The sequence below is a fragment of the Bacillus sp. UNC69MF genome, from assembly GCF_000746035.1.
Taxonomy (GTDB): Bacteria; Bacillota; Bacilli; order Bacillales; family Bacillaceae; genus Bacillus; species Bacillus velezensis.
The window spans coordinates 369,462-600,147 of sequence record NZ_KN050798.1 but is presented as its reverse complement, the minus strand read 5'-3'; the positions used below and the strand labels follow the sequence as shown (position 1 = coordinate 600,147).

Genomic DNA, 230,686 nt, shown 5'->3' with positions numbered 1-230,686 from the left:
TTGATCTGCCCACTCCTTCATTTGTTCTTTCCACATGTAAGCAGTGGTAGCAAAACCGCAAATCAGTAAAATTGTTTCACCCTTACCGCTCATCAATATTTCCATATGCCGGGCATTTTCTGTGTTTGCCAGAAAATGAACGGTTTCCGTTTCTTCTGTCTGGTAAAAAGCGATGAGTTTTTTTGCGGCATCGCTTTGATTGTGCTGAAGGGCTCCTTTCTTCAGTCTGCTCCAATAGTGCAAATAATCGTCGAGATGATGATTGGAAGCTGTGCCGAGTATCCGGAAAGGACTTTCAGCTTCTCCCGTAACGACTGACGAAGCATCAAAATCGGCTGCAATCGCTGAATCTCTTACCAGAGGCGGTGCTGAACGGACGGATAACGGCTTGAAATCGTTTTGTATTTTTTCTTTTTCTCCGTATAACACGATCAGCTGGTGGCCTTGGCCGAGAAGCGAGTGTTCAAAAGCTTTGATTCCGGCAGTATTTTCTAATGGGTGAAGTCCGTACTCCGTTTTCATAATGTCTTGAATGCCGGGATCAACTGACATGCCTCCGTCTTTCCAGAAAGGCCAATTTACAGCGATGGTTTTTCCTGATCTTCCCCCCGCCTTTCTCATACATTCCCTCCACTCGGCAAAATGCTCCAGAAAACGATTGGCGTAGGCGTAATCGGCTTGACCCAGACTTCCGATTTCTGAGGAGATGGAAGAAAACAAAACAAAAAAGTCTAAAGGCATATCTCTGAGCGCTTCATCCAAATGAATCACACCATTGACCTTTGATTGCAGCACCGCTTGAGCTTCCGCGTCTGTTTTATTCATAATGAGAGAGTCTTTTAACACGCCTGCACTGTAAATGACCCCGTTGATTTCGGAATAATCAGCATGAATTTTTTCCGCTAACTTGATGACCTGCTGCTTATCTGACATGTCAGCCTGGATATAAGAAATGCTTGCCCCGTCATAGCGGATGCTGTCTAATTTTTCTTCCATGTCTGCTGTCATTTTCGATCGCCCGGCAATGATAACGCTGGCTCCGTGATTTGCATAAAGAAACGCTGAAATAATCCAGCCGATGCCGCTTAATCCTCCGATGATGAGATACACTCCGTTTTTTGCAAACTTTGCGGCCTTTTGCCCTGGTTGCAGCGAAGCGTCTTTGTATGCTGTCACCCGCCTTTTTTGATCGCCGTCATATTTCACAGCCTGATGATGTCCGGCACTTAATTCATTGAGAAGCAAAGGTGCTTTTTCAATGGTTTGTCTTGAAGAAATCTCAACCGTTTTACACTTTATATTCGGCTGCTCCGCATTCAGCGTTTTAAAAAAGCCTCCAATCGCGGCGTAAACCGGATTTGTATATTGACCCTTGTCATGCACGTACAAAATGTTGATGTTTTCTTTTGTTTTTTGACGGATCAACGCTTTGCTTAAATAAAGGATTGAATAAAAGCTGTGAGTCAAATCTAACGCTGCCTCAGTATAAGCTTTTTTTGACAGGTAATGAATGATTGACGCCGGAAACGCTCCGGACTTTTTCATATCTTCTAACAGTCTGGAGTAATGAGCAGACTGCTCCGGATTAAATTTATAATGCTTTTCATTTACCATTTCATATTCAGCGGCGGCTTCCGCATAAATAACATTTTCACTGCCGATGTACTTTCGGATTTCATCACTCAATGAACTGTCGAAATCGAAAATCAATGTATTTCCCTTAGGTATTTCTCCGGACTTTAATGGCGATTCTATCCATTCTTTTTGTAAATACAAGGAATCAAGCACCGGCTTTTCAGACGGCTCTTTCGTTTGCGTTTTTTCTTTAAAAGCTGCGGCCGGCGTATTACGCACATCATATTTTTCTTCTAAATAAGCCGCTAAATCATGAATATTGTTATAATCAAAAAGCAATGTCGGATACAATTGTGTATCCAATCTTTCCTCGAGCATTTTCGATATATGCAGCAGCTGTTTTGAGTCAAGACCCAGTTCGTAAAAAGATTGGTGTTTGTCCGCTTTATTTGGCGGTGTGTTTGTAGCCTCTCCAATAATGGATGACAGCTCATCTGTTAATGTTTTATGACTGTCTTGGTGCTGAACTGTATCAGAGATAGAGTCTGTAATGTCGGCTCCGTATTTCTCCTGCAGAAATTCCGTCAATTCACCGATTGTGGAGTAATCAAATAATAAAGTCGGGTACAGCTTTGAACCTAACATCAGTTCTAATTTTTTGGATAAGTCTAATAATTGTTTAGAATCCAAGCCCATCTCGTAAAAGGAAATATCATTCTTCACTGTTTCAGCAGGTTTTTCAATCATGCCGGCTATCTCTTGGATCAAATTATTTCTAATCATTTCTTTATTGTTCGCTACGCTGCCGACCTCTTTAGCTTTTTGGGAATGCTCCAGCCTTTGTATTGATTTTTCATTTCTGACTCTTTTCACACCGAATCGCTCATAATAAAAAGCAAGCACTCCATCAGGCCTGTATACTTCTATGTCCGCATATAAAATGTCTTTAGAAGGCGGCTGCGTTATACTGGTTTTATTAATATACACAAAACAAGACCCAGTTGTTTTATGCAGTGCCCGGAATGTCTCAATATATATAGGGATAAACGCATTTGTTCCTTCATCCGGCAAGTCTGATGTAAGGATTCCCAACAAGCTGAGAGACCCATCCAAAAATGCGGGATGCATGTAAAAGTCATCTGTATATTCTTTTGAAAGTCCGCTTAAACTGACCTCTCCCAGAATATAATTTTCACCTTCATATACCGTACCTTCCAATTTCATAAAATCTTTATGAATCAGGCCGCCCCTGCGCAAATTACGATAGGCGGATTCAGCATCCGAAATCCGGACGGCCCCTTTCTTTAATTCTTCGATTGAAATTGTCTTTTCGTTTATCGCATTTTTTCGTATGATTTCCGCCTGCAAGTTGACTGATGCTTCACCTTCCGCCTTTTCAGCGACCCATTTCCTGCTTGTTGTTTCAACAAGCCAGCCGTTTTCTTGTTCCGTAAACTGGAAGGTGACTTTTTTATCAAAATGGACTGACGTCGCAACAGGTTCACGGAATAAAACATGTTTGATTTCAAAACTTCGGGGGGATATCCCTTTCTCAGCTAAAAATCGTGTTATTAAATCCAGATACGTTACGCCGGGTATCGTACGCACTTGATGAAGGACATGGTCTGAAACAATATAATCGTCATGTTTGACTAATACGCTGAACCTCATGCAACTCGACAACCTTTCTTCTTTTACAAAGTAAAGAAACAGAGCAGGTGCTACTCTGTTTCATCAATAATTTCAAGAAGCCGTTTTTTATTCTGTTTGATTTGTTTTTTCCGATTTGAATCCGGCCAGTACTCTTTTCTGACAAACTCAGCAGGCGGCAGCGGAGTTCTGACGGAATGATATGAATCATCCAGGCCGCTTACCAAAAGGTGGGCGTTTGTTCCGCCAAAACCGAAAGCGCTGATGCCTGCCCTCCGTTTTCCATCCTTCCAGCTTCTCAGCTCTGTATTCGGATAAAAAGGCGACTTTTCAAATTCAAAGCGGGGATTTGGCGTTTCACAATTCAATGTAGGCGGAATTTCCTTATGCCATATTGATAAAATCACTTTAATGAAACTTGCCGCTCCGGCAGCGCTTAATAAGTGTCCGATATTGGTTTTCACACTTCCTACTCCGCAAAATTGCGTTTTGTTTGTGTCTCTTCGGAATACTTTTGTCAGAGCCTGAAGCTCAATCGGATCTCCAATCATCGTGCCTGTGCCGTGAGTTTCGACGTAGCTGACTGATCCGGGAGTGATATCGGCTTTTTCAAATGCATCTTGAATAACCTGCTCTTGAAGCTTAGGATTCGGGGTCGTAATTCCCATTGTCGCACCGTCGTTATTAATAGCTGATGCTTCAATGATACCGTATATCCGATCTCCGTCAGCTTTCGCTTTCTCCAGCGGTTTTAACAGAACAGCGCCAAAACCCTCTCCGGGTACAAAACCGTTTGCCCTTTCATCAAAAGTAAAACACTGACCGTCCGGCGAAAGAGCTCCTCCTTCTGTTAACATCAGGTAAGGAATTTCATCCAAAAGCAGATCCGCCCCTCCTGCCAGCGCCATCTCTGAATCACCGTTTTTTATGCTTTGGCAGGCTAAATGAATGCTGACTAATGAAGAAGAACAAGCGGTATCAGAAACCATGCTTGGACCGTGAAAATTAAAGAAATGCGACACATGTGAAGCAATAAAGTTTTGACTAAGCCCGACGATGTGGCTGCTGCTTTCTTTCGGCAGTTTGTGACCGTAGCCGCCCATTCTGGAACCGACAAATACGCCGACTTTTTTTCCCGATAATTCCGTTTCTTCATAACCGGCATCCCGTACAGTCTGTACACTCGTTTCTAAGAAATGTCTTATCAGCGGGTCCGTTTGGATGGCTTTCTCCTCTTCCATGCGGAAATACTCCGGATCGAAGCTGCCGATTCCATTGATAAATCCTCCCCATTTGCTGATGCTTTTTCCCTTTTGTTTGACCGGAGAGTAATTTTCTTCTATATTCCACCGGGAATCAGGTACTTCTTTAATATGATTCTTCCCTTTTCTCAGATTGTCCCAAAATTCCTCTTTATCAGCCGCTCCAGGGAACTTACATCCGATTCCGATAACAGCTATCTTTGCAGAGGAAGCCGTCTGCGGTTCTGTATTTCGGCTCGTCACAGATTGCATATCTTGCTGATTGCTGCTTTGAGAATCAGTCTGTTCGATTTGTTTCTTCAACGGCGGCGCCGTCTTACCGATATATTCCGCAAGACCATGAATCGTGTTGTGTTCAAGAAGCACAGTAGGGTCAATTTTTTTCTGAATCATTGCTTCTATTCGATGTATAATGCTGACAAGTAGTATAGAATCCACACCGTATTCCTGAAAATCCGTATTTGGGTTAAGCTTTTCAAGGGGAATGCTCAATTCCTCGGCAAATACGGCAGAAAGTTCACTGACAAGCCCTTCTGAATGATCAAAAGTGTCGGGAGTCTCCTGTCTTCGGACTGGAACCGAAGCTCCGCCGGTTTTATTGATGTTCAGGAGACTGTCTGCATGAAACACTGTTCCTTTTTTCACGATAGGAATGATATTGGCCGATTTTTTCTCCAGTGCATGATACAAAATCGCCAGTCCTTCCCGTGTGGAAAGAGAGTCCAATCCCAATTCATCATATAAAGGACTCGTCACAGTACCCATTCCGACTTCTTTCCAGCTCGGCCAATTGATGGACGTGAAATACGTTCTCCCCTTTTGAAAATGATAAACCGCGAAATAGTCCATATATGCGTTTGCAGACGCGTAATCAGTCATTCCTTTCGACAGTTTGGGTGACTGTGCTGCAATTGATGAAAATAGAATAAAGAAATCCAGCGGCCTATTATTAAAAATCCGCTCCAAATTCTGAAGTCCAGTGACTTTCGGCCCGTACACCGTCTTAAATTCACTCATTCTTTTATGAATAAAGGCCGGATTTCCGCCGCTGTGCAGTCCGGCACAGTGTATGACACCGCTTATATCTTTAAATTCAAGGCTTACTTGGTGAAAGAATGAACGCAGCTTCTCTTCATTTGTGAGAGAACCGCTGTAATACAGATAGTTGACACCTTTCTCTTCAAAACTTTGAAACAGTTTTATATTGCTGACTGTCTTTTCGTCCTGTCTGCCCTCTTTCAGCAAATGATCCCATTCACTTCGCAAAGGTAATGGACGCGTACCCGTCAGCACGAGTTTTTTCACTCCCCGTTTCACCAAATCTTCAGCTATTGCTCTGCCAATGCCCCCTGTCCCGCCGGTAATCACGATGGCTTTATCCGCAGGAAATGAAACAGGCTCGCCGGTATGGATTCTTTCTTCTTCAAAATACGGAACATATCTGACGCCGCTGCGGTAGCATACTTCATTCTCTCCGGTACATTGCGCCCTTTCATTCTCAAAGATTTGTTTCAGCTCATGCGTTTCTTTCATGCTGTCTATATCTATTGTTTTCACATGAACAAAGCCGTATTCCGCAGAAAGGGCTTTCAGAAAAGCCGCTGATTCTGCCCCCGTCAGCTTTGGTTTTTCCGCTTTAAATACCTGCAAGCCATTGGTGATTTGTAAAATGGATAATGGTGTTTCCTTTTTACTCCGCTTAATTATTTCTTGTATAAATAAGAATTTACAATATGGGATGCCGTTCTGATTGTCACTCTGGTTTCCGATATCTGAGAAATCAAATATATTTTCGACCAGCCGCTCACCGCCCGAGAAGATCTCACGGATAACGTCGTATGCGTGGTTTTCATCTAATAAAGAACACTCAAACATTTGATCAGAGTGTTTTATAAATGAAGAGTGATGTTTTATGACAATCAGATTCTCCTGATCTATATCCGAACAAATGGTGCGGGCAATTGATTCTGTGTCTTGATTTACAAATGCTACTGTCAGTCCGTACTCTTTTGTTTCGGATGGATTGACAAACGGATTTTCCCTCCATTTTTTTTGCAAGTGATGTTGAAAAGAGTGCTGAGGGATCTCTGCCTTCTCAGTCCTGGACGGAACCCAATAACGTTCTTTTGCAAACGGATAAGTCGGAATTGAGATCCGTTTACCCGGCTGCTGTAAATGTTGATGAACGGATTTCCAGTCGATATCCGCCCCCCAAACCCATAATTGAGCCAGCTTTTCCGCTTCACCGTTCTCAATAATAGTCTTTACAAACAATTCACCTGCTGTGCCTTCCGTTAACGCCTTCATTTTTTCAGCAAATGCATCTGCTGATTGCTGATTAACATATACGCCTGGAACGTGCTTGTCACCGCGGCAAAACTCAAATAATTTATCTTTGATTTCTTTAAGAGAGGTACCGGTAATCGCCGCTCTGGCCTCCATCGCTTCTCTGCCCGATTGTGTAGTGTATGCCAGATCCCGTAAAACGACGCTTTCCGATTGGCTGCCTTCCATCACTTCATTCGGGAACAGGTTTCTTATCGCTCCGGCATATTCCTTCAATACGTATTCAGTAACCGCTTGAATGGAGGGGCAAACAGTTAATTCATACATCGTGAGTTCAATATGAAACATTTCGTTAATAAAATCCGCCATCCGACTTAATTCCAAAGGCCCTACGCCAAATTCACTCAGGTGATCAGCAATATTAATTTCTTCCGGATGGATATGAAGCAATTCCGAAACAAACGGTTTGAGTACTTCATACACCTTTTCTCTCATATCAGGCTGCTTATCCTTTACTTCAGGACTTAGTGAACGTTGGATAAAATCTCTCATGTTTTCGGCATACTCAAGAAGACGTTCATTGTCTTTGGCAGATAACAGGACAATATGCGGTTCGTTCTCAACATGTTCTGTTGAGACGTTTGTTTCTTCATATTCTTCTATAATGATATGAACATTCGTTCCTCCCGCTCCGAATGAGCTGATCCCCGCTCTTCTCGGAACAGTTACTGTTTTTCCGTTTTCCTGCAGTTTTGGTTTCTTCCAATCTTGCAATGACCGCTGTACATAAAAGGGAGATGCTTTAAAATCGATATTTGGATTCAACGTCTCCGCATGTATGGAAGGAAACAGTTTTTTCAGTTTCATTTGCAAAAGAACCTTTGTCAAACCGGCAATTCCCGCTGCGGCCTCAAGATGGCCGATATTTGATTTGACAGAACCGATGGAACAATATTGAGTGTGCTCCGTAAATTCCCGAAACGCTTTTGTTAACCCGGTGATCTCAATCGGGTCTCCAAGAGAAGTTCCCGTTCCGTGAGCTTCAATATAACTAATTGTACGAGGGTCAATACAAGCTTTCTGAAGCGCGTCCTGTATCAGTTCAGATTGACCATTTGGATTAGGAACCGTAAAACCGTTTGTTCTCCCTCCGTGATTGACCGCTGTCGCTTTAATCAGCGCATAAATATGATCTCCGTCCCTTACCGCTTCCGCCGCCGGCTTTAAAAGTACGGATCCCACTCCTTCTCCCGGTACATAACCGTCACCGCCCTCGCCGAATGTCCGGCATCGGCCATCACTTGCAAAGAAGCGGCTTTGATTTAACAATGTATATTTATTGGGATGAAGCGTAAGATTGACCCCGCCGGCAACAGCAAGTGTGCTTTCTCCTCTTCGTATACTTTCACAGGCTAAGTGAATGGCGTTAAGAGAGGATGAACACATTGTATCAACCGCCATACTCGGCCCCTTAAAGTTAAAGAAATACGATATTCTGTTTGCTATTGCAGAAAATGGAGACCCGACGGCCAGTTCATTTCCTTTAAGTGATTCTTCAACGCCGAAAAATTGATAGCTTCCATATGTGACGCCTGCAAATACTCCGACCTTTTTGCGGGTCAGATCTGAAGGTTTATAACCCGCATCCTCTATGGTATTGTACACTGTCTCTAAAAAGAGACGTTCCTGAGGATCAAGAAAAGCCGCTTCTTTCGGTGATATCCGGAAAAATAAAGGATCAAACCGGTCTGGATTTTTCAGAAAACCTCCCCACTTATAGCAGCTTCCCTCCAGCATTTCTTTCCGGTCATCGGGAATTTCGCTTACGCAATCCTGTCCATTCATCAGCACATTCTGGAACTCCCTGATGTTTTCCGCACCCGGGTATCTGCCGCTGACACCGATAATGGCTATATCAGCAGAAAGGGGATCGGCCGCCATGTGCTCTTTTGAACCTTCTCCTTCAGAGCGTACCGGCGCTTTTGTTTCCACTGGTTTTCTTTTTTGCTTTTTTTGATATGAAACAAGTTCAGATGTGCCGGCCGGGTTCAGCAGTTTCATCATTCGTTCGCTGTGATGACTCAGGAAATATTCGGCTAACTGCGATATTGAATGATATTCAAAAAATAATGTTTTCGACAATCTGCCGATACTTTGCTCCAGCTTTTTGGTCAGACGCATGATCATCACTGAATCAATGCCGTATTTCTCCAGATATTGTTTTTCATCTATGAGTGAGGCCGGTAATTTCAATTCCTCTGACATTATATTTTTCAGATAACTGATGATATTTTGTCTTAATTCATCGTTTTGCAAATCGGCATCTTCCTGCTGGTCTGAATGTAAGCTGATTGTGCCGGCACGCTTCAGCACATCCTCAATCTTTTCTTTACGGCCTTTCAGGGCAATCAGCTGTTCAGATGATTGACACAAGCTGTTCTCCAGAGCCTGTATTCCGTCACCGTCATCTAACGGGTCAAGACCGAGTTCCTGTTTCATGTAGGATATTCCTTCATCGTCAATATTCATCCCGCCGGAAGTCCATAGCGGCCAATTGACTGACACTACCCTTCCGGCAGACTCTTTTGCGGTCATAACTGCTGCATACTGATCCAAACAGGCATTGGCGAAAGCATAGTCACATTGGCCGGCTGAGCCGAAGACTGCCGATGTGGATGAAAACAAGACAAGTAATTCAACTTTCATTTTTTTGATTTCTTCCGCCAGCCACAGCGTGCCATAAACTTTTGAACCCGTGACTTGATTAATTTCTTCTTTTGTCTTTCTTAAGATAAAAGAGTCACGGAGTACGCCGGCACTGTGAAATACTCCATGTAAGGTGCCGAACTGCTCTTTTGCAAAAGCAAACATCCGTTCAGCATCACTTTGTTTTGAAACATCAGATCGGATATATTCAACTGTTGAACCTGAACTTCTTAAATATTCGATCTTTTTCTCCTGCTCTTCAGTTAAATCAGAGCGCCCTGTCAATATGAGATTCGCTTTCCATTGTTCCGACAGATGTTTTGCCAGAATATAACCGAGACCGCCCAGGCCTCCTGTAATCAGATAGTTCCCATGATGTTTCAGCGGCTGGGTTAAATCGAATGAGCCGGCTTTATTATAGCTTTTCGTAAAACGTCTCCCGTTTTCATAGCGCACTTCAAAATGGATATCCCGTTTTTCGTCACACTCTCTCTGATATATATCCGCTATCGCTGGAAGAGCGGCTCCCTCACCCTCTGATTGCGTGATATTGATAATCTGATAGTGAAAATTGGGGTGTTCCTGGTGAACGGTTTTCACCAATCCGCCGAGAGCATGATGCAGCGGCAGTTGTTCTTTATTCTCTGTTTGAAAAATATGCGTCAGCTTTATTATCTTTTTCCATTTTAGTTCAATCAGCGCCTGTGTAATATACAGAAGAGAAAACAATCCGTTTTCCAATTGTTTCTGTATACCTCCCTTACTCATGTCAGCCTGAGAATCAGACCACAAGTGAAGAATCTTTTCGTGCAGCTGATAATGATCATGAATGTATCGGAACAGCTTTAGATAATCGTCTTTTTTCACGTGGTTCATACAAATCGTATCATCATGTAAAACAGCAAATTCTTTTCCGCGGATGACAAACAAGAGAGTACAGTCCTTAAACAAACCGCTCAATTCTTGTATTTGCCGTTCATTTTCTGCAAAAATCAGGAGCAATCCCGTCAAGGGTACGCTCTTCTTACTCGGAATGAACGATTCTGTCCATTCCGGCTTGTAATATAAAAGCGGATGGTTCGATGCCCGTGATTTTTGATTCTGAATGGATGTCACACGGGCATAGCCTTCGTCAGCCGACATTTGTCCTGTTTGAATCAGATCAAGAATATCGCTGAGTTGTTCACGTTTTCCGTTCATCATTCTTCCCCCATTAATTGTTTCAATACAGCCTTCTGATCAATATCATTGGTTTCCAATTGACGCAGGAGACGAATGAGTTCGTCGTCCGTCTGAACAGTGTCTTTTTCATGACCATATCTGAATCTCACATCTCTGCACTCTGCCAGAATGCTTCCGTTTTTATCTGTAAACGTCATATGACACGTTACATCACGGCTGTTCTGCCGGTTCTCTTTTTGAGTATAGACATAAAAATTTTGAGCGAGAGGGTGATAGACATCCGCCGCTCCCATTCCGATCAATTCCGGGAAGGTTTCTCCGCTGACAAAAAACGCACTGGCTTGAATCGCGGACTCAAGCGCTTCAGGAGAGATCGTAAAATTCTCTCTTTTTGCATAAAGCTCATCCGGCAATGAATGAAGCGCCAGCATTCCGTCACTGTTTTTCGCTGATTCAATGACAAAAGGCGCTTCAGCCGGATGTTCAGTCATTTTTGATTTGACTTCAGCAATATCAAGCGCTTCAGGAAGCATACCGCTTTCAGGCTTAACAATATGCGCATTTCCCCTGGCAAGACGTACTTTATTCTCATCTTTTGTGTTTGCATATATGTCAAACCGCGCAAAGTCGCGCTCAGGCGTCAGCGTAATTATCAGTTCCCGTATATCAGTTATTCCGTTCATGCTTTCGGTCCACAATAAATCAGTCAATGTTTGAACTGGTTGTCCAAATGCCGCCGCTGCATTGACGATAGCCATTTCAGCCAAAGATGCATAAGGGAAAAAGGACACGTTTCCTTCAGACAGACTTAGTGCGAACGGATGATTACGGGTGATTTTTTTCGTGAAACTGAACTGATTAAAATCGGACGTGTTACTCCCCAAGAAAGGGTGACCCGGCTTACTCACATCCGCTGAAACAAGTGCTTCCCCTTTTTCCGCTATCCAATACCGCTGTTTGATCAGCGGTTGTCCCGGAATAGAAATCCTGCGGGCATTCCGATTCACCTCAAAAGTCTCCCAATCTATCTTTCTTCCATTTACCCATTTGGATGCGGCTTCGGCGTAATCTGAACAAACGTGAGGCATTTCATTGTGAACTTCTGATTCGAATGTATTACCGGTATAGCTTAAGCTGCTTTTTTCACCCCTGATATAAGCTGAAAGCTCTTCAGCAATGACCCGCCCGGAATCTGCCACTATCGCCAGCCGTTCTTCCATATGATCGCGTCCCGTCTGAAGTGTATAGGCAATATCCTGAAGACGCAGTTTATGATTGTTATCCTTCGATTCATTTTCTGATAGAAAATCAGCCATAACCTTTGCATATTTTATCAGCCGTTGTTTGTCTTGAGCCGATAAAACAAAGATCACTCGGCCGCTTTGATGATCAAAAGCTTTTGGCGGCTCATACGCTTCCAATATAAGATGCGCGTTTGTTCCTCCTGCCCCAAAAGCGCTTACCCCGGCTCTCAAAGGATGAACAGCATTGCTGTTTTGCGGAATATTCCATTCAGCCGCTTTCCGCTGCACTTGAAAAGGAACCTGATCAAAATCTATAAACGGATTAACAATATCGGAATGCAGAGAAGGAACAAGCTGCTTATTCTTCATTTGGAGAAGCACTTTCGTTACCGCAGCGATTCCTGCCGCAGATTCTAAATGTCCGATATTTGATTTCACCGAACCGATGGCGCAAGGATGGTTCAATTGATAGGAATCTTTCAGTCCTTGAATTTCAATCGGATCGCCTAATGACGTACCCGTTCCATGCGCTTCAATATAATTGACGGTATTCGGATCAATGTCAGCTTTACGAAGCGCTTCTGAAATGACCTCCGCCTGCGCATCCGGATTCGGTATGGAATACCCGCTCGTCTTCCCTCCATGGTTAACGGCGCTTCCCTTAATCACACCGTATATTTGATCTTGATCTTCTATTGCTTTTTTCAATGGTTTTAACAATACGGCCCCGACTCCCTCACCGGGAACATAACCGCTTCCGTCTTTTCCAAAACTCCGGCATCTGCCGTCACTTGATAGAAACTGTCCCATGCTGAGGAACTTATATTTATTCGGATGTATTGACAAATTCACTCCGCCGGCTAATGCCATATCGCTCTCTCCACAATGTATGCTTTGGCATGCGTAATGAATAGAGGTCAGTGATGAAGAGCACATTGTATCCAGAGCCAAACTCGGACCTTTTAAATGAAAATAATAAGACACCCGATTGGCAATTGAAGAATAGACGGACGCCGGCGAGAAAGCCACTCCATTTTCTTCTCCTTCAAATAGTTGATATTGGCCCCACATTGCACCGACAAATACACCGACTTTCATCTTTTCCAGCATGTTTCTCGGGTACCCTGAGTCTTCAAAACAATGTTTGGCCGTTTCTAAAAAGAGCCTTTCCTGGGGATCCATAAGTTCTGCTTCCCTTGGGGAAATATGAAAGAAAAGCGGATCAAATTGATCGGCTCCGCTGATAAAACCTCCCCACTTGCTGTAAGACTTCCCTTTCATATCTCTGTCTTCGCTGAAGAAATCATCCATATTCCAGCGGTCAGGCGGGATTTCTGTAATACAATCTTTTCCGCTCTTTAAATTCTCCCAAAATTCAGGTAAGTCTTCAGCCATCGGATACTTTCCGCTTAATCCGATAATGGCAATGTCCTCATGCCTTGTATCAGCTGTTTCATTTATTTGGATCTCACGGCTTTCATCCTCTATGAAGGTATCTTGAAGTGCAGATTCCAATTTTTCTTTGTCACCTTCAAACACGATCAGCTGTGATGCGTTCAGAGAGAGTGAATCTTGAAAAGCTTTGATCCCATTGGTTTTACTAAGAGGAACCATACCGATTTTTTGTTTCATCCATTTTTCAGTTTGTTTATCCACTTTCATGCCGCCGTCTTCCCATAGCGGCCAGCTGATGGCTACTGAGACGCCGGAGCGTTCTTTTTTCCGCCTCATTCCTTCACGCCACTCAGCGAAAAGATCGATGAACCGGTTGGCCAATGCGTAATCCGTCTGTCCGATATTCCCGTACATCGAGGTGCTTGATGAAAACATCACAAAGAAGTCCAAAGGTTCGGTTTGCAGCAAGCTGTCCAATAAGACCGTCCCATTTATTTTCGGAGCGATCACTTCCTGAATTTCATCTTTTGATTTTTGAATCAATAAAGCGTCGTGCGTCACACCGGCACTGTGTATCACACCGTTGATTTCTCCGAATTGCCTTTTAATGGTTTTTATGATTCGCTCTGCATCACGGCTATCTGAAAAATCACCTCTTATATATTGAACCGAAGAACCGCCTGCTTTCATTCGGCTGATTTTGTTCTTTTTGTCTTCCGTAAGTTCAGAACGGCCCGCTAAAATAATATTGGCTTTCGTTTGGGCTGCAATATGTTCTGCAAATATAAGGCCTAAGCCGCCGGCCCCTCCTGTAATCATGTATACTCCGTTTTCTTTAAAGGAGAAATCTGAGTTTGGAGCCGGTTCTGCTTCCCGTAAGGCACGGACCCAGCGCACATTTCCTTCATAATAAAGATCGGTTTCTCCCGGATGCGCTTCCGTAGATTCGACTCTGATGATTTCAGCTGTAAGTTCCGGCAACGATGACTTGTCTGAAACTGATATCCCGATTGTCTTAAGGGCCAGTTTCGGGTTCTCAAGCACAATAGACTGCCCTGCGCCATGGACTGAAGCGTAAAGCGGCTGATCATTTTTATGATCCGCCGGATAAAGGAAAAGCGATACAACCTTTTTTTCCGTCTTGCTGCGCATCAATGCCCGGCTGAAAAAGAATAGCGGGTAAGCCCCTTTAGAAAGCTGTTCACTTATTTTTTCCGGGCCGGCAAATGATCCTTCCGGCCACCCGTACACCACGGTGTCGGGCATTTGCCCCCTTTTTTTCAGATCAGCTGCAAGCCTGTCAAAGTGAGCTTCCTCCCTGTGATCTATCTCATAAACACCGTCTCCGTGATAGGAGAAACGATTCCCTGATAAAACGAGAATGATCTGTGTATTTTCGAACCCATTTTCAGCATTTTCCCGCATAAAATGAAAAAGCTCTCTGTCATATTGAAACAGCAGGCATGTTCTTTTCTTTTTATTGCTGCAATGCGGGTCCCAAGCGGCAGGCTTTTGTCTCCAATACGGCGTTAAATATGTCAGAGCCGTATGATTCTCTCCATGATGAAGAGGGAGGTCTTTGTCAACGAAAGTCTTTTCGCCGCTCTCTGCAAAATAATTTGCAAGTTTTTGAATCGTCGGATACTCAAACAATAAAGTAGGGTACAGTTCCCTGCCTGTTTTCTCCTCCAATGCTTTTACGGCTTGCATAAGTGTTACGGAATCGAGGCCTTGTTCATAAAAACCTTTTACAACAGAGAGTGTTTCAGGGGCAGTCCCTTTGATGTCTGCGATCAGCTGCTGAATGTCTCCTTCTGTTATAAGAGCGGAAAGATTTTCGTTCTTACTTTCTTTCATGTCAGGCTTTTCAGCCGGTTGATTTTGCGTTAAGAAATAACTGGACATTTTTTGATTTTCTTTAATATACGCGGCGAGTTCCCGGATCGTTTTCTGCTCAAACAGGAGTGTAGGATACAGCTGTTCCCCTGTTTTGTTTTCAAGTTCTTTGACAATGGCAAGCAAAGAAGCTGAATCCAGGCCTTGTTCATAAAAACCAATGTCTGTCCTTATGTCACGCAGATCTATATTTGAAACCCCGGATATTAATTCTTTAAGGTGTGTCTCGATGCTTTCGCTTCGATTTATGATTGAATCTTTTCTGATCAGGCTGTCTTTTGGCTGAGAAGCCGCTTCAGTTTCCAAACGAGTCTGCTTCAGGTTTTCAATTAAATCTTTTGAGCGAATATGTTTCACAGACAGCCGCGTAAAATAAGCGATCATCTCCCCGTATGCATCGTACAAACCGTAGCTTACTTGGATGACATCCCCTGAATCATGATTTTGGTCTTGCTTCTCTATGTACACATAACACCTGTCTTCCAGGCGCTTCGTCATACGGAAAGATTCAATATGAATGGGAATATACGTTTTCATCCGGCTTGCCGGAGATCCTTGTGTAAAATATTCGGGACATGCCTGATAAAGGATCGATATGATGGTAGACGCATCAAGAAAAGTGGGATGCAATTGAAAATAGCCGGTATATTGATTGGCAATTTGGCTGAGCGACAACTCTGCAAGTACAGAATGATCAGACGCATAAACCTTCCCCAGACTCTTCATAAATTCAAAATGCTCTATATCAACCTTTTTTAAATAGTCATAACATATCTCCATATCGGCTTCACGGACGGAGGCATGTTTGATTTCATCGATATGAATTGAACTCATGCTTTCCGGGAATTTCTGCATGAGCCTGCAGGTCATATTCTCATCCCAGCTTTCATCCAGGATGCGGTCATCTTTTACCTTTCTGCTCTTCGCCTGAATTTCCCATCCCTGTTCCAATCCCTGAAAACGGATGCGGATTTCTCTGTCAAAGGTATCCGATGTTGCTACAGGTTCCAAATACAAAATATTCTGACATTCGAGTTCTTCAATAGGCAAACCTTTGCTCAGCGCCATACGGTATATCATATCTAAAAATGTGACACCGGGTATAATCCGGGTGCCATGCACCCGGTGATCCCTGACAATATAGTCCGTATGTTTAATTGTTAATGTGAACTGATAGTTTTGATTACTGGCCACCTGTCTCATTCCTTTTCTTTTCTTTATAATTCTTTGAAATCAAGTAAAGGAATCAGCAATTCTGACTCTTCCTTTTCTGGAGTTTCTCCATTGTCGATCCAGCATTGTTCCTTATTGAATATAACCGGAGAAAGCGGGTGTCTTTTTGTCTCTCCATATCCTAATGTGAGATGGCTGTCGCTCAATATCATATGTGCGTTCGTGCCCCCGAATCCAAAAGAACTGATTCCGGCTCTCAAAACCCCTTTTCTGGGACGCCATTCTTTTAAAGACGTGTTCGGAAAGAATGGCGACTGATCAAATTTAAAACGCGGATTTGGCGTTTTACAATGTAATGTCGGCGGGAGCATCTGATTTTTTATGGATAAGGCAACCTTTATAATACTCGCTATCCCCGCTGCGCTCATTAAATGTCCGAAATTCGTTTTTACGCTGCCTACTCCGCAAAATTGCGTTTCTTCCGTAACCTCCCGGAACACTTCTGTCAGCGCTTTTAATTCAATCGGATCTCCTATCATCGTACCGGTGCCATGCGTCTCGACATAACTGAGAGTATCTGCATCAATTCCGCCTTTTTTCAGGGCTTTTTTTATCACTGCGCTTTGCGCTTTCGGATTAGGTGTTGTCATTCCCATTGTCTGTCCGTCATTATTAACCGCGGATGAGTCAATTACCGCGTAAATTCTGTCACCTTCGGCAAGGGCGTCATCAAGTCTTTTCAAAAGGACTGCGCCGCATCCCTCTCCCGGTACAAAGCCATCTGCCTTCTCATCAAATGTATGACATTTTCCTTCAGGTGAAAGCGCCCGAGCCTCACTCAGCATGACGTAAGGCTTTTGATCCAGCAAAATGTCAACTCCGCCCGCAATCGCCATATCTGACTCTTTTGACATCAGGCTTTGACAAGCGAGATGGACGCTGACCAATGAAGAAGAACAAGCCGTGTCTACAACCAGATTCGGTCCTTTCAGATTAAAAAAGTGTGAGATATGCGCGCCTATGAAATTTTGTCCTATACCCACGATCGTATTTTTTGAAGGGGAACCTATTTTGGACATAAACGTCCCGGTTCGCGAACCGATGAAGACGCCGACTTCTTTGTTTGATACTTCTTCTTTTGTATAGCCGCCGTCTCTCAATGTCTGGACACTGACCTCAAGGCATTTTTTGATTAACGGATCAAGCTCTGATGCCTCACTTTTGTTCATATTAAAAAACGCGGGATCGAAAGACTCAATATCTTGAAGAAATCCGCCCCACTTACTGATACTTTTTCCCTTTTCATAGGTGTCAGAGTAGTATGAAGAAATATCCCATCGCGACGCCGGGACTTCGCGGACACTATTTTGTCCTTTCTTCAAGTTTGTCCAGAACGTTTCTGTGTCCGGAGCATCCGGAAACTCACAGCCCATTCCGATAATAGCGATTTGGTTCAGACTGGTTTGTTGTATTTGAGATCCGCTGTCCCGTACTTCGGAAGCATTTTGATTTATATGTTGCTCTTTTTTCCGAACCTCAATGTTTTCTGAATCAATTTGAGGACTGATCCCCTCACTTGCAAATAATTCGTTTAAATAGACGCCCAGTTGTGAAAAACTCGGATACTCCAGAAAAGCTGATGGTTCAATTTTTATTTGAAATGCATCTTCCGCTTTTTTGACAAGCTGAACCAGTAAGATTGAATCAACTCCGTAATCCGCAAAAGACGTATCCTGATCTAAATTCCCGTAAGGTATTTTCAGCTCCGCAGAAAAAATCTCCATTAACTTCCTAATTATAGCTTCATTGTCTCCCTGACCAGAAATCACTTTTTCCTCAGCATCCGGGTTATTTTTAGCAGCTTGAATTCTTGTCTGGAGCAGCTGCTGCAGCATGAACTTCTCCGGATGTGTCTTTGCCGGTATAAGGCATGGGTATCCGTTTATCGTCATCATTTCATCCAGCATGGCAATACCTGTTTCTGTTGAGTGTGAAAGTAAACCAAGTGCCTGATATGATGGACTTGTCACCTCGCCCATCCCAATGTCCTTCCAGCTCGGCCAGTTAATTGATTGATAATATGTTCTGCCGGCTGCATGCTGATACGCCGCAAAGTAATCCATAAAAGCGTTCGCCGCGGCATAGTCACTTGTTCCGGCGCCTAATAAAGGAAAGGCGCTCGCAACAGATGAAAACAAAATGAAGAAATCAAGTTTGTCATCAATAAAAATGTCATGAAGTACCTGCATCCCCTGCACCTTTGGCTCAAATACTTCTCTTATTTCTTGATCAGATTTATGAATAAAAGCCGGATTCGAATGATTGGCTGCACCAGCGCAATGAATGACCCCGCCGATTTTGCCGAACTTCAGTCTCACCTCTGAAAAGAAGCGATGTAATGTTTCTTTTTCCGTGAGCGGCCCGGAATACACTTCCACCTGAACTCCCTTTTGATCCAACTCATGCAGCAGTTGTAATTTCGAATAAAGAGGTGACTTTTCATCGGTGTCTTTTAACATGCCGGCTATTTTATCAGATTCCGGAAGGTCGGTTACTCCCATCAACACAAGTTTTTTGACTCCCTTGCCGGCATAATGTCTGGCAAGTTCTGCTCCGATCCCTCTTGTTCCCCCTGTAATAATCAGGGTTTGATCCGTACGGCATACTGGCAGACCGGATAGTTTCCGGTTTATTTCCGCTGCATGTAATTTTTCGACGTATGGAATATAACGTTCACCGTTCCGGTAGCAGATTTCACTATACAGCCCGTCAGCGTAAGCTTCATCTGTGATTACCTGTCTCAATTCCGCCGCAGTCCCGACATGACCGTCTACATCTATTGTTTTTGATTTTATCTTTTGATACTCCGCACTCAGCATTTTATATAGTCCGGCTGTTTCGGCTCCGGCTAACGACGGCTTGTCATTCAGAAATGTCTGCAGCCCTCTGGTCACATGTAAAACGAAAAGCTGTTTACGTGTCTTTATGATTTCCTGCAGCAGTGTCAGCTTCCCGATTGTGCCGGTGCGTGCCCCGTTTTGATCACTCCGCAAATCTGACAGGTCAATCATGCCGATGATTTCCGGATTTTCTTCTATGACCGCTAGAGCCGTTTTTTTGGCTTCCCCATCCGAATGATCCCAGTTATCTGCACAAATGACAGCGGATTCAATCAGAGGATCTGAATCAAACAATTCGAATGCAAGCCGCTCACTTTCACTATTAGCCAGGATCATCACCTGTCCTTTCGTAAAAGCGGAAGGCGCAGCCTTTTGTTTTTTCCACGCTTTTTTTAATACATCAAATGATAAGTCAGTCGGTGCATGGGGCAGACTCTGCGGTACACCTGTTTTTTTCTGTTTCTGTGCAGCTTTTGCGGCAGGCACCCAATATCTGTTCCGTTCAAAAGGATATGCGGGAAGAGAGATAAGCTTCGGTAATTCCGCAGTGTACATCTCTTCCCATTGAACGTCTCCTCCGTTCACCCAGTGAATGGCCATTTCTCTTGCACTTTTAAAGTGGGCGGCTGACAGGGCATTCTTTTGACCAGCGCCTCGGCGGGCCTTTCCCCTATATAAACCGTTTAACTTATGATCTGACCGCAAATACATCATCAGCTTATTGCGAAGATCGTCAATGCTGCTAACCTCAACAGCGAGCCGCTCTTCCATAGCGTTTCTCCCGGTCTGCGAAGTGTACGCGGCATCAGCTAGTGACGTTTTTGGCTCCAGTTCATTTATATATGCATCAATTAAGAGTCTGAGCCGTTCTTCATTTTTGGCAGAAAGCAGAATAATTTGCGTCTTGTTGCTCTTTACCGTTTCCATCTTTTCTTCATTCTTATACTCTTCGATGATAATGTGGGCATTAGATCCTCCAGCGCCGAAAGAACTGATGCCTGACCTTCTGGCTTGATTTTGCGGCGTCTCCCAATCGGTCAGTTCAGACTGCACGTAAAACGGTGTTTCCTCAAAATCAATATTAGGATTTAAGTTATCGGAATGAAGGGAAGGAGCAAGCTGTTTATACTTCATTTGCATCAGCACTTTTGTAATAGAAGCAATTCCCGCCGCAGCCTCTAGGTGTCCGATATTTGACTTAACCGAACCAATTGCACAACGATAATCGCTTTTCGAGCTGTGCAAAGCTTTGGTTAAACCTGAAATTTCAATCGGGTCTCCCAAAGATGTCCCGGTGCCATGCGCTTCAATATAACTTATGCTGTCTGCATCAATCCCCGCCTTATCAAGAGTTTCACTGATGACGTTTGCCTGCTCGCCCGGATTTGGCACAGTGTATCCGTTTGTTTTTCCGCCGTGATTTACAGATGTTCCCTTAATCACACCGTAAATCCTGTCCCCGTCAGCCTTCGCGACAGAAAGCGATTTCAAAAGAACGGCCCCGACTCCTTCTCCCGGCACATATCCGTCTCCTCCCGCTCCAAAGCTTCTGCAGCGCCCATCGCTTGAAACAAAATGATTTTGTGAAAGTAAAGTATATTTATCCGGGTGTAAGGATAAATTCACGCCTCCGGCTATGGCGAGGGTGGATTCTCCTCTTTTTATACTTTCACATGCAAAATGAACAGCAGAAAGTGAAGAAGAACACATTGTATCAATTGCAAGGCTGGGTCCGTGCAGGTCAAAGAAATATGACACCCGGTTTGCGATAGACGAATAAGAAGACAGGAGCGCCTGACGTTCCTCATCATCTGAAGCACCGGCTGCAAATAACTGATAGTGGCTGTAGGTGACACCGACAAATACACCTGTCTTATGCCGTTTCAACTTTTTCTTTGTGTAACCCGCATCTTCAAACGTGTGCCATGCTGTCTCTAAAAATAACCGTTCCTGAGGATCAATTAACTCGGCATCACGAGGCGAAATTGAGAAGAACAGCGGATCGAATTTATCAGCGTCTTTTATAAAACCTCCCCATTTGCTGTCATGACGGGCATTGTCACCTGTGTGATAATATTTCCGAAAATCCCAGCGCTCTTTCGGTATTTCCGTTATACAATCTTTTCCGGAAGAAATATTTTCCCAAAACTCTTCCACATCCTTCGCCATCGGGTAGCGGCCGGCTATACCGATAATCGCAATATCTTCCTCGGAAGGTGCGGATGGTATGCGGGAAACGGAAAGCTTCTCCCGTTTCGCCGGAGCCGAATGATCAATTCGCTGTTCGGCTGCCGGTAAAAACGCCTTCTGCAACTCATGCTGATAGTGTTCAAGAAAATACTCTGACAGCTCTTCAACACTGCTGTATTCAAAGAAAAGAGTCTTAGACACTCTTCCAAAATATTTTTCCAGACGAGAGTTAAGACCTAAAATCGTTAGAGAATCAATTCCGTAACGGTCAAACGTATCCTCGGGTAAAATACTGTCCGCCGGTCTTCCCGTTTCCGCTCCGACGATCTCTGTCAAAAGACGGACCGTTTGCTTTTTCAGATCTTTTTCATGTAATTGCGGCAGGTTACTGTTGTTTTCAGGCACAGTCTCTATCTTTTTATGGTCAGTTGAGAGTAATTCACTTATTCTATCTTTGTCTCCGCTGATAACAGCCAGCTGAGAAGCAGAGCGGCTCATACTGTCCTGAAAAGCGGCAAGCCCTGCTTGGGCGGATAAAAGTGCCAGCCCTGCATGTCTTAAAGCCTGCAGCTCTCCCGGCCCGACTGTCATATTGCCCGCATCCCATAACGGCCAATTAATAGAAAGTGTTTTCCCGGGACGTCCTTTAATGCTTCGATACTGGGTGAATCCGTCCATACATCCGTTAGCGAAGGCGTAGTCGCTTTGACCCGCATTAGGCAGAACGGCCGAAAGGGATGAAAACATAACGAAGAAATCTAGAGGCTCTTCTTCAGCTGCTTTATCCAGCCAAACGGTTCCGAATACTTTAGGCGCTATAACTTCTTCTATGCTTTCTTTCGTTTTTTTTATGATAAATGCATCCTTAACAAGTCCGGCACTGTGCAAAATTCCGTTTAATTCTCCGAATGTCTGCTTAATGTGCTTAATCAAAGCGTCCGTCTCTTTTTCCTTTGAAATATCTGCCGGGACATATAAGGCTTCAGCGCCGAGATTTTCAAGAGCGCTTAATTTTTGCGCCGTTTCACGGGAGGCCGGGGAACGCCCGGTTAATATCAGCTTGACTTCTGCCTGTTTCGCCAGATATTCCGCAAACAGATACCCGAGACCGCCGGCTCCTCCCGTAATTAAATACACACCGTTCTTTTTTACACTGAAACTATGTTTCTCCCCAACTTCTTTTTTTACTCTTTGAAGCTGCCTTTTATAATAATGCCTCGGCTCATAGCAGGTAAAGTGGTCCGTCTTACATTGATTGTTCCATTCAAAAGAGATGACATCTGCAATATGCTGCTTTGTAAACGGCTCGTCAAACATTGATTTCAGCTCTGCAGCCTTACATGTGAAATTCGGATTTTCGGCCTGTACGGTCTTAAGAAAACTTTCAACCGCGTTATAAATCGGCTGAACCTCGCCCTCGGCATTTTCATACAGATACAAAATTTCTGCTTTCGGACAAAGTTTGTTCGCCATGAAGGCCTGAAACATTTGAAACAAGGAATACAGACTTTTATTGAGCTGCTTTCTCATTGCATCTTCTGTATTTTTGAAGAGCCCGGCAGCCAAAAAATGAATAATATGGCGGGGTCTTATATTTTGAGAACGCAGAACCCCGCATAACGCGTCATAATCCTCACCTTTTGCAAAGTTCATTGTAAAACGACCGTTCCGGCAATCTTCGAAACGCTCGCCGGAAGTCACGTAAATGAAAGGCGCCTCATAACCTTCAAGCTGTTTCTTCATTACGGTATACATGCTGTCGTCTTCGCAAAAAAATAAAATTGGCTCTTTCGTATGCGGGAATTTTTTACTGCCTTTAAATGCATGTCTATCCCATACCATTTCATATAGATGGGTTTTCCCCAAGCTCTTAATTAATTCCAGCCCTTCTTCAGGTGTCAGGCTGCATTCTTTCACCTTTTTCACGATTTGCTCAATTTGCATCGTTTTTTCATTCATGGAAAAGCAACTCCTCTATCAGCTCTGACGTCTCTTTCGTATTCATCTCACCTGTTTGTGCTTTTTCAAGAAGCGACATGATTTCTCCATCTGCTGTATCTTTATTTGAGTTGTGAAGCTCAGTGTTCGAGAAAGCCTCAGCTTTCTGCGCTTCATCTTTATTTAAATGAATCCAATGTCTGTTCTTGCTGAAAGGATAGAGAGGAAGAGACAGTTTAACCGGTTTGAGTTCCTCCTCATACAAGTCTTCCCAGCTGATTTCACAACCGATCGTCCACAACTGAGCCAGTTTGGCCGGCTTGTTTTGCTGAATCAGTGATTGTACATATGCATGACCTTCGGGGCCGCCGAATAAAGGAGCGTACAGACTATCAAAATCCGTTACATTTCCTTCATAAACACCTTGCAGCCTGCTCCCCTGAATGTAACCGTTTAATTTTTCAAGAAGATCTCCGGTATTCGAGCAAGTGATCGCAAGGCGGCATTCAAATGGTTCCCTTCCGGTTTGCAGCGTATATGCTATTTCTTCAAGACCGATTCCGGACTTTTCTCTAAAATTGCCGTTATACGGTTTATCAGCTGATCGATTCCGGATGCTGCTGATATAGCGGCACAGCTCGCTCAGTGTCTTTAATTCCTGAAATATGTCAAGTGATATTTCTGTGCCGTACATTTGGTTTATAAAAGAGATTAATTCAGAATAAGCCAACGGATCAAATCCGAATTCCGAAAGAGGTGTCTTTGCATCTATATCTGCGGTATCTAAACGCAGGATACCTGCTGCCGCTTCCCGAACCGCCTCTTGCAAATCACGTTCCTGCACCTCTTGCTGACTGAATTGAACTGATAGTTCTTCATGTAAAAACGTTGTTAACTCTTTGGCTTTAACCATCAGTCTTTCCTTTGTTTTGGCCGATAGAACAATGATTTGTTCCCGCTCGCCAGTTACTGCTTTATCTTGTCCGTATTCGAATTCTTCCACGATGACATGAGCATTTGCCCCGCCGAATCCAAAGGAACTGACTCCGGCGCGGCGCGGAATTTCATTTCCTTTTCGATCTTTTAATCTGGCCCACTTCATAGTTTTATTGACAATATGAAACGGTGTTCCGCTTAATTGAATGTAAGGGTTCAGTTCATTGACATGTAGTGTGGCAGGCAATGTTTTATACTTCATGGATAGTAATACTTTAATCAGCCCCGGCATTCCAGAGGCGGGCTCTAAATGACCGATATTCGTTTTTACTGAACCGATGCCGCAATATTGATCATGATTCTTTCCTGAATGCGGCTCAAAAGATCCAAACGCTTTTTTCAAGCCTTCAATCTCAATCGGATCTCCCAGTTCTGTCCCGGTTCCGTGTGCTTCAATGTAAGATATCGTATCAACAGGAATATCGGCATTTTTGTAAACAGACGTTAACAGTTCTGCCTGAGCTTCCGGGTTCGGAGCGGTCAATGAAGCAGATCTTCCTCCGTGATTTTCTCCGGTTCCTCTCAGAACTCCGTAAATATTGTCTCTGTCATTCATTGCCGCTTGCAATGGTTTCAATAACAGAACAGCTGCACCTTCACCGCGGACATAACCGTCGGCAAGTTTATCAAACGTCTTACACCGGCCGTCCCTAGACAAAATACCGAGTTTATCAGTATACATATGCGTGACTGGATCTAAGAGCAGCGAAACCCCGCCTGCTACCGCCAGCTCACTTTCACCATTTTGAATCGAGCGCACAGCTCTGTGGATTGCTACAAGACTGCTTGAGCAGGCTGTATCAATGGACTCACTCGGACCTCTGAAATTAAAATAATGGGATACACGATTGCTGATGAGCGCCTGGCTGTTTCCGGTTCCCGCAAACGCATGCGCCCCGTCCGAATGCCTCATCAGCAGCTGGCGGTAATCATTAAATTGAATGCCCGTAAACACCCCGATATTTTTGCCAGACAGCTTTGAAGCTTTGTAACCCGCATCTTCTATCGCTTTCCAGGTCTCCTGCAAATAAATTCTGTGCTGAGGATCCATGAGTTCTGCTTCCCGCGGATTAATATTGAAAAACGCCTCATCGAATTTATCGGCATCTGTGATAAAGCCGCCCCATTTCGAATGTACTTCGCTGCTTCCTTTGCCTTCGGCGTATTTTTTCCAATCCCAGCGATCCGGGGGAATTTCCTGAATCAAATCTTTTTCATTGATTAAATTGATCCAAAACTCATCTGCATTTTTTGCTCCCGGAAAAACACAACTCATCCCGATAATGGCAACTGGCTGCTTCTCTGGATGATGGTCAGCCTGTCTTGTTGTCTTTTTTTCAAACGGAAAACTTCGCGGCGGCTTCACGGTTTTCCCGGTGGTTTTCCCAGCGTGCACTACTTTCCTTTTTTCAGAAATGTTTTTTTCTGCATCTGTATTCCCTTTTGCAACAGTACGCAGTTCACTGTTTAGAAATTCTGAAAGAGACTTAATATGGCTGTAAGTAAAGAAAACGGCAGGTGTCAGCTTAAGTTTGTATTTTTTATTCAGTCGGACAGCTAATGTTTTCAAACTGATAGAATCAAAGCCGAGATTGCCGAAATTCTCTGCCGTATCCAGCTGTTCAATGTTAATTTTCAATAATTCCGACACCATTTGCTTCAGTTCTTCCAGGACATTGTCTGTATAAGCCGGTGCTGTATAAGAAATTTCCTCTTGACGAACCGGAAGCGTATTTACTTTTTGATGCGGCAGATCTTTTCTTGCTGGTGTCGTTTCGGCATCCCCGGTAACAACCGAAATTTGCGGACAGTCACTTGCCAAAATCGTCTCAAAAGCCGCTATCCCTTCTTCCGTTTCCAAATAATCAAACCCGGATGCGGAAAGATATGCTTCTTCCGCTTCTTTGTTTAAATGCATTCCGCCTTTACGCCACAACGGCCAGTTAATCGAAATGCTCTTGCCTTGTCTCTCTTGCCGGCGGCTCTGTTCGGATCTCCAATTTATATATTGATCTTGAAAATAATTGCCCAACGCATAGTTAACCTGTCCAAAATCTCCGAAGACCGAAGAAATAGAAGAAAATACGATAAAGAAATCAAGCGGCTCATCTTTCGTTAATTCATCTAAACATACCGTGCCTTCAATTTTAGCAGTCATGCCATCTGAAAAATCAGCCAGATTCATCTCTGTAAATAACCGATCATCGGCATGACCAGCTGAATGAATAACGCCTTGAATAGAGCCCCAAGTCCGTTTCGTTTCTTCTATGACCCGTCCCATCGTCTTTTGATCTGCGGCATCAGCTTGATAATATACCGCATCTCCTCCAAGCGCCTGCAGCCGGTCAATGTTATGGCGTTTATCAGCTGTTAACGGTGACCTTCCCGTCAATACTAATTTTGCTTGATATTGAGAGGCCAAATATTTTGCGAAAATCAGGCCCAGACCGCCCAAACCGCCCGTTATGAGGTAAATCCCTTCCTGTTTCAGCTGATGAGAGTGCTCTGTATGATTAAATACATAGTCCTTTAATGTCTTAACATACCTCTTGTCATTAATATATTTAACTTCTTCAGCCTGCCGTTCCACGCCTGAAACCATTTCGTTAAGACAAAATTCAGCCATTTTTTCAATTGATATACGTTCTGAAAAACCGATTGACTTCACATTCTCTGCGGATGGCACCAACATATTTGCCGTTTTTAAACAGCCTGCAAGAGCGCCCGTATACGGATCATTCACGCCTTCTTTAAAAGAGTGAACAAGAAGCAGAGAATGAAGATAAAGAGAGGCGTCACTGCGGGCGCTCAGAGCTTTTAATAAATAAAAAATTGATTCCAGGCCGCTGAGAAGGTGGTCACCCGCGTAAAATGTTTCTCCCGTGTGCAAGATGACATCAGGAGAAAACCCCTTTTTCTCTAATTCTTCAAATAAACGAATGTAATCTGATGTCACTTCCGGGTTTACACAGAATGTCAGCAGGTCCTGATCGATCTGCCGCTGATCCGGCGTGACGAGAATGACACGGCTGTCTGATTGATTTTTCAGAGCTCCAGCCAGTGCTTCATCTTTTGCAAAGACCAGAATTGTTTTTGGCTCCCTATCTTTGATTTCAATCAGAGGGTTTTTTTGATCCCACTTATGCTCATAAAAACGTACATTTTTATTAGGCTTTTCGCCAAAAACCAGCCCGCTCAGTTCCATCAAAATCCCGCCGGCATTGTCTAATACATACATATCATAAGCCGAATCGCTTTCTCCAGTTTGTTCTGCATATACATAAACGGGTTCAGTCTCATGATCAAAAATCGTACATTCTTTAATGTTTTCCGGGAGCTCTCCGGCATTTTCCCCCGCAAGGTATATGACGGCTTGATATACGCTCTCAATAACTTCCGGTTTGATTATGCACCCTTTCGGCCCGGCCTTTGCTTTTATTTTTAAAAGTACCTGTCCGTTCCTGCTGACGCAGTGCTCTGCCGCTTTCAGACTGTCACTGCAGCTGTATCCGAATTCGGCAAGCCGCTGATAAAACGCTTCGTACGGAATGGGGTCTGCGCGCTGAGACAGAAACGGCTCAAGATGAATATTTCCGTTCTCGTACGCCCCGCCTTCTAATTCGAGCCGCCCTGAGGAATAAATGGATGAGTCGCTCTGTTTTTCTATAGAATACGATGCACCCTGATTATCCGGGGTTAATACAATCCGGATCTGCTCATTGCTTCCGCTTTGTAACATCGGTTCTCTAAAGGAGAGCTCTGTTAATTTAATAATCGGATTCCCTGAAGCCATCGCTCCGGCAGCTCTCGCCATTTCAATCTGGCTGAGAAACGGAAACATTTCCTTGTCTTGATACTTTGTTTTTATATACAAACCGGTATCGCTTACATTGATAAGAAACTTCTGTGCTTTAAAATCAGATATATTGCATGAAATGTAAGGATGCAGATCGTTATTAACGTTCATCCGGCGGCTTCCCATATTTTGCGCATCTATTCTGCACAGCTCTTTGGCAAATGGATATCCGGGTGCTGATACCCGTCTCAGAGTGGCATCTTTATAAAGTGACGGCCAATCTACCCCGTTACCGCCAACCCAGTATTCAGCAATCTTCAAAAGATCTCTGTTTGCGGCTGCTTCTTCAATTTCAGCTTTATTCATCCTTTGAGCTTCTGTTGTGTCTTTGCCGCTTGTAAAAATATGATCCGTCGCGTTTCCGAGAGTATAGTCTGTCAGTCCTTTAAGCAATTCATCTCTTGTGGAGGCGATAACAGCCAATCTGTGCGGCATTTCTTCTCTGCCGGTTTGTAAAGTAAATGCTGTATTTCTAAGTGTTTCTAATGGATAATCTCTGGCTGCTATATGTTCTTTTGCGCGTTTTGCATATTCTGCCAGCCTGTCGGCATTTTTTGCAGAAAAAACAAATAAAAGCTGTTCAGGTTCTTCAGCCGCGAGAGGAGAGATAGCTTCATCCGCAAATTCTTCTAAAATAACATGGGCATTAGCTCCTCCTGCCCCGAAAGAACTGATTCCGGCACGCCTGGGAACGGATGACTCCCATTTTTCGGCACTGTCCGGTACATAAAAAGGTGTTTTTTGAAACGGTATATTTTCATTCAATTCAGCAGAATGAGTCAGTGACGGAACAATCGTTTTATGTTTCATTTGAAGAATAACTTTCGTAATGCCCGCTATGCCTGCAGCAGCCTCAAGATGTCCGATATTTGATTTAATCGATCCGATCGCGCATGTTTTCTTATCGCGTTCGGCATCTGAAAATGCTCTGGTCAGACCGGTGATTTCAATCGGATCTCCTAACGCGGTGCCTGTTCCGTGAGCTTCTATATAGCTGATGCTTTTTGGATCAATAAATCCTTTTTTTAAGGCTCTCGTAATGACCTCACTTTGAGCTTTGGGATTCGGCACGGTATATCCATTCGTCTTAGCACCGTGGTTGATGGCTGTTGCCTTAATAACTGAATAAATCTGATCACCGTCCGCAATAGCCTTTTTCACAGGTTTCAGCAGCACGGCACCTGTCCCTTCTCCCGGCACATAGCCGTCTCCTCCGGAACCGAAGCTTCTGCACCGGCCATCACTGGATAAAAATCCGCCTTGAGTCAGGAGTTCATATTTATGAGGATGAATGGATAAATTGACGCCTCCTGCAATTGCAATTTCACATTCATTCCTGATTAAACTTTCACAGGCAAAATGAACAGCCGTTAATGATGAGGAACACATCGTGTCCAAAGCAATACTTGGCCCGCTGAAATTAAAGTAGTACGATACCCGGTTGGCGATTGATGCATACGAGGAAGAAACGGCCGCTTCGTGACCAACGCTGTACAGCTGATATTGGCCGTACATAACCCCTGCAAAAACACCGACGTTTTTTCGTTCAAGCGTTTTCTTTGCGTACCCGGCATCTTCTATGGTGTGCCAAACCGTCTCTAAAAACAGTCTCTCCTGCGGATCAATTAATTCAGCTTCGGCAGGAGAAATATTAAAGAACAACGGATCAAAATGATACACATCGTCAATAAATCCCCCCCATTTGCTTTGGTTTTTTACTTCGTCGCCCGCCGCAGGCTGATAGTGCAGCCCCGAATCCCACCGATCCTCAGGTATCTCAGTTATACAGTCTTTACCGTTCAATAAGTTTTCCCACAGAGTATCAAGATCATTTGCCATCGGGTAACGTCCGCTGATACCGATAATCGCGATATCATTGTCATGATACTTCTCCTGCTGCACCTGATTTTTCATCTGGATTTTCTGTTTCCCGTTAACTTCGGCTGTCTGTTCATGATCTTTTTTCTTCTGAGATGGGGTGCTGCTCCCGTTTTCTCCTAACCGGAGTTTATGAAGAAGAGTATCCCTGTGCTCCTCAACGAAATACTGTGACAATTCTTCTGCAGTCTGATATTCGAATAACAGCGTTTTTGAGAGCGCGCCGAAATGTTTTTCAAGCTCATTCGTCATATTGATAATCATAACGGAATCAAGTCCGTATTTTTCCAATGCCTCTTCTGCATCTATTTTGTCCGCAGGCATCCTGAATTCTGCAGCAATCACTTTGATGATGAAATCAGATGTTTCAGCTTTCAGTTTCTCTGAATCAAATGATTCGATATTTCTCCCTGTTCCTTCATCTGCCTGAATATTGTCTTTTCGTTCATATAATTGCTGAACATGATTGTCAATTTGCTCATCTCCGTAAAATACAGTAAATTGCGAAAAACCGGAGGACAATGCGACTGCAAACGCTTCTTTACCTTCCTCTTTTTCTAAAGGATAAAAACCCGCCTTTTTCATTGTCTCTACCGTGCGCTCATCCACTTGCATGCCGACTTCTTTCCACAGCGGCCAGTTCAGAGAGAGAGAAATCGTATCAGAATTCCGGGCAGAACGCATATTCATGAAATGATCCATATAACTGTTTCCGAACGCGTAATCAGATTGCCCGACATTTCCCAACACTGCGGAAGTAGAGGAGAAGCAAATGAAAAAGTCAGGATTTTCTTTCTCAACAGCATCATTCAGCCACATCGTACCCAATACTTTCGGTCTGATTACCTGATCGAATTCCTCTCGTGACTTGTTAAGAAGGAAAGAGTCACGGATGATTCCCGCGCCCTGAATGACCCCGTTTACTTTTCCATAAGAAGTTTTGGCTTTTTTGACTACATATTCGGCTTCTTCCTTATTGGTAATATCAGCCTGAACATAAACAGCTGAAGAACCGGCATCCTCTAATCGTCTCAGCTGTTTTCTTATATGATCTGAAAGCGGAGATCTCCCCGTTAAAACAAGGCAGCATTTTGTTTGAAAAGCCAAATATTCTGCAAAGGTAAATCCTAATCCGCCCGCGCCTCCTGCGATAATATATACTCCATTTTCTCTCAGCGGCACATCTCCGCTTCGGGAATTTTTTTCGGGTTCATACGTTTTGAGCTGTTTGACATAACGCTGCATGTCTTTATAACGAATCTCTACATCTGAAGGCTGGAAATCACTCAGCTCATTGCGTATGATATCAGCTGCGTGAACAGCTGCTATTGACTGCTCCATCTCAATGCTTTTTGCTGAGATTAACGGATTTTCCAGCTGCAATGTCCGCAAAAATCCGCTTGCCGCCGCGTAAAGAGGCTGTTCTCCAGAAAGATGTGAAAAATATCCATATAACAGCTTGATCGGTTTGCGGCAGTTATTTTTGAAGAGCGCCTGTTGTAATAAAAACAAAGAATAGACTCCGCTGTCGCATTGTTCACGAATCGCTCTCTCTGTCTTTTCAAACGGCATGTCTGACCACAAATGCACCGCTTCCCGTATATCTGACTTCTCTTCTTCTATAAGCCATCCTAACAGGTTTATGTAATCTCTTTCAGAGCGGGGGTCGATTTCAAATACACCGTCCCCGGTTTTTCGAAACTCTTTCCCCGGCTTAACCAAGATAACCCTTGTATCATGCAATGCAGCAAGTTCTTTACTCACATCTTCATTTTTATCAAATAATAAAAGGCTGCCCTCACGTCGGCCGCCTTTTACATGAATGCTGAGATCTGTCCGCTGCCAGACCGTCTGATAATATATCGCCTGTCCGTTACCCCCTGCGGAATGAGAACCAAGCTGCTGTATCCGCTTTACTCCTTCTTCCAAAGAAATGATGCCGCTTTCTATGTCAGAAAGTACTTTTTTTCTAATATGACGGGCTTCTTTCATAAAAATCTTCATCCCCTTTACAAATGGCACTGCCGCAAAATGATAAACTAATCCTGCATACGCTCCAGCGCATAATCTGCTTCCTCCGCAGTCAGTTCGCCCGCTTTTAATTGTCTGAGGAGCTCTTTTACTCTCTCGTTCTTTCCATTGGAATCCGCTGTTGCACGAGTCTGTGCCTCCGCGGAAAACGTTTCTTTTTTACGAATGGTTACATCCTTCAAACCTGCAAGTCTTTCTCCTTGTTCATTAAGCAGCTGAATATCGTAAATAAGCTCGTATTGACCTTTTTGGCCTGTTTTACGCGCATAAGCCCAGCATTCTGCTGAAACCTTTTTCCGAACCGTAATCTCTCCTATTGAAAAAGGAACATAAACAGATGCCTCTTCTCTTCCGTCCGTAATTCCGAACAAAGATTGCAGAGCCCCATCAATTAAAGACGGATGCAATGTATAATGTTCAAGAGCATATGCGGCTTCTTTTGGCAGCAATAACTGTGCAACCGCTTCCGTTTTTCCGCCCCATAAACGTTGAATCGGCTGAAAAGCGCGCCCATACAGGAACCCGTTTTCCCGAAAATACTCGTAACATTCATCTTGTTCACGGACAAAAGCACTTCTGTTTATCATCTCTTGTCTGTCGATGTTCTCTATATCATCATCACTGTAATGATGATCATAATCTAATTCCCCCGTCACAAATCCAGTCCTTACAGCAGCATCCTCGTCAGGTGACATGTTAAATAATATGCTGCCGTCTTTTACGGAAATGTGAGTGTAAATGGTCAGGCTCTCTTTCAAAAGCATGGCCGGTCTGGCAAATATCACGTTTTTTAAACGAGTGACCTTTTTCTTTCGATATGACCGCATTCCCGCTGCGCATGCCATTTCAAGAAAAGCAGCTGCCGGGAGAATGCTCTTGTTTTTTACGATGTGGTCTTTTAACCAAATCTCTTTTTCTCTTAATGTCGTTTTAAAAAACTGCTGTTCCAGAGTAGATTCATTCGAATCCAGAAGCGGGTGCAGTGAAGACTGCCGCGGCAATATTTCCGGAAATACTGCACTTTGGTTTCGAGGCACCCAGTAAGACTCCTCAGCAAATGGATATAAAGGAAGCTTGACCTTTTGCGGGGTATATTCTTCATATAACTCTCTCCATTGAATATCAGCCCCGAAAGACCATAATTTTGCAAGAAGATTCAAGTCCTTTGTCTCCATCATCACCTCGAGGAATTTATCTTTCATCTTTTGATCATGAAAGATAAAGACTTTATCAAAATCTTTCGTAACATTCCCTTTGTATACGCCCTCCCCAATTGTTCCTTCAGTACAGAAAGTTCTCAGTTTCTCCTTTAGTTCCGGCAAATCGGAAGCTACAACAGCAAGTCTGTCTTCCATCGGTTCCCTGCATGTCTGCAATGTAAAAGCGATATCAGCTGCCGAGACCTTTGTCTCCCGCTCTGTGAATTGCAGAAGGCGCCGGGCGTATTCTTTCAGCCTGTCTTCATTTTTGGCAGAGAGAACTGCGGCAAACGGACCGCTTATTGTTTGTGTGTCCGCATGGTTTTGATATTCTTCCACAATGACATGGGCATTTGCTCCGCCCGCTCCGAACGAACTGATTGCTGCTCTCCTGTTGGAGGCGCCTGATTCTTTCCGCCACTCTTCTTCTTTCTGCTGAACGTAAAAAGGCGTCTTTTCAAATCGGATATTTTGGTTCAGCTGTTCCGAGTGAATGGATGGCGCCAATTTCTGATGCTTAAATTGTAAAAGAACTTTTGTAAGGGCTGCTATACCTGCAGCAGACTCCAGATGTCCGATATTAGACTTCACTGAACCTATGGCACAAAATTGTTTATCGTCCGTAAATTTCTCAAAAGCTTTTGTCAATCCTGCAATCTCAATCGGATCTCCGAGCGAGGTACCCGTTCCGTGTGCTTCCAAGTAGCTGACGGATCGCGGACTGATGCCCGATTTCTTGAAATTTTCAGCAATCAGCTCAGCTTGTGCATTCGGATTCGGAACCGTAAATCCATTGGTTTTTCCGCCATGATTTACAGATGTTCCTTTAATCACTCCGTATATATGATCCTGATCAGCAATTGCTTTTTCCAGAGGTTTCAACAGGACGGCTCCTGAACCTTCTCCCGGGACATAGCCGTCTCCGCCCTCTCCGAAACTTCTGCACAATCCTTCGGTGGAAACAAAATTACCTTGACTCAGCCAAAGGTATTTGCTGGGGTGTATGGACACATTAACGCCGCCCGCAAGCGCAATTTCACTTTCCCCTCTTTTAATGCTCTCACATGCCAAGTGAATGGCCGTCAGCGATGATGAACACATCGTATCCAGTGCAATGCTCGGGCCGGAGAGATTAAAAAAGTATGAAACCCTGTTCGCAATAGATGAAAAGAAGGAACTGAGCGCAATCGGATTGCCCCGCGCAGTTTCTTCTGCGCCGAATAATTGATATTGTCCGTACATGGCTCCGACAAACACACCGGCTTTCATACCGTCAAGCTTCTCTTTTGTATATCCTGAATCTTCAAACGTATGCCAGGAGGTTTCGAGAAAAATTCGCTCCTGAGGGTCCATCAGCTCAGCTTCTTTATGAGAAATGTGGAAAAACAGCGGATCGAATTGATCAACACCGCTGATAAAACCTCCCCACTTACTGTTGATTTTTCCCTTCTCCATTCTGTCAGGACTGTAATTCGATCTGAAATCCCAACGTTCCTCGGGGATTTCAATAATACAGTTTTTTCCTCCGGCAATGTTTTCCCAGAACTCCTCAAGAGTATCGGAATTCGGATATCTTCCGCTCACGCCGATAATGGCAATATCCTCACCCGGCGGAACCATGCTCGGTGCAGATGCAACCCTCTGCTGCCGGTGCTGTTTTTTACTCAGATTTTCTCTTTTCTTCGGCACTCTTGTTACCGGAGCTGCCCCTGCGGCCTTAAGCACTTTATCTTTAAAAGATGTTAGGAAGAAGTTTGAAAGCTCTTCAATGTTCTGATATTCAAAAAAGATTGTTTTTGGAAGATCCCCGAAAGTATCTTCAAGCTTTGAAATAAGTGACATGATCATAAGTGAGTTGATTCCGAATTTCTCAAAAGAGTCTTTCGCATTTATTTTATGAGCTTGGATTTTCAAGACACCGCTGATGATCTTGATTAAATAGTCATTGACTTTTTCTTTCGCAGCATATTCCTCTTCTTCATCGTGTTCCGCCGTGAGTGTATCTTGATCTGCTGCAGCTGTATTTCTTTGAATCGAAAGAGCTTTTATCATTTTATCCCGCTTTCCTTCTGCAGGCATTAAGCTGGTAAATGAAGACCGCAGCATTTTCAGAAACGCTTCCAAAACAGAGGAAGTTCGCATCGGAGTCATTCCGTATTTTTCTTTTATTTGGTTGATTCCATTGCTGTCGAGACTCATCCCGCCATCTTTCAATAACGGCCAATTGATTGATAGTGTTTTTCCGTTTCGGGAGAGCTGAGATCGAAGCACTGCAAAACTGTCCATAAAATGATTTGCGTACGCATAGTCACTTTGGCCGGCATTTCCGTAAGCGGAAAAAGAAGAAAAGAGAACAAAAAAATCAAGATCTTCGTCTTTTGTCAGCTCATCCAGCCAGATTGTCCCGTAAACTTTCGGTTTCAGTACGTCCGTAAAATCACTGAGACTTTTGTTTACAAGAAATGAGTCACGAAGGATGCCGGCAGCATGAATGATCCCGTTTATGCTGCCGTACCGCTGTTTAACGCCGAAAATGAATCGCTCTGCCTCTGTTCGATCTGTTATGTCCGTCCGCTGATATTCAACAATAGAGCCGCTCTCATTAAGCTTACTGATCCGTTCTTTTTGATCAGCGGTTAAAAAAGAACGGCCTGTAAGTATAATCACGGCTTGGTTTTCTTTAGCGATGTGTTCCGCAAACAGCAGCCCGAGTTTTCCCGCTCCTCCGGTAATGATATATATGCCGCCTTTTTGATACGTTACAGATCCGTTATCGTGTTCCGGATTATCAATATGCTGCAGCCCTTTCACATAACGGGTATATGAGTCTATTAAAATCTCACATTCATCCGTTTGAAAGCGCTGTATTTCACTGATTGCAGCATCCCACATCTCGGAAACCGGAGGATTTTTGTCAGAATCCTCATGGCGTATCTGTATGGTTTTCGCTTGAAGCTTGGAGCTTTCCATGTTTACCGTTTTCATGAACCCTCCGACAGCTTCATGAAACGGCTGATTCAGACCGCTTGTCCAATAAATATGCAATAACATAACAGGTTCGTTTCTTCGCATTAAAGCTTTTGATAATAAAAAGAGCGAGTTGATCCCTCTGCAAAGAGTTTCATTAACGGATTTTTCAGTGAATTCTCTGATTTCTCCGTTCCATAAATAAAGCACGACATCAGGTGTAAATCCGTTTTCAGCCAAATCAGACAGCAGCATTTCGACATGATTTTCATCAGAAGGATTGATTGTGCATCTATTCCGTTCAATTCTATAATCAGAATCGGGCGTTACGAGAATGACACGGTTATGATCTCCATTCATCATCTCGGCATGCTGAAACAGACGGTTATCCTGATCAAAAATCAGCATATTCCCCGGTGCCTGCTGATTCGGCATATCAATGTGATTTGTCCTTACCCAATCGTTCTTAAAAAAAATGGTTGGGGACGGAGCTTGTGATTCCGGCTCCGCCTTTTTTTCCATTTGTTCTTTTCTGTAAGTGCGAATTAGCTCCAGTCCTGCATCAGGAGACATTTGCTGTTCTTCAATTAAGGAAAGTATTTGTTTGATCTGCACTATTTTCCCTCCAGCAGCTGATAAACTTGGTCAGCAGAAAGTTCACCGTTTTTCAATTGTTCTAATAAGAAGAGAATTTCCTGATCTTCATTTTTACGTCCTGCGGTTAATTCTCCCCCGGTCACTTTTCTGACAGAAAAGTCTTTCATGCTCACGGCTATTTCGCCGCTCTCGTTAATAAAATCAATGTTATACGTATAAAAACCGGTTTCTCTCACCGAGACATGGCATCGGGCAGTAAGCGCCCTCTTAATGTGAAGCTCTCTAAGTGAATATGGAACAAATAAGCCGTCTTTCTCATTATCTCTTAACAAAAATGCCGCCGCTTGAAAACCGCCGTCAATTAATGAAGGATGAAGTGTAAAATGTGAAAACCCGTTCGCTAAATGAGCCGGAAGCTCCAATTCTGCCATTAACTCAATATCACCGCGGTATACGGCTTTCAACGTTTGAAAACTGCTATGATATGTCAGGCCCATACGACTGAAGCGGTGATAACACTCTTCCCGGCTTATGACAGCCTTACTGCTGCGTTTGAACTTATCAATATCGACATACTCAGGATTGCTGTTTATATCTCCGAATACTGTTTCACTTTGTGTGCAGATTTGCTGCACGCCATCCGGACCCTCTTTACATATCGTTACGTTCAACTTATCTTGTTTCATTTCCAAGTCGGTATAAATGTGCAGCGTTTTTCCTTTATATAATATAGGTCTGTTCCACATCACGTCTTTTATTTTATATACTTTACTTTCTCCGCTTATTTCCGCACAAACAAGAGCCATTTCAAGCGAAGCGGCTCCTGGCAGCACATAGTCTCCTGAAACAAGATGATCAGTGACGAAAAATTCAGTTCCGGAAATAACAGTTTTAAATGCTTGTTTCTTTAATGTTGAGACATTCTCGCTGATTAATGGGTGAAGACTTTTGCTATTAACCTCGCTTTTGTTCTTTTTCGGGGTGAACCAATAACTCTCTTTTGCAAACGGATAAGTTGGCAGCGGCACTCTATTCAATTTCTTATTGCCGATTGTCTTCCATTCAAACTCGGCTCCATTGGCCCACCATTGTGCGAGCAGCTCCTCTTTTCCGCTTTGAAGAGCCTCCTCAATCATATATTCAGAAACAGCTGTGGGCTCTTCAGTGTTTTCGCTTATAAATACGCCTTTTTGCACCTTGCTGTCATCAAGAAAGCTGACGTATTTATCTCTCAGCTCAGTCAGACTCGCTGCACATACGGCAATTCTTTCGTTCATTGCTTCCCGGCCGTTTTGCAATGTAAATTCCATGTCACTGGCATTAACGGTCATGTCACCGGCAATCACGCGATCCAAGTACTGAAGCATAAGCCGGATATACTCAAGTAATTGATCTTTGGTTTTCGCAGATAAAACAAAAATATGTGTGTTACCGTTGTTTTCCGGCACTTCTTTTTGAGGTTCCCTATATTCCTCTAAAACAATATGCGCGTTCACACCGCCGAATCCGAATGAGCTGACACCCGCTCTCCTCGGCAGATCGTTGTTCTCTTTATCTTTTATCGGATTCCACTTTTGAGCGGTTTCTGTGATATAAAATGGCGTATTTTCCAGTTTGATGTATGGATTGAGTTCTGAAAAATGGGCGAGTCCCGGAAGTTTGCGATATTTAAAAGCCAGTAACACTTTCAGCACTCCGGCTATTCCGGCAGCGGTTTCGAGATGGCCGATGTTTGTTTTCACAGACCCGATTCCGCAGCATTTCTGTTTCGCAAAAGGAATGTCCCATTCTTGATATAACGTTTTAAATGCCTTTATGATGCTGTTTACTTCAATCGGATCGCCAAGACTTGTCCCTGTGCCATGCGCTTCTATATATCCCGCAGTGGCAGGGCTGACCCCCGCCTTCCGCCAAGCTTCGGTTAATAAGTCCGCCTGTGCGTTCGGATTCGGAGCTGTCAAAGAATTGGCGCGGCCGCCGTGATTTACAGCTGACCCTTTAATCAAACCATATATATGATCACCGTCTGCCTGTGCTTTGCTGAGCGGCTTAAGCAATACTGCAGCCGCCCCTTCACTCCTTACATAGCCGTCAGCGCTTTTATCGAACGTTTTGCACTTTCCGTCTTTGGAAAGCATACCTGCTTTATCAAAAGCTATAAACAGAGTAGGGCTTGTCATAATATGCACTCCGCCTGCAATCGCCATTTCAAAATCGCCTCTTTGAATCCCCTCAGCCGCACGATGGAGTGCAACTAACGAACTTGAACAGGCAGTGTCAATCGGTTCGCTCGGACCCGTCAGGTTCAGCTGGTAAGAAATACGATTTGCCAATATACAATGATTTAAACCGGTTGCGGTCTGCGCCTGAACAGAGACACCATTTTCATTCAGACGTTCAGCATAATCCGTTGTGGCGACCCCTGCAAACACCGCGGTTTTCGTCCCTGCCAAATCAGACGGCTTATAGCCCGCATCTTCTATTGTTTTCCATACAGTCTCCATAAAAATTCTTTGCTGGGGATCCATTAATTCTGCTTCGGCGGGAGAAATCCCGAAAAACAACGGATCAAAACTGTCCGCGCCTTTGATAAATCCGCCTTTTTTTATTTTTGTTCTATTGACGTCCCTGATCGGATCGCCGTCAAACTCTTTCCAGTTCCAACGGTCTTCAGGAATGTCTGTAATCATATCCCGCCCTTTTTCAATTCCTTCCCAAAAGTCTTCCAGCGAATCTGTTTGGGGGAAACGGCCGCTTATTCCCACTATTGCAACCGGTTCATTCATATGTCTTTCCTCTTGCCTAGCTTTGTTTTCAGGCTCAGGGGAATGTTCATAAGATTCCGGCGGAGGCGTGCTGTACAATGTTTTTTCGTCAGCTGCAGAAAAAGATTCTGTCTCAGCAAAAAGGATTTCTCCGTATTGCTCGATTACATAATCAGTCATTTCAGCCAGTGAATTGCATTCAAAGAAAATGGACGGCAATAATTCCGTACCATATTGTTGATTGATTTCATTTCCGAGTCTGGTAAACGTAATAGAATCAAATCCGTACTCGCCGAATGAAGTCTCTTCTTCTATTTCCTTTCTGTCAATCTTCAAAATACTTGACATCATCTTTGCGATGCCCTCAATCAGATTTTCTCTCCGGTCTTTCGCCGCAGATTCATCTGAAGAAAAAGAACCGCAGAGATGAAGCTCCTCGGAATACTCACTCTTTAAAAACTCAAGAAGTTCATTAAAATCAGTAAGACCGAAAAAATCTGACGGCATCATTGATATTCCTAAAGTTTCGTTTAATTCGTTGCCCAGCATTGTAAACATAATTGAATCAAATCCGTATTCACTTATCGGCAGTTCAAAATCAAATTCCCGTTCTTCAATTTTTAATACGCCGGTGATGATGCGCGTCAAAGTGCTTTTTAAAGATTCAGTTATTGACAGCTCTTTCGGTTCGTGATTTTCGTCGGCGATTGCCGGATCACTTTTTCCGCTGTCAATCGTTATCATTCGTTCCAGCTTTAATTCATTACCGCTAAATACCATTATTTGATGTTCACACCCTGTCATTGCTTGATCAAATGCTGCAAGGCCTTCCCGTTTTCCCAGAGGCAGCATTCCGAAACGGTCATAAAGGAACTTCTCTGAATGAATATCAATTTGCATACCGCCTTCTTTCCATAAAGGCCAATTAATCGAGACTGTTTTTCCAGGTTTATTTTCCGCCGCTCTCATTTCCGCAAAATAATCCATAAACCGGTTTGCATAAGCATAATCAGTTTGTCCGGCATTCCCGATTATTGCGCTGATAGATGAAAACATAACAAAAAAGTCCAGAGGTTCACTGTCTGTATACCGGTCAAGCCATATCGTTCCGTAAACCTTGCTGGCCAAAACTGAATCGAGATCCTCTTCACGCTTATTGATGAGTAATGAATCTTTTATCACACCGGCGCTGTGAATAATTCCTTTAACAGGACCTAATTTGTTTTTGACGAGTTTTATCAGGTTATTGACATTTTCCTTATCAGAAATATCGGTTCTTACATAAAAAACCTCTGATCCGTTTTTTTCGAGCTCTTTTACATTGCTTACGGCTTCCTCAGAAAGCTCTGACCTGCCGATAAGGACAAGTTTTATTCTCCCTTTTCGCACAAGATGTCTGGCGAAAATCAGTCCCAGACCGCCTGTTCCTCCTGTAATGAGGTAAACTCCCCCTTCTTTTACTTCCATCTTTTCGGGGGGCTCGGCACTTTCAATTTCTGCAGAGTGCTTTACCTGCCTGATTCCATCTCTGTATCTGATTTCTGAAGTATCATCGCTGATGATTGTTTCTTTCACAAGGTTTTTTAATTCAGGCAGACCGGTGTTCAGCTGTAACTGAATTTCGTCGCTGTGTATTTCAATATTTTTACCGGACAACATAGGATGTTCTAAATGAAGCGACCTAAAAAAGCCGCTGATTGCCATTTGATAAGGTAAGATTTGATTTTCCCTTGTGAAAAATACATGTGATATCAGGATTTTATGTCTTGGGATTGTTGCTAACAGAGCTTTCGTTACATTGAAAACCGGCAAAACAGCCTCTTCCAGCTTTTCACGAATGTTCTGCTCAATTCCCGTTTCAGGGCTCATCCCGATTAAAATGACGCGGTCAATTGTCACTTGTCTTTCTTTAAGAATCGCCAGCAATTTCTTATAGCCGTCAAGTTTGACGCTGTTCAATTCAAAGGAATCAGCTTCTTTTTCTTGAAAACTGCCGCCATGGCGGACAAAGATCATGTTCAGGCCGATATCTTTATATGCCTGGCGGATCAGCGGTTCTGATATATCCCGACGGAGTGAAATCACAAGGCAGCTGTTTAAACCGCTGGCTTCAGGCTGATGAAGCATAGGGGCCCGCTTCCACATATCTGTGTAATACTTAACTGAATGCCGCTCATCCTGAGTCTGCGGTGCAGCCCTTAATGCCTTCAACGCTAAGTTTTTTATTTTAAGACTTACAGATCCGTTTTCATCCATAAATAGTATATGAAACCTTTTGACATCATCATGTTGTCTTTCATCGGCAGCTGTAATGTAAGCAAAGCCGTTTGCCGAAGGTGCGTGAAGAATCTCCAGCTCACCTAATTCAAAAGGCAAATATGCGGTGTGATCGTCTTGCTGACTGGACGTAAACCCTGTTGTGGATTGAAAAATGCCATCCAATAAACACGGTTCCAGCAGCGTGCCGGATTTTTTATGAATGCTCTCAGGAAGTGATATTCGTGCAAGAACAGCATTTTCATGGATAAACAGCTGTTTTATTACCTGAAAACTGGTTCCATAGTCCAAACCGCTCTGCCGGAAATCCCTGTAACATTCAGCGCCGCTGATTAATCTTTTCTGTCCGGTTAACCAGCTGTCCAATTGAAAACGCTCTGTATGAGAGGCATCTTGATCTCCGCATGTGGTAATGTTTCCTTGGCAGTGAACTGCCGCTTCAGGTTGCATATCGGTTTTCACCACAAATCTGCCGTCTTTTTGATTCGGCAGCAGATCTATCATTATCGTCTTTTCTTTTTCAACGGTTATCGGAACCGCCCATACAACCTGACTCAGTTTTATGACTGATTTTCCGTACAGCCTCTCTCCCGCTTCTCTGGCCGCTTCGATGATTGCCGCTCCGGGCAGAACCGTTTTCCCATGCACAACATGGTCTTTTACATAATATTCAGAATCAGAAAGCGTTTTATAAAATCGGCACTCACCTGCTGAAAAATCAAATAAAGGAGCTGTACCGGCTGCTGATGTTGTTTGCGCCTTATTTGACACCCACAGTCTGTTTTTTAAGAAAGGGTAAGTCGGCAGGGCAATTTTTCTCGGTTTTCTGCCGGTGCGGAAATCTTCCCAGCTTAAATTGCCTCCTGATACCCAAAATTCAGCCATTTCGGTTAATGTGGTGCCGCCGGATTTGAGCGGAAGATCCGATTGCTGCTGTCTGCGTTTATGATTCGGTTTTTTCCCTCTAAATATTTCGTGATCGTCAATTCCATTATAAAAGTGATTTAATTTCAACATCAGATCATCGATATTATTTGAAATGACAGCAAGCCTTTCCGGCATGGCTTCACGCCCTTCAAGAAGGGTATACGCAATATCAGAAAGGTGAAGCGGCTTGTTTGTTCCCGCTTGCTGTAAAAACTCGCCCTGCTTATGACGGGCCTTTTGAAGATATTCCTCCAGCTGTTTTGCTGATTCCCGTAAACTCAGTGAATGCTTGGCTGAGAGTACGATAAGTTCCTCACTTTCCTCACGCCTCGTATGACAGTCAGCAGCAGACTCATACTCTTCCACAAGGATATGAGCATTTGCCCCGCCCGCTCCGAAAGAACTTAATCCCGCACGCCGCGGATATTTGCTGTCAGAATGTTTTTCATTCGCGGGTTTTATCCAGTCGGCGGTTTCCTGCTGGAGGCAAAAAGGTGTCTCTTCCAGATAAAGATCCGGATGCACCCGTTCAGCATGCAGTGTTGCGGCTATTTTTTTATACTTCATTTGTAAGATAATCTTTGTCAGGCCGGCAATACCCGCGGCCGCTTCCAGGTGGCCGATGTTAGATTTAATCGATCCGAGAGAGCAATATGAAACATCTTCGGTATAAGCTCTAAACGCCTTGGTCAGGCCTCGGACTTCAATCGGGTCACCCAGCGGCGTTCCCGTGCCGTGGGCTTCAATAAAGCTGACACTTCTGGCGCTCCAACCGGCCGCTTTAAGAGCTCCTTGAATTAAATCCGCCTGTGCGGCAGGATTAGGCACCGTATAGCCATTTGTCTTTCCGCCATGATTAATTGCCGTTCCTTTAATGACGGCGTACACAGTATCATTATCACGTATGGCATCTTTAAGCGGTTTAAGAATAACGGCCCCTACACCTTCCCCGGGCACGAAACCGTCGCCGCCTTCTCCAAAACTTCTGCATTTTCCCGATTTTGAAAGCATCCCCATCTGACATCGGTATAAATAGTCAGAAGGATGAAGATACAAATTTACTCCTCCCGCAACCGCAACCGAGCACTCACCCTTTGTTAAACTTTGGCAAGCCATGTGAATTGCCGTTAAGGATGAAGAACAAGCCGTATCTACAGGGACACTGGGACCTGTAAAGTCAAATGTGTAAGACACTCTGTTCGCGAGAGACCATGGGAACGAATTTGGAAGTACATCGTTTTTGTCCGTCGGTATTCTTTCGCCGAGCAGCTTGTAAGAATTGGTCGTCACTCCCGCAAATACACCGACATGTTTTTCGGTCTGCTTTCTCAACCCTTCAATGGTATATCCCGAATCTTCAAATGCTTTCCACACGGTTTCGAGAAATATTCGTTCCTGAGGATCCATCGCTTCTGCTTCTCTCGGCGATATTTGGAAAAACAAAGAATCAAATGATTCAGCATTCTTTAAAAATCCGCCCCATTTGCAATAAATTTTCCCCTCATGCGCTTTAGCGGGGTCTGGATCATAGTAGGTCTCATAATTCCATCGTTCTTTCGGAATTTCTGTGATTGCGGTTCTCTCTTTTGATAGAAGCTCCCACAATTCTTCGATATTTTCAGCCCCGGGATAACGGCCGCTGATACCGATTACCGCTATCCCGTCAAGATGTTCTTTTTCCTCCGCCGCAGGTGCAGTGATGTTTTGTTCCGGTCTGGCGGGGGTAATGCTCTGAATCTGTTTTCCTTTTTCCTCCCGTGAAAATAAACGCCCCAGCCGATCCGGATATTCCTTTACAAGATGATCTGCTAAATCTCTGATTGTATGAAATTCAAATAAAAGCGTTTTCGAAATTGCTCCCAGTGACTGCTCCAGCTTTGTGTTGCATTGATGAATCATAACCGAATCCATTCCATATTCAGCCAGATGCACATCTTGATCGATCTCTTCCCGTTCTGCACCGATCTCAGAGGAGATGATATTGGTTAAAAACAAAACTGTCTGATCCAAAATATCGCCTTGAGCCAAAGGAATGGCACTGCCTGTCTCTGTTTCGTCCGTCAAAAATCTCTGCCGCATAAATTGTTCAAAGCGCTCATGATCACCGCAGACTGCAATATTATGCAGCTGACCCGAAGTTACAATCCGCGAAAACCATTGCGTTCCGTCTTCAGCAGGAAGTTCTTCGAGCCCGGAACCATGAAAAAGAGACGTCCGCCCTTGACCTGACAGGTTCGCCCCCATTCCGATGTCTTGCCATAAAGGCCAATTGATTGTCAGCGTGCGGCCGCTGCGCAGAGAATTTTGCCGTTTCTGTTCCCGATATTCGGCAAAATGATCTAAAAAGCCGTTTGCATATGCATAATCACATTGGCCTTCGTTCCCTGCAATAGAGACGACTGAAGAAAAAACGGCGAAAAAATCCAATTCCAGCGACTTCGTTGCATGATCAAGATTCAATGCACCATGAACTTTCGGAGCAATCACCTCTGAAAGTTCATGCTTTGTTTTTCGAAAAAGCAGCGAGTCTCTGATAACTCCTGCACAATGAATGACGCCATGAAGACCTGCATGCTGATCGGTAATACCGTCAATCATTTTTTTTACCGCTTCTTTATCGGATATATTCGCCTGTATATAATAAACCTTTGCTTTAAAGCTGTTCAGGTATTCTAAATGTTTCTGCATATCTCCGTTTAAAACAGATCGCCCCGATAGGATAATGGTGGATCTTTCAGTTTTCGCGCAATATTCAGCGACTTTACTGCCAATCCCCCCGAATCCCCCTGTAATTAAATACACTTTATCTTTTTCAGGGTATTGAACGGTCTTTCTGTTTGTTTCTCTCTGCTTCACTAACATCCGTGCATATCTTACGCAGCCTCTGTAAGTGATATGAATATGCCGATCAGGCGCTGTGTTTATTTCTTTATAAAGAATGTCAGCCCTTTCTGAAAATGAAACGGATGCAGAATCATGTTCAAAGCAAACCGTCTTACAATGAAGCTGCGGGTATTCTTGTTTTACCGATTTTAAAAAACCGTTCACACCTTCAAAATACGGCAATTTTTCTTTTTGATCTGCGCTGAATGTATAAATGAACGTTACTTTGTTTATAAGGTTCTCGCTGATTAAAGCCTTAGTCAGATAAAACACGGAATAAATTCCTGATTCGAGTGTTTCTTCCAGTTCAGGCTGTTTTTCAGACCACGTATGCAAAATTGCATCAGGCGCTGCGCCTTTTTCCTTTAACAGACGAATGACACCTTGATAATCTTCGGGACGCTGCCTGTTGATCGTGAAAACACTGTCGCTTATCTGCTCTAAACGCTCACCGGGCATAATAAGATATGCGGACGTATTCTCTCTTTTTTTCAGCTCTTCAAAATAGTCTTTATTCTCGGAGAACAACAAAATAGTACAGGCTTGTCCGCTGCCCGCTTCATTCTCAAGTGCGGTTTCTTTCCATACCGGCGTATAAAGTGCCTGATTCTTCTTTTCTGAAAAAGCCGTGTCTGATTTTACCGGCTGAGGGTTTAAAGAAAATTGAGAGCGCTCAAACGGATAAGGCGGAAGCGGGGCTTTTCTTTTATGATCATCACCTAGTTTCGCCCATTCAATCTCTTCTCCTGAAAGCCACATTTGCATAAATGAATGATATAGAGCCTCATCGGCTGGTTTGTCCGCTTCAAAAGCAGCCGCTTTGTTTAGTTTTGCTGATGGAGGGAGCGATCCGAATTGAAAAACTGAAAAATCAGAAATATCCACATCCGGCTCCGTTCCCTTTTCTTCCGTGTGAAGCGGCATATGGTCAGCTATCTCCTGAGACACGGCATCCATTTGATTGTATTCTGTCATCAACGGAAAACGAGTTTTATCATAAAAACCTGCCGGCTGCTCATTAATACAAGCAACAGCCTGTGTAATTCCGTCTTGCTTTTTCAATAACATGCTCAGAAAAAGTTCTTTAGACAAGATTCCTTCATCCAGTAAATTTAATATTTCCAGAACATAATCATTATTAAAGAATCCATCATAATCTGTTAAATCCCATCTCTTATACAGTCTTCTCATAGAGGCAAGGATAGCCATGATCGCTGCTTCCTCATCAGCCGGCAATGCATTTCTTTTATCCGCCGTGCGATTCACAATATAAGATAAAATCTCGATTTCCTGAGTCTTTCCCGCTTTATCCCACTCTTCTAAAAAACCTTTAAACGTATATTGGTGCTCAAGAAGCAGCCGTGTTTTCCCGTACAGGCGGTCTGCAAAATCAGCCGGGAAGCTCAGACCGTTCAGCAGCATCCTTACATATTCTTCATTTAATCGAACCGGCGGGTACGTTTTTGAAGTGTACGGATTGACAAATGGAATGGACGGCGGCTCACAGGATATGTGCGAAGGTTTTTCAGCGCCTGTGATTACAGAAATGGCCTTTTCAATTTTGATGATATCCGCTGCTGCAAGAGCGACGTAATATCCGTCTCCGGCGCCTGTAATGAGGCTTGGCTTAAAACCGGATGCCAGGATACTTTTTATGATTTCCGTATTGATAACTAAAGAATACAAGCGGATTTTCTCAGGTGTCCATTTTCTTTTAAATGAACTGTGCAATGTTGGTATACCCTTCAGCACCGGCCTTACGTTCTTTTCTAAATCAGGGAACACCCGTTTCAAAACGGCAAATTGTTTATAACTTTCCCATTTGAAGTCACCGATGGCAAGCGCCCATTCAGAATCTTGTTTCCTCTGAAAACTCAATCCCTCTTTAAGCTGATTTTTAAATTCCTCCTTGCTGCCTGCCAATAAACCAGCCCTGTAATCAAACGATGTCCTTGTTAAAAGGGTGCTGCTGATCACTTCATTTGATATTTTGCAAAATTCCTCAGAATCGTCAGCAAAGGTTCTCCAATGATGTATCATTTGTTTCATGCTTTCTTCACTTTTAGCGGAAAAAAGGAAGGGTACCCTTCCTTTTCTGTCAGATTCGTCTTTTGTATGTATAAATTCTTCGATGATGACGTGAGAGTTGACACCTCCAAAACCGAAGGAGCTGATTCCCGCCCTGAGCGGAGCCCCGTCTGCCGCCTTCCAATCACTTGAATCAAGCGCCGGCCTAAACGGTGTTTTTTCAAACTGTATAATTGGGTTTACCGTATGTACATTCAGGCTTTTCGGCACCCTCCGGTGTTTCATCATCATTAGAACTTTTATCAATCCGGCCATTCCCGCCGCTGCTTCTGTATGACCGATATTTGTTTTCACACTTCCGATCCTGCAATATTGAGTATCCTCAGTATATTGCCGATACGCTTTTGTCAATGCTTCTATTTCTATCGGATCGCCCAGAGATGTACCTGTGCCATGTGCTTCTACATAAGAAACCGTCGCAGCATCGACAGCAGCATTGTGTAAAGCTTCTGAGATGACCCGGCACTGCGCTTCTGCTCTGGGAGCGGTTATGGAACGGGTTTTACCGCCATGATTAACAGCTGTCCCTTTTATGATCCCGTATATATGGTGACCGGCTTTTACTGCATCACCAAGGCGCTGCAGCAATACAACGCCTGCCCCTTCTCCGGGAACGTACCCGTTCGCTGCTGCGTCAAAGGTTTTACATTTGCCGTCAGGACTCAGCATTCTGGCTTTGGAAAAAGAAATATATTTTCCGGGTTGGAAATTCAAGTTTACTCCCGATGCGATTGCATAATCGCTTTCTTTTGTCCGCAATGACTTAACCGCTTCATGTAAAGCAACAAGCGATGATGCACAAGCGGCATTTACAGACATGCTTTTTCCGGTCAAACCGAATGTGTATGAAAGCCGGTTGGAAAGCATAGCTTCGAAACTTCCTAAGCAGGCATAACTGTCGATTTCCGATTCAGCATGACCTGTCTGCCGGTAGTCAGAATTCATAATACCCGCAAAAACAGAAGTGGTTTTACGCTGGAGATCCTGCAAAGAAACCCCGGAATCTTCGATGCACCGCCAAGTTTCTTCTAAAAGGATTCTTTGCTCAGGATCCATGTTTTTCGCTTCCCGGGGAGAGATATTAAAAAACTTATGGTCGAAATGGTCAGCTTTATGAATAAAACCTCCCCACTTGCTGATTGTTTTGTTCGGTATACTGATATCAGCTGAATAATAAAGTTCGGGATCCCACCGTTCAATCGGCACTTCCCGGATGGAATCTTTGCCGCTATTTATGTTTTCCCAGAATTCATGATAATGATCTGCATCGGGGAATCTGCAAGCAACCCCGATTATCGCGATATCCGCACTCTGTTTATTCAAATGAACCATTGGCCTCCACCCGCTCCTTCTTTAGTGTAGAAATAACGTATCCAATCTGCGCCTTAGCAGACTTTCGGTCTCATTCATCAATTTTTCACCAATGTCATCGACATGTCTGTTTCTCCATGATTCCAAATCCGTGCCCTTTACCCAATGATTAAAAGCGCCTAAAGACGGGCCGCAATGAACTTGGAAATTCACCTTTTGTTCTTCCTGCCCTTCCAAAGCAAGCAGACATCCTCTCTGCAAATACCACTTAAATAGTAACAGCATCTTATATTTTTGATTGCGCTCAGCTTTTTGGGCCAGGTTCGGCTGTTTTTCTATTAAGCTTTCGTAGATTTCATCAAAAGTCTTGTTAAAATAATCATTTTCGAGCTGAATCTTTGTCTTTTCATCTATCTCACTCAAAGACTCATATTGTTGGTAGATTTGAAATAATTTATTTGCCCTGACCGGAAACAGCGTGCCCTTTTTCAGCACCTGCACCTTTGTTCCGAACTCAAACAGAGTCTCCGAAGGCGCATAAGCAGTATCGCATATTCCTGTCTCACTCAGCATTTCTTTAACAAAACCGCTTGTTTCGGCTTCAACTGTACATTGATTAATGGATCCCGTCATAATAAAATCAGCGCCCATTAAAAAAGCAGACGCGGCAGACTCGGGAGTCCCGATTCCTCCCGCAGCCCCGATTCTTATCTTCCTTGCGTATTTGTGTGTTTCCATCATTTCATCCCGCAGCTTAACAAAAAACGGCAGCATCGCTGTCAATGAGCCCTGTTCGGTATTACTTCCGCAATCTGCTTCAATAATGATATCGTCTGCTGCCGGAATACGGCTGAGCCACTCCGCCTGCTCTTCCGTCAGCATACCGTGCTGACACATTCTCTTTACGATACTTTGAGGAGGCGGACTCAGAAATGCGGCCGCAACTTCCGGCCGTGAAACTTTGGCAATGATCCGATTATGAGGTATGACCCTGCCGCTTTTGTCTATCTTCAACTGATGCGCTTTGTAATAAATTAATGGCGCGCTGACGGAAAAATACGAAGACGCTTCTATTACTCGTACGTCATGCTTGATATATAAATCTATCAATTCCTTTTCTCTATCTTGATGATCCGGCTCAAATCGCAGATTCATTCCGTAGGGCTGGCCATTTTTGAGTGTCTTCTTAATAGAAATAAGGGCCTGTTCAATTTCCCTTATAGGTAAACCCGCTGTGCCAAAGAACCCCAGCATTCCTTTCTTCCCGAGGCGGATCAGCATTTCAGCGGAAGAGATCCCTCTATGCATCCCACCTGCCAAATACGCGTATGTCAAACCGTAATCTTCTTTGAAAGATTGATCACCCAATCGGGACACCGGTGAAGCTGCACCGCTCTCTATATTTTCGACCAAGAGGCTATGCTCTTTCCCGCTTTCCGAATTGTCCTTGTTCCCTTCAGAAAAAAAGAGACTGTCTTCCGGCGCACTAATATTAAGCGGTTCCTCATCTCTTTGTATGGTTTGAATTAATTTAGTCAGAATGTTGCCGGGACCGATCTCTTCAAACAGAGTGACGCCTTGTCCCATTAAGTACCTGATGCTTTCAGTCCATTTTACCGAGTTTGTTATTTGTTCAATTAAATTCCGTTTGATATCTTCTTGTTTATAAGGTCTTGCCGTATAGTTAGAGATGACTGGGAAATTCAATTCTGAAAAATGAACCCCCTCGATAAATTCCGCAAATTCACGCTTTGCACTTTCCATGAAACGAGAATGAAAAGCTCCGCCGACTTGCAATACGATATAAGCTTTCGCCCCTTCTTTTTCAAAAAAAGAGGCTGCCCGCTTTATCTCTTCTGCAGCTCCTGCTATCACAATTTGTGAAGATGTATTGTAATTGGCGATATCTATTTGGCCGAATTCATACTTTTGAAGTATTTTTTTTATGTGGTGCTCATCCAGTCCGATCACGGCAGCCATTCCGCCCTCGGGAGCCTCACTCATTAACTCGCCTCTTTTAGCAACCAGCCGGAGACCTGTTTCAAAATTAAAAACGCCGGCCGCAAAAAGCGCAGTATATTCACCCAGACTATGTCCTGCAACAGCATCAGGGCGGGTATGACCTTCTTTTAAACCCTTTAAATATTGCAGTGCGCTCACTGTATAAATTGCAGGTTGTGTATACTTCGTATCAGTCAGCCTCTCTTTTTCATCTGAAAGGCATAAATCCTTTATGGAGTATCCTAAAATATGATCTGCCTTTTTAATGAGCTCACTGAATTCATCGAATAATTCTCTGCCCATTCCTTTAAACTGCGCTCCCTGTCCGGGAAAGACGTAAGCAAGCATTTGTTTTCCTCCTGTTCCGTATTTCTGCCGTTTCTTTTCGTTCCGATTTTGATTAACGTTTTTCACTTCAATTTTAAAATTGTCGTTTACTCTCAGCACCCTTACTTAATAAGCATTACGAAGCAAAATAAAAAAACCTTTATGCCGGATAAAGGTTTAAAAGCAAAAAGCATGTACAAATATCATATTGCCGCAAATATAAATAGATAGAATTTTCTGATAATTAAAACCACATTTTCATTCTGTTTTCTATATATCAATATAATAAAAACATTCCAACGTGCCGAAACAACGATTGGTTTTATGTGAATATTTCCCTAAATAAATACTATACCATGATTTACTTGTTGTCAATGGGAAACACACGTATATACCAATTCTTCAGCCGCCTTTTTACAGGCAGCTGAACTCGGTTGTTATCAGTTCATCAGCCCATGCCGATATGCCTTCACTATACTATTTGCGGAATAATAGTTCTTTCTCTTTGTTGTAGTCTTTAGTAAATTGATTGAACTCATCTGCTTGTTTATGCACCTTTTCGTAAACTGAGTTTACTTTGCTGATTTGCTCTTCCAGCTGCGCTAATGTGAGCTTTTTATCTTTAATCAGTTTATAAAGGTCCTTATCAAGTGAAATGGCTTTTTCGTACTTTTTGTACAAAAGATCATAAGATGCATACCTTTTCCCCATTAAAGCGACAGCATGCCCGGCTTTTTCTTTTACTTTCTTATCCTTTATTTCTTGAGAAGTTTTTTTTGCGGATTCAAACGCTTTTTTTGAATCATCAATACTGTCTTTTTCTGCTTTCAGATGTTTTTTTCGCTGATTTGCATTGCTCAGAGCCTGATCAGACAGTGTGACAATTTTCTGGTAATCATCCATATTCAGTTTAACCGCGCTGTCGTATAGCTTATGCTCTTTTTTCTCCAATTTTTCTAATGTTTTCTGCTCTTTTTGAAACGGTTTTTCCGCTTGAACGGCTTTTTCCATCGAGTCATGAAGCGATTCAACCGGATCTTTTCCCCCGCAGCCGGCAAGCAGCATACTTGCGGCGCCGAGCGCTCCGATTCCTGCTAATACCTTTTTTTGAATGATATTCACTTAAAATCCCCCAATCTTGACAATTTCCACTATAGAAGCCCGAACGCTTTTTGACAATAGCTGAGCTGTAATTGGCATGACCGTGTAAAGACGCTTACGGTGCTTTCAAAGAATACTTGCGTAAAAAATTGAGAAAACAGGGCGGATGACCATACATCTTTTTGGCTTTTACATAGTTTATAGTAGACGCCGGCCCTGCTGACAGAGGGTCAGCGTAATTAAAAGAGGAGGTTTTTTTATGTACGGATATGGATTTGGCGGCGGATTTGGCGGCGGTTGTTGCGGCGGCGGATATGGTTATGGCGGCGGTTACGGTTACGGCTGCGGCGGCGGATACGGCCGCACATTCGCATTAATCGTCGTATTGTTTATCTTATTAATCATCGTCGGTGCCGCTTATTTAGGCTGCGGCTGCTGACCTTATACACCATGAACATCGGCCGGCCTGCTATGGCCGGCCAATTGTTTCGTTGCGCCGCGATAAAGAAATTCGCTATAATTTACATATTAAGCTTTAGGAGTGAAGTTTCTTGATTACTATGGAAAATATTGTACGCGACGGACATCCCGCGCTCAGAGAGATCGCTGAAGAGGTTCAGCTTCCCGCTTCTGACGAAGAAAAACAGCATCTTGCTGATATGATTGAGTTTGTGAAAAACAGCCAAGATCCTGAATTAGCCGAGAAATACAAGCTTCGTCCGGGCGTCGGTCTTGCCGCTCCCCAAACAGACGTAAAAAAACGGATGATCGCCGTCCATGCAGAAGATGCGAAAGGCACTTTATACAGCTATGCTCTTTTTAACCCTAAGATCGTCAGCCACTCAGTGGAAAAAAGCTACTTGACGAGCGGAGAAGGCTGCCTGTCGGTAGACGAACCCATTCCCGGCTATGTGCCGCGCTACGCCCGCATCCGCGTAAAGGCGGTGACGCTTGAAGGAGAACAGATTGACATCCGCCTCAAAGGTTTTCCGGCCATCGTGTTTCAGCACGAAATCGATCATCTGAACGGCGTGATGTTTTACGACCATATCGATAAAGAAAATCCGTTCAAAGAACCTGAAAACGCCATTGCCATTGACCGTTAAAAATAACCGGCACTTCCCAAAGTGCCGGTTTTCTTTATTTCAAAAGGCCCAGTTCTTTGACGGCCCAGCTGATTCCTTCCTCATCCACCGGCTTTGTGACGAAATCAGCGGCAGCTTTTAATTCCGGAACCGCATTTCCCATCGCCACCCCGGTGCCGACAAAACGGATCATCTCAAGATCATTTAGTCCGTCGCCGAATGCATAAGTGTCACTTACGCCGTACGGAAGCCGCTCAAGCACTCTTTTAATGCCTTCCGCTTTTGAACCGCCTTTCGGAAGCACATCCGTTGACAATTCATGCCAGCGGACGTAATCAAACTCCGGAAAAGCGGCATATGCTTTTTCTTCATGTCCGCGGCAGAATAAAAGCAGCTGATAAATTTCTTTTCCTTTATAAAATGTTTCATCAACTTCGGGATAAGGCGCTTTCAGACTGCCGATTCCTTCCGAGACGTGCGGATGTCCGGGGACGGTCGTTTTCATCGTGTCTTCCGCCATAAATACGACGGGGTGCTCCCCTTCTGCCGCCTGCTTTAATAAACGCGCAACCGCATCTTCAGGAAGCGGATTTTTATAAATGACCTCACCTTCAAAAACGACATACTGGCCGTTGTATGAAATAAATGATTCAATCTCCAGCTCTTCCAGAATCGGTTTTACCATAAACGGGGACCTTCCGCTGGCGATAAAAACGTGATGGCCAGCCTCTTTAAGCGCCTTCACGGCGTTTCTTGCGCTATCGGGAATATGTTTATCATGGTCATAGATCGTGCCGTCAATATCAAAAAAGATCAATTTTGGTTTCATGTCAATTTCTCCTTTTTCCCGTTTATCAGTCGTGTCTTTTTCAATATCATCATACAGAAAGTTTTTCTTCCGGAAAACCGCCTTGATGAAATTCCAGTTTTACCCACGAAAACAAATTCATTTTTTCCGCATACTACTGCTATAAAGGGCTTTAAAGGAGGTATACGATGCTGCGCCGATTACGGAAGAAACTCAGAAGACAGTGGGGCGGAATGCTCCGAAAAAAAGTCATCGCGTAGAAGGGATCTTTCGGTTTTTGAAAGTCCCTTTTTTGCTCGAGACTTTCCTTATAATCCGTTTTCGAATATAATAGAATAAGCGAGTCTAACATACGGCATTTAAGGAGAGATTTGGATGATTTATAAGGTATTTTATCAAGAGAAGGCTGACGAAGTACCTGTTCGGGAAAAAACAGATTCACTTTACATTGAGGGCGTTTCAGAACGGGACGTCAGAACGAAACTGAAAGATCAGAAATACAACATTGAATTTGTTCAGCCTGTGGACGGTGCTTTTTTAGAATATGAGAAGCAGAGCGAAAATTTTAAAGTATTGGAGTTATGAGCGGAATGAAATTTGTAAAAAATGACCAGACTGCCGTTTTCGCCCTCGGCGGATTGGGCGAGATCGGGAAAAATACGTACGGGGTGCAGTTTCAGGATGAAATTGTACTGATTGATGCGGGAATCAAGTTCCCGGAAGATGAACTTCTCGGCATTGATTACGTAATCCCCGATTACACGTATTTAGTAAAAAATGAAGATAAAATTAAAGGTCTGTTTATCACCCACGGTCACGAAGACCATATCGGCGGTATTCCGTACCTGCTCAGACAAGTAAATATTCCCGTTTACGGCGGTAAACTCGCGATCGGCTTACTTCGGAATAAACTTGAAGAGCACGGGCTGTTAAGACAGACCAAATTAAACATCATCGGTGAAGACGACATCGTGAAGTTCCGCAAGACGTCAGTATCCTTCTTCAGAACGACACACAGCATTCCGGATTCATACGGAATCGTCGTCAAAACACCGCCGGGCAATATCGTACATACCGGGGACTTTAAGTTCGATTTCACACCGGTAGGCGAACCGGCAAACTTGACAAAGATGGCTGAAATCGGGAAAGAAGGCGTTTTGTGCCTGCTTTCTGACAGTACAAACAGTGAGGTTCCTGATTTCACCATGTCAGAACGCCGCGTAGGCGAAAGCATTCACGATATTTTCCGAAAAGTGGACGGCAGAATTATATTTGCGACATTCGCTTCGAATATACACCGTCTTCAGCAGGTGATTGAAGCAGCCGTTTTAAACGGCAGAAAAGTTGCCGTATTCGGACGCAGTATGGAATCGGCTATTGAAATCGGACAAAATCTCGGTTACATTACTTGTCCTAAAAATACGTTTATTGAGCATAACGAAATCAATCGTTTGCCTGCCAATAAGGTAACGATTTTATGTACGGGAAGCCAAGGTGAACCGATGGCGGCGTTATCACGCATCGCTAACGGGACGCACCGGCAGATTTCCATTAATCCCGGAGATACGGTCGTCTTTTCTTCCTCTCCGATTCCCGGAAACACAATCAGCGTAAGCCGCACCATCAACCAGCTGTACCGTGCGGGCGCAGAAGTCATTCACGGTTCATTGAATGACATTCATACATCCGGACACGGCGGACAGGAAGAGCAGAAATTAATGCTCCGCCTGATCAAACCGAAGTTCTTTATGCCGATTCACGGTGAGTACAGAATGCAGAAAATGCACGTCAAACTCGCGACTGATTGCGGCATACCCGAAGAAAACTGCTTTATCATGGATAATGGCGAAGTGCTGGCCCTCAAAGGCGAAGAAGCCGCTGTGGCAGGCAAAATTCCGTCCGGCTCCGTTTACATTGACGGAAGCGGAATCGGTGATATCGGCAATATCGTGCTCCGCGACCGCCGCATTCTTTCAGAAGAAGGCCTTGTTATCGTTGTTGTCAGCATCAATATGGACGACTTTAAGGTTTCGGCGGGGCCTGATTTAATCTCAAGAGGTTTTGTATACATGAGAGAATCCGGTGATTTGATCAATGACGCGCAGCAGCTGATTTCGAACCATCTGGAGAAAGTAATGGATCGGAAAACAACGCAGTGGTCCGAAATTAAAAACGAAATTACCGATACGCTTGCTCCGTTCCTATACGAAAAAACAAAACGCCGCCCGATGATCCTTCCGATCATTATGGAGGTCTAAAAAAAACTGCACTCGTAATGAGTGCAGTTTTTTTATTGCAGCGGAATATGCTGAAAGGCTTTGACATCAAACAGACCGGCTGCTGTCATTTTAATATCCGGAATCACCGGAAGCGCTAAAAACGATAATGTGAGAAACGGATTGAAATCACCGGTGAATCCGAGCAGAGGAAGCTTTTCATGAAGCACGCCCAAGCTGTCATTGACCCATTCCGCCGACTTATCAGACAAAAGCCCGGCGATCGGAAGCGGAACGGAGTGAAGCAATTCTCCGTTTTTCACGGCTGTTAATCCTCCTCCGGTGTCACGGAGCCTGTTGATTGCTTTTGCCAAATCGGCATCGTTTGTACCGACGGCGATGATATTATGGGAATCGTGAGAAATGGTTGTGGCGATGGCGCCTTCTTTTAACCCGAACCCTTGTACAATCCCGAGTCCTATCATTTTTTCGCCGCTGTACCGCTCTGTGACGGCGATTTTTAATAAATCATTTTCTGTATCAGGACAAAACGCGTCAGCAGACGGTGCAGGCACTTCTTTTTTTCTCGTCTCCAAATGATTCGGTATCATTTCGATTACTTTCATTTTCCTGCCCTCATGAATCGGCATATAAAAATCAGATTCAGTCAGCGGCGATCTCAGCCGCACTGTATCCAACAGCGCCTGGTCCGGCGAATAGGAACCGGCAGACTGTTCATAAACCGTGCGTCCGTTCTCGGCAACGGTCCGGCCGGCGACCATGGTCTTCGTGACGGCAGCCTCCCGTACATCTGAAATGAACAGCAGATCTGCGTCAAAACCCGGCGCTACCGCCCCTTTTGTTTCAAGGCCGTAGCACTCAGCCGCATTTAAACTGGCGAGCTGATACGCAAGGAATGGATCAAGTCCCGCCTTTATCGCCATTTTGACTTGGTGGTTCACACTTCCTTCTGAAAGCAGATCATCTACATGCTTATCATCCGTGCAAAAGAAAAAGCGCCGCGCGTTTTTTTCATTCACCGCCGGCAGCACATTGAGCGTATTTTTTGCCACCGATCCTTCGCGCAGCATGACATACATTCCCCGTCTGATTCTGTCCAGCGCTTCTTCTTTTGTCGTCACTTCATGATCATTTGACACCATTGCGGTTCTGTATATATTGATGATATCTGAAGACAGTCCGGCTAAATGCCCGTCGATCCGTTTTCCGTGACGCTTGGCATCAAGCAGTTTCTGAAGCATATCCTCTTCACCTTCCGTAACAGACACATAATCCATTACTTCCGCAAGTCCGAGCACCTCTTTCTCCTGATAAAAAGGCTTTAAATCCTCGGCTTTTAATACGGCTCCTGAGCGTTCAAAGCTAGCGGCGGGAACACAGGAAGGAAGCATGAAACGGATGTTCAGCGGCGCCTTTTTCGCCTGCTCTATCATAAAAGAAATGCCTTTTGCTCCGGAAACGTTCGCAATTTCGTGAGGATCAGTAATGACAGTAGTCACTCCGTGTGGGAGGACGGCTTTAGCAAATTCAATCGGAGTAACCATAGAGGACTCGATATGAACATGTCCGTCAATAAAGCCCGGAACGATCATTTGACCTTCTGCATCAATGACTTCTTCCCCTTCATATTCGCCCAGCCCGACGATCACTCCGCCCGTAATGGCGATATCTGCAGAAATCCATTCCTGGTTAAATACATCCATGATTTTTCCGTTTTTAATGACGGTATCGGCTTTTTGTCTGCCGGCTGATGCATTCAGCCGTTCAGCCAGTGTTTCTTTGTTCAAAATGAGGCCTCCTCTTTTTCTTTATATGGTACAATATGCTATCGGATCGCCTGATCATAGTCAATAAAAATTGCAGAAAATACCGCTTACACGATAAATGTCTTTCTATTCTGACATAATAAAAGACCGTCCTTTTACGGACGGCTTTTCACTTTGTGTGAAGCACTCTTTTTTCAAATCGGGAAATGTCCGTAAGAGAGCCGATAACGATGAGAATATCTTCTTTTTGGATCATTTCAGTCGCCAGCGGAGATACGATCACTTCTTTTTCTCTCTTGATGGCCACGATATTAATGCCGTACTTCGCCCGGATGTCCAGATCAAGCAGTGTGTTGCCCGCAAGCCTGCTGTTGGCCACGATCTCCACAATGCTGTGTTCGTCGGACAGCTCCAAATAATCAAGCACATTATTTGATACGATGTTGTGGGCGATGCGTTTTGCCATGTCACGTTCAGGGTGGACGATGTGATCGGCCCCGATTTTCGCAAGCACTTTCTCATGATAATCGTTCTGCGCTTTAACCGTGATCGTGTTCACGCCGAGTTCCTTTAAGATCAGCGTCGTTAAAATGCTCGCCTGTATATTTTCGCCGATTGCCACAATGACGTGGTCAAAGTTGCGCAGCCCTAAGTTTTTCAGCACCGATTCATCGGTTGAATCGCCAATGACCGCGTGTGATGCGATTTTGGCGTATTCATTTACTTTATCTTCATCAATATCCATCGCCATGACCTCAAGGCCCTCTTCACTTAATGCTTTGCAAATACTTCCGCCGAAGCGTCCGAGACCGATAACGGCAAACTCTTTTCTCATAACAGTACTCCTTTAAACAATATCTCTAATAGGAATAGTATCACATTTTCGGCAACGAGTTCATATAGCGTTTAAGCTTTTCTGAAAAGGCGGGTGATAAATACAGGTCCGCTCCGCGTTCGATTTCTTCCTGATAGTGACCCGGAGGCGCAATTTCCTCAGCTTTATCAAGAACGAGAAACGTCAGGACGCCTCTGTATACACGGCCGCCGGCACACACTTCTATGAACGCTGGACGGTATGTGTGGTTATCAACACCTTCTCTTTTGTACAGATAGGTTGCCGCTTCAAACGGGAGCTTGTACAGCACGCCTTCAGTTCGTCCCCCGTCTTCAACAAGATCGGCTCTGGAACCGTCAGGACGCCTTAACGTGAATCTCGTCGAATACCCTTCAACAACCGCCCCTCCGACCGGCTCGGCAAAAAAGTGGTCGACCCCCGCCTGTTTAAACCGGGCATTGTCCATACAGGAGCCGTATGCGAAATAATAAACCGGACTGTCATCCTCCCGTTTCATAAAACGGTATTCTTTCCAGTCTCCGCTTTTGATACGGCTGAATGAGGCACACTGGTCGGGCTTTACGACATATGCGAAGGCGGTTTTATTCCCGGCATCCGTCGTCACGGCAACCTCTTTTCGATCAAAATCAGCATAATACGCATCCAGCTTACGGATCATCTGATGATCTGTTTCATACAATTCCCCGTACACAAAAGCTGTTTCTGCTAAAGACGCCGCAGGCTGACCTTTATCCGTTTCGTACAGCACGCCGTTTATCGCGGCCTGCTCGCACACACACGGAGCGCCTTTCAGCAGTTCATGGTTTTCTTCACGCTTCCGTAACAAACCGTATACAAAAAGAAGCAAGTTATTTTTCCTCCTTTTGGACAGCAGCCGCTTCTAACGGCAGAATCACCTGAAACGTACTGCCTTCTCCATTTTTGCTCTTAATGTTAAGTTTACCATTATGCTCCTTCAGAATTCGTAAACAAATCGGAAGCCCGAGACCCGTTCCCTGATCTTTTGTTGAGAAAAACGGTTTCCCGATGTTTTCAAGCTTTTCTTTCGACATGCCGTTTCCTTCATCCTGTATGCTGATCACCGCGTATTCTTCATCCCGTTTTGTATAAATATGAATATTCCCGCCGTCAGGCATCGCTTCAATCGCATTTTTAATAATATTGATAAATACCTGTTTCAGCTGGTTTTCGTCACCGTTGACCATACAGGACTCAGTCTGCCTGAAATCCTTCTCAATCACAGTGTTCGACAGCACCGCGTTCGTGTCAAGAAGCGTCGCCACCTGCCGTAAAATATGGTTGAGATGATGAGCGGTAAACGTTACGGTCTGCGGCTTGGCGAGCAGAAGCAGCTCCCCCAGCACAAGGTCAATCCTTTTAATCTCCGAAAAAATAATATCAAAATAATCCGTTCTTTCCGGATACTGGGCTTTCATCAGCTGGAGAAAGCCGCTGACTGACGTTAAAGGATTTCTTACTTCATGGGCGATTCCTGCCGCAAGCTCCCCGGCAATGGCCAGCTTTTGAGATTGCATGGCAAGGCGTTCGTTCGTTTCCAGAAGCTCGTCGACCGCTTTTTTCCGTTCACTGATATCAGACATCGTCCCCAGGCTTCCGACAAATTTCTGTCTGCGGTCATAATACAGCTTATAATGGACTTCTCCCCAAAAGATCGAGCCGTCTCTTTTAATATATTTGGCCGTAAACATTCCTGACGGGGACTGCTGCTTGATTTGGGAGATAATATAATCAATGATATGTTTTTCTTTTATAAAATAATCATTATACATCGTGCCCATACATTCGCTGATGGAGTGGCCCGTAATCGCCGTCCAGGCCTGATTCAAATATGTAATATTCCCTTGTGCATCCGTCTGAAAAACGATTTCCTGCAGATTGTCCATAATCCGGTTTTTCTCATCTGAAAGCGCCTTTGCTTTCTGCTCGCTGTCCTTCAGCTCCGCCAGCAGCTGCTTTTTATTATCCACATAATAAGCCAGCAGCCAGACGCTGATTAATGTGACGGCGGTAAAGGTGATGTCAACGGGCCAGTTAATCGGATTCCGTTCAATTATATAAAATAAATAATCCCAAAACATAATAAAAATCATTGCCAAGATTAAGGAAATGATACGCGCTTGATATTTTCCCATAGTCCCACCTGCCGCTAGCATTTCTACATATATTGTAACATTGTTGACTGCATTATTGACTAAAAAATGATAACTATTCCCAATTAATTGAGCAGGTTCGCTTACTTTTCCCGTGAGTTTTTGCACAAGTTCATAATAAAAGGACGGAATGATGCTCCGCCCTTTTTGCTGATTATGATCTATCTTTTAACGCTTCCTCGATTTCCTCAAGCAGCATTTTCGCTCCTTCAGGACTTAAAATAATTTTGCCGTTGCCGTACTCCTGATTTTCGGGAGTAATTTCCCCCGTCATTAAGCAAATGCCGTGCGGCTTGTATTTTTTCAAGACAATTTTGTCTCCGTCAACGAAAAATTCAATACTATCTTTAATAGCGATATCCAATGCTCTTCTCAATTCAATCGGCATGACAATACGCCCGAGTTCGTCTACTTTTCTTACTACACCAATTGATTTCATAGAAATCCCCTACTTCCTTTAATGTCTCTTCTTTATGTCCAAGGAAAATCCTTCATAAACGTAGACGAAAGGAACGGAGCAAAAGTTTCTCAGCATCCGGAACTGAATGTTTTTTTACAGAAGAAAATCCTTTTGAAATATGGGATACAGACTTTCCCTCCTTTTTTACAAAAACATTTCATTCCCGGCGGAAACCCCCAAAAATCGTGGTTTTTCTCAGAAACTTTAAATGTAGAATCAATTAAATCAGGATAGGGATTGGGTGAAAACATGTTTCAATCAACTGAGATCGGAATCGACTTAGGAACCGCTAATATACTTGTTTACAGTAAAAATAAAGGAATTATTTTAAACGAGCCTTCCGTTGTCGCTGTAGATACAACAACGAAAGCGGTGCTTGCCATCGGAACGGATGCCAAAAGCATGATCGGAAAGACGCCGGGGAAAATCGTCGCCGTTCGGCCGATGAAAGACGGTGTCATTGCTGATTATGATATGACAACTGACTTATTAAAACACATTATGAAAAAAGCCGGAAAAAAAATCGGAATGACTTTCCGCAAACCGAATGTCGTCGTCTGCACGCCTTCAGGCTCAACAGCCGTTGAACGACGCGCCATCAGTGACGCTGTCAAAAACTGCGGAGCGAAAAACGTTCACTTGATTGAAGAACCCGTAGCCGCTGCAATCGGGGCCGACCTCCCTGTTGACGAGCCGGTCGCAAACGTCGTCGTAGATATCGGCGGCGGTACGACTGAAGTCGCCATCATCTCATTCGGGGGCGTCGTATCCTGCCATTCGATCAGAATCGGCGGCGACCAGCTTGATGAAGATATCGCCTCGTTCGTCAGAAAAAAATACAACCTGCTGATCGGGGAACGTACGGCAGAACAAGTGAAAATGGAAATCGGTTTTGCATTGATCGAACATGTGCCGGAAACGATGGAAATCCGCGGGCGTGACCTTGTAACCGGTCTGCCGAAGACAATCAGACTGCAATCTAATGAAATTCAGCACGCGATGCGTGAGTCGCTCCTGCATATTCTTGAAGCGATCAGAGCGACACTTGAAGATTGTCCGCCGGAGCTCAGCGGTGATATCGTTGACCGCGGCGTCGTGTTAACCGGCGGAGGCTCCCTTTTAAACGGGATGAAAGAATGGCTGACAGATGAAATCGTCGTTCCCGTTCATTTGGCGGCAAATCCGCTTGAATCAGTGGCTATCGGCACGGGACGTTCATTAGACGTCATCGACAAGCTGCAAAAAGCGATTAAATAATAAGATTGTGCTTCTTTTTTCTCCGGCCGGCTCATATTGTGAGAACTGGAGAAACATTAAGGAGGAAGCATATGCTTAGAGATGTGGGAAGACGCGTAGCAGTAGCCGTCATTTTAAGCGGAATTATTTTGGGGGGTATGAGCATATCACTGGCCAATATGCCCCATTCTCCGGCCGGCGGCGCCGTAAAACTGAATCACCCGTAAAGACGCAGCAAAAGCTGTGTCTTTTTCGTTTGTGCTCCTTTCTTTCCTTTATGAGGCGATATTTGATATGATGAGAAAAACCGATGAGGAGGAATGAACGATGAGTTCGTTTACTGAAAAGTTACATACATATGCTCAGCTGGCGGTAGAAGTCGGCGTCAATGTCCAAAAAGGACAGCATGTCGTAATCAATGCCTCAACTGATGTCCGGGAACTTGTCAGACTGCTTGCCAAACATTCTTATGAAAAAGGCGCAAAAAACGTCACCGTAAATTGGCAGGACGATGAACTGTCCAGATTAAAATACGAGATGGCACCTTTTGAAGCGTTTGAAGAGTATCCTGAATGGGAAGCAAAAGGCAAAGAAGAGCTCGCGAAAAAAGGGGCTGCGTTTATTTCTGTCGTCTCATCCGACCCCGACCTGTTAAAAGGCACTGACGGCAAACGGATTGCAGCGTTCCAAAAAGCCGCCGGAAAAGCATTGCATACATACAGACAATATATTCAATCAGATAAGGTCAGCTGGACGGTGATCGGAGCGGCTTCAACAGGCTGGGCGAAAAAAGTGTTCCCGGATCAGCCGGAAGAAACAGCCGTTCAGCTTTTATGGGAAGAAATTTTCAAAACGACCCGCGTAAATGAAGAAAACCCTGTGGAAGCATGGAAAAAACATGATCAAAACCTTCATGAAAAAGTGGAACACTTAAACAAAAAACATTACAGCGCCCTGCATTATCAGGCTGAAGGAACAGACTTAACCATTGAACTGCCGAAAAAACATGTATGGGCAGGCGCGGGAAGCGTGAATGAGAGCGGGCACGAATTCATGGCCAACATGCCGACAGAAGAGGTTTTCACCCTCCCGCAGCGTGACGGGGTGAACGGCACCGTTTCCAGCACGAAACCGCTGAGCTACGGCGGCAACATTATTGATAACTTCACTCTTACCTTTGAAAACGGCCGCATTGTCGATGTGAAAGCTGAAAAAGGCGAGGAGATTTTAAAAGGCATCGTCGAAACCGATGAAGGCTCACACTATCTCGGTGAAGTGGCCTTAGTGCCGTACGATTCACCGATTTCACAATCAAATATTTTATTTTACAACACACTGTACGATGAAAACGCCTCTAACCACTTGGCGATCGGCAGTGCGTATGCCTTTAATATTGAGGGCGGCAAACAAATGACACGGGAAGAGCTTGTCAAAGAGGGCTTAAATGAAAGCATTACACACGTAGATTTTATGGTCGGTTCCAAAGATATGAATATCGACGGCATTACGGCGGACGGCAAAAGAGAACCGATCTTCAGAAACGGAAACTGGGCATTTTAATAAAAAAAGGAGGCGATCAGGCCTCCTTTTTTTATTTCGCTTCATACATTTGCAAGTTGGCGCAGACGGTTTCCAAAACAGGTGCATCAACTGACAAGCCTTTCGCTTTCTCAAGCAAAAATCCGTGTAAATGATCACCTTCCGTCACCCTGCCCTTTTCCATATCTCTCAGCATCGACGATTTCATATGGTAAGACATGCTTGTCAATGTGCGATAACTCTCTTCTTCCAGACCAGGATCTTTCGGGATGCCGGCAGCCTTGAAAATGGCGCCGATTTCAGCAAAGAGGCGCTTTGCCGTGTTGCGGCCGCCTTCTGTTTCTAAAATCGGTCCGACCGGCTGTTGAAACAGAGTGGTCACTCCCGCCTGCGCGGCAATAAACATATATTTTTTCCAAATGTCCTTTTCAATATCCCGGCTGATGATGACATCCGCTTTCACACCTGCAAATGCGTTTTCCAGCTCATTCATACGTTCCGTGCGTTCCCCGCTCCATTCACCGAAAACAAAGCGGTGGGCAGCGCTCGTATGAAGAATGTCCCCTTTGTCGTTAAGGGCGCTCTCAATAAAGCAGAGGCCGCCCAGCACCTGCCGTTTTGAAAAAGCTTCAAACAGCTGGTTATAGTGCCTGTATCCATTTAAAAAAGGAATAATGACCGACGAAGGTTTGACAAACGGTTTGACATCCCGAATGACGTCCTGCAAAGAATACGCTTTTGAAGCGATGATAACCGCGTCAAATGCTCCTTCTTCGCCCGCCATGATTAATTTCGGCTTGATTGAAACATCACCTTTTTCACTTTTGACGGTCAATCCCGTCTCTTGTAATTGTTCCGCCCGTTTCTTGCGGACGAGAAACGTCACGTCATTTCCCTTTTCTGCAAGACGCGCGCCGATATATCCGCCCACTCCTCCAGCTCCGACAACTAAAAACTTCATGATGCATTCCTCCGTCTCTTTTCAAGTTATGTATTCATTTATTGTAACGGGAAGTCAGAAGATTGAAAACTTTTTTCATAAATAAAAAAGCAGAGTCTCCCCTGCTTCTTTATTACGCGTATAGCTCTTCAAGTTTTTTCTGTACATCCGCGTTTTCAAGAAATTCGTCATAAGACATTTGTTTGTCAACAATGCCTTTAGGCGTTAATTCAATGATGCGGTTGGCAATTGTCTGTACAAACTGATGGTCATGAGATGAAAACAGCATAGCGCCTTTAAAGCTGATTAAGCCGTTGTTAAGCGCCGTAATGGATTCCAAATCTAAGTGGTTTGTCGGTTCATCCAGAATTAAAATGTTCGCGCCGGAAAGCATCGCTTTTGAAAGCATGCAGCGCACTTTTTCTCCTCCGGAAAGGACGTTTGATTTTTTGTTGACTTCTTCTCCTGAGAACAGCATGCGTCCTAAGAAACCGCGCAGAAAGCTTTCACTTTGGTCATGCGGCGAGTATTGGCGGAGCCAGTCAACAAGGTTCGCATCGCTGCCGTCAAAATATTCGCTGTTGTCTTTAGGGAAGTACGCCTGAGAAGTGGTCACGCCCCATTTAAATGTGCCGCTGTCAGCTTCCATTTCCCCGGAAATGATTTTAAACAATGTCGTAACGGCAAGTTCGTTGCGTCCCGTAAAAGCGATTTTATCTTCTCTGTTCATAATAAAGCTGACGTTATCAAGCACCTTAACCCCGTCAATCGTTTTTGTTAAGCCTTCAACCCGCAGCACGTCATTTCCGATCTCACGTTCCGGCGTGAAATTGACATAAGGATAACGGCGTGATGACGGTTTGATATCATCAAGCGTGATTTTATCAAGGAGTTTCTTTCTTGATGTCGCCTGCTTTGATTTAGAGGCGTTGGCGCTGAATCTGGCCACGAACTCCTGAAGCTGTTTAATCTGCTCTTCTTTTTTCTTGTTGGCTTCCTGAGAAAGCTTTAAAGCAAGCTGGCTTGATTCATACCAGAAATCATAGTTGCCGACGTACACTTGAATTTTATTAAAATCAAGATCGGCGATGTGCGTGCACACTTTATTTAAAAAGTGACGGTCATGGGATACGACGATGACTGTGTTCTCAAAGTTGATTAAAAACTCTTCCAGCCACTGAATCGCTTTCAGATCCAAGTGGTTGGTCGGTTCATCAAGCAGCAGAACGTCCGGCTTGCCGAACAGCGCCTGTGCCAAAAGCACTTTCACCTTTTCTGAACCGCCTAAGTCCGCCATTTTCTTCGTATGCAGGTCTTCAGAGATGCCCAGGCCCTTTAACAAAATAGCGGCTTCACTTTCAGCTTCCCATCCGTTTAATTCCGCAAACTCTCCTTCAAGCTCAGCGGCGCGGATGCCGTCTTCATCTGAAAAATCAGGCTTCATATAAATCGCGTCTTTTTCCTGCATGACTTCGTATAAACGTTTATGTCCCATAATGACGACTTTCAGCACTTCGAAGTCTTCATATTCAAAGTGGTTCTGCTTCAGAATGGCAAGACGTTCGCCCGGGCTCATATGGACATCGCCGGTCTGCGGCTCCAGCTCACCGGATAAAATTTTCAAAAATGTTGATTTTCCGGCACCGTTTGCGCCTATTAATCCGTAGCAGTTGCCCGGCGTAAATTTAATATTGACATCTTCAAATAACTTGCGATCCGCAAAACGCAAGCTCACATTATTTACAGCAATCATTTAGAATCCTCCATCGTGTCTATCATCATTAAAAGTATACCATGAATAAAGGGGAAGAGAAATGTTTCCCTGCGAATATACGGGTTTGAAAAGATGCAGGCAAACCCGGAGCCCTGTGATACAATAGATATATATACATATTCATCACGGAGGAACAAGTTGAAGCTTTTAACACTCACAGAATATTGTCTTATGATTTTCTTTACCGGGGTTTTTCTGGCCGTCACAGGCTTTACCGCACGTGACATCGGCTTGTACGTCGGAATCGCCCTCATTTATACGTTTTCGCATCTCTTTTCAAAACGGATGCTTGAAAAACGCGGCAAAGAGAAGCAGCAGGTGAATCTTTTTTTCAGCGTTCTGGCCATTGTCGGATCAGTGCTGGCCACGGTATTGTTCATCGCCGTCGCCGCCTCGTTTGCCAAATAAAAAACGCCTGCTGTCCAAATCGGGCAGCGCGGCGTTTTTATTTTGTCTGACGCATATCATGAAATGGGAAGAACACAAACTTCGAGGTGCCGACGATCCGGTTTTCGGCAATTAAACCGAGTCCGTTCCGGCTGTCCATTGAGTTCAGCCGATTGTCTCCCATGACGAAGTATTTGCCTTTCGGAACCTTTACGGGGCCGAAATCTCCCGTCAGGTTGACTCCCAGTTTTTTCGCTTCTTTTTTATTGCTCGCGAGGTACGGTTCTGCGATTTTTTTGCCGTTTATATAAAGCGTGTCATTTTTCATTTCCACCGTTTCTCCAGGTTTTCCGATGAGCCGCTTTACATAATGGACTTTCGATGTATCGCCGTTAATAATGACGATGTCTCCCCGCTCGATTTCTCCGATATAATTGACGCTTTTGTTGACAAACAGCCTTTCACCGTCATGTAATGTCGGGTACATTGATGATCCTTCCACTAAGTACGGTTCAAACAGGAAATGGCGGATTAACAGCGCAAGTGCAACCGCTATAATGATGGCCTTTCCCCATTCCCAATATGTGTTGGATTTTCTTTTTACCGATTTTTCAGAAGTAGGTTTTTGTTCTTCAGTCAACGTGGTTCCTCCTAGACGATCACTGTTTCAGTTCATGTACCATCTTTACTTTATCATAACTCATCATAAAATACATAACGCTTCTATGCGTACATGATTGAAAAAAGCGCCCGTAAAGGACGCTTTTTGCTTATTTCTCTACAACCGGTTTTTTGACGATTCCCAAGATAACCGCCGTTATAATCGCTCCGATCACGATGCTCATTAAGTAAAGCAGCGGATGGTTCGTAATGAATGCAACGAATATTCCTCCGTGCGGTGCAGGAAGCGTTACCCGGAAAAATTCTGTCAACCCGCCCGCTACCGCAGAACCGACAACGGCTGCAGGGATGACGCGAAGCGGATCAGCCGCTGCAAACGGGATGGCGCCTTCTGTAACGAAAGCTGCTCCCATGAAGTAGCACGTAATACCGGCTTCACGGTCACGTTTAGAGAATTTGTGTTTAAAGAATGTTGTCGCCAGTGCGATTCCAAGCGGCGGAGCCATTCCGCCCGCCATGATGGCCGCATGCGGCGCATAGTTTCCGGCATCGATCATCGCAATTCCAAAAGTGAACGCCGCTTTATTGAGCGGGCCGCCCATGTCGATAGCCATCATACCGCCTAAAATAATACCCATTAAAACAAGATTTCCAGTTCCAAGGCTTTCAAGCCAATTTGTTAAGAAATTCATAAACGCTGCGACAGGAGTGTTTATGACAAATTGCATCAGAACTCCTGTGATAAAAATACCGAGCAGCGGATAAATCAATACAGGTTTTAATCCATCAAGAGATTGAGGAATAAAGACAAACAGCTTTTTCAGCAGGATGACGACATAACCGGCTAAGAATCCGGCAATCAGTCCGCCTAAGAATCCGGCATTCGCCTGCGTAGCCATAAATCCGCCGACCATACCCGGCGCAAATCCCGGACGGTCCGCAATACTCATTGCGATGAATCCGGCAAGAACTGCAACAATCAGCTTTAACGCATTACCGTCACCAATAAAGTTCAGTGCTGCAGCAAACGTGTTGTATGTCGGGTCTTTCGGATCAGCTGAATGAATTCCCCAGAAGAATGAGATCGCAACGAGAATTCCGCCGCCGACGACAAATGGCAGCATGTTGCTGACACCGCTCATTAAGTGTTTATAGAAAGTACTTCCGATGCTTGTTCCTGATTTCTGTTTCGGGCCGTCCTCATTTGAAGCGGAAGATCCTCCGCCGCTGCCCTCGTAAATCGGCGCATCTTGGTTAACGGCTTTTTCAATCAGTTCCTGAGGACGTCTGATACCGGCCGTCACAGGCACTTGAAGAACATGTTTGCCTTTAAAGCGTTCCATTTCAACCTGTTTATCAGCCGCCACGATAATCGCAGGCGCGTCTTCAATTTCTTGAGCCGTCAGCTTATGTTTGATACCGCTTGAGCCGTTTGTCTCGACTTTAATGTCAACGCCGAGCTCTTTCGCTTTTTCCTTCAGTGCGTCAGCTGCCATAAACGTATGGGCGATACCTGTCGGACATGCCGTAACGGCAAGGATTTTGCCTTTTCCTGACGGCGCTGCCTGTTCTTCCTGCTCTTCTTCTTCCTCATCGTCATCTTTGTCATGCTGATTGATGATGTCAATGATCGCATCTTCTGATTCAGCTTCAAGAAGCTGTTTGCGGATTTCCTCACGCATGAGAAGCGTTGAAAGTCTTGATAATGCCTCAAGGTGCGTATTATTCGCTCCTTCGGTTGCCGCAATCATAAAGACCAGGTGTGCCGGCTGACCGTCTAATGATTCATAATCCACACCATCTTTTGAACGGCCGAATGCGATGGCCGGGTTAATGACGCTCGCCGTCTTCGCATGAGGAATGGCAATGCCTTCGCCGATTCCCGTCGAGCTTTGGCTTTCACGATTTAAAATGGCTGCTTTGTAAGCCTCTCTGTCATTTAATCTGCCGGCTTTGTCAAGCACTGTCACCATTTCATCGATAACGTTTTCTTTCTCTTTGCTTTCTATATTGAGATGAATTGTATCTCTTGTTAACAGCTCAGTTATCTTCACTTTTCTTTCCTCCTCTATAGACGTGTGACTTTAACTTCAGGAAGAAGCTGCTGTACAAACTCTTCAGTTCCGAGTTCTTCAGAAAATGCCGTCGCGCTTCCGGAAGCAACTCCTAAACGGAACGCATCTTCCAAAGGCAGCTGTTTTGAAATTCCCGCAAGGAATCCCGCGACGACGGAATCACCCGCGCCTACCGAATTGACAAGCTTTCCTTTAGGAACATTGGCGAGGAAAACCGCCTCTTTCGTAAATAAAAGCGCACCGTCGCCAGCCATCGAAACAATCGCATGTTCAGCGCCTTGTTCAATCAATTTTTTACCGTAAGGAACGGCAGCTTCGGCTGAATCAATGACCGTATTGAACATTTCCCCAAGCTCATGATGATTCGGTTTCATCAAAAACGGTTTCATTTCTGTCGCTTTCATCAGCGCTTCACCGGAGATGTCCACCACTACCCGGGCATTCTGCTTTCTGCATGCCTCAGCAATTTTTTCATACGTGTTATGCGGCAGGGAAGAAGGAATGCTTCCCGCTAAAACGACGATGTCTCCTTCTTCCAGAGCGGAGAACTGTTCTAAAAAGGCATTGAACACTTCGTCTGAAATCGTCGGGCCCTGTCCGTTAATTTCCGTTTCATCGCCCGTTTTCAGTTTTACATTTATACGCGTGTCTTCATCCACCTCAGAAAAAGCCGTTTCCAGACCTTCCTGCTGCAAAAATGACGTGATATAGTTTCCGGTAAATCCGCCGACAAATCCCAATGCTTTTGACGGCACATGGTGTCTTTTCAGTAATCTCGAAACGTTGATGCCTTTTCCGCCGGGATACTTCGTGTCATAGCTGGAACGGTTTAAACCGCCTACGGCAAAATCTTCAACGTGAACGATATAGTCAACAGACGGATTGAGGGTTACAGTGTAAATCATGGTTTCACTACCTTTACGACAGTTTTTTCTTGGTAATTATCGAATGCAAGTTCTTCAGCTTCAGTGGTAATGATAGCGGCATCGCCCAAGGCGGCGAACGCTGCGAAAGAAATCTCGCCGAATTTAGAAGGATCGGCTAAAACATACGCATTTTTCGCCTGTCTCACAGCCTTTGTCTTCAGAAGAGCCTCATCCGGATCGGGTGTTGTAAAGCCTGCTTCAATGTGCACGCCGTTCACCCCGAGGAAGCTTTTGTCAAAACGGTACTGGCTGACCGCCGTTAATGAGGCGCCGCCGATCATCGCACCTGTTCTATGCTTCACATATCCTCCGAGAAGATAAAAGGGGATCCCTTTCCTTATTAAAGCGTCGATATGCATAACTCCGTTTGTGACAACCACAATGTCCTTAGATGGATCTATAAAATCAATCATGTGCAATGTAGTTGTTCCCGCATCAAGATAAATACAGTCACCTTCTTCTAATAAAGATGCCGCTTCTTCTGCGATCTTCAGTTTATCCTGAAGGTTTTTGGAGGATTTTTCAAGCATATCGGGTTCTTGCCTGCTGTTGGAAAGTTTAGACGCCCCGCCGTGAACGCGCTTTAAAAATCCGCGCTCTTCAAGTGTTGATAAATCTCTTCTGATCGTTGATTCAGAAGCATTTGTCATGCTTATCAGCTCTTGAATCTTCACCACATCACGCTTTTCAATCTGATCAATAATCAGCTGATACCTTTCAGGAGTGAGCATATTCCGCCTCCTTTGGAAACGTATTCATTTCGGCTGCAAGATAATTGTAAACGCTTTTTTTACTTCTAGCAACTAAAATCACTCAAATTCATTCAATAACTATCAAAATCTTTCACATTTGTTCATATTAACGTATGTACATAGGGTTTGTAAACTGTAAATTCGACAAAAAGGGGGACAATTGTATGACATTTTCTTTTTATCATAAATGAAAAAAGTCTATTATATTCATTCAATCATTAAAACACAAAAAAACCCCATGCAGACTGCATGGGGCGCCGGTTATTCATACCGTAACGCTTCAATCGGATCTAAGCGTGATGCTTTGTTGGCGGGCAGCATGCCGAAAATGACACCGATCAGCATACTGAACAGCACACCGATACAAACCACCTGCCAGGAAACGAGCGACGGCCAGCCTGCGATAAGGGAAACGAGTGATGCTCCCCCGTAGCCGAGACAGATTCCGATTAAGCCGCCGATTAATGTAAGCACAACAGATTCAATTAAGAATTGTGTCAGAATCTGTCCTCTCGTGGCACCGAGCGATTTGCGGATGCCGATTTCTCTTGTCCGTTCCGTCACTGATACGAGCATAATATTCATGACCCCGATCCCGCCGACAACGAGAGAAATACCGGCGATCGAACCGATGATCGTCGTCATAACGGTCGTGACCTGGCCGATTCCCGCCGCTATTTCTTCCATATTCATGACTTGATAGGCCTCTTTTGTACCGTGATTGTCATTTAAGAGACGGGCCGCTTCTTTTCCTGTTGATTTGATTTGATCAGCGGACTCCGTCTGAACGGAAACGTTGCTGTAGTCGTTAGTACCGAAAGACGTTTTCAGCATGTTGAACGGCACATACATTTCACTGAGTCCTAACGATAAAAAGCCGCTCTCTTCTTTCAGTACGCCGATTACTTCAACGGGCTGTCCGCCGGCCCAGACGATTTTTCCGAGCGGAGACGTTTTCCCGAACAGCTTTTCAGCCATTTTTTTCGAGATGATTCCTGCTCTTTTCCCGGAAAGAAAATCATTGTCCGTAAATGTCCGTCCATCTTGAACGTCCAGCTTTTTTACGTCCATGTAGCCGCTGTTAATGCCGTTCAGCGTAATATCCGTGTCTTCTTCATGGTAACGGGCCGTCATGGATTTTACCGCGGAAGCGACAACCTGCTTTACGCCGTCCACTCCTTTTAATCCATTAATATCTTCTTCTGTAAAACTCGCTTGCTGTAAGGCGTTCGGATTGGCTGTTAATTCTTCATCACTGGGCATGTAAAACAATTCAATCGTATTGCCCGGCCCGCTGATGGATTGCTTCAGCATTTGCTCTCCGCCCTGGCCGACAGCCACAACAACAATTACTGAACCGACGCCGATAATGATTCCGAGCATTGTCAGAATCGATCTCAGCTTGTGAGCTCTTACGGAACTGAGGGCCATCCGGAGATTTTCTGACAGGCTCATTCCCCCACTCTCCTCTGCTCAGCATCGCGGGAAACGATCATGCCGTCACGGACGAAAATCACTCTGTTTGTACAGTCCGCCACTTCAGGCTCATGAGTCACAAGCACCACGGTCACGCCCTCTGCATTAAGCTCTGTGAACTGCTCCATAATGGAAATGCTTGTTTTCGTATCCAGCGCGCCGGTCGGTTCATCAGCTAAAATGAGCTTCGGTTCGTTCACAATGGCTCTTGCAATCGCGACACGCTGCTTCTGGCCGCCGGACAGCTCATTCGGCATGTGACGCATCCGATCCGCCAAACCGACTTTTTCCAGCGCATGCTCAGCCCGTTCCTCACGCTCTTTTTTGCCGATACCGGCGTAGATCATGGGGAGTTCGACATTTTTTCTTGCATTCAATCGCGGCAGCAGCTGAAATTGCTGAAAGACAAATCCGATTGATTTGTTCCGGACCGCCGCAAGCTCTTTTTCGGTGCATGAAGAAACATCTTCGCCCGCAAGCCTGTAACTGCCGGACGTCGGTCTGTCCAGACAGCCGATGATATTCATGATCGTAGATTTTCCCGATCCCGACGGTCCCATAATTGACACATATTCTCCTTCTTCAATCGTCAAGTCGATTGAACGGAGAACATCAAACGTCTCCTTGCCGATCTGATAGCTTTTTTTCACCTTTGAAAGCTGAATCATCTATGCTTTCACATCCGTTCCGTCAGTCAAACCGTCAGCCGGATTCAGAATGACTTTATCATCCTTTGAAAGCCCTTCTTTTATCTCCGTAAGCTGATTTGCGGTATCGCCGACTTTAACTTTCACGCGTTTGGCCTTCCCGTCTTTTACCGTAAAGACCCAGTGCTCATCTCCGTCTTTTTTGACCGCGGAGGACGGCAGCGTATCGGCTTTCCGTTTGTCTGTTTCAATGTTCATAATTAATTTAAACCCCGGCTTGCCCTCCGGAAGGTTTCCGATCAGCTTAACCTGGAACGGATACTGCACGGCCTGTTCCGTACTTTCCCCCGAAGCAGCGCTTGACTTTTGATCAGGAACGAGGCCGACAGCCGCCACTCTCCCTTTCCACGTTTTACCTGGAATGGCGTCTGAGGTAATTGTAACGCTTTGTCCCTTTTTCACTTTCAGCGTGTCGTATTCGGACAAATTGCCGGCAACGATCAGGTGTTCCGGGTCTCCTATATGTATAACCGGTTCTTGAATATCCGATTTTTTAGAAGCCGCTTCTTGATTTACCGAGATTACCGTCCCGTCCATCTCACTCTTAACATTGAGATTCGCCACCTGATTTTCAAGAGACTGCTTTTGCAAATCAGATTGCTTTAATTCGATTTCCGCCGTTTTTTGCTGAAGCTGCAGATCAGTCCGTTCGGATTCAATTTGTTTTTTGGCTTCCGCTTCTCCCACTTGTTTTGCCAGATCTTGTTCCTTGCTGTTTAATGCTCTGAGTTTTTCTTCAACTTGTTCGATTTGCATCCGTTTTGATTGTTCTGTCAACTCATTTTGTTCTTTATCAAGATTGAGCTGCTCATTTGTATACGTGACTAACGACGACCCTTTTTTTACTTTGTCGCCTTCTTTTACTTTCACTTTATCAAGAGTTCCTTTATCCGCTTCATAAAAAACATACTGTTCTTTAGAGAATTTAAGTGTTCCCGGAACCATAACCGTAGAGGAGATTTCTCTGTTTTCCATGGTTCCGGTTTCGATTTTTTTCCCGGCGCTGCCGCCCGCGGGAGCGGCAGACTTATAAATATTGATACCGATGAATACTGCAACAATTACGGCGATGCCGATTCCGATCCAAATTTTTTTCATGTTATACACCTGCTGTCACTGAACTTAACAGTCCTCCGACTGCCGAAACTAAAAGCATAATAACAAACAGGACAATCGCGGAAGTCCAGGCCGCTTTTTTCGAAATGCCGCCTGTATAGCGAAGTCCCAAAGCGAGCAGAATATAGCTCCAGATGCTGAAAATGTCGAACGCGCTTAAAAAGACCGCGACGCCGCCTCCGGCCGGTATGACACTCGCCAAAGATGTAACGGCATACAATGAGCCCGCACCGGTAAAATAAGTGACAAGACCGTTAATAACTAAGCCGATATTGGTAATAAATGCCGTAAACAGGCTGAGTGAGAGCATTTTTTTGTAAGTTGTTACGCCGCCTGAAATTTTAACGCACAGCCAGTAAATGAGCGGAACGATAAACAGAGCGATAATGCCCCCGAAGATTCCTCCGAACATCGAGCCGAATTTAGCAATGGTTTTGGTCATTTCAATCTGATCATCCGACAATCCGTCAAGAGATGAGCTGTTCAGCACTTCTTCATAATTCATCCCCAATCCGCGCAAAATACTGCCGGCCGCGATGAGAATGATGACAATCAGGAGAGGAATGCCGATGACCGGCTTCTCTTTTAATCTTTTAAACTGCACAACAGGACTTGTAATGACGCCGAAAATTGACGGCTTTTCCGTTACTGCCGTATTGCTTTTTTCCAGGTTTGGTTCCATATTGCTGATGCCTCCTATGTATTATTCTGTTTATACGTACGCTTTAGGCTGAGAGAAGTTTCAATTTTTTTGCCGTTTGCGTATTTATGCTAAATTGTAACACAAATTCTCAGCTTTACGTTCCATAATTATGTAAAAAAAAGCATTGTCAGACCGGTATGACGGGAGGTTCAAAGCCTTGTGAAGGCACTGTCTTCAGCCTATTCATGCAGTCAAAACCAGCTCAATCGCAAATCCCTTTAAATCCCATTTAGATATTCTCTGGAATTCAGCGCCTATATACAAAAAAGCCGGATGGCAATGATGCACATCCGGCTCTTTTTTCACCCTCCGCTTACAGGAGGGATAAAGGCAATGGTATCACCTTCTGTTACGATGCTGTTGTCTTTTACATATGTTTCATTGATTGCGATCATGGCATTGTCAATCGTCTGAAGGCCGTACCGTTCCTTTAGCAGCGTTTTTACAGCAGACGCCGCCGTCTCTTTTTCGTCAAGTTCAATGACCGGTGTTCCCGCCTGCTCCGCAAGCCCGGCAAACAATAATACTTTAATCATCGCGATTCCCCTTTATGCAAATCCGGTTTTCCGTTCGGATAGGGCGTTGTTTCCAGCTGATCGCCTATCCATTCTTCTCCGTCTTCCCAGATTTCTTTTTTCCATATCGGCACAATCTGTTTTATCCGTTCAATTGCATATTCATTCGCCTCATATGCCGCCTTTCTGTGCGGAGAAGACACGGCGATTACGACCGCTGCTTCTCCGATATCAAGGACGCCGACACGGTGAGTGATTGCAGCTTCGGCTCCTTCCCATTTCGCACTGATTTCATCGCCGATTTGAGAAAGCATTTGAACAGCCATCGGTTCATACGCTTCATATTCGAGACGCACCGTCCGCCGTCCGGCAGTCCACTCTCTGACCGTGCCGATAAACGTTGTGATGGCGCCGGCTTCACGCTTTTCAACTTTTTTTACGATATTTTCCGCAATGATAGGTTCCCTTGTAATTTGAAAACGTTCCATTTATGCAGATTCCCCTTTCAGCTGCGAAAGCACAAACATCATGGCAGCCGGATCGTCCGCATGGAAAACGGGCATGCCTGCATCTGCCGGCATATGCTCCGTATTTCTGCTGATAACCGCGATCACGCGCTCCAAATGCTTCAGCTTTTGCCAATCTTCGCTGTCTTTGATCATAATGATTTTCGGATGCGGCGCATGTTTAAATCCCTCTATGAGAAGACCGTCAATTCCCAGGCATTCATACAGACTGATCAAACCCGCCAGATCCCATTTTTTTCGCGCCGTAAGCTGCAGGACGCCATCCCCTTCTACTCCCGTAACCGCGGCCCCGGCTTTTGAAAAACGCTCCGAGTCTTTTCCGTCAGAAAAAGGTTCCGGTTCTCCGCCGTGTCCGTGATGTTTTAAACATCCAATATCGCACTCTTTCGGCGCCGCTTTCAGCACACGTTCAATAAACGTTGTTTTACCGCTGTTTTGAAAACCTACGATCTGGACGATCGGGAAAGAATTGACCACGGCCATTCACTTCCATTCTCATCACGGATGAGGAGCGCGTGAACCGTCCGGCCCGCTTCATACCCCCTCGTTCCTCCCGGCAGAAGGATAAACGCGTTTGCTTCGGCCAGAGATGTGACTGAGCTTGATTTGTCGAGACCGACCGGTGACGCCATCATCTTTCCGTCCTTATGATAAACAAACGCCCTCACAAATCTCGTAAACGGATTCGGCTTCGGAAAGTCGTTTGTTAACACGGCTTCCGCCCATCCGGAATGAGGTTTTTCATTCAGAAGCCACGTCTGAATCATCGGTTTGACAAACAGGGTGAATCCGACATAACATGCGGACGGATTGCCTGAAAGGCCGAACAGCAGCATGTCATCGGCCCGGGCGACAGTTGTCACGCTCCCCGGGCGCATTGCCACTTTGTTAAAAAGAACTTCCGCTCCGAGCTTATTATAAATGTCTGGGAGAAAATCAAAATCGCCGACTGACACGCCGCCGGTCGTGATGAGAAAATCAACTTTTTTCATAGCTTCCTTCACCGCATCATAGCTGTCATCAAAATCATCGGAAATTTTCCCTAAGTTCAGCGGCACCGCGCCCGCTTCAATGACCTGGGCATACACCATCGCAGCGTTGCTGTTGCGGATTTTCCCCGGCTCAAGCGGATCGCTGACATGAAGAAGCTCGGTTCCCGTTGCGATAATGCCGACAACCGGCTTTCTGACCACGGGAACGGAAGCATAGCCGAAGGTTGCTAAAAGAGCGGTTACGCCCGGCGTGATTTTCGTCCCTTTTTTTAATAGCGAGCTGCCCTTTTTCGCATCTTCTCCTTGATATGAAATATTATCGCCCGCATGGAAAGGGCGTTTCACTGACATGTAATTCGTCCCGTTTTCAGAAAACGTTTTTGTCAGCTCAAGCATCACTACGGCATCCGCGCCTTTTGGAATCTGCGCCCCCGTCATAATGCGGACCGCTTCATAAGGCCCGAGTTCTTTTTCTGACACGGCGCCGGCCCCGATATGGTCAATGACTTCAAAGGTGACGGCATTGTCACGGGAAGCCGTTTTTGAATCGCTCGCCCTGATGGCAAACCCGTCATACGGGGAACGGTTAAAGGCCGGCACATCATGATCCGCCTTAACATCCTCCGCCAAATAGCGGTGGAGACTGTCCTCAAGCGCCACCCATTCGGTATCCCCCTGTTTTTTATACCGGCTCACCCGGCGGACTGCTTCGTCCACCTGAATCGGCGTTCTTTTTTCAAGCATAGCAATATCTCCCCTTCCTACAGTCCGATCACCCTGGCCAGAACTGAATTTGCTTCTTTTATATCGTTTGTACCGTGAATCAAAGCCCGTCCGTCCTGAAAAATAACGATTCTGAAGCGCTCATACGCCATGTGCAGCAGAAATTCATTTGCTTCCACTTTACCGATCTGCTTCAGACGTTTGACAAGCTCTTCTTTATCCAGCCTCTTTAAGGCTTCCGATCTGATTTGAACGGTGTCTCTTCCGCACAGCACGCTTGCTTTCGGCCTGTTTTCAGGCTGCAGATACGGATATACGGGCTCCGCGCCGCAGGAAGGGCAATGATCCCGTTTGATCTGATCCACATTTATGCTCATATTGGTGTTATTCCACACGTCAAACGTGAAAAAGCGCCGATTTACCGCCGCATGATTTCCTGTCAGCAATTTCAGCGCCTCAGCCTGCTGATAAGCGGAGACGATATGAACCGCCGGAGGTATGATGCCTGCTGTATCACATGTCGCTCCGCCCACGGGCATTTGCTCAAACAGGCAGGATAAACACGGCGTAACCCCCGGAATAATCGTCATGCACATTCCCTGACTGCTGACACAGGCACCGTAAATCCAAGGTGTTTTCGTTTTCAGCGCCAGATCATTAATGACCATTCTCGTTTCAAAATTATCTGTCGCATCCACGATGCAATCCGCTTGTTCGATCAGCGGTTCGAGCGTTTCCGCCGTACCTTCCGCCGCGTAAGCATCGATATGTATATCACTGTTTACCGCCAAAAGACGCGCCTTGGCCGCCATTGCTTTCGGCAGGCGCTGTCTCGCGTCTTCTTCTGTATACAGCTGCTGTCTTTGTAAATTGCTCCATTCCACATAATCCCGGTCAATAATCGCCATACGGCCCGCTCCGGCTCTTGCCAAACCCTCTGCCGCGGCTGTTCCGAGGGCTCCGGCTCCGACAATCAGGACACTGCTGTCAGCCAGCGCCTGCTGCCCTTTTTCCCCTATCGGCTTAAATCTTGTCTGCCGCGAATAGCGCTCTTCCATCTGTGTTGTCCCCTTGCATTTTTATTTCCATCATACCATGTTTCTTCCCGATCAGTCTTGATTTGAAGACTCGACATGCGCCAAAAGTCTGGTGTAATCATCCTGTGTGTTGATATTAGCGAACTCCTCCGGCCCGGCGCCGATGTCTTCAGCCTGCACATAACAGACAGACAGCCGTTTCAGCGTGTCTGTCATTTTCAGTTTGTTTTGTGTCAGCTGATCAAAAAGCACATCCTGCACCCGTTTATGGTAAACCGCCAAGAGGGGATGCTCTCTGTTTTTACAAACCGGTATGACAGCGTCCAGATTTCCGGTCAGCTTCATTTCAAGCGCCGCCATCGTTTTTCTTGTCACGAGCGGCGTGTCACAGGATATGACCGTATATATTTCGCCTTCCGTTTGTTTCATTGCCGTATAGATGCCGGCAAGCGGGCCCATTCCCCGAAACCGCGGCTCATCGGCCAAAACATGCCGCTCCCTGTTTGATAAGAACTTTTTTATATGCTCAGGGCGGCTGATAATTACCGTTTCTCCGCCGCCGAAGGCTTTTTTCGCCTGTTCATAAAACATGCCGCCCTTCCACTTTGCAAAAGCTTTCGGTTCTCCGAATCTTCGGGAAGCTCCCCCCGCTAATATTACATTCACCCGTTTCATGTCATCTCTCTCCCATTCTATATAAAAGCATAGCAAACGCCTCAGCCGAAATACAATATTACGGTGCTTGTCTGTTTAATTAAGAGGAATAGCCGTTGATCCTTTCCCATATTGTAGTGTTAACATCATGAGGGAGATGGTTCTTATGAAAATATCCGGTCCGTTTTTCCACGACACTTCTCAAGAGAACCTTTACTTGAAATCTGAACTTTCCAGATGCAGAAAATTAATTTCAGAATTTGAAGCAAGCTACTTCCATCAGAAAAATAATAAGCTTCAGGAGGAAAACGCCAATATTAAAGAGCGGCTTCACAAGCTTTCTGACGAATTGGAAGCCATGGCTCAAAAACACAAACAGACAAGTGACACGGAACGTTCTTTGCATGAAATCAGAGCCGGGCTGCTCGATAAAATCGTCATTCTGCAAGAACTGCTTCAGCAGGAAACGTTTCGGCGGAAAAATGAGATGGAAGAAAAGCACCGTCTGCATCTTACAAATGTAAAATTTGAAGAAGAAAATAAAAACTTACATACCCGCATCCGCTCACTTGAGACCGCCATTCAAACTGAACGGACTTCTCACGAAGATATGAAACAGCGTTATCATGCCGCTGCAGACGAAAATACCCGGCTTCAAACACAAATGATAGAAAAAGAATACCAGCTCAAACATATTAAAATAGAAATTAATCATATGAGAGATCGAATACTAGAAACAAAAGAACGGCTTGTAGAAATAGAAAAAACGAAAGAAAAGTTATTTCAAGAAACCATTCTTTCGTATAAACGGCAGCTGGACGAAAGTGATGCTTGGATTGCCGGCCATTTTGCTGATATTGACAGCCGCACGGCGGAACCGGCGGAACAAGCTCTGGAAATCCCTTCTGTTTCCAAAGAGACTGTTCAGGCAGAAGACTTGCTTAAAGCCGTTACCGAACAAGTCATCTCCCTGCAAAAACAATTTGTACAATCAGAGTCCCGCGATCAGTCGTTTGATGAAAAACTGGATGCGTTGAAAGAACGTGCTGACGGCGAAAAACCTTTCCAAAAATATGTCGTCAAGCTTGAAAAAAAACCTGGAAAAGATGCGTCACTTCCGCAGAATAAGCGGGAAAGCGCAAAAAAACTGCTTGAGTAACGCAAGCAGTTTTTACTGTTTTATTCAGCAGCCGTATCATTTGCCGTTTCTGCTGTTTCCTGAGAAATTTCTCCCTCAAGAATATATTGGCCGCGGTATGGTTTTTTCACTTCCGGATACATTTTAATTAAGCTTTGCATAAATGTTGTCATATTAGGAATTTCAAGGCCGCTTTCCTTTTCAATTTCCTTTTGCAGTTCGGAACTTTTAATCGCTGCATTGTGGCGTTTCAATGTTTTAATCGCTGCTTCGCGCAGTTTTGCCGCTTTTGATCCCGGTCTCGCCGTCCCTCTTCTTCTTCTTGTAGAACCGTCTGGAATGCCGGCGGGAAGAGACGTAATAGACTGCATCTGCGGCTGGGAGGATTGAGGCTGTGTCTGCGGCTTTTGATAGCTTCTCATTTCCTGTGCTGCAAGCTCTGCAAGCACCGGGAGAGAGTCACTTTTTTTCTCCGGACGAAACTCTTTTTTTGTATCGGACAGGCTGCCTGTATTGTCTAATTCTCTCAGTTTTGCATATATTTTATCACGTTCTATTTGATATTCACGAATGACTTTTACCTCTGCTTCGTTCAATTGTTCTAAACGTAAGCGCAGCGCTTCTCTTTCATTAAACATGTGTAAAACCCCCTGTCAAAAATTTAAACGCTTTTATTAAGATATTAGATTACAAAAGTAATTTTATCAACTATTATTTTATCATTTTACTATTTTATTTACTCTATGAAAAATTGCTTATTTTCTGAAAATAGTACTTTATATACAAAAATCCCTTATCATATAGGGGATTCTGGACAAAGTTCCAATTTATTCAACCATTTCAAAATATAACTTGAAATTACTTGTTTAATGAAAATTAGCGTGATATCTACAATTTTCGACTATAATATGTAAAAGATAATGATATCGATAAAACAAGCGGTACAGCGTGTTTACGGCTGTTTCTCTTATTTTTTAAGCCACACATGCCATATTGGAATTTTTTATCCAATAGGCACAAAAAAACCCTGTTACCTAAACGGCAAAGGGTTTGCAGAACCGAGACAATAGTCCGACGGAGATTGTCCCGATTACTCAGAAGCCTGCTCCGTTTCTGAAAGTACTCGGCTGACACGTTTTTCAAGCATTTTCATCCCGCTTCCTCCCGCTTGAAAATGGCGGAGCTGTCCGGTTTTATCGAAAAGGTAATAAGCCGGCACATATTCATTTTCAAATGCTTCAGTCAGCGTATGATCGCTGTCGACGTAAATCGGCTGAGAGATATCGTGTTCAGCCGCTGTTTTCTTGATTTTCTCAAGATCAAGATCGTCTTCGGAACGGGGCATGTGAACGGCCACCACATTCAGCTGATCTTTATATTTAACACGAAATTCGTTCATCTCAGGCATCGCTTCTTTACACATGCGGCAGCTGGCGGACCAGAAGTGAATCAGTGCCGGCTTTCCGCCGACCAGCTGTTCCTTCGTGACTTCTCTGTTAATCCATGCTTTAGCGCCTGTCAATTCAGGCATTTGCTGACGTAATTTCATCTTATTTCCCTCCTTATGAAAAAGGTTTTTTGCCGGGGCTTTCAGTTCCGCCGGGCAACGTTCTCCTGTTTTCCCTCCAAAGGATATGATTTGGCTGAATCACCATGTTAAAATGAGTGTGGCGATTCCTTAGTTCATATCTTCACAAAAATGATGATATTGAAACCGGGCAATATGAACAAATCATAAATGAAATAACTGGTTTCTATTAAAAGGTTTATTTTTTTAAAAAACGGGTATATCACTTTTAGCTTTTTCTGCAATAGACTTGAAAGGAAGACATCACTATGATTGATTTAAAACACTTTGACTGGGCCGGGCTTCTCACATCTGCCGGGATTTTCATCATAAAGCTGGCTCTCATTATTTTAGCGTACTTTATTTTCCGGGCGGCAGGAAAAAAGCTGATCAAGCATCTGTTTCAGAAATTCGAGCAACAAAACAACCTCTCCACAGGCCGCGCTTATACTTTGCGAAGCCTCGCGCTTAATGTATATGGATACATCTTGATTTTCGTTTTTATCGTGATGATTTTGGATTTATTTCACTACAATCCGAGCGCTCTCATTGCCGGCGCCGGCGTGGTCGGTCTCGCAGTCGGCTTCGGGGCTCAGGGGCTTGTCAGTGACATCGTCACCGGATTTTTTATCCTTTTGGAAAAACAGATCGACGTCGGCGATTATATTACGGTTGCCGGCTACAGCGGCATTGTCGAGCAGGTCGGTCTCCGTACGACGCAAATCCGGAGCTTTGACGGCACGCTTCACTATCTTCCCAACCGGGGCATTACGAATGTGAGCAACCATTCCCGCGGAACGATGCAGGCGCTTGTCGATATTAAAGTGCCGCTTGAAAAAAATCTTGATGAAACCATTCAAATCCTGCAAACCGCGTGTGACAAAGCAGCCGCTGAGCTCCCGCAGATTAAGGAAGGGCCGGACGTCATCGGGGTTCAGGATTTAAGCACGTCAGAAATGGTGATCAGAATCATTGCCAAAACAGAAAATATGGAGCAATGGCGGGTTGAACGCGTACTGCGGAGAGAAATAAAAATCGCGCTCGACCGTTTTAAAAACGCCGCTTCCTCCGAATAGAAAAACCGAAGCGTAAGCTTCGGTTTTTTCTTTTTAATGAAATTTTTTTTCCACTTCGCTGCAGATTTCGTCGGCGGTCATTCCGGAAGCCGTAATGACGGGAGCCTGAGTTGACGTATCGGCAATTCCTTGGACATTGCTGTCAAGTCCGGTTACGACACAGCAGTCACAATTCTTCGCATCCTCAGGAGTCTTCATCATCACTACGTCATATCCTTTTTGTTTTAACGCCTGTTCTACATCCGATAAAGATTGTTCAATTCCAATTTTTTTCGTCATATTGAACACCTCCGTTATGTAGAATGCTCAATTTTTGTTAGATTATTCTTCTTTTCGGATTTAATTGGCATACTTTGAAAAATATCCGACCATGACATTGACCGCAGTTTCCATCGCATCTTCATCCGGGTTCAGCTTGGCGTGATGAAGCCCGTGGGATGAATCGGCCCCCAGCCAGAACATAAAGCCGGGATATTTTTTCAGCATATACCCGAAATCTTCTCCGGTCATCGCTTCTTTCGCCGTTCTCACGTCAGCAAGCTGATGATCGCTGACAAATTGCATAAATTCTTCGGTCAGGCCGCTTGTATTATAAACTTGATGATAAACGGACGGATACGTGACTTTTCCTTTGCATCGGAAGCCGATTTCAATTCCTTTGACAAGCTCTTCAATCCGCTTTTTCACCATACGCATTGATTCCTCGGAAAGCGTCCGGATGGTTCCCTCCAGATGAGCATGCTCTGCGATGATATTTTGCGCCGTGCCCCCGGTAATCGTTCCGACAGTTATCACAGCGCTGTCAAGCGGATCCGTATTTCTGGATATGACCGTTTGCAGCTGCGTGACAAGCGTGCTCGCGGCAACGACCATGTCGTCTGCTGTATGCGGATATGCCGCATGCCCGCCTTTCCCCTCAAGATCGATGACAAGCTCGCTCGTATTGGCAAACAGCAATCCGCTTTTGGTGGAAATTGTACCTACAGGAAGCTCAGGTGCTATATGGAGAGCGGTAATCAAATCCGGCGTCCATTTTTTCAGCACATCGCTTTCAAGCATCGGTTCCGCTCCGCCCGGTCCTTCTTCAGCCGGTTGGAATAAAAAGAGCAGATCATGTTTGACGGGATGATGGACAAAATGATCAATAATGCCGAACGCAATGGTCATGTGCATATCGTGGCCGCATGCGTGCATAAAACCGGGGTGTTCAGATGCAAACGGAAGCCCCGTCTGCTCTTCAATCGACAGAGCGTCTATATCCGCTCTGTAGGCGAGCATTTTTTCCGGAGCCGTGCCGTTGACTTTGACAAAGATGCCGGTTCTCCAAGTTTCGATTTCAATTCTTTCCTCTGGATATTGGTTCAATAGATTCAGCAGGTACTGTTGGGTTTTATATTCCTGAAAGCCGATCTCCGGAATGCGGTGCAGATCTCTTCGGATGGCAATGAGCCGCTCTTTTTCCATATGTATTCCTCCTTGAGATAAGAATAAGGCGTGGATTTTATCATCCACGCCCATTCTATCAAACCATTCCTTACAGCTGGCGTAATTCCTGTTTGATTTCTGTTTTGCCTTTTGTTTTTTCATCGATATCTTTGATTTTTTTCGCAGGTGTTCCCGCTACAACGGTATATGGCTCGACGTCATTTACAACGATGGCTCCGGCAGCGACAACCGCGCCTTTACCGATTGTTACGCCTTCAAGCACAACCGCATTTGCGCCGATCACAACGTCGTCTTCCACGACAACAGGCTTAGCGCTAGGCGGCTCAATAACGCCCGCTAATACAGAACCCGCTCCGATGTGGCAGTTTTTGCCGACAGTCGCGCGTCCGCCGAGAACAACGTTCATATCAATCATCGTACCTTCGCCGATGACTGAACCGATGTTAATAGACGCACCCATCATGATAACGGCATTGTCGCCGATTTCGACTTGGTCGCGGATAATAGCGCCGGGCTCGATTCTCGCTTTAACATCTTTTAAATCAAGCATCGGGATCGCAGAGTTGCGGCGGTCATTTTCAATGACGTAATCCTCAATTTTGTCTTTGTTTTCTTCGATTACGCTTTTAATTTCAGCCCACTCGCCAAAAACGACGCCGGATTGGCCGTTCAGGAATGTTTTAGCGGAATCGCCAAAGCTGATCCCTTCAAGATCGCCTTTTACATACACTTTTACAGGCGTTGATTTTGTACTATTTTGAATAAATGAAATAATTTCATTTGCATCCATCATTTTCATATGTATTGTCCTCCTCTGATTTTCTACCTCATTACTGTAACAAAGGAAGGATACAAAGACAAGAAAAAAAGGAACAAGCCTTTATTCTGCCGGCTGGCTGCACAGCGCGGCAAACTGTCTTCCGAATTCCCGGAGCTCTTCTTCCTCACTGCCCTCAGGGTTGTTTTCAATTTTGACCGACGGCAGCACCACCCGCCCGCCGCGGGCCGTGATTACTTTTTCCAATTCGTCAACCGCCCCGCAAAAAAACTCATAGGACGTATCTCCGGAACCGAACAAAGCAAATGTTTTTCCCGTAAACTCCAGGTTTTCCATATCTTCAGCAATATCGAGCATTTCATCAGGAAGATCCCCGTCTCCCCACGTATATGTGCCTAATAAAATATACTCGTAATCATTAAAAAGTTCGGCATGAATATCCATCGCTTCATATCTGTCTACGGATGCTTGTGCTTCGATCAGCCCTTTTTCAATTAAATCCGCCATCGTCTCGGTGTTTCCTGACATTGTGGCGTAAACAAGCAATACATTCCCCATCTTCGTCTCTCCTTTATGCATAAAAACTAATGTGCGAGCCGAACCGCCTCATACGGTCTGACAAACTTACTTTCGTAAAGGCCCGCGCAAAAAAAGTTTTCTTCCCGGTTGGCCACCCGCCATCCGTGACCGCGGATCGTATCAAACCACTTTAATTCACCGGCGGCGAGATCAGCTTGATAAATACGCGAAAATCCGTTTTCGTCCTGTGACGATGTGACATAAATAATCCCGTTATCCTCAGAAACGTCGAGAAATGATTTTTCCCGTACGGCGGGCCCGGCTGTAATGGCAAACTCCTCTTGCGTCCGCACGTTTCGGACGGCAACCTCGCCCCGTTCTCCCTTTGCCGCGCCCTTTGCTGCAATGAGCCAGTCATTCTGATACATCATCATTGAAGCCGTCATGCGCTGCCTTTCGCGGCTTATACGCCGGATGCGTTCTTTCTTCAGATCATACGCCCAAATGCCGCCATGATTCATATGAATCCGGGTGCCGATATAAATCGTCTGACCGTGTAAACAAAGCGAACGGATGACAGGCGGCTCCTTTAATTGTGAAAAGGGCTTAGCCACATGCCAAGTGACGCCGAAATCATCAGATAAGTAGAGGCAGTATGTGCCGTGCGCACAGACAAACCCGTCATTCCGCCCGGCAACGGCCCATACGGAGGCGCTGGTCGGAAACCGGGACGCCGTCCAAGTCTTTCCCTGATCGGCTGATCTGAGGACGGCGCCTTTTTCTCCAGCCGCGAATATGTAGGGCCCTATGTAAGTCAGCACATGAATTCTGCTTTTCACTCGGAACAGTCTTTTCCAGCCTTCTTCTGCGGAAAAATGAAAAATACCTTCGCCTTTCACTGCGACAAAAAATCCCGAAGATACTGATGCCATGACAGCCGTCGCGCCTTTATGAAACATGGCACCGGTCTCCGTGGTGAGCGGCCCATGCAAGAAAACCGCGGACAAATTCTTTGCAGCATTCTTGATCTTCAGCCGTCTCGGGCGCCAGCTCAATTTTCAGCGTTTCCGGATATAAATTGGCTCCGGCCTGTTCAAACGCATCGCAAAACAGCGTGACCGCTTCGCAAAACTTCGGGTAGGCGTGATCGCCTGAACCGAAACAGGCCGTTTTCAGTCCGTTGAGCTGGCTGTGCAGAATATCTTCGTAAAAATCTTCCGCTTCGTAAGGAAGATCACCGTCCCCCCATGTGTACGTGCCGACAAAAACATAATCATACGCTTCGAGAGAATCCGCATCTGCTTCGTCCATGTCGAGACAGTCAACTGCTATCTGATGCCCGCTCAGTGTTTCTTTTATAATGCCGGCAATATCCTCTGTATTCCCCGACATGCTTGCGTATATCATTAATGCTTTCTGCATATGATCACCTCGTAATTGATAATGATTTTCATTAACATATATAACACTTTAAATGATAATGATTTTCATTGTCAATAAAAAATAAAAAAAAGACAGCATGATTGCTGTCTTTCTAAAATGGGCGTTCCTGCTTCAGCATATCTTTAATGACAGAAACAAAAGCCTGCACTTGTTTTAATTCAAATGCCGGCTCATATCCGAGCAGCCATGTGTCACGGCCGATCGGATGGTCCTTTGTATCAAGCAGGGGCATTTTATTTACTTTATCTTCCTCTTCTAATGTGACTGACGGCAGAATGGCATAACCGATCCCGTGCAGCGCCATCTGCTTGCACGTTTCAATCTGATCGACAAGGATGGTCTGTTTCGGCGAGGTTTTGAATTTTTGATGCCACCAATGCTGAATTTCCTGAAAATATGTACTGTCACTTTTGAATTGGATGAACGGCCGGTCGGTATGGGCAATATCATCAATACAGGAAATTTCCGTATCGACCAAATATAAATGATCGGTCATTAAATAATCTTTCCGGCCTTTCCATTCCGGATTTCCCCGGATAATGCCGATATGTACCTGATCTTCATACAGACTTTTCAGCATTTCGCTGCTCCACCCTGTAATGAGAGAGACCTTTGCATTCGGATATCGTTCCACATATGTTTTTAACACTTTCGGAAGCCAGTGCTGCCCGATAATCGAAGCGACGGCAAGCTTTAGTGTGCCGTGAATCTCACCCTCAAGTTCATCAATGTTTTCTCTGATTCTTTCTTGCCGATCCGTGACGTCATTTGCAAATTGTATGATTTTTTCTCCTGCCGGCGTTACCGTAAGTCCTTTTTGAGATCTTAGAAAGATCTTTGTTCCCCAGGCTTTTTCAATGGTCTGCAATCGCTGGGACAGAGCCGGCTGTGACACAAATAACCGTTCGGCAGCCTTCCTCATGTTTAATTCCTCAGCTAAAATTACGAGCATATGAAGCTCTTGAAGCTGCATGTCGTCCTCCTTTTCAATGCCTTTTCGTATTTCTTATCTACCATTCTAATAAAATAAAGGCTGCCGAGGCAAGCGCCACTCATATGTATGCGTTTTCTTTTTCTGGCATGCAAAAGAACAAATAGGCTGATCGTGCGAGCCTACTTATTCAATGATCTGATATGACTGCTCAACTGCTTTAATACGACTCTTCTCGTGAAAATGCCTTCAAAGACGCCTTCATCATTTTCAACGCAGACAAAGCCGTTGTTAATGACCATGCTGAACCCTTTGATAATCGGATCATTGATGTGGAGACGGGGAATGTCTTTCAGCATGACTTCCTCAACCGTAATTTGATCCAGCTTCTCAAACTCGATCCGTTCAAGTCCGAAAATGCTGTTCATAATCATATTTGTCCCGATCAAACCGTGCAGACGGTACGAAGCGTCGAGGACGGGAATGGCGGTATAGCCGGTTTTCGTCAGCACTAAAAGAGCATGTTCAAGGTTGTTTCCGACTTGAACGTGCGCCACTTTATCCGCCTCGATCATAAATTGTCCGACTGTTGCATCAAGAAGCTGATCTGATTGTAAGCTAATCATGTCACTTCGACCCCTTTACATTTTTCATCAAAGCATGTATTCCCTATATTGCAATAATATAAACATTATCATTTTTTGTCGAAAAGTTTCCGTCAATAAAAAAGATACTCTTTGCAATCGAGTATCAATTTATAGGCCGCTGATTAATTTTCATTCCGAAAACGGTCATAGAGCGTTACGAGTTTTTTATAAGTGGTTCCATCAACGCTTTTTGACCCTGCTTCTATATCGTTGATTTCGCTGGTCAAAAGCTCAATGGCATATTCTTGATTGATCAGGATATTCAGCAGAAGTTTCTGTTCTTCTTCCGTAAATCGTTCACCGATAAGACTCATACGTAATCAGGCCCCCTATTTTTAACTGAATACCTCTGAAAGCAATGTGAAATTTGCTTTCAGCTCTACCGCTAGAATAAGTAAACAGAAAAAAATCGTCAACCGCATAATTCGACATTTTGCGGATTCTGTATGAAATATTATTTTGTGTAACGATTGGCATAACTGAATGCTGTGCAGGAATCGGGCTTGATTTTCGCTTCAATGCCCATCGAGGTAATGCGGCCGGTCATTTCTTGTATCAATTCTTTTGTCAGTCCTTTTTGACCGATATCCAGATGCACTTCAAATGAAAGATCCGCCCCTTCATCCGTAAAAGGCAAGAGCAAATCTGTCAGTTCCATAAGACGGCCGTCGAGGATATGCGCAGCCATCTCCTGGCTGAACGCGGTTTCCAGCGAAATTTTTTCGCGAAGGCTATGTATCGGTCTTGCAAGATCGTGATTTTTCAAACAGCCCCAAGCTCCCTTGCCTGTACGGTGCAAGTGTATAGCCGTAATAAACTTTGTGAAGTCGCGGTAAACTTGTGAATCAGTCCCTACAGACAGCACGTATGCTGAACGGGGGTCTTTATTGACAAAGCGTTTCAGCCGCTCCGTCACGTCTTGAAAGGTCATCTGTGCCTCAGAAAGATTATAAAACAGAAAAGAATCAGCCATGTACGGACACTCCTCTTTCCAGAGTCTACAACCAAACGAACAAGCACGTTCCTTTGCATAATTTAATAAAGCTCCGCTTGCGGAAGACCGGAAGCTTGGTCAGCCTGAAAAATCAAATCAAATTACTGAAGGAGCTCAAAAATTTCAATAGAAATCATGTCAATGTTATCAAACGGATATGTGTTAGGTTTTTCACCTTTTTGGAAAACCGTCAGTTCAAACGTTTGATTTTTTTCGAAATATTTAACACTGCAAATTTTTTCGCCGTTAACTTCAAAATAACGCTGCATCGGCTCGTTAGCCGCTTCCGCTGTTTCTTGCAGACTTTGCAGCCGCGTGATGATACCCATTAATTGTGACATTCTAAAAAAAGACTCCTTTCAAAAAACAACTTCAAATCAACAAGTATTTATTATAATACAAGTTCTACAGAGCATCATACCATAAAGTAGACCGGGATGGCATTTTCCCGCTGGATTTTCAAAAAGAAATAAACGGGAAAAACCGTGTTTTCGAATAGTTTGAAGCTTTTTTCGGAATGTCATACACCTTTCAAAAATAATTTTTCGCTTTTTGAGCCGCCATTATCAGATGTATGTAAGGAGAAGCCCTTTTATGAGGAGACAGCATAAAAAAACTTGGCGGGGGTAGCGCCAAGTTTTTTCGGATCTTGATCTGATAGAGGGGTTGGGGAACAGAGAGTAACTTCTCTCTATAACTAAATGATAATGATTATCAGTATCATTGTCAATCGTTTTTTAAAACTTTTTTCAAATGAACAAAAAAAGCGGCATACAGCAGCCGCTTTAAAGTAACCCGTCCTGTTCATATAAATAAGAGTAAGGCAGATCGATAAATAAATACATATTGTCATCCATCGGGTATGAAAAGGTTCTGATCATCTCACCTGTCTCAATATCACTGTACAGGTCACTGAAAAAACCTTTTCTTGAATTCCGCATCTTCATGATGTTTTCTAAAAAGTACGGACGCCAGCTCCAGTTTTTCTCCATGTATTCAGGCTGATAAAGCCATTCGCCGGACTGCTTGAACACATTTCCCGTCAGCTGATAGCCTTCTTCATCACACATATAAATTCTGAAACAGCAGTCCGTCAGGTTTTCCGCCAGTTTTTTAATAAACTCATCGTCCGCCTGATGGGTTTTCTTCAGTTCGGAAACTGCCTGATTGACCCGCTTATAAAAATTCTCAGAGTGTTCATATACCGTTTCCAGCTTCTTTTTTTCTCTCGTGATAAATTGCTGAAACTCCGTTTTCAAGCGTGCTTTTAACAGGCTCCGGTCTATAAAATCCCCGCTCGGCGCCTGCAGATAATAGCCTTGAAAAAATCGGCCTCCGTTTCTCCATGCGTACTGGAGCTGGAAATCAGCTTCTATATCTTCATACAGCAGCGCGGCGCCGATTTTTCTCGCCAGCAATGAAATGCTGTACAGCACATGCTCATATGATGGTGACGGCTGAGATACCTTCAGCGCCTGCAAATCTATTTTCAGAAGGTCCGGTGAAAGGAGCGCGATTCTGTCCAGGTTGCTGCTCTCCTTACCTATATTGTCCACCGCGATTTTAATGCCGTATGTACGATAGTAGGCAAGCATATGGTACAGCTGTTCAATGTCGCCTTCGAAATTGTGCTCGGTGATCTCAAGCACAATACGGTTCAATTCAATGCCCTGCTCTTCGTATTCTTTCAAAAGCTCAAGAAAGCTTTCGCCGTGGTCAAGCATCAATACATTCGCATCCTGATTGATAAAAATCAACAGATCACGGTCAGCTTCTTTAAACCGCTCCAGCGCCTGCCTGATGACTCTGTCATCGACCTCAAGCTTATATTCTTCCGGAATGCCGGAATCTAAGAAAAACGGCCCGAGGCTCTCAATCTCCGCATCTGCCAAAATCCGCCCAAGCACTTCGTAGCCTACGACTCTTTGTTCCTCAGCGTTAAAAATCGCTTGGTAATACGGAATGACATCATCAATATTCGTCAGTATATCAAGTGGGTCCAACATGTTATCACCTGCTTCTCTATCTTTGTCTGATTATACACAATTATATCAGCACCACAAATGTTTAGATTAGGGGAAAAGGAGGCAGTATGGCCGCAGCTTAAAATAAAAGGGGGACATTTTTAAGATCACTCTTCAGACCGGTTAATTAAGGACGTTATTCATTTGTTTCACAATCACAAATAAAAGGATAAATATAAGAGCATTATAACCGGCAGCTGTCCAAAAATAATGGCTCCAATCAGTGCTGTTAAATATCCAATCATCATCATGTTTCAACTGAAAGAAAGTTCCTTTTTTATCTAAAGTGCCAAATGTAAGAGTTGTTAACCCGCCAACACTCTCGGAAACGTCAACTCCATACATTGAACCGGCAGTATCAGTATGATTTATTGGCATATACGTGTAATCAGATAAAATTGTTTCCGCCAGCTTGGCTGGCAGAGACACATATAATACAGCCGATGTATCGCCTCCGAGCCCACTCAAATACTCCCTGGCTTTAATAAATTTCGTTTCATCAGGAAAATCGATGTGATATAGCTTTTCAAATCTGATTATTTCATCAGATGTAAGATTGGTATTTTGATAATACTCCGGAGTAAAAGCACAAATAATAAAGTACCAAATATTAAAGATGATAACGAAACTGCTTACAAATAGTACAACGAACCATTTTAATAATTTCTTCAATTAATCGCCCCTTAATCTTTCAAAATTATATCATAATTTTGAATAGAAAATAAAACAAGCGACGGCGGCTTTAACGTTCGCTTGTTTTGCAAAATAATCAATATATGAAAAATTAAAACGGATAAGGATTCAGCCATTGCCCCCCGTCCATTGTGATACAATCCCCGTTTATATAGGACGCTTCATCAGATAGCAAAAACGCTGCCAACGCGGCGATTTCTTCCGGTGTGCCCAGCCGGCCGAGCGGCACACTGTTCATCGTGCGGGACACCGCTTTTTCCGATTCAAACAGCTTCTCCGCACCGCCTGTCCGTTCAATCGGGCCGGGGGCTATCGCGTTTGTGCGGATGCCGTATTTGCTCCCCCATTCAACGGCCAGCGTTCTTGTCAGTGACAATACCCCCGCTTTGGCTGCAGCGGAATGAACGACACCCGCTCCCGCTCCCCATGCGTATGTAGCGGCCATATTTAAGATGACGCCCTTCTGCTCCTGCTCGATCCAATGCCTTGCCGCTGCTTGGCTGCAGAAAAATGTGCCGTTTAAAACAATCTCAATAACAGCTTTCCATCCATTGGGCGTCAGCTTCTCTGCCGGGCAAATAAAGTTGCCGGCCGCATTGTTAATCAGCGCATCAAGCCGGCCAAAGACTTTTTTCGCTTCTGAAATCATGTCTGAAGCGGCGGAATCAGAACGGACATCCATTTGAAAACAGGCGACCTGCCCCTCAAAGGTCTCAATTTCTTTTTTTGTTTCCTCAAGTGCTTCATGGTTCCTCCCTGTCACCATGACGTGCCATCCTAATTCAGCCTGTTTTTTCGCCATTGCTTTTCCCATGCCGCTTGATCCGCCTGTAATGATTACCGCTTTCTTATCCATAACAAACCCACCCCTTTTTATTGAATGAATAATCATTCATAATTTTATCACAGATGTCTATCCGCGTCATTACATGCTGAGAAGGGATTTTTCAGCCAAGCTGATGATATAATAGAACAACTCTGACAAAGGTTGGTTTTACATATGGAGAAAATGACCAGAAGAACATTTTTAAAAAGAGGATTCGGCATTTTGGGTGCAGCTCTCGCAATGGCTTGCGGAGGTTACGGCTATGCCCGGTATATTGAACCGCGCATGATTGAGATCACCCGGCATACAATCACCAGCCGCCTGATCCCCCGCGGCTTTGACAATTTTAAAATCGTTCAATTCAGCGATACACATCTCAGTGATGTGTTTACATCCGGTGACTTGAATAAAGCAGCGGAAAAGATCAATCAGCTGAAACCCGATCTGCTCATCTTTACAGGAGATTTAATTGATAAGCCGCATTTATTTAATGATCACCAGCATGCACTCGCCGTGCTGCAAAATCTTGAAGCTCCCTTCGGCAAACTTTGTGTTTACGGAAACCATGACCACGGAGGCTACGGTACGAACACGTACAAGGCTCTGATGGAAGCGGCTGATTTTCAAGTGCTTCGAAACGGCTACCGTCAGGTGCAGCTGACAGACGGAAGCCGGATTGAATTCGCGTTTTTGGATGATGTAATGCTCGGAAAACCCGATTATGAAGGCACCCTGTCACGCCTTTCCGAAGATGCGTTTTCCATTTTAATCGTCCACGAGCCTGATGCCGCTCTCAAGACAGGCGGATATCCCGTAAACCTCCAGCTGTCGGGACACACTCACGGCGGCCAGGTCCAGCTCCCGTTTTTCGGCCCTCTCATTACGCCTCCTTACGGAAAAACGTATACCGACGGCATGTATACACTGCATGACACAGCCGTTTACGTCAATCGCGGGCTCGGTACGACAAGACTGCCGTATCGATTTTTAGCCAGACCGGAAATCACGCTGTTCACATTGAAAACCGAGCAAAAATAAGACTTTTATCCTGATGCACAGACACCCCCTCCGTAATATGTATATGAAAAAGAGCAAAAAGGAGGGTGATGAAACTGCTGACATATCAAGTGAAACAAGGAGAAACCATCTCAAGCATTGCGCAAGACTTCAGAATAAGCACTGCTGCTCTCCTTCAGGCAAATCCCTCAATCCAATCGGTCATATACGCGGGACAGCATATTATCATACCGAATCTTCCCGACCCATCCACCATTCCCTACTCCATCATCGTGTATATCGGAGCGAAGAAACTGGAGTTATACCGCCTTGGCAGGCTCATCCGTACGTATCCCATCGCAGTCGGAAAAATATTGACGACCACGCCGACCGGAGAATTTTACATCGTGAACCGCCAGCCTAAGCCCGGCGGCCCGTTCGGCGCTTATTGGCTCAGCCTCTCTAAAATTCATTACGGCATTCACGGAACAAATAATCCTTCCTCCATCGGCAAAGCGGTATCAAAAGGATGCATCCGGATGTATAATCAGGACGTCACTGAACTTGCCGCTACCGTTCCTAATGGAACAAGGGTGACTATTATAAGATAGAAAGATCTTATTTGTTAATGGAACGAGCTGATGATAATATATTACAGTGGGACCTTTAGGGTAAGGAGCGTGTTTATGGATATATTTAAAAATCGCAATTTTGTCCGTCTCTTTTTCGCAGCACTCGCTTCTCAAATGGGAACGACTGTAGGTAATATGGCTTTCGCTTTTTACTTGCTGGACCATTTTTCAAACCAGCCGGCATACACGACTTTGGCTGAGCTGATGTATTCACTGCCGACAGTTTTCGTATTTCTGATTGTCGGTGTCGCAGCTGACCGGCTTGATAGGAAAAAGGTCGCAGAGAATTGTGACTGGATCAGAGCCGGACTGACGATCGTATTGTTTGCCGCATTATACACCGGGAGCATCCCTCTCGTGTTCTGTATTTTGTTCATCAGAAGCGCCGTGACCAAGTTCTTTTTCCCGGCGGAAGCCAGCCTTGTACAAGCTATTCTGCCTAAGGAGCATTACGCGAAAGCGGCGGGACTTAACCAGATCCTGTTCAGCATCTTCATGGTATTCGGCGTAGGTATAGGCGCGTTTATGTATAAAACGATCGGTATTCACGGAGCCATCATCCTTGATTTTGTCAGCTTTATTGTATCAGGCTTTCTGATCCGCGCGTGCCGCATTCCGAAAGAAGCCCGTCAGCCGAACGGCCCTTTTAAATGGGGAGATTCGTTTCTGAAAGACTCGGTCGCTGATTTTAAGGAAGGGATCGTATATATTGTTAAAAACAAATTGCTTGCTTCCCTTATTTTCGGCTTTTTTATCTTTGGTTTTGTCAACGGCGGCTTTGCCGTACTGCCGATGTTTACGATGAAATACGGACTTGCGCCTGATCATTACGAATCACATACTTCCATCTTCACCGTCGCACTCGGCTTCGGCCTGCTTGCAGGAAGTGTGATCGGAACGATGATCGCAAAAAAAGTCAAACCGCATCATTTGATGTCGATTCCTATTTTGGCAGCCGGACTGCTCATTTTTGTCCTCGGCTATACGGATAAGCTGTGGATTTATTATGCGGCGGCTTTCGTCCTCGGCATGTGCATCGGCCCTGTCAATATCGCCATCGGCGGCTGGATGCCGAAAATCGTTCATCCGAAAATAATGGGCCGGGTCAGCGGCTGGCAGGATCCTTTTATGATGTTTGCCCAATCGATTACACTCGGACTGGTTGCCCTGTTGTTTCCGAAATTCGTTACCAATATTGATTACCTTTATTACGGCATGGGAATCGTGATTTTAGCGGTATTTGTGTTCTATTTTATCGCTCTTCCGAAATACAGCGCCGAGGCAGCAGAGATCGATGTGCAGCAATCATTAAAGGCTGATTCTGAAAAACATGCGAATCCTGTCTAATAAAGGAAAAAAATGCGCCCTTTTCATCAGAAAAAGGCGTATTTTTATAATCAATATTTGCATTTCAACGCTAAAAAAGTATAATCTATATATGAACTTGATCAATGCAAAGGAGAGAAATAATGGACGACCACGCTTATTCGAAAGAGCTGCAGCCAACCATCGAGAATCTTTCAAAAGCTGTTTATACTGTGAACCGCCATGCAAAAACCGCCCCCAACCCTAAATACCTTTATCTGCTGAAAAAACGGGCATTACAAAAGCTTGTGAAAGAAGGCAAAGGGAAAAAAATAGGGCTTCACTTTTCAAATAATCCCAGGTTTAGCCAACAGCAGTCAGACGTACTTATCTCTATCGGAGACTACTATTTTCACATGCCTCCAACAAAAGAAGACTTCCAGCATCTTCCGCATTTAGGTACGTTAAATCAATCGTACCGCAATCCTAAAGCACAAATGTCTTTGACAAAAGCGAAAAACGTATTGCAAAAATATGTGGGCTTAAAGGAAAAACCGCTTGCCGCCAACAGGCAGCAGCCCGCTTATCATAAACCCGTATTTAAAAAACTTGGTGAGAGTTATTTTTAATTCCGCCGCAAAAAAAGCCGATGCGTCATGCATCGGCTTTTTTCTATTCAATCACGTACGTATCCACTTTTTTAATGAGCTCGCTGATTTCAGGCTTGCTGATCTGTTCATCCGCTCCGACGACTTCGCCCCGGTGGCGCAGGTCGTCCGTAATCAGGGACGAGAAAATCATAATCGGCACATCAGAGCTTTGCGGGTTATCCTTAAGGAGCTTTGTCAAACGATGCCCGTCCATTTTCGGCATCTCAATGTCACTGATAATCATATCAATATGGTCTGACAGGTTTGCTCCGTTATCCGTCAGTTCCACGACGTAATCATACGCTTCTTTTCCATTTTCAAACGTAACGATTTCACTGTATCCCGCCTCAGTCAGCTCATCCGTCAAAAGACGCATCAGAAGCGGCGAATCTTCAACGATGATCAGTTTTTTACCCGCCCGTCTTTCATCAAATCCTTCCTGATGGACATGATAAGTCTCAACTCCGGATGCCGATTCAATATCATAAATGATCTTTTCATAATCAGGCAGAAAGATCATCGTGTCTTCCAGTTTGATGATTCCCGTTAAATGCCGCTCCATGCCCTGGTTCAGGGAAGTCGGCTTTTCAATCGCCTCCCAGGACACCCTGTGGATTTGTGAAACGGAACCGACGTGAAAGACGATTTTCCGCTTGTTGAATTCCGTTACGATATATTTATCGTCTTTTGCTCCTTCGGCATCAACGCCGAAAAAGGTATACAGACTGATGACGGGAAGAATTTCGCCTCTCAGCTTAATCATCCCTTCTACGTCTTTATGAGACTGAGGCACAGATGTGACATCTACCGGCTGAATGATTTCCCGGACTTTCATCACATTTATGCCAAATGTATTGACACCTACTTCAAATTTGACGATTTCTAATTCGTTTGTGCCTGAATCCAATAAAATATCGTATTGTTGTAAAGACAATTCAATCCCTCGCTATCCGCATTCAGTATTGTACTGTATATATCGGCTGGAAACGGAAAAAGTGAATGTATTCGGGCCAACTGGCCATGAACTCTTTATAAAAAGATGCTTTTTTCTGATATCCCATTGACTTTTTGACATCGAGTGGTAAAATAGTCAAGGATTTTTCAGGAAGAAGGGTGTAATAAATGGGTACAGTAGTCATATTCGACCAAGATCAAATGACGGTGTTAGAAGATATCAGCAAAACGGCTTACCTGCAAATGAAAAAAGAGGCGAAAGAGCGTCCCGACAAGCCCGCTCCATACATCTTATGGCGGGAAGACGTCAGCTTTGAATACGGGTATTAATGACATTCGCCACATATCACAATAGATAGATCATGATACAATGAAGACAATCATTTCAGCTGGTTGTCTTATTTTTTTCTGAAAGAAGGTATGTTTTCACATATCGGACATATACTCGGGATAGTTCAATAAAAAGATGACAAATGCTCAGCTAGTGGTAAAATAGGAGAAACTCAATATATAGTATAAGGTGATGAATTATGGAACATTTGCTTAATCCGAATGTAAAAGAAATTGAAATTTCAGGAATTCGCAAATTCTCAAATCTTGTAGCTCAGCACGACAATGTCATTTCGCTTACGATCGGCCAGCCGGATTTCTTCACGCCGCACCATGTCAAAGCGGCTGCCAAAAAGGCAATCGACGAGAACGCAACGGCATATACTCCGAATGCGGGCGGCCTTGAGCTGAGACAGGCCGTACAGCTTTATATGAAGAAAAAAGCTGATTTGAATTATGAAGCTGAAACTGAAATCATCGTCACAACCGGGGCAAGCCAAGCGATTGACGCGTCTTTGCGGACGATTTTATCTCCGGGCGATGAAGTTATTCTCCCCGGACCGATATATCCGGGCTACGAACCGATCATCCGCATGTCGGGCGCCGTTCCGGTCCATGTGGATACGACGACACACGGATTTAAGCTGACGGCGCGGCTCATTGAAGAATCGCTGACACCAAAAACAAAATGCGTCATTCTTCCTTATCCGTCAAACCCGACCGGAGTGACATTGTCTGAGGAAGAGCTGCAAAACATCGCAGCCGTCCTGAAGGGCAGAAATGTTTTTGTCCTGTCTGATGAGATTTACAGCGAATTAACCTATGACAGACCGCATTATTCGATCGCGTCTTATTTGAGAGACCAGACGATCGTCATCAACGGCCTGTCAAAATCACACAGCATGACGGGCTGGAGAATCGGTTTCATTTTCGCACCGAAAGAAATTGCCAAGCACATCTTAAAAGTTCACCAATACAGTGTGACATGCGCGTCTTCAATCTCTCAGAAAGCGGCTCTTGAAGCGGTGACAAACGGTGTTGATGATGCGCTTATTATGAGAGAACAGTATAAAAAGCGGCTTGACTATGTATATGACCGTCTTGTTTCAATGGGGCTTGACGTCGTAAAGCCGTCAGGCGCATTTTATATCTTCCCTTCCATTAAGTCATTCGGAATGTCATCATTTGATTTTAGTATGGCTCTTTTAGAGGATGCAGGTGTGGCTCTTGTGCCCGGCAGCTCGTTTTCAAAGTTGGGTGAAGGGTATGTGAGGCTGTCATTCGCATATTCACTGGATACATTGAGAGAAGGCTTGGACCGGCTGGAAGCATTTATTTTAAAAACGAGAGAATCCATGCAGACTATTTAAACAACGGCATAACGCCGTTGTTTTTTATTGTTTCGGGAATGTAATATGAAAGGCCGTGCCTCTATCCGGTTTGCTGTCTACTTGGATAGCTCCCTGGTGGTTTTTAATAAGGTTGAATGTGACCATCAGCCCCAGGCCGGTTCCTTTTTCTTTCGTTGTCAAAAACGGTTCGCCTATTCGTTTCAGCACGTTTTCCGGTATCCCGTCACCCTCGTCTTTCACCGTCACATTAACGGAATACTCATCTTCTGTCATAAGAATGTGAACCGTTCCCCCATCCGGCATCGACTCAACGGCATTTTTAATCAGATTGATAAACACCTGTTTCAGCTGATTTTGATCACCGTTAATATACATGCTGTCATGTTCGTAATCCGTTTTGATAAAAATCCCTTTAAGATTTGCCTGCGTCTCTAAAAGAGCGGTCACTTCACTTATAATTTTCTTTAAGTTTACACGCTCTTTCACGGCGTTTTGCTGAGGTTTGGCAAGCATTAAAAGCTCACTTAAAATTAATTCGATTCTGCTCAGTTCAGAAAACACAATTTCAAAGTAATGTTCGTTTTCCTCCATCGTCGGCTTCATGAGCTGTAAAAATCCTTTGATCGCCGTCAGCGGATTGCGGATTTCGTGAGCGATCCCCGCCGCCAGCTGCCCTGCGATAGACAGCTTTTCCGACTTCAGCATTAATTCCTCCGTCTGCTTCCGCTCAGAAATGTCACGCAGAATGACCTGCACGGCCGTTTCTCCGAAAAACGTCGTCGGAATGCAGACCATTTCCGTGTAGATCAGCCGGTTTTTAAAAGTAAACCACGATTGTTTAATGATTTCTGACTCGGTCTTTCGGTTGATAATATTTTGGATCCGCTGTTTCACGCCGTCATGATCACAGGGATGAAGCTGATCATAGACGTTTTTCCCGATTAAATCTTCATATGTTTCAGCCTCAAACAGCGAAATGCCCGACTCATTCATGAATACCCATTTATCATTGTGAATCACAGCGATCGTATCAATTGAATTCTGAATGAGGAGCTGATAACGCTCTCTGCTTTTTTGCAGGATCGTTTGGAATTTTTTCCGTGAAGAAATATCAATCAGAAGCAGCAATTCCGCCCGCTGATTTTTATATGTCGTCGGTGCCGCCTTTACTTCTAAATGAACGGGTGTGCCGTCGAGCCTTCTCCACGTCTGTTCGATCATTCCGACTTCCATTCCTTTTTGCATCCGCACAATTCGGTTTTTCACAATGTCGTGGTACTCTTCTTCAATAAACTCATAAGAGCGCCTGCCGATTACCTCGTCTTTGCTTTCGGCTCCCAGCATGGCAAGCATCGCGTTGTTGGCGTAGGCGATTGTGCCGTTGATGCTGACATATAAAGGATTCGGCAGCATTTCGACAAGACGCTCGAATTCGCCGTTTCCAGCCGCATCTTCCGACTGTTGTTCTGCCTTTTGCTTCTTTTGTTCATACATATAAGGCCGGCGGGGCGTCTTCTCCTCAAGCACCTTGATTTTGAGGATGATTTCCCGATCCGTCCCCTCCATTTGCGGTGTGACAATTTCCACACCCGCTTCAAGCCATACGATGGTATGATCTTTTTTAATAAGACGAAAGGTGCAAGGCATCAAATGATGCTCATTATAGAAGTAACTTTCAACCAAAAATTGATCTTCTTCATGCAGGAACGTTTTGAGAAATGACCCAATCATCTCTTCCTGAGAATAACTGAAGTACGATTTGCAGTTTGCAGAAATATACATAATACGCCCGTTAGACGTCAAAACGGCATGAAGATCGGTTTTCGATTGAAACTGTTTGACATGCTGAGTATCCTGTTCCACAGAATCCCTCCTTTGCATTATACTCGCACTGCAGGCTGGACACGGACTGATATAAAAAGAAATTCCACTAGATTGATTCGCTAAAAAATGAGCATTCTCCTTCTATTCTTATTGTGAACGTCAATTTTCCTGAATGACAGAAAGGGCGCACGAGATGTTCGGCCGCCCTTTCATTGTTATTTTTTATTGTATTTCTTTTCAAGCTCTTTGTAAGCGTCAACTGCTCCCTTGGCAATGTTTTTACTGATATGATCTTTATCATCTCGAACAGACGGAACGACGACGCTGAATGCCACTCGTGGATGTTCTGACGGATAATAACCGACAAAGGTCAGGTTATACGTCTCTTGCCCCCACCAGTTTTTGTTCGTGCCGTAATAGTGCGTCTGCGCGGTTCCCGTTTTTCCGGAAACATCAGCGCCGGAACCTTGGAATGTTGAATAAGCCGTTCCTTGGGGTGAGCTTGTGACCAACTTCATTCCTTTATGAACTTGGTCAAAATCGCTCGGGCTGTTATTTACTTTGTTCAAAATTTTACTATCTCGCTGTTCAATCGCTTTTCCAATCTTGTTTTTGCTGTCCGGTTCATGAATGCTTGTGACGATCCGCGGCTGGACGCGATACCCGCCGTTTGCGATGGCTGAAATATATTGAGCCATTTGAAGCGGCGTGTACGTATCAAACTGTCCGATCGCAAAGTCAAGCAGCAATCCCCCGACCATTTGCGGATTTGACTGCATGCCCGCTGATTCCTGTGGAAGATCAATCCCGGTCTTCACACCCAAGCCAAATTGGGCGTAATAGTTGCGCATTTTCTTAATATCGTCTAATCCGGCCGGCAGCATGCCGTGCGGAACGTAGGTAATGCCCGCGATATGCATGGCCACATGAAACATATATATGTTTGAACTTCTTTGCAGCGCGGTCAGCTCAGTAATGGTCCCCATTTGTGTCCACGAGTGCTTTTCCGTTCCGTCTTTAAACTTAAGCGGTGCATCGACAAACGTTTTATAATGCGGGAGGCCGCTTTGGTAACCCGCGAGAACAGTCGCTCCTTTAACAGAAGAGCCCATCTCATATTGGGTCGTAAATGCTCCGATCGCAAAATCCTGTGTTTTATTCGTTTCGAGATCAATGCGTTTCCCCGCCATTGAGAGAATATCCCCGTTGTTCGGATCCATCATGACGGCAAATCCTCTGTCAACCATATAGTTGCCTGCAGCGCGGCTTCTTCTCAGCTCTTTTTCAATGACTTTTTCGACTTTCGACTGTAATTCCATATCGAGCGAGAGCTGAAGATCGTAGCCTCTGCTGCCTTCATCGACGGGCTTTTGGCTGACGACTTCACCTTTGCTGTTTTCCACATACTCTACTTTTTCTTTATGTGCGTTTAAATAGTCTTCATACTGATATTCAATGTAGCTTTTACCCACCCGGTCATTCAGTGAGTAGCCTCTTGTGACATAATAATCTTTCCGTTCGCCCAACAATCCCTGTTCCGGTGTCGTCACACCGCCGAACAGAGAGTACAGCGTTTTATCGTACGGATATTTCCGCGTCCAGTCATTGATCACGTCAATGCCGGGGAGCTCTTTCAGGTGCTCGGATACCACGGAAACTTCTTCATATGTCAGGTCGCTTTTTGGTTTTTGCTTGTTGTTTTCATGCTCGTCAAGCAGTGAACCGCTGTTTCCGTTTCCGTTCAGCTTATTCGGGTCCATTGATTTGACGACTTGCGGCTGATAGGCGTTGCCGCTTGAAAAACGCGTATAAATCGCCGCGATTTCCAGCTCTTTTTTATTTTTTTTGATCGCGTCAATCTCCTGCTTCGGAACGCGTTCAATCTGGCGTTTGTATACTTCTTGGGATTTCAGGCTGTTTTCTGAATCCTTCATAAGCTTTTCCGCCTTCTTCGGATGTGCGGCAAGCCAGTAATCAATGATATTTCGATCCTTCATAAATTCAGTATCAATATGAATCAGTGCGGCGAGATTTTTTGCCGTTTTCAATTTGTCCTTTGCCGAGGTTTTTGAGGTAGAAACGTATACAATTTCAGGCACAGCCTGGTTATCAACCGCCACTCTGTTCCGCTTGTCATACATCTTTCCCCGCGGTGTCGGATAATAGGCGGTTTTTGCATTTGCCTTCTCCGCATCCTGGCGGTGTTTATCCCCTTCGACAATCTGGACGATGCCGAGTTTAAAAATCAGTGCCGTAAAGAGAAGAAAAACAATCAAAAAATAGAGATTCATTCTCAGCGCTCTGTAACGTTTCGTTTTTTTCTTTGGTTCACGCGCGACTTCAGCCACTTTCTGTTACACCTCTCAAATCATTGAATATATTTACATAAACAGATTTTAATTGTAACATTTTTGTAAAAGTTGTTACAGCGAAAACGGGTAAAAAAAAACTGTCAAGATCAAATTATCTTAAAATATATCTAACACTTCAAATAATTTGAAGAGATGTAACGGATTTTAAAAAATAAATACAGATCGTTTTTCCTGATATAAAGCCATTTTTCTGTGCTCAATTACAATTATGACAAACGTTTGTTGTCAAAGGAAATGGCTGCCTGCATTATGACAAAAAAGCTGTGATAAGATTTTTCATGTAGAAAAAAACTTCTCTGGGAGGCTATTAACTATGAAAAAAGCATTTCTCTTATCTGCCGCCGCGGCAGTCAGTTTAATTACATTCGGAGGCATTCAGCAGGCATCTGCCAAAGAGCTGTCATGCCAGCACGTCGTTACCGTGAAAAAAGGAAACACTGTACAGCATCTGACTCTTCAAGAGGCTGTTGAAAAACTACATATGAAAACGAGCGTGAAAAAGCTGAACGTTAAAAATGAGAAAGAACTGAAACAGCAGCTGCAAAAACACGCAAAGAATTCTGATATGACAGTTAAAGACGTTCAAAAAGAAACACCGGCAAAAACGGCACCGGCAGCTGCCGAAAAACCGAAAGCCAATCAAAACCAGACGGCTGACAATGCAAAACAGACAGATAACACAAACAACAGCAGCGAGAAAACTCCTTCATCTGTCAGTGCGTACGAAAAGAAAGTCGTTGAATTGACAAACGCAGAGAGACAAAAGCAAGGCTTAAAACCTCTGCAGATTGATGATAAACTAAGCAAATCAGCTCACGCAAAATCACAAGATATGAAAGATCAAAACTATTTCGATCACCAAAGTCCTACTTACGGTTCACCTTTCGATATGATGAAGTCTTTCGGAATCACTTATAAAACTGCCGGTGAAAATATCGCCAAAGGACAGCCGACTCCTGAAGCTGTCGTTAAAGCTTGGATGAACAGTGAAGGCCACAGAAAGAACATCCTGAACCCCGAGTTCACTCAAATCGGTGTCGGTTATGTAGAATCAGGAAACATCTGGACACAGCAATTCATCGGAAAATAAACAAAAAAGTGGCTGAAACGGTGCAAAAAGTGCTCAAAACCCGTGAACCCGGTGACGGCAAAATCTTAATTTACGAAGTTCCCAATACAATCAGCATCCGTACGGGCGAAGAAGGGCCTGACACTTTATAAATTTATAAACATTTTAAGCTCCCGGCACATAAGTGCTGGGAGCTTTTTTGTAAAATCTTAAACGTGATGATTAAATTGGTTTTGTTAGCCTTTGCTTCTTTAGCAATACTTTATTTAATAAAAAGTAGAATTTACCTATTTTTTCTGTTGAATATTTTTTCAAAATTTAGTAATATATTGAATGGATTTCTAAATAAATGGAGAAAGGAAGTTTCAATTGAAAAAAATTGTAATGACACTATTCACAGTTGCTCTTTTGACATTCGGGGTTTTCTCAAACAGTTCAGAAGCGTTAGCCATGACTTCAAAAGGAGCAATTAAATTCCAAACAGATGCTAATACTTACTCAAAACACGCTACTTCTATTGTCGTAACAGGTACTGTGTCTACAAGATATGCTGAGGTAAACAGGGGTGTTACAGTTTTTCTTGTAAATAAAAAAGGAGATGTTGTCAAAGATATAGATGTTAATGGCCGTAACATTCGCAGTTTTAAAGTGAGCTTTTTGACAAAAAATATTCCAGCAGGCAAGTATGATGTGGTGGTAGCATTGCCTTGGGGAAATCAAACCCATAGAGGAGAACTGAAACACTATATTACTGTACAACATTAAAATTCATATTATTAACAAATGGGTTTAACGTTGATTTCATCTGGAATTCTCAAAAAACAGCATGTAATGATGAAATCTCTGAATCGAGGATGTTTTCGTAAATCTCTTGGATTTTTTACGATACATCCTCTTTTATTTTTCAGTTTTGCGAAGGCTAATCTGTAGAGTTTCAATTTCGGATGCCAAATTATTTGGTTTTAATTGCGGGAATACGAACTCGATTAATTGCTATGTACATTTGGGTTACTCGAATTCATAGTTGAATCAGTCATGATACATCCTACTTTTGGAAAGTTGTATTAATCCTAATCATTATTCGGAAATCCCCCTTTAGATTTATAATAGACAGTCTGCATCAAACAAACGAGGGGGATTTTCCAAATTATTCACAGTAGAGCATTATAAATGGATGCACGTTAATACATTATCCTGCCAAGTTCCTGTCTTCATTAAAGGCTCTAAGAATACAAGGTTTGCAGATCATTGTTTACAAAACACCATCAACAATACCGTAAAGCCATCGCTTCCTCAGCATCCATAAAATAGTCGCGTTCGGGCAATCTTTTTTATTTCACCCAAAGCTTATAAATACTTTGAGTTCCGCTGTTTTCTTCACCTTGCGCGGAAAGCTTGTCGTATAATGATTTGGCGAGCGCCAATCCGGGCATCTCTTCTCCCATGAGCTCCGCTTCTTCAAGGGCGATTCCCATGTCTTTAATAAAGTGTTTCACGTAGAATCCGGGCGCAAAATCGCCTTTCAGCATACGGGGAGCGAGATTTGACAGTGACCAGCTGCCAGCCGCTCCGGTTGTAATGCTTTTCAGCACTTGTTCCGGGTTCAGACCGGATTTTTCAGCGTAAGCCATCGCTTCAGCCACTCCGACCATTCCCGCTGCAATCGCGATCTGATTGCACATTTTCGTATGCTGGCCGCTGCCGGCCGGACCTTGATACTGAATGTTTTCCCCCATAACGGAGAAAAGCGGCAGGCATGCTTCAAATGCTTCTTTTTCTCCTCCGGCCATAATGGCAAGCGTTCCGTTCCTCGCGCCGATGTCTCCGCCGGAAACGGGTGCATCCAAGGCGTGAATGGACTTTTCTTTGGCTTTCTCCGCAATCTTTTTCGCCAGAGACGGTTTTGATGTCGTCATGTCAATGACAAACGCCCCTTCTTTTGCGTGCCGGAGAATGCCGTTTTCGCCGAGATAGATTTCCTCGACATCACTCGGATAGCCGACCATGGTAATAATAATGTCAGCTTTCTCTGAAAGGTCTTTGACCGTCTCCTGCCAGACCGCTCCCTTATTCAGAATCTCTTCCGCTTTTTGTTTCGTACGCGTGTAGACTAAAACAGGATAGCCCGCTTCTAAAATGTGCGATGCCATACTGTTTCCCATGACGCCCAAACCGATAAATCCGACCGTTTTGTTCACTGCGCTTTCCTCCCCTGATGCGATTCATAATATTATTCTTTCATGTCTATATTACCATATTATAGGCTGATAGAGACCGCATTACAAGGTGAATTTAGAAATGGCGCTGATCAGATCTTCGCTTGCGCTCTTTAACATATCAGTCGATTGCTTCACTTTTTCAAGCGTAACGAGCTGTTCATCAGTAGAAGCGTTCACTTCTTCCGCCGCTGCCGCAGATTCTTGAGAAATGGCGGAGATGCTTTGAATCGCTTCTTGAATCGCGGCTTGTTCTTCACTCATTTTTTGAATGTCATTGTAAATATGATCTATACCTTGAACGAGAGACTGCATTTCCGTCGTAATCAGATTGAGGACCTCACCCGTTTCATGAATGGCGCTGTTTTGTTCATCATTCATTCTGCTTGCCTCAATCATCGCGTGTGACGCTTCTTTTGTCTCTGATTGAATCAGACGGACCGTCTCACTGATATGGCCGGAAGAAAGAGCTGATTGTTCAGCAAGCTTGCGGACTTCTTCCGCGACGACGGCAAAGCCCCGGCCGCTTTCTCCCGCTCTTGCGGCTTCAATGCTCGCATTCAGCGCCAAGAGGTTCGTCTGGTCTGAAATGGCGGATATTGCCGTCACGACTTCTTCTATGTTTTTCGTTTGTTCTTCCAGGTCATTCAGCATTGCCTCTACTTTTTTCGTTTCTGAATTGGCTTCGTTTGACTTCATCAGCAGCTGCCCGAGCGCGTCCAGTCCTTTGTAGCTGGCATCCTCTGAAGATTTTGAGAGTTGTTTTATGCTGCCTGCGCGATCTGCGATTCCTTTTATTTTGACCGAGAGATTTTCTGATTTTTCATTGATCGTCTCAACCTCTGACGCTTGCTCTGTCGCTCCGGCGGCGACTTCCTCTATCGCTTTTGCGATTTGTCCGCTCGTTTCATTTGTTTCTTGTGAAATGACGGTTAGCTGGTCAGATGTATCAGACACATTTTCTGAGGAGGCCTTAACCTGTTCGACCATCTCTTTCATATTTTCAACCATTTGGTTAAAGTCTTTTGTTAACTCGCCTACTTCATCTTTTGATTTCGTCCGGGCGCGGACGGTTAAATCTCCCGCTGAGACCGAATTTGTTTTCGCGATCAGCTGCTGAATCGGCCCGGTTATCGTTTTTGCAAGGAAATAGCTGAGTCCGATCGTAATCACAAGGGCGATCATTGACATAAAAATGCTCACCGTGTTCATTTTGTCGGCTACTCCCATCAGCTGATCTTTTTCAAACTGCGTTCCGACTTTCCACCCTGTTTCTTTTACCGTTTGGTAGACGACCATGTTCCCCTGCAGCTCTTTGATGCCTTCTTTATCCGCAGTGATGTCTTTTAACGTCTGATCTTCCGAAATATTTTTTCCCTGTTTTTCCGGATGCGCCAGAAGAGAGCCGTTTTCATCCGCCAAAAACGCAAATCCTTTATACGGTACCTTTTGCTCGTTGACCATGCTCTGAATGGAGGACAGTTTCAGATCTAAGCTCGCCACTCCGACGACGGTTCCGCTGTTTTGAATGGCTTTTGACGCCGTCACGATCATGTCTCCCGTCACTGCATCTTTATAAGGGTCAGTCCAGACAACCTTATCGGGTTTTTCGGCCGCCATCTTATACCACGTTCTATTTGTCGGATCATAGTCTTTGGCAAAGTCGGCCTTTGGATATGTAAACATTTGTTTGTTTGCGGTTCCGACGTACGCAAGCGCGACATATTTGTCATTCTGTCCGATCTGTTTTAACTCATCGTTAAAAAGCCGCGCGGTTTCTTTGTTCCCATCTGATAAAAAAGACCGGGACAATTCACCGCCTGCTAATCTCATTAATACGGTCTCATCATTTTTCAGCTGAAGCTCAATGTTCTGACCGAGTGAATTGGTGACATTCTCTGTCGTACGTTTTGCTTCCTCCGTCATCATCGGCTTTAATGTCAAATATGAAGAAACCGTTAAAAAAACAACCGTTACGATAAGCATTGCCGATACAAACACAGCAATTTTGATGTGCATTTTTTTAAACATAACCATCCCCTCCTGAGAGTTATATCGGTCTTTCGGCCAAGAAAATGAATAAACCTTGAAATAAATATCAAAAATTTCCGCCATTTGGCGCAGCAAAAAAAGAGCCGTCGTACCGACAGCTCCGCCTTACGTAAAATATTCGATTTTCGCTTTCGGGAAATAGGTTTCGATATAAGATTCCAGTGTTTCCCTTAAAGCATGCTCTTCGTCTTTTTGGTATATATACTTGCCGATTCCGTAGCGACCCCATTTGTATCTGCGCTTTTCTTCATCAAGCTCAAGCTTTGTTTTCGGATAGTTCTTCTCAATCACCCGTTTGGCCGGTTTTGTAAAACGGTGCTGGATCAGTTCAAATGTGATGTCATGCCGAACGTCTTCATCAAGCGCCGCATCCAGTTTCTCAAACAGTTCCTTATAGCCTTCCTCCCAGCCATCGTGAATATAAATTGGCGCCACGATGAAACCGAGCGGATAGCCCGCTTTAGCGACTTTGACGGCGGCTTCTATCCGTTTGTCGAGCGGAGAAGTTCCCGGTTCAAAGTTTTTAATGACATAATCCGCATTGATGCTGAATCTGAACCTAGTCTTTCCGTTATGTTTTGCATCAAGCAAATGATCGACGTGGTGAAATTTAGTCACGAATCTGAGCTGTCCCAATTCGCTTTGTCCGAAATGTTCAATGGCTCTTTTTAATGTATGTGTCAGATGATCGATTCCTACGATATCAGACGTACAAGAGGCTTCAAATCTTGTAAATTCCGGCGCCCGTTCTTTCATATACTCATCAGCCTGATCCAGAATCTCTTCCACATTGACATATGTCCGGATGTAAGGCTTTGACCCCATCGTCGTCTGCAGGTAGCAATAGTGGCAATGCCCCATACAGCCCGTCGCAAATGGAATGGCATATTCGGCGGACGGCTTTGAAGAATCGAATTTCAGTGTTTTCCGGACGCCGATTACCAATGTTGATTTCGCGTTCCGGTATTGCTGCAAGTGATTTTTTCCCGGAATATTCCGGACTTGATTATGCGATGTCGTTTCTCTGATCTCAAGCCCCATGGTTTCAAACTTATTCTTCAGCTCTTGTCCTAACGGGTATTCGAGCGCTCTCGGTTCAATATAAACAAGCTGGGGCACAAACGGCTTCAGCATAGACAGACACTCCCTTTACATATTCTCATGTTGTTACTTTCCGTTTAAAAGAGAGTGAATATGCGTTGTAAACATTTCCTTTGATCAATGATACCGGTCTTCTTCAAAAAGCTCGCTGTAAAGTGCTTCCGCTTCCTCATATGTCGAAAAGACCGCGTCATCTTCGGCCAGCGGATGATAGGTTTCGTATAAAAACAGAGACAATTCTCCCTCATGATACGGGTGATGGACGATCTCCGCCTCTTTAATATGGGCAACATTGGCGGCATGCGGATTGCGGTAAATCACATAGACCGTATCCCCCGCTGCAAATGATTTTGTCATGATAATCCCTCCTGTTGAAAATTATTGTTCCCCTCTTTTTTCCGAATATGAAAAAAACCAGACGGCTTACACCGTCTGGCTTTTGTATTACTTATTGAATGTTTCTTTAACGAATGCGACAACCTCTTCTGTCGTGCTCATAGACAAGATTGTTTCTTTGAATGCTTCAGCTTCTTTTTTAGAAAGCTTGCTGATCTGCGTTCTTGCCGGAAGGATGGATGTAGCGCTCATCGAGAACTCATCTAAGCCTAAGCCGAGAAGAATCGGAATCGCAATTTCGTCTCCCGCCATTTCTCCGCACATGCCGACCCATTTGCCCTCTTTGTGAGCGGCTTCAATAACAAGGGTGATCAGACGGAGAATCGCCGGATTGTATGGCTGATACAGATAAGCTACGCGCTCGTTCATGCGGTCAGCAGCCATCGTGTATTGGATCAAGTCATTTGTTCCGATACTGAAGAAGTCAACTTCTGCGGCAAACTGATCTGCGATAACGGCTGTAGACGGAATCTCTACCATCATACCGACTTCAATATCGTCAGAAACCGCTACGCCGGCTTCGACGAGTTTTTCTTTTTCTTCGAGAAGAATCGCTTTCGCCTGTTTAAACTCGTTTACTGTCGCAATCATCGGGAACATGATTTTTAAGTTTCCGTATGTACTTGCACGAAGCAGCGCACGAAGCTGAGTTCTGAAGATTTCTTGCTCTTCAAGGCAAAGGCGGATGGCTCTGTAGCCTAAGAACGGGTTCATTTCTTTAGGGAGCTGCAGGTAAGGAAGCTCTTTGTCGCCGCCGATATCCAATGTCCGCACGACAACTGATTTTCCTTCCATACGCTCAAGAACCGTTTTATAAGCGTCAAACTGCTCGTCTTCTGTCGGAAGCTGGTCGCGTCCCATGTAAAGGAATTCCGTACGGTAAAGCCCTACAGCTTCTCCTCCGTTTTCAAGAACGCCTTTTACATCGTCAGGTGTGCCGATATTTGCGGCAAGCTCTACATGATGGCCGTCTTTAGAAACAGTCGGTTCATTGACGAGCTTCGCCCACTCAGCTTTTTGCGCCAGGTAAGCACTGTGCTTTTCTTCATATTTCTGTAACGTTTCACTGGAAGGATCGATGATCACATCACCATCGATGCCGTCTACGATTACCGTAACACCGTTTTCAATTGTCCCTGTAGCCGCTTTTGTGCCGACGACAGCCGGAATTTCAAGCGAACGGGCCATGATCGCGGAGTGTGAAGTGCGTCCGCCGATATCAGTTGTAAAACCTTTTACAAACTGGCGGTTTAATTGCGCCGTATCAGACGGTGTCAAATCTTCAGCCACGATAACAACCTCTTCTGAGATCATGCTCGGGTTCGGAATTTCCACGCCCAGCAGGTGCCCCGTCACACGTTTTGTTACGTCACGGATATCCGCCGCACGCTCTTTCATGTATTCGTTATCCATTGATTCAAACATAGTAACGAACATGGAAGCTGTTTCTTTCAAAGCGAATTCAGCATTGACTGAATCTGTGCTGATTTTCTCCTTTACCGGGTTCAACAGCTCAGGATCACTCAGAACTAAAAGGTGCGCGGAGAAAATGTCAGCTTTGTCTTGTCCCAGTTCTTTTAAAGCATGCTCTTTAATTTTTTCAAGCTCTTCTTTAGAACGTACAATCGCTTCATCAAAACGGCTTACTTCAGCCGCAGCATCAGCAATGTTTTTCTTTTCAACCGTTAAGTCCGGCTCTTCAAGCCGGTATGCTTTCGCAATCGCAATTCCGGCTGAAGCGCCTATTCCTTTTAATTCTTGCATTACTCGCCGAGTCCTTCGCTTTTCATTGTTTCTTCTAAAGCGTTAAGAGCATCGTTTTCGTCAGCGCCTGAAGCGGAAATTGTGATTTCAGCGCCTTTAGCGATACCTAGAGACATAACGCCCATGATTGACTTAAGGTTTACTGTTTTGCCGTTATATTCTAAGTTTACGTCAGCATCGTATTTGCTTGCAGTCTGTACAAGAACTGTCGCAGGACGAGCGTGGATTCCGGAATCTGCTGTTACTTTAAATGTTTTTTGTGCCATGATTATCATTCTCCTTTAAATTAAAGCTATTTTACTACACAATATTATATCATACAGCCGTACTTGTCATCTGACAAGCACGGCGTATTTATATGCTTATTTTCCGATTTTCACAATATCTTTTTGTTCCCGTTTTACGGTACCTTCGGCCGAAAGGGAAATCGCTTCACCCTCGGAAAGATTTGTAAAGACAATCGGTGTCATTAATGAAGGAACATGAGGTTTAACCGCTTCAAGATCAACTTCAAGCAGCTTTTGCCCCGGTTCAACCCGGTCACCCTCAGAAACAAAAGAAGTGAATCCTTCGCCTTTCAGACTGACTGTGTCGATTCCGAAATGAATCAGGATCTCTCTTCCGCCGTCAGACTGAAGGCCGATCGCATGTTTTGTCGGGAAAACATTCAGCACTTTTCCGCGGACAGGCGATACGACGATTCCTTCTTCAGGAAGAATCGCAAAACCGTCACCCATCATTTTTCCTGAGAACACCTGGTCAGGCACATCGGTAATCGGATGGATTTCGCCGGTGATCGGAGAAGCGAACACTTCTTCACCCTGCTCGTTTCGGAGCGGATCTGCGATAACCTCTTCAACCTGCTGGCTGACTTCTTCTTGCGCGGATACTTTCGGTTCAGGGCGCGGCGTGCGTCCGGCGATAATATCCTGCATCTGTGTTTTTAAACCGTCAGAACGCGGGCCGAAAATGGCCTGAATGTTGTTTCCGACTTCAAGAACGCCTGAGGCGCCAAGCTGTTTCAGACGGGCCTTATCCACTTTCTTCTGGTCGTTGACCGTAACGCGAAGTCTCGTGATACAAGCGTCAAGGTGCTTAATGTTTTCCTGATCACCCATTGCCTGCAGGATTTCATAAGGAAGGTCGCCGGCTTCGCCTGAGGCGCCCGCACCTTCATCCGCAGCCTCTTCTTCACGGCCCGGCGTTTTCAGATTGAACTTTCTGATCGCAAACCGGAAACCGAAGTAGTAAATGACGGCTAATCCTAAGCCGACCGGAATGACAAGCCACCAAGCCGTCCGGTTAGGCAGAATTCCGAACAGGAAGTAGTCAATCAGACCGCCTGAGAAGGTCATACCGATTTTTACATGCAGCAGCTGCATAACCATAAAGGAAAGTCCCGCGAATACGCAGTGAATCGCAAACAGGATAGGAGCCACAAACAAGAATGAGAATTCAAGCGGCTCGGTAATTCCCGTTAAGAAACTTGTCAGAGCGGCAGAACCCATGATTCCGGCTACAAGTTTTTTCTTTTCAGGCTTCGCTTCATGATAGATTGCAAGCGCTGCCGCCGGAAGACCGAACATCATAAACGGATATTTCCCCGTCATAAATGTTCCCGCCGTCAGCTGTACGCCGTCTTTGATCTGAGCCATGAAAATCCGCTGATCTCCGCGGATGATGTCTCCGGCCGCATCTTTATAGCTGAAAAATTCATACCAGAACGGCGAGTAGAAAATGTGATGAAGACCGAACGGAATCAATGACCGCTCAATCATCCCAAAAATAAAGGCCGCCAAGGTTGGATTCGCTTCCACAAGACCCGTGGAGAAGGAATTCAGACCGTGCTGGATCGGAGGCCAGATCACTAACATAATAAGACCGAGAATTAATGCGGAAATCGATGTGATAATCGGGACGAACCGCTTACCCGCAAAGAATCCCAGGTACTGCGGAAGTTCAATTTTATAAAACTTGTTAAACAATAACGCGGCCAGAACCCCGACGATAATACCGCCGAACACGCCCGTCGCCAAAGTGGGTATCCCCAGCATGTTAATATAGGCCGGATGGTTTTCCGCAAAAAACTTTGCCCGTTCAATTTTGTCAGACGGAATACTGCCGTTTGCCATAAGCACGGCGCTCATGGATACGTTCATGACCAAGTATCCGATAATAGCCGCGATTCCGGCAACACCGTCTCCGTTGGCAAGACCGATCGCAACCCCTACTGCAAAAAGAAGCGGCAGGTTGTCAAATACGATTTGGCCGGCGCTTTCCATGACATTCGCCACAAGCTGAACGTTATCATTGCTTAAGAAGTGCATGACTTGAATCATATCTTTGTTCTGCATGGCATTCCCTAACGCAAGCAAGATCCCCGCAGCCGGTAAAATCGCAACCGGAAGCATAAGAGCACGGCCGATTTTCTGGAGAACGCCGAATAATGCTTTAAACATAAAAGATGTACCTCCTCTGTTAGCTAGTGTGACCTTACAGCGAAAATTCATGACAACGAATTCACTGGCGCAAGTCTTCAGTTTAACCGTTTACATTTGCCCTTTTACACAACAAAAAAGGCATGAGTAAAAAGGGTGTGCAAAATAACGGGACCGTTCTTCCCGTTTTTTACCCTCAATCACTCATGCCTGATCGAATCAGTGACACGTTTTTAAGGTTTCAACTGAAATTATGAAATTTTATTGGTTAATCGGTACAAATGAAGCGTGAGATAAACCGCTTCCGCCTCATGAACTGGTTTTTTCAGTATTTGCTGCAAGATTTTTATCAGTTTCCAAGCAGTATTGTAGCATAGCGGGTATTCATTTTTCAATAATAACATTAACTTTTCTGGTTCTTTTGTCTGCTCTTCCCGATTAATCCTGTCTATGGTAAATCTGATATGCCGGATCAGCCGCAAATAGTGGACGCTTTCTTTATTCACTTTCATCTGGAAAGATTCCTCAATCACCTGAACGAGCCGGGACATCAGCTGTGAATGCTGATTGACCTCTGAAAGGGGCCGATTCGTCAGGGCGGAGTGGATATGCAGAGCGATAAAGCCGATCTCTCCTTCCGGAAGGCAGATTCCCGTCTTTTCATTAATCATGCCGACGACTTCACGGGCAATTTGGAATTCTTCCGGATAAAGCGTTTCGGTTTCCATGAGAAACGGGTTTTTAATGTCAAAACCCTGCTGCAGCCGCTTTACCGCAAAGGCGATATGGTCAGTCAGCGCAATATGGATATGCTCATTTAACGGTTGGCTTGTCCGCTTCTTGATATGATAAATGACGTCATTGGAGATGTCGACAAGTGTCTCGTCCACATAACCGAGGAGCTTTTTAAATTGTTTTTGTTCTTTTTCATCCTTTAAGATGAACATCTTGTCATACCCTTTATCTTCAATGACATCCGCTTGTTTTTTTCCAAAGCCGATCCCTTTTCCGATTAAGACGACCTCACTGTATCTATCATGTGTTGCGATGAGCACATTGTTATTTAATACCTTTTCAACTGTAAAGGACCCCTTCATGATCCTCAGCTCCTTTGTCATTCAATACCTCATATCGTACAAAACGAACGGAAAGCGCGTCAATTCTTTTTTTAGACGGTTGATCGTTCAATAAGGCGGTAATCAAGAACTTTCCTTGCCGGAGGCCCGCCGCTGATCCTGTTCTCAAGCATGTGAAAAGCCTGCTTTCCCATTTCTTTTGTTTGTATATCTATTGTGGAAATACCTAACATCTTGCTGATATCATGATTGTCGATGCTCAAAATCGCAAGCTCTTCCGGGATGCGCGTCCCGTTTGCCTTGGCTTCAAGGTAAAGACCTGCGGATACTTGATCATTCGCCGCAAACAGCGCAGTCGGTCTGTCATCCCAGCTCTTCCATCTATGAAAAAGGGCTTTCCCGTCAAGCAGCGTCAGCGCCTTTTCCACAACCAGCTCTTCCCTGTAAGGCTGCCCGACCTTCTTGAGCGCTTCTTTGTATGCGGCAATGCGTACTTGACTGTTTTTTCCCTTTTTTCTGGCCAGGCTGATCGCTATTTTCCGGTGTCCCTTTTCTATCAGATAATCCAGACCGTGCCGAAATGCTTCCCGATGCGGATTACTGATGGAGGAAAGCCCTGCCGCATCAGTGTACTGGCAGAGAATGAGCGGTTCTTTCACGGTAAGCAGATGTTCATCAGGAATTGCTTTGGAGCAGATAATCAGGCCGTCCACTTGGCGCTCCTGTAACTGTGATAAGGCAAAACGTTCTTTTTGCTGCTGATAATCTGTCTGGTATAAAGAAAGATGCACGCCTGACGCTTCGGCAGCCTCGGCAATACCTGCAACAAGGTCCGCAAAATACGGAAGATTCACTGACGGAAGCACAACGCCGATCATATCGGAAAAACCTTTGGATAAATGTACAGCATGAATGTTGCGCGAATATCCGAGCGATTGCATCGCTTTTTTCACTCTTTCTCTTTTGTCCTTACTTACATAAGGATGATCGTTTAATACTCTTGATACCGTTGTAACGGAAACCCCGGCAGCGCCGGCAATGTCTCTGATCGTAGCCATGGCGTCCCCCTTTCTTTTTTCCCTTGATCTGGAATGCGTTTCATACAGTAAGCTAGAAACAGAAACAGCCTATTCGTTTGAAAGGAGAAGAACAGCGATGGGGATTCTTTGCTTAATCGGTTTATGTCTCGCCATAGTCGGCGGCAGTTACCTTGCCATGCGGCCCCTGAATGAAAAGCATGACATCAAACCATTTCAGCATTTTGATGATTTTTTCATTTAAAAGGTGATAAAAAAGGACGCTGCGTTCCAGAACCGTCCTTTTTTATCACAAAGCTTTTTATTTCAGAATCGTTAATTCTTTCGGATACTGCGTTAATGCTTCGGCGCCGTCTTTTGTGACGAACACATCGTCTTCAATGCGCACGCCGCCGACATCCGGCACGTAAATCCCCGGTTCTATCGTGTATACCATGCCTTCTTTGAGGAGTGTGTCGTTCGCGCTGCTCATTGATGGATATTCGTGAACCGAAATCCCGAGTCCGTGGCCGAGGCGGTGCGGGAAATAGTCTCCGTATCCGGCTTTTTCAATAATGCCGCGGGCTTTTAAATCGAGATCGCCGATTCTGACGCCTGGTTTGCTTAATTGAAGCGCCGCCTGTTCAGCTTTAAGCACCGTTTCGTAAATCTCTTCCTGTTTCGGGCTGATTGATTGGTATGCGAATGTTCTCGTAATGTCTGAACAGTAGCCGTCAAGAATAACGCCCAGATCAAACAGAACGAAATCGCCTTTTTTCAACCGGTCTGCACCCGGATTCCCATGGGGCTGGCCTGATTTTTCCCCGAACAGCACCATCGTTGAAAATGACATGCCCTGCACGCCTTTTTTCTTCAGCTCAAACTCAATCTGCGCGAGTACTTCGGTTTCACTCACACCCTCTTTAAGCGCCGCGACACCGACTTCAACTCCGTAATCCGCGAGTTTTGCCGCTTCCCTGAGAATGCTGATTTCCTTCTCATCTTTCACGAGACGGAATTGGTTGAGCGTTTCTTCTGCCGAAACAAATGCCGCGCCCCCTGAAGCTTGTTTGAGCTGTTCTGAGCGGGAAAGAGAGATCGAATCCTTTTCAACCGCGATGGAATCAAGCGGCACATTTCGTTTTGTGAGCTCGGCTTTGATCAGCTCCCACGGGTCTTCGTGATCGCCGTAGCCGATAATATCATGCTCCCACCCGGCGCTGCGGGCTTGTCCGGCTTCCATTCCCGGACAAACGAAAAACGGCTCCTGTTCCTGAAACAGGAACAATCCCATTAACCGCTCATGCGGATCCGTGTAAAAATCAGTTAAATAAAATACGTTTTCCTTTGTATGTATAAACGCCGCATCATGTCCTTCTTTTTTCAGCCAAGATGAAACACGTTCTAATCTGTTCATTTTTTGCTTTTCCTCCTTACCAAAGTGACTCTTTATTCATTCTATCAGTTTTCCGGCGTTTATGCTGTGAACGAACATTAAAAAAACAGCCGCCCGTGTGCGGCTGTCATGTTTATTTTAATAATCTCAGTCCGTTCAGAATGACCAGAATCGTGCTCCCCTCATGCCCGATCACGCCAAACGGCAGTTCCATCACCTGAAGAAAGTTGGCGCAGATCAAAAGGCAGATGACCGAGAGCGAGAAAACAATATTCTGCTTAATAATCCGGTTCATTTTCCTTGAGAGTCTGCACATTTTCACAAGCTTGTGAAGATCATTTTTCATAAGGACTAAGTCAGCCGTTTCAAGGGCCACGTCCGTCCCCCCGCCCATCGCAATACCGACGTCAGCGGTTTTCAGAGCGGGCGCGTCATTAATGCCGTCCCCCACCATGGCGATTGTGCCGTACGTTTCTTTCAGCTTCTTCACTTCTTTTGCCTTTTGGTCCGGCAGACAATCGGCAACAACCGTCGTCATGCCCGCCTCTTTTGCAATGGCAGCCGCAGTTTCAGACTGATCGCCGGTGAGCATGGCTGTTTTAATGCCCAGTGATTCAAGCTCAGCCATCACGGCTTTGGCTTCAGGGCGGATTTGATCCTTTAAGGCAAAGCAGCCCGCAACCCGGTCATCTTTTTTAACAAAGACCAGTGTAAAACCTTTATCCTTTAATTCTTTTCCCGATGTTTGCAAAAAAGCATCTGCCGCATCTGCACCTGCAAACCCCGCTTTTCCGACCATCCATTTGACGCCTTCTATTTCAGCCTGAACACCGAATCCGGACGTCTCGTCAATCGATAGATGTCCTGCGGGCGCGGCGCCCCGGCTTTCGGCAAATTCAGCTATCGCTTTTGCAAGCGGGTGGCTTGATTGCTTTTCCATGGCATACACCGCCTGCATGATCTCATCTTCACTCACATGTTCCGCAGCTTGAAATGCCGCGACTGCCGGCTGTCCCTTAGTGACCGTGCCGGTTTTGTCAAATGCGATCATCCGTACGCTTCCCAGCTGCTCTAAAAACACACTTCCTTTAACCAATAATCCGTTGCGGGCCCCATTTGAGATAAGGGAAAGCGCAGCGGGCATAATAGAAGCGACAAGTGCGCACGGGGAGGCGACCACCATAAACACCATCGCCCTGTAAAAGGTTTCACTCCAGCTCCAGCCTAAAGCGAAATGAGGAATGAATAAAAGCAAAGCCACGGCTAACAGCACGCCTTTGACATAGACACTTTCGAACCGCTCAATAAATGCCTGAGCCGGTGACACGCTGTTTTGGGCTGATTCCACCAGCCGGATGATTTTTCTGAATAAAGACTGTTCATTTGTTTTCGTCACACGGACCGTTAAGGAGCCGTTTCCGTTTACCGTTCCTGTAAACACAGAATCTCCGGCTGTTTTTTCCGCCGGCATCGCTTCACCCGTAAGCGCCGATTCATCGAGGCTCGTCACGCCAGACTCAATGATCCCGTCTGCTGCTACGCGTTCGCCCGGCTTAATGACGATCATGTCACCGATCTTAAGTTCAGCAGCCGGCACCCGCTTTTCCCGTCCGTCCGCAAGCAGTGTCGCTTCCTCCGGTTCCAGTTTCATTAAAGATGTTAAATCACGGCTGCTTTTATTCATCGTATATGTTTCGAGCGCGCCGCTTAACGAAAAAATAAAGATAAGAACAGCGCCTTCAGCCCAATAACCGATCAGGGCGGAGCCGACAGCCGCAAAAATCATCAGCAGTTCCACATTTAACGCCTTCGTCTCAATGGTATCCTCAATTCCCTCTTTCGCTTTTGCAAATCCCCCGATCAGGAAGGCAAGGATATACAAAGTGACGGACAGGCCTTTTGTTTCGGTAAAAAACCAGGCCGCAAGAATAAGGACGCCGGATACGAGCGCCGCAATGAGTTCTGCATGCTGGAGCCACTTTTTTCCGGCCCGCTCTTCTTGTATGTGCTGTTGTGAATGGGTTTGTGTCATCACTTGTTCATTCATTATGAATTCTCCTCTCTAATTGAGAACGCAAATCATCTTCAATTCCCCGATAAAAGCAAAACAGCCGCCTGACAGGCAGCATTTTCACAGTGTTATCGCAGTGTTTCCTTTATTATAGCATGCCGGCGGAAGATTTCAATTATAATTGTTTTAATTTCTTTTTGATAATAATTATCATTAGTGTTTCTTCAGCTGTTCATTATATGCAAAAAAGGTGCGGGAGGAATTCCTCCCGCACCTTTTTATTTCTCTGACCATTCTTTTAATTGTGAGGCGGTCATCGGACCGACGATCTTTTTTTCGATTTCTCCTTTTTCATTCAGCAGAAATGACGTGGGAATCGTCATGACATCGTATTCCTTCATAAGCTCGCCTTTCGTGTCAAGAACAATCGGGAAAGTGAGATGGTGCTGACTGACAAAGTTTTGAACGGTATTTTTGTTTCGCTCGGCATTCATCAAATTTACCGTTACAAGGCTTACATCATCGGACTGATGCTGTTCATAATACGTTTGGAACTGAGGCAGTTCTTTTTTGCACGGCGGACACCACGATGTCCAAAAATGCAATATCGTTTTCTGCCCTTTATTCGGAATCGATATCTCGTCTCCTTCAATCGTCTTCATCAGAAACACGGCGGGAACTGCCTGTTTTTCTGATGAGGCTTTTGCTTCAGGCATCCAGACGGCGGCAGCTATCAAAAGGACTGCACATACAATTAGGCGGTTTTTATGCATATGATCTTCCTTTCACGCGTTTCGGATAGCTTGCCCTTCCTTATTGAAATGTATCAGCCTTTTCAGCTTTCGATCCGGGGCGCTGTTCTTCCGCCGCCCGTCAAAAACACGGAGACACCGAGGTCTTTGCAGATCGTCGCGTAATGTAAACTTGTCAGAAGAATCATGCCGGTATTCATGCCGAGTATAATGCCGAGCATTTGCAATTCCGGCATAGAACCGAGCACATACATCATCGAAAGCCCTACAATGCTGCTCCATACGTTATGATAAAACGCCGTTTTCACGTGGCCGATACCGATCAGACAGGCCTGAAGCGGCATCACAAACAGATGAAAAAGAAAAAACGGCCACAAAAGCTGCAAATAATACTGCGCTTCCGGAGACTGAAAAAACAAATGGGTCAGCGGGCCCGCGAACTGAAACATGACCCAGACTGCCGGAATGCCGTAGCCGAATGTAATAAAAATCGCTTGTCTCAGCCGTTTCAGCACAATATCATATTGGGACAGCGCATACGCTTCTGAAATGCTGGGAATCATGACGACCATCAGCGAATGGGCGATAAATGCGGGAAACGAACCGATTGTCATCGCAACACCGGCAAGCATGCCGTATTGATCAATCGCGGCTGTCCCGGCTGCCCCGGACGCCAGCAGCGCTCCTTTCACTAAAAAGGGTTCAATGGCGTTCGTCACCGCATGAAATATACGAAGTCCCGTTGTCGGGATGGATACGGCCAGGAGGCGTTTCCGCACGTCCTTGCCGCGCAGATGAATGTGCTGATGGCCGGAAAGCGCCCTCCGTGCCAAAATAAACTGCGTATACAAGTAAACGAACACCACGACATCGCTTGCGACCAGCACAAATAATGAAATGAGCACGGCCATATCAATTTCAAAAGAGTACCATTGAAAAAAGATAAACAGACAAAGCACTTGAATGATTTTTTTCATGACATTCGCAACCGCGATTTTTCCCATTTGCTGCACACCCATAAAATAACCTCTGGCGATGGATGTAAAAGCGACGACTGGAATCAGCCCGATGACAATCCCTTTAATAAACGGGTGATACGTATCGAATACAGGAATGAACGGCAGCGCGATGCTTGCGGCCGCGGTTGAAAACGCGGTAAAAACGGCGGTCATTCTGAAGGCATGCCGGAGCATGCTTTCATGCAGCTTCTGATTGGATTCCGCGATGAATTTTGAAATGGAGATCGGAAGCTCCAGACTGGCGATGACGATAATTAAAAAAATGGTGGGCAGAATGCTCATGTAAAGTCCCATCCCATGCTCGCCAAGCTCCCGCGCCAGTATCATATTCACGACAAATTCCAGACATTCCGCGAAAAAGGCGGCGATGGATAAAAGAATGATCCCTTTCACAAATCGATTCATGGTGTCTCTCCTTGTCTCTCGTTCTTCCATCATCATATGAGACAAGTTCTGAAAATATTTTCGATTTCTCAAAATTGAAAAAAGCATAGCCGGGATATTTTTGATCCCGCTATGCTTACATCGCAAATACGTGTCTGCCGATCCGTTCGATAATTTTTCGGGAACGGATCCAGTGGTCAGATGCCGTTTTCGGATTGTAGAAAAACAACGCGTTCGTTTCTCTGCCCGGATGGTCAAGCGCCTCATTTGCGGCGGCGATGGAATCCTTATCCGGCTTTTGATTAATGCTTCCGTTTGCTACCGGTTCAAATGCATTCCTTTGATAGATCACACCCCGAATGGTATCCGGGAAGCCGTTTTTTTCAGTGCGGTTCAGCACTACGCTGGCTACCGCAACCTTCCCTTTATAAGATTCACCTTTCGCTTCTGCGTGAACGAGACGTGACAGAAGTTGTCTGTCAGCGCGGGAATACGTTTTTTTCGGCGGCTGATAAGCCGTCTCTTCCGGTTTTGCCTTCTTCTCTTGGTGAGATGACAGCTTTATCGGTTGGATAGAATGCTTATGATCCGTTTTTGAAAGCTTCGGAACCGAGCTTTTTTTATTTAAATCAGCAACCAGTGTGCTGGGTTCTTGCTTTGGCTTCTTCGCAAAAGTAAACAGAGCTTCTGTATGTTCAATTTTTGATGCAGGCATAAAACATAGAAAAAAGACAGCCAAGGCAGCAAATTTTGTCGTCATACGATTTCCTCCTTAAATACTTCACTACCTTAACAAGAGCTGTGCGCAAATTCACGGTTAAAGATTTTCCAGTGCTCCCAATCAGCTTTTATGATGGAAGAAGTTCGTTAACAGCCTTGTTATTGGCAGGAAAACAGCCGTCATTTTCACAACATTAACCAAATAGCAGTAAAAGTATCCATCGGAGGGATTTTACATTTTGTTTACACGTGTTACAGCCAGATGAAATGAGAAACCAAGAAACAAAAAAAGACTCCTCATGTGCGAGGAGCCGTCAGCTTCTTGGCTGTTCTAAATACTGGAAAACAACATCTCCGCCCTGCTGTGCAATACCGCGGAAATGCTTAAAATCTTCCTGCTTCGATAAAACTGCTCGAAATGCAAGAAAATGTTCTTTCTGCACCCTGAATTCTTTGATTTCACCGGTGCGCATTTGGTTGATACATTCTGAAATTTCCTCAGGCAGCAACGAACACAGCCTCCTTTTCTCGGCTTTTTCCCGAAAATCAATATACCATCTTTCCCCCGCCGGGACAATGATTGAGCGGGCTGATACCCATATCGCTTTACTTCTTAAAGAAAATACTGCAAAATATTTTCAAACAGGATTTATGATAAAGGAGAGGAAGCTCGTGAAAATTGCTAAGGTTGGAAACGTCATTGAATTTAAAAACGGATTAACCGGTATTGTTGAAAAAGTAAATGAAAACTCCGTCATCGTTGATGTAACCATCATGGATAATTATCGTGACCTTGAATTAGATTCCCTCACTGTCGTCAACCATAAGAATTATAAAATCATCAGAGACTCCTATTAAACCCCCCGAACAATCCGAACCATTTACATATCCCGCACAAAAGCTGCCGCCCGGCAGCTTTTTCAAATGAATTCAGATCTCGGTCATTTCTACAAAAAAATCACCTGTCTCATCTTTATTGTAAAGATTAGTGACGGATGTATAGTAGTTGGTTATTTTACCGCGGAATTCAAGCCCACGCTCGGGCGCCTTGATGTCAAATGTTTTTTCATACAAAAGGACGGCAATATCATGATACGTTTCAGAGGTCACCTTCAATATAAATGAAATCATGCGGCCGTTTTCACCCGCACTTTCTTTACAATCATACATTTTCAGTCTTACACCGTTTAACTCTAACGGCTCCATAACGAACACTCCTTCTTTTTACAGGACATGCTATCATGCTGACCATTCCTTTACAATTGATCCGCTCCGAATGAGAAAAAACAGCGCAGGCCTTTACAAACATACGTTCCCTATTTTATAATGAAACAGACGAGCTGCCATCCAGCACCCGTCTTTTCATTAGAAAGCGGCGAGTGGAATTCCCCCCGGATTCGCTCGTCTTTTTTATGTAAAACCCCCTCATTTCTGAGGAGAAACTATATGGTCGATTATCAACAAGTCATGGTTCTCCACGTACCTTGGCGCCTTGAATTTCCCCATCCTTTAATGAGAGTGGTCAATCAATTCTCATCATGTTTTTTAGATAAACCAGCATCCATTCAGGATAGAGATTCATTGCAATTATCTTCGAATTTTGCTTTGAACTATAAATCATTATATATTTTTAAACACTGTATTCCAGACTGACGCATCCTCTTGTCCAAGACTCCAGCTGCCAAGACCTTTCAGATTATATTTTTGAGCGAGTTTTATTTTTGCTCTGAGTGACTGTTCATTTTCAAACCATAATGTATATGTTCCCGAAGGCAACAGCCCCTTGTTATCGTGATTGACAGTAAAAATAGCTTTTGGAGATTGACTCTTTGTGTCAAAAATAATTGTCCCGTTATGCCTTTTTACTAATGAGTCAACAAGGTAAAGGGGAATGGCTTGAGAGGCAGATTGGCCTTTCATCCAACAGCGGCCATAGAATGGCAATCCTAAAACTAGTTTTTTAGGAGAGATTTTTTGGGTCAGAGCATATTGAATGGACTTTTCCACCCATCCTACACTTGCAGTAGGTCCAGCAAGGTGGCTTTCATCGTAGGCCATAATCATAAGGTAATCTGCATATTTAGCTAAATACTCGTAATCATATGATCCGTGCCAGCCCTTCGTCCAGCCAAAAGGATTTGCCGCCACTGCAACTGATACTTCTTTATGTCTAGGAATACTTTTCCTTACCAATCTAACAAAATCTGTAAATAAATTCCGATCTTTTTCTGTAAGGTTTTCTATATCGATATTAACTCCGTCCAAATCCAGTTCTTCTATTGCATGAGAAATTTGTTTAGCTAAAAGAACTCGGTTCATTAATGAAAATCGCCCCAAATCCTGATCCCAATGATTGCTTAGAAAAGGAACTACTTTTAATTTTCTTCTATGAAGAGCTTTAATCACATCGGGATTAGCTGAACGGAGAAGTAATGATCCATCTTTTCTGATATAGAAAAAATCAGGAGACACAACATTTAATACTCCGTTCGTTTGATCAACGTGTTGAATAAAATCCCATCCTAATCCAGAATAGAAATAGCTCATTTGAAACATCTCATAACCCCTTCATCCCCAAAAATATCAAGTTCCCCACAAATAAAAAAATGAGGATTGTCATTTCAATTTGATTCGTTTCCGAAACCTCAAAGATTATCTTTCTCTTATCTTTATAATTTGTCCAGGATAAATTCTATCTGAAGAAAGCTTATTAAGATTTATAAGTTGTTGTACCGGGATATTGAAGGATTTAGAAATCGTCCATAATGTATCGCCGGATTCCACATGATATACTTCGTATGTCACGGGAAATTCCATATAACGAGGCGTTCTTTTTACTTTATTCGCTTGATTTCTTATTTTAGGTATTTTCCCCTTCATTCATATTACTCTCCTTTAGAAAAATTTGTTATCAATATTTCTAAACAGTTTCTCTCTAATCTTAATGATTTGTCCAGCATATATTTGATCTGATTTGAAATGATTAAGCTCCATGAGTTGCTGCAGGGAAACATTATACTTCCTGGCAATTATTGATAATGTTTCACCGGGAGTAACATGATGGATCACGTATTTTTCTTTGAGAACATCTACATAATGAATGGTTTCCCCTAAGTTTCTTATAATTCCTCTGCTTTTTAGCACCTCAAGCATTCTCTCGGCTCTATGCAGATAGGAATCATTCTTTACAGCCTTTTTACCGTTTATCTGAATCTTTTTTCTCTCGCTATCATGATTCAAATAGTATTTAACCTTTTCCAATGTTTCTTTTGGGGAGGAAGAAACGATGAGATCGCGGCCAGGTTTGAATTTACCTCGAACTGCTGGTGTATCCGATGTCAATAAAACCCCCCCGGAACCAAGAATCTCATAGGTGCGTTGCGTAAGTTGGCTTTCACAGTTTTGCAAACCGATAACGACTTTTGCTGAACTGTAGACTTTATATGCTTCAGTATAATCAAGGTATCCATGGATCCAATTGCGGGGAATTTCTCTTCCTATATATTTACTCATTTTTTCCCAGTTTCTCCCCCAAAAATCAATGCGAATACCCTTCCGTATAAGAGGACGAATAAGCGTTTTTAAAGAGGACGAACGGAACACTTCCGGATGTTCTTCAAGAAAATTAGGGTAAGCATTAGCCACCACTGCTATATCACAACTGTATTTTGCTAATGGTTTAATCTGGTGATGTATACTTTCGTGAAATGCAAAGTCTAAGTGAGCTGCTTTAATCCCCATGCTTTCATAAGTTTTACACAGAGAAGGCGTAACCGTGAAAACAAAATCTGGTTTCACCTTTTTAATTAACGGGATAGTAAAGTTTTGAGTGTGCAGCGGGTCTTCAGTTGCCCAATAAACGAGAGGGATATTCACCTTTTTAGTAGCGTTGCGAATCCAGGCCTGCTTTTCCCTTGAATGCTCTGGTGTCCATCCCATAGATACTATTAGATCTGGTTTAAATTCGTCTATCATTTCAGTGATATTTTCCCGACTTACAGGACCGGAAATCATTACGGTATGTCCTGCTTCCCTAAACCCATTTGGTAAACCATAGAGCCACATGGGATGACTCTCGAGGAAAAGAATTTTCACACATTTTCGCCCTCTCTTTCACTTTTTAATGTCTACTTTATTGGTATGTAGAAGAGAAATAATTTGTCGCGGTACCAGTCTATAAAAAATGTTCAAGTGCAAGATAACGTGATTGGATATGGATGCCCCACAAAAAAAGAAAGCAATCTACAACATATTTTCCTTTGATTTTGTTAGCCTTTCTGCCAAAATACTTTCGTTAATAAATTGTTTTTGTGCTTAAAAGAAAAAGACGTACACATTTGTACGTCTTACATTACCTCTGCAATAGCAATTTATTTGCATAAAAGTCATAATAGGCACGCTTTTATAGTGATTAACGATTATCAATCGTCTCCGGATACAAATCATGATTCATCATCCGATGTTCGGCCATTTTTTCATATTTTGTTCCCGGTCTGCCGTAGTTTGTATACGGGTCAATGGAGATTCCGCCTCTAGGCGTGAATTTGCCCCATACTTCAATGTAGCGGGGGTCCATAATGATGTTCATGCAGTCCTCGTGGAAGAAAAGGCAGGTCAAAGTCTTGTCCCATAAGTACTTGCTCTAGACATTAATCATGAAGTCACACCAATTTCACACCTTACCAAGGGGACTATTTGTAATCTCTGCGCAGTGAAATTATACCTGTGCTAGCCCGCCATCTACGAACAATTCAACACCCGTCAAGTAACTGCTTTCGTCTGAAGCAAGGAAAGATACAGCGTTTGCTACTTCTTCAGGTGTCCCAACTTTTCCAGCTGGAACAGTATTTCTGGTATTTTCCATTGCTCCTTCAAGTGCATCACCAAAAAGCTCATCGTATGCAGGTGTAAGAATAGCTCCTGGACTCACCACATTTACACGGATTTCAGTACCTTTTAGGTCAAGAATCCAGTTGCGAACCAGTGCTCTTAATGCTGCTTTAGATGCTCCATATACACTAAACGCTGGGTTGCCAATTGATCCAGCAGTAGAGCCCGTTACAATAATAGAACCTACTTTGTCCGGGAATAGTGATAACGCTTTTTGAACAGTAAAGATGGTTCCTTTAACGTTAATGTCGAACGTTCTATCAACCTGCTCTTCAGTAATTTCACCTAATGGAAGGAAGTTGCCGGTGCCTGCATTAGCAAAAAGAATGTCCAACTTACCTTTTTCCTGCTTTATCATGTCATATAGTTTGTCTAAGTCTTCTAGCTTAGAAATATCACCTTGAACACCGGTTACGTTCTTGCCAATTTGGTTAACAGCTTTATCAAGTTCGTTTTGTCTACGTCCCGTGATATAAACATATGCACCTTCGTTTACAAATTTTTGTGCTGTAGCAAGACCAATCCCACTTGTTCCACCCGTTACAAGCGCTATTTTACCTTCAAATTTACCCATACTTAACACTCCTTTAGAATTGATTTTATTTTATGTCTAGTACCTTTAAGTACTTGAAGAACAACCTACAAGATATAGTATCCTTCAGTAAGCACATTATCGGAAGTACCCACTTTTTTGTGATATAGTAACTAAAAAGTAATAAATGTGGAATGGAGAGCTTTAGACATGAAAAAATTTAGCTGTGGGTTTGAAGTGACAAAGGAAGTTATTGGCGGAAAATGGAAAGGCCTTGTATTATACTTTTTAATGAATGGACCAAAGAGAACGAGTGAATTAAAGCGCATGATCCCAAATATAACTCAGAAAATGCTGATTCAAACACTTAGAGAGCTTGAAGCCAGTGGACTTGTGAGCAGAAAGATGTATAATCAAGTACCGCCGAAGGTTGAATATTCATCCACTGAACTTGGAGAATCTCTTAAACCTATCTTGCAGGAGCTCTGTCAATGGGGAGGCCATTATGCGGAGCAAAAGTATGCAGAAGGTGAATATGAAATTGTACAACCAGAACAACTAAAGTTAGGATTGATGTAGCTGCTGAAGTAAATGCTAAACAACTTCAATACCATCACCTAACAGATGAAGAACAGTCAGAAATAAATGAGATATTCAATTTTGAAAGTGAAGTTCTAATAAGAAGTGTCATGGACTATATTCAGGAAAACTTTGATGAAATTCAAAAAAGAGCTGTTTCAAATGTTAAAGAGAAGGTTCAGAAACTTAGCCAAAAAATAAATGAAGATATTGATAATAATATTTAATGCCTATGATCTCTAGATAGGCATTTTTTCTTTCGGATAAAAAAGAAAAGACGTACAAATTGTACGCCTTAATCTGCTTCTGTACTATCAATTTTTCACTGCATAACAGTCACAGTTCAGGTTGCACCTCAGGTCACACTTTTATTGAGCTTAGTGCTGGTCACACTTCGCTGTGACTCGGTCACAATTCCGCTGAAAATCAGCACTGAATGTTCGGATTTTACTGTGACTCCACTTCGTTTCACACTCCGTATCACACAACGGAATAATTACCGATTATCAATCGTCTCCGGGTACATATCATGATTCATCATCCGATGTTCGGCCATTTTTTCATATTTTGTTCCCGGTCTGCCGTAGTTTGTATACGGGTCAATCGAGATTCCGCCTCTAGGCGTGAATTTGCCCCATACTTCAATGTAGCGGGGGTCCATTAATTCGATCAAATCATTCATGATGATGTTCATGCAGTCCTCGTGGAAATCTCCGTGGTTGCGGAAGCTGAAAAGATACAGCTTCAGCGATTTGCTTTCCACCATTTTTTCGTCCGGAATATAGCTGATGTAGATGGTTGCAAAATCCGGCTGTCCCGTTTTGGGGCAAAGCGACGTAAATTCCGGGCAGTTGAATTTAACGAAATAATCACGGTTCACGTGTTTATTCGGAAATGATTCCAAAACCTCCGGCGCATATTCAAATAAATAGTTTGTCCCTTGATTCCCCAGGAGCGTAACTCCTTCTAATTCTGATTCTTTTCTTGTCATATAAATCTCCCTTTCTATTAAACTCCCCGTTTATTGCCCCAAAGCAATGTATGCAGCTGAGGCAGGACTCTGACGAGATTCAGATCCGAATCGGCTGAAACCTTATCAACGAGTGTTTCGTATTTTCCGAGCAGATGTGCGATCAATGCCCGGTCGTCCGTCGTATGGACGTTATCGTTTCCGACCTGAAGATAAAACGGGATATTCGGATACCGCTTGTGCACGGTTTTCGCGAATTGCAGATCTTCATCATTAAAAATGACGACCTTTAAGCTGACCGCGTTAAGCCTTTCTGCCGCATCAAGCGAAGACACAATGTGATCGAGCTTTGCAAAATCGGTTGTCATCCCCGAACTTGGCGGCTTCGGTGAAATCGTCAGGTCGTTAATCATTGTGAACCAATCCTGATAGACCGTTCCCTGCGTTTCTAAAGCGGCGCGCACCCCGTGCTCTTTCAGCAGCAGAATCAGCGCGTCAAGCTGCTTTAACAGCGCCGGGTTTCCTCCTGAGATGGTGACATGGGAAAAGGCGTCTCCGCCGATTTCTCTCAGCTCGCGGTAAATGTCTTCCGCCGTCATCCAGCGGATATCTTTTTTGGCAGAGCCGTCCCATGTAAAAGCGGAGTCGCACCAGCTGCAAGAGTAGTCGCAGCCCGCCGTGCGGACGAACATGGTTTTCTGGCCGATAACCATGCCCTCCCCTTGTATCGTCGGTCCGAAAATTTCTAATACCGGAATTCCTTTAGCCATTCCTATCACCTTTTTTCGGGCGGTATACGCAATAGCTTGTCGGGGTTTCCCTGACAAAAATCTGCACGCAGACCGGCTGATTCTCCAGTGTTTCGAGGTAGGACTGCACCTTATCGTAAATCGTTTTGGCCACGACCTCGGTCGTCGGCAGTGAATATCTGTCATCATCAGAAAATTCCTCATGGTCATTCAGCAATGTATGGTCATAAGCGCCGTGCACCAATTTCTTCAACACGCTGAAATTCACGAGAAAGCCCGAATCGTCCAGTTCATCCCCCGCAACTGTAATATTTACTGTATACGTGTGCCCGTGGACTCTGCTGCACGCTCCGGCGCTTTCGCGGGGAATAAAGTGCGCGGCTGAGATGTGCATGTCCTTATTCAACTCAAACGAATAAGGATGCTGAACCTGCGGGTAAATTTGAGAAAGCAATTAGTTTCGCTCTCCTTTCATTTTCATATATTCATCATATCCTTTATTGCGGAGCAGGCATGCCGGGCATTCGCCGCATCCGTCCGCAATGATGCCGTTATAGCAAGTCAGTGTGTTATTCTTTACAAAATCAAGCGCGCCGAGCTCATCCGCAAGTTTCCACGTTTCCGCTTTGTTCAGCCACATAAGCGGCGTATGAATGACGAACGGCTTTTCCATCGCCAGGTTGACGGTGACATTGCAGGATTTGACGAACTCGTCACGGCAGTCCGGGTAGCCGCTGAAATCAGTCTCGCAAACACCGGTGATAATGTGGCGCGCGCCGATTTGATATGCAAGAATCGATGCAAAGGATAAAAATACAAGGTTGCGTCCCGGCACAAAGGTTGTCGGCAGTTCCCCGTCCTTCGCTTCAATTTCGATATCATCTCTTGTCAGCGCATTCGGCGCGAGCTGATTTAAAAGAGACATATCAAGCAAGTGATTTTTGACACCGAGCTTTTCGGCAATCGATTTTGCCACATCGATTTCTTCTTGGTGACGCTGATTATAATGGAATGTAACGGTTTCCACTTCTTCGAAATTTTGCAAAGCCCATAATAAACAAGTCGTGCTGTCTTGGCCTCCGCTGAACACCACAACTGCTTTTTCTTTTTTCATGTCTTTCTCTCCCTTATCTATCATTCCATAAAAAAAGCGCCTTTTTCGGAGAAGGCGCCCTAAAAAACATAAAAAAACCGTATCCAAGGATACAGCTCGTCCTTAGTTTTTTATAGAGGGTGTAGCTAGAACCTCTCCCGCATCAATACGGATTTTCTTCTTTTTTCACTTTTGCTATCATACCATAATGTTGTTTCCCGTGACAATAAAAAAACAGCCTGAACCCTGTGTCAGGCTGCAAAATCGGGTTTAAGCCCCGCGTTTTTTCCCCGGAAATACCATCAGCGCAATCCCGATCAGAACAAATAAAGCAGGCCAGAAAACAGAAACCGGAATGATCGGCTGATTCGTCATCATAAAGCAAAGTGCTGTCAAGGTCAGCACCGCAACCGGGATGAGCAGCGCCTTCTGTTTCCCGCCGAACAGCCACAGCTCAAATAAACCGAATGCCGTTGCCAACAGGTAAACAGGCCATGTCACACCGGAGTAGGACCAATTGGTTGCCGTTTCAAAGACAAACAAGATCCCCGTAATCAATAAGATGCCGCCCGGTACGAGAAGTCCCGCGTTTTTGACAGGTTTCGGGCCGAAAATCGGAATGTGAAAAGCGGCGCCCAGCAAAAGAATGAGAGCGGGCCAGCCGCGTTCGCTGATGACTTCATTTGCATTGGTGAATATGCCGAAAATGCCCGCGGCGCACAGAACCGCCGCAGCAGTCAAAAGCCCTCTTTGCCTTCTGCCGAACAGCCAGGCTTCAAACAGGCCGAACGCAACGGCAAAGAGGTAGACAGGCGATGTCACATTTGCGTATGTCCAATCCGTCAGCGTTTCAAACCATAACAAGCCGCCCGTCACAAGCAAAATGCCGCCCGGAATAAGAAGGCCCGATCTTTTTTTCGGCTGCATAAAGGCAGCGGCGTGAAACAAAAGCGCGGCTGCGATGATCAAAAGCGGCCACAGCCCCGTCATCAGCATACCGGCAAAGCATAGTGCTCCCACGGCTGTCAGGATGAAAGCAGGAATCAATACACCTAACTTCCTCCCGCCGAAATACCACAGCTCAAACAGACCGAGAGCAGGCGCCCATATATAAACAGGCCACGTCACGCCTGAATACGTCCATCCCGTTGCCGTTTCAAAACAAAACAGGCAGCCCAGCACAAAAAACATACCGCCCGGAACGAGCAGTCCCGCCTGGTCAGGCGTTTTTTTCGCAAAAATAAATCCGGCGTGAAACCCTGCGGACATTATAATGAAAAGAAACGGCCACGCCGAACCTGCGGATATATGAATAACTCCCGCCCTCTGTAAAAAAAACGCAATGCCGATACAAATAAAAATAAATCCCAAGAATACACGTCGAGCTTTCATTTCTTACTCCTCCCCATCATTTCCCAATTCATTATACAGAAATGTCAGGAAAAAAGAAGGGGAATTCCCAAAAAATACAGACATTTTCCTTATATCCTTATTTTTCTTTCGGGATTTTTTTGCAAATCAATGCGCCGATGAAAGCGAGGCTCACATACCCAAACACCGGATAAACGGTGGAAATCAGCTGTCCGTAGCCGATTTGGCTGATAATGAAAGCAAACGCCAAAATGCCGCCGTAAATATATGTACTTTTTATATGAAGAAAACTGTTTAATTGTTTTTCCAATCCGTATAAATTACCGATGACCGACGTAAACACTTCCCCGAAAATAATAAACAAATAAATGATATGAAGTGAACGCGAATACGAATAGACGACTTGAGCCATCGGAATGTCAAACTCCAGCACATCCGGCAGCACCGATAATGATAAAAAGCTCGCGGCAAGCACCAGTGTCAACAGAACGCCGCCAAAATAAGCCCCCCTTCTGATCACCTTCTCTGAAGACATTTCATTCGCAAGCGGCACAAGGACGGCTTGGGCGAGCGATAAATTTAACGCGCCGTAAGAGACGGCGGACAAAAGCCAATTCCACTTGTCAGGCCAGACCCATTCGTCCGCGTTTCTCGTGCTTGTAAATACAAATGAATCTGCTGTCACGATAAAAGAGAAGGAAATTAAAAGCGGCACAACCAATATATTGACGCCGAACACACCTTTAACGCCGCTTGTCATGACGGCAAAGCTCAGTACGATCGTCAGAAGGATCCCCGCTTGTGCGGACCAGCCAAGCTGTTCATGAAACAGCGCTCCCGCTCCGGACAGCATGACAGAGGTCACTCCCAGCAATATAAACATCATAAACATGTTCACGGCGCGGCCGATGGACTGGCCGAATAAATATGTGTTCAATTCCTGATAAGATGCTGCATGAATCCGTTTGGAAATGATCATGATTTTGGCGCCTAAATATGTAAACATCAGACCGCTTACCACGATACCGAACAGACCGATCCAGCCAAACTTCAGAAAAAACTCAACGATTTCCCGTCCCGTGGCAAAACCGGCTCCTACAACCGTGCCTACGTATACAAATGCAAGCTGACTTGCAGAACCTTTTGTTTGTCCCATTTCACCCTCCGGCTAAGCGCAGATTTGTCCAGGCCTTTATATATGCTTATGAGACAAGTCGCCCGAAAAGACGAACAAATCGTCCTTCCCCGGAGAAAACAGATTCAGCTCTCTCCTCTAAGCAAAAATATTGAAAGAAAAAAAGGGCCGGCGTATACTCTTCATCAAGAAAGGTCAAAACATTTCATTTCCTTTCTGACTATATTGGTCAAAAATAATCAAACCTCACAAATATCACTTATCATGCTGTAAACATTTATTTTTCAGGGTTTGAAACAAAACACTTGAAAGTCAAAGAAGGTCAGAGTATACTATTAATCAAAGAAGGTCAAAGTTAAGACCTTATTTTCTAATCCATTTGGTCAAAGATGATCAAACATTTTTCGAGGAGGTTTTGGCAAATGCGTTGTCAACATTGTCAGAAAAACGAGGCGACGATTCGCCTGAACATGCAAGTCAATTCCATTCAAAAACAATTCGTTTTATGTGAAACATGTTATACAGAATTAACCCGAAAACCGTCTATGAGCATGGGGCCACAATCATTCGGATTCCCGTTTGAGCAAGGTTTCGCTCCCAATCAAAATAAACAGCAGGCCGGCTCTGAAAAAGGCCTGCTCGACGAGCTCGCTCAAAACGTCACAAACGGCGCAAAAGCAGGTCTGATTGACCCTGTGATCGGCCGCGATCATGAAGTGGCGCGCGTAATTGAAATTTTGAACCGCCGGAATAAAAACAATCCGGTGCTGATCGGTGAGCCGGGCGTCGGTAAAACGGCTATTGCAGAAGGCCTCGCGCTTAAAATCGCTGAAGGCGATGTGCCGAACAAATTGAAAAACAAAGAGCTTTACCTGCTTGACGTCGCTTCTCTCGTCGCCAATACAGGGATCAGAGGCCAGTTTGAAGAAAGAATGAAACAATTAATGAACGAATTAAAAGAACGGAAAAACGTCATCTTGTTCATTGACGAGATTCACCTTCTTGTAGGCGCCGGCTCTGCCGAGGGATCAATGGATGCCGGGAACATCCTGAAACCGGCGCTTGCCAGAGGCGAGCTGCAGGTCATCGGGGCGACAACGCTGAAAGAGTACCGCCAGATTGAAAAAGATGCGGCGCTTGAAAGACGCTTCCAGCCTGTCATGGTTCACGAGCCTACAATAGAACAAGCCATCAGCATTCTGGAAGGCATTAAAGATAAATATGAGAAATACCACGGCGTCACATTCAGCAATGAAGCGATAAACGCCTGTGTTACGCTTTCATCCCGTTACATTCAGGACCGCCACCTGCCGGATAAAGCGATCGACTTATTAGATGAAGCCGGCTCTAAGGCGAACCTGGAGCTTGATACCGTAAATGAAGAAGATGCGGCTGAGAGACTCAAAGCAATTGACGCGGAGAAAACAAAAGCGCTTCATGAAGAAAATTATGAGCTTGCCGCGAAACTGCGTGATGAAGAAGCGGCGTTGGAAAAGCAGCTGGCGCATGAAACACCGGCCTCTTCACCTGAAATCGGGGCGGAGCATATTCAAGCCATCATTGAACAGAAAACAGGCATTCCGGTCGGAAAACTCCAGGCTGATGAACAAGTCAAAATGAAGGAACTTGAAGAGCATCTTCATCAGCGCGTCATCGGTCAGGAAAAAGCCGTGAAAAAAGTGGCGAAAGCGGTCAGACGAAGCCGCGCCGGCTTAAAATCCAAAAACAGACCTGTCGGCTCCTTCCTCTTTGTCGGACCGACCGGAGTCGGAAAAACCGAGTTATCAAAGACACTCGCAGATGAACTGTTCGGTACAAAAGATTCCATTATCCGTCTCGATATGAGTGAATACATGGAAAAACACGCCGTATCAAAAATTATCGGTTCACCGCCGGGATATGTCGGACACGATGAAGCCGGTCAATTAACGGAAAAAGTGCGCCGCAATCCGTACAGCATCGTGCTGCTCGATGAGATTGAAAAAGCCCACCCTGATGTCCAGCATATGTTTCTGCAGATTATGGAGGACGGCCGTCTGACAGACAGCCAGGGCAGAACGGTCAGCTTCAAAGATACCGTTTTGATTATGACAAGCAACGCTGGAACCGGCGAAAAACAGGTGAAAGTCGGATTCCAATCTGAAGAGAGCGTCCTGGAGGAACAAACGCTGATTGATTCACTGAGCGCGTTCTTCAAACCGGAGTTTTTAAACCGGTTTGACAGCATCATTGAATTCCAATCCCTGAAAAAAGAACATCTCGTGAAAATCGTCAGCCTGCTTCTCACAGAGCTTGAAGACACATTAAAAGAGCGCGGCATCAGCCTGAGCGTAACGGACGAAGCGAAAGAAAAAATCGCTGAAATCGGCTACCACCCAGCTTTCGGAGCACGCCCGCTCAGAAGAACCATCCAAGAATTGATCGAGGACGAAATGACAGATCTCTTATTGGATGACAACGAAATAAAAGCCTTCCATGTCGTAATGGAAGAGGACGGCATCAAAGTCCGGGCACAATAAGAAAAAAGCGGTTCCCTCCTCGCGGGGAGCCGCTTTTTTGTTTCTTTCTCCATGCCGAAAGGGAGAAACTGTGAAGAATTCGGGAACAATTTCTCAATCACCCTAAAGTTCCATGCACTGCCACCGATATTAACCATAGAAAGCTAGTATAAAGGATTTGGTGAAAACTATGGATAAAACATCGATTATCGGTATCATCCTCGCCTTGATTGCTTTAAGCGTGGGCATGGTGCTGAAAGGGGTCAGCTTAAGCGCACTCGCTAACCCGGCAGCTATTCTGATTATTTTGTTCGGTACGATTTCTGCGGTGATCATCGCATTCCCCGGAAAAGAAATCAAAAAAGTGCCTGCCCTTTTTAAAGTGCTGTTTAAAGAAAACAAACAGCTGACAATTGCACAATTAATTCCTATGTTCTCTCAATGGGCGCAAATCGCCAGACGTGAAGGTCTGCTCGCATTGGAAGCAAGCATTGAAGACGTGGATGACGCATTTTTGAAAAACGGCCTGAGTATGGCGGTTGACGGACAAAGCGCAGAATTTATCAGAGATATTATGACTGAGGAAGTTGAAGCGATGGAAGACAGACACCAGGCCGGCGCAGCCATCTTTACACAAGCCGGCACATATGCGCCGACACTCGGCGTTTTGGGTGCGGTCATCGGCCTTATCGCGGCTCTTTCCAACATGAACAATACCGAGGCGCTCGGACATGCCATCAGTGCGGCTTTTGTCGCCACCCTTCTCGGGATTTTCACAGGATATGTACTATGGCATCCCTTCGCCAACAAACTGAAACGCAAATCAAAGCAGGAAGTCAAACTGCGTGAAATCATGATCGAAGGCGTTCTGTCAGTGCTTGAAGGACAGGCCCCGAAAGTGATCGAACAAAAACTTCTCATGTATCTTCCTGCGAATGAACGCGCAAAAGTCGCTGAACAAGAAGGAGAGGCAAACAATGGCGAGAAAAAAGAAGAAGAAGCATGATGACGAGCATGTGGATGAGTCTTGGCTGATCCCGTACGCGGATTTGCTCACCCTTCTTTTGGCTCTGTTCATTGTATTGTTCGCCATGAGCTCGGTCGATGCGGCGAAATTCCAAATGCTGTCTAAATCATTTAACGCCGTGTTTACCGGAGGCACGGGTGTTCTTGAATATTCAAGCGTCACCCCTCCTGAAAACGAAAAAGACGGCGTTGATCAGTTAAAAAAAGACAAGGAAAAAGATAAAGAACAGAAAAAGAAAGAAAGAGAAGCAGCCGACCGCGAAGAACTTGAAGGCGTGCAAAAGCAAGTCAATCAATTTATAAAAAATAAAAAGCTTGAAACTCAGCTGGAAACAAAGCTGACTAAAGAAGGACTCTTAATTACCATTAAAGACAGTATCTTTTTTGATTCCGGACGGGCGGATATCCGTCAGGAAGATATTCCGCTTGCCAAGGAAATCTCGAATCTCCTTGTGCTGAATCCGCCAAGGAACATTATTATCAGCGGACATACGGACAATGTACCGATTAAAAACTCACAATATCAATCTAACTGGCATTTAAGCGTCATGCGGGCCGTCAACTTCATGGCTATTCTCACGGAAAACCCGAAACTTGACGCAAAAGTATTCAGCGCCAAAGGTTTCGGAGAGTATAAACCGGCCGTGTCGAACAAAACCGCCGAAGGGCGCAGCAAAAACAGGCGCGTCGAGGTATTGATACAGCCTAGAAACGCCGCGACTGACCAAAATCAGTAATATAAATAAGGAAGCCTTTCAAATGGCTTCCTTTTTTATTTCTGTTGAAAATGTTTAGCGTTTAACCCCACTCTTTTCAGCATTTCCGTACACATTTCTATCTCTTCATCACTCAGCACACTGATCATTTCTTTAATTTCGTCAGCATGATCAGGGAAAATATCGTCCAAAAGACGGATTCCCTTTTCGGAAATCTGTGCGAAAGTCACTCTTCTGTCAGTCGGCGAGGCTTTTCTGATGAGAAGTTCTTTTTTCTCTAATTTGTCAACAACGTATGTAATACTTCCGCTCGCTAATAAAATTTTGTCGCCGATCTGCTGAAGCGGCTGGTTGCCTTTGTGGTACAGCAGCTCAAGCACCGCAAATTCCGTCGGGTTCAGGCCGTGCTTATGAATATGTTTATTCATATGGTCGTTAATAGATCGGTACGCACGTGACAGTACAATAAATAATTTCAATGAGTTTTCTGTTTTATCCGTCATACATTCAATCATCCTTTTACAAAAGAAACCGTTACAGAGAAACATTAATAAACAAAATGAAAAATGTCAACAAAAATGTTTCCAAAATTTCTCTTCTTTTTGTCTGACCTTAATAAAATAATTTGTTTTTCTATCATTTTGGTTATTTTTTCTTATTAAAGAAGTATAAAAATGATATAATACCTCTATTCAAGTGTAATGTTGGAGCGATGCAGAGTGAATACATTTAAAGGTGCCCGGGGAAAGATCAAGCTTTATCTCATATTGGTGATCATCCCGGCACTTATTATCAGCTTTTTCATTTATGAAAAAGAAAAGCAGAAAATAGCCGATAAACACATACAGGAAGCCAGTATGATGCTCAACCTTCACCGCAATAAGCTCAATTATTTAATCGGTGAAACAAAAGCCCGGATGACAACACTTGCGATCGCTGTCGATAAGCCTGTCAATGAAGAAAAGATCATTGACATTCTCGATCAGGCTTTTGAGGATGAACCCAGATTCAGCGGACTGTATATGCTGAATTCCAAAGGTGATGTCATCGCAAGCACGACTGATCTGAAATCAAAGGTGAATTTGGCCGACAGACCGTATTTTACGAAGGCGAAAAAGACGAAAAAAACGGTCATCACAAATGACTACTCCAGCAGAATTACAGGCCAGCGCATCTTCACGATCTGCGTGCCGGTGTTAGACGCAAAACGGGAAGTCACGGATTATTTAGTAGCCGCCATACAAGTCGATTATTTGAGAAATATGATCAATATGCTGAGCCCTGACGTTTATGTCAAGGCAACCAATCAGAATAAAGTGATATTTGCCAGCGGACGGGCTGATCAATCAGAAGGTGTGAAACCGGTCAGCGGGTATCTGGATGATATTAATTGGAATATCAATGTTTATCCGAAACCGGTTGAGCTGAATGAGCTGACCAAAAGCGTGCTGCTGCCGATGTCCAGTATTGCCGTGCTGCTGAATATTCTGTTCATCCTCGTTCAATATTATTTGCTTAAGCGCAAGACCCAGCTGGAGCGCGCTCAAAATGAAGCGCAGAAATTGGAGCTGATCGGAACGCTTGCCGCCAGCACCGCCCATGAAATCCGCAACCCGCTTACAGGGATCAGCGGCTTCATTCAGCTTTTGCAGAAAAAATACAAATCGGAGGAAGATCAGCTGTATTTCTCAATTATTGAGCAGGAGATTAAACGGATCAATCAGATTGTCAGTGAGTTTTTAGTGCTTGGAAAACCCACTGCTGAACGGTTGGAAGTGAACTCGCTGCAGGATATTCTTGATGAGATTATGCCGATTATTTATTCTGAAGGGAATCTGTACAATGTGGAAGTGAATGTGGAGATTCTCGTCAATCGGCCGCTCAAGGTCAACTGCACGAAAGACCATATTAAACAGGTGATTTTAAATGTCGCGAAAAACGCGCTGGAATCCATGCAGGAAGGCGGCCGGCTGTCCATCTATTTAGAAGCCCGCGATCATAAAGCAGTTATTAAGGTGGCCGACAACGGAATGGGCATTTCTGAAGATATGCTTGAGCACATTTTTCTTCCGTTTGTAACGTCAAAGGAAAAAGGCACCGGCCTCGGCCTTGTCGTATGTAAACGAATCATGCTGATGTACGGCGGTTCGATTGACATTCAAAGCGAAGTCGATAAGGGCACAGAGGTCACCATTACCCTCCCTGCCGCTTCTCGATGAAAAAAACACCCTGGATCGGGGTGTTTTTTATTTAAAGAAGAATATGTGTAAGAGGATATACGAGAGGAACGGCATCATAGCCGGCAGATAGTACGAGGCGCTTCGTGAGCCGTGCCAGCGGAAAAATGTGCTGACTGTACGCGGTCATCTTTCGGATGCGGCGCTTGATCAGGAAGCGCATTCAGTCTTCGTTATCTGTTTTATCATCAATCATTTGTTTGCTTCATATGCAGGCATGACGTCACCGCGGGAGAACAAGCCTATTTTCTTCACAAGGCCCTGTATTCCTTGGTGATGTGTACGATCACGGTTTACCAGCTGCTGATACGCGTTCATCAGACAGTCCAGTTCCTGGCTGTGCCTGATCGTGTCATATCCTGTAAACCCTTGCCTGTTAGCCGCATCTATCATCATTTTTCTTTTTTTATCAATAGATACAAGCAATTTTTCTTGTTCAGAATAACTGCCCATTCACTTCACCCCTCACCGCTAAAAGAATAGGAAACAAGTTTGATTGGGTTATTGAGCATTATTACAGATTATACTTTATTTGTAAACATTTTTTTACTAAATAACTTATTTTTTCATTTCATATTGGAATCTTTAGCATGAATACGAGAATAATACCCATTCGGGTAATGATATAAACAGAATGCGGCATATTCAAGATTTAAAAAACAGCCACAGCTGACTTTATATTACAATAAAAAACCTCTCATGCCGGTGGGTGCATGAGAGGTTCGGGCGTCTATCAGTTTTGCACACTTTCATTTTCGTAAATCGGCACCCAGCCCTCAGTCGTCACGAAGATTCGGATTGCGACGACCCGGCGGTCTTCCTGAAGCGTAAAGTAGTGGCGGATGTTCTCCGGAACTGAAATCAAATCTCCCGGATTTAAACGGACGTCGAAAAATGTGCCGTCTTTGCCTTGAATGACGAAGATGCCGTGTCCGCTGACGATAAAGCGGACTTCATCATCCGTGTGGTGATGTTCTCTTTGGAAATTTTTTAATAATTCATCAAGATTCGGCGTGGTGTCTGATAAAGAAATGACATCCTGAGACTGATATCCGCGCCGGGCTGAAATGTCCTGAATCTCCGTGTCAAACGCCGCGAGAATCCGTTCTTTTTCATCTTCGGTTAGATCGTATTTTTCCGAAAGCTCAGACGGAAGTTTTTCAATGTTCCATTGCTCATAGATCACCTCTTGTTCGTCTAAGAAGCGCGCTACTTCTTCCTGATGTTCAATGAGCGTATTTTTTTCGTCATGAATTCTGATGGTCGCCATTTTCTATTCCTCCTTTTATTTTACCAGCTGCGGCCGAAGTGACAGAAGCTTGAGGTGACAGCTGAATAAAAATTCATAGGCTTCCAGCACCCTTTTCGCTTCAAATGCGGTCCGCCCCCATGCCGTAATGCCGTGATTGCGGATTAACACCGCGCCTGAGCCGGCGGCCGCATGGTGCGCGAAGTTTTCGGCCAATGCCGGGATGTGCGCCGGATTGTCAATGATCGGAACGGTCACGGACGCGTTTTCCTCCCATAATCCGAGCGCCTTAATCATCTCCTGCCCCTGAAAAGTGATTTGTTTTTCATCCCCGTAAAGCTCTGAGATGACATTATTATTGACGGTATGGACATGCAGACAGCAGCCGGCGTCTGTCTTTTGGTATAAGTAAGTATGGAGAAGCGTTTCCGCTGAAGGTTTTAAAGAATGGCCGGTCTCAGCGGGCTTCCCGTACTCATCGATTAAGAGAAAATCTTCGTCTGTTTCTTTTCGTTTGTCTTTTCCGCTCGCCGTAACGAGAAAAGTCAGCGGCCCGTCGGATATTTTGATGGAAAGATTCCCGCTCGTTGCCGGGAACCAGTCTCTTTCGGCCAGCTCGCGTTTTACCTCGGCAAGTTCGCGCCAGCGTTCTTCTTTTGCAGCCATGCCTGCACCTCCCCGATGTTTTCAATGCCTGTTTTCACCTCATGAAAATCTTGAAAAGGCAGATGCCGGAGGCCGAGTTCTTTGCATTCAGTCAAAAGATAATCTCTCGCAAAGCACATATCGGACAACTTTGCAGCCTCGACATCCGTGACCGAATCACCGATCATAATGAGAAATTTCTGCTGATCGGATAGCTTACGGATGACTGACGGTTTGCAGCAGCCGCATTGATTGGTACAGTCTCCGTCACAGGCGTGCGGCCAGTCTATATGAATATATTCATTGTCAAAGGATGCATGATTGCAGAAAATCCGCTCCTTTTCTACGATCCCTTCCAAAAGCGGATGCACAAAAAAGTCCATTCCCCCGCTTACGATATAAAACGGGAGGCCGTTTGACCGGACAAACGAGACAAAATCCAAAAAGCCGTCCCGTATTTTCGCATCCTTCAGGATAAAGCCGGTCAGTTCTTCTTTTAAGCTGCTCGGCAGCAGTCCGAACATCCGTCCGACTCCTTCTTGGATTGATATGCTTTTAGACAGAACACCGTCTTTTAATTCAAGCCACTCAGGAGGCGCGAATTGTTTCATCATGCTGACAATGTTGTCGTTCATGGTGACCGTTCCGTCGAAATCACAAATAATCAGCGGTGTGCGGGTCATACGGCTTCCACCCTTCCCCATTTGTCTAATGCGAGCTGAAGATCTTTGCACGACGCGGCTTTTTCTTCAATCGGCTGCGCTTCAAGCACCGCATCAATGATGGCGCGGAACGCTTTTCCGCCGCCCTCGGCTCCTTTCGGGTGGCCGTGAATGCCTCCGCCGGCATTGATGATGTGATCGATGCCGAAATCGCGCATCAACAATGGCACCATACCGGGGTGAATGCCTGCTGACGGGACGGCAAACGACGGATGAAAGACATCGTCTTTTACACATTCATCATGGATTGCAAGCGCGGACTCCTTCGGAAGAGCAACGGATCCGTAAGGTGACGGAAATAAACTGAAATCAGCGCCGCAATAGCGGTTCAGCTTGCCGAGCAAAAGCGCATGCGACAAGCCGTAAACGGGAGATGATGTGAACGCGCCGCTGACTGCCGGATGCGCCATGATCGGAAGCGGGATTTCCCTGTCCTCAGCAAGGCTCTGCATCACATCTAAACCGTAAGCGAACACATTCAATAAAAGCGCGTCCGCCCCGAGTTCTGCCGCGCGCCTCGCTTTATCCCGCAATTCAGCGGTCCTTCCCGTAAGGTTTACGGCATACAGCGTTTTATGCCCCGTTTCCTCCCGGGTTTCCTTCAGGACTTGTTTTCCTTCGATAATGCGGGTTTCAAACGGAGCCAGTTCATTTTCAAAGAAAATTTCGTCATCTTTAATAAGATCCACGCCGCCGAGCGCCTGCTGTCTGAGCTGTTCTTTAATGTCGGCGAGATCCCGTCCGATCACGCCTTTAAATATGCTCATCAGAAGCGGTCTTTCAAATTCGCCCAGCAGTTTGCGGATGCCGTATATACCGAATTTCGGCCCGGGAAGGGAGCGTTTAAACCCTTCGGAAAATTCAAGATCAGTCAATTTTATTTTTCCGTCCAGTGACAGCTTTCCGAATACCGTCGTCAGGACGGCCGGAATATCTCTTGAAAAATTCGCCTCGGGATAGGCGATGGTGATGACGGATTGTGTTTCGTTTTCTGAGGTTCCTTCTTTCTCCTCAACTTTTACGACCCGCCCTTTATGTTTTCTGAGCTGTTCCTGCTTCACCAGGGGCAGGTCAGTCCAGGAGCCTACCGTCAGCCCCGCCGCAATCTGTTCCGCCCGCTTTTCACTGTCCGTTGTGTCTGTCAGAAGATATGTTGCCAATACTTCGCTCATGCGTGAACGCCTCTCTTTCTTTCGCAAAACATAAAAAAACCTCTTCCGTTTGAGCAGAAAGAGGCTTCGTGTTATGTCCGAATCTTATCTCTCAGCTCCTGCTGCAAGAATTAGCACCGTGCTTTATCAGTCGGTTGCCGGGCTTCATCGGGCTCGTCCCTCTGCCTGCTCTTGATAAGAATAATGATTTTATAAAGTATTTTGAATTATCGCATTGTTATTCTGATATGTCAATGCTTTTTCGGGTGAAAAGATTCAGTTTCCCGATCCGTTCCGCAGCTTCTTTAAGTCTTTCTTCACTTGTCAGAAGACCGACTCTTATATAGCCTTCCCCCCATTTTCCGAACCCGTTTCCGGCAGCGACCGCGACATCCGCTTTCTCGAGCAGCAGATCTGAAAACGACTGTGACGTATAACCGTCAGGCACAGGGAGCCATGCAAAAAAGGAGCCCGCCGGAGCCGTCACATCCCAGCCGATATTGCGGCAGGCTTTAATCCATGCATTGCGTCTTGATTCATATCTGTCATTTTGCGCCGCGACGCATGCCTGATCCGCTAAAAGTGCGGCTGCCGCCGCCTGCTGCGCCGCGGGAAACAGGCTGACAAACATATGATCCTGATAAAGGTTGATCGCTTCGATGACAGAAGCGTTTCCGACGGCAAATCCGACCCGCCAGCCCGCCATATTATACGTTTTGGACAAGGTATAGATTTCGATTCCCGTCTCTTTTGCGCCTTCGGTCTGCAAAAAGCTCAGCGGTTTATGCCCGTCAAAGCCGACGGCTCCGTACGCGAAATCATGAACGACACAAATGCCGTTTTGCTCCGCAAAACCGACCGTCTCCTCGAAAAACGCCTCTGTCGCCACAGCGCCGGTCGGATTATTCGGATAATTGAGATACAGCAGCTTCGCCTCGCTCCGCACCTTTTCAGGAATTACGCTGTAATCAGGGAGAAACCCTCTTTCTTCCGTCAGCGGCATCATTTCCATTCTCGCTTTTGCAAGGGCGACGCCTGACCAGTAATCAGGATATCCGGGATCAGGCACCAGAATGGTATCTCCCGGGTTTAAAAGACATTGCGGAAGCTCAACAAGTCCCGCCTTGCCTCCGAACAGCACGGCGACTTCCGTTTCCGGATCAAGCGTGACCCCGTACTCCCTTTCATAAAATGCAGCGGCCGCTTCTTTGAAGCTGTAAGCGCCCCGGAATGATGAGTATTTATGATTTTCCGGCCTTTCGACGGCGCGCTTCATTTCTTCAACGATATGCTGAGGCGTCGGCTGATCAGGGTTTCCCTGCCCTAAATTGATGACGTCTCTGCCTTCTTTCAGCTTTTGATTCACTTTTTGCACCAATGATGCGAAAAATTGTTCCGGCAGCTGTTTGAGTACATCTGAGATTTCAAAGTTCATATTTTCACCTTCTAAAAATGTCTTGAAATGATAGTCCATCATCATATATGGTTAAATAAAAAAAGTAAAGAGAAACTTGAGGTGTTAAAAAATGAAATGGACCGTTTCCTGTTTGCAATTTGATATTTCATACGGAAATCCTTCAGAAAACTTTAAAAAAGCAGAATCTTTGATTGAGCAAGAAAGCCGCCATGCGGATGTAATCGTGCTTCCTGAGTTGTGGACGACCGGCTATGATCTCACACGGCTAGACCAGCTGGCGGATGAAAACGGCAAAGTTTCGGAACAATGGCTTAAAGAAACGGCAAAAACATACAACGTACACCTCGTTGCCGGATCTTTTGCGGTCAAAGAAGGCGAAAATGTCTATAACACCATGTACATCGCCGATAACAGCGGACAGATCGTGAAGCGGTATCAGAAAGCCCATCTGTTTCAGCTGATGGATGAACACCTTTACTTGTCAGCAGGAAACAGCGACGGTTCCTTTGAGCTTGACGGTGTCAAGTGCGCCGGACTGATCTGCTATGATATCCGTTTCCCCGAATGGATCAGAAAGCATACGTCCCAGGGCGCGAATGTCCTGTTTATCTCTGCGGAATGGCCTCTGCCCCGCCTTGATCATTGGCGAAGCCTGCTTATCGCCAGAGCAATTGAAAACCAATGTTTTGTCGCAGCCTCTAACTGCACGGGGTCCAATCCCGATAATGAATTTGCCGGCCACAGCCTGATTATTGACCCGTGGGGCCGGATTTTAGCCGAAGGAGACCGGACGGAAGGCGCAGTCCGGGCGGAAATCGATGTGTCAGAAAGCGCGGCCGTGCGGGGAACCATTCCGGTTTTCCAAGACTTGCGGCGTGATTTATATTAATTTTCAAAAAAATGTTGACAAGAATATCCGGCACCTGCTAATATTTTCATCAACTGATTAATCCGAATTGTGATACAAATCAATATATTTTTCTCTTATCGAGAGTTGGGCGAGGGATTGGCCTTTTGACCCCAACAGCAACCGACCGTAATTCCATTGTGAAATGGGGCGCGTACATTTTGCGCCGAGACGATTGTCTCATAAGGCACGGTGCTAATTCCATCAGATGTTATCTGAGAGATAAGAGGCGGACTGCACTGTTTCAGCCTCCTTCTCTTTCAGAGAAGGAGGCTTTTTTTCGGGCGTATTCTCCGTCACGATCTCTTACTGCCACTACATAATTGGAGGGTAAATCCATGTCAGCAACTAAAATAAGTCTTTATGAACAATTAACAGAAAGCTCCGCCGCCGCGTTAGCCGTCAAGCTCGGCTTATTCCAAAGCAAAAGCACTCTGACATGCCGTGAAATCGGCGACGGCAATTTAAATTACGTCTTTCATGTTTACGATAAAGAAAACAAAAAAGGACTGATTATCAAACAGGCGATTCCTTACGCGAAAGTCGTCGGTGAAAGCTGGCCGCTTACAATTGACAGGGCGAGAATCGAAAGCAGCGCCCTCATCCGCCAGGGCGAACACGTGCCGCACCTCGTTCCGGCCGTTTACTATTCCGATACTGAAATGGCCGTCACGGTAATGGAAGACCTCTCGCATTTGCGGATTTCAAGAAAAGGGCTGCTGGAAGGGAAGCATTATCCCAACTTATCCGCCCATATCGGTGAATTTTTAGGGAAAACGCTGTTTTACTCATCCGATTATGCGCTTGATGCGAAAGTAAAGCAGCAGCTCGCAAAGCAGTTTACAAATCCTGAGCTTTGCAATATTACGGAAAGGCTTGTGTTTACAGAACCGTTTCTCGACCATGAGACAAACGATTTTGAAGAGGAGCTGCGCCCATACGCAGAAAAAGTTTGGAACAATTCCCGGCTGAAAGAAGGTGCTGACGAATTGAAAGCCATCTTTCTGAATTCCGCGGAAACATTGGTTCACGGCGATCTGCACACGGGAAGCATCTTCGCCGATGAACATGAAACAAAGGTGATTGATCCCGAGTTTGCTTTCTTCGGACCGATCGGGTTTGACATCGGCCAATTTATCGCCAATCTGCTGTTAAACGCCCTCAGCCGCGACGGTGACGACAGACAGCCGTTATATGATCATACTGCCGCCGTATGGGATACATTTGTGAAAACATTCAGTGAAGCATGGGAGAAAGACTGCTTGCCTTCCCGCAGACACCTGCTGGAAGACACACTGAAAAACGCGTTTGAGGAAGCGGTCGGTTTTGCGGGATGCGAACTGATCCGGCGCACGATCGGACTCGCCCATGTGGCTGACTTAGATGAAATCACTCCGTTTGACAAACGAATCGAACGGAAGAAGCTCGCGCTTGACATCGGCGCCTATTATATCGAAAACAGAAAAAAACTGAAGCATATCACCGAGGTTCTGGACCAATTTAAGCTCCGTGTAAAGGAATGATGCAGCATGACCAATGAATTTGCCATCCCCCGTTCTGTAGAATGGAAAGAAACCTACATCCGCATTTTAAATCAGCAAAAGCTTCCCGACGTCACTGAATATGCGGAACTTGAAACAAAGGAAGATGTATTCGACGCGATTGTCACGCTGAAAGTAAGGGGCGCCCCGGCCATCGGTATAACCGCGGCGTTCGGACTCGCGCTCTCCGCCAAGTCGTTTGAAGCCCGCGACCTTTCGGATTTCCGACGTCAGTTCGCGGATGTCAAAGCGTATTTAAACAGTTCGAGGCCCACTGCCGTCAACCTCGCGTGGGCGCTTGACAGACTGACGGATTCCATCAGGGATGCGATCTCAATCAATGAAGCGAAGACAACGCTCGTTCATGAAGCCATTCAAATTCAGATTGAGGATGAAGAAACATGCCGAATGATCGGCCAGAATGCGCTGCACCTTTTTAAAAAAGGCGACCAGATCATGACCATCTGCAATGCGGGCTCGATTGCCACAAGCCGATACGGTACGGCGCTTGCTCCCTTTTACTTAGCGAAACAAAAAGATCTCGGCCTTCATATCTACGCATGTGAAACAAGACCCGTTCTCCAAGGATCACGGCTGACGGCGTGGGAGCTAATGCAGGGCGGAATTGATGTCACGCTCATTACCGACAGCATGGCCGCCCATACAATGAAGGAAAAACATATTTCTGCAGTCATTGTCGGCGCTGACAGAATTGCAAAAAACGGTGATACGGCCAACAAAATCGGAACGTACGGCCTCGCTATTTTGGCAAACGCCTTTCAAATTCCGTTTTTTGTGGCCGCACCGCTTTCGACATTTGACTTGCAGATTGAAAACGGCTATCAGATTCCGATTGAAGAGAGAGATCCGGATGAAGTCAGACAGATCTCCGGCATACGCACCGCTCCCGAAGATGTGCCGGTCTTCAATCCGGCCTTTGACATCACACCGGGCAGCCTGATTTCCGGCATTATAACCGAGAAAGGAATTGTGACCGGCTCTTACACGGAAGAAATTGAACAATTATTCACTGACTGCCAGCTGAGCTGAAAAACCGCTGATGATATTGCCTCAGGCAATGTCAGCGGTTTTTTTGTCTGCACAATGTAATCACTTCATCTTTTTGGACGGCTGTAATGAGATGCATTTTAAAAAACAGCTCTGCATAACCGGCTATCTTTTGCGGACGGCTCATTTTCATCAGGCTTCGTCCTCCTTTTTCATCAGACCAACTTTTTTCACTTAATAAAATGATATGTCGGACGTGAAAAAACGGAACGTGCCATACGCTTTATTTTTCTTTATAGGATATTTGTTCGATGTTCAGCAGCACCGCTTTTACATCCGTCTTCGTGCCCGCGTATCCCGTTAAGGCGCTGTTTTTGCCGATTACCCGATGGCAAGGGATCAAAATCGGCAGCCGGTTTCGTTTATTGGCTTGTCCGATGGCGCGCACCGCTTTCGGTTTTCCGATCGCTTCAGCCATATCGCCGTAGCTTCGGGATTCCCCGTAAGGAATCATCGTCAGCGCGTTCCATACCCTTTCCTGAAAGGGTGTGCCTTTTTGTCTCAGAGGCAGAGAGAATTGCTTTCTTTCTCCTGAAAAATATGATGCCAGCTGCTGTTTCGCCTCCGACAGCAAAGCGGTTTCGCACGGCTTTACGCCGGGCGCGTCTTTCCGCCATTCCTCAAAATCTTCCCCGGTGAGAAACAGGCCGGTAATAAAGCTCTCTTCCTCTGTTATGATGACGGTTCCAAACGGCGCTCTCACACTTGTAAAACAGATCATTCCCCGCTCCTTCTTTCTTCGGTATTCTGCCGGATCGGAAGCGTCAAATGAAAAACGGTGCCCTTCCCTTCTTCACTTTCCACATGAATGCGTCCCTGATGTTCTTCGATGATTTTATAGCTGACCATGAGACCGAGGCCCGTTCCCCTGTCTTTTGTCGTGTAAAATGGTTCACCCAGACGTTTTAATTTGTCTTCGGAAATGCCTGTTCCTTCATCTTGAATAGAAATCAAAATGTGGTCTTGATCAGAAGACTGAATGGTCACGTAGATATTGCCGCCGCCCGGCATGACTTCAATGGCGTTTTTTAAAATATTGATAAACACCTGTTTTAATTGATTCGGTTCACAGTAAATCGGCGGGATGTTTCCGGTCAGGTTCAGATGGATCTGCACATTGACAAGATTGGCCTGGGCATTCAAAAGATCAGCCGTGTCTTTCATAATCTGCGTCACGTCTTTTTCTTCATATAATATCGCCTGGGGTTTCGCTAAAATTAAAAATTCAGTGATGATAGACTCGATTCGTTTTAATTCTGAGGTAATGACGTTAAAGTACAGAGAATATTCGCCTTCAATGCTTCCTTGAAGAAGCTGAATGAACCCTTTCAGCGCCGTCATCGGGTTTCTGATTTCGTGGGCGATGCCCGCCGCCAGCTCCCCTACAACATGAAGAGTGTCGGATTTCCGCAGCCTCTCTTCAAGCTCTTTGGCCTCTGTGACATCTTTAAAGATGGCCAGATTCATATTTTGAATGATATTTCTTTTGAAGGAGAATTCCAGTTTGCGGCTGTCGCTGCTGCTTAACAGGAAGGGGATTTCATTATCCATTCCTTCTAAATCAATCTTTCTGGCGGGAACACCCGCGTTTTCAATATCAAATAAAGAAAGAATATCCGGAACGGTGTACGCCCTCAGCTCCTCATCCGGCATACCGAGTATACGGCTTGCGAGAGGATTCGCGTCAATAATGCGGAATTGGTTGTCAAATAAGACCTTGCCGTCCATTGAGCCGTTGAATACTTTTCTGAATTTCAGCTCGCTTTCCCGCAATTCCTTTTCCATCCGCTTACGATCGCTGACATTTCTTAAAATGGTTAAATGCTGACCTTCAAGTATGGTTCGTTTTGATGTGAATTCCAGCTCTTTAAATTGGCCGTTTGCCATCTGAAACAGCATTTCTTCACGGATTTCCCCGTATTTTTCATATTTTTTCTTAATCTGTTTGTATTTTTTCTGCGGATCAACGATAAACGTACATAAATTCGTCTCCACCAGTTTATCCATCGGCAGTTCGAAAATGCGGCACGCCGATTCGTTTGCTTTGGCAATCTTTCCGTCATCAGACCAAATGACAATCGCGTCCATGGCGTTTTCAAAAATTTCGCGGAATCGCTCTTCGCTTTTGAAAAGTTTCAATTCCATCAACCGTTTCTCTGTTATGTCCCTCATAATGGACATGTAGAACCCGCTGATTAAGTTGGACGTAATCGTAAATTCAAACAGCTTCTCTTCGCCCGACCGAAGCTTGACGGGCAGTTCTCCTTTGGCGTTTCCTTTTCTGCGGAGGGTTTCCCAGATTTCTTTCAGATGCTTTTTGTTTTCTCCGTCGGTAAAATGGCGGAGCGACAGATGGGACAATTCATTCTGGCCGATCTCAAAGCTTTTGCAAAAAGAGAGGTTCGCATCAATAAACCCGCCGTCCTTATCAAACAGCACGATGCCGTCGACAGCCCTGTCAAACAAATCTTTAAACAGCTGCTCGTTCATGGAGAATTCGCGCTCTAATATTTTTTTAGAGGAGATGTCCCTCATCACCACAAAAAAATAATCCTCCCCAATTCCGTCTCTGGCGAGGAATTCAATGTATTTCGTCGCGCCGCTGTCAAGCTTAATCGGCACCTCTTTCCACAGATGGCCTTTTTTTAAAAACTTTTTCACGGCCTTATTCAGTTCTTCCTGAGGCACGGAATATAAAAAATCCAGGACGGAGCGGTTAATGAGGTTCTCTGCCTCAATCTGCATCATCCGGGCCGCAGCCTCGTTCGCCTGGACGATTTTCATTTCCTTACGGCATATAAAAATGGCATCAAGCGTGTTATTCATAATCACGTGATACCGGTTCAAATCACTCTTCAGGCGGTCATTTTCCTCTTTCATCCGCTTCAGCTGCTCTTTCAGCGACTCGTTTGTTTGCAAATCCAGAGTTTCAGCCATTCAGTACACTCCTTCTTCAAAAACCTATCCTTCAATATTTCTACAAAATACCTCATCTTCCTTCATTCGCCCTATACATTTCAGAAAATTTCAATGATATGACAAGTTAAAGTCTTTTTCTACGATCCTTACCTCCCCATTACATCATCCTAACAATCCCTTTTGTCCTCCTTCAATTTTTTGTTTTTTATTTTAAAATGAACACCAACAGGAAATAATCATGCAGTGGATGATTTTTGAAGAGAAGGTGATGCTATGACAAAATCGCGAGACAGTTACTTTGACAACGCCAAGTTTATCTTGATTTTTCTGGTGGTGTTCGGCCATATCCTCCGGTCATTTATTAACGGAAATGAGTTTATGCTCCATCTCTACAAATTCATTTATACTTTTCATATGCCGGCCTTTATCCTGGTTTCCGGCTATTTCGCAAAAAACTTTAAGCGGAAAGGTTATGTGAAGAAGCTGGCTGTGAAGCTGATTATTCCGTACCTGATTTTTCAGGGCATTTACTCAGTTTTTTACTATTTGATTCAGGATGAAAGCATGGCAAGCGTCAATCCGATTGATCCGCAGTGGTCTCTCTGGTTTTTAGTCAGCTTATTCTTTTGGAATCTGCTGCTTTACCCCTTTACGAAGCTGCCGAAAATGTGGGCGCTTGGGGCGAGCTGCGGGCTTGCCGTCATGATCGGGTATCTTGATTTTATCAGCAGCACGCTGAGTCTTTCACGGACGTTTGTTTTTCTTCCGATGTTTCTCGTCGGGTTTTATTTAAAGAAACAGCACTTTGATTTGCTTCGGGCTAAAAGAGGCAGGCAGATTGCCGCGGGCGTACTGGGGATTGTTTTCCTCTTATGCTGGTGTATTGATTTTGATTACTCGTGGCTGTTCGGATCGGAGCCTTATTCTACATTCGGCACAGTGTCGCTGTTGAGCGGTCTGTCGCGCATCGGCTGGTATGTTTTGGCCTTTGCCGCCACTTTCAGCTTTTTGGCGCTCGTTCCGCAAAAGCGTTATTTCTTTACGAAATGGGGTACGAGAACGTTTTACGTGTATCTGCTGCATGGATTCATTATAAAAACGCTGCGGCAGATCGGGCTTGAAGATCACTTGTCTGATTATCAGAATTTAGTCATGCTCTTAATTTTAACGGCCGCTCTTACGTCCATTCTCTCCAGCAATGCGGTGAAAACGGCCGCACAGCCGTTTATTGAGCTGCGGATCACCGGCTGGCTTGAAGCGGTGAAAGGAACAAGAAACAGTGCTTATTCGAAATAATGCAAAATACCTCTTAAGCGTTATCGCCTAAGAGGTATTTTTTATTGTTTGCCGTCTTCTTTTTTCTTTGGCTTCGTCTGTTCAAGCGTTTCAATCCATTTTCCGGCGTTATAATCACCGAGCTCGCTTGCAAACTCTTCTTCAAGCAATTTAGGGTCCATCGGCTTTTTATGGTTTTGCATGTCTTTGCTGTGGCGGTTTTTTTTCGTCATGTTACTCGCCTCCTTGTTTGCCGTGTTTTGATTTGCGGTTTGCGCCTCTCAGTCCGGGATCACCGTCATATTGTGTTTTGTATGCATCTTTGTCCATGCTCTCAGTCGGTGTGTTGTTGTTGGTCAAAGCTTCATTCTTTGCTGCTTTGCGTTTCATTTGATTTCCTCCTTCTGTCAGCAAATCTGTTTTGAATTCATCAAGCATTTTTTTCAAGTCGCGCACTGTCACGTTTTTGGCCTCATCAATGAGTTCATAGCCGATCTGTCCGTTCGGCTCAAGCAGCACATATTTAAAATCTTGAATGTCTCCGAGGCCTTCCTGCCTGATCCTCATTGACAGCTGAGCTTCGGTAAAACGCATTTTTTTTAGGTTTTCCGGGATGATTTTTCCGTTTCTGACAACGGCGACGGTTTTTCCTGAAAATAAAAACTCAAAAAAGCTTGATTTGATTTCTAAATATTCCATCAGGATTAATACCGCAATAAAAATCGCCGCCGCGAAAATGGTTTCCCATAAATTATGTTCAATAAACGGCTGAATAATAATCGAGCCGATCGAAATCATGATGACTGTCTGGGTCACCGACAGCTGGCTGATTGATTTCCGTCCGGCAATCCGCAATAAAAAGGTACCGACCGCTATCATAACTACCGACTTCCAAAATACGGCAAACAATGACGTCACCTCTTTACAAGTAGAATCTCCAAAGAAACTGTTTCCACTCATCCATTTTACGGCAATAAAAAACACCGCTTTCTGAAAAGCGGTGTCAGCCGATAATCATTCTTTCCTTCGGATAGTGATAATTTGCTTCGATTTCTTTTCGGCCGATCAAATAAAGGAACGTCAAAATGCCGATCCGGCCGATAAACATGACAATCATGATGACGCATTTTCCGATGTCGCTTAAATGCGGAGTAATCCCAAGCGACAGGCCGGTCGTTCCGAATGCGGAACACACTTCAAAAAGCAGTCCGAGCAGCGTCTGATTTGTCTCGGTCACGGCCAGAATCAGCGTCGATCCGAACACGAGCAGAATCGCCATCATCGTAACGACCAGCGACTTCATGACATCAGCCTGGTGAAGCTCGCGTTTAAAGACCTTGACCGCTTTATTCCCCCGGGCAAAATGAAACAGGGCAAGAAGGTTAAGCGCAAACGTCGTCGTACGGATTCCGCCGCCGACCGAGCTCGGTGATGCGCCGATGAACATGAGGGCGCAGATGAAAAATAATGTCGGCGCCGACAGCTGGCTGATATCAATTGTCGCAAGCCCGCCGCTTCGCGTAGCGGTTGATTGAAAGAGACATAAAAATAAAACATCATGCCAGCTTTTCCCCTTCATGACATGGCTTGCTTCAAGCGCGTAAATGCCCACGGCTCCGAACAAAACGAGCATTCCGAACGTAACGGTCGTAATTTTCGTAAACAGCGTGAATGAGTATCTGCGCTGTTTTGAAAACAAAAAGTCTTTTACTTCTACGAGCACCGGAAAACCGATCGCACCGAAAATAATCAGAAGCATCGTAATAAACTGCACGAAATAGTCATGCCTGAACGGGACGAGTGAATTTCCCGTAATATCAAAACCGCCGTTTGTCGTGGCGCTGACGCTCGCAAAGAATCCGTGCAAGTACGCCTGTTCAAACGAATCATAATACGTTAAAAAATATGTTCCTAAGATGATGCCGCCTAAAAACTCGATTAATAAAATCAAAAACAGCACTTGCTTCATCAGGTTGACGATACCGGAAAACTGCGATTGATTCTGATCCACCATGATGAGCTTCCGTTCCCGCAGACCGATCCGTTTGCCCATAATGAGCCAGACGAATGTTCCGAGCGTCATGATGCCGATTCCGCCGAATTGAAGCACGAAAGCCAAAATGACAATCCCGGCCGTGCTGAATGTATCAGCCGTGTTGACGACCGTTAAACCGGTGACACTGACTGAGCTGACAGCCGTAAACAGCGCGTCTATAAACGACCAGCTGGCCCCTTGTTTGTGGGCGGCCGGCAGACTTAGCAAAATAAATGCCACCGTCACAGCAAGAAAATAATATAATGCAATCAGCTGTGCAGGCGACAAGATCTGTATGAATTTCTTCAGTTTTAATTTCATAAGATAGTTCCTTCTGCCTCTCAAATGTAGTACGTAATTATTCTAATGATATTGGGAGAATTTTTAAAGGTCTTTTTAGAAAGATTTTTCATTACCTTATGTAATTTGCCGATCTTTAAACAAAAAACCTCTGAAACGATTGTCAGAGGTTTTGTTGATTATTTTGCTTCCAGCCTGCGGATGCGCTCATCGAGATCAGGGTGTGTGGAGAACAGTGACGAATGCTTTTTACCGTTAATTTTTAACGTCTGCACCGCCGTCTGGTCCTCTTCATTCACATGTCCTGTATAAGACTTCAGCGTACGCAGGGCGTGAATCATTTTATCCTTGCCGGCAAGGTCTGCACCGCCGCGATCAGCGTGAAACTCTCTGTGGCGCGAGTAGGCGAAGACGACAAGACTGCCGAGAATGGAAAAGATAATCTGAAACACGATCATCGCGATAAAATGAACGACCGGCGCAAGGTCTTCTTTGACAAAGCGGCTTGCAACCCATGCCGCGATTCGGGAAAGGAATACGACGAACGTATTGACGATTCCCTGCAGCAGCGTCATCGTGACCATATCACCGTTTGTGATATGTGCGACTTCATGGGCAAGAACCCCTTCCACCGCAGCATCATCCATCTGCTGCAATAAACCTGAAGAAACCGCGACAAGCGAACGGCGCTTAGAAGGTCCGGTCGCAAAAGCATTGACCTCCGGGGAATGATAAATGCCGACTTCAGGCATTTTCGTCATCCCTGCGGCACGGGACAATCTGTGCACGCGGTCAACCAATTGCTGTTCTTCATAGTTGAGCGACTGTTTCTTCGGATTTAACACCCGGACGCCCATCATCGTTTTGGCCATCCATCTGGACATTCCGAGTGAAATAAAAGAACCGACAAAACCGACGACAAGACTGAACACGAGCAATGCCATCAGATCAATGCGGCCATTTTGTATATACGAGCCGACACCGGTAACGCTTGTAATAATCGTAAGCACAATTCCGATTGTCGTAATGACCAAAAGGTTCGTTAAAATAAACAGAAATATTCTTTTCGCCATAATTACCTCCGTCTTTTTTAAGATCAAAAGAACTTATTTACTTAAATTATAAATGATCTGTTTGAAAATGCAACAATTTCGACGTATGATGTTAATGTAATTCTCAGTGATATTAAAAAGTGAACACGTAATCAATCAGAGGTGAACCATGAACACGTTTAAACTGACCCGAACTGATATGGTCCGGCTTCTTTACGCGCTAAAAGGCCAAGGAGACGCAACCCCTCTCCAAATCTTATTGCAATCAGCGGATATGACCTTGGATGAAGCGGAAAGCCGTCTGCATATCCCTGAATTTCTGACGAGATTCGAACGAAAAAAAGAGAAAAAGGAGTACGGGCTTTCAACTAACGAGATTGTCGAGCTGGGAAATCTGTGCGAGCTGACGTCTTTAAAATCAACCGCCGTCCAAAACTGGGTGAAGCGCGATATTAAAGATTTAATCGGCCACCCCTTACTCGGCAAAAAATATACAATTGAACAAGCTGTCATCCTTCTCATTGTACGTGATTTAAAATCAATTTATGACTTCGAACATATACGCGGCATATTAAAAATCGCTTTTAACACGATCACAGACAGATCAGACGACGTCATCAGCCCGATCAGCTACTATGAAAGCTGCGCCCAAGTGATTGATTATCTTCATCATAAGGCAAACCCGCCGATGAAGGAAACGAGCCTGCAGGAGCTCGTCGAAGAGCAGACGGACAAGCTCAAAGGCTGCTTTAAAGAACTCGGAAGCGGACAATGGAACAATATCAGATCCATAATCGCCGTCACGGTGCTCTCCGTTTTGACTTTCCATATTCAAGCCTCAGCCTACAAAATGACCAGCCATTTATTATAATTCATAACGCTTCTTCGCCCCGGTGTCTGCGCCGGGGTTTTTTTGCTGTACAACAATTGCCAGCATAATCAATACCGTTCCGTTTGAAACTAAAACGCGAAAACACATCTTGCCAGAGAAAAGGAGATGAAAAAGATGGCGAGCAGAAATAAACTCTTAGTTCCAGGGGCTGAGCAGGCACTTGACCAATTTAAATACGAAGTGGCTCAAGAATTCGGCGTGAACCTTAGCTCTGATACAGCAGCACGCGCAAACGGCTCTGTAGGCGGGGAAATGACAAAACGTCTTGTACAGCAGGCTCAATCACAATTAAACGGGAAAAATCAATAATGCAGCTTATTCGCCGGGACTTCTCGGCGAATTTTGATATTTATCGGCATTCTCCTTTCCGTGCCGGTAGCCGTTCGGATTCCTTCGGTCTGACGAATCTTCATGATGCCGATAGGATTCCCAATGTTCATTGCGATCATGATTCCAGTAATGATTGTAATACTTTTGCTTAGGCTCTTTGTCATTTCCGTTTTCCTGAGGATTTTGTGTTGGGGGCTGCTCTGTTTCCCCATCTTGTTCCTTCTGTGTGTTTTCCTCTGATCCGGAAGCTGCATTTTTTTCGGTTTGCTGATTGCCGTCCTGACTGTCCGGCTTCGCTTCTTCCGTACCGGGCGTTGTTTCATTGTTTCCCGGCTTCTCTGCTGCCTTTTCTTCATCAGGAGCTGTCTTTTCATCAGCCGCCGGCTTGTCTGTGTCCGGCTGCTCGCTTTGATCAGCGTCTGTTTCGGTATCTTTTTGATCTGTTTCATTGCCGTCGGTTTGCTTTTCAGGCTGTTTTTCTTCTGTTTTCTTTTCGTTTCTTCTTATGTAGCTGCCTGTTGACATCCCTTCCTGTTTTGCTTTTTCTCTTGTTTCCATATCAGATTCAAGCGATTGGACCTGGTAGGTGCCCTTATATTTTTCAGTCATGTCAGCCAGCTGTTTTTTAACGCCTTTTTTATATGTATTGTCATCTGTATTTTCATAAACCGTGGAAATTAAAATCTCTTTTGATTCCTTTACATATCCATGCTTGCTGCAATCGGTAATAATATTACTGATGACTTCCTTAAAATCGCTGCTTTTCCAATCTCCGATGTCACTGATGACCTGTTTGGCGTCATGGTTCAGCGGTGTCAGTTCAATGACTTCATATTTGCTGTTTAAAGCCATTTCAATGCTGGGATTAATGTCAAGCGTCATATACGCGTAAGCTTTGTTATCAGAAAAAACCGGGAGCAAAATTAAAATAAACAAAATAATAGCAGTCATCGTAAACACTCCCAATTTAAAAGGGCGCAGTTTCAGAAAATCAAAAAAGCTGGCCCTTCTTCCCATACGCGTTTCGCCTTCGAACGTAATTTCCTCTCCGATTTCACAAGTGCGGTGATCATTTTTTGTTTTTAAAAATTGTCCGTCAGGGGTTAGCAACGTGACGAATTTTTTATTTTTCTCTACTATGATCCCTCTTCTCATGAGTGCAACACCCCTTTAAGATAATCTTTTAAATAAATATAATCACCGGTAATAATAATACTCATGGCGATGATATATTTTCGGTTCCGTTCGATCGTTTTTCTGCTGACCGACACGAGCTGCTCCAGCTGCTTGACAGGAAGCTGTTTTTTCTGGTGCAAAATGGACGCCAGCTCTTCATTTTCAACAAGCGTGTAGGCTACCTTAATCGCATTCTGCCTCGCATCTGTATGCTTCGGCGATTGTTCCAGCAGCTCTTTAAAAGACAGGCCGTATTCTTTCAGCTGCTTCTGAAAAAAAAGAATTTCTTCCCGGCGCTGTTCCTGTTCTATCTGTTTGCGGTATTCATCAATGGAAAGCTCCGCTTCGATAAGGCTCTGCGAAGATTCCTGGTCGTCGCCTTCCTGCACATCCATATTGATATGCTGAGCGGTTCTTGCTTCTTTTCTGATATAATCTATCACTTTTCTTTTTATAATCAGCTCTGCAAATGCAAGCAGCGAATTACCTTTTTCAGCCGAATATTTTTCAATGGCTTCGTTAAACGCGATCAGCCCGATGCTGAATTCGTCGTCTTTTTCATCTATATATCGTTTACAAACGGATGAAACCGTCTTCGCGATAAAAGGCTTATATTGCTGTATTAAATCGTTCTGCAGATCTTTGTCGCCTTTTTGTATTTTTTCAACAGATGTTTCAAGCGTTTGCTTCTTTTTTCCCAATTTAAACAAAAGGCTAAGCACTGGTTTCACCTCAGTTCCTCCCTATAACTACTCATAATCATAGCTAATTTAGTAGGGATTCGCAAAGGAAGAAAAAGAGAAATCGATTTCATTTGTCTCAATTATGACAAGCCAATAAGACGTACTATACATGATTTCGTGCCCCCATGCAGAATTAAGGGGGTTTTCTCTGTGTTTTTTGTAACAATGCTGTTATAAAATTGTTATCATATGTCTTAAATGTAAGCGTTTCAAAAAAAAGGGAACCTGCTTTTTAAAAAGCCAGACTCCCTTTTTGATCATTTTACGCGTGTTCTCTTTTTTCCGATTCCGCGCCAGACTCTATTTGTTTTGCTCCTGACATAAACCATCCGCAAACCGCAATGGCAGCCAGAACCGCCCAGAAAATGATTTTCCAGGCCGCCGAATGGATGACATCTGCCGGAATTATACCGAGTTCCTCATGGGCCAATGTATAAAGAGCGAGCTTCACGCCTACCCATCCGACAATCACAAATGCCGCCGTTTCAAGGCCCGGCCTGGTTTTTAGTAAGGATACGAACATTGATGCAGCAAAACGCATAATGATTAAACCGATTACGCCGCCGGCTAAAATAACGAGAAACTGACCGCCGTCCAAGCCGCCAATGGCAGGAAGCTGAGTTCCCGGGAGCGTTACGGCAAGCGCGACCGCCGCTAAAATGGAATCAACGGCAAAAGCGATGTCCGCGAGCTCCACTTTCAAGACTGTCTGCCAAAACCCGCTTTCTTTCTGCATTTTCTGACCGGCGTTATCTTTAAATACATACCGCTTCAGCAAATGGCTGACCGCAATGTAAAACAGATATAAAGCGCCGACGGCCTGGACCTGCCAAACATTCACCAGAAAAGAAATGGCGAACAGCGACCCGAAACGCAAAATAAATGCGCCCGCCAATCCGTAAAATAAAGCCTTCTTCCTTTGTTTTTCAGGAAGATGCTTCACCATCACAGCCATCACCAGCGCGTTATCCGCCGCCAAAATCCCTTCCAGCCCGATTAAAACGAGAAGAACCCATCCATACTCCAATAATAATGCAAAGTCCAATCCATTCCCTCCGTTTCTTTTTTCTATCATCCGAGCTTATACCGGCGGTTTTTTACGCAAAAAAGACCTTTGCCGATATAAGGCAAAGGTCTTGCTAGACATGAATGATTGGCATGCCAACAAAGCCGATGGATATGATCCATGAATTGACGACTTTGTTTCCGGAATATCCGGACGCTACTCCCCTTTGGGATTTCAAGAAATATTTGTTTATACGCTCATGATAAAGCCTGTTTCATCATTTGTCAACGCTTAACTTTTTTAACAAATTGAGAAATTTTTTCTGTTTTGGCCCGCTGTTTTCTTCTCTTTAAAAACATCCAAAGAATGAGAAGCAACACAATGAATATACCGAGCGGCAGCATATATTGATCGAGAATGGAACCGACGCTTTTCCAATTTTCCCCGAGTTTCATTCCGAGGTATACGTAAGCAAATGTAATCGGCAGCATCGCTGCATATGTATATAGAGAGAACACCCAGACATTCATCTTCGCAATGCCGCACGGTAAAGAAATCAGCGTCCTGACCCCCGGTATAAAACGGCCGCTGAACGCGACCAAACCTCCGTGCTTCTGAAAGAAATCATCTGATTTCTGCAGGGATTCGGGTTTTATCCATATATACTTTCCATATTTCAGCAAAAACGGCCGACCGCCCAGCCTGCCGATTCCATATAAGACAAGCGGACCTGAAACACCGCCGAGCGAACCGGCAAACACGGTCCCGGCAAGCGTCATATCCCCTTTTGAGACCCAATAGCCCGCAAGCGGAAGAACAATTTCCGCCGGGATGAATTCTATACTGAGCGCCAAAAAAATTCCGGCGTAAGATAAGCTTTTAAACGCTTCAATTATTGATATGATGAAATCTTCGATGATCTATCACTCCCGGCTTACGTCTATATTCCGAAACTTAAGAATGATTTTAACACAAAACCTTGAGTCTGAAATATCTTTTAGACATGCCCGTTATAAATGTGAGTCGTTTCAGATCGGTATAGCGGGAGGGAATGACATGCGCAATACAACGTCCCGCCTGTCTCCTGATTGCTTGTCTGGCGGCGGTTATATCACTTAAGTTCTCCGGAAAAATTACCCTTCGCGGTAAGCGGCGGCTGACCGCGGATTCAGTTCATATGGGAGCGGGAAATTTTCTCAGTCACTACATGGGAATGCGGGGCATTTCCCGGGGAATGATTTTGTATAATCTTTTTGATTACCACTGATGGTTTTCAGAGACTTCAGCGCTTTAAAGAACTTACCGATTCACTGATTGCAAATAAAGAATTCATTTCCTTTTCAGCCGACCATTTCCGCCTGAGGAAATGGAACAGCCGCTCCATGAAGCGCCGCATCACCCATAAGTTGCTACACATGGAACGGACCCGTTTATCCACAATAAAGACAAAAAGGAGTTTTTATTCATGCACACGATGTGGAAGGGTTCGATCAGTTTCGGCCTCGTCAATATCCCGGTCAAGCTCTTCGCGGCCACTGAAGATAAAGATATAAAATTCCGCAGTCTTCATAAAGAAGACCATGCGCCGATTAAATACGAAAAAATCTGCACCGGATGTGAAAAAAGTCTGAAGCCTGATGAAATCGTGAAAGGCTATGAGTATGTAAAAGGGAAATACGTCATTATGACAGACGAAGACTTGAAAGACGTAAAACAGGAACATGAAGAAAAAGCGGTTGAGATTGTTGACTTTGTCCAGCTGCAGGAAATTGATCCGATTTATTTTAACCGGTCGTATTATGTCGGGCCGGGAGATAACGGCACAAAAGCCTATACACTTCTGCGGGAAGCGCTGAGGACGACGGGTAAAATCGGGATTGCCTCCATTACGATCCGCTCTAAACAGCAGCTTGCGATTCTTCGCGTGTATGACAACTGCATCGTGATGGAATCCATTCATTATCCGGATGAAGTCAGAAATGCCGGACATGTGCCGGGCGTTCCCGAGCAGACAGCCGTTAATGAAAAAGAGCTGCAGACGGCGATTACGTTAATTAATGAGCTGACAACCGAGTTTGACCCGGAACAATACGAAGATACGTACCGGAAAGCCCTTCTCGCTAAAATTAACGATAAGCTCGAACATGAAGAAGCGGGCGTGACACCGGCTGCTGCCGGCCCGCGCGAAGATGTCATCGATCTTGTCAGCGCGCTTCAGGCAAGCATTGACCGGACGAAGCGGCCGGATCGAGAACAGACTGCACCGGCGCGGACAAAAGACGCCGCGTCAGCAGGCGGCGGAGGCAAAAAGCAGAAGACGACCAGACAAAAAGCCGGAACGTCTTAATCATGGTGCTGACGATGCAGCCGATTTTGACCTCTGTACCGCCTGAAGGCAGTGAGTGGCGCTATGAGGTAAAGTATGACGGATTCCGCTGTCTTCTCCGCATAGACGAAAGCGGCGTTACATTAACCAGCAGAAACGGACAGACGCTGACGAATCAATTTCCGGAAATCACGGTTTTTGCGGCTCGGTGTTTTCAGCACATGAAAGACAGGTTCCCCATTACGCTTGACGGAGAGCTTGTCTATTTAATCAATCCGTACAGAGCGGACTTTGAGCATCTTCAAATCCGCGGACGTTTAAAACGGACGGAAGCAATTGAAAGCACCGCTGATAGACGGCCGTGCCGCTTTCTGGCATTTGATCTCCTCGTTCTGGAAGGCGCCGGCACCGTCTCATTACCGTATGTGAAACGGAAACGCGCCCTTTCCAAACTGCTTAAAGAAGCAAATCTTCCCGCCTGCCCTCATCACTTAGCGGAAGAAGCGATTCAATACATTCCGGAACACACTGACTTTGATGCGCTTTGGGACAAGGTCGTCCGCCATGACGGAGAAGGTATCGTAGCAAAAAGGGCTTCCAGCGGCTGGGCGGAAAATAAACGGTCTCCCGACTGGCAAAAGTATAAACATATGAAAACGGCACATGTGCTATTAACCGGGTTTAATCCGAAGAACGGGTATGTAACGGCCTCTGTTTTAAAAGACGGCACCGCCGTCCCGATCGCTTCCGTTTCCCACGGCATGCGGGCGGAAGAAAAAAACGCCGTCAGAACCATTATGGAGACCCACGGAAAAAAACAAAAAAGCGGCGAGTATACACTTGAGCCTTCTATCTGCATGACCGTGCAGTATTTAACCATATTGCAGGACACGCTGCGTGAAGTATCTTTTGTGTCTTTTCAGTTTGAAATGGATTGGACGGAATGCACGTATCAGCAGCTTATCCTCCGCTCTAAAACGCTGCCGCCGAAGCTGCAGTTCACAAGCCTGGATAAGATTGTTTTTAAAAAACGTGAAAAAACGAAAGCAGATTTCCTTAGTTATATGGTAAAAATGAGCGATTTTCTGATGCCCTTTCTTAAAGATCGGGCCGTCACGGTGATCCGTTATCCGCACGGCGCGCCTGGCGAATCTTTTTTTCAAAAAAACAAACCGGACTACACGCCGGACTTTGTCTCAAGCGTGTTTGACGGGAGCCATGAGCACATCGTATGCAGCAGCATACCGTCACTTTTATGGCTGGCTAATCAGCTGGCGCTTGAATTTCACGTTCCGTTTCAGACAGTGCATTCTGAAAGGCCCGCAGAGATTGTCATTGATCTTGATCCTCCGTCAAGGAATGATTTTCCTATGGCAGTGGAGGCTGCGCATGTGCTGAAACAGCTGTTTGACTCATTCAGCATTACGTCATTCCCGAAGCTCTCCGGAAATAAAGGCATTCAGCTCTACATCCCGCTTTCACCGGAAGCATTCACCTATGAAGAAACCCGTGCGTTCACAATGCTCATCGCCGATTATTGCGTCAGGACGCGGCCGGATCTTTTTACGACAGAGCGGTTTATCAAAAACCGAAACGGCAGGCTCTACCTAGATTACTTGCAGCATGCCGAAGGGAAAACCATTATCGCCCCCTATTCGACCCGGGGCAACGAATTGGGAACGGTTGCGGCTCCCCTTTATTGGAGCGAAGTCAACTCCTCTTTAACACCTGATGATTATACGATCGATACAGTAGTGAACCGCGTCAGGACAGAGGGAGATCCGTTTTATGATTTTTACCGGAATCCGCAGGACGGCCCGCTTTCAATCGTGCTTGAGCAAATCAAGAGAAAGAGCTGACGCTTTTTGTCAGCTCTTTTCAGTCTGATACGTGCACATCAATTTTTCTTTGGAAATAAATAAATAGCAGGAGTAAGGAATGTTTTTGAGGGTGAGCTGTTTTGCAGTAAAGTATAAAATCGGAATATGGGCCGCTTTCTTAAACAGCCTGTAGCAGCCGCTGGACGGTTTTATCACATCAAAACCGAGTCTCGCAGCTCCTTTATGAAGCATTGTAATGCCGACGACTCCCTTAATCTCGTCTTTCCGTTTATGCTGGTTAATATAATCCGCTAAATGAGGCATGGATTGATATACCTTCTGATATAGCATAATCCCCCTTCTGACCGCGCTTTCAATAGGCTGCAGCTCTTTCAGGAGTTTGACATTATGAAGATGAATCTTAACTAACACGTCGTTTTTTTTAATTCTGGTTCCGTCGCTCAGGATGACTTCTTTTCCTTTATATCTAGTCAAACGGACGCGGAATACATTCGATTGCCGTTTATCAATCAGCGTCAGCCGGGTAAAGAAGAAATAAAGCGGATCAAGTAAGTACCATATAGACAGCAGACAGCTTCTCACATGTTCACCTTCTTTATATTCAAAGCACCCTCATATTTTGGCATGGGGCATGTCACATTATGATTGGTAAATAATGATGCCGACCTGTATCAGCTTATGCAAAAACCGCTTCAGGCTCTACTGTCCGGAACAGAAAAAAACACTCTTCGTGAAGAAGAGTGTTTGTATCCGCTTTCTTTTAACGGAAAAGCAAATGCTGGCTGTGAATTCCCGCTTTTTTCAGTAAGGCTATCAGCTGTTCCTGTTCCTCAGGCATAAGTCCTGAAAACGCTCTCGCAATTCTCAATGAATGAATCGGATAAATTTTATCCAAATACTCGTTTCCTTTATCAGTTAAATGGGCGTAAACAGACCGTTTGTCCTTAGGGTCTTGTTCTCTGACCAAAAACCCGTTTCTTTCAAGCTTGTCGATGACATAGGTGACATTCCCGCTGACAAGCAAAAGACGCGACCCGATTTGCTGAAGCTTTTGCGGTCCTCTCGTATAGAGCAGCTCCAAAACGGCAAATTCAGTCGGATTAAAACCGTGTTCTTTACTGTCGCGGATGCTGTGTTCAGACACACTCTTGAAAGCCCTTGCAAAAACTTTGTACAAATTCATCGAACGCATCACTTCTTCTTCGTTAAATGATAATCTCATCATATCTACCCCGTATTTAAGATTTTTATAAAAAAATAATGTAAACCCTTACAATTCATAAGAGTCGTTCTTTGTTTTATATTCTATTCGTGCCGTTTTTCAGAATTCCTTCTTTTTTATATAAAAAAATACCCTTATACATCATTTAATTTGTATAAGGGTTCCGTTCTTTATAGGGAATGTTCCGAAAAAAATACGCGTATTCCTTTCTCAGCTCCGTAATTGTCATGGAATTGAGTATTTCTTTCGTATAGACTCCGATCTGCAGAAGCTTTTTGGAATAATGGTTTCTCTCTTTGTCCAATGCATTTTGAAGCAAACGACTCATAGCGGCCTCCTTTGTTTTCCGTTATTCTATGATCAGAATAACGCTTTTATATCAAAGACGTATAAAGCCATTGTAAAACTTCTGTAGATTATGATGTTTTTCGGTAAAGTCCGTTCTGGACGGCTCTGAGCAGCGGAAAAGCGTGTTCCCCGGCAAGCTGCATGAACGCCTCCAGCATTTCATCGCGTTTCATATCTAATTCAATGATTTCTTTTGCCAGCGAAACCGCTTTTTCTTTCTCCATTCCTATCCTTCCTCCTCATTGTGTCTGTACAGTAAGCATAAAACGGGGCACAGAACCATGCATTAACCTTGTCAATTTTTCTGCCGCTTTTTTTCTAAAATTTTCTATTCCGCGTCAGAAAACCTGACAAGCGTCAGGTTTTTTCTCTTTTTTTCTTATATAATATGAGTAAAAGACATCCAGGGGTGGAAAAATGACGACAGACGAACAATCTTACAAAGATAAAAAAGTAATCTCGATCGGCATTGTAAGCGAATTAACCGGATTGTCAGTCAGACAGATCAGATACTATGAAGAACGGAAATTAATCTATCCGCAGCGTTCATCACGGGGAACGAGAAAGTATTCCTTCGCGGACGTTGAGCGGCTGATGGATATTGCCAACAAGCGGGAAGACGGCGTGCAGACGGCTGAGATTTTAAAAGACATGCGAAAAAAAGAACAGGCTCTCAAAAACGACCCGCAGCTCCGCAAAAAAATGCTGGAAGGACAGCTTAATGCTCATTTTAAGTATAAAAACCGCTGATCAAAAAAGTCCGCCTCCTGTGAGACGGACTTTTTTTATAAAGCATGAAGAAATGCAGTTGCAATGCCGAAATAAATTAATAAGGACAAAATATCGTTCAGCGTCGTAATCAGCGGACCTGATGCAATCGCCGGGTCAATGTTCAATTTATGAAGAATAATAGGGACGATCGTTCCGGCCATCGTACCGATAATCAACGTTGCAAGCAGCGATGAACCGACGACAAAACCGAGCGTTAAGTCTTTCTGCCAGACGGTTGCGACAATCGTAATCGCGATCGCACAGACGATGCCGATATAGATACCGGTTCTTAATTCACGGAAAATCAGTTTAAAGATGGTTTTTTTATTCATTTCTTCTTTAGCCAGTCCTCTGATGACGACGGCGAGTGACTGTGTGCCTGTATTACCCGTCGTTCCCGCGATCATCGGCATGAAAAACGCGAGGGCGACGACTTTTTGCAATGTATCTTCAAAATAATTCAGAATGCTTCCGGAAATCAATCCGATAAACAAAAGCAGAATGAGCCACGGCAAACGGCGGTACGCCGCAACGTACGCTTTCGTATCAAATGTAATCGCCTTACCGGAGGCTGCGAATTTTTCGTAATCTTCATCGGCTTCTTTAATCACGACGTCAATAATATCATCGACAGTGACAATACCGACAAGCACATGATTTTCTTCCACGATCGGAATGGCTAAAAAGTCATACCGCTGGATCAGCCGGGCGACTTCTTCCTGGTCTTGGAGCACCCCGGCCGAGATGACACGCGTAAACATGAGATCCTGCACTTTATCCTCAGGCTCGCCGAGAATTAAATCTCTGTAAGAGAGCACTCCGACAAGCTGCTTGCTGTCATTAATCACGTACAAATAATTTATTGATTCTGCGATTTCTGCAAAGCTTTTCAGCTTCACAACCGCATCTTTTACTGTATAATGCTGCGGAATCCAGACGAAGCGGTTCGTCATCATCCGGCCCGCCGATTCTTGCGGATAGTTCATCAAAAGCTGTACGGCCTTTGATTCCTCAGCCTCCATGCTGGATAAAAGCTGTTCTTTCAGTTCTTCATCCATCTCTTCCAGCAATGCGGCGAGATCGTCGTTATCCATTTTATTCATTGCGAGAGTGGCTTTCGTTTTACCGACTTTATGCAAAACGGCAAGCTGAAATTCCCGCTCCAGCTCTCCGATCATGTCGGTGATGTCATCAACCGTCATATATGACAGATAGCGGGCCCGGTGCTTTTCCGGCATTTCTTTAAACAAAAATGCCATGTCATAGGGCTGAAGCTCATCTATCATGTTTCGGAATTCTTTTATTTTTCCGTCCCGCAATAAAATGATAATGCGTAATATGAGTTCGTCATAGGTCATGTTTTGGACCATCGGGACTCGTACCTCCTTTACGGAGACGCGCCGTCCGTCAAGGGAAGTGCGGCGGTTTGTCTCCTCATCATGTCGTCACTGGTTATCTGGCTGTATATGGGTACTTCTTCTGACATACTCGAATGGGGAGAATCCATACTCCGCACCTCCTTATCATGCTCAGTCGTGTACGTTTTGAGGCATAAAAAAAACCTTCTGATATGAAGGCGAAAACAAGCACGGCAAATAAACGTGCGGGGCCTCCAATCGTAGAGCTTTAGCACTGTATGGCATAGGACAGCCATCCAGCTGCGTTAAGAATCACCTTATGTCGATGATTCCTGTTGACCCATTGGCGTCTTTGGACATTTTTGGGCAGCAGCGTATCTCCATACAGGAGCCTCACCTAACGAAGTTCTTATTTGAATTGACACACTGAGATTACAGAAAAAAAAGGAATGTGTCAACCTTAAATTTGTGATTTCAGCATATGCCTATAAAATAAACGGAATAAAGGCATAAAGCCCTTATTCCGGCAAATCGCTTTCATCCTCTTCTGAAAGGAAATGATAGGATTCATGCAGCATGAGCGCGTACTCCCCTTCTTTTGTCGGATGCGGTACATACTCAGCCTCGTTGATATACTGCTCTTCCCTTTTCTTCATATGACAGACCTCCTGTTCAATTTTAGATTGTCCAAAAGAAGACCCGTTATCATAGGAAAAAAAATTACTTGCGGAGCGGGACATGCAGCTATATTTTTCGGATCGTGAAAAAGTTCCTAAGCAGCCACGGGCCCGGTTTGAAACCGAGCGTTAATTGCCACGCGCCGATCGCCTGCAGTCCGAACTCCCGGACGAGAACCATTTTTTCACTCATGCTCCGCACATCCTCAAACCACACTTCATGCGTTCTTCCATTTTCATCAGTATACCGGAAGTAAGGGGAACGCTCCTGCTGGGAATAACGGATCACTGATTGGTGCTTCATGGCCGTTTCCATGGCGCGCTGATTGGAGATGGCGGATCCGATCGTTCCGGGACGGTACGGAATCACCCAATCATACCCGTATAGCGGAACACCGAGAATCACTTTTCTTCTCGGCACCCTGCTGATGGCAAAATTGATCGTTTGCCTGACCTCTGTCAAAGGCGCCACGGGTCCCGGCTCACTGCCGGCGTGGTGCCAGTCGTACGCCATAATGAACATATAATCGACGACGGCTCCGATTCCGCCGTAATCATATCCCCTCAGCCACGGCACTGCATCACTTGTTTTCGCCGGAACCGATATCGTTAACGCGAGCTGATGCTCTGAAAGCCGGGTTTTTAACTGCCGGAGAAATCCTGTGAAGAGGTCCCTGTCAGCTTCTCTGACCCGTTCAAAATCAATATTTACACCGCCGTATCCCTTTCTTACGGTTAAGGAGACGATATTGTTGACGAGATTCGTTCTTGCCGTCGGATTTTGCAGCACTTGATGGGCTAATTCCGGACTGAATCCCCCTTCTGTCAGATTCGTAATGACGGCAAGCGGGCGCACTCTGTTCTGCCATGTGGTTTCTATTGCGGTTCTGTCGTTTAAATCGTTAATGATATCTCCATTCGGGCCAAAATGATATTCAAACAAAGAAATCGCCGAAGAATACGGCGCAAAATCATTAATTAGCTCTCTATCCGCTTCAGGCGTCCGAATGACATAAAATTGCAGGGTTCCCGCAAGATAGTTAGAGATATCAGGGATCTTCACTTTCATACCCGCCCGCAGCCGGTTCGGCGGAATATCCGGGTTTGCCTGCATCAGCTGCATCTGCGGCACATAAGCCTTACCTGCGATAACGGCATACGTATCATTCGGCTGAACCGTATATTCATTAAGAGGGATTAAAAGCGCCTGCCCCGGAACGATATTCGTTTCCTCAAGCCCATTGACGCTTCTGATGCTGTCAACAGGGTATCCGTACTTTCTGCTGATGGAAAATAACGAGTCACCAGACTGCACTGTATGAACAAACATAGATGTCCTCCGTTTCCTTTTGATCAAAAGGGCTCTACTTATCTTTATGAATGATCATCCGGTCCGATTCCAAACTCTGTTTGAAGAAAGGCTGTTTACAAATCAGACATGATCAACTATGATGATGTCATCATAAAAAACTGTATAGGAAACGCACTAGGGGTGCTGTTATCGGCTGAGATAAAACATGCGGCAGGCATGTTTTGATCCCTTATAACCCGATCTGGATAATACCAGCGTGGGGAAGTGCAGATTGACCGGAGCGCAGGGTTTTTCCCCATGCGTTTTCGTTCTGCTGCTGCATATTCCCTCGGATATGCAGTTTTTTATTTTTCATTAAAAAACGGGGGAGGACACCGCAATATGAAACTTACGATCAATCGTCTTTCGTAAAATCAACTCTTTCATACAAACAACTATCCGATAAGAAAGCAGGAGATCACAATGAAAAATTGGAAAATGAGAGAAATTGTCGTCATGTCCGTCATCAGTGTTGTATTTGCTGTCATTTATTTAGTATCAACTCATGCAAGCAATATAGCGGCAGGGTTTTTCGGCCGGATGAGCTATGAACCGATTTACGGTATCTGGTTTATCGTCTCGGTAATTGCCGCGTACATTATTCAAAAACCGGGAGCGGCTCTCGTTTCTGAAATCATCGCCGCTTTTGTGGAGTGCTTACTCGGAAATCCGTCAGGACCGATGGTGATTCTGATCGGGATCGCACAGGGAATCGGTGCGGAAGCGGTCTTTTTTGCGACACGCTGGCGGGTGTATACCCTGCCCGTGCTTCTTTTATCCGGTATGGGGTCTTCTGTGACGAGCTTCATTTATGACTTGTTCGTTTCCGGATACTCTGTTTTGAATCCGGGTTTATTAGCCGTCATGCTTCTCATCCGTCTGATCTCAGGTGCGCTTCTTGCCGGCCTTCTCGGCAAAGCAATCAGTGATGCGCTGGCTTACACAGGGGTGCTGAACGGCATGGCGCTCGGAAAACAATTCAAGAAGAAAAAGAAACAGGTGAACCAAGATGCAGGCATCTGAGCCCCTTCTATCGGCCGGCCGTCTTACCTTTTCTTATGATCAGGATGAAAAGCCGATTCTTCAAAACGTGTCCTTTCAGCTCCGGAAAGGAGAGCGGGCTTTATTGCTCGGGCCGAGCGGATGCGGCAAAAGCTCGCTCGCTCTCTGTTTAAACGGTCTGTACCCGGAAGCATGCGATGGGGTTCAATCGGGAACCGTTTCTTTATACGGAACACCTCTTTCACATCTGACAGAATCCGCCGCCAGATCCATCGGCGTCGTGTTTCAAGATCCGGACCAGCAGTTTTGCATGCTGACGGTTGAAGATGAAATCGCCTTCGGCCTGGAAAATTTGCAATATACAAAAGAAGATATGGACGCAATCATCGATGACGTTTTGGCAAAATTAGAGATCACTCATTTGAAAACGCGAACGATCGCTTCGCTGTCAGGCGGTTCAAAACAAAAAGTGGCGCTTGCCTGTATCATTGCGATGGAACCGGAACTCATTATTTTGGACGAACCGACGGCACAGCTTGATCCATATTCCGCACGTGAATTGGCGCGGCTGATCAAAGATCTTCAAGCAAAAAAAGGCTTCGGCCTTCTCGTTATCGAACATCAGCTTGATCATTGGGCGCCGTGGATGGACAGGACGATTGTCCTTGACGAAACGGGTCAGAAGGTGATGGACGGAGAGACGGACGTTATCTTTGAAACAAAGATTGAAGAGCTGATGCAGCTCGGCATTCCGATTCCGCGTGTGATCTCATTGCAGGAGCACGTCAGCATTCCTTTTACATTGTGTAAAGAAAAGCTGTTTCAAGAATCTGTACCGTCTCTGCCCGAACCCCGGCCCGCCGCGCTTTCGGCAGAAGACGCGCTGAGCGTTCACGAGCTGTCATTCTCAAGAGGGGCAGACGTCATTTTTCAGGATGTGAGCTTTTCCGTAAAAAAAGGTTCAATCACCGCGATTGCCGGCCCTAACGGAACAGGAAAATCCACGCTCCTTTCTGCCGCGGCCAAGCTCATCCGTCCGCTGGGCGGAGACATCAAAATAGACGGCAGACCGATTGATTCCTATTCTGAAAAAGAGCTGCGGCGGCTGATCGGATATGTTTTTCAAAATCCTGAACACCAATTTGTCACAGATTCCGCCATTCAAGAGCTGATGTTCGGTTTTGAAAGCAGCAGAGCCGCAAAGGAGAAAGCTCTTCAGCTGTTAACCCGATTCGGCCTGAGACGCCATGCCTCACAGCATCCGTTTTCTTTAAGCCAAGGACAAAAACGCCGGCTCAGCATCGCAACGATGCTTATGCACAATGTGAACGTTTTGATGCTTGATGAACCGACTTTCGGACAGGATGCCAAAACGGCGCGGGAGTGTATGCAAATGCTCCGTGAGATTCAAAAGGAAGGAACGGCTGTTTTGATGGTGACACACGATATGGAACTCGTCTCAGATTATGCCGACACGATCCTTGTGCTCTGCGGCACGAAACTGGTATTCCGGGGAACTCCCGACGCTTTATTTTCTGATAACACCGGGATCGCCGAGCAGGCGCATTTGGCTTTACCGCTGCGGTATGAATGGATGAAACACGACAGGAGGCGGAGAAATGAACTTGCGGCTGGAGGCTGTTAACCCGTCAATAAAGGCGGCGGCTGTATTGTTATGCGTCATTATGCTGTCGTTTATTTATAATCCGTACACCCCTGCTTTGTTTTATATCATCATTGCGGGAGGCGTCCTCTCGGCGGGGCGTGTGCCGCTGAAAAAATGGCTGCTGTTCACGATTCCGTTTGTCATTCTGGCCTTCGGTTCTTTATGGACAGCCGCCGTATTCGGAAACGTCCCGACAACCGGAAGCAACCTGCTGTTTAAGCTCGGGCCGATTGCCGTCAACAGTGATAACGCGGCGCTCGGGATTTCTATCGCGTTTCGTATTTTATGTTTTTCCGCTTTGTCGATGATGTTTCTTTTCACAACCGATCCGATTCTGTTCATGCTCAGTCTGATTCAGCAGTGTAAGCTGCCGCCCAAGCTTGCATACGGCGTTATCGCGGGGTTCCGGTTTCTCCCTCTTCTGAAAGATGAAATCCTGATCATCCGGCAGGCGCACAGAATCAGGGGCGCGGGGTCTGATTCCGGGCTGAAAGGAAAGCTCTCCGCCTTCAGGCGCTTCACCATTCCGCTATTGGCAGGCGCAATCAGAAAGGCGGAACGCACGGCGATCGCGATGGAATCTAAAGGCTTTACGGGGAGCCGAAACCGCACGTTTTACAGAACTGTTACCGTGCGCCGCGCCGACTGGTGCTTTTTCCTGCTCGTGCTTCTGTTATTCGGCGCAAGCTGGCTCATTTCATTGTTGTTTGTATAAAAACAGGCCGCCGGAGTGATTCGGCAGCCTGTTTTGTTATGTATGTTATTGATGATAATTGAGAGCCTGAGCGAGATTGGACTTGATCGTAATATCTGAGAAATTAATGCCGAGCTGTACGGCGGTTTGAGCGATTTCCGGCCTGATTCCGGATAAAGTGGACGTGACGCCGATCAATTTCAGCGCCTCAACTAATTTAAAAATCTGATGCGCCACCATCGTATCGACAACCACTACACCCGACAGGTCAATTAACAGATGTTCAATCAGCCGTTTTGCACATGTGCTCAGCGTATTTTCAAGAATGAATTTGGCGCGCTCCGTGTCAATATCGCCGACAAGCGGCAGCAGCGCCGTCCGTTTGCTCAGCGTGATAACCGGCGAGCTTAACTCCAAAATCATTTCTCTTTGCGCATTCAGCTGCATTTTTGAGTTATGCTCGGCATGATCGACAAACGTGTAAATCGTAAAATCAAATACTTGTACAATTAAATTCTCCCATTTCTTCCTTTCTCCCTGTGCAAACGAAGATTCATGTTTATCGGCAAACGCATCATAATAACTGATGTATAGTCTCCGGTTTCTCATGAATTCACGGACCACATACTGTACGGGAGTATCCAGATGCTTCTGGTCTTTCGCAAGCTCAATCACCCACTGCTCGAACTCTTCTAAAAATTCTTTTTTCGGCATGATATACATTTTATTAATATGCCGGTAAAATTCTTTATCCTGCTCCGTCAGTTCTTCTGTGATGACGGGATTTGTCAAAGAATAAATCGAATTCGGATCCGAATCTTCCATCGTTTCGATCCACTCTTTCGCAATTTGATCCACTTGTTCTGAAAAATAGTTGTATAATGCTTCACTTATCTTCATATCTCTTCTCCTTTCCCATTTCCAATTATACCGTCAGCGGATCATGAATGAAAATAAAAGCTGTTAAACTATCCATTTATTTGAAATTTTTTAGTGCGATAGATTACGCCTTTTTTATGAAAATGCTTCAAATGACTCTTTCCGGCCGGCATGCTCTGCCATAAAATAGTAGCAACACCCTTGTATCCACTCGCAAGCATAAAAAAGGAGGGCTTTTTTATGAATGGTGAAATGCATTTGATTCCTTATGTCACGGATGAACAGATCATGGAGGTGAACGAGCTTCCAGAGGGGATTAAAGTGATTAAGGCGCCAGAGTTGTGGGCAAAAGGGTTTAAAGGCAAGGATATTAAAATCGCGGTGCTTGACACAGGCTGCGACATCAATCATCCTGATTTGAAAGACCGGATTGTCGGCGGGAAAAACTTCACCGATGATGACGGAGGCAAAGAAGACGCGATTTCCGATTATAACGGACACGGGACACACGTTTCCGGAACGATTGCCGCCAATGATTCAAACGGCGGAATTTCGGGTGTCGCGCCGGAAGCAAGCCTTTTAATCGTTAAAGTTCTCGGCGGTCAAAATGGCAGCGGCAAATACGAATGGATCATTAACGGCATCAACTACGCCGTTGAACAAAAGGCCGATATCATTTCCATGTCACTCGGCGGGCCAAGCGATGTGCCTGAATTGAAAGAAGCCGTCACAAATGCGGTAAAAAGCGGTGTTCTGGTCGTTTGCGCGGCAGGAAACGAAGGCGACGGAGACGAGCGTACAGAGGAACTGTCGTATCCAGCCGCTTACAACGAGGTGATCGCAGTCGGATCAGTCTCAATCGCCCGTAAATCGTCTGAATTTTCAAACGCTAATAAAGAGATTGACCTGGTGGCTCCGGGAGAAAATATTCTCTCCACCCTTCCCAACCATAAATACGGGAAGCTGACGGGCACTTCAATGGCCGCCCCGCATGTGAGCGGAGCGCTTGCCTTAATAAAAGGGCTTGAACAGGACGCGTTTCAGCGGACGCTTTCTGAGGCTGAAGTCTACGCCCAGCTCGTGCGGCGGACCCTTCCTTTGGACATCGCCAAAACATTGGCCGGGAACGGATTCCTGTATTTAGACGCGCCTGAAGTGCTGATGGAAAGAGCCGAACAGGCACAGCTGCTGTCTTTCTGATATTTTTCTCATATAATGATTGATCAGCTTGTCATATCACTAATTTTTAAAATGTGAGATTTTCTATTGACAGTGATCTGAATAAACTGATAAGATAACCAACAAATGATGTAACTTTTCAAAAAAATTGAAATATTTTCTCTTATCGAGAGTTGGGCGAGGGATTGGCCTTTTGACCCCAACAGCAACCGACCGTAATTCCATTGTGAAATGGGGCGCGTGATTTTTGCGCCGAGACGACTGTCTCATAAGGCACGGTGCTAATTCCATCAGACGTGATCTGAGAGATAAGAGAGGCTTGCATTTTGAAGTTAAAGCCTCTTTCTCTCATGAGAAAGAGGCTTTTTTGTTACATCTCACTTAAAGGAGGAAACTTAATGACAACAATCAAAACTTCGAACCTCGGTTTTCCGAGAATCGGCTTGAACAGAGAATGGAAAAAAGCGCTTGAGGCTTATTGGAAAGGTAAAACTGATAAAGAAACGTTTCTTAAAGAGCTTGACGGTTTATTCTTATCAGCTGTCAAAACACAGCTTGACCAACATATCGATATCGTGCCGGTCTCTGATTTCACCCATTATGACCATGTGCTTGATACAGCCGTCAGCTTTAACTGGATTCCGGAAAGATTCCGCAGCATCACGGATCCCGTTGATACATACTTTGCGATTGCCCGCGGTGTAAAAGACGCCGTTTCCAGTGAAATGACGAAATGGTTTAATACCAACTACCATTACATCGTTCCTGAATATGACGAAAGCATTGAATTCCGTCTGACGAGAAACAAACAGCTTGACGACTACCGCCGGATCAAAGAAGAATTCGGAGCGGAAACAAAACCTGTCATCGTCGGTCCGTACACATTCGTCACACTTGCGAAAGGATACGAAGAATCAGAAGCGAAAGCGATTCAAAAGCGCCTTGTTCCTCTTTATGTTCAGCTGCTGAAAGAACTTGAAGCTGAAGGCGTAAAATGGGTTCAGATCGATGAGCCGGCCCTTGTGACAGCTTCTTCTGAAGACGTCCGTGCCGCAAAAGAACTCTATGAAGCGATCACAAAAGAGCTTTCAGGACTGAATGTCCTCCTGCAGACATACTTCGATTCGGTTGATGCATATGAAGAACTCGTTTCTTATCCTGTACAGGGAATCGGGCTTGACTTCGTACATGATAAAGGCAGAAACCTTGATCAGCTGAAAAAGCACGGCTTCCCGAAAGATAAAGTGCTGGCAGCCGGTGTGGTCGACGGCCGCAACATTTGGAAAATCGATGTTGAAGAACGCCTTGATGCAGCTCTGGATATCCTCAGCCACGCTGATGTTGAGGAGTTATGGATTCAGCCTTCAAGCAGCCTTCTGCACGTGCCGGTGGCGAAACACCCTGACGAGCATCTTGAAAAGGATTTGCTGAACGGCCTGTCATACGCTAAAGAAAAACTGGCGGAACTCGGCGTCTTAAAAGAAGGGCTTCTGTCCGGCAAAGCGGCCGTCAGTGAGCAGATCGAAGAATCAAAAGCGGCACTTAAGGCTTTAAAAGCATTCGCAACAGGAGCGAACTCAGCTCAAAAAGAAGAGCTGAATCAGCTGACGGAAAAAGATTTCTCCCGTCCGGCAAGCTTTGAAGAACGATTGGCGCTGCAGAATGAATCACTCGGTCTTCCCCTTCTGCCGACGACGACAATCGGAAGCTTCCCTCAATCTGCAGAGGTGCGGAGCGCACGGCAAAAATGGCGGAAAAAAGATTGGACGGATGAACAGTACCAAGCCTTTATTAATGCGGAAACGAAGCGCTGGGTTGACATTCAGGAAGAAATCGGCTTAGACGTGCTCGTTCACGGAGAATTCGAGCGGACGGACATGGTCGAATACTTCGGTGAAAAACTGGCCGGATTCGCCTTTACGAAATATGCATGGGTGCAGTCTTACGGTTCACGCTGCGTACGTCCGCCTGTCATTTTCGGAGATGTCGAATTTATCGAACCGATGACGGTAAAAGATACGGTCTACGCCCAATCGCTGACGGAAAAACACATGAAAGGCATGCTGACGGGACCTGTCACCATCTTAAACTGGTCATTCCCGCGTGTGGATATTTCAAGAAAAGAAATCGCCTTCCAGATCGGGCTTGCCCTCAGAAAAGAAGTAAAAGCGCTTGAAGATGCCGGTATTCAGATTATCCAAGTGGATGAACCCGCGCTCCGCGAAGGACTGCCGTTAAAAACGCAGGATTGGGATGAATATTTAACTTGGGCCGCAGAAGCATTCCGGTTAACGACGTCTTCTGTGCAAAATGAGACGCAGATTCATACGCATATGTGTTACAGCAACTTTGAAGATATCGTAGATACGATCAATGATCTTGACGCGGATGTCATTACAATTGAACACAGCAGAAGCCACGGAGGATTTTTAGAATACTTGAAAGAACATCCTTACGTGAAAGGCCTCGGACTCGGTGTATACGACATTCACAGCCCGCGTGTGCCGGCAACTGAAGAAATCTATCAAATTATTGATGACGCGCTTGAAGTGTGTCCGACTGACCGCTTCTGGGTAAACCCGGACTGCGGACTGAAAACAAGACAGCAGGAAGAAACCGTTGCGGCATTAAAAAATATGGTCGACGCCGCGAAACAGGCACGAAAAAAACAAGCTCAGCTTGTATAATGAAAACAGCCATCCGTAACTTACGGGTGGCTGTTTTTTCTGGGCGTGCTACTTATTCTTCGGCGCCTTCGCAAGTTCACTTAGTGAATCATGCTGCTTAATTTGATAGCCCCGCCCTTCTTTTTGCAAATACCCTTTTTGGCAGAATTGCGTCAGCACATGCAAGAGATGACGGTAAGATACACCTAAATAATCACAGACCGTTATGTGCTTCTCTTTATAAACCCCTTCATAAGCTGTCTGCAAAATAAAATCAGCCAGCCGGTTTTCAAGCGGGAACGCCAGACTTTGTGAATATTTCGAAGCCATAAGCGTTGCCTTAGCACTTAAAAACTTAGCCAACTCACGCAGGAATTTCGCATCCTGCAGCAATTGCACGCGGCAGCGGTAAATAGGCAGAGCAAAACAAACAGTCTTCGCTGAGGCTTGAATTCCTTTTGTGTAATACACTTCATGTAATAGTTCCATCTCTCCGATGTAATCATCTTTGTTGATAAAATTAATTAAAGAAACTTTCCCGTTTTGGTGGGTTACATATATTTTCGCTTTTCCTTCAATCACGTAAAACAGGAAGTCAGGCCTCCTGCCCTCTTGAATAATCCATTCGTCCCGCTCATATTCGCGCACTTCCATAAACTCTTCAGCGGGGAAAGAGAATAAATGCGCGATTGAGTGTTTTTTTAACTGATGCCGCTTTTTCTCGCCTTTATAAATTTCCATCGTCCACCCCAAAAATATGAGATATCTCATATTGTCTTTATGTCTTTACATGATAACATGCCAATTAAAGGAGGAACGGGAATGAAAGCATATCGCTGGATGAGTCTGCATTTTTTTAGTTTTTTTATGACATGGGGTGTTTTTCTGCCCTATTGGACGGGATGGATGGTGCATATAAAAGGGGTTTCCGTATCCGAAGCCAGTTTCATTATGAGCCTGGGCTTGGCGGCAAGAGGGATTTCCACATTATTATTCTTCCCTTATTTATCAGGAAAATTCAGCAGCAAAGCCTTATTAAACGGCGCCAGAATCGGGACGCTTCTCGCACTTTTATGTTATATTCCCGCTGATTCTTTTCAAAGCCTGCTTCTTGTCACATTAGTGCTGCATGTGTTTTACCCTGCTTTAATGCCTGCTTTAGACAGCGCTTGCGGCGTCCTTGTACAGCATAACGAATTAAAGGCCTATGGGACAAGCCGACAGTGGGGGTCCGCGGGTTTTGTTTCAGCCGGCGTCATCCTGTCCGTCTTTACAGGTATATTCGGAGATCAAGCGATTTTATGGGCACTGCTTTTGGGCACCCTGATATTCGCATGCCTCAGCTTTATGCATGCGCCAGCTGTTCTTTCAAAACGGCCGGAAACAGACCGCGCAAGAAAAGAGGGCATGTTTGCCTTATTCCGCATCAAATATTTCGGTCTGGTGCTCGCAATCGTTATCTTACTGCAGGCGGCACACGCGTCTTATTACAATTACGGTTATCTCTTTTTGCAGGAAATCGATGCCCCCGCATATGCCATCGGAATCATTATCAACATCGCCGTTATCGCGGAGATTATCTTCTTTGCAATCGCTGACCGATACTTTCATCAATTTACGGCAGGCTCTTTGCTCGCCTTGGCGGCGCTTGGTGCTACCGTACGCTGGATACTCGTATTTGCATTTCCGCATGTCATCATTTTCTGTATTGCGCAGACGCTGCATGCCTGTTCATTCGCGATGGGACACTATGCATTTATGAAATACTTAATTAAAAATATTTCACCCGCGCAAATCCCGAAAGCCCAAGGCATATATTCAGCGCTTGCTCTCAGCTGGAGCACTGCGGTATTTACTATTTTCGGAGGTTTTTTATATGAAATTGAACCCCGGTATGCCTTTATCGGAATGATTGTTTGTACGATCCCATCCATGCTTCTCGCCCTTTTATACAGAAAACTTGAAATGAAAAAGAGAGTTTTTGCAGGAAACGCACAAGATATATAGCCATCGCTTTATAGACGATCACATGTCCCGCTGTCATTTTGACCGATTTGCGAATGCTGTGCGATGTATTTTCTCTATATTTAAAGTATTTCCTTCATATATGATGAAATCAAAAACAGCGGTATAACCCGCTCAATTGGTTAATGAAGGGAATCCATTCAGAAACTTGGACAGAATCAGTGAATATACTGATACAGTACTGCTTACGCTCATTTCGGGGAACTTTGTTCGTAATAAAATGATTTTCAGCCAACTCATAAGGAGGGACATTGTGTCACAGCCTAATTTGCCCAATATCACCCCTGTCGTTACACTTTCCAGAGACGATACCATTAACCTTCTTCTTTCGTCAATTGCTATGGAAGAGCTGGGAATGGCACATATTCTGAATGCGGAAGGGGAAAAAATCCAATACGCGCTCGGAACGATTCCCGGATTAACAGGGCCCCCGTCAAGTCTTGCGGATATTCTTAACCTGAATGAGAGCGTCCGGGATACGCTTGACAGCTTAATGAAACAGGAGCTTCTTCTCGGTTCAAAATTGGACAGTATCTCAAATATCCCTACACTGGCGGGACCGACTGGTGCTACGGGGCCGACGGGACCGACGGGAGCAGTCGGACCGGCCGGAGCGACGGGGCCAACTGGATCGATCGGACCTACGGGGGTCACCGGTGCGGGCCTTCAAGGGATTGTTGCTTTTAATCCGCTGATTGCCCCCACTTACACAACCGGACAGGTTGTCTTGTATAACGGAAGCTCTTACGTCGCAAACGTAAACAGCCCGGCGGGAACCCCTGGAGCCTCAGCTGACTATACACTTTTAGCTGCGGCGGGAAGCACCGGTGCTACTGGCGGTACCGGGCCGACCGGAAGCACCGGCGTTACTGGCGGCACCGGACCGACCGGGAGTACCGGCGCTACTGGCGGCACCGGAACAAGTCTGACAGCAACTTCCGGCTATGCGAGCAATACGGGCGGCGGTGTTGTCGCAGTTATTGTCGGCGGCACGACCATTTCCTTACCGAATGAACAAAACCTTTCGGCAGATATTACGGCTAATGCCGCAAATACCATATTTACCGTTGCTCCGGCGGGACGGTACTATATTTCCTACCATATTAATTTAACGGCCGGCTTGCTTGTAAGTTCGCGTATTTTAATCAACGGCACTCCTCCTGCAAGTTCGATTATCGCCCCGGTCGCGTCTTTGGCAAACTTTAATAACTCCTTTATTGTGACTTTGCCAGCAGGCAGCACCATCCAGCTTCAGCTGTTCGGATTATTGGGTGCGGCCACATTGCTTGGAGGAAGCGTCGGTGCAGCTTTAAACATTATTCGATTATCTTAATGGAACATGCAAAAAAAGGATCAGGCGTTTGTCCGCTGATCCTTTTTTAATTGAGACAGAAGTTCTTTCGCGGGTTTAAATTGAGGATTGAACTTCACGGATTTTTTGGCGTAAGCGATGGCCGTCATATCATGGTTTAATGCAGCATGGCATTTCGCCATATAATAAAAGGCTCTGAAATCGGCGGCACCTTTTAAAATGAAGTGATCAGCATTTTCTCCTTCAACCTGCGTTCCGTTTTCAAATGCTTTGATTGCCGCTCTGTACTTTTCCAAATGATATAATACAAGGCCTTTATAATAGTGAAGATTGCTGTAATCAGGATATAGCTTGAGCACTTTTTCAATCCCTTGTTCGGCTTCTTCATACCGTTTGAGCTCAAGCAATATTGTATATTTCAAATAATACAGGAGAGACGGAGGCATTCGTTTTTCGCTTAAAAATTGAAAAATTGAGCCGTTGACAAGATGTAATGCTTTTTCATAGTCTTTGATTCTGTAGCATTCACTTGCCAAATGATAGACAAGCCACGGATCAGGATTTTCCTCTGAAAGCTCTTCATTTAAAATGCTGATATTCCGTTTATGTTTTTGCTTGATCTTTTCTTCCTGCTCCAAGTAGCCGTAGTGATGAATCACACATGGGAGCGTGAAAAAAGCATTGTTTTCTTCCTCATTGGAAGCCGAGATATTCTCGTGAATTCTGCCTTGATACAGAAGGCCTTTATGATTGCGGAACAGTCTCGGCTGCATGCTTTCAAACGCTTCGTTTTCATCGAGCTGCTTCCCCGTATAATTGATGATTTTCAAAAGGCCCCGGCTCGGTAATCCGTCATGAAGCAGCGAAGTTAAAAAACGGCCCGTCTCCTGATCGAGCTCTTCATCCGCGTCAAGCACTAAAATCCAATCTCCTTCGGCATGCTGCAGGGCGTAATTTCTGGCCTTTGCGAAATCATTCTCCCATTCGAAATCAAACACTCTTGCCTGAAAGCTTTTGCAGATATCTTTTGTATTATCTTGTGATCCGGTGTCTGCGATGACGATCTCATCAGCGATGTCTTGTACACTTGATAAACAACGGGAGATGTATCTCTCCTCGTTTTTCACAATCATGCAAAGAGTCAGTTTACATTCAGCATTTCCGCTCATTTTCTCACCTTTCCCGATTTTGGAGTTGTTGATTGAACCAAGGCCGTTCAGGAGTGCCGTTCATCGTGATGATGACAGGCCGCACCCATCTGACGGCAGGTTCGGCAGTTTCCGTATTCCATTCCTGAAGCTGCCTGACAGCCCGCTTCGTAATCGGATGCGCCCGGAATTCGCGCGGGCTTTCAGAAATGAATTTTTTCGTTCGTTCCGTAACTGTCTTCATTTCAAGAAAGTGCCGCTCATACATCTGCTTCTGCTCTTCTTCCAAGCTGATCATTAAAAACAGACGGCCGCCTGTTTCCATCTGCCAGCGGCACAATGCGGAGAACAGCCTGATTTCTTCTTTGTAATTTGAACCCCTTCTTTTATCCACGGTCACAGATAATATATGTAACAGCGCCATCGTGAGACAATGCAAGGCTTCAAAAGATGCCTGTTTCGCTTTTGAGATGCTTGGATACGGCATATGCTTCACCCGTCTCTTTTTTTATGAACGCTCCCCGCCTTTTTTCTTCCAACCGCAGTCCTCACAATCCCCACACTCACAGCAGCCAATGCGGCCGTAAAACAGGCCGTCACACGGATCTTCCGGATCACTGGGATCGTCTGGATTCCACGGGTCATCAGGATCGCCCGGATCACTCGGATTGCTCGGGTCGTCCGGATTCCACGGGTCATCAGGATCGCCCGGATCACTCGGATTGCTCGGGTCGTCCGGATTCCACGGGTCATCAGGATCGCCCGGATTACTCGGATTGCTTGGGTCGTCCGGGTCCATACAGACTTCAGAATCCTGTAAGAAGATAATGTCCTCAAGCTTCGTCTGCAAAAGGAGTTGTGATTTCATGACGGTGCGCAGGAGCCGTTCAGTGCTTCTATTGATTGATGACAATTCCTCCAAGGAGGGATCACCGGAAGCGCCGAGAAACATTTGAATCCTTTCCGCTTCCGCCTGCAGAATATGGGATAGTCCGATTTCTTCCATAGCCACGGATGAAAGAAGGAGGTTCAGGGTCTCACATCTGGAGAGTGTAATGTCGGGGGTGATGTTCGGTATGTTTGGAAGAGACATCGATTTCTCCCTCTTTTCTCTTGGTGTCATTATGCAAAAGTGCTATATCGTATTCTTATTCCGGGAGAGAAGAGATCATTACTGATGTTTTCGTTAATAAAATATCCCGGATATAAAATCCGGGATATTCGTTCGGTTATTTATTTTAATTCAAGTTTGACGTCTACATTTCCTCTTGTTGCTTTTGAATACGGACAGAACTCGTGAGCGGCGTGCACTAGCTTCTCCGCCGTTTCTTTGTCAAGATCTTTTGTATCAATGACGAGCGTTACGCCGATTTTGTAACCTCCGTCACTCTCATCTTTTAAAAGGCTGACCTGTCCTTCAATTTCAGAGGTCATGTCGATTTTTTGTTTTTGGGCGGCGAGCTCAAGCGCTCCCCCGAAGCAGGCAGCATATCCTGCCGCAAAGAGCTGTTCAGGGTTTGTGCCGGTTTCTCCGTCTTTTTTTGCATTCGGCATGATGATGTCAAAATCCAGCACCCCGTCTTCGGATTTAATATGTCCTGCTCGTCCGCCGACTGCGGTCGCTTTTGAAGTAAATAATGCCATTATTATCAGCCTCCTCATTGTACTTACTGTATATATTGCCCCTGCTCATATTTTTAAACATGATTGGAATAGGAAATGGGCCGTTTTTCGGCTACAATAGGGGTAACGTTAACAAACAAAGAGTTGGTGAAAGAAGTAATGGCAGAAAAAGATTTTGAACATATGAAACTGGAGAATCAGCTTTGTTTTTTGCTGTACGCAAGCTCAAGGGAAATGACGAAACGGTACAAACCGCTGCTTGATAAGCTCAACGTAACTTATCCCCAATATTTGGCGCTGCTTTTATTATGGGAGCACGAAGAACTGAATGTGAAACGGATGGGTGAGCTTTTGTACCTGGATTCCGGAACGCTGACACCGATGCTGAAACGGATGGAGCAGCACGGAATCATCATGAGAAAGCGGTCGGCTGAAGACGAGCGATCCGTGACGATCAGACTCACAGATGAAGGACGGGCCTTGCAGAAAACAGCGGCGGATATTCCCATTGCCATGCTGGAACAGACGGGACGGTCAAAAGAGGAATTAAAGCAGTTAAAGCAGTCGCTTTATGAGGTTTTGAATACGCTGCACGGCAAAAAATAAGGATGCCCCGAATGGGCATCCTTATTTTTATTCTGCTGCCAGAAGCTTCACTTCAATATTTCCCGCTGTCGCTTTTGAATACGGACAGACACCGTGCGCTTTTTGGATAAGGGCTTCAAGCTCCTGTTTATCAATGCCGGATGCTTTGACCTCAAGCGTAACGCCTAGTTTATATCCTTGGTCTGCTTCATCTTTCAGCAGACTGACATGCGCAGTGACCTCTGTTTCAATACTCAGACGCTCTTTTCTCGCTACGAGCTGAAGAGCGCTGTCAAAGCAGGCTGAATATCCTGCGGCAAACAGCTGTTCAGGGTTTGTAGCATGTTCGAGCTTTTTTGCTCTTGGCGTTCCCGGCATGGCAACATCAAGATTCAGCACTCCGTCAGAAGACGTGACTTTCCCTTCACGTCCGCCGGCGGCTGATACGGTTGCAGTAAATAATGGTTTTGTCATGTGAATTCACCTCTGTTATATTGTGTACAATTTAATTTTACACAATATAACAGAGACCGTCAATCTTTCCGCATAAAAAAAGCCTACCCTTTTTGAAGGATAAGCTTAAAAGATTATACGCGGATTTGTCCGTTTCCTTTGATGATGATTTTTGTAGATGTTAACGCCGGAAGCCCCATCGGCCCTCTCGCGTGAAGCTTTTGCGTGCTGATGCCGATTTCGGCTCCGTATCCGAATTCAAAACCGTCCGTAAACCGGGTTGAAGCATTATGATACACGGCGGCGGCGTCAACGGCGGTCTGGAAGTAAGCCGCATGCTCGGCGTTCTCCGTCAGAATGGCTTCTGAATGGTTTGTGCCGTACTGCTGAATGTGGCGGACCGCCTCCTGTACGTCCTGCACCGTTTTCACACTGAGAATCGGCGCCAGATACTCCGCTCCCCAATCGGCTTCTTCTGCTTGTTTCGCTTGAGGCTCCAGTCTGCAAATCACCTGGTCTCCTCGGAGCTCCACCCCTTTTTCTGTCAGCTGATTCAGCAGCTTTCGTCCGTGTTCTTCGGCCCATTTTTCATGAATCAAAAGAGATTCAATCGCGTTGCAGACCGAAGGACGCTGTGTTTTGGCATTGATGACGACCTCGCTTGCCATTTGAGGATCTGCTGACTCATCTATGTACACGTGGCAATTGCCCGCTCCGGTTTCTAAAACGGGTACGGTTGATTCCCTGACCACAAGATCAATTAAATTTTTACCGCCGCGCGGGATCAATACATCCAGCCCGTCATTTAATGTAAAGAGCTGTTTGGCGGTTTCTTTGCTTGTATCTTCTATGAGCTGAACGGCATCAATCGGAAGCTTTGACAGCCCCAGTGCGCGTTTCATCACACTGACAAGCGCTATGTTGCTGTGGATGGCGGAAGAACTTCCTCTGAGCACAACCGCGTTTCCGGTTTTCAGGCAGAGTGTGGCCGCGTCTACGGTAACGTTCGGTCTGGCCTCATAGATCATGCCCACTACTCCAAGGGGCACGCGGATTTTTTCAATGGATAATCCATTCTCTTTTTGAATGGTCTCCAGCGATTCACCGACGGGATCTTCAAGACCGATCAGCAGTTCCACGGCGTCCGCGATATCGAGCAGGCGTTTTTCATCAAGAGTCAGCCTGTCAATAATGTCAGGTGTCAGTCCTCTGTTCCGTCCCGCTTCAATATCTTTCTGATTCTCTGTTAAAATCAGCCGGCGTTCATTTCTGAGTCCGTCTGCAATACATTGGAGCGCTTCGTTTTTTTCAGCCGTCGTTTTCATGACCATTTCGGCAGCCGCTTCTTTTGCCAAGGCTGCTTTTTGCAATACTTCACTCATTTGTGTTCCCCCTCGTCAAATAAATTCACCCAATCATCTCTGTGAATCACTTCCACCTGCTTCGTTCCTGAAAGCTGGTCGCTCCGCTTCCCTTTGACTTCTAAAATTTCATCGGATGAGTACTGCGTCTGCCCTTTGCCGATAATGCCGCCGGGCCCTTTGACTTCCACTACGGCCCCTTTCGGAAAACTGCCGCAGACATCGGCGACGCCGGCCGGGAGGAGACTTGACCCGTTATGGATCATCGCCTGCTCCGCTCCTCCATCAATGATGATTTCCCCTGATATCGGAGAATGAAACATGATCCATTGCCGTGTATTATTCACTGAGGAAAGGTCTTTATCGCCGATATAAGTGCCGTCGCCTTTTCCGTCTAAAATCACCATCAGTTTTTCCCGTCCGGAGCCGGTTCCGATAAATACCTTCACCCCGAGCGACAATGCGGTCTGGGCGGCGAGAAGTTTTGACTTCATACCTCCGGTGCCGACCTTTGAGCCTGCTGATCCGGCATACCCGAGCAATTCTGGTGTGATGTCATTCAGATAGTCGAACCGCTTTGCGTCCGGGTTTTCATTCGGATTGGCATCGTACAGCCCGTTAATGTCTGTGAGAATCATTAATTGGTCTGCATGAATCAAACCGCTTACAAGCGCCGACAGCATGTCGTTATCACCGAACGTCAGCTCTTCGACTGATGTGGAATCATTTTCATTAATAATCGGCACGACTCCCCGCTCCAAAAGTTCCATTACAGTGGCATAGGCATTTCTGTACCGCTCTCTTTTTGAGAAATCATTTCTTGTTAATAAAATTTGTGCCGGCGTCAGACCGTATCTTTTTAAATGGTCCATATATTGCTGCATTAAAAGTGTCTGGCCGACTGCGGCAGCTGCCTGCTTTCCTTTTATCGTAACGGGTCGCGACGGATAGCCGAGAGCGGAAAAACCCGCTGCCACCGCGCCTGAGGTAATGAGGATCACTTCATGCCCGTTTTCTTTTAATAAAGAAATGGCTTCCGTATGTTCCTTGATTTTTGCTTCATCAATACTTCCGTTACTGTTGGTGAGCGAGCTGCTCCCGATTTTCACAACAATTCTTTGTTTTTTCATCGTTTCTCCTCCGTGGCAATCAATCCAAACCGGCTCTCGTCAATAAAAAAAGCCCATTCCGTCCTGAAAAATAAGGACGAAATGGGCTTTCCGTGGTACCACCTTGTTTGAACGCGTTTTTCACGCGTCCCGCTTTCCTGTAACGCCAGGTTATCGCGCCTGAGTTTTCCCCTCAGGACTCCAAGGCAGGTTCGGCAGGTTTCATGCGGCAAAATGTTTCAGCGGGCCATTTTGCTCTCTGTCACAGAAAGTTCTGCGTACTGATCCTCTTCAACGCTCAATGATTTTTTTATATTATGCAAAGAAAACAGGTTCTTGTCAAGACATTTTCATCCATAAAAAACAGTCCGCCTCCCCGGCGGACCGTCATTAATTAAATACGATCGTTTTGTTTCCGTGAACGATGACGCGGTCTTCCAGATGCCATTTTACGGCTCTTGCCAACACGCTCCGCTCAATCGTTCTGCCGATATTCTTCAGATCCTCTGCGTGATCTCTGTGATCGACGCGTTCAATATCCTGTTCAATAATCGGCCCTTCATCAAGATCGTCCGTCACATAGTGAGAGGTCGCGCCGATTAATTTCACTCCGCGCTCATAAGCCCGTTTATACGGGTTAGCGCCGATAAAGGCCGGCAGAAATGAATGGTGGATGTTAATAATCCGATTCGGATGGGCAGATACAAAATCAGACGTCAAAATCTGCATGTAGCGGGCAAGAACGATCACATCAATCTTATACCGCTCCAGCAGCTCAAGCTGGCGCCGCTCCACTTCGGCGCGGATGTCTTTGTTAGCTTTCATGTAATGGAACGGAATATTCAGCGGTTCGACCACTTCTTTGGCCTCTTCGTGGTTGCTGATGACGACCGCAATTTCGGCCATCATATTGCCGCTTTGCCATTCCCAAATCAGTTCATGAAGGCAGTGCAGCTCCTTCGATACAAAGATCGCCACCCGCTTCAGCTCACTTGCCAGAGACAGGCTCCATGTCATGCCGAATGTCTGGGCGATTGAGGCGAACGCCTGCTGTAAGTCCTCTTTTTTCTCACGAATGCCCTTGCAGTCGAATTCGATCCTAAGAAAAAACCGTCCGCCTTCAGGGTCAGTCGTGTATTGATTTGATTCAATAATGTTTGCGCCATGTTCAAACAAAAACGCCGACACTGCCGATACAATTCCCGGCTGGTCGGGGCAGCTGACAAGCAGGCGCCCTTTTTCCTCATTCCCGCGGCGGTATTCTTTCAGCCGCTGTGTCATATATGAATTCATCTGTTTTAATCCCTCGTATCTTCATAATTCGTAACTTACTAATAGATTATACTGAAGATTTGATAAAAATCAATTTACGAAAGAATTTTCAGCCCTACGGCAGCGCATAAAATAAGCGCAATGAAAAAGATGCGCTTCGCATCCTTCTGCTCGCCGTAGAAAAGAATGCCGGCTAATGCGCCGCCCGCCGTGCCGATACCGGTCCAGATCGCATAGGCCGTGCCCATCGCGATCGTCTCCATCGCATAAGAAAGCAGGGAAAAAGAAGCCGCAAATCCGGCGATAATGAAAAGAATCCATTTGACTTTCTTTTCTTTTTGAAATTGATTCATTAAAATGACCCCGAGCATTTCACAAAGACCCGCGGCTATCAGGCTGATCCAATGCATTACGCCTTCTCCTCCTTCGTCTCAGGCTTATCCTGTGTGACCAGCTTTAATCCGATGACACCGATCAGCAAAACGCCGATCAGCACGATTTTCACCGGATCGGCCTGCTCTTTGAAAAGCAGGATTTCACTGAGCACGGTGCCCGCTGTCCCGAGTCCGGTAAAGACCGCATATACCGTTCCTACGGGCAGGCTGTCTGTCGCCTTGATTAATAGATAAAAACTGATGATGATTCCCACAATCGTGCCGCTCCACGCCAGTGCCGAATCAGCATGTTTCAGGCCGGTGACCCATACCACTTCAAATACGGCCGCTATGACCACTAAACCCCATTTCATGTTCTTCACCCTTTCTGTATCCGGACAATACAAAAAAGCCCGGATAGTCGTCTCACATGAGATTGACTCTCCCGGGCTTTTTTCCCTCCGTGTGCATATGCGGGATATGTCCGCATATGTGTTTTCTCTCGGACCAGGCCATGTATAAACATGCGGAACCCTAGAAAACATGTCTGTTCGTATCATACTACATTTCGCCGAAACGTTCAACGTCAGATGTGATGTCAAAAACCGTCAGCTGCCTCTCCCATTTGGTAACGGTCTCACCGGGCACCATACCGATTTTTTCCGCGACACGGACGGAGGCAGCGTTTTCCGGATCAATCAGCGCCGCTATGCGTCCGTATTGCTGCGTATGAAAACCGTAGTCCAGACAGGCGTTCGCCGCCTCTGTCGCATAGCCGCAGCCCCAGCGGCGGCGGGCAAACATATAGCCGATTTCCATCAAAGTGTTTCCGTTTACCGTCTGCGGAACGATTCCGCATTGACCGAGAAATGCGCCCGTCTCTTTATCCTCTGCGATCCAAAGACTGACGCCGTATCCTGCGGCCAATCGTTTGTTCCAGGCAATCCATTCCTTCGTTTCCCGTCTGCTTTTAAGAGAAGGATAATATTTCATGACCTCTCTGTCGGTAAACAGCCCGTACAAATTTTCTTCATCGTCATCCCGCATAGTCCGCAGACGGATACGCCCGGTTGTCAGGATGGTGCCGGAAGACTTATGTTTCATCATGCACGCCACGTCTCCTTTCCCTGTAATAGATTATGGATCCGGCAGGAAAAGTCCTTTCTCAGCATAAAAAAACCGCTTTTTAAAAAAGCGGTTTGATGATTACCAAGGTTTATCTGTTCCGAGCGCCTCGGCCAGGGCCTTGCTGTGTTTTAAGCGGTTTTTTCGTTCTCCGGCGCGCTGAACGGCCGTATTGTGAAGCATGATTTCTTCCTCGGTTTCCGGCACGATCCGCGGAACGGGTACCGATTTCCCGTTTGAATCAAGCGCGACAAAGGTCAGAAACGACGTTGCCGCAAGCTCGCGTTCGCCCGTCATCAGATGTTCTTTAATGACTTTGACAAACACCTCCATAGACGATGTGCCGACCCATGTGACGTAAGATTCAAGGCATACGGAATCCTGTTGGCCGATGGGGCGCAAAAAATCTACAGAATCCATTGAGGCCGTGACTGTTTCACACCGGCAGTGGCGGGCCGCGGAAATTGAAGCGATATCATCAATGTAGCTCATCAGCTTTCCGCCAAACAGCGTATTGTGATTATTCGTATCAAGCGGAAAAACCCTGCTTGTTTTAACAACCCTTGTTTCTTTGCAAAATCTTGATTCTGGCAACTTCATATTATTTAAACTCCCCTTTGGTGTCTGGTCGTTTTGACTCATTCATCTGTACCCTATTAAACAATACTTTGACCGTTTTGTCTAAAATTTTAAATATTAAGTTGGTTAGATATTCTCTCATAAATGTTTCATTATTCATCACATCCGGGAATAATAAACGCACATTGAATACCGATAGGAGGATATCACATGGACGTATCCATTCCCAAATCCACGCGGAAACCGGCTTGCCGCAGTGAGTTTGATGCTTTGCAGACAGTCATCTTATGCCGGCCGGAACACATGGCCATCAAGGATATTATTAACGGAACGCAGAAACATTTCAAACAAGAAAATATTAACATACCCGTTGCCCTCAAACAGCATAGTGAGTTTATTGACATTTTAAGATCTCATCAGATTGAAGTCGTCCTGCTGCCTGCCGATCCCGCATTGCCTGAGCAGGTATTCACCCGGGATATCGGATTTGTCTTAGGCGAGACGGCGTTTATTTCAAACATGGCGGCTTCAGTCCGGCAGGGAGAAGAAAAAGTGTTTCAAAACCTGCTTGACAATAAGAAAATCCCCTATACGCGACTGAAAAAAGCGAACATTGAAGGCGGCGACATCTTGATCGCAGACGGCACCGTTTACGCCGGGCTGAGCGAGCGCACGGATAAAGCGGCTGTCCGGGAGCTGCGGGAGGCGCTGCCGGAGATGACGGTTGTGCCGATCCCTCTCAAGGAAGATTTCTTACATTTGGACTGTGTATTTAATATGATCTCGGAAACGGAGGCGCTATACTGCAAAAATGGCTTGCGGCAGGAAGAAATTGATCTTCTCGCCGAACGTTTTGAGATGATAGAAGTGCCTGAAGAAGAGCAATTCACGCTCGGTCCTAATATCCTGTCAATCGGCAATCAGACAATTATCAGCCTGCCGCAGCACCGTCATACGAACCGCGAGCTCAGAAAAAGAGGTTATACAGTCATTGAAACCGAGTTTTCCGAAATTATTAAATCAGGCGGTTCCTTCCGCTGCTGCACCTTGCCGCTTGTCAGAACATCTTAAACATTTACAAGGCAGTTTCCTTCAAGATACGTTAATATAGAGAAGACAAGACTCTAAAGGGGGAAACCGAATGGCTAAGTACATAGGATACGCGGGAACATATACAAAAGGCGGAAGCGAAGGCATTTATTGTTTTGAACTTGATACAGAAGCGAAACGGCTCAGCCGTCCGAAGCTGGCAGCAAAGCTCGGCAACCCGACATACGTCACTCCGAATTCTGATAACAGCATGCTGTATTCCATTGAAAAGGCAGACGGAAAAGGCGGCGTCGCAGCCTATCAGATTCATCAGAACAGCGGGGAATTAACTTTTGTGAACCACCAGCTGATTGAAGGCCCGTCTCCATGCCACGTCAGCATTGATGATAAACATGAATATGTGTTAACCGCTAATTACCACAGCGGAAAAGTGCACGCCTTTCCCGTCAATGAAGACGGAAGTCTGCGGGAGCCGGCTGCCGAAGCCGCTCATACGGGAACAGGTCCTCATGAAAGACAAGAGAAACCGCATACCCATTTCGCAGGCTATACACCTGAGCATAACTACATTGCAGCCGTCGATTTAGGGACGGATACGCTTTATACTTACCAAATGAAAAACGGTTCGCTCACAGAGGTGAAAACTCACTCTTTCGCACCGGGTTCAGGGCCGCGCCACATCGTTTTCCATCCGGCGGAAAAATACGCCTATGTCATGACGGAAATCAGTAATGAAGTCATCGCGCTTGAATACAACCCGACCTTAGGTGAATTCAGAGAGCTGCAGGTCATTTCCGCTTTGCCTGAAGGCTTTACGGACAAATCGCAAGGCAGCGCGATCCGCATATCTAAAGACGGCAGATTTCTTTATGCCGCCAACCGCGGACATGACAGCATCGCCATCTATAAGATCAACCAATATTCCGGCGAATTGTCTCTTCTTGAATGGGTGCCGACAGAAGGAAACTGGCCGCGTGATTTCGCGTTTGACCCTTCCGAGACATTCCTTGTCGCGTCAAACGAAGAAACGGGAAATCTGGTTTTGTTTGAACGTGATCCGGAAACAGGCAAATTGACTCTGCTTCAATCTGACATTCCGGTTCCGTATCCGGTCTGCGTGTCATTTCTGCATCAGGTTTAATTAAAAAAGAAAGCTGACTTTATATTGTCAGCTTTCTTTTTTGTATAAATGGCAGGCGACAAAACGCCCCGCCTTCACTTCTTCAAGCTCAGGCGTTATCTTACCGCAGAGCTCCATCGCTTCAGGACACCGCGTCCTGAATACACAGCCGCTCGGCGGGTTAAGGGGGCTCGGCAGCTCCCCTTTCAGAATAATGCGTTCACGCTTGTCCTCAAGAAGCGGATCAGGAATCGGGATTGAGGATAAAAGCGCCTTCGTATAAGGGTGAAGCGGTTCCCGGTAAAGCGCAGCGCTTTCTGTAATTTCCATCATGCGGCCCAAATACATCACGCCGATCCGGTCGCTGATATGCTTGACCATTGATAAATCGTGGGCGATAAATAAAAATGTCAGCCCTTTCTCTTTCTGTAGCCTTTTTAAAAGGTTGACGACCTGAGCCTGTACCGACACATCCAGCGCGGAAATCGGCTCATCCGCCACGATAAATTCGGGATGCAGAGAGAGCGCTCTGGCAATCCCGATTCTCTGCCTCTGTCCGCCGCTGAATTCGTGGGGATACCGGCTGCCGAAATCCGGATGGAGCCCGACAGCTTCAAGCAGTTCATCCGCCATCATCAGACGGGCTTTTCTTGTATTGTAAAGATTGTGTATTTCCATCGGCTCCATAATAATTTCCCTTACGGTCAGGCGCGGATTTAACGAGGCGTAAGGGTCTTGGAAAATCATCTGCAGCTTGCGGAAGAAGACCGACCGCTGTTCTGCCGCGGCACGGTGTATATCCGTCCCTTCATATGATACCGAACCGGACGTCGGGTCATACAGACGGAGAATAACCCTTCCGAGCGTCGATTTACCGCATCCCGATTCTCCGACAAGTCCGAATGTTTCCCCTCTGTTAATGTGAAAGCTGACACCGTCGACTGCTTTTACGGCTTTCTTTCTTCCTGCGTCAAAATGCATTTTCAGCCCGCTGACTTCAAGGAGCGGAGATGCCGTCATTTTCTATTCCCCCTTTTCGCTTATACAGCGGCGTACGGTGCATAATTCTTTTTCATAGACGGTTCCTTCCAAAGACAGCACTTCGATTGTTTTTCCCGTTTTCGGGGAGTGCAGCATTCGGCCGTCTCCCAGCGCCAAACCGACATGGTGGATCGCGCCTTTTCCTTCTTCATAGGCGAAAAACAAAAGGTCAGCCGGCAGGATATCGTTTACCGCCGCGCCGCATCCGGCTTTTGCTTGGTCCGTTGCATCACGGGGAAGGGTATAGCCGTTTGCTTTAAATATCGAATACATAAACCCGGAACAGTCAAACCCGAAACCGCTCAGTCCTCCCCATAAATACGGAAGCCCGAGAAACATCATGCCCGTTTCGATGACATCGGCCGCCCGTCCTTCCGTATGCCGGCACTCGTCTGCGTCAGCTTCATTTACGAACCTTTCTCCGAGCGGCGTCACCACCCGGAAAAAGCCTTTCTCACGTCCTGATGCCGGAAGACGCGTTAAGAAACTTACTTCCAAGTCCGGTTTGCCGTTTGTGTGATATAAAAAAGCTGTCGGTTTGGTAATCCATACGGCGGGGGAAGATGCATGAAAGCCGTCTTTTGAAAGCTGGCTTTTTTTCATCCACCCCGGATATCCGCGCACATCCTTGTTTGAAGGCTGGCCGGGAACGGCGACAAAAGCCCATTCCCCTTCCTCTTTGAGAATGATCACTTCTTCCCCGAAAAGCGCTTGCGTTTGGACAAGGTTGTCTGTGCATAATTGCAGCCGCTCTTCATATCCCATAGACGCTAACCATTTTCTGATCTGCGGCGGGTTTTCGAGCATCGGCGCATCATACGAACGGGGAGATGACGGCAGCGTCCATACGTTGGCTGCTGCCGCTGTAACGGCTGCTCTCATCTTTTCGCCCCCTCTTGTATCGACACACCGGTAATGCCGAGACCCGGTTCGTCGGGAATCGCAATCTGACTGCCGCTGTATGTGATGCCGCCTTGAATCAAATCATCTTTCAGCATAAGCGGCGCATCAAAATCAAACCTTGTCACATTCCGTTTGGCCGCGGCAAAATGAGCCGCGGCGGTGATGCCGAGCTTGGTCTCAATCATGCTGCCGACCATGCATTCCACGCCGCACGTTTCCGCCATCGCATTGATTGTTTCCGCCTGCTTTATGCCGCCCGCTTTCATCAGCTTAATATTAATTAAATCGGCGCTTCTCGTCTGCAGCACGTGAAAGGCCTGACGGGGGGTAAAGACGCTCTCATCCGCCATAATCGGCGTGTCTACGGCATCTGTGACCTGCTTCAGCCCGGCGATATCGTCTTTGTGAACAGGCTGCTCGACCAGCTCAATGCCGAGACCGGCGTCTTCCATCTTTCGGATCGCAGTTACGGCTTCTTTCGGCGTCCAGCCTTGGTTGGCGTCCAATCTCAGTTTGACGTTTCCGCCGACACGTGATCTGATCGCCTGAATCCGCGCAACATCGTCCGATATGTCACCTATGCCGACTTTTACCTTTAAAATATGAAATCCTTTGTTCACATAACGGTCTGCATCTCCCGCCATCTCCTCAGGAGAGTTAACGCTGACGGTAAAATCTGTTTCCAGTGTATTCCGATAGCCGCCGAGAAGCCGGTAAAGCGGCTGTCCGTGCATTTGCGCCCATCCGTCATATACAGCCATATCCACCGCGGCTTTTGCGCTTTGATTTCTTTCCAACAGCCGGCTGATATCAAACAAAACGGCTTCCATGCCGGAAAGGCCCCGCCCCAAGAGAGCGGGCTTCAGCACATCGTGGACGGCGCTTTCAATACCGGCCGCACTGTCGCCTGTAATGACAACCGTCGGCGGCGCCTCCCCCCAGCCGGTCAGACCGTTGTCAAAAGTGAGCTTCACAATGACCGATTCAGCATTGTAAACCGTGCGTAAAGCGGTCTTAAACGGCTTTTTCAGCGGCACGGACATCCGTCCCGTTTGAATATCTGTAATCCTCACGCCTGATCACTCCCTTCCGGAAACTCCCGATTCAATCGTTACCGCTTTGGCCGCCGTATCCATAACCGCGCGGGCTCCGATCGGAACGGCGAAGCTCGGTGAACAATGGCCGATTTTAAAGCCTTTGAGCGCGGGCTTCCCTGATTTGACAATGTAATCGTTCAGCACTTGCTCTAAAGTAAGCGACTTTTCTTTGTTTTTCGGTTCGCATTGGTGAAAATCACAGACCAGGATTCCGGCTGCGTCTGACAGTTTTCCGGCCATCTTTAATTGATTCAGCATTCTGTCGATTTGGTACGGCTCCTCATCAATATCCTCGATAAACAGCAATTTGTCTTTTGTATCAATTTCAAACGGCGTGCCGAGTGTGGACGTAATGAGCGACAGATTGCCGCCCGCAAGCTCTCCCTCGGCCCTTCCGCCTGTCAGCACCTCTAAGGGAGAAATGTCCTCCGTATAGGTAAATTCCGTTTCTGTAAAAAGCTGACGATACGACGCTTTTGTCAGGGGATCAGCATCTTCAAGCCCGACATCGGTGCTCAGCATCGGGCCGTGAAATGTGACGAGCCCCGTATTTTGATGAATGGCGGTATGTAAAAACGTGATATCACTGTATCCCCAGAAAATTTTCGGATTGCGGCGGATTAAGCCGAAATCGATGTCGGCGGCAATGCGGCCCGTGCCGAATCCTCCGCACGCGCATATCACCGCTTTGACATTCTGATCACTAAACATGTCATGGAGATCATCGAGACGCGCCCGGTCCTCTCCCGCCAAATAGCCGTGACGGGTCTTCAGCGCCCGGCCGAGTTTCACTTGAAGGCCAAGCTCATTCTCTAAAAACAGCAGCGCGGTTTGCAGTGTCCCGCTCTCAGGCGGGCTTGCGGGCGCAATCACACCGATCGTGTCGCCTTTTTGCAGTGCTTTCGGTTTATGGTTCATGACTTTTTCAATCTCCTTTCCGGATTGAAAAGTGAAACACGCCGCTCCTTTAACGGCAAAAGAGCGGCGTATGTTTCCGCTGTAAGATCAGGACTTTTCCGCCCACTTCAGATCAATGTAACCGACAGGGTGCCGGACAATGCCCTTCACGCCGCTGTTCTGCAGATGCACCTGATTGTAAAAGTAAATCGGAATGATCGGAGCCTCGTTCATGAGCAGTTTTTCCGCTTTATGCATGAGCGCAAAACGTTTTTTGGCATCGGCTTCCTGTTTTGCCTGCTTGATGTAGCCATCGTATGCCGCGCTGCCCCAGCCGGTGCGGTTCATGGAATTATCCGTCTGGAAAGCCTCTAGAAAACTGATCGGATCTGCGTAATCCGGTAAAAATGAGCTTTGAGAGAACTGGAACTTCAGTCCTTTCTGCTCTTCTAAAAAGACGTTCCATTCCATATTGGCGAGCTTAACGTCTATACCGAGCACACTTTTGAGCTTCTGCTGAATCGCTTCCGCTATTTTCTTATGCTCCGGTTTTGTGCTGTATGTCAATGTAACGGCGGGCAGCTTGTCATAATGCTCTTCTGCCATGCCTTTTTCCAGCAGTTTTTTGGCTTCTGATTCATCCGGATTTAATAAACTGCCGCCCGCTTCGCGGAAATCTTTCCCGTCAGGCTGAGTAAATCCCGGGGATACAAAGGCATGTGCCGGCTTTTCACTGTTTTTGGTCACATAATCCGTGATTTCTTTCTGATCAATCGCTGCCGCGAACGCTTTTCTGATCTTTTCATTTTGAAACGGCTCCATTTTTACGTTAAAACGATAGAAATAGAGTCCGGCCTGATCCCACGTGCGGACATTTTTTCCTCCCATCAGCTGCTCGCTCAGCTCTGCCGGCACAAAGGCGGTATCCAAATCCCCCGACTGGAACATCTGATAATCGGTATTCCGGTCACTGACCATCGCCCATGTGACTTTATCCAGTTTCACTGTCTTTTTATCCCAATACGTCTCGTTTTTGACCATCGTCATGCTGTCGTCATGCTTCCATTCCGTCAGTTTGAACGGCCCGTTGCCGACAAAGGTTTTTGCTTCAGTGAACCATTTCGCATCAGCCTTGGCGACCTTCTCATTAATCGGGAAATACGCCGGATTGGACACGACGCTCAGAAAATAATCCTGCGGTGCCGCCAATGTGACGACAAGCGTTTTTTTATCTTTTGCCGTGACTTTCACGTCTTCTTGTTTGCCTTTTCCGTTGTTAAATTCTTCTCCGCCTTTGATCATGTAGCCGAGAAAAGCGGAAGATGCGCCCGTTTTCGGATCGAGCATTCGTTTCCAGGCGTACACGAAGTCTTCCGCCGTAACGGGATCGCCATTTGTCCATTCGGCGTTATCCCGGATATTGAAGGTATATGTCAGCTTATCAGCGGACACCTTCCAGCTTTCCGCCATGGCCGGTTCGGGCTTATTATCTTTTCCGAGCCTCGTCAATCCTTCCATGATGTTATTCAGCGGCTGCCAGGAAACATTATTAAATCCGATCGGCGGATCAAGTGAGGTCGGCTCATTTTCGTTATTGAGCCGCAGCACCGTTTCACCCCCCTGTTCTTTTGCTTTGCCGGGTTCTGTCCCCGCCTGTTCATTGGCTGTACAGCCAATCAGAGCAAACGAAACAACAGCAATCACACCGATCGCCCATCTCTTTTTCATTTCAATCCCCCTTTTTCCTCTGCTGCCGTCAGCTGCTGCTTCAGCCGCTCTGCACGGTGATCCTGAAGCCAGCAATTGACGATATGGCTTTTGGATTTCACGGTTGTTGCCGGGTATACCTTTTCACAGACGATCATCCTGTCCGGGCAGCGGGCGGCAAACGGGCAGCCCGGCGGCGGATCGAATAAATCAGGCGGCGTCCCGTCAATCGGCGACAGCTCACTATCCTCCATATCCAGCCGCGGCACTGAACGAAGCAGCCCCTTTGTGTATGGATGAGCCGGACGGTAAAAAATATCATGCCTCGTGCCGATTTCGGCGATTTTCCCCGCATACATGACGGCGACTCTGTCGGCGGTCTGAGCGACGACGCCGAGATCGTGTGTGATCAGAATAATAGACACGCCTGTTTTTCTTTGAATCTTCTTAAATAATTCAAGGATTTGTGCTTGAATCGTCACATCAAGAGCCGTTGTCGGTTCATCGGCGATCATAATTTCCGGCTCGCAGATCAGAGCCATCGCAATCACGATCCGCTGCCGCATGCCCCCGCTTAATTGGTGGGGGTACTGCTTCAGGCGGGATTTCGAGTCCGGGATACCGACCAGATCCAGCATGGCGAGAACTTCGGATTCAGCTTGTTTTCTGGTCATGGCGCGGTGTTCCAACAGCGCTTCTGAGAGCTGATTCCCTATGGTCAAAGTCGGATTGAGCGCCGTCATCGGGTCCTGAAAGATCATAGAAATATCGCGCCCTCGGATTGCCCGCATTTCCCGATCCGACATTCGGCAAAGGTCTTTCTGTTTAAATTGTATGCTTCCAGATTCAATCTTTGCCGAATGTTTCGGAAGAAGGCCCATCACGGCTTGTGACGTCACGCTTTTTCCGCATCCCGATTCACCGACGATCGCAAACGTTTCACCTTTATATAAATCGAAGCTGACGCCTCGGACGGCTTTTACAGTGCCTCCGTATGTTGAAAAAGTAACATGCAGATTTTGAACGGAAAGAACTTGCTGCGCCATTTTTCCTACCTCCTCAGTTTCGGGTCTAACGCGTCCTGCAAGCCGTCTCCAAGTACGTTAAACGCGTACATCGTCAAGGAAATGAAAAAAGCGGGGAAAAACAGCCGCCACCAATGGCCTGATAAAATCGCCGGCAGCCCGTCGTTTGCCATGACTCCCCAGCTTGCAAACGGCGCCTGAATGCCGAGTCCGAGAAAACTTAAAAATGATTCCGCAAAAATCGCCGCCGGCACCGTAAGCGTCATTTGGACAATAATGGCTCCCATCGTATTCGGCAGCAGATTTTTCTTAATGATCCGAAATGTTTTCGCTCCAAACGTTTTCGAAGCCAATACGTGTTCATCATGCTTCATCCTCAGCACCTGCCCTCTCACAATCCGCGCCATGCCGACCCATCCCGTCACGGTCAGAGCGACGATAATGGAACTGAGCCCCGGCCCCATCAGCACCATTAACAAAATGACAACGAGCAGATACGGCAACCCGTAGAGAACCTCGATGATTCTCATCATGGCGCTGTCTGTCCGGCCCCCTTTGTAGCCGGCGACGCCTCCGTAGATGACGCCGATCAAAAAGTCGATCAGCGCCGCCATCACACCGACAAATAAAGAGATCCTCGCTCCGTACCACGTTCTTGTAAACACGTCCCGGCCAAGTTCATCGGTTCCGAACCAGTGTGAAAAAGACGGCGGAAGATTCTGCTCGGCGAGCGTCTGCCTTGTCACGCTGTGCGGTGATATCAGCGGACCGAACACAGCCGATAGAAACAGACAGCATAATATCACAAGGCCGGCCATCGCCAATTTATTCTTTTTAAGCCGCCGCCACGCATCCTGACTGTAAGACAGGCTCGGACGCTTGACCGACTCGGTTTCACCCTTTCTTTCCGCGCCCGGCTGAAACCAGTCATCAGGCACTTCTGTGTGTTTTACCGTTTCTTGCGGGAGATTCATCAGGATCACCCTTTCTTATGAAGTTTTATGCGCGGGTCTAACAGGCCGTATGCCAAATCAACCAGAAACAGCAGGACGATCAGAATCACACTGTAAAATACGGTCGTTCCCATGATGACCGGGTAATCTCGCTGATTGATGCTTTCTACGAAATATTTGCCCATTCCCGGTATGGCAAAAATTTTCTCGATGACGAAACTGCCCGTTAATATACTTGCGGCAAGCGTCCCGAGTACTGTCACAACAGGCATAAGAGCATTTTTCAATGCGTGTTTGATCACAATTTTGACGGGAGAAAGCCCCTTTGCTTTTGCCGTGCGGATGTAATCCTGAGTCAGCACTTCGGCCATGCTTGATCTTGTCAGCCTCGCGATAATGGCCATGGGACCGACGGCAAGCGCAACAGTCGGCAGGACCATGTGAACGGGACTCGTCCAGGTAGCTGCCGGAAACCATTTCAGATGAACCGCAAATTGCTGAATCAGCAGCGTAGCCATAATAAAATTCGGAATGGAAATCCCGAGCACCGCAAGGCTCATGGCCGCATAATCGAGAAAGCCGCCGCGCCTGAGAGCGGCCATTATGCCGAGCGCGAGTCCGGAAATAACAGCGATGATGATCGCCGTTATCCCAAGCTCAAATGAGACCGGAAACCCGCGTTCGAGCATAGCGTTTACACTGTCTGACGGTTTTTTAATTGAAGGACCGAAATCAAAGGTAAGAATGGATTTTAGATAGATGGCGTATTGAGTGATAAGAGGTTCGTTCAGATGGTAGTAGGATTCGAGATTTCGCTGGACCGCTTCGTTTGTGCCCCGCTCTTCGTTAAAAGGCGAGCCGGGTATCACTTTCATCATGACAAATGTCAGAGTGGTGATGACGAGGACGGTCATAATCATGGCGATAAAACGTTTGATAAAATACCGCAGCAATGCCGTTCACCCCTTTAACAGAATGTTGTTCTCATGGCGAGTTCTGTCATGACGAGCATGGCCTGATAGGCTTCCGGCATGTCTTTTGCCTGAAATTGAACGATTGTCGTTCCCGGGATGATTTCTGTGCCCGGCATTAAATGGGCCCATTCAGCCTGTCCGTAGTTGGCAAATTCAATGCCTAATACAGGTCTTTCAGGCGGAGTCAGCGGTTTGACCTTATCTTTATTTTTGAGCGCATAGGCTGTTTTTTCCGTCAGGAGCCGTCCGGCTTTTTGAGGGGACAGGCATTTGACCGCGGTTCTTGAAATGGTTTGTTTGACGGCGGCAGTCGTCACATTCGGGATCAGCTCCTCCGCTTCTTTTGCGGCGCAATCATCTCCGGCAGCCATGATGACCGGGACATCGTAAAATCCGGCGAGATAGGCATTTAACCCCAGTTCACCGACCGGCTTATCATTTATGTAAAAGTGGCGGACGCCGAATATCATGCTGTGCGACATAACGCCCGGCATCGACGCTCTCGCATGATAGCCGATAAACATCACGCCCGAATACGATTCATCAAGCCCCTGCATCATGGAAAACGGCTTGACATCCCCCGTAATCAGCTCTGCCTCAGGGTGAAGTTTTTCCGCGAGCAGATTATTCATCTTTGAGTGGCTGTCATTCACGGTCACTTCCGTGCATCCGTTATTAAACGCTTCTGCGATGCACCAGTTTGCTTCTTCGGTCATCAGAACCCTGCCGCGCTCATAATTGTGCATGCGGGAATTGACAAATGTTTCATCAGGCAGCCCGGAAATCCCTTCCATATCCACAGATAGATACAGTTTCATGTAATGCCTCCTTTTTTACTTAAAATTTCGATATTAAATTATGAATATTCTAACAAATTATATTAAAAAAGGATGAAACATGCAATATACCATTCTGCCATTATGGGAAAAAACAAACCCTTTTCACCGGGAAAAGGGTTTGCTGATAGAAAAAGTTACATACTGTTTTTGCTTATATGATGACGCTGAAACTGTCTGACCGCACTTCTGTATTCATGATCGGGAATGACCTGATGCCTGATCGGTTCAGGAGCCTGCGGCGAAGGCTGTTCAGCCGCCTGCTTACGGACGGCATGCGGTTTATGCGCCAGCTTATGTCCCATGCCGGTCGCATTCATGACAAATGATAAACACACTAAAAGCAAGCTTAAGATGAAAGCAATAAGAAACAAATCGCTGTATGTCCCCATCAGCAGATCATGCGGTGATTGCGTGCCGCGCGCGCGCCGAAGCGTGCCGGAAGCATCTCTTTTCGTAAAATACCCTATTAAAACAGGTGCGCCCATATAAATGAAAAGCCTCAAAAACTGAACTGCCGTCATGCGTTTCACCAGTTCCGGAAGCGGTCCGCCCAACGCGGCTCCCATCAGTCCGGCTGCCACAATAAGCCCTGTCCCGGCCGCCAGCATCACGAAAAGCCCCGCAAATAGAATAAGCGGTATATGATGATCCGCCGTCATCCATTGGAAATTCACGAACACCAGTATAACAGAGCCTGTTATGCCGAGCATGCCCGGACCGACTTTATCATATGCTAATGCACTGATGACAGCGGCGATGGCCACGCCTCCCAAAAGGCTCGTATAAAGGAATATCAGTTGAGTTTGTGACATATGATATGCGGTCTGAAGCTCCCCGTGAAATGCAGAAAGACTGACCGCTATGGAAATACTGCCCGCAGCGATCATGAAAACACCCAGAATCGGCTTTGGAATCAGCATAAGTTTAATCGAAATCAGCGCATGTTCGTTTCTGTACTGCATGATCAGCAAGATCAGAAGAATGACGATGCTTCCTCCAAATCCCGCCAATGTCTGCCATGATGAAAAGCCCCATTTCGGCAGATGAATAAATGTATAGGCGGTCAGCACGGCTGATACACCCGCTAACAGAAAACCGATGCCGTCAAATGGAGATTTTTCAGCATTTTTATGAGCGTCATCCCGCAGCCACATATAACTGAAAATGAGGCCGAAAAAAGACAGCAGGCCAAAAATGCCGAACAGCCAATGCCAATGGCCGGCGCTTGCCGCCGCCGTGCCTAAAACAGTCCCCATAATAACGGACCCGTAAAATCCGCCGATCAACACAAATAATGCGTAATTCCGGCGCTCAATCGGAAACGAAAGCACCAGCATCGGAATCATAATCATCAGCATAGTGCCCGCCGCAGCTCCCTGTAAAAAACGGCCCGCGGCGAGCGGATAAATATCATTTGTCACAGCAGCAAGGAGCGCTCCGATGACACCCGCGGCCATCGAAATCATATAGACAGGCCGGGAGCCGAATCTTTTTCTTAAATACGGCCCCGCCGGCACGAATAAGGCAAAAGCCATATTACCGATAATAATCGGATGAAAAGAGTCAAAGTTTTCCCCGCCGACCGTCTGCCGGACAAGGCTTTGGACAGCCGAAAGAGCGGTATTCGACATCAGCCCCGGCCCGACCGCCAATACAGCGAGCAGAGAAATGATCCAGTGATGTTTTTCTTTCATGTGACAGCTCCTTTCTGACTATTTGACAAAGTGAAAAAGCTAACAGATCTCCCCCATTAGCTTGACAGAATTTTCATATCTTTTCATGTGAAGGATTGAACATAATATCTCATTTATTATTTCAAATCCGATGGAAATTGTCAATATAAAGCGCCGCCGTCCGATTTCGTCTTTTTCACAATTTCCCACAATCTTTTCATTATTATCCCACACTTTTTGTTTAAGATGGAGTCAGTAATAATAGGCAAATCATGCTATGATGAAATAGAGAAACGGAGTGAACATGATGGATAACTATCGTGATGAAAATCGGACAGACCAAAAAGAACAGGAAGTCCTTTTAGTAAAAGAAAACCCGCAGACGGCCGGATATTCCGCGCCGGACGAGGACAAGAAAAAACGAAGCTTCGGCTGGTTCAGACCGCTTCTCGGCGGAGTGATCGGCGGAGGGCTCGCCCTCGGCATCTATACATTTACGCCGCTTGGAGACCATCAGACTCAAGATACTTCCAATCCGGCTCCCGCTCAGGAAACGTCATCGGTAACCGCCAAGCAGACATCTTCTGAATCAGACAGCGGCAAATCGGCAAACAGCTCATCGGCAAATTCAAGCAGCATTTCGAATATGGTGGAAGACATTTCACCGGCGATCGTCGGGATCACCAATCTGCAGAAGCAGCAAAGCAGTTCCGATTTATTCGGATTCGGATCAAGCTCAGATTCAAACTCAAATTCATCGGGTGAAGATGCGGAAACGGGATCGGGTTCAGGCGTTATTTTTAAGAAAGCAAACGGCAAAGCGTATATCATTACGAATAACCACGTGGTCGAAGGCGCCTCTTCCCTTAAAGTGTCATTATATGACGGCACCGATGTAACAGCTAAACTCGTCGGCAGCGACTCTCTGACAGACTTGGCCGTTTTAGAAATCAGTGATAAACACGTGACAAAAACGGCAAGTTTCGGCAGCTCATCCGCTCTCAGAACGGGTGAATCCGTCATCGCCATCGGTGATCCGCTCGGAAAAGACCTTTCCCGCACCGTCACACAAGGCATCGTGAGCGGCTTAAACAGAACCGTCTCGATCTCTACGTCAGCCGGTGAGTCAAGCATCAACGTCATCCAAACCGATGCCGCCATCAATCCCGGAAACAGCGGCGGACCGCTCTTGAATACAGACGGCAAAATCATCGGCATCAACAGCATGAAAATAAGCGAAAGTGATGTAGAAGGCATCGGCTTTGCCATCCCGAGCAACGATGTAAAACCGATCGCCGAAGAGCTTCTCACGAAAGGACAGGTGGAGCGCCCTTATATCGGCGTGAGCATGATCGACTTGGAACAAGTGCCGCAAAACTATCAGGAAGGCACACTCGGGCTTTTCGGCAAACAGCTGAATAAAGGCGTTTATATTCGCGAAGTGGCGCAGGGCTCACCTGCAGCCAAAGCCGGATTAAAAGCAGAAGACATCATTATCAGCTTAAAAGGGAAAGAAACCGGCACGGGCAGCGAACTCCGCAATATTCTCTACAAAAATACGAAAGTCGGCAGCACCGTTGACGTGAAGATTATCAGAAACGGCAAGGAAATGACGAAAAAAATGAAACTGACTCAAAAAGAAGAAACATCTTCTTAACAAAAATCCAAGGCAGCCGCCTTGGATTTTTTATGTACAGCGGAAACTTTAGGCCTGGATCAACCGTATGACTTAGTGTACAAAGGAGGATACTTACACATGAAACAAACAGGACTTTTGCTGGTCGTTACAGGCCTGATCTTGCTGCAGCTGAGCATTCAGCTTCCTCAGCAAAACGCTGCTTGAGGTATGACGCTGGGTGCAAGCATTTTACTGAACTTTCGGGAACCGGACTGATCATGCGCTCTCTGCACACGCAGACCGGCCGCAGATGAATGAAAAAAGCCGCGGGACATTCTGTCATCCCGCGGCTTTTATTTCACATAAAAGCACCCTGTCCGCTGGCCGGACAGGGTGTTTCGGTTAAGACATATGCTGGTCCCGATAAATCTTTTCGTTTTTCATGCCGTACGCTTTTTGCACGATATAGAGCGGACGGTCTTTTGCTTCGTCATAAATCCTTCCGATATATTCGCCGATCATTCCGAGCATTAATAGAACGATGCCGCTGAATAACAGCTGTATCACAATCAGAGAGGACCAGCCCGTAATGGTGCTGTTCGTAAACAGCTTCATGTATAAAACGATAAACATATAGAGAAAACCCGCTCCGGACATGATCATTCCCGCATAGCTTGCCGCCTTGAGCGGTTTATGAGAGAACGTTGTGATCCCGTCCATGGAAAGCTTCAGCATTTTTTTAAGCGGGTATTTCGTTTCCCCCGCAAGCCGCTCATCACGTTCATATTCTACAGCAGTCTGCTTAAAGCCGACCCAGCTGACGAGTCCTCTGACAAAAGGATTTTTTTCTTTTAATCTTTTCATCTCATCACAGACTTTTCTGTCCAGCAGGCGGAAATCTCCGGTGTCGAGCGGAATATCAATATCAGTCACGCTCCGCAGCAGCCGGTAAAACATAGAGGCCGTCTGTTTCTTGAAAAAGGTTTCTCCCTTTCGTTTCGTTCTGACGGCGTACACCACATCGTAGCCTTCTTTCCACTGCTCAATCATATCAAGGATTAATTCAGGAGGGTCCTGCAAATCGGCGTCAATGACGGCGATTGCATTCCCCTCTGCATAATCCATACCCGCCGTGATCGCGATCTGATGTCCGAAGTTTCTGGAAAAGTCAATAATTTTCACTCTCGGATCAATCAGACTTTGCTCTCTTAAAATCTCAATACTGCGGTCTTTGCTTCCATCATTGACAAAGATCAATTCATAATGCTCTTTTGTTTGATCCATGACTTCTTTCAGGCGCTGATAGGTTGTCTGAATGACGGGTTCCTCGTTATAAACCGGGACGACTATTGAATATTGAATATGTCTGCTCATGTTTTTTCCTCCTATTCATCAGATTGAAGTTCGTATAGTGAAGCTGATTGATTCATTCCGCCCGGCCCGCCGCTCATTCGGCTGTTTTTACCCGCGGCCTTGCTGCTTTTTGTATCAGCCGGATCACTATTTTTCGTTTTCTGATCTGTGCTTGATTGCCATTTATCTGAAGATACTTTCTTTCCGTTTTTCTCAACCCACTGCACAATATCGTTATTTCCGCCTTTGCCCATTCCGGATGTTAAGAAGTATTTTACTTTCCCTTCTTTTACGAGCTTTTTAAATTGAGTCAGCGTAATGGCCGGGTCAGACCCGCTGAATCCGCCGATCGCCATGACCGCTTTTTTCGTTTTAATAATGTAAGGCGCCGCCGTGTTGGAATCGGTTGCAGCAAATAGATAGTCCGCTCCGGCGTTGTGTTTCTCTAAATAGTTGATCAGTTTTGTATTGACAGATGCGTTATCCATTCCCATGCCTTTTCCGCTTGTTGAAGCGAGCTGAGGGCCTGTTTCAGGCAATGAGCTGTTGCCTCCGTACAGAAGCGGTGTGCTCGCCCAATAAATCGGCATGACCATCAAGACGAGAAGGGCTGCAAGTGAAACATAATAACTTAGCGGTTTTTGGCGCTGTTTGAATACGAACAGGGCGATTGCTGCCACTGCGCCGAGAACGCCTGCTCCGATGCTCCAGCCTGCGCCGATTTGATCATTGTAGTTTCTGAGGATAAACAGCTCAAATCCGGTTGTCACAAGAATAGCGGCCGGCAATAGCCAAGTTTTCCATCCCGCCTGCTTGCGGTACAGATGAACGAGGGCGACCCATCCCGCACCGACAAGTGCCGCGATCGGAGGCGCCAGCATAATGAGATAATAATGGTGGAAAAATTCCGCCACACTGAAGAATCCGGCAATCGGCACAAGCCACGCTGCCCAAAAGATCGTTTCCTTCTGTTCTGCTGATAATCGTCTTCTTTCTCTCGCCCCGGCGATCAATAAACCGGCCATTCCAAAAATCGCAAACGGCAGGAGCCAGCTGATCTGATCAGATAATTCCGTTTGGAAAAGGCGCAGCGGACCAGGAGTTCCCGTTCCGAACATTCCTGAACCTGATTGCATTTTCGAGCCGGTGCCTGCACCGCTTTTTCCTCCGCCACCGGGACCATCTCCGCCGCTTGGAGGACCTCCTTGACCGCCGCTTGGCATTTTCCCGTTAGATGGAGGTGCCGTCATACTGCCGTTTTGTGGTTTGTCTCCGCTTGCTGAACTGCTGCTTGAAGACTGGCCGGGCGGCGCTTGCATTTGTGAAGAACCGCCGGAAGAAGACATCTCTTTCGATGCGTTTCCGTCCGGCCCGCCCTGGCCGCCGCCGGAACTTTGCCCTGTCAGCCGCTGAATCCCGTTATATCCGAAAGCCAATTCCAATACGGAGTTTGTCTGGCTGCTTCCGACATATGGCCTTTTGCCGGCAGGAATATTATCAACAATGAGCGGCCATGACAATGAAACGGCTGCTAAAACGGCTAACGCGCTTACCAATGAAATGATTTTTTTCTTAATCGTGGTGTTTGCCGCAATCATATAGAACAGCAAGAAGGCCGGCAAAATCATATAAGCCTGAAGCATTTTTGTGTTAAAGCCTGCTCCGACGACAAAAAATGCCGCCAAAAGCCAGATCAGTCTGCCTTTTCTGATCGCTTTAAAGAGAAGCCATGTGGCGAACAAGAGGAAAAAGACCAGTAAAGCATCGACATTATTCGTCCGCGCGACCGCTACTGCGATCGGTGTACACGCCATGACAAATGAGGCGATGCGCGCCGCCGTTTTTCCGAACGTCGGCTTTATTAATAAGTACATGAATAGAACTGAACCTACACCCGCCAATGCCTGAGGCAGGATGACGCTCCACCCGTGCATACCGAATATCAGCGCGCTGATCGTTTGTATCTGGTATGTAACAGGCGGTTTATCTACCGTGATAAACCCGGCTGCGTCAAATGAAGCGTAAAAGAAATTATGAAAGCTTTGAAGCATACTCGTTACCGCTGCGGTGTAATAAGGATTCACCGTATCGTCATTCCAGATGTTGTACATATTCAAGAATGCGGAAGCGAGTAAAATGAGAATTAAGACTGCGTCTATCTCGCGTTTTTTCATTTTCACCTGTGTTTTCACTCCTTTTGTTTAACTTTGAACAAGTGTAACAACCAAATGTGAAAAATTTATTAATAAACAAAGACAATTATTTTGCCGTTTACAAATAGGTAAAAAGAATGACAAAACGGGTAAAAAAGCAAAAAAAAGATGCCCCCGTCAAGCCGGGAGGCATCTGTCATGATTTCTGATTTACTGTATCGGTTTCAGCCGTGCTTCTATTTCAGAACGGCGGTGTTCGAGATAAGGCGGGAGCGCAACCGTTTTGCCTAGCTCTTCAGGTTTTTCATCAACCATAAATCCCGGACCGTCCGTTGACAATTCGAACAGAATTCCGTTCGGCTCCCGGAAGTACAGCGCTTTGAAATAATAACGCTCTACAATGCCTGAGTTGCTGAAACCTTCCTTCGTAATGATGCGGTGCCATAAAGCAAGCTCCTCTTCATTCTGAACGCGGAAGGCCACATGGTGGACGCTGCCTTTTCCAGGACGCTCGCGCGGAAGATCGTTTCTTTCAATGAGATGGACTTCTGTGCGCGCGCCTCCGTTTCCGGATTCGAGCACCGTAACCGTGCCCCGGTCTTCATGCGTTTCTTTCCCGATTTCAGTGAAGCCCAGCACATCGGTTAACACACGCAGCGTCGGTTCTGCATACGGGACGGTCAATTCAACGGGACCAAGACCGCGGAAAGAATATTCTTCCGGTATGCCGCTTTGCTTCACCGCTTCACCGATGTCTTTTCCTTTTTCGTCAGCTGTCAGCACAAGCCGCTGTCCTTCATGATCCCAAAAAGCGAGTGTCTCTCTGCCCGCTATTGTCATGATGTCGCCATGAGCGACCTGATGCTCTTCAAATCGTTTTTTCCAATATTGCAGCGCTTGTGCATCCGGGACACGCAGGCCGATTGAAGAAATACTGTTTGTTCCCGCATGAAACGGCGCAATCCGCGGAATTTCGAAAAACGTCAATTCCGATCCCGGATTAGCTGCTTCATCACCGTAAAATAAGTGATACATCGTCGGTTCATCCTGGTTTACGGACTTTTTCACAAGCTTCAGTCCCAGGATGTTCCGATAAAAATCTAAATTTTTCTGCGCATCAGCCGTCAATGCTGATACATGGTGTATTCCATTAACTTTCATTATGTTATCCTCCAGTCAATTATCTCGATTTCGAGATATTTTATATATACAATTTATGTTATCCGGATCGCAAAGTCAACCCATCTGCTTCACAGACGGTCTGCAGACTGCCGCTCCCCAAATAACGAACTTTCGATATTAAAAAACCATTAATGTTCGCTTTTAAAACGGTATTTTTTCCTTCTCAAAAGCAGAAACCTTTATCTTTTAGGGAAAACAACAAAATCAGAAAATTTATTTTATTCGTGTTTCAGCAATTAGGGTTTACAATATGGAAAATAGTTTTTTCAGCATGACGATTTTACATCTGGAGGGATAGGATATGCAGATTGAAGAGAACGGACTTAAAAAAGAGATCGGCCTTACCATCGCCCTCTCACTTGTTATCGGCACCATCATCGGTTCCGGCGTATTTATGAAACCAGGCGCCGTGCTTGCCTACTCCGGTGATGCGAAAACCGCGCTTATCGCGTGGCTGTTAGGAGGCATTTTGACGCTTGCCGGCGGCTTGACCGTTGCGGAAATCGGCACTCAGATTCCGAAAACGGGCGGACTTTATACATATCTTGAAGAAGTGTACGGCGAATTTTGGGGCTTTTTGTGCGGATGGGTTCAAATTATCATTTACGGCCCCGCCATTATCGGAGCAATCGGCTTATATTTCGGCTCTTTGATGGCGCACTTGTTCAATTGGGATTCCGGCTGGTCTAAATTGATCGGGATTTCAGCCGTTTTGTTTTTAAGCATCATTAATATTATCGGAACGAAATATGGCGGCATCGTCCAGGGAATTACGACTGTCGGCAAATTGATTCCGATTATCTGCATGATCGTGTTCGGCCTTTGGAAAGGCGATCAGCATATTTTCACAGCCGTCACAAGCAGCATGTCGGACATGAATTTCGGCGCTGCCATACTGGCCACCTTGTTTGCTTATGACGGATGGATTCTGCTTGCGGCACTCGGCGGCGAAATGAAAAATCCGGAAAAGCTGCTCCCGAGAGCGATGACGGGCGGACTGCTGGTCGTCACCGCCATTTATCTTTTCATTAACTTTGCGCTGCTGCACATTCTTCCTGCGACCGACATCGTCAAACTCGGTGAAAATGCGACCGGCACCGCTGCCGGAATGCTGTTTGGCGACATCGGAGGAAAATTGATCAGCGTCGGAATCATCGTCAGCATCTTCGGCTGTTTAAACGGAAAGATTCTCGCTTTTCCGCGTGTCTCGTTTGCGATGGCGGAACGGAAACAGCTGCCGTTTGCCGGACAGATTTCGCGGGTGCACCCGACGTTCCGCACCCCGTGGATTGCCGTGTCATTTCAGATCGCGCTGGCCATTATTTTTATGATCGCCAGCAATCCCGATAAGCTGTCTGAAATCTCTATTTTCATGATTTATATTTTTTACGTCATGGCCTTTTTCGCCGTGTTTATCCTCAGAAAAAAAAGCGGCGGAAAACCGCGCGCCTACAGCGTGCCTTTGTATCCGATCATTCCTGTTTTGGCCATCGCGGGTTCACTGTTTGTGCTGATCAGCACGATCATTACAGATACACTGAGCTGCGCGCTGTCCCTCTTGATCGGCCTCGCCGGGCTGCCGCTTTATTTTTGGCTGAAAAACGGCAGAAAAAACTGACAAAAACGGTTCCTTTTACGGGAGCCGTTTTTTTTCTGGCAAAATCACGTGCAAAAGTTGACAGCAAATTCACATCTTTTGTTATACTTTTTAAGCAAGATGTCTGAATTCGAAGTATGTTACGTTTTTTTGGCGAAGTGGGTAACATAAGAAAAACAGGATGAGACACGTTTTTACGAAAAAATCAAGAGGCGTTTTTTTCGACTTTATCTGTTTTTTTTCGACAAAAGGCTATATAATAATTTGATGTGTGCATTGTCTCATTCAAACAATGGAGGGTTTTTAATGATAAAAAGAAAAAAAGATAAGTTCTCACTCCTTTTAACAGAAATCGCAAAAAACATAGACGAAACCGCAGAATACTTTGTCAACTTTAAAGTGACGAACCAGACGACTTTAAAGGAATTTGCCGATACGTTAAAAGAGTTTGAAACAAAAGGAGATAATCATGTTCATGTCATGATTAAAGAGCTGAACAAAGCTTTTATCACTCCCATTGAACGTGAAGACATCCTTGAGCTGACAAACAGCCTCGATGACGTGCTTGACGGAATCGAACATTTTTCAGCAATGATGGAGATTTTCTCGATCACTTCTTCCGATGAGCATATCGATAAGTTCAGCGGATACATCAGAGAGTGCGCGAAGGAAATTTTAATCACGATTGAGCTGCTTGCAGAAAACCGATTGAAGGACATTCACCCTCACGCCATTAAAATTAAGGAATACGAGCACAGCTGTGATAACCTGCACCGTAAATCATTAAAAAATCTGTTCGGCACAGAAACCGATCCGATTAAAGTGATTCAGTACCGCGAGATTTACGAAACGCTTGAGGAAATTGCCGACTCTTGTCAAAGCGTTGCCAATAACCTTGAAACCATTATTATGAAAAACGCGTAACGAGGGGTTATAATGGATACTCTATTACTTTTAACGATATTAATTGTCATATGCGCTTTGGTATTTGACTTCATTAACGGATTTCACGATACCGCAAACGCCATCGCCACCTCAGTTTCGACAAAAGCGCTGAAGCCGCGGCACGCAATCGTCATGGCTGCCATCATGAACTTTCTCGGAGCGATGACATTTACCGGTGTGGCGAAAACCATTACAAAGGACATTGTGAATCCTTATACATTAGACAACGGGTCAGTTGTCATTCTGGCGGCTCTACTCGCCGCAATCGCCTGGAACTTGATCACATGGTATTTCGGCATTCCGAGCAGCTCTTCACATGCGATTATCGGAGCGATCGCCGGAGCGGCCATTGCAGCGTCAGGTTTTGCAACGCTTAATTATAAAGGGTTCATTAAGATTCTCGAAGCACTTATTTTATCACCGATCATCGCCTTTGTTCTCGGCTTTATCGTATATTCGATCGTGAAGCTGATTTTTAAAGACAGCAATTTGGCGAAAACAAATAAACGTTTCCGCAGAGTGCAGATTTTGACGGCTGCCATTCAGTCCTATACACACGGAACGAACGACGCGCAAAAAGCGATGGGTATCATTACGATGGCGCTTATGACGGCCAATTTACATAAAAGTGATGCCATTCCTTTTTGGGTGCAGCTCTCTTGTGCCCTGGCAATGGGTCTCGGCACATCCATCGGCGGCTGGAAAATCATTAAAACCGTCGGCGGAAAAATTATGAAAATCCGTCCGGTAAACGGCGTATCTGCCGACTTAACCGGCGCAGCCATTATTTTCGGGGCCACGTTTATTCATCTCCCTGTCAGCACGACGCACGTCATTTCGTCTTCCATTCTCGGTGTGGGCGCTTCCCACCGCGTAAAAGGCGTAAACTGGGGAACGGCTAAACGGATGCTCATTACATGGGTCATCACCCTGCCGATTGCAGGTACACTCGGCGCCATCGCCTTTTTCATCCTAGATCTCTTTTTCTGATGACATCCGCTTCTTTACAGAAGCGGTTTTTTTGTGACAGGAAAATGATGTCATGACATAGAATGAACATAGCAGACCATTTTTCAAATTGTGAGGGATGCTCATGCTTTTGTTTTTTCAGATCATGGTGTGGACGATGGCGGCCGCACTCATTTTATATGTGTACGCATCCTGGCGGTATGAGGCAAAGGTAAAAGAAAAAATGTTTGCCATCCGTAAAACGTGGTATTTACTATTTGTACTGGGCTCCATGGTCTATTGGACATATGATCCCGAATCGCTCTTTGCCGCATGGAGACAATATTTGATTGTTGCCGTCTGCTTTGCCCTTATTGATGCGTTTATCTTTTTGAGCGCGTATATCAAAAAGCTCGCCGGCAATGAATTAGAGACGGATACGCGGGAAATTTTAGAAGAAAATAACGAAATGCTTCACTCCTATCTTGAAAAACTGAAAACCTATCAATATCTGTTGAAAAATGAACCGATCCATGTATATTATGGAAGTACAGAAGCTTATGCGGAAGGCATCAGCAGACTGCTGGCCGCTTATGCCGAAAAAATGAATGTCACGGCTTCCTTGTGCGACTATTCCGCACAATCGGATAAGGACCGCTTGACGGAGCATATGCCTGATGCGGCGGACGTTCAGTCCCGTCTTAACCGTAAAGACGTCTACTATGATCAAAAAGGCAGGCTTGTGCTTATTCCGTTTACAGTCCAGAACCGCCATTACGTGATCAAACTCACGTCGGAAAACCTGTTGACGGAATTCGATTATTTGCTTTTCACATCGCTAACGAGCATTTATGATTTAATGCTGCCAATAGAAGAGGAAGGTGACGGTTAAATGGAGCAGGCATTTCAAAACGGGCAGCCGGAACAAAGAGCGAAACCGTTCAAAATGTTTAAAAAACGTTCAATGACAAGTATCGCAAGTTACCAGGTCAGCCCTCATACCGCCAGAATTTTCAAAGAAAACGAGCGGCTGATTGACAAGTATAAACAAAAAAAAGCTTGATTACACTAAGGACAGGAGACACGGCTCTTGTCCTTATTCCTTTTTTCCATATCTTTCATATAATAAAACCAACAAAGAGATGCGACAGGTGATGATGTGAAGAAAATTGTCAGGCGCGTAAAGTTTGTGGATTACGGACGCTTCGGGCTTTCCGCTTATTCGCTGAGGATGCGGGCGAGGAATCTCAGGCTATTGAACCGGTTAAAAAAGAAGAAAGGCTGAATCCCGCAATGTGAACGGGACTCAGCTTTTTTGTTAAAGCTGCATCAGAATTTTCGCTTTTACAGCGGGGCCGTAGACGCCGTCAGACGTCAGTCCGTTTACAGATTGGAAGCGGGCCACGGCATCTGCGGTTTTCGGACCGTAGATACCGTCAATTCCGTTATTGACAGCTCCTTTTTCAGGATAGAAATAAAGCGCGGCGAGCGCGTTTTGCACCTGGTATACCTTTTCGCCGGACGTGTACGGCTCTGTCAGCTGAATCACCTCGTCCGGAAGAGAATACAGTGCTTCAACCGGCGGGCTGACGATCAGTACTTGTCCGACTTTAATCAGGTTCGGGTCAGCGATGTTATTCCATTTCTGCAGATCGGCCACGCTGACGCCGAATTTCCGCGCGATCGCCGACAGCGTATCTCCTTTTTGGACGGTATACGTCTGTCTTTCCCCAGAACCGATTCCCGCTTTAAACTCATCCCATGTATCCAACAGTCTTCTCGGACAAAGCTTTCCTGACCAATGCTTGTGCGCAACGACATTTGCAAGCGGGATGCCGTGCGAGGTCATTAATGTGCGGATGAGCCATTGGGCGTTTGCCACGGCCTGTGAAAAGTTGCCGTCTGCGTTTTCACAAATTTCAATACCGATGGATTTACGGTTGCCGTCCCCGTTTCCGTCACCCGCATGCCAGCCGTTTTCGTTCAGCGGAAGATGCTGATAAATTTCCGTATCATCGACTGTGAAATGCCAGCTTGTCGGTGTATCGGGATTTTTCACATAGCTTGCGTGACTTTTGGCGTTAGCTCCGACTGCGGTATTGGCTGTATTGTGCACCGTAATGTAAATCGGTGTCATTGCATAGCCTGGGCGGTTATTGTTTCCTGCCGGGATAAAATCCTGTGTGATTTTTACCATATTCTCATCTCTCCTATTTCGATAAATTGTTTATTTTTAATAAAGCCTGCTGTTTTTTCCCTTTTGCTGTAACGTAATTGTTTTTAAACCAGGCGGCGGCAGTCGTTATGATTGTAAAAACGGCCGACCCGGCGGCATACAGCGTATCTGCAAGCTGGCTGACCTGGTCCTCCTGAATATTCAGCGGCGATTTGCCGAACATCAGCAAAGTTTGATTCAATAAAGCAAGCAAAAGAAGCACCGTCCTGACGACCGTGCCTTTGTCCGCGAATTTCATATCGGTTTCCCCCTTACTTTTGCAGCAGATTGTACATGATGGCGATGGCTCCGCCAATGACGCCCGTGCAGATTGCTGTCACGATCGCTCCTGTAATGGTCCGCTTAATCCATGTTGTGTTTTCGTCAATTTTGTTCAGTTTTTCATTCAGCGTCATGATTTGCTGATCCTGCCGGTCGGATACCCGCTCTAATGCGGCTACCCGCTGTTCAAGCACCTTTTGTTCACCTTTGATGCCTGCGAATTCTTTTTGCACCGCTTGTTCATCCAGAAGCACTTCCGCTCCCCCCTCTTACATTGTTCTCACCTCCCTTCGGAAGCTTCATTCTTACGAAAATGCCGTGCCTTTGACAGAAAGGCTCCCGCCGGAAATGCTCTGGATTTCCATGACGATTTCCTTAAAGCCGGCAATATCAAATGACCACACTTCTTCTGTGCCTGACGTACCGGCGGCTGATGTCCCGTCATCAGACCTGATTCCTCTGATCGGCACATTTTTTCCCGAGATGGATCTCCCCCAAAACGCGACATGGCCCGACTCAGCCGTGCCGGTGATTTCGACGAGAAGTTTTTTCCAAGCGCCCGCCGAGAAGATGCTTCCCTCGCCCGCCTCTGCTGCATTTTCATGAAAAATCACGTCTGTATATGAAAACGCCATATCACCGCCCGTACCGACAGATTGGTATAAAACAAATTCGGACTGCTTTTGATTTCCATTTTCAAAACGGAACCGGTAATATCGTTTTGTCAGGCTGACCCACCCCGAAGCGGTCAGCACTCCGCCTTTGACTGCGACAGAATGTGAAGCCGTCCACGAATTGTTATCCTCACTCTCTTCGATAAAAAGAGTTCCGCTGCGGTCCGAATAAGCCCACCCCTGTACTCTGTCTATTAAGACGGCTCCTAAACGGTCTTGTCCGAATTGGCTGTATACTTCAATCGCTTCTAGCGGCGTATTGGTAAGAAGCTCTGCCATTCCGGACAAATCAGCAACAGGTGTGACATAATCGTTTTTGTTACCGCGATAAGCTTTTACGGCGCCGGGTCTGCCAAGTTGATCGGCGGGAAATTCAAATGAATGCTTTTTCATCGGCCGTCCTCCTTTTCTCATTTATTAAAAATGACAAATAAAAAAAGCCGTTTGGCTTATGACACAGCATTTTTATAATTTTCGTATGTTTCACCCGTTATTTCTTGAAATTCCTCAGGCGTGATATACTTCGCGGCCACACCTTCAGCCAGATCTTCGGCAGAGCAGTCATCATAGCCCATAGCTTGTTTTACCATTTCTATTGAGGCCCACTTATAAAACAAAGCGTAAACCCAAAAGTTAAGTCTCTTCATTTTTTCATTCTCCTTTTACGTTTAATAATTCTAATTTTAAAGACGCTATTTGTTCACCTAAAGCTTTATTCAACATCTCTGTTTTCTCCCTTGCTACCACTTCGGCAGACAATTGTACACCTAAAGCATTTTGAGCTTGTTCTGCTTGTTTTCTCGCTAGTTTTTCATCTGCCAGTTGCTGTCCGATTTCTTTCAACTGTTCCACAATGGGATCCGGCTCCACCACATCCTGATACTTGTTTTTTTGATTTTCCTTATATTCTTGATCAGCAGATTCGTTCCAAATTTTATTTACTTCATCAAACTGCGGTCTCCATAAGCCGTCCGGAGGTTTTATGGATGTTGAGTTTTGCGGCATTATACTTGATGTACTGTCTAAGATTTCAGGCCTTTGAAAATAAAAATTCTCATCATACAAAAAGACTTGCATATTCATCCCTCATTACAAAGTGAAATTATTATCTATTGAAATCCCTGTAATATTTTCCTCTATTTTTGCGAATTTTCCGCTAAATCTCAGTTCACCCGTTGGTTCGGCATAATATTTTGTTACCCCCGTTGTTCCAAAGAAAGTGGCAGCCATTGCTTTCTGTGTTGAAGGATGAGCTTCAGCAGGGAGTACAGCAAAAACACTATCGAAGTCTGGAGGAACCACTTCACCACGGGTGAATACTTGGTTGCCCCACACTGCATACTGAGGTTTTCTTCCGCCAACCTTATGTCCATTAATTAGCGTTAAATCATACCAAGTTATTTTATTAAAATCCTCTTCAGTAAATAGACGTTTCCACCCCTTAAAAACACCGTCTGTATGAACAGTTGCAATCCATACATTGTTATCGTAACTTCTCCAAGCTAAAATCGACTTCCTCCCTGACTCCCCCTCAACCACATCATAGTTAAACCAGGAATTATCATTTTCAACCGGATTGTTTTTCAGCTGAGCACCCATTCCACAATAAAACCCCGTGCTCAGCGCCAGTATGTCTGATCCGTTTTCTAATCGTGTCCGTCTCCCATCATCCTTTGTCAACTTCGCCAACTGGCCGCCGTTCCATTTGTCTCTTTCGATAGGACTTATATGAATTGATGAATCTATCGCATGTGCATCGACCTTTGACTGCGCTCCAGCTATGGATTCAATTGGATACCAATTGATTGCTGTTTGATTAGTGTTATAATAAAACCACCATGCATTACCCTTCACGTCTACAGCATAACCATTACCTATTCCCGGCTGCCCCACTAACTGCATACCTCGCAGACTCGTATTTGACGGGTTGTCTGTTACTGCATTGGTTCCGTAAAAAGTTACAGAACCTACATCTTTTAACGAGTCATAAAACGAGCCGGAAGTTAAATTGATTTTTTGCGTGCCGTTATCAGCGGTGATTTTAAACAGCTGCCCTGCATTCCATGTATCCTTCTCAGCTTTCGTTACATGGATATCAGTCTGATTTGTGTGGGCATCGACTTTTTTTTGGGCGCCTTCCGAAGTTTCTAACTGAACCCAATCAGTCCAGCCGGAAGCTTTAAGGGTTTTTCTCCATGTGCCTCCTTCATAATCCATTGCCAGAGCCTCACCATAAGACTTGAATCCGATATATAAGCCTCTGGTGGAAAGCGGAGGAGTATGAACTCCCGTGTTATTTGTGTAAAAGAAAAAAGATTGATTAAGCTGGTCTACAATTTGATGAAAATCCAAGCCATCTTGTATACTTATTAAATATTTCCCTGAATCATCCGTCAGCTTTGTTAACTGCCCGTTATTCCACTTCTGGCGCTCTTCCTTCGTCACATGCCGGTCCAGATCTTGATGGTGCTGATCAAAATCTTTCTTTGCTGCCTGCTGGACATTATCCACGTTTCCGAGACCGATTTGCGCCTTTGTCGTTTTGTGCGGGTTGTTCATGTCGTTTTTATGGGCCGCCAGATCCGTGTGTGCGTCATTTATGCCTTTTTCCCAGCGGTTGACGTCATCTTCGTTAATCGGATCGTCCGGAAGCCAGTCTGTTTTTTCTTCGTAAGCCATCGTTACACCACCTCAAAGGTAAATCTTAAATCAAGCGTTCTGTTATTACTGAGATCTAAATTTGTTTTTCGTTCTGTGATGACGCTTCCTGTTTCGTCAAGCATCTGCACGGTTTCAATGTGTTTGACGTCTTCTTCCCTGCGTGTGAGAACGGTGACTGCGGCATCTTTTACGGAAATGTCCGCAATTGGAGTTTCTTTTCCGTTTAACAGCACTTTTGTGATCCTGTTTTTCAGATCGGCTGCGGCACGCTGTCTGTAAGCGGCTGATATCATGGTAAGACCACCTCGTTATTGTTGAGTGTGACGGAATAACCGACCTTCAGTTCACTGACTTTTCGGTATCTCCGATTGTTGAGAATGACCCGGTCTTTGATTTCCAGTGTTTCGTTTAATGCGGCTCTCAGTGTATACGCCAAATGAGCGGGTTTGATTTTTTCAAGCGTTTCAATCAGCTCGTTCATGTGCTGCAGGTCATCAAGCCCGATATCGGCATAAAAACGATACTGCCCCGGAAACATCCGAACGTAAGCTGACGGATGTTTTAAAAAACGGTTTAGCGCCTGCTCGATCGCTTGATGTGTGATGGGCGGAATATTCGACATCTTTGAAATCAGCCTGAGCCGTCTCATATCCTCCGTGTCACCTGATTCCCGCGGTATTTTTAATATTTTTTCCCAGCGGTCAAGCCCCCACGTCGCCGTCGTGATAAAGAGCTGATCTGTCAAATCGAAAATATCGTTATTCTGCCGCTCAAACTCAGGAGCTTCCGCCTCAAGCAGTTGTGCCATCTCCTTTAATCGGGTTAAAAACGGCGGGAGGTACGCCGTCATCTCATCGAGTCTGCTCAAGGATTATCACCTCTTTGAGTTTAGGAATTTCCACGTCACTGAGCACGAGGTTTTCCGCCGCACCGTTCATTTTGATATCGGCGTAGTCACTGACGGATGCCGAGTTATAAACGATGTTGTTTATTTGTGATAAACGGACGGTGTTTTCTTCGAAGGCCATTTTCTTAAATAAATTCAGGACGCCTTTTTCAATCTCCGCTTTCACGTCATCGATCGAGCTGTTCAGCTCAGGCAGCACGGAAGCGGAGATTTCGATTTCCTTCCATACGGCGCTTTCCACCGTTACTGCCGCTCCGATCGGCGCCTGTCCTTCTCCCTGCCCTTCGTCCGGATCAATATAATCCTTTACTTTCTTGATCAGAATATCTGATGCCGGTTCCAAATTCGCATTTGTGATGACAACCTTCACCGTTCCGGCTCCGTTCCAAAGCGGAAAGATTTTCGCCCTGCCGACGCCGTCAACCTCTTCGGCCCATTGTTTATAATGCTGTTTATTTGCGCTGACTGCCTCCCGGCGGACACGGGTAAAATAGCGCGTCCTTAAGCTGCTGTCATCTTCTTCTTCACGGCCGGGAATTAATATATCGCCCATGACCGCTTTCTCAAGCCCGGGAATCGTATCAAGCGGCAGCAGATTTTGACCTGTAATGCCGGCATTGCCCGCTTCTCCGGCCGTTTCACACTCGAGCGTTCCATCCTCCGTATATTGAAAATACAGGTTATCAACGAAGAAACGGGAGCCTGGCGGAATGGTGATGCCCGCTGTGAATTCTCCGGCTCTGACCGCTTTTGTGGCAGGTGTTCGTTCAATTCCCGCTTCAGCAGCCCGCCTGTCCAGAAATTCTCCCTGAGCCGTATCGGAAAACACGAGCTCCAGCACGGTATCCAGCCAAATATAAGACTTTGCGAGCTCAGCGGCCGCAGGCGCGAGCGCATTGTAAATGACGCTGCCTTCTCTCGTATCAATATCTGCCGTAATGCGCGCCAGCATTCTGTCCATAATGTCGTCAAACGTCTGAGCTTCAAACATCCTCACCCAGCACCTCCTCTATCTCAAGCATGCCCTCATCAGTTTCAACGGTAAAAGAGACGGTGAAGGCATCATCTTTTTTCTCAATCTCAAAATTGGTAACAGCCAAAATACGGTCATCATACAGCAAGGCTTCTTCTATCAGTCTTGGAATCTCCATTTTTTTATAAGCATCCGTCGTGTTCTGATCTGAAAGCACTTCCTGAAGTTCGTTTCCAATATCATGGCTGAAAACCGAATATGAATACCGTTCTGTGTGAAGAGCGATATAGACGAATTGTCTGATTGCGTCCAGTCCGTTTATCAGTTCATTGGTAATCCGGTTGTTTTCAAAATCAATTCGGTAGGTTTGTGAAGTCTCAACGGCCTCACTCGCATCCTCCAAATCTTCAAATTCGATTTCCGGTGTCAGGGCCATTGCACCCGCTCCTTTTAGATTTGATCATGTAAAAAAGCCCTCTTCGGATGATGAAGCGGCTTTAATAGGCTGATATTCTGGTACAGTTCCGTCCGAATGCCGGTTAAATTTTGTCCAGTACAAAGAAAGACTGTCCTCCTGTTAAAGCGGCGGTCATCACCCGATCTCCCGCCTGGAGCTGATCATCTTCTCCGGATCTCAGCCGCTTCGGCACAATGAGTGCATCAGACGGAATCAAAAGTTTGTCGTGATCTTTCAGTTTCAGCTCGAGCGGCGAAACGGAGGTCACTTCGGCCGGCATCAGCTCCACCGGCGCTTCGGCGTCAACCGCTCCGACGGCTAAATGTTTAATGGCATCACTTAATCTCATCAGGATGTCCCCTCCGGAAGTGAATTTTTCTCCGTGACGTCAATCGTCATGGTATGTTTTGTTCCTTGGAATTCATGGCGGTCCGTATCTACATAATAGGTTTTCTTCAGCCCGATTTCCGGAATTGAGATATAGACAGGCAATCCGCTTTCCAACCCAGGAATACCGATCGCCTGTATATTTTTCAGCTCTTTCTTAACGCCTTTTTTCTCAGCCTGCTTCACTTTTGCGCGCTGTTTCAGCTGGGCTTCATTAATGTCGTCAGAAACCGTTTCGGTATACTGCAAAACGCCGAATGTTTTCATGCCCGCGCTGTCTGACGCGGAAGCCTTTATCGTTTTATTGTCTTTTTGCAGCCGCATGACGACACGGGTTGCGGTGTCATCAATTGAGGTGCTGTATTGATACCCTGTGATATTAACTCCTGTTTCCAGCACCCATATGTCAGACGGCTCCGGCCATTCACGCAAGCCGAGCCTGCCTTTTTCTGAATAGAGCTGATAATTGCGCCCCGTCTGGCTTTTTGTCTGCTTTAACGCTTTTAGCATCATATCGTAAAGGCTTGTATCATTTTTAAAAACGAGTGATTTAATGGTATGGCCTGTGTTGGCAATGGATGTGACGGGAATTTGAAAATCGCTGGCGATCCTTTTCAATATTTGATCGGCGCGCTTGTTGGAAAACACGTAAACGTCCTGGTTTTTCACAAGGTATTGAAGCATATCGTATGCGGTGAAGGCGATGGTTTGCTCATCGGGCGTTCTTGCAAAGACAATGCCGCGGAATAGTTCTTTTCCGTTCCATTTGAACAAAACCGTATCCCCCTCTGATACACCGTAATACGTCTGGCTGCCCTGCTTTACGACAATCGTCGCTTCGATGGAGCGGGGCGCCTGATATCTGTGTCCTTCCAGCGTTACGCTTTCTGTGACAAGCTCGAGCCACTCCGTTTCTTTTATGACAAATAGTTCAATCATCTTTTCACCCGTTTCATTGCGGTATCTTCAGCTTCTGCCCCGGGAAGATCCAATGCCCCGGCTGCCGGATATTCCGTTTGCTGCGCTTAATCATGGCGGTTTTATTCGCGTTCCAGATTTTCCGCCACTCCGTGTGTTTTCCGTAAAACTTACCGGCGATGTCCCAAAGCGTATCCCCTTTTTTGACGGTATATGTTTTGGGTGAAGCTTTGGACGGGCGCTTCGCTTTCGTTTTTTTCTTTTGTTTGATTTTTCTTGGCGAAGCGGTTTTATATTCTTTCAGTACGATATCAAAATTCCGGTCGCCGATTTCATTGTCACCTTCGCTGTAATTGAAGCTTTCAATGCTGCATGTGACATTAACTTTTGTTCCTGTAATCAAAAACTGAACGGGTTTTTTCGCTTTCATCCATGCTTCAATGGCTGAAATGGCTTTTTCCGGCGAAGGGATGCTTTGATATTCGGCAATCGGGCTGTACCGTTTCGGAAAAAAAGAAGAGAACGAAATTTCTTTCGCTCCCGGTTCTTCGATAAACGTCACCTCTCCAAGTCCGGTGACTTTCACGGAATCATTCTGCACGCTGTTTGCGATATCAATCGCTTCAGGGAGAACGGGAAGCCGGAGCTTGTCCTTCCCCTGAGACAGCCAAAATTCGTAAACAGATTTAGTCAAAAGCAACGGCCCCCTTTGCTCCGGTATAAATGTCTTTTTGCAGTTCATCAATCAGCGCCTGTTTGATTTTGGCGGCGAGGCTGTCGGCGTCCTGTCCGTTATGGAAATGCTGATCGCCGCTGAATTCGATTTTAATTTCTTTTGTTCCCGTTTTTTGAACGGTTTGTCCGCCGCCTTTAACGGCTGCGGAAACCGTGCCGGCTGAAAGCGCCGCCGGTTCCGTCTGGGACGGATCGGACACTTCCATGCCGAGCGCTTGAGCGGCTTTTTGCAGCAGATAACGGCCGCGGATGCCCCGCTCTTCAGGAATGATCCACTCCCGTTTGTTCCCTTCGCCGACACGGGCGATCTGCTCCTTGGTAATCAGACCCCCATTGGCATAACCGACGTAAGGGCCTCCATGAGCCATACTTTTAATCCCGGGGACATTGCTGATCGAGCCGTATCGGCTTTTAATATAGCCGATAGCGGCAGCGGCGTTGTGAATTGGATTTCTGATATCATTCATGCCCGGCGCTTTGTGATCTTCAAAGGTGCTCGGAATCGTCTGCATAAGCCCCTGTGACGGGTGTCCGGCTTTGGCGTTGCTGTCCCATAGATTAATGGAATTAGGGTTGCCGCCTGACTCATACTGTGCGATCGTCATTAATCCCGGAAGCCAGCTGATCGGCGTATTGGTTGCTTTCATTGCGGCCAAAAGCCACTCTTTGACGCTTCCTCCCGCTGCACCCATGCCGGAAAAGGCTGCTGCAAGCGAGCCTGCCTGTTTTTCGGCGTATTTTTTCACGTCAACTGAGCCGAGCCCTTTGACGACGCCGACTGAAGCAAAGCGCCCGAGACTCATCATGACACGGGAAGGAGAGTGAATATCAAGCTCTTCCCTGAATGCGTCCTCGACTTTTTTGGCCATATCTTTGGCCGCCTGTTTGACTTCGCTTCCTTTTGCAGTCATCCCTGATACGAAGTGTCCGATCAGGCCTGACCCCCAGCCGTTCGCGGAATCTCTTGATTGCACAAACGGTTTATTGATATGTGTGCTTACGTATTGCGACGTTCCCGTATCTTTTGCATTCTGTCCGGCCGAATATCCTTTCACCGTTGCGGCGCCCCATGATGACGATTGATTAACCGCCGATTGATAAGGTGTTTTCACCTTTGTTTTTAAAAATGAATCGGTGCCCGTCGGCGAAGTATTCTGACCTTTGGCATAGCCCGCAACGACTTGCTTTCCGTAACCGGTTGAAGACGAAATGAGGGCATTGAACGGCGTTCCGATGTTTTTTTCCTTCCAGCCGTCCATATCCACCGATTTATTGCTGATTCCGCTGTCAAAGCCTTCAGTAAACTGTTTGCCGAGTGATGAAGCCGTCCCGCCAAGTCCGGATGCCTCTACAGACGCTGCGGCCGATACAGATGCAGAAGAAGAAACACCGCCCGCTCCCGCCGGAACAGCAGAAGACTGAGCCGAAGCCGCGCCCATATCATCGACAACACGCATGCCGAGCTTAGACGCAGCTTGTGAAAGCAGCATCTTTCCGCGTCCGCGATTGTTGTCAACGGGAATGACAAATTCTTTACCGGCTTCACCGATCCAGGAAATGGTCGGCTTTGTAATGTAGCCGCCCGTGGCGTTTTTGTCCGTTTTTTTCTTTTTATCTCCGCCGCCTCCTGTGACAAAGTTCATTATGCCTGAAATCATTTTGCCGCCGGTTTTATCCCAAATCTTTTTCACCCAGTCGAATGCTGCAGAAAAAGCATCTGATATGGCTGTTCCCACTTTTACAAGAGGTTCTTTTATATGTTTCTCAAACCATCCGCTTAACCCTTTCCATATATCCTTTACCGTATCTAAAGCAGTCTGGAAAGCATCTGATATTCCTTTACCGACATTTTTCACCATGTCTTTCACCGGATTCCAGACAGTATCCATGAACCAGCCGGAAACCGTACTGAAAACAGATTTAATTTTATCCCAAGCTCCTGTGATTTTACTCCAAATGGACGTCGCCACTCCGACGACAGCCGATTTTACGGGCCCCCACACCGTGCTCATAAACCAGCCGGATACTGTGCTGAAGACACCTTGAATCGTCGTCCACGCATTCACGATATTTGACCAGATGCTGGTTGCCACTCCGACGACAGCCGATGAAACCGGCGTCCATACATTTTCCATGAACCAGGATGACACCGTGCTGAAAATCCCTTGAATCGTCGTCCACGCATTCACGATATTTGACCAGATGCTTGTCGCCACTCCGACGACAGCCGATGAAACCGGCGTCCATACATTTTCCATGAACCAGGATGAAACGCTTCCCCAAGTATCTTGTATTGTTGTCCAAGCACTTTGCGCCGCTTTGGAAATATCATTCCACGTGTCTTTCAAAGCTCCTGAATCAAAGGCCTCTCCCAAGCTGGAACCGCCTAAACTGCCGGCGATGCCGCCTACCGCGCCGCCGATTAATGTGCCCACTCCGGGAACAACGCTGCCGATTGCCGCTCCGGCCGCGGCTCCGGCAAGACCGCCGCCTGCTGAGCCGACCTTCTCTCCTGCATTATCTTTATTGATGCCGGCTAAATCAGTAAGTGATAACAATTCACCTATGCCGGGAATTCCTTTAGCGGCACCTTTTAACCCTTTCATACCGCCTTTTAGCGCCTTTGAATCTCCCAAGCCTTTCAAAAGCGCGCCGATGCCTTTACCTGCCCCTTTTGTTTTCGGCGTGTTTACGGATGCCTGTTTGCTTTCCTTTACGGAGGAACCTTTTTTCGAGGATTTATTTCGCCCTTCGACTTTACTGCTTTTGCCCCTCGTCACTCCGGTACAGCAGCAGCAGCCCCCCAAAGCCCCGCCAGTTTTTTTTGCTGACTTTCCTGAAGATTTTGGCGCTGTTACCGTGCGCTGTGAACCCTTTGTCAGATCAGGACGCTTCGGGCCGTTGGAGCCGCCGGCAGTAAGGCCGCCCTTACTCTTTTCTTTTTTCGTGCCGCCTCCTAATAATCCGCCGATATTGAGTTTGCCTAATTTTTCAGCGATTCCTGATAATATTTTTTCTATTAATTCCCCGGCTTTTTCGATGATTTTGTCCGGGCTGAATTTCTCAAATTTCTTGGCAATCTTGCTGACAATTTTATCAACAAATGCCTCGGCTTTTTCGATGATCGCATCAGGACTGAATTTGCCGAACTTTTTATCAATGCCTCCGAACAGTGAGGATGTAAACTGCTCCACTTTTTCCAAAATCTTATCCGGATTGAGAAAATCGAATTTCTCAGAAATTCGGTCAATCGTGTCATTTACAAATTGTTCGGCGCGGTCGATTAGCTTATCAGGACTGAATTTACCGACAACGTCGTCGACTTTCTTCATAAACGAATCAGTAAAATGATCCAGCTCTTTCAATATGGTCTCCGGACTGAATTTACTGACAACGTCATCTATCTTTTTCATAAATGAATCAGTGAATTTATCCAGTTCTTTCAATATGGCTTCCGGACTGAATTTACTCACGACCCCGTCTACTTTTTTCATAAACGAATCAGCGAATTTGTCCAGCTCTGCTAAAAGTGTCTCCGGGCTGAATTTGCTCGCGATTTCGTCCACTTTTCCCATGAATGAGGTCGTGAACTTGTCCAGTTCGGCTAATATCGTTGCCGGGCTGAATTTGCTTGCGATCTC

The 230,686-nt window shown here is 45.5% G+C and carries 192 protein-coding genes, 3 pseudogenes, 7 riboswitches and 1 other annotated feature (1 of these 203 running past the window's edge); of the genes and pseudogenes, 52 read left to right on the top strand and 143 right to left on the bottom strand.

Going from position 1 to position 230,686, the window contains the following annotated elements:
* From BR62_RS0115085 to BR62_RS0115040, 9 genes are all read right to left on the bottom strand, one after another.
* Positions 1 to 3,246: the 5' portion of an alpha/beta fold hydrolase gene (locus BR62_RS0115085; RefSeq protein ID WP_032871395.1), read on the bottom strand. 606 nt of this gene lie to the left of the window's left edge; the window shows 3,246 of its 3,852 coding nt (coding positions 1–3,246); its start codon is at positions 3,244 to 3,246; its stop codon lies beyond the left edge, outside the window.
* Between the two features lie 50 nt (positions 3,247 to 3,296).
* Complete coding sequence (locus BR62_RS0115080) at positions 3,297 to 10,679, bottom strand: SDR family NAD(P)-dependent oxidoreductase (protein WP_032871394.1); 7,383 nt, start codon at positions 10,677 to 10,679, stop codon at positions 3,297 to 3,299.
* Entirely contained in the window at positions 10,679 to 16,390 is a 5,712-nt protein-coding gene (locus tag BR62_RS0115075) for a type I polyketide synthase (RefSeq protein ID WP_032871393.1), read from the bottom strand. The genes BR62_RS0115080 and BR62_RS0115075 overlap by 1 nt, the downstream gene beginning before the upstream one ends.
* A gap of 23 nt (positions 16,391 to 16,413) precedes the next feature.
* On the bottom strand, positions 16,414 to 23,418 hold the full coding sequence (locus BR62_RS0115070; protein ID WP_032871390.1) for an SDR family NAD(P)-dependent oxidoreductase: 7,005 nt from the start codon (positions 23,416 to 23,418) through the stop codon (positions 16,414 to 16,416).
* Entirely contained in the window at positions 23,411 to 32,119 is an 8,709-nt protein-coding gene (locus BR62_RS0115065; protein WP_032871388.1) for a type I polyketide synthase, read from the bottom strand. Before BR62_RS0115065 ends, BR62_RS0115070 begins: the two co-directional genes overlap by 8 nt.
* A 47-nt stretch (positions 32,120 to 32,166) precedes the next feature.
* Positions 32,167 to 36,939, bottom strand: coding sequence for a type I polyketide synthase (locus BR62_RS0115060; protein WP_032871386.1), 4,773 nt, complete (start codon positions 36,937 to 36,939; stop codon positions 32,167 to 32,169).
* Positions 36,939 to 49,193 carry an SDR family NAD(P)-dependent oxidoreductase gene (locus BR62_RS0115055; RefSeq protein ID WP_032871383.1) on the bottom strand — a complete coding sequence of 4,085 codons (12,255 nt, stop codon included), beginning with the start codon at positions 49,191 to 49,193 and terminating at the stop codon, positions 36,939 to 36,941. Before BR62_RS0115055 ends, BR62_RS0115060 begins: the two co-directional genes overlap by 1 nt.
* 21 nt (positions 49,194 to 49,214) lie before the next feature.
* A complete protein-coding gene (gene fabD / locus BR62_RS0115050; RefSeq protein WP_032871380.1) occupies positions 49,215 to 51,521 on the bottom strand; it encodes an ACP S-malonyltransferase in 2,307 nt (768 codons plus the stop codon).
* 456 nt (positions 51,522 to 51,977) lie between these two features.
* Entirely contained in the window at positions 51,978 to 52,622 is a 645-nt protein-coding gene (locus tag BR62_RS0115040; protein ID WP_032871376.1) for a YkyA family protein, read from the bottom strand.
* 238 nt (positions 52,623 to 52,860) lie between these two features.
* On the opposite strand from BR62_RS0115040, the gene BR62_RS0115035 reads away from it, so the two are divergent.
* Both BR62_RS0115035 and def read left to right on the top strand, forming a co-directional pair.
* Positions 52,861 to 53,040 carry a YjcZ family sporulation protein gene (locus BR62_RS0115035; RefSeq protein ID WP_007409651.1) on the top strand — a complete coding sequence of 60 codons (180 nt, stop codon included), beginning with the start codon at positions 52,861 to 52,863 and terminating at the stop codon, positions 53,038 to 53,040.
* Between the two features lie 112 nt (positions 53,041 to 53,152).
* Entirely contained in the window at positions 53,153 to 53,707 is a 555-nt protein-coding gene (gene def, locus BR62_RS0115030; RefSeq protein ID WP_020955759.1) for a peptide deformylase, read from the top strand.
* Between the two features lie 34 nt (positions 53,708 to 53,741).
* On the opposite strand, the gene BR62_RS0115025 is transcribed toward def, so the two are convergent.
* Entirely contained in the window at positions 53,742 to 54,515 is a 774-nt protein-coding gene (locus tag BR62_RS0115025) for a Cof-type HAD-IIB family hydrolase (RefSeq protein ID WP_015239775.1), read from the bottom strand.
* Positions 54,516 to 54,869: 354 nt separating this feature from the next.
* Here BR62_RS0115025 and BR62_RS0115020 point away from each other — a divergent pair, with 354 nt between their 5' ends.
* Both BR62_RS0115020 and rnjA read left to right on the top strand, forming a co-directional pair.
* A complete protein-coding gene (locus BR62_RS0115020) occupies positions 54,870 to 55,079 on the top strand; it encodes a DNA-dependent RNA polymerase subunit epsilon (protein ID WP_003154548.1) in 210 nt (69 codons plus the stop codon).
* 5 nt (positions 55,080 to 55,084) lie between these two features.
* On the top strand, positions 55,085 to 56,752 hold the full coding sequence (gene rnjA, locus BR62_RS0115015) for a ribonuclease J1 (protein WP_007409649.1): 1,668 nt from the start codon (positions 55,085 to 55,087) through the stop codon (positions 56,750 to 56,752).
* A gap of 32 nt (positions 56,753 to 56,784) precedes the next feature.
* On the opposite strand, the gene ade is transcribed toward rnjA, so the two are convergent.
* From ade to BR62_RS0114990, 5 genes are all read right to left on the bottom strand, one after another.
* On the bottom strand, positions 56,785 to 58,518 hold the full coding sequence (gene ade, locus BR62_RS0115010; protein WP_032871374.1) for an adenine deaminase: 1,734 nt from the start codon (positions 58,516 to 58,518) through the stop codon (positions 56,785 to 56,787).
* 148 nt (positions 58,519 to 58,666) lie between these two features.
* Positions 58,667 to 59,332 (bottom strand): Ktr system potassium transporter KtrC, encoded by a 666-nt coding sequence (gene ktrC / locus BR62_RS0115005; RefSeq protein WP_003154554.1) that lies wholly within the window; start codon positions 59,330 to 59,332, stop codon positions 58,667 to 58,669.
* Positions 59,333 to 59,372: 40 nt separating this feature from the next.
* Positions 59,373 to 60,200 (bottom strand): gamma-glutamylcyclotransferase family protein, encoded by an 828-nt coding sequence (locus BR62_RS0115000; RefSeq protein WP_015239773.1) that lies wholly within the window; start codon positions 60,198 to 60,200, stop codon positions 59,373 to 59,375.
* 1 nt (position 60,201) lies between these two features.
* Positions 60,202 to 61,506: an ATP-binding protein gene (locus BR62_RS0114995; protein ID WP_032871371.1), complete on the bottom strand. Its 1,305-nt coding sequence runs from the start codon at positions 61,504 to 61,506 to the stop codon at positions 60,202 to 60,204.
* 172 nt (positions 61,507 to 61,678) lie between these two features.
* Positions 61,679 to 61,963, bottom strand: a complete 285-nt coding sequence (locus BR62_RS0114990) for an AbrB/MazE/SpoVT family DNA-binding domain-containing protein (protein WP_003154557.1) — start codon at positions 61,961 to 61,963, stop codon at positions 61,679 to 61,681.
* A gap of 270 nt (positions 61,964 to 62,233) precedes the next feature.
* Here BR62_RS0114990 and mreBH point away from each other — a divergent pair, with 270 nt between their 5' ends.
* The 3 genes from mreBH to BR62_RS0114975 all read left to right on the top strand — a co-directional run bounded on the left by mreBH (position 62,234) and on the right by BR62_RS0114975 (position 64,780).
* Entirely contained in the window at positions 62,234 to 63,241 is a 1,008-nt protein-coding gene (gene mreBH, locus BR62_RS0114980) for a cell shape-determining protein MreBH (protein ID WP_003154558.1), read from the top strand.
* A 71-nt stretch (positions 63,242 to 63,312) separates the two neighbouring features.
* Complete coding sequence (locus BR62_RS19630; RefSeq protein WP_003154559.1) at positions 63,313 to 63,447, top strand: protein YkpC; 135 nt, start codon at positions 63,313 to 63,315, stop codon at positions 63,445 to 63,447.
* A 100-nt stretch (positions 63,448 to 63,547) separates the two neighbouring features.
* Complete coding sequence (locus BR62_RS0114975; protein ID WP_007409644.1) at positions 63,548 to 64,780, top strand: aminopeptidase; 1,233 nt, start codon at positions 63,548 to 63,550, stop codon at positions 64,778 to 64,780.
* Between the two features lie 31 nt (positions 64,781 to 64,811).
* Here BR62_RS0114975 and BR62_RS0114970 read toward each other — a convergent pair whose 3' ends face one another.
* Positions 64,812 to 65,720, bottom strand: a complete 909-nt coding sequence (locus BR62_RS0114970) for a ketopantoate reductase family protein (RefSeq protein ID WP_032871368.1) — start codon at positions 65,718 to 65,720, stop codon at positions 64,812 to 64,814.
* A 112-nt stretch (positions 65,721 to 65,832) separates the two neighbouring features.
* Positions 65,833 to 67,452: an ABC-F family ATP-binding cassette domain-containing protein gene (locus tag BR62_RS0114965; protein ID WP_007409642.1), complete on the bottom strand. Its 1,620-nt coding sequence runs from the start codon at positions 67,450 to 67,452 to the stop codon at positions 65,833 to 65,835.
* A 159-nt stretch (positions 67,453 to 67,611) separates the two neighbouring features.
* Here BR62_RS0114965 and BR62_RS0114960 point away from each other — a divergent pair, with 159 nt between their 5' ends.
* A complete protein-coding gene (locus BR62_RS0114960) occupies positions 67,612 to 67,881 on the top strand; it encodes a hypothetical protein (protein WP_020955755.1) in 270 nt (89 codons plus the stop codon).
* Between the two features lie 37 nt (positions 67,882 to 67,918).
* Here the strand turns inward: BR62_RS0114960 and sipT are convergent, their stop codons facing one another.
* The 14 genes from sipT to BR62_RS0114890 form a co-directional block, all read right to left on the bottom strand.
* Positions 67,919 to 68,500, bottom strand: coding sequence for a signal peptidase I sipT (gene sipT / locus BR62_RS0114955; RefSeq protein ID WP_003154568.1), 582 nt, complete (start codon positions 68,498 to 68,500; stop codon positions 67,919 to 67,921).
* Between the two features lie 130 nt (positions 68,501 to 68,630).
* Complete coding sequence (locus tag BR62_RS0114950; RefSeq protein WP_020955754.1) at positions 68,631 to 70,535, bottom strand: PTS fructose transporter subunit IIABC; 1,905 nt, start codon at positions 70,533 to 70,535, stop codon at positions 68,631 to 68,633.
* 14 nt (positions 70,536 to 70,549) lie between these two features.
* A complete protein-coding gene (pfkB, locus tag BR62_RS0114945; RefSeq protein WP_003154572.1) occupies positions 70,550 to 71,461 on the bottom strand; it encodes a 1-phosphofructokinase in 912 nt (303 codons plus the stop codon).
* The gene (locus tag BR62_RS0114940) at positions 71,458 to 72,213 is read right to left on the bottom strand and encodes a DeoR/GlpR family DNA-binding transcription regulator (RefSeq protein WP_032868156.1); all 756 of its coding nucleotides are present in this window, start codon (positions 72,211 to 72,213) and stop codon (positions 71,458 to 71,460) included. Before BR62_RS0114940 ends, pfkB begins: the two co-directional genes overlap by 4 nt.
* Before the next feature lie 282 nt (positions 72,214 to 72,495).
* Positions 72,496 to 73,689: an ABC transporter permease gene (locus BR62_RS0114935; RefSeq protein WP_032868154.1), complete on the bottom strand. Its 1,194-nt coding sequence runs from the start codon at positions 73,687 to 73,689 to the stop codon at positions 72,496 to 72,498.
* Entirely contained in the window at positions 73,686 to 74,378 is a 693-nt protein-coding gene (locus BR62_RS0114930; RefSeq protein WP_007409637.1) for an ABC transporter ATP-binding protein, read from the bottom strand. The genes BR62_RS0114935 and BR62_RS0114930 overlap by 4 nt, the downstream gene beginning before the upstream one ends.
* Positions 74,379 to 75,515 (bottom strand): efflux RND transporter periplasmic adaptor subunit, encoded by a 1,137-nt coding sequence (locus BR62_RS0114925; RefSeq protein WP_012117453.1) that lies wholly within the window; start codon positions 75,513 to 75,515, stop codon positions 74,379 to 74,381.
* Position 75,516: 1 nt separating this feature from the next.
* Positions 75,517 to 76,215 (bottom strand): YknW family membrane protein, encoded by a 699-nt coding sequence (locus tag BR62_RS0114920; RefSeq protein WP_007409635.1) that lies wholly within the window; start codon positions 76,213 to 76,215, stop codon positions 75,517 to 75,519.
* Positions 76,216 to 76,538: 323 nt separating this feature from the next.
* Entirely contained in the window at positions 76,539 to 76,772 is a 234-nt protein-coding gene (gene moaD / locus BR62_RS0114915) for a molybdopterin converting factor subunit 1 (RefSeq protein WP_007409633.1), read from the bottom strand.
* Positions 76,769 to 77,239, bottom strand: coding sequence for a molybdenum cofactor biosynthesis protein MoaE (locus tag BR62_RS0114910; protein ID WP_007409632.1), 471 nt, complete (start codon positions 77,237 to 77,239; stop codon positions 76,769 to 76,771). The genes moaD and BR62_RS0114910 overlap by 4 nt, the downstream gene beginning before the upstream one ends.
* Complete coding sequence (gene mobB / locus BR62_RS0114905) at positions 77,240 to 77,761, bottom strand: molybdopterin-guanine dinucleotide biosynthesis protein B (RefSeq protein ID WP_032868152.1); 522 nt, start codon at positions 77,759 to 77,761, stop codon at positions 77,240 to 77,242. It abuts the gene before it with no gap.
* Positions 77,722 to 79,014: a molybdopterin molybdotransferase MoeA gene (locus BR62_RS0114900; protein ID WP_007611114.1), complete on the bottom strand. Its 1,293-nt coding sequence runs from the start codon at positions 79,012 to 79,014 to the stop codon at positions 77,722 to 77,724. Before BR62_RS0114900 ends, mobB begins: the two co-directional genes overlap by 40 nt.
* 17 nt (positions 79,015 to 79,031) lie before the next feature.
* A complete protein-coding gene (locus BR62_RS0114895; protein ID WP_007611113.1) occupies positions 79,032 to 80,051 on the bottom strand; it encodes a molybdopterin-synthase adenylyltransferase MoeB in 1,020 nt (339 codons plus the stop codon).
* A gap of 51 nt (positions 80,052 to 80,102) precedes the next feature.
* Entirely contained in the window at positions 80,103 to 80,705 is a 603-nt protein-coding gene (locus tag BR62_RS0114890) for a molybdenum cofactor guanylyltransferase (RefSeq protein WP_020955749.1), read from the bottom strand.
* A gap of 145 nt (positions 80,706 to 80,850) precedes the next feature.
* Here BR62_RS0114890 and BR62_RS0114885 point away from each other — a divergent pair, with 145 nt between their 5' ends.
* On the top strand, positions 80,851 to 81,843 hold the full coding sequence (locus BR62_RS0114885; protein ID WP_007409627.1) for a coiled-coil domain-containing protein: 993 nt from the start codon (positions 80,851 to 80,853) through the stop codon (positions 81,841 to 81,843).
* A gap of 20 nt (positions 81,844 to 81,863) precedes the next feature.
* On the opposite strand, the gene rok is transcribed toward BR62_RS0114885, so the two are convergent.
* Together rok and BR62_RS0114875 are read right to left on the bottom strand one after the other, a co-directional pair.
* Entirely contained in the window at positions 81,864 to 82,460 is a 597-nt protein-coding gene (rok, locus tag BR62_RS0114880; RefSeq protein ID WP_003154591.1) for a transcriptional regulator Rok, read from the bottom strand.
* A gap of 452 nt (positions 82,461 to 82,912) precedes the next feature.
* Positions 82,913 to 83,371 carry a TlpA disulfide reductase family protein gene (locus tag BR62_RS0114875; protein WP_032871366.1) on the bottom strand — a complete coding sequence of 153 codons (459 nt, stop codon included), beginning with the start codon at positions 83,369 to 83,371 and terminating at the stop codon, positions 82,913 to 82,915.
* A 287-nt stretch (positions 83,372 to 83,658) separates the two neighbouring features.
* Here BR62_RS0114875 and BR62_RS0114870 point away from each other — a divergent pair, with 287 nt between their 5' ends.
* Positions 83,659 to 84,465, top strand: a complete 807-nt coding sequence (locus tag BR62_RS0114870; RefSeq protein ID WP_032871363.1) for a mechanosensitive ion channel family protein — start codon at positions 83,659 to 83,661, stop codon at positions 84,463 to 84,465.
* Positions 84,466 to 84,498: 33 nt separating this feature from the next.
* On the opposite strand, the gene BR62_RS0114865 is transcribed toward BR62_RS0114870, so the two are convergent.
* From BR62_RS0114865 to fadH, 14 genes are all read right to left on the bottom strand, one after another.
* Positions 84,499 to 84,744 carry a YkuS family protein gene (locus BR62_RS0114865; protein WP_003154596.1) on the bottom strand — a complete coding sequence of 82 codons (246 nt, stop codon included), beginning with the start codon at positions 84,742 to 84,744 and terminating at the stop codon, positions 84,499 to 84,501.
* 60 nt (positions 84,745 to 84,804) lie between these two features.
* A complete protein-coding gene (locus tag BR62_RS0114860; protein WP_032871361.1) occupies positions 84,805 to 85,929 on the bottom strand; it encodes an N-acetyldiaminopimelate deacetylase in 1,125 nt (374 codons plus the stop codon).
* Positions 85,930 to 85,999: 70 nt separating this feature from the next.
* Complete coding sequence (dapD, locus tag BR62_RS0114855; RefSeq protein ID WP_012117443.1) at positions 86,000 to 86,710, bottom strand: 2,3,4,5-tetrahydropyridine-2,6-dicarboxylate N-acetyltransferase; 711 nt, start codon at positions 86,708 to 86,710, stop codon at positions 86,000 to 86,002.
* Positions 86,711 to 86,791: 81 nt separating this feature from the next.
* Positions 86,792 to 87,247, bottom strand: a complete 456-nt coding sequence (locus BR62_RS0114850) for a flavodoxin (protein ID WP_032871359.1) — start codon at positions 87,245 to 87,247, stop codon at positions 86,792 to 86,794.
* Between the two features lie 26 nt (positions 87,248 to 87,273).
* Positions 87,274 to 88,167, bottom strand: a complete 894-nt coding sequence (locus BR62_RS0114845; protein ID WP_032871357.1) for a WD40/YVTN/BNR-like repeat-containing protein — start codon at positions 88,165 to 88,167, stop codon at positions 87,274 to 87,276.
* The gene (locus BR62_RS0114840) at positions 88,157 to 88,630 is read right to left on the bottom strand and encodes a flavodoxin (protein ID WP_012117440.1); all 474 of its coding nucleotides are present in this window, start codon (positions 88,628 to 88,630) and stop codon (positions 88,157 to 88,159) included. Before BR62_RS0114840 ends, BR62_RS0114845 begins: the two co-directional genes overlap by 11 nt.
* Positions 88,631 to 88,742: 112 nt before the next feature.
* Positions 88,743 to 89,624 (bottom strand): transcriptional regulator CcpC, encoded by an 882-nt coding sequence (gene ccpC, locus BR62_RS0114835; RefSeq protein ID WP_007409619.1) that lies wholly within the window; start codon positions 89,622 to 89,624, stop codon positions 88,743 to 88,745.
* Between the two features lie 140 nt (positions 89,625 to 89,764).
* Positions 89,765 to 90,208, bottom strand: coding sequence for a cyclic-di-AMP-binding protein CbpB (gene cbpB / locus BR62_RS0114830; protein WP_003154608.1), 444 nt, complete (start codon positions 90,206 to 90,208; stop codon positions 89,765 to 89,767).
* Positions 90,209 to 90,351: 143 nt separating this feature from the next.
* On the bottom strand, positions 90,352 to 90,543 hold the full coding sequence (gene abbA / locus BR62_RS0114825; RefSeq protein WP_007409618.1) for an antirepressor AbbA: 192 nt from the start codon (positions 90,541 to 90,543) through the stop codon (positions 90,352 to 90,354).
* Between the two features lie 140 nt (positions 90,544 to 90,683).
* Positions 90,684 to 91,202, bottom strand: coding sequence for a ribonuclease H-like YkuK family protein (locus BR62_RS0114820; RefSeq protein WP_007409617.1), 519 nt, complete (start codon positions 91,200 to 91,202; stop codon positions 90,684 to 90,686).
* 122 nt (positions 91,203 to 91,324) lie between these two features.
* Positions 91,325 to 91,564, bottom strand: a complete 240-nt coding sequence (locus BR62_RS0114815; protein WP_003154613.1) for a YkuJ family protein — start codon at positions 91,562 to 91,564, stop codon at positions 91,325 to 91,327.
* Between the two features lie 444 nt (positions 91,565 to 92,008).
* The gene (locus BR62_RS0114810; RefSeq protein ID WP_007409615.1) at positions 92,009 to 93,229 is read right to left on the bottom strand and encodes an EAL domain-containing protein; all 1,221 of its coding nucleotides are present in this window, start codon (positions 93,227 to 93,229) and stop codon (positions 92,009 to 92,011) included.
* 141 nt (positions 93,230 to 93,370) lie between these two features.
* Entirely contained in the window at positions 93,371 to 93,919 is a 549-nt protein-coding gene (locus tag BR62_RS0114805) for a hypothetical protein (protein WP_007409614.1), read from the bottom strand.
* Between the two features lie 112 nt (positions 93,920 to 94,031).
* On the bottom strand, positions 94,032 to 94,796 hold the full coding sequence (gene fadH, locus BR62_RS0114800; RefSeq protein ID WP_015417368.1) for a 2,4-dienoyl-CoA reductase: 765 nt from the start codon (positions 94,794 to 94,796) through the stop codon (positions 94,032 to 94,034).
* A gap of 144 nt (positions 94,797 to 94,940) precedes the next feature.
* Between fadH and BR62_RS0114795 the strand changes: the two genes are divergently transcribed.
* From BR62_RS0114795 to BR62_RS0114780, 4 genes are all read left to right on the top strand, one after another.
* On the top strand, positions 94,941 to 95,804 hold the full coding sequence (locus tag BR62_RS0114795; protein WP_032871355.1) for a metallophosphoesterase: 864 nt from the start codon (positions 94,941 to 94,943) through the stop codon (positions 95,802 to 95,804).
* A 74-nt stretch (positions 95,805 to 95,878) separates the two neighbouring features.
* Positions 95,879 to 96,373 (top strand): L,D-transpeptidase family protein, encoded by a 495-nt coding sequence (locus BR62_RS0114790; protein ID WP_088462390.1) that lies wholly within the window; start codon positions 95,879 to 95,881, stop codon positions 96,371 to 96,373.
* Between the two features lie 75 nt (positions 96,374 to 96,448).
* Entirely contained in the window at positions 96,449 to 97,741 is a 1,293-nt protein-coding gene (locus tag BR62_RS0114785; protein WP_032871353.1) for an MFS transporter, read from the top strand.
* A gap of 122 nt (positions 97,742 to 97,863) precedes the next feature.
* Entirely contained in the window at positions 97,864 to 98,328 is a 465-nt protein-coding gene (locus BR62_RS0114780) for a YkyB family protein (protein WP_003154622.1), read from the top strand.
* A 43-nt stretch (positions 98,329 to 98,371) separates the two neighbouring features.
* Here BR62_RS0114780 and cheV read toward each other — a convergent pair whose 3' ends face one another.
* Positions 98,372 to 99,283 (bottom strand): chemotaxis protein CheV, encoded by a 912-nt coding sequence (gene cheV, locus BR62_RS0114775; protein WP_007409609.1) that lies wholly within the window; start codon positions 99,281 to 99,283, stop codon positions 98,372 to 98,374.
* A gap of 188 nt (positions 99,284 to 99,471) precedes the next feature.
* On the opposite strand from cheV, the gene BR62_RS19765 reads away from it, so the two are divergent.
* Positions 99,472 to 99,633 carry a hypothetical protein gene (locus tag BR62_RS19765; protein ID WP_007409608.1) on the top strand — a complete coding sequence of 54 codons (162 nt, stop codon included), beginning with the start codon at positions 99,472 to 99,474 and terminating at the stop codon, positions 99,631 to 99,633.
* Between the two features lie 200 nt (positions 99,634 to 99,833).
* Positions 99,834 to 101,047 (top strand): annotated as a pseudogene (locus BR62_RS0114770) (aminotransferase A).
* Here BR62_RS0114770 and BR62_RS0114765 read toward each other — a convergent pair.
* Together BR62_RS0114765 and BR62_RS0114760 are read right to left on the bottom strand one after the other, a co-directional pair.
* On the bottom strand, positions 101,028 to 102,848 hold the full coding sequence (locus tag BR62_RS0114765) for a PAS domain-containing protein (RefSeq protein WP_021493759.1): 1,821 nt from the start codon (positions 102,846 to 102,848) through the stop codon (positions 101,028 to 101,030). The pseudogene BR62_RS0114770 and the gene BR62_RS0114765 sit on opposite strands and share 20 nt — an antisense overlap.
* Before the next feature lie 176 nt (positions 102,849 to 103,024).
* Positions 103,025 to 105,157 (bottom strand): peptidoglycan D,D-transpeptidase FtsI family protein, encoded by a 2,133-nt coding sequence (locus BR62_RS0114760; protein WP_032871350.1) that lies wholly within the window; start codon positions 105,155 to 105,157, stop codon positions 103,025 to 103,027.
* 337 nt (positions 105,158 to 105,494) lie between these two features.
* On the opposite strand from BR62_RS0114760, the gene BR62_RS0114755 reads away from it, so the two are divergent.
* The 3 genes and pseudogenes from BR62_RS0114755 to BR62_RS0114745 all read left to right on the top strand — a co-directional run bounded on the left by BR62_RS0114755 (position 105,495) and on the right by BR62_RS0114745 (position 107,015).
* The gene (locus BR62_RS0114755) at positions 105,495 to 106,271 is read left to right on the top strand and encodes a CAP domain-containing protein (protein WP_032871348.1); all 777 of its coding nucleotides are present in this window, start codon (positions 105,495 to 105,497) and stop codon (positions 106,269 to 106,271) included.
* Between the two features lie 5 nt (positions 106,272 to 106,276).
* Positions 106,277 to 106,402 (top strand): annotated as a pseudogene (locus BR62_RS19310) (P-II family nitrogen regulator); the annotation flags it as partial.
* A 217-nt stretch (positions 106,403 to 106,619) separates the two neighbouring features.
* Positions 106,620 to 107,015 (top strand): hypothetical protein, encoded by a 396-nt coding sequence (locus tag BR62_RS0114745; RefSeq protein WP_032871346.1) that lies wholly within the window; start codon positions 106,620 to 106,622, stop codon positions 107,013 to 107,015.
* A 566-nt stretch (positions 107,016 to 107,581) separates the two neighbouring features.
* On the opposite strand, the gene BR62_RS0114740 is transcribed toward BR62_RS0114745, so the two are convergent.
* The 9 genes from BR62_RS0114740 to BR62_RS0114700 all read right to left on the bottom strand — a co-directional run bounded on the left by BR62_RS0114740 (position 107,582) and on the right by BR62_RS0114700 (position 118,351).
* Positions 107,582 to 108,448 (bottom strand): NAD(P)-dependent oxidoreductase, encoded by an 867-nt coding sequence (locus BR62_RS0114740; protein ID WP_003154640.1) that lies wholly within the window; start codon positions 108,446 to 108,448, stop codon positions 107,582 to 107,584.
* Between the two features lie 81 nt (positions 108,449 to 108,529).
* On the bottom strand, positions 108,530 to 110,497 hold the full coding sequence (locus BR62_RS0114735; protein ID WP_032871345.1) for a methyl-accepting chemotaxis protein: 1,968 nt from the start codon (positions 110,495 to 110,497) through the stop codon (positions 108,530 to 108,532).
* 126 nt (positions 110,498 to 110,623) lie between these two features.
* A complete protein-coding gene (gene splB / locus BR62_RS0114730) occupies positions 110,624 to 111,652 on the bottom strand; it encodes a spore photoproduct lyase (RefSeq protein ID WP_032871343.1) in 1,029 nt (342 codons plus the stop codon).
* 84 nt (positions 111,653 to 111,736) lie between these two features.
* On the bottom strand, positions 111,737 to 111,976 hold the full coding sequence (locus BR62_RS0114725; RefSeq protein WP_003154646.1) for a splAB operon transcriptional regulator SplA: 240 nt from the start codon (positions 111,974 to 111,976) through the stop codon (positions 111,737 to 111,739).
* Between the two features lie 87 nt (positions 111,977 to 112,063).
* Positions 112,064 to 113,779 (bottom strand): phosphoenolpyruvate--protein phosphotransferase, encoded by a 1,716-nt coding sequence (ptsP, locus tag BR62_RS0114720; protein ID WP_032871341.1) that lies wholly within the window; start codon positions 113,777 to 113,779, stop codon positions 112,064 to 112,066.
* On the bottom strand, positions 113,779 to 114,045 hold the full coding sequence (locus BR62_RS0114715) for a phosphocarrier protein HPr (RefSeq protein ID WP_003154654.1): 267 nt from the start codon (positions 114,043 to 114,045) through the stop codon (positions 113,779 to 113,781). Before BR62_RS0114715 ends, ptsP begins: the two co-directional genes overlap by 1 nt.
* Positions 114,046 to 114,141: 96 nt before the next feature.
* Entirely contained in the window at positions 114,142 to 116,238 is a 2,097-nt protein-coding gene (ptsG, locus tag BR62_RS0114710) for a glucose-specific PTS transporter subunit IIBC (RefSeq protein ID WP_032871339.1), read from the bottom strand.
* 230 nt (positions 116,239 to 116,468) lie between these two features.
* A complete protein-coding gene (gene glcT, locus BR62_RS0114705; protein WP_012117426.1) occupies positions 116,469 to 117,335 on the bottom strand; it encodes a glucose PTS transporter transcription antiterminator GlcT in 867 nt (288 codons plus the stop codon).
* Positions 117,336 to 117,385: 50 nt separating this feature from the next.
* Complete coding sequence (locus tag BR62_RS0114700) at positions 117,386 to 118,351, bottom strand: LacI family DNA-binding transcriptional regulator (RefSeq protein WP_032871337.1); 966 nt, start codon at positions 118,349 to 118,351, stop codon at positions 117,386 to 117,388.
* Positions 118,352 to 118,448: 97 nt separating this feature from the next.
* Between BR62_RS0114700 and BR62_RS19960 the strand changes: the two genes are divergently transcribed.
* A complete protein-coding gene (locus BR62_RS19960; protein ID WP_014721086.1) occupies positions 118,449 to 118,574 on the top strand; it encodes a hypothetical protein in 126 nt (41 codons plus the stop codon).
* Positions 118,575 to 118,631: 57 nt separating this feature from the next.
* Here the strand turns inward: BR62_RS19960 and BR62_RS0114695 are convergent, their stop codons facing one another.
* The 6 genes from BR62_RS0114695 to BR62_RS0114670 form a co-directional block, all read right to left on the bottom strand.
* On the bottom strand, positions 118,632 to 119,726 hold the full coding sequence (locus BR62_RS0114695) for a M24 family metallopeptidase (protein WP_032871336.1): 1,095 nt from the start codon (positions 119,724 to 119,726) through the stop codon (positions 118,632 to 118,634).
* Between the two features lie 112 nt (positions 119,727 to 119,838).
* Positions 119,839 to 121,752, bottom strand: coding sequence for a heavy metal translocating P-type ATPase (locus BR62_RS0114690; protein ID WP_032871334.1), 1,914 nt, complete (start codon positions 121,750 to 121,752; stop codon positions 119,839 to 119,841).
* Between the two features lie 242 nt (positions 121,753 to 121,994).
* A complete protein-coding gene (gene stoA / locus BR62_RS0114685; RefSeq protein WP_007409594.1) occupies positions 121,995 to 122,489 on the bottom strand; it encodes an endospore biogenesis thiol-disulfide oxidoreductase StoA in 495 nt (164 codons plus the stop codon).
* Between the two features lie 62 nt (positions 122,490 to 122,551).
* Positions 122,552 to 123,892, bottom strand: a complete 1,341-nt coding sequence (locus BR62_RS0114680; RefSeq protein WP_007409593.1) for a polysaccharide biosynthesis protein — start codon at positions 123,890 to 123,892, stop codon at positions 122,552 to 122,554.
* 115 nt (positions 123,893 to 124,007) lie between these two features.
* Positions 124,008 to 124,631 (bottom strand): cell wall hydrolase, encoded by a 624-nt coding sequence (locus BR62_RS0114675; RefSeq protein WP_007409592.1) that lies wholly within the window; start codon positions 124,629 to 124,631, stop codon positions 124,008 to 124,010.
* A 274-nt stretch (positions 124,632 to 124,905) separates the two neighbouring features.
* Positions 124,906 to 125,100 carry a hypothetical protein gene (locus BR62_RS0114670; RefSeq protein ID WP_007409591.1) on the bottom strand — a complete coding sequence of 65 codons (195 nt, stop codon included), beginning with the start codon at positions 125,098 to 125,100 and terminating at the stop codon, positions 124,906 to 124,908.
* 163 nt (positions 125,101 to 125,263) lie between these two features.
* Between BR62_RS0114670 and BR62_RS0114665 the strand changes: the two genes are divergently transcribed.
* Complete coding sequence (locus BR62_RS0114665) at positions 125,264 to 125,449, top strand: YkvS family protein (RefSeq protein ID WP_003154669.1); 186 nt, start codon at positions 125,264 to 125,266, stop codon at positions 125,447 to 125,449.
* 72 nt (positions 125,450 to 125,521) lie between these two features.
* Here the strand turns inward: BR62_RS0114665 and BR62_RS0114660 are convergent, their stop codons facing one another.
* The 6 genes and pseudogenes from BR62_RS0114660 to BR62_RS0114635 all read right to left on the bottom strand — a co-directional run bounded on the left by BR62_RS0114660 (position 125,522) and on the right by BR62_RS0114635 (position 130,055).
* The gene (locus tag BR62_RS0114660) at positions 125,522 to 125,797 is read right to left on the bottom strand and encodes a DUF3219 family protein (RefSeq protein ID WP_007409590.1); all 276 of its coding nucleotides are present in this window, start codon (positions 125,795 to 125,797) and stop codon (positions 125,522 to 125,524) included.
* Between the two features lie 414 nt (positions 125,798 to 126,211).
* A complete protein-coding gene (locus BR62_RS0114655) occupies positions 126,212 to 127,147 on the bottom strand; it encodes a glycosyl hydrolase family 18 protein (RefSeq protein ID WP_032871331.1) in 936 nt (311 codons plus the stop codon).
* Between the two features lie 96 nt (positions 127,148 to 127,243).
* A complete protein-coding gene (locus tag BR62_RS0114650; RefSeq protein WP_007409588.1) occupies positions 127,244 to 127,471 on the bottom strand; it encodes a LysM peptidoglycan-binding domain-containing protein in 228 nt (75 codons plus the stop codon).
* A 15-nt stretch (positions 127,472 to 127,486) separates the two neighbouring features.
* A complete protein-coding gene (ykvP, locus tag BR62_RS0114645; protein ID WP_032871328.1) occupies positions 127,487 to 128,686 on the bottom strand; it encodes a spore protein YkvP in 1,200 nt (399 codons plus the stop codon).
* 316 nt (positions 128,687 to 129,002) lie between these two features.
* Positions 129,003 to 129,194, bottom strand: a pseudogene (locus tag BR62_RS0114640) (preQ(1) synthase); the annotation flags it as partial.
* 114 nt (positions 129,195 to 129,308) lie between these two features.
* A complete protein-coding gene (locus BR62_RS0114635; protein ID WP_020955730.1) occupies positions 129,309 to 130,055 on the bottom strand; it encodes an SDR family NAD(P)-dependent oxidoreductase in 747 nt (248 codons plus the stop codon).
* 168 nt (positions 130,056 to 130,223) lie between these two features.
* Here BR62_RS0114635 and BR62_RS0114630 point away from each other — a divergent pair, with 168 nt between their 5' ends.
* Positions 130,224 to 130,592, top strand: coding sequence for a winged helix-turn-helix transcriptional regulator (locus tag BR62_RS0114630; protein ID WP_032871326.1), 369 nt, complete (start codon positions 130,224 to 130,226; stop codon positions 130,590 to 130,592).
* Between the two features lie 496 nt (positions 130,593 to 131,088).
* Here BR62_RS0114630 and queF read toward each other — a convergent pair whose 3' ends face one another.
* From queF to BR62_RS0114600, 6 genes are all read right to left on the bottom strand, one after another.
* Complete coding sequence (gene queF / locus BR62_RS0114625) at positions 131,089 to 131,583, bottom strand: preQ(1) synthase (RefSeq protein WP_003154673.1); 495 nt, start codon at positions 131,581 to 131,583, stop codon at positions 131,089 to 131,091.
* A gap of 17 nt (positions 131,584 to 131,600) precedes the next feature.
* Positions 131,601 to 132,332 carry a 7-carboxy-7-deazaguanine synthase QueE gene (queE, locus tag BR62_RS0114620; RefSeq protein WP_003154676.1) on the bottom strand — a complete coding sequence of 244 codons (732 nt, stop codon included), beginning with the start codon at positions 132,330 to 132,332 and terminating at the stop codon, positions 131,601 to 131,603.
* Positions 132,325 to 132,765 (bottom strand): 6-carboxytetrahydropterin synthase QueD, encoded by a 441-nt coding sequence (gene queD, locus BR62_RS0114615; RefSeq protein WP_014417585.1) that lies wholly within the window; start codon positions 132,763 to 132,765, stop codon positions 132,325 to 132,327. The genes queE and queD overlap by 8 nt, the downstream gene beginning before the upstream one ends.
* Positions 132,766 to 133,425: a 7-cyano-7-deazaguanine synthase QueC gene (queC, locus tag BR62_RS0114610; RefSeq protein ID WP_003154679.1), complete on the bottom strand. Its 660-nt coding sequence runs from the start codon at positions 133,423 to 133,425 to the stop codon at positions 132,766 to 132,768.
* Positions 133,426 to 133,521: 96 nt separating this feature from the next.
* Positions 133,522 to 133,566, bottom strand: a riboswitch (PreQ1 riboswitch).
* Between the two features lie 108 nt (positions 133,567 to 133,674).
* Positions 133,675 to 134,796 carry a hypothetical protein gene (locus tag BR62_RS0114605; RefSeq protein ID WP_032871323.1) on the bottom strand — a complete coding sequence of 374 codons (1,122 nt, stop codon included), beginning with the start codon at positions 134,794 to 134,796 and terminating at the stop codon, positions 133,675 to 133,677.
* Positions 134,797 to 134,893: 97 nt separating this feature from the next.
* Entirely contained in the window at positions 134,894 to 135,931 is a 1,038-nt protein-coding gene (locus BR62_RS0114600; protein ID WP_020953988.1) for a YkvI family membrane protein, read from the bottom strand.
* 401 nt (positions 135,932 to 136,332) lie between these two features.
* Here BR62_RS0114600 and clpE point away from each other — a divergent pair, with 401 nt between their 5' ends.
* From clpE to motB, 3 genes are all read left to right on the top strand, one after another.
* The gene (gene clpE, locus BR62_RS0114590; protein WP_007408460.1) at positions 136,333 to 138,429 is read left to right on the top strand and encodes an ATP-dependent protease ATP-binding subunit ClpE; all 2,097 of its coding nucleotides are present in this window, start codon (positions 136,333 to 136,335) and stop codon (positions 138,427 to 138,429) included.
* 169 nt (positions 138,430 to 138,598) lie between these two features.
* Positions 138,599 to 139,414, top strand: coding sequence for a flagellar motor stator protein MotA (gene motA, locus BR62_RS0114585; protein ID WP_007408461.1), 816 nt, complete (start codon positions 138,599 to 138,601; stop codon positions 139,412 to 139,414).
* Positions 139,386 to 140,171 carry a flagellar motor protein MotB gene (motB, locus tag BR62_RS0114580; RefSeq protein ID WP_003154685.1) on the top strand — a complete coding sequence of 262 codons (786 nt, stop codon included), beginning with the start codon at positions 139,386 to 139,388 and terminating at the stop codon, positions 140,169 to 140,171. Before motA ends, motB begins: the two co-directional genes overlap by 29 nt.
* A gap of 35 nt (positions 140,172 to 140,206) precedes the next feature.
* Here the strand turns inward: motB and BR62_RS0114575 are convergent, their stop codons facing one another.
* Positions 140,207 to 140,653 carry a MarR family transcriptional regulator MhqR gene (locus BR62_RS0114575; RefSeq protein WP_032871321.1) on the bottom strand — a complete coding sequence of 149 codons (447 nt, stop codon included), beginning with the start codon at positions 140,651 to 140,653 and terminating at the stop codon, positions 140,207 to 140,209.
* Between the two features lie 198 nt (positions 140,654 to 140,851).
* Here BR62_RS0114575 and BR62_RS0114570 point away from each other — a divergent pair, with 198 nt between their 5' ends.
* Positions 140,852 to 142,369 (top strand): ATP-binding protein, encoded by a 1,518-nt coding sequence (locus tag BR62_RS0114570; RefSeq protein WP_046559543.1) that lies wholly within the window; start codon positions 140,852 to 140,854, stop codon positions 142,367 to 142,369.
* Between the two features lie 210 nt (positions 142,370 to 142,579).
* Here BR62_RS0114570 and BR62_RS0114565 read toward each other — a convergent pair whose 3' ends face one another.
* The 6 genes from BR62_RS0114565 to BR62_RS0114540 form a co-directional block, all read right to left on the bottom strand.
* Positions 142,580 to 142,840, bottom strand: a complete 261-nt coding sequence (locus BR62_RS0114565; RefSeq protein ID WP_003154690.1) for an aspartyl-phosphate phosphatase Spo0E — start codon at positions 142,838 to 142,840, stop codon at positions 142,580 to 142,582.
* A 280-nt stretch (positions 142,841 to 143,120) separates the two neighbouring features.
* The gene (locus BR62_RS0114560; protein WP_007408465.1) at positions 143,121 to 143,657 is read right to left on the bottom strand and encodes a 1,2-dihydroxy-3-keto-5-methylthiopentene dioxygenase; all 537 of its coding nucleotides are present in this window, start codon (positions 143,655 to 143,657) and stop codon (positions 143,121 to 143,123) included.
* Positions 143,658 to 143,672: 15 nt separating this feature from the next.
* Positions 143,673 to 144,302, bottom strand: a complete 630-nt coding sequence (locus BR62_RS0114555) for a methylthioribulose 1-phosphate dehydratase (protein ID WP_032871319.1) — start codon at positions 144,300 to 144,302, stop codon at positions 143,673 to 143,675.
* The gene (gene mtnX / locus BR62_RS0114550) at positions 144,260 to 144,964 is read right to left on the bottom strand and encodes a 2-hydroxy-3-keto-5-methylthiopentenyl-1-phosphate phosphatase (RefSeq protein ID WP_032871318.1); all 705 of its coding nucleotides are present in this window, start codon (positions 144,962 to 144,964) and stop codon (positions 144,260 to 144,262) included. The genes BR62_RS0114555 and mtnX overlap by 43 nt, the downstream gene beginning before the upstream one ends.
* A complete protein-coding gene (gene mtnW / locus BR62_RS0114545) occupies positions 144,961 to 146,175 on the bottom strand; it encodes a 2,3-diketo-5-methylthiopentyl-1-phosphate enolase (RefSeq protein WP_015239734.1) in 1,215 nt (404 codons plus the stop codon). The genes mtnX and mtnW overlap by 4 nt, the downstream gene beginning before the upstream one ends.
* 81 nt (positions 146,176 to 146,256) lie before the next feature.
* A riboswitch (SAM riboswitch) is annotated at positions 146,257 to 146,356 on the bottom strand.
* A gap of 36 nt (positions 146,357 to 146,392) precedes the next feature.
* Entirely contained in the window at positions 146,393 to 147,589 is a 1,197-nt protein-coding gene (locus tag BR62_RS0114540; protein WP_032871316.1) for a pyridoxal phosphate-dependent aminotransferase, read from the bottom strand.
* Between the two features lie 91 nt (positions 147,590 to 147,680).
* Here BR62_RS0114540 and BR62_RS0114535 point away from each other — a divergent pair, with 91 nt between their 5' ends.
* From BR62_RS0114535 to mtnA, 3 genes are all read left to right on the top strand, one after another.
* Positions 147,681 to 148,460 (top strand): carbon-nitrogen family hydrolase, encoded by a 780-nt coding sequence (locus BR62_RS0114535; RefSeq protein WP_003154702.1) that lies wholly within the window; start codon positions 147,681 to 147,683, stop codon positions 148,458 to 148,460.
* A gap of 92 nt (positions 148,461 to 148,552) precedes the next feature.
* Positions 148,553 to 148,707, top strand: a riboswitch (SAM riboswitch).
* Positions 148,708 to 148,816: 109 nt separating this feature from the next.
* Entirely contained in the window at positions 148,817 to 150,001 is a 1,185-nt protein-coding gene (mtnK, locus tag BR62_RS0114530; RefSeq protein WP_020955725.1) for an S-methyl-5-thioribose kinase, read from the top strand.
* A 6-nt stretch (positions 150,002 to 150,007) separates the two neighbouring features.
* Complete coding sequence (mtnA, locus tag BR62_RS0114525; RefSeq protein ID WP_032871314.1) at positions 150,008 to 151,069, top strand: S-methyl-5-thioribose-1-phosphate isomerase; 1,062 nt, start codon at positions 150,008 to 150,010, stop codon at positions 151,067 to 151,069.
* Between the two features lie 241 nt (positions 151,070 to 151,310).
* Here mtnA and BR62_RS0114520 read toward each other — a convergent pair whose 3' ends face one another.
* Complete coding sequence (locus BR62_RS0114520) at positions 151,311 to 151,808, bottom strand: methylated-DNA--[protein]-cysteine S-methyltransferase (RefSeq protein WP_007408473.1); 498 nt, start codon at positions 151,806 to 151,808, stop codon at positions 151,311 to 151,313.
* Complete coding sequence (locus tag BR62_RS0114515) at positions 151,805 to 154,024, bottom strand: PAS domain-containing sensor histidine kinase (RefSeq protein ID WP_014417571.1); 2,220 nt, start codon at positions 154,022 to 154,024, stop codon at positions 151,805 to 151,807. Before BR62_RS0114515 ends, BR62_RS0114520 begins: the two co-directional genes overlap by 4 nt.
* 255 nt (positions 154,025 to 154,279) lie before the next feature.
* Between BR62_RS0114515 and BR62_RS0114510 the strand changes: the two genes are divergently transcribed.
* Positions 154,280 to 155,302 carry an acyltransferase family protein gene (locus BR62_RS0114510; protein ID WP_032871312.1) on the top strand — a complete coding sequence of 341 codons (1,023 nt, stop codon included), beginning with the start codon at positions 154,280 to 154,282 and terminating at the stop codon, positions 155,300 to 155,302.
* Positions 155,303 to 155,343: 41 nt separating this feature from the next.
* Here the strand turns inward: BR62_RS0114510 and BR62_RS19625 are convergent, their stop codons facing one another.
* From BR62_RS19625 to htpX, 4 genes are all read right to left on the bottom strand, one after another.
* Positions 155,344 to 155,514 (bottom strand): hypothetical protein, encoded by a 171-nt coding sequence (locus tag BR62_RS19625; RefSeq protein ID WP_007610936.1) that lies wholly within the window; start codon positions 155,512 to 155,514, stop codon positions 155,344 to 155,346.
* A 1-nt stretch (position 155,515) separates the two neighbouring features.
* Complete coding sequence (locus BR62_RS0114505) at positions 155,516 to 156,190, bottom strand: DUF421 domain-containing protein (RefSeq protein WP_021493789.1); 675 nt, start codon at positions 156,188 to 156,190, stop codon at positions 155,516 to 155,518.
* A 94-nt stretch (positions 156,191 to 156,284) separates the two neighbouring features.
* Positions 156,285 to 157,637, bottom strand: a complete 1,353-nt coding sequence (locus BR62_RS0114500) for a TrkH family potassium uptake protein (RefSeq protein ID WP_032871309.1) — start codon at positions 157,635 to 157,637, stop codon at positions 156,285 to 156,287.
* A gap of 158 nt (positions 157,638 to 157,795) precedes the next feature.
* A complete protein-coding gene (gene htpX, locus BR62_RS0114495; RefSeq protein WP_020955720.1) occupies positions 157,796 to 158,689 on the bottom strand; it encodes a protease HtpX in 894 nt (297 codons plus the stop codon).
* A 148-nt stretch (positions 158,690 to 158,837) separates the two neighbouring features.
* Between htpX and BR62_RS0114490 the strand changes: the two genes are divergently transcribed.
* Both BR62_RS0114490 and BR62_RS0114485 read left to right on the top strand, forming a co-directional pair.
* On the top strand, positions 158,838 to 159,539 hold the full coding sequence (locus BR62_RS0114490; RefSeq protein ID WP_007407208.1) for a DUF1836 domain-containing protein: 702 nt from the start codon (positions 158,838 to 158,840) through the stop codon (positions 159,537 to 159,539).
* 135 nt (positions 159,540 to 159,674) lie between these two features.
* On the top strand, positions 159,675 to 159,869 hold the full coding sequence (locus tag BR62_RS0114485; protein ID WP_003154717.1) for an alpha/beta-type small acid-soluble spore protein: 195 nt from the start codon (positions 159,675 to 159,677) through the stop codon (positions 159,867 to 159,869).
* 6 nt (positions 159,870 to 159,875) lie between these two features.
* Here the strand turns inward: BR62_RS0114485 and BR62_RS0114480 are convergent, their stop codons facing one another.
* From BR62_RS0114480 to BR62_RS0114465, 4 genes are all read right to left on the bottom strand, one after another.
* On the bottom strand, positions 159,876 to 161,045 hold the full coding sequence (locus BR62_RS0114480) for an anti-sigma factor domain-containing protein (RefSeq protein ID WP_014417566.1): 1,170 nt from the start codon (positions 161,043 to 161,045) through the stop codon (positions 159,876 to 159,878).
* Positions 161,042 to 161,797, bottom strand: coding sequence for an RNA polymerase sigma factor SigI (gene sigI / locus BR62_RS0114475; protein WP_003154719.1), 756 nt, complete (start codon positions 161,795 to 161,797; stop codon positions 161,042 to 161,044). Before sigI ends, BR62_RS0114480 begins: the two co-directional genes overlap by 4 nt.
* Positions 161,798 to 162,071: 274 nt before the next feature.
* Positions 162,072 to 162,854 carry a TerC family protein gene (locus BR62_RS0114470; RefSeq protein WP_015239726.1) on the bottom strand — a complete coding sequence of 261 codons (783 nt, stop codon included), beginning with the start codon at positions 162,852 to 162,854 and terminating at the stop codon, positions 162,072 to 162,074.
* 245 nt (positions 162,855 to 163,099) lie between these two features.
* On the bottom strand, positions 163,100 to 163,735 hold the full coding sequence (locus tag BR62_RS0114465) for a DedA family protein (protein WP_369878818.1): 636 nt from the start codon (positions 163,733 to 163,735) through the stop codon (positions 163,100 to 163,102).
* 545 nt (positions 163,736 to 164,280) lie between these two features.
* On the opposite strand from BR62_RS0114465, the gene ku reads away from it, so the two are divergent.
* Both ku and BR62_RS0114450 read left to right on the top strand, forming a co-directional pair.
* Positions 164,281 to 165,162, top strand: a complete 882-nt coding sequence (ku, locus tag BR62_RS0114455) for a non-homologous end joining protein Ku (protein WP_032871307.1) — start codon at positions 164,281 to 164,283, stop codon at positions 165,160 to 165,162.
* A 2-nt stretch (positions 165,163 to 165,164) separates the two neighbouring features.
* Positions 165,165 to 167,000, top strand: a complete 1,836-nt coding sequence (locus BR62_RS0114450) for a DNA ligase D (RefSeq protein ID WP_015239723.1) — start codon at positions 165,165 to 165,167, stop codon at positions 166,998 to 167,000.
* A 9-nt stretch (positions 167,001 to 167,009) separates the two neighbouring features.
* Here the strand turns inward: BR62_RS0114450 and BR62_RS0114445 are convergent, their stop codons facing one another.
* The 4 genes from BR62_RS0114445 to BR62_RS19620 all read right to left on the bottom strand — a co-directional run bounded on the left by BR62_RS0114445 (position 167,010) and on the right by BR62_RS19620 (position 168,776).
* Entirely contained in the window at positions 167,010 to 167,564 is a 555-nt protein-coding gene (locus tag BR62_RS0114445; RefSeq protein WP_007407215.1) for a YkoP family protein, read from the bottom strand.
* 178 nt (positions 167,565 to 167,742) lie between these two features.
* Entirely contained in the window at positions 167,743 to 168,207 is a 465-nt protein-coding gene (locus tag BR62_RS0114440) for a MarR family winged helix-turn-helix transcriptional regulator (protein WP_007610911.1), read from the bottom strand.
* Between the two features lie 142 nt (positions 168,208 to 168,349).
* The gene (locus tag BR62_RS0114435; protein ID WP_003154731.1) at positions 168,350 to 168,532 is read right to left on the bottom strand and encodes a Fur-regulated basic protein FbpA; all 183 of its coding nucleotides are present in this window, start codon (positions 168,530 to 168,532) and stop codon (positions 168,350 to 168,352) included.
* 88 nt (positions 168,533 to 168,620) lie between these two features.
* Positions 168,621 to 168,776 (bottom strand): hypothetical protein, encoded by a 156-nt coding sequence (locus BR62_RS19620; RefSeq protein ID WP_003154733.1) that lies wholly within the window; start codon positions 168,774 to 168,776, stop codon positions 168,621 to 168,623.
* 193 nt (positions 168,777 to 168,969) lie between these two features.
* On the opposite strand from BR62_RS19620, the gene tnrA reads away from it, so the two are divergent.
* Positions 168,970 to 169,302 (top strand): MerR family transcriptional regulator, encoded by a 333-nt coding sequence (gene tnrA, locus BR62_RS0114430; RefSeq protein ID WP_003154734.1) that lies wholly within the window; start codon positions 168,970 to 168,972, stop codon positions 169,300 to 169,302.
* Positions 169,303 to 169,337: 35 nt separating this feature from the next.
* Here tnrA and mgtE read toward each other — a convergent pair whose 3' ends face one another.
* From mgtE to BR62_RS0114420, 3 genes are all read right to left on the bottom strand, one after another.
* Entirely contained in the window at positions 169,338 to 170,693 is a 1,356-nt protein-coding gene (gene mgtE, locus BR62_RS0114425; protein WP_012117400.1) for a magnesium transporter, read from the bottom strand.
* A gap of 234 nt (positions 170,694 to 170,927) precedes the next feature.
* Positions 170,928 to 171,093: riboswitch (M-box (ykoK) riboswitch) on the bottom strand.
* 106 nt (positions 171,094 to 171,199) lie between these two features.
* Positions 171,200 to 171,337 carry a transcriptional regulator SplA domain-containing protein gene (locus tag BR62_RS19615; protein ID WP_003154740.1) on the bottom strand — a complete coding sequence of 46 codons (138 nt, stop codon included), beginning with the start codon at positions 171,335 to 171,337 and terminating at the stop codon, positions 171,200 to 171,202.
* Between the two features lie 88 nt (positions 171,338 to 171,425).
* The gene (locus BR62_RS0114420) at positions 171,426 to 172,688 is read right to left on the bottom strand and encodes a glycoside hydrolase family 18 protein (RefSeq protein ID WP_007407217.1); all 1,263 of its coding nucleotides are present in this window, start codon (positions 172,686 to 172,688) and stop codon (positions 171,426 to 171,428) included.
* A gap of 148 nt (positions 172,689 to 172,836) precedes the next feature.
* Positions 172,837 to 172,950, top strand: a riboswitch (TPP riboswitch).
* A gap of 182 nt (positions 172,951 to 173,132) precedes the next feature.
* Between BR62_RS0114420 and BR62_RS0114415 the strand changes: the two genes are divergently transcribed.
* Genes BR62_RS0114415 through BR62_RS0114405 form a run of 3 tightly spaced genes read left to right on the top strand, consistent with a single transcriptional unit; the run spans position 173,133 to position 176,092 of the window.
* Positions 173,133 to 173,732, top strand: a complete 600-nt coding sequence (locus BR62_RS0114415) for an ECF transporter S component (protein WP_007407218.1) — start codon at positions 173,133 to 173,135, stop codon at positions 173,730 to 173,732.
* Positions 173,719 to 175,356 carry an ABC transporter ATP-binding protein gene (locus tag BR62_RS0114410; RefSeq protein ID WP_032871305.1) on the top strand — a complete coding sequence of 546 codons (1,638 nt, stop codon included), beginning with the start codon at positions 173,719 to 173,721 and terminating at the stop codon, positions 175,354 to 175,356. The genes BR62_RS0114415 and BR62_RS0114410 overlap by 14 nt, the downstream gene beginning before the upstream one ends.
* Positions 175,331 to 176,092 carry an energy-coupling factor transporter transmembrane component T family protein gene (locus tag BR62_RS0114405; protein WP_007407220.1) on the top strand — a complete coding sequence of 254 codons (762 nt, stop codon included), beginning with the start codon at positions 175,331 to 175,333 and terminating at the stop codon, positions 176,090 to 176,092. Before BR62_RS0114410 ends, BR62_RS0114405 begins: the two co-directional genes overlap by 26 nt.
* Positions 176,093 to 176,137: 45 nt before the next feature.
* On the opposite strand, the gene BR62_RS0114400 is transcribed toward BR62_RS0114405, so the two are convergent.
* Positions 176,138 to 176,971: an STAS domain-containing protein gene (locus BR62_RS0114400; RefSeq protein ID WP_007407221.1), complete on the bottom strand. Its 834-nt coding sequence runs from the start codon at positions 176,969 to 176,971 to the stop codon at positions 176,138 to 176,140.
* A 219-nt stretch (positions 176,972 to 177,190) separates the two neighbouring features.
* Here BR62_RS0114400 and BR62_RS0114395 point away from each other — a divergent pair, with 219 nt between their 5' ends.
* Positions 177,191 to 178,150, top strand: coding sequence for a S8 family peptidase (locus tag BR62_RS0114395; RefSeq protein ID WP_007407222.1), 960 nt, complete (start codon positions 177,191 to 177,193; stop codon positions 178,148 to 178,150).
* A 139-nt stretch (positions 178,151 to 178,289) separates the two neighbouring features.
* A riboswitch (SAM riboswitch) is annotated at positions 178,290 to 178,444 on the top strand.
* Positions 178,445 to 178,527: 83 nt separating this feature from the next.
* Positions 178,528 to 180,816, top strand: coding sequence for a 5-methyltetrahydropteroyltriglutamate--homocysteine S-methyltransferase (metE, locus tag BR62_RS0114390; RefSeq protein WP_032871303.1), 2,289 nt, complete (start codon positions 178,528 to 178,530; stop codon positions 180,814 to 180,816).
* 48 nt (positions 180,817 to 180,864) lie between these two features.
* Here the strand turns inward: metE and yeiL are convergent, their stop codons facing one another.
* Positions 180,865 to 181,536 (bottom strand): transcriptional regulator YeiL, encoded by a 672-nt coding sequence (yeiL, locus tag BR62_RS0114385; protein ID WP_032871302.1) that lies wholly within the window; start codon positions 181,534 to 181,536, stop codon positions 180,865 to 180,867.
* Positions 181,537 to 181,617: 81 nt separating this feature from the next.
* On the opposite strand from yeiL, the gene BR62_RS0114380 reads away from it, so the two are divergent.
* Both BR62_RS0114380 and BR62_RS18895 read left to right on the top strand, forming a co-directional pair.
* Positions 181,618 to 182,802 carry an MFS transporter gene (locus BR62_RS0114380; RefSeq protein WP_012117391.1) on the top strand — a complete coding sequence of 395 codons (1,185 nt, stop codon included), beginning with the start codon at positions 181,618 to 181,620 and terminating at the stop codon, positions 182,800 to 182,802.
* A gap of 271 nt (positions 182,803 to 183,073) precedes the next feature.
* Positions 183,074 to 184,153 (top strand): BclA C-terminal domain-containing protein, encoded by a 1,080-nt coding sequence (locus BR62_RS18895; protein WP_050498186.1) that lies wholly within the window; start codon positions 183,074 to 183,076, stop codon positions 184,151 to 184,153.
* A gap of 20 nt (positions 184,154 to 184,173) precedes the next feature.
* Here the strand turns inward: BR62_RS18895 and BR62_RS0114365 are convergent, their stop codons facing one another.
* From BR62_RS0114365 to BR62_RS0114350, 4 genes are all read right to left on the bottom strand, one after another.
* Positions 184,174 to 185,301 (bottom strand): glycosyltransferase, encoded by a 1,128-nt coding sequence (locus tag BR62_RS0114365; RefSeq protein ID WP_015239713.1) that lies wholly within the window; start codon positions 185,299 to 185,301, stop codon positions 184,174 to 184,176.
* A gap of 4 nt (positions 185,302 to 185,305) precedes the next feature.
* Positions 185,306 to 185,767, bottom strand: a complete 462-nt coding sequence (locus tag BR62_RS0114360; protein WP_012117388.1) for a hypothetical protein — start codon at positions 185,765 to 185,767, stop codon at positions 185,306 to 185,308.
* Between the two features lie 21 nt (positions 185,768 to 185,788).
* Positions 185,789 to 186,373, bottom strand: a complete 585-nt coding sequence (locus BR62_RS19890; protein WP_032871298.1) for an alpha-helical endospore appendage domain-containing protein — start codon at positions 186,371 to 186,373, stop codon at positions 185,789 to 185,791.
* A 140-nt stretch (positions 186,374 to 186,513) separates the two neighbouring features.
* The gene (locus tag BR62_RS0114350) at positions 186,514 to 186,924 is read right to left on the bottom strand and encodes an organic hydroperoxide resistance protein OhrB (protein ID WP_003154758.1); all 411 of its coding nucleotides are present in this window, start codon (positions 186,922 to 186,924) and stop codon (positions 186,514 to 186,516) included.
* Between the two features lie 75 nt (positions 186,925 to 186,999).
* Here BR62_RS0114350 and BR62_RS0114345 point away from each other — a divergent pair, with 75 nt between their 5' ends.
* A complete protein-coding gene (locus tag BR62_RS0114345) occupies positions 187,000 to 187,509 on the top strand; it encodes a MarR family winged helix-turn-helix transcriptional regulator (RefSeq protein WP_015417314.1) in 510 nt (169 codons plus the stop codon).
* Positions 187,510 to 187,536: 27 nt separating this feature from the next.
* Here BR62_RS0114345 and BR62_RS0114340 read toward each other — a convergent pair whose 3' ends face one another.
* The 8 genes from BR62_RS0114340 to BR62_RS0114305 form a co-directional block, all read right to left on the bottom strand.
* Entirely contained in the window at positions 187,537 to 187,962 is a 426-nt protein-coding gene (locus BR62_RS0114340) for an organic hydroperoxide resistance protein (protein ID WP_007610880.1), read from the bottom strand.
* Between the two features lie 113 nt (positions 187,963 to 188,075).
* The gene (proA, locus tag BR62_RS0114335) at positions 188,076 to 189,323 is read right to left on the bottom strand and encodes a glutamate-5-semialdehyde dehydrogenase (protein WP_012117384.1); all 1,248 of its coding nucleotides are present in this window, start codon (positions 189,321 to 189,323) and stop codon (positions 188,076 to 188,078) included.
* Positions 189,320 to 190,432 carry a glutamate 5-kinase gene (gene proB / locus BR62_RS0114330; protein WP_012117383.1) on the bottom strand — a complete coding sequence of 371 codons (1,113 nt, stop codon included), beginning with the start codon at positions 190,430 to 190,432 and terminating at the stop codon, positions 189,320 to 189,322. The genes proA and proB overlap by 4 nt, the downstream gene beginning before the upstream one ends.
* Before the next feature lie 69 nt (positions 190,433 to 190,501).
* Positions 190,502 to 190,715, bottom strand: a binding site (T-box leader).
* An 86-nt stretch (positions 190,716 to 190,801) separates the two neighbouring features.
* Complete coding sequence (purU, locus tag BR62_RS0114325) at positions 190,802 to 191,704, bottom strand: formyltetrahydrofolate deformylase (protein WP_007407234.1); 903 nt, start codon at positions 191,702 to 191,704, stop codon at positions 190,802 to 190,804.
* Positions 191,705 to 191,778: 74 nt separating this feature from the next.
* On the bottom strand, positions 191,779 to 192,093 hold the full coding sequence (locus BR62_RS0114320; RefSeq protein ID WP_007407235.1) for a DMT family transporter: 315 nt from the start codon (positions 192,091 to 192,093) through the stop codon (positions 191,779 to 191,781).
* A complete protein-coding gene (locus BR62_RS0114315) occupies positions 192,093 to 192,431 on the bottom strand; it encodes a DMT family transporter (protein ID WP_015239709.1) in 339 nt (112 codons plus the stop codon). The genes BR62_RS0114320 and BR62_RS0114315 overlap by 1 nt, the downstream gene beginning before the upstream one ends.
* A 66-nt stretch (positions 192,432 to 192,497) precedes the next feature.
* Positions 192,498 to 192,606: riboswitch (guanidine-I (ykkC/yxkD leader) on the bottom strand.
* Between the two features lie 12 nt (positions 192,607 to 192,618).
* Complete coding sequence (locus tag BR62_RS0114310) at positions 192,619 to 193,164, bottom strand: GNAT family N-acetyltransferase (RefSeq protein WP_007407237.1); 546 nt, start codon at positions 193,162 to 193,164, stop codon at positions 192,619 to 192,621.
* 99 nt (positions 193,165 to 193,263) lie between these two features.
* Complete coding sequence (locus BR62_RS0114305) at positions 193,264 to 193,782, bottom strand: acyl-CoA thioesterase (RefSeq protein ID WP_003154772.1); 519 nt, start codon at positions 193,780 to 193,782, stop codon at positions 193,264 to 193,266.
* A gap of 189 nt (positions 193,783 to 193,971) precedes the next feature.
* On the opposite strand from BR62_RS0114305, the gene BR62_RS0114300 reads away from it, so the two are divergent.
* Both BR62_RS0114300 and BR62_RS0114295 read left to right on the top strand, forming a co-directional pair.
* The gene (locus tag BR62_RS0114300; RefSeq protein ID WP_015239707.1) at positions 193,972 to 194,832 is read left to right on the top strand and encodes a dimethylarginine dimethylaminohydrolase family protein; all 861 of its coding nucleotides are present in this window, start codon (positions 193,972 to 193,974) and stop codon (positions 194,830 to 194,832) included.
* Between the two features lie 70 nt (positions 194,833 to 194,902).
* Positions 194,903 to 195,952 carry a lactonase family protein gene (locus BR62_RS0114295; RefSeq protein ID WP_032866102.1) on the top strand — a complete coding sequence of 350 codons (1,050 nt, stop codon included), beginning with the start codon at positions 194,903 to 194,905 and terminating at the stop codon, positions 195,950 to 195,952.
* Between the two features lie 27 nt (positions 195,953 to 195,979).
* Here BR62_RS0114295 and BR62_RS0114290 read toward each other — a convergent pair whose 3' ends face one another.
* The 10 genes from BR62_RS0114290 to BR62_RS0114245 all read right to left on the bottom strand — a co-directional run bounded on the left by BR62_RS0114290 (position 195,980) and on the right by BR62_RS0114245 (position 207,061).
* The gene (locus tag BR62_RS0114290; protein ID WP_020955703.1) at positions 195,980 to 196,951 is read right to left on the bottom strand and encodes an ABC transporter ATP-binding protein; all 972 of its coding nucleotides are present in this window, start codon (positions 196,949 to 196,951) and stop codon (positions 195,980 to 195,982) included.
* Positions 196,952 to 196,954: 3 nt separating this feature from the next.
* Positions 196,955 to 197,854 (bottom strand): C40 family peptidase, encoded by a 900-nt coding sequence (locus BR62_RS0114285; protein WP_007407242.1) that lies wholly within the window; start codon positions 197,852 to 197,854, stop codon positions 196,955 to 196,957.
* Positions 197,851 to 198,918 carry a dipeptide epimerase gene (locus tag BR62_RS0114280; protein WP_395940001.1) on the bottom strand — a complete coding sequence of 356 codons (1,068 nt, stop codon included), beginning with the start codon at positions 198,916 to 198,918 and terminating at the stop codon, positions 197,851 to 197,853. The genes BR62_RS0114285 and BR62_RS0114280 overlap by 4 nt, the downstream gene beginning before the upstream one ends.
* A gap of 36 nt (positions 198,919 to 198,954) precedes the next feature.
* Positions 198,955 to 199,890 (bottom strand): S66 peptidase family protein, encoded by a 936-nt coding sequence (locus BR62_RS0114275; protein WP_032871294.1) that lies wholly within the window; start codon positions 199,888 to 199,890, stop codon positions 198,955 to 198,957.
* Positions 199,891 to 199,977: 87 nt separating this feature from the next.
* Positions 199,978 to 201,597 (bottom strand): peptide ABC transporter substrate-binding protein, encoded by a 1,620-nt coding sequence (locus tag BR62_RS0114270; RefSeq protein ID WP_032866107.1) that lies wholly within the window; start codon positions 201,595 to 201,597, stop codon positions 199,978 to 199,980.
* Positions 201,594 to 202,622 carry an ABC transporter ATP-binding protein gene (locus tag BR62_RS0114265; RefSeq protein ID WP_007407246.1) on the bottom strand — a complete coding sequence of 343 codons (1,029 nt, stop codon included), beginning with the start codon at positions 202,620 to 202,622 and terminating at the stop codon, positions 201,594 to 201,596. The genes BR62_RS0114270 and BR62_RS0114265 overlap by 4 nt, the downstream gene beginning before the upstream one ends.
* A gap of 5 nt (positions 202,623 to 202,627) precedes the next feature.
* Positions 202,628 to 203,575 carry an ABC transporter permease gene (locus BR62_RS0114260; RefSeq protein ID WP_003154782.1) on the bottom strand — a complete coding sequence of 316 codons (948 nt, stop codon included), beginning with the start codon at positions 203,573 to 203,575 and terminating at the stop codon, positions 202,628 to 202,630.
* Positions 203,576 to 203,580: 5 nt separating this feature from the next.
* On the bottom strand, positions 203,581 to 204,507 hold the full coding sequence (locus BR62_RS0114255) for an ABC transporter permease (RefSeq protein WP_007610853.1): 927 nt from the start codon (positions 204,505 to 204,507) through the stop codon (positions 203,581 to 203,583).
* A 14-nt stretch (positions 204,508 to 204,521) separates the two neighbouring features.
* A complete protein-coding gene (locus tag BR62_RS0114250) occupies positions 204,522 to 205,346 on the bottom strand; it encodes a M55 family metallopeptidase (RefSeq protein WP_007407248.1) in 825 nt (274 codons plus the stop codon).
* 155 nt (positions 205,347 to 205,501) lie between these two features.
* The gene (locus BR62_RS0114245; protein WP_020955698.1) at positions 205,502 to 207,061 is read right to left on the bottom strand and encodes an MFS transporter; all 1,560 of its coding nucleotides are present in this window, start codon (positions 207,059 to 207,061) and stop codon (positions 205,502 to 205,504) included.
* 286 nt (positions 207,062 to 207,347) lie between these two features.
* On the opposite strand from BR62_RS0114245, the gene htrA reads away from it, so the two are divergent.
* Complete coding sequence (gene htrA, locus BR62_RS0114240; protein ID WP_007407250.1) at positions 207,348 to 208,697, top strand: serine protease HtrA; 1,350 nt, start codon at positions 207,348 to 207,350, stop codon at positions 208,695 to 208,697.
* A 363-nt stretch (positions 208,698 to 209,060) separates the two neighbouring features.
* Here the strand turns inward: htrA and BR62_RS0114235 are convergent, their stop codons facing one another.
* The 3 genes from BR62_RS0114235 to BR62_RS0114225 all read right to left on the bottom strand — a co-directional run bounded on the left by BR62_RS0114235 (position 209,061) and on the right by BR62_RS0114225 (position 213,325).
* On the bottom strand, positions 209,061 to 210,032 hold the full coding sequence (locus BR62_RS0114235; RefSeq protein WP_007407251.1) for a glycosyltransferase family 2 protein: 972 nt from the start codon (positions 210,030 to 210,032) through the stop codon (positions 209,061 to 209,063).
* Positions 210,033 to 210,043: 11 nt separating this feature from the next.
* A complete protein-coding gene (locus BR62_RS0114230) occupies positions 210,044 to 212,191 on the bottom strand; it encodes a glycosyltransferase family 39 protein (RefSeq protein ID WP_032871291.1) in 2,148 nt (715 codons plus the stop codon).
* A 183-nt stretch (positions 212,192 to 212,374) separates the two neighbouring features.
* Positions 212,375 to 213,325 carry a ring-cleaving dioxygenase gene (locus tag BR62_RS0114225; protein WP_007407253.1) on the bottom strand — a complete coding sequence of 317 codons (951 nt, stop codon included), beginning with the start codon at positions 213,323 to 213,325 and terminating at the stop codon, positions 212,375 to 212,377.
* 322 nt (positions 213,326 to 213,647) lie between these two features.
* Between BR62_RS0114225 and BR62_RS0114220 the strand changes: the two genes are divergently transcribed.
* The 6 genes from BR62_RS0114220 to BR62_RS20010 all read left to right on the top strand — a co-directional run bounded on the left by BR62_RS0114220 (position 213,648) and on the right by BR62_RS20010 (position 218,121).
* Positions 213,648 to 214,964, top strand: a complete 1,317-nt coding sequence (locus tag BR62_RS0114220) for an APC family permease (RefSeq protein ID WP_007610842.1) — start codon at positions 213,648 to 213,650, stop codon at positions 214,962 to 214,964.
* Between the two features lie 285 nt (positions 214,965 to 215,249).
* A complete protein-coding gene (locus BR62_RS0114215) occupies positions 215,250 to 215,867 on the top strand; it encodes a DUF47 domain-containing protein (protein ID WP_003154804.1) in 618 nt (205 codons plus the stop codon).
* 12 nt (positions 215,868 to 215,879) lie between these two features.
* Positions 215,880 to 216,878, top strand: coding sequence for an inorganic phosphate transporter (locus tag BR62_RS0114210; RefSeq protein WP_020955696.1), 999 nt, complete (start codon positions 215,880 to 215,882; stop codon positions 216,876 to 216,878).
* A gap of 103 nt (positions 216,879 to 216,981) precedes the next feature.
* A complete protein-coding gene (locus tag BR62_RS0114205) occupies positions 216,982 to 217,728 on the top strand; it encodes a type II toxin-antitoxin system SpoIISA family toxin (protein WP_007407256.1) in 747 nt (248 codons plus the stop codon).
* Complete coding sequence (locus BR62_RS0114200; protein WP_003154807.1) at positions 217,729 to 217,899, top strand: type II toxin-antitoxin system SpoIISB family antitoxin; 171 nt, start codon at positions 217,729 to 217,731, stop codon at positions 217,897 to 217,899.
* A 96-nt stretch (positions 217,900 to 217,995) separates the two neighbouring features.
* Positions 217,996 to 218,121: a hypothetical protein gene (locus BR62_RS20010; protein ID WP_023356844.1), complete on the top strand. Its 126-nt coding sequence runs from the start codon at positions 217,996 to 217,998 to the stop codon at positions 218,119 to 218,121.
* Positions 218,122 to 218,154: 33 nt separating this feature from the next.
* On the opposite strand, the gene BR62_RS0114195 is transcribed toward BR62_RS20010, so the two are convergent.
* From BR62_RS0114195 to BR62_RS0114125, 15 genes are all read right to left on the bottom strand, one after another.
* Positions 218,155 to 219,033, bottom strand: coding sequence for an N-acetylmuramoyl-L-alanine amidase (locus BR62_RS0114195; protein WP_007407257.1), 879 nt, complete (start codon positions 219,031 to 219,033; stop codon positions 218,155 to 218,157).
* Positions 219,034 to 219,046: 13 nt separating this feature from the next.
* Positions 219,047 to 219,310: a phage holin gene (locus tag BR62_RS0114190; protein ID WP_003154813.1), complete on the bottom strand. Its 264-nt coding sequence runs from the start codon at positions 219,308 to 219,310 to the stop codon at positions 219,047 to 219,049.
* A gap of 13 nt (positions 219,311 to 219,323) precedes the next feature.
* Entirely contained in the window at positions 219,324 to 219,587 is a 264-nt protein-coding gene (locus BR62_RS0114185) for a hemolysin XhlA family protein (RefSeq protein ID WP_003154815.1), read from the bottom strand.
* 51 nt (positions 219,588 to 219,638) lie between these two features.
* Entirely contained in the window at positions 219,639 to 220,400 is a 762-nt protein-coding gene (locus BR62_RS0114180) for a hypothetical protein (RefSeq protein ID WP_007407258.1), read from the bottom strand.
* 56 nt (positions 220,401 to 220,456) lie between these two features.
* On the bottom strand, positions 220,457 to 220,654 hold the full coding sequence (locus BR62_RS0114175; RefSeq protein WP_007610833.1) for an XkdX family protein: 198 nt from the start codon (positions 220,652 to 220,654) through the stop codon (positions 220,457 to 220,459).
* Positions 220,655 to 220,658: 4 nt separating this feature from the next.
* Positions 220,659 to 221,084 carry an XkdW family protein gene (locus BR62_RS0114170; protein ID WP_050498185.1) on the bottom strand — a complete coding sequence of 142 codons (426 nt, stop codon included), beginning with the start codon at positions 221,082 to 221,084 and terminating at the stop codon, positions 220,659 to 220,661.
* A gap of 12 nt (positions 221,085 to 221,096) precedes the next feature.
* The gene (locus BR62_RS0114165; RefSeq protein WP_032871287.1) at positions 221,097 to 222,686 is read right to left on the bottom strand and encodes a hypothetical protein; all 1,590 of its coding nucleotides are present in this window, start codon (positions 222,684 to 222,686) and stop codon (positions 221,097 to 221,099) included.
* Positions 222,687 to 222,688: 2 nt separating this feature from the next.
* Positions 222,689 to 222,961, bottom strand: a complete 273-nt coding sequence (locus BR62_RS0114160) for a hypothetical protein (protein ID WP_003154822.1) — start codon at positions 222,959 to 222,961, stop codon at positions 222,689 to 222,691.
* Entirely contained in the window at positions 222,958 to 223,536 is a 579-nt protein-coding gene (locus tag BR62_RS0114155; protein ID WP_007407262.1) for a YmfQ family protein, read from the bottom strand. The genes BR62_RS0114160 and BR62_RS0114155 overlap by 4 nt, the downstream gene beginning before the upstream one ends.
* On the bottom strand, positions 223,520 to 224,566 hold the full coding sequence (locus BR62_RS0114150; protein WP_032871285.1) for a baseplate J/gp47 family protein: 1,047 nt from the start codon (positions 224,564 to 224,566) through the stop codon (positions 223,520 to 223,522). The genes BR62_RS0114155 and BR62_RS0114150 overlap by 17 nt, the downstream gene beginning before the upstream one ends.
* Positions 224,559 to 224,984 (bottom strand): DUF2634 domain-containing protein, encoded by a 426-nt coding sequence (locus tag BR62_RS0114145; RefSeq protein ID WP_020955689.1) that lies wholly within the window; start codon positions 224,982 to 224,984, stop codon positions 224,559 to 224,561. Before BR62_RS0114145 ends, BR62_RS0114150 begins: the two co-directional genes overlap by 8 nt.
* Positions 224,985 to 225,087: 103 nt before the next feature.
* Positions 225,088 to 225,354, bottom strand: coding sequence for a DUF2577 family protein (locus BR62_RS0114140; RefSeq protein ID WP_007610818.1), 267 nt, complete (start codon positions 225,352 to 225,354; stop codon positions 225,088 to 225,090).
* On the bottom strand, positions 225,354 to 226,331 hold the full coding sequence (locus BR62_RS0114135; protein ID WP_020955688.1) for an XkdQ/YqbQ family protein: 978 nt from the start codon (positions 226,329 to 226,331) through the stop codon (positions 225,354 to 225,356). The genes BR62_RS0114140 and BR62_RS0114135 overlap by 1 nt, the downstream gene beginning before the upstream one ends.
* 13 nt (positions 226,332 to 226,344) lie before the next feature.
* A complete protein-coding gene (locus BR62_RS0114130; RefSeq protein WP_032871283.1) occupies positions 226,345 to 227,004 on the bottom strand; it encodes a LysM peptidoglycan-binding domain-containing protein in 660 nt (219 codons plus the stop codon).
* A partial coding sequence (locus BR62_RS0114125) for a transglycosylase SLT domain-containing protein (protein ID WP_032871281.1) occupies positions 226,997 to 230,686 on the bottom strand: 3,690 nt, incomplete at its 5' end. The genes BR62_RS0114130 and BR62_RS0114125, both read right to left, overlap by 8 nt.

Bases quoted from the DNA above. Each gene is read 5' to 3' on its own strand.
- BR62_RS0115080 (WP_032871394.1), bottom strand. From the start codon at position 10,679: ATGAACGGAAAACGTGAACAACTCAGCGATATTCTTGATCTGATTCAA.
- BR62_RS0115070 (WP_032871390.1), bottom strand. From the start codon at position 23,418: ATGAATGAAAAAACGATGCAAATTGAGCAAATCGTGAAAAAGGTGAAA.
- BR62_RS0115065 (WP_032871388.1), bottom strand. From the start codon at position 32,119: ATGAAAGAAGCCCGTCATATTAGAAAAAAAGTACTTTCTGACATAGAA.
- BR62_RS0115055 (WP_032871383.1), bottom strand. From the start codon at position 49,193: ATGGTTCATTTGAATAAACAGAGTGCGGATATCGCGATAATCGGGGTT.
- fabD (WP_032871380.1), bottom strand. From the start codon at position 51,521: ATGCTTGCTTACGTCTTTCCCGGACAGGGAGCGCAGTTTAAAGGAATG.
- BR62_RS0115035 (WP_007409651.1), top strand. From the start codon at position 52,861: ATGTACGGATATGGATTTGGCGGCGGATTTGGCGGCGGTTGTTGCGGC.
- BR62_RS0115025 (WP_015239775.1), bottom strand. From the start codon at position 54,515: ATGAAACCAAAATTGATCTTTTTTGATATTGACGGCACGATCTATGAC.
- BR62_RS0115020 (WP_003154548.1), top strand. From the start codon at position 54,870: ATGATTTATAAGGTATTTTATCAAGAGAAGGCTGACGAAGTACCTGTT.
- rnjA (WP_007409649.1), top strand. From the start codon at position 55,085: ATGAAATTTGTAAAAAATGACCAGACTGCCGTTTTCGCCCTCGGCGGA.
- ktrC (WP_003154554.1), bottom strand. From the start codon at position 59,332: ATGAGAAAAGAGTTTGCCGTTATCGGTCTCGGACGCTTCGGCGGAAGT.
- BR62_RS0114995 (WP_032871371.1), bottom strand. From the start codon at position 61,506: ATGGGAAAATATCAAGCGCGTATCATTTCCTTAATCTTGGCAATGATT.
- BR62_RS0114990 (WP_003154557.1), bottom strand. From the start codon at position 61,963: ATGAAATCAATTGGTGTAGTAAGAAAAGTAGACGAACTCGGGCGTATT.
- mreBH (WP_003154558.1), top strand. From the start codon at position 62,234: ATGTTTCAATCAACTGAGATCGGAATCGACTTAGGAACCGCTAATATA.
- BR62_RS19630 (WP_003154559.1), top strand. From the start codon at position 63,313: ATGCTTAGAGATGTGGGAAGACGCGTAGCAGTAGCCGTCATTTTAAGC.
- BR62_RS0114975 (WP_007409644.1), top strand. From the start codon at position 63,548: ATGAGTTCGTTTACTGAAAAGTTACATACATATGCTCAGCTGGCGGTA.
- BR62_RS0114970 (WP_032871368.1), bottom strand. From the start codon at position 65,720: ATGAAGTTTTTAGTTGTCGGAGCTGGAGGAGTGGGCGGATATATCGGC.
- BR62_RS0114965 (WP_007409642.1), bottom strand. From the start codon at position 67,452: ATGATTGCTGTAAATAATGTGAGCTTGCGTTTTGCGGATCGCAAGTTA.
- pfkB (WP_003154572.1), bottom strand. From the start codon at position 71,461: ATGATTTACACTGTAACCCTCAATCCGTCTGTTGACTATATCGTTCAC.
- BR62_RS0114940 (WP_032868156.1), bottom strand. From the start codon at position 72,213: ATGCTCACTCCTGAAAGGTATCAGCTGATTATTGATCAGATTGAAAAG.
- BR62_RS0114935 (WP_032868154.1), bottom strand. From the start codon at position 73,689: ATGAGCCTGTCAGAAAATCTCCGGATGGCCCTCAGTTCCGTAAGAGCT.
- BR62_RS0114930 (WP_007409637.1), bottom strand. From the start codon at position 74,378: ATGATTCAGCTTTCAAAGGTGAAAAAAAGCTATCAGATCGGCAAGGAG.
- BR62_RS0114925 (WP_012117453.1), bottom strand. From the start codon at position 75,515: ATGAAAAAAATTTGGATCGGAATCGGCATCGCCGTAATTGTTGCAGTA.
- BR62_RS0114920 (WP_007409635.1), bottom strand. From the start codon at position 76,215: ATGGAACCAAACCTGGAAAAAAGCAATACGGCAGTAACGGAAAAGCCG.
- moaD (WP_007409633.1), bottom strand. From the start codon at position 76,772: ATGATTAAAGTATTATTGTTTGCCGGGCTTGCGGAGCAGGCGGGAACA.
- BR62_RS0114910 (WP_007409632.1), bottom strand. From the start codon at position 77,239: ATGGAACGTTTTCAAATTACAAGGGAACCTATCATTGCGGAAAATATC.
- mobB (WP_032868152.1), bottom strand. From the start codon at position 77,761: ATGGCCGTGGTCAATTCTTTCCCGATCGTCCAGATCGTAGGTTTTCAA.
- BR62_RS0114900 (WP_007611114.1), bottom strand. From the start codon at position 79,014: ATGCTTGAAAAAAGAACGCCGATTCAGGTGGACGAAGCAGTCCGCCGG.
- BR62_RS0114895 (WP_007611113.1), bottom strand. From the start codon at position 80,051: ATGGAAGAGCGCTATTCGCGGCAGACAAGATTTAAGCCGATAGGGGAA.
- BR62_RS0114890 (WP_020955749.1), bottom strand. From the start codon at position 80,705: ATGAAACGGGTGAATGTAATATTAGCGGGGGGAGCTTCCCGAAGATTC.
- BR62_RS0114885 (WP_007409627.1), top strand. From the start codon at position 80,851: ATGAAAATATCCGGTCCGTTTTTCCACGACACTTCTCAAGAGAACCTT.
- rok (WP_003154591.1), bottom strand. From the start codon at position 82,460: ATGTTTAATGAAAGAGAAGCGCTGCGCTTACGTTTAGAACAATTGAAC.
- BR62_RS0114875 (WP_032871366.1), bottom strand. From the start codon at position 83,371: ATGAAATTACGTCAGCAAATGCCTGAATTGACAGGCGCTAAAGCATGG.
- BR62_RS0114870 (WP_032871363.1), top strand. From the start codon at position 83,659: ATGATTGATTTAAAACACTTTGACTGGGCCGGGCTTCTCACATCTGCC.
- BR62_RS0114865 (WP_003154596.1), bottom strand. From the start codon at position 84,744: ATGACGAAAAAAATTGGAATTGAACAATCTTTATCGGATGTAGAACAG.
- BR62_RS0114860 (WP_032871361.1), bottom strand. From the start codon at position 85,929: ATGGAAAAAGAGCGGCTCATTGCCATCCGAAGAGATCTGCACCGCATT.
- dapD (WP_012117443.1), bottom strand. From the start codon at position 86,710: ATGAAAATGATGGATGCAAATGAAATTATTTCATTTATTCAAAATAGT.
- BR62_RS0114850 (WP_032871359.1), bottom strand. From the start codon at position 87,247: ATGGGGAATGTATTGCTTGTTTACGCCACAATGTCAGGAAACACCGAG.
- BR62_RS0114845 (WP_032871357.1), bottom strand. From the start codon at position 88,167: ATGTTTCATAAAGGCGCGACGGCTGTCATGGCATCAGTATCTTCGGGA.
- BR62_RS0114840 (WP_012117440.1), bottom strand. From the start codon at position 88,630: ATGCAGAAAGCATTAATGATATACGCAAGCATGTCGGGGAATACAGAG.
- ccpC (WP_007409619.1), bottom strand. From the start codon at position 89,624: ATGCAGCTTCAAGAGCTTCATATGCTCGTAATTTTAGCTGAGGAATTA.
- cbpB (WP_003154608.1), bottom strand. From the start codon at position 90,208: ATGATTAGCTTACAATCAGATCAGCTTCTTGATGCAACAGTCGGACAA.
- abbA (WP_007409618.1), bottom strand. From the start codon at position 90,543: ATGAGTCTTATCGGTGAACGATTTACGGAAGAAGAACAGAAACTTCTG.
- BR62_RS0114820 (WP_007409617.1), bottom strand. From the start codon at position 91,202: ATGGCTGATTCTTTTCTGTTTTATAATCTTTCTGAGGCACAGATGACC.
- BR62_RS0114815 (WP_003154613.1), bottom strand. From the start codon at position 91,564: ATGTCACAATTAATGGGTATCATCACGCGGCTGCAAAGTCTGCAAGAA.
- BR62_RS0114810 (WP_007409615.1), bottom strand. From the start codon at position 93,229: ATGTTGGACCCACTTGATATACTGACGAATATTGATGATGTCATTCCG.
- fadH (WP_015417368.1), bottom strand. From the start codon at position 94,796: ATGGATAAGAAAGCGGTAATCATTACAGGCGGATCAAGCGGCATGGGA.
- BR62_RS0114795 (WP_032871355.1), top strand. From the start codon at position 94,941: ATGGAGAAAATGACCAGAAGAACATTTTTAAAAAGAGGATTCGGCATT.
- BR62_RS0114785 (WP_032871353.1), top strand. From the start codon at position 96,449: ATGGATATATTTAAAAATCGCAATTTTGTCCGTCTCTTTTTCGCAGCA.
- BR62_RS0114780 (WP_003154622.1), top strand. From the start codon at position 97,864: ATGGACGACCACGCTTATTCGAAAGAGCTGCAGCCAACCATCGAGAAT.
- BR62_RS19765 (WP_007409608.1), top strand. From the start codon at position 99,472: ATGGGTACAGTAGTCATATTCGACCAAGATCAAATGACGGTGTTAGAA.
- BR62_RS0114755 (WP_032871348.1), top strand. From the start codon at position 105,495: ATGAAAAAAGCATTTCTCTTATCTGCCGCCGCGGCAGTCAGTTTAATT.
- BR62_RS0114735 (WP_032871345.1), bottom strand. From the start codon at position 110,497: ATGTTTAAAAAAATGCACATCAAAATTGCTGTGTTTGTATCGGCAATG.
- splB (WP_032871343.1), bottom strand. From the start codon at position 111,652: ATGCTGAAGCCGTTTGTGCCCCAGCTTGTTTATATTGAACCGAGAGCG.
- BR62_RS0114725 (WP_003154646.1), bottom strand. From the start codon at position 111,976: ATGACAAAATCATTTGCAGCGGGGGATACGGTCTATGTGATTTACCGC.
- ptsP (WP_032871341.1), bottom strand. From the start codon at position 113,779: ATGCAAGAATTAAAAGGAATAGGCGCTTCAGCCGGAATTGCGATTGCG.
- BR62_RS0114715 (WP_003154654.1), bottom strand. From the start codon at position 114,045: ATGGCACAAAAAACATTTAAAGTAACAGCAGATTCCGGAATCCACGCT.
- ptsG (WP_032871339.1), bottom strand. From the start codon at position 116,238: ATGTTTAAAGCATTATTCGGCGTTCTCCAGAAAATCGGCCGTGCTCTT.
- glcT (WP_012117426.1), bottom strand. From the start codon at position 117,335: ATGACAAAGGAGCTGAGGATCATGAAGGGGTCCTTTACAGTTGAAAAG.
- BR62_RS0114700 (WP_032871337.1), bottom strand. From the start codon at position 118,351: ATGGCTACGATCAGAGACATTGCCGGCGCTGCCGGGGTTTCCGTTACA.
- BR62_RS19960 (WP_014721086.1), top strand. From the start codon at position 118,449: ATGGGGATTCTTTGCTTAATCGGTTTATGTCTCGCCATAGTCGGCGGC.
- BR62_RS0114695 (WP_032871336.1), bottom strand. From the start codon at position 119,726: ATGAACAGATTAGAACGTGTTTCATCTTGGCTGAAAAAAGAAGGACAT.
- BR62_RS0114690 (WP_032871334.1), bottom strand. From the start codon at position 121,752: ATGAATGAACAAGTGATGACACAAACCCATTCACAACAGCACATACAA.
- stoA (WP_007409594.1), bottom strand. From the start codon at position 122,489: ATGCATAAAAACCGCCTAATTGTATGTGCAGTCCTTTTGATAGCTGCC.
- BR62_RS0114680 (WP_007409593.1), bottom strand. From the start codon at position 123,892: ATGAATCGATTTGTGAAAGGGATCATTCTTTTATCCATCGCCGCCTTT.
- BR62_RS0114675 (WP_007409592.1), bottom strand. From the start codon at position 124,631: ATGACGACAAAATTTGCTGCCTTGGCTGTCTTTTTTCTATGTTTTATG.
- BR62_RS0114660 (WP_007409590.1), bottom strand. From the start codon at position 125,797: ATGGAGCCGTTAGAGTTAAACGGTGTAAGACTGAAAATGTATGATTGT.
- BR62_RS0114655 (WP_032871331.1), bottom strand. From the start codon at position 127,147: ATGTTTCAAATGAGCTATTTCTATTCTGGATTAGGATGGGATTTTATT.
- BR62_RS0114650 (WP_007409588.1), bottom strand. From the start codon at position 127,471: ATGAAGGGGAAAATACCTAAAATAAGAAATCAAGCGAATAAAGTAAAA.
- BR62_RS0114635 (WP_020955730.1), bottom strand. From the start codon at position 130,055: ATGGGTAAATTTGAAGGTAAAATAGCGCTTGTAACGGGTGGAACAAGT.
- BR62_RS0114630 (WP_032871326.1), top strand. From the start codon at position 130,224: ATGAAAAAATTTAGCTGTGGGTTTGAAGTGACAAAGGAAGTTATTGGC.
- queF (WP_003154673.1), bottom strand. From the start codon at position 131,583: ATGACAAGAAAAGAATCAGAATTAGAAGGAGTTACGCTCCTGGGGAAT.
- queE (WP_003154676.1), bottom strand. From the start codon at position 132,332: ATGGCTAAAGGAATTCCGGTATTAGAAATTTTCGGACCGACGATACAA.
- queC (WP_003154679.1), bottom strand. From the start codon at position 133,425: ATGAAAAAAGAAAAAGCAGTTGTGGTGTTCAGCGGAGGCCAAGACAGC.
- BR62_RS0114605 (WP_032871323.1), bottom strand. From the start codon at position 134,796: ATGAAAGCTCGACGTGTATTCTTGGGATTTATTTTTATTTGTATCGGC.
- BR62_RS0114600 (WP_020953988.1), bottom strand. From the start codon at position 135,931: ATGGGACAAACAAAAGGTTCTGCAAGTCAGCTTGCATTTGTATACGTA.
- clpE (WP_007408460.1), top strand. From the start codon at position 136,333: ATGCGTTGTCAACATTGTCAGAAAAACGAGGCGACGATTCGCCTGAAC.
- motA (WP_007408461.1), top strand. From the start codon at position 138,599: ATGGATAAAACATCGATTATCGGTATCATCCTCGCCTTGATTGCTTTA.
- motB (WP_003154685.1), top strand. From the start codon at position 139,386: ATGGCGAGAAAAAAGAAGAAGAAGCATGATGACGAGCATGTGGATGAG.
- BR62_RS0114575 (WP_032871321.1), bottom strand. From the start codon at position 140,653: ATGACGGATAAAACAGAAAACTCATTGAAATTATTTATTGTACTGTCA.
- BR62_RS0114570 (WP_046559543.1), top strand. From the start codon at position 140,852: ATGTTGGAGCGATGCAGAGTGAATACATTTAAAGGTGCCCGGGGAAAG.
- BR62_RS0114565 (WP_003154690.1), bottom strand. From the start codon at position 142,840: ATGGGCAGTTATTCTGAACAAGAAAAATTGCTTGTATCTATTGATAAA.
- BR62_RS0114560 (WP_007408465.1), bottom strand. From the start codon at position 143,657: ATGGCGACCATCAGAATTCATGACGAAAAAAATACGCTCATTGAACAT.
- BR62_RS0114555 (WP_032871319.1), bottom strand. From the start codon at position 144,302: ATGGCTGCAAAAGAAGAACGCTGGCGCGAACTTGCCGAGGTAAAACGC.
- mtnX (WP_032871318.1), bottom strand. From the start codon at position 144,964: ATGACCCGCACACCGCTGATTATTTGTGATTTCGACGGAACGGTCACC.
- mtnW (WP_015239734.1), bottom strand. From the start codon at position 146,175: ATGAGCGAAGTATTGGCAACATATCTTCTGACAGACACAACGGACAGT.
- BR62_RS0114540 (WP_032871316.1), bottom strand. From the start codon at position 147,589: ATGAACTTTGAAATCTCAGATGTACTCAAACAGCTGCCGGAACAATTT.
- BR62_RS0114535 (WP_003154702.1), top strand. From the start codon at position 147,681: ATGAAATGGACCGTTTCCTGTTTGCAATTTGATATTTCATACGGAAAT.
- mtnK (WP_020955725.1), top strand. From the start codon at position 148,817: ATGTCAGCAACTAAAATAAGTCTTTATGAACAATTAACAGAAAGCTCC.
- mtnA (WP_032871314.1), top strand. From the start codon at position 150,008: ATGACCAATGAATTTGCCATCCCCCGTTCTGTAGAATGGAAAGAAACC.
- BR62_RS0114520 (WP_007408473.1), bottom strand. From the start codon at position 151,808: ATGATCTGTTTTACAAGTGTGAGAGCGCCGTTTGGAACCGTCATCATA.
- BR62_RS0114515 (WP_014417571.1), bottom strand. From the start codon at position 154,024: ATGGCTGAAACTCTGGATTTGCAAACAAACGAGTCGCTGAAAGAGCAG.
- BR62_RS0114510 (WP_032871312.1), top strand. From the start codon at position 154,280: ATGACAAAATCGCGAGACAGTTACTTTGACAACGCCAAGTTTATCTTG.
- BR62_RS19625 (WP_007610936.1), bottom strand. From the start codon at position 155,514: ATGACGAAAAAAAACCGCCACAGCAAAGACATGCAAAACCATAAAAAG.
- BR62_RS0114500 (WP_032871309.1), bottom strand. From the start codon at position 157,637: ATGAAATTAAAACTGAAGAAATTCATACAGATCTTGTCGCCTGCACAG.
- htpX (WP_020955720.1), bottom strand. From the start codon at position 158,689: ATGGCGAAAAGAATATTTCTGTTTATTTTAACGAACCTTTTGGTCATT.
- BR62_RS0114490 (WP_007407208.1), top strand. From the start codon at position 158,838: ATGAACACGTTTAAACTGACCCGAACTGATATGGTCCGGCTTCTTTAC.
- BR62_RS0114485 (WP_003154717.1), top strand. From the start codon at position 159,675: ATGGCGAGCAGAAATAAACTCTTAGTTCCAGGGGCTGAGCAGGCACTT.
- BR62_RS0114480 (WP_014417566.1), bottom strand. From the start codon at position 161,045: ATGAGAAGAGGGATCATAGTAGAGAAAAATAAAAAATTCGTCACGTTG.
- ku (WP_032871307.1), top strand. From the start codon at position 164,281: ATGCACACGATGTGGAAGGGTTCGATCAGTTTCGGCCTCGTCAATATC.
- BR62_RS0114450 (WP_015239723.1), top strand. From the start codon at position 165,165: ATGGTGCTGACGATGCAGCCGATTTTGACCTCTGTACCGCCTGAAGGC.
- BR62_RS0114440 (WP_007610911.1), bottom strand. From the start codon at position 168,207: ATGATGAGATTATCATTTAACGAAGAAGAAGTGATGCGTTCGATGAAT.
- BR62_RS0114435 (WP_003154731.1), bottom strand. From the start codon at position 168,532: ATGAGTCGTTTGCTTCAAAATGCATTGGACAAAGAGAGAAACCATTAT.
- BR62_RS19620 (WP_003154733.1), bottom strand. From the start codon at position 168,776: ATGGAGAAAGAAAAAGCGGTTTCGCTGGCAAAAGAAATCATTGAATTA.
- tnrA (WP_003154734.1), top strand. From the start codon at position 168,970: ATGACGACAGACGAACAATCTTACAAAGATAAAAAAGTAATCTCGATC.
- mgtE (WP_012117400.1), bottom strand. From the start codon at position 170,693: ATGGTCCAAAACATGACCTATGACGAACTCATATTACGCATTATCATT.
- BR62_RS19615 (WP_003154740.1), bottom strand. From the start codon at position 171,337: ATGAAGAAAAGGGAAGAGCAGTATATCAACGAGGCTGAGTATGTACCG.
- BR62_RS0114420 (WP_007407217.1), bottom strand. From the start codon at position 172,688: ATGTTTGTTCATACAGTGCAGTCTGGTGACTCGTTATTTTCCATCAGC.
- BR62_RS0114415 (WP_007407218.1), top strand. From the start codon at position 173,133: ATGAAAAATTGGAAAATGAGAGAAATTGTCGTCATGTCCGTCATCAGT.
- BR62_RS0114410 (WP_032871305.1), top strand. From the start codon at position 173,719: ATGCAGGCATCTGAGCCCCTTCTATCGGCCGGCCGTCTTACCTTTTCT.
- BR62_RS0114405 (WP_007407220.1), top strand. From the start codon at position 175,331: ATGAACTTGCGGCTGGAGGCTGTTAACCCGTCAATAAAGGCGGCGGCT.
- BR62_RS0114400 (WP_007407221.1), bottom strand. From the start codon at position 176,971: ATGAAGATAAGTGAAGCATTATACAACTATTTTTCAGAACAAGTGGAT.
- BR62_RS0114395 (WP_007407222.1), top strand. From the start codon at position 177,191: ATGAATGGTGAAATGCATTTGATTCCTTATGTCACGGATGAACAGATC.
- metE (WP_032871303.1), top strand. From the start codon at position 178,528: ATGACAACAATCAAAACTTCGAACCTCGGTTTTCCGAGAATCGGCTTG.
- yeiL (WP_032871302.1), bottom strand. From the start codon at position 181,536: ATGGAAATTTATAAAGGCGAGAAAAAGCGGCATCAGTTAAAAAAACAC.
- BR62_RS0114380 (WP_012117391.1), top strand. From the start codon at position 181,618: ATGAAAGCATATCGCTGGATGAGTCTGCATTTTTTTAGTTTTTTTATG.
- BR62_RS0114365 (WP_015239713.1), bottom strand. From the start codon at position 185,301: ATGAGCGGAAATGCTGAATGTAAACTGACTCTTTGCATGATTGTGAAA.
- BR62_RS0114360 (WP_012117388.1), bottom strand. From the start codon at position 185,767: ATGCCGTATCCAAGCATCTCAAAAGCGAAACAGGCATCTTTTGAAGCC.
- BR62_RS19890 (WP_032871298.1), bottom strand. From the start codon at position 186,373: ATGTCTCTTCCAAACATACCGAACATCACCCCCGACATTACACTCTCC.
- BR62_RS0114350 (WP_003154758.1), bottom strand. From the start codon at position 186,924: ATGGCATTATTTACTTCAAAAGCGACCGCAGTCGGCGGACGAGCAGGA.
- BR62_RS0114345 (WP_015417314.1), top strand. From the start codon at position 187,000: ATGGGCCGTTTTTCGGCTACAATAGGGGTAACGTTAACAAACAAAGAG.
- BR62_RS0114340 (WP_007610880.1), bottom strand. From the start codon at position 187,962: ATGACAAAACCATTATTTACTGCAACCGTATCAGCCGCCGGCGGACGT.
- proA (WP_012117384.1), bottom strand. From the start codon at position 189,323: ATGAGTGAAGTATTGCAAAAAGCAGCCTTGGCAAAAGAAGCGGCTGCC.
- proB (WP_012117383.1), bottom strand. From the start codon at position 190,432: ATGAAAAAACAAAGAATTGTTGTGAAAATCGGGAGCAGCTCGCTCACC.
- purU (WP_007407234.1), bottom strand. From the start codon at position 191,704: ATGAATTCATATATGACACAGCGGCTGAAAGAATACCGCCGCGGGAAT.
- BR62_RS0114320 (WP_007407235.1), bottom strand. From the start codon at position 192,093: ATGCATTGGATCAGCCTGATAGCCGCGGGTCTTTGTGAAATGCTCGGG.
- BR62_RS0114315 (WP_015239709.1), bottom strand. From the start codon at position 192,431: ATGAAATGGGGTTTAGTGGTCATAGCGGCCGTATTTGAAGTGGTATGG.
- BR62_RS0114310 (WP_007407237.1), bottom strand. From the start codon at position 193,164: ATGATGAAACATAAGTCTTCCGGCACCATCCTGACAACCGGGCGTATC.
- BR62_RS0114305 (WP_003154772.1), bottom strand. From the start codon at position 193,782: ATGAAGTTGCCAGAATCAAGATTTTGCAAAGAAACAAGGGTTGTTAAA.
- BR62_RS0114300 (WP_015239707.1), top strand. From the start codon at position 193,972: ATGGACGTATCCATTCCCAAATCCACGCGGAAACCGGCTTGCCGCAGT.
- BR62_RS0114295 (WP_032866102.1), top strand. From the start codon at position 194,903: ATGGCTAAGTACATAGGATACGCGGGAACATATACAAAAGGCGGAAGC.
- BR62_RS0114290 (WP_020955703.1), bottom strand. From the start codon at position 196,951: ATGACGGCATCTCCGCTCCTTGAAGTCAGCGGGCTGAAAATGCATTTT.
- BR62_RS0114285 (WP_007407242.1), bottom strand. From the start codon at position 197,854: ATGAGAGCAGCCGTTACAGCGGCAGCAGCCAACGTATGGACGCTGCCG.
- BR62_RS0114280 (WP_395940001.1), bottom strand. From the start codon at position 198,918: ATGTCCGTGCCGCTGAAAAAGCCGTTTAAGACCGCTTTACGCACGGTT.
- BR62_RS0114275 (WP_032871294.1), bottom strand. From the start codon at position 199,890: ATGAACCATAAACCGAAAGCACTGCAAAAAGGCGACACGATCGGTGTG.
- BR62_RS0114270 (WP_032866107.1), bottom strand. From the start codon at position 201,597: ATGAAAAAGAGATGGGCGATCGGTGTGATTGCTGTTGTTTCGTTTGCT.
- BR62_RS0114265 (WP_007407246.1), bottom strand. From the start codon at position 202,622: ATGGCGCAGCAAGTTCTTTCCGTTCAAAATCTGCATGTTACTTTTTCA.
- BR62_RS0114260 (WP_003154782.1), bottom strand. From the start codon at position 203,575: ATGAATCTCCCGCAAGAAACGGTAAAACACACAGAAGTGCCTGATGAC.
- BR62_RS0114250 (WP_007407248.1), bottom strand. From the start codon at position 205,346: ATGAAACTGTATCTATCTGTGGATATGGAAGGGATTTCCGGGCTGCCT.
- BR62_RS0114245 (WP_020955698.1), bottom strand. From the start codon at position 207,061: ATGAAAGAAAAACATCACTGGATCATTTCTCTGCTCGCTGTATTGGCG.
- htrA (WP_007407250.1), top strand. From the start codon at position 207,348: ATGGATAACTATCGTGATGAAAATCGGACAGACCAAAAAGAACAGGAA.
- BR62_RS0114235 (WP_007407251.1), bottom strand. From the start codon at position 210,032: ATGAGCAGACATATTCAATATTCAATAGTCGTCCCGGTTTATAACGAG.
- BR62_RS0114225 (WP_007407253.1), bottom strand. From the start codon at position 213,325: ATGAAAGTTAATGGAATACACCATGTATCAGCATTGACGGCTGATGCG.
- BR62_RS0114220 (WP_007610842.1), top strand. From the start codon at position 213,648: ATGCAGATTGAAGAGAACGGACTTAAAAAAGAGATCGGCCTTACCATC.
- BR62_RS0114215 (WP_003154804.1), top strand. From the start codon at position 215,250: ATGATAAAAAGAAAAAAAGATAAGTTCTCACTCCTTTTAACAGAAATC.
- BR62_RS0114210 (WP_020955696.1), top strand. From the start codon at position 215,880: ATGGATACTCTATTACTTTTAACGATATTAATTGTCATATGCGCTTTG.
- BR62_RS0114205 (WP_007407256.1), top strand. From the start codon at position 216,982: ATGCTTTTGTTTTTTCAGATCATGGTGTGGACGATGGCGGCCGCACTC.
- BR62_RS0114200 (WP_003154807.1), top strand. From the start codon at position 217,729: ATGGAGCAGGCATTTCAAAACGGGCAGCCGGAACAAAGAGCGAAACCG.
- BR62_RS0114195 (WP_007407257.1), bottom strand. From the start codon at position 219,033: ATGGTAAAAATCACACAGGATTTTATCCCGGCAGGAAACAATAACCGC.
- BR62_RS0114190 (WP_003154813.1), bottom strand. From the start codon at position 219,310: ATGAAATTCGCGGACAAAGGCACGGTCGTCAGGACGGTGCTTCTTTTG.
- BR62_RS0114180 (WP_007407258.1), bottom strand. From the start codon at position 220,400: ATGAAAAAGCATTCATTTGAATTTCCCGCCGATCAACTTGGCAGACCC.
- BR62_RS0114175 (WP_007610833.1), bottom strand. From the start codon at position 220,654: ATGAAGAGACTTAACTTTTGGGTTTACGCTTTGTTTTATAAGTGGGCC.
- BR62_RS0114170 (WP_050498185.1), bottom strand. From the start codon at position 221,084: ATGCAAGTCTTTTTGTATGATGAGAATTTTTATTTTCAAAGGCCTGAA.
- BR62_RS0114165 (WP_032871287.1), bottom strand. From the start codon at position 222,686: ATGGCTTACGAAGAAAAAACAGACTGGCTTCCGGACGATCCGATTAAC.
- BR62_RS0114160 (WP_003154822.1), bottom strand. From the start codon at position 222,961: ATGATATCAGCCGCTTACAGACAGCGTGCCGCAGCCGATCTGAAAAAC.
- BR62_RS0114150 (WP_032871285.1), bottom strand. From the start codon at position 224,566: ATGTTTGAAGCTCAGACGTTTGACGACATTATGGACAGAATGCTGGCG.
- BR62_RS0114145 (WP_020955689.1), bottom strand. From the start codon at position 224,984: ATGGCCCTGACACCGGAAATCGAATTTGAAGATTTGGAGGATGCGAGT.
- BR62_RS0114140 (WP_007610818.1), bottom strand. From the start codon at position 225,354: ATGAGATTAAGTGATGCCATTAAACATTTAGCCGTCGGAGCGGTTGAC.
- BR62_RS0114135 (WP_020955688.1), bottom strand. From the start codon at position 226,331: ATGATTGAACTATTTGTCATAAAAGAAACGGAGTGGCTCGAGCTTGTC.